The sequence below is a fragment of the Bacillus massilinigeriensis genome (assembly GCF_900117315.1).
Lineage (GTDB): Bacteria > Bacillota > Bacilli > Bacillales > Cytobacillaceae > Bacillus_BE > Bacillus_BE massilionigeriensis.
Genome location: NZ_LT630337.1, coordinates 1,906,604 through 2,068,760, shown reverse-complemented (window position 1 = coordinate 2,068,760; position 162,157 = coordinate 1,906,604). Strand labels below are relative to the sequence as shown.

The 162,157-nt window shown below is 36.1% G+C and carries 151 protein-coding genes, 13 tRNA genes, 4 pseudogenes and 1 other annotated feature; of the genes and pseudogenes, 117 read left to right on the top strand and 51 right to left on the bottom strand.

Annotation, left to right across the window (positions count from 1 at the left end; genetic code table 11):
- The first annotated feature begins 30 nt into the window (after window positions 1-30).
- The 16 genes from BQ6100_RS10295 (at window position 31) to BQ6100_RS10220 (ending at window position 5,178) form a co-directional block, all read left to right on the top strand.
- Window positions 31-106: transfer RNA gene (locus tag BQ6100_RS10295), tRNA-Lys, on the top strand.
- A gap of 19 nt (window positions 107-125) precedes the next feature.
- Window positions 126-207 (top strand) — tRNA-Leu (locus BQ6100_RS10290).
- An 8-nt stretch (window positions 208-215) separates the two neighbouring features.
- Window positions 216-290 (top strand) — tRNA-Gly (locus tag BQ6100_RS10285).
- Between the two features lie 17 nt (window positions 291-307).
- A tRNA-Arg gene (locus tag BQ6100_RS10280) sits at window positions 308-384 on the top strand.
- A gap of 17 nt (window positions 385-401) precedes the next feature.
- Window positions 402-477: transfer RNA gene (locus tag BQ6100_RS10275), tRNA-Ala, on the top strand.
- 27 nt (window positions 478-504) lie between these two features.
- A tRNA-Met gene (locus tag BQ6100_RS10270) sits at window positions 505-581 on the top strand.
- Between the two features lie 9 nt (window positions 582-590).
- Window positions 591-683, top strand: a tRNA-Ser gene (locus BQ6100_RS10265).
- A gap of 477 nt (window positions 684-1,160) precedes the next feature.
- Window positions 1,161-1,233, top strand: a tRNA-Phe gene (locus tag BQ6100_RS10260).
- Window positions 1,234-1,245: 12 nt separating this feature from the next.
- Window positions 1,246-1,329: transfer RNA gene (locus BQ6100_RS10255), tRNA-Tyr, on the top strand.
- A 33-nt stretch (window positions 1,330-1,362) separates the two neighbouring features.
- Window positions 1,363-1,438: transfer RNA gene (locus BQ6100_RS10250), tRNA-His, on the top strand.
- A 42-nt stretch (window positions 1,439-1,480) separates the two neighbouring features.
- Window positions 1,481-1,554: transfer RNA gene (locus BQ6100_RS10245), tRNA-Gly, on the top strand.
- Between the two features lie 9 nt (window positions 1,555-1,563).
- A tRNA-Ile gene (locus tag BQ6100_RS10240) sits at window positions 1,564-1,637 on the top strand.
- A gap of 528 nt (window positions 1,638-2,165) precedes the next feature.
- Window positions 2,166-2,240: transfer RNA gene (locus BQ6100_RS10235), tRNA-Asn, on the top strand.
- A 498-nt stretch (window positions 2,241-2,738) separates the two neighbouring features.
- The gene (locus tag BQ6100_RS10230; protein ID WP_084780320.1) at window positions 2,739-3,131 is read left to right on the top strand and encodes a response regulator; all 393 of its coding nucleotides are present in this window, start codon (window positions 2,739-2,741) and stop codon (window positions 3,129-3,131) included.
- Window positions 3,124-4,053, top strand: coding sequence for a hypothetical protein (locus tag BQ6100_RS10225; RefSeq protein ID WP_075981564.1), 930 nt, complete (start codon window positions 3,124-3,126; stop codon window positions 4,051-4,053). Before BQ6100_RS10230 ends, BQ6100_RS10225 begins: the two co-directional genes overlap by 8 nt.
- Window positions 4,054-4,236: 183 nt before the next feature.
- Complete coding sequence (locus BQ6100_RS10220; RefSeq protein ID WP_075981563.1) at window positions 4,237-5,178, top strand: cation diffusion facilitator family transporter; 942 nt, start codon at window positions 4,237-4,239, stop codon at window positions 5,176-5,178.
- 76 nt (window positions 5,179-5,254) lie between these two features.
- Here the strand turns inward: BQ6100_RS10220 and BQ6100_RS10215 are convergent, their stop codons facing one another.
- The 6 genes from BQ6100_RS10215 to BQ6100_RS10190 all read right to left on the bottom strand — a co-directional run bounded on the left by BQ6100_RS10215 (window position 5,255) and on the right by BQ6100_RS10190 (window position 11,325).
- The gene (locus tag BQ6100_RS10215) at window positions 5,255-5,884 is read right to left on the bottom strand and encodes a hypothetical protein (protein WP_075981562.1); all 630 of its coding nucleotides are present in this window, start codon (window positions 5,882-5,884) and stop codon (window positions 5,255-5,257) included.
- 154 nt (window positions 5,885-6,038) lie between these two features.
- A complete protein-coding gene (locus BQ6100_RS10210) occupies window positions 6,039-7,388 on the bottom strand; it encodes a hemolysin family protein (protein WP_075981561.1) in 1,350 nt (449 codons plus the stop codon).
- Between the two features lie 66 nt (window positions 7,389-7,454).
- On the bottom strand, window positions 7,455-7,886 hold the full coding sequence (locus BQ6100_RS10205) for a MerR family transcriptional regulator (RefSeq protein WP_075981560.1): 432 nt from the start codon (window positions 7,884-7,886) through the stop codon (window positions 7,455-7,457).
- A gap of 341 nt (window positions 7,887-8,227) precedes the next feature.
- Window positions 8,228-9,571 carry a hemolysin family protein gene (locus BQ6100_RS10200; protein ID WP_075981559.1) on the bottom strand — a complete coding sequence of 448 codons (1,344 nt, stop codon included), beginning with the start codon at window positions 9,569-9,571 and terminating at the stop codon, window positions 8,228-8,230.
- 256 nt (window positions 9,572-9,827) lie between these two features.
- On the bottom strand, window positions 9,828-10,370 hold the full coding sequence (locus tag BQ6100_RS10195) for a GNAT family N-acetyltransferase (RefSeq protein ID WP_075981558.1): 543 nt from the start codon (window positions 10,368-10,370) through the stop codon (window positions 9,828-9,830).
- A 73-nt stretch (window positions 10,371-10,443) separates the two neighbouring features.
- A complete protein-coding gene (locus tag BQ6100_RS10190; RefSeq protein WP_075981557.1) occupies window positions 10,444-11,325 on the bottom strand; it encodes a cation diffusion facilitator family transporter in 882 nt (293 codons plus the stop codon).
- A 273-nt stretch (window positions 11,326-11,598) separates the two neighbouring features.
- Between BQ6100_RS10190 and BQ6100_RS10185 the strand changes: the two genes are divergently transcribed.
- Genes BQ6100_RS10185 through BQ6100_RS10175 form a run of 3 tightly spaced genes read left to right on the top strand, consistent with a single transcriptional unit; the run spans window position 11,599 to window position 13,998 of the window.
- A complete protein-coding gene (locus BQ6100_RS10185) occupies window positions 11,599-11,823 on the top strand; it encodes a FeoA family protein (RefSeq protein ID WP_075981556.1) in 225 nt (74 codons plus the stop codon).
- The gene (gene feoB, locus BQ6100_RS10180; RefSeq protein WP_075981555.1) at window positions 11,823-13,829 is read left to right on the top strand and encodes a ferrous iron transport protein B; all 2,007 of its coding nucleotides are present in this window, start codon (window positions 11,823-11,825) and stop codon (window positions 13,827-13,829) included. Before BQ6100_RS10185 ends, feoB begins: the two co-directional genes overlap by 1 nt.
- A gap of 16 nt (window positions 13,830-13,845) precedes the next feature.
- Entirely contained in the window at window positions 13,846-13,998 is a 153-nt protein-coding gene (locus BQ6100_RS10175; protein WP_075981554.1) for a FeoB-associated Cys-rich membrane protein, read from the top strand.
- 418 nt (window positions 13,999-14,416) lie between these two features.
- Here the strand turns inward: BQ6100_RS10175 and BQ6100_RS10170 are convergent, their stop codons facing one another.
- Window positions 14,417-14,620, bottom strand: coding sequence for an alpha/beta-type small acid-soluble spore protein (locus tag BQ6100_RS10170; RefSeq protein WP_075981553.1), 204 nt, complete (start codon window positions 14,618-14,620; stop codon window positions 14,417-14,419).
- Between the two features lie 366 nt (window positions 14,621-14,986).
- Here BQ6100_RS10170 and BQ6100_RS10165 point away from each other — a divergent pair, with 366 nt between their 5' ends.
- Window positions 14,987-15,229, top strand: coding sequence for a hypothetical protein (locus BQ6100_RS10165; protein ID WP_075981552.1), 243 nt, complete (start codon window positions 14,987-14,989; stop codon window positions 15,227-15,229).
- Between the two features lie 37 nt (window positions 15,230-15,266).
- Here the strand turns inward: BQ6100_RS10165 and BQ6100_RS10160 are convergent, their stop codons facing one another.
- From BQ6100_RS10160 to BQ6100_RS10130, 7 genes are all read right to left on the bottom strand, one after another.
- Window positions 15,267-16,364 carry an ABC transporter ATP-binding protein gene (locus BQ6100_RS10160; protein ID WP_075981551.1) on the bottom strand — a complete coding sequence of 366 codons (1,098 nt, stop codon included), beginning with the start codon at window positions 16,362-16,364 and terminating at the stop codon, window positions 15,267-15,269.
- 119 nt (window positions 16,365-16,483) lie between these two features.
- Window positions 16,484-17,389, bottom strand: coding sequence for a PucR family transcriptional regulator (locus BQ6100_RS10155; RefSeq protein ID WP_075981550.1), 906 nt, complete (start codon window positions 17,387-17,389; stop codon window positions 16,484-16,486).
- 120 nt (window positions 17,390-17,509) lie between these two features.
- Window positions 17,510-17,722: a YheE family protein gene (locus tag BQ6100_RS10150; protein ID WP_075981549.1), complete on the bottom strand. Its 213-nt coding sequence runs from the start codon at window positions 17,720-17,722 to the stop codon at window positions 17,510-17,512.
- Window positions 17,723-17,813: 91 nt separating this feature from the next.
- On the bottom strand, window positions 17,814-18,821 hold the full coding sequence (locus tag BQ6100_RS10145; protein WP_235816511.1) for a YheC/YheD family endospore coat-associated protein: 1,008 nt from the start codon (window positions 18,819-18,821) through the stop codon (window positions 17,814-17,816).
- 167 nt (window positions 18,822-18,988) lie between these two features.
- Window positions 18,989-20,356, bottom strand: a complete 1,368-nt coding sequence (locus BQ6100_RS10140; protein WP_075981547.1) for a YheC/YheD family endospore coat-associated protein — start codon at window positions 20,354-20,356, stop codon at window positions 18,989-18,991.
- The gene (locus tag BQ6100_RS10135) at window positions 20,325-21,440 is read right to left on the bottom strand and encodes a YheC/YheD family endospore coat-associated protein (protein ID WP_075981546.1); all 1,116 of its coding nucleotides are present in this window, start codon (window positions 21,438-21,440) and stop codon (window positions 20,325-20,327) included. Before BQ6100_RS10135 ends, BQ6100_RS10140 begins: the two co-directional genes overlap by 32 nt.
- Window positions 21,441-21,445: 5 nt before the next feature.
- The gene (locus BQ6100_RS10130) at window positions 21,446-22,828 is read right to left on the bottom strand and encodes a YheC/YheD family endospore coat-associated protein (RefSeq protein WP_084780318.1); all 1,383 of its coding nucleotides are present in this window, start codon (window positions 22,826-22,828) and stop codon (window positions 21,446-21,448) included.
- 165 nt (window positions 22,829-22,993) lie between these two features.
- On the opposite strand from BQ6100_RS10130, the gene BQ6100_RS10125 reads away from it, so the two are divergent.
- From BQ6100_RS10125 to BQ6100_RS10090, 7 genes are all read left to right on the top strand, one after another.
- The gene (locus BQ6100_RS10125) at window positions 22,994-24,130 is read left to right on the top strand and encodes a DUF445 domain-containing protein (RefSeq protein WP_075981545.1); all 1,137 of its coding nucleotides are present in this window, start codon (window positions 22,994-22,996) and stop codon (window positions 24,128-24,130) included.
- Window positions 24,131-24,251: 121 nt separating this feature from the next.
- Entirely contained in the window at window positions 24,252-24,605 is a 354-nt protein-coding gene (locus tag BQ6100_RS10120; protein ID WP_075981544.1) for a YlbF family regulator, read from the top strand.
- A 187-nt stretch (window positions 24,606-24,792) separates the two neighbouring features.
- Window positions 24,793-25,659, top strand: a complete 867-nt coding sequence (locus BQ6100_RS10115; RefSeq protein WP_075981543.1) for a Cof-type HAD-IIB family hydrolase — start codon at window positions 24,793-24,795, stop codon at window positions 25,657-25,659.
- Window positions 25,660-25,728: 69 nt separating this feature from the next.
- On the top strand, window positions 25,729-26,469 hold the full coding sequence (gene yunB, locus BQ6100_RS10110; RefSeq protein ID WP_075981542.1) for a sporulation protein YunB: 741 nt from the start codon (window positions 25,729-25,731) through the stop codon (window positions 26,467-26,469).
- 124 nt (window positions 26,470-26,593) lie between these two features.
- Window positions 26,594-28,111, top strand: a complete 1,518-nt coding sequence (locus BQ6100_RS10105) for a coproporphyrinogen III oxidase (RefSeq protein ID WP_075981541.1) — start codon at window positions 26,594-26,596, stop codon at window positions 28,109-28,111.
- Window positions 28,112-28,259: 148 nt separating this feature from the next.
- Complete coding sequence (gene tnpA / locus BQ6100_RS10100; protein ID WP_075981491.1) at window positions 28,260-28,730, top strand: IS200/IS605 family transposase; 471 nt, start codon at window positions 28,260-28,262, stop codon at window positions 28,728-28,730.
- A gap of 853 nt (window positions 28,731-29,583) precedes the next feature.
- A complete protein-coding gene (locus tag BQ6100_RS10090; protein WP_075981539.1) occupies window positions 29,584-30,375 on the top strand; it encodes an enoyl-CoA hydratase in 792 nt (263 codons plus the stop codon).
- Window positions 30,376-30,414: 39 nt separating this feature from the next.
- Here BQ6100_RS10090 and BQ6100_RS10085 read toward each other — a convergent pair whose 3' ends face one another.
- Window positions 30,415-30,600 carry a YhzD family protein gene (locus BQ6100_RS10085; RefSeq protein WP_075981538.1) on the bottom strand — a complete coding sequence of 62 codons (186 nt, stop codon included), beginning with the start codon at window positions 30,598-30,600 and terminating at the stop codon, window positions 30,415-30,417.
- Between the two features lie 146 nt (window positions 30,601-30,746).
- On the opposite strand from BQ6100_RS10085, the gene BQ6100_RS10080 reads away from it, so the two are divergent.
- From BQ6100_RS10080 to BQ6100_RS10055, 6 genes are all read left to right on the top strand, one after another.
- Window positions 30,747-31,646: an ABC transporter ATP-binding protein gene (locus tag BQ6100_RS10080; protein WP_075981537.1), complete on the top strand. Its 900-nt coding sequence runs from the start codon at window positions 30,747-30,749 to the stop codon at window positions 31,644-31,646.
- The gene (locus tag BQ6100_RS10075) at window positions 31,639-32,892 is read left to right on the top strand and encodes an ABC transporter permease (RefSeq protein ID WP_075981536.1); all 1,254 of its coding nucleotides are present in this window, start codon (window positions 31,639-31,641) and stop codon (window positions 32,890-32,892) included. The genes BQ6100_RS10080 and BQ6100_RS10075 overlap by 8 nt, the downstream gene beginning before the upstream one ends.
- A 108-nt stretch (window positions 32,893-33,000) precedes the next feature.
- Complete coding sequence (locus BQ6100_RS10070) at window positions 33,001-34,224, top strand: metallophosphoesterase family protein (RefSeq protein ID WP_075981535.1); 1,224 nt, start codon at window positions 33,001-33,003, stop codon at window positions 34,222-34,224.
- Window positions 34,225-34,239: 15 nt separating this feature from the next.
- Window positions 34,240-37,221, top strand: a complete 2,982-nt coding sequence (locus BQ6100_RS10065; RefSeq protein ID WP_075981534.1) for an ATP-binding protein — start codon at window positions 34,240-34,242, stop codon at window positions 37,219-37,221.
- 126 nt (window positions 37,222-37,347) lie between these two features.
- Window positions 37,348-38,289 carry a 3'-5' exoribonuclease YhaM gene (gene yhaM, locus BQ6100_RS10060; protein WP_075983514.1) on the top strand — a complete coding sequence of 314 codons (942 nt, stop codon included), beginning with the start codon at window positions 37,348-37,350 and terminating at the stop codon, window positions 38,287-38,289.
- Between the two features lie 124 nt (window positions 38,290-38,413).
- The gene (locus BQ6100_RS10055; protein ID WP_173719828.1) at window positions 38,414-38,602 is read left to right on the top strand and encodes a sporulation YhaL family protein; all 189 of its coding nucleotides are present in this window, start codon (window positions 38,414-38,416) and stop codon (window positions 38,600-38,602) included.
- Between the two features lie 35 nt (window positions 38,603-38,637).
- On the opposite strand, the gene BQ6100_RS10050 is transcribed toward BQ6100_RS10055, so the two are convergent.
- Complete coding sequence (locus BQ6100_RS10050; protein ID WP_075981533.1) at window positions 38,638-39,501, bottom strand: peptidylprolyl isomerase; 864 nt, start codon at window positions 39,499-39,501, stop codon at window positions 38,638-38,640.
- A 230-nt stretch (window positions 39,502-39,731) separates the two neighbouring features.
- On the opposite strand from BQ6100_RS10050, the gene BQ6100_RS10045 reads away from it, so the two are divergent.
- Window positions 39,732-39,833, top strand: a complete 102-nt coding sequence (locus BQ6100_RS10045; protein WP_075983512.1) for a YjcZ family sporulation protein — start codon at window positions 39,732-39,734, stop codon at window positions 39,831-39,833.
- Between the two features lie 183 nt (window positions 39,834-40,016).
- On the opposite strand, the gene BQ6100_RS21705 is transcribed toward BQ6100_RS10045, so the two are convergent.
- A complete protein-coding gene (locus BQ6100_RS21705) occupies window positions 40,017-40,199 on the bottom strand; it encodes a hypothetical protein (protein WP_075983511.1) in 183 nt (60 codons plus the stop codon).
- Between the two features lie 151 nt (window positions 40,200-40,350).
- Entirely contained in the window at window positions 40,351-40,908 is a 558-nt protein-coding gene (locus BQ6100_RS10035; protein WP_075981532.1) for a DUF3267 domain-containing protein, read from the bottom strand.
- Window positions 40,909-41,222: 314 nt separating this feature from the next.
- Between BQ6100_RS10035 and BQ6100_RS10030 the strand changes: the two genes are divergently transcribed.
- Window positions 41,223-41,558, top strand: coding sequence for a DUF1878 family protein (locus tag BQ6100_RS10030; RefSeq protein ID WP_075983510.1), 336 nt, complete (start codon window positions 41,223-41,225; stop codon window positions 41,556-41,558).
- On the opposite strand, the gene BQ6100_RS10025 is transcribed toward BQ6100_RS10030, so the two are convergent.
- Together BQ6100_RS10025 and BQ6100_RS10020 are read right to left on the bottom strand one after the other, a co-directional pair.
- Window positions 41,559-42,134, bottom strand: coding sequence for an HTH-type transcriptional regulator Hpr (locus BQ6100_RS10025; protein ID WP_075981531.1), 576 nt, complete (start codon window positions 42,132-42,134; stop codon window positions 41,559-41,561).
- 263 nt (window positions 42,135-42,397) lie between these two features.
- Window positions 42,398-42,760, bottom strand: coding sequence for a YtxH domain-containing protein (locus BQ6100_RS10020; protein ID WP_075981530.1), 363 nt, complete (start codon window positions 42,758-42,760; stop codon window positions 42,398-42,400).
- A 214-nt stretch (window positions 42,761-42,974) separates the two neighbouring features.
- On the opposite strand from BQ6100_RS10020, the gene BQ6100_RS10015 reads away from it, so the two are divergent.
- Window positions 42,975-43,166: a hypothetical protein gene (locus BQ6100_RS10015; RefSeq protein ID WP_075981529.1), complete on the top strand. Its 192-nt coding sequence runs from the start codon at window positions 42,975-42,977 to the stop codon at window positions 43,164-43,166.
- Window positions 43,167-43,198: 32 nt separating this feature from the next.
- Here the strand turns inward: BQ6100_RS10015 and BQ6100_RS10010 are convergent, their stop codons facing one another.
- From BQ6100_RS10010 to BQ6100_RS10000, 3 genes are all read right to left on the bottom strand, one after another.
- The gene (locus BQ6100_RS10010) at window positions 43,199-43,726 is read right to left on the bottom strand and encodes a tryptophan transporter (RefSeq protein ID WP_075981528.1); all 528 of its coding nucleotides are present in this window, start codon (window positions 43,724-43,726) and stop codon (window positions 43,199-43,201) included.
- 163 nt (window positions 43,727-43,889) lie between these two features.
- Window positions 43,890-44,969 carry a 3-phosphoserine/phosphohydroxythreonine transaminase gene (gene serC, locus BQ6100_RS10005; RefSeq protein WP_075981527.1) on the bottom strand — a complete coding sequence of 360 codons (1,080 nt, stop codon included), beginning with the start codon at window positions 44,967-44,969 and terminating at the stop codon, window positions 43,890-43,892.
- A gap of 408 nt (window positions 44,970-45,377) precedes the next feature.
- A complete protein-coding gene (locus BQ6100_RS10000) occupies window positions 45,378-45,797 on the bottom strand; it encodes an HIT family protein (RefSeq protein WP_075981526.1) in 420 nt (139 codons plus the stop codon).
- Window positions 45,798-46,439: 642 nt separating this feature from the next.
- On the opposite strand from BQ6100_RS10000, the gene BQ6100_RS09995 reads away from it, so the two are divergent.
- From BQ6100_RS09995 to BQ6100_RS09985, 3 genes are all read left to right on the top strand, one after another.
- Window positions 46,440-47,180 carry an ABC transporter ATP-binding protein gene (locus BQ6100_RS09995; protein ID WP_075981525.1) on the top strand — a complete coding sequence of 247 codons (741 nt, stop codon included), beginning with the start codon at window positions 46,440-46,442 and terminating at the stop codon, window positions 47,178-47,180.
- Window positions 47,173-48,390, top strand: a complete 1,218-nt coding sequence (locus BQ6100_RS09990) for an ABC transporter permease (protein ID WP_075981524.1) — start codon at window positions 47,173-47,175, stop codon at window positions 48,388-48,390. The genes BQ6100_RS09995 and BQ6100_RS09990 overlap by 8 nt, the downstream gene beginning before the upstream one ends.
- Before the next feature lie 138 nt (window positions 48,391-48,528).
- On the top strand, window positions 48,529-49,245 hold the full coding sequence (locus BQ6100_RS09985; protein WP_075983509.1) for an EcsC family protein: 717 nt from the start codon (window positions 48,529-48,531) through the stop codon (window positions 49,243-49,245).
- Between the two features lie 26 nt (window positions 49,246-49,271).
- On the opposite strand, the gene BQ6100_RS09980 is transcribed toward BQ6100_RS09985, so the two are convergent.
- Together BQ6100_RS09980 and BQ6100_RS09975 are read right to left on the bottom strand one after the other, a co-directional pair.
- A complete protein-coding gene (locus BQ6100_RS09980) occupies window positions 49,272-50,450 on the bottom strand; it encodes a M20 family metallopeptidase (RefSeq protein ID WP_075981523.1) in 1,179 nt (392 codons plus the stop codon).
- 175 nt (window positions 50,451-50,625) lie between these two features.
- Complete coding sequence (locus tag BQ6100_RS09975; RefSeq protein ID WP_075981522.1) at window positions 50,626-52,047, bottom strand: hypothetical protein; 1,422 nt, start codon at window positions 52,045-52,047, stop codon at window positions 50,626-50,628.
- A 300-nt stretch (window positions 52,048-52,347) separates the two neighbouring features.
- Between BQ6100_RS09975 and hemE the strand changes: the two genes are divergently transcribed.
- The 3 genes from hemE (at window position 52,348) to hemY (ending at window position 55,866) form a co-directional block, all read left to right on the top strand.
- Window positions 52,348-53,394 (top strand): uroporphyrinogen decarboxylase, encoded by a 1,047-nt coding sequence (hemE, locus tag BQ6100_RS09970; RefSeq protein ID WP_075981521.1) that lies wholly within the window; start codon window positions 52,348-52,350, stop codon window positions 53,392-53,394.
- A 90-nt stretch (window positions 53,395-53,484) separates the two neighbouring features.
- Window positions 53,485-54,414 carry a ferrochelatase gene (gene hemH, locus BQ6100_RS09965; RefSeq protein WP_075981520.1) on the top strand — a complete coding sequence of 310 codons (930 nt, stop codon included), beginning with the start codon at window positions 53,485-53,487 and terminating at the stop codon, window positions 54,412-54,414.
- Between the two features lie 36 nt (window positions 54,415-54,450).
- Entirely contained in the window at window positions 54,451-55,866 is a 1,416-nt protein-coding gene (hemY, locus tag BQ6100_RS09960) for a protoporphyrinogen oxidase (protein ID WP_075981519.1), read from the top strand.
- A 210-nt stretch (window positions 55,867-56,076) separates the two neighbouring features.
- On the opposite strand, the gene yhfH is transcribed toward hemY, so the two are convergent.
- Window positions 56,077-56,211: a protein YhfH gene (yhfH, locus tag BQ6100_RS09955; protein ID WP_075981518.1), complete on the bottom strand. Its 135-nt coding sequence runs from the start codon at window positions 56,209-56,211 to the stop codon at window positions 56,077-56,079.
- A gap of 245 nt (window positions 56,212-56,456) precedes the next feature.
- Here yhfH and BQ6100_RS09950 point away from each other — a divergent pair, with 245 nt between their 5' ends.
- The 3 genes from BQ6100_RS09950 (at window position 56,457) to BQ6100_RS09940 (ending at window position 59,968) form a co-directional block, all read left to right on the top strand.
- Window positions 56,457-57,191: an MBL fold metallo-hydrolase gene (locus BQ6100_RS09950; RefSeq protein ID WP_075981517.1), complete on the top strand. Its 735-nt coding sequence runs from the start codon at window positions 56,457-56,459 to the stop codon at window positions 57,189-57,191.
- Between the two features lie 39 nt (window positions 57,192-57,230).
- On the top strand, window positions 57,231-58,220 hold the full coding sequence (locus BQ6100_RS09945) for a lipoate--protein ligase (protein WP_075981516.1): 990 nt from the start codon (window positions 57,231-57,233) through the stop codon (window positions 58,218-58,220).
- Between the two features lie 182 nt (window positions 58,221-58,402).
- Window positions 58,403-59,968, top strand: coding sequence for a fatty acid--CoA ligase family protein (locus tag BQ6100_RS09940; protein ID WP_075981515.1), 1,566 nt, complete (start codon window positions 58,403-58,405; stop codon window positions 59,966-59,968).
- A 70-nt stretch (window positions 59,969-60,038) separates the two neighbouring features.
- Here the strand turns inward: BQ6100_RS09940 and BQ6100_RS09935 are convergent, their stop codons facing one another.
- The gene (locus BQ6100_RS09935) at window positions 60,039-60,590 is read right to left on the bottom strand and encodes a helix-turn-helix domain-containing protein (protein ID WP_075981514.1); all 552 of its coding nucleotides are present in this window, start codon (window positions 60,588-60,590) and stop codon (window positions 60,039-60,041) included.
- A 148-nt stretch (window positions 60,591-60,738) separates the two neighbouring features.
- Here BQ6100_RS09935 and BQ6100_RS09930 point away from each other — a divergent pair, with 148 nt between their 5' ends.
- The 3 genes from BQ6100_RS09930 (at window position 60,739) to BQ6100_RS09920 (ending at window position 63,188) form a co-directional block, all read left to right on the top strand.
- Window positions 60,739-61,455, top strand: coding sequence for an AzlC family ABC transporter permease (locus BQ6100_RS09930; protein ID WP_075981513.1), 717 nt, complete (start codon window positions 60,739-60,741; stop codon window positions 61,453-61,455).
- A gap of 2 nt (window positions 61,456-61,457) precedes the next feature.
- Window positions 61,458-61,763 carry an AzlD domain-containing protein gene (locus BQ6100_RS09925; RefSeq protein ID WP_075981512.1) on the top strand — a complete coding sequence of 102 codons (306 nt, stop codon included), beginning with the start codon at window positions 61,458-61,460 and terminating at the stop codon, window positions 61,761-61,763.
- A gap of 144 nt (window positions 61,764-61,907) precedes the next feature.
- Window positions 61,908-63,188: a M48 family metallopeptidase gene (locus BQ6100_RS09920; RefSeq protein ID WP_075981511.1), complete on the top strand. Its 1,281-nt coding sequence runs from the start codon at window positions 61,908-61,910 to the stop codon at window positions 63,186-63,188.
- A 50-nt stretch (window positions 63,189-63,238) separates the two neighbouring features.
- Here BQ6100_RS09920 and BQ6100_RS09915 read toward each other — a convergent pair whose 3' ends face one another.
- Window positions 63,239-63,475, bottom strand: coding sequence for an IDEAL domain-containing protein (locus tag BQ6100_RS09915; protein WP_075981510.1), 237 nt, complete (start codon window positions 63,473-63,475; stop codon window positions 63,239-63,241).
- A 188-nt stretch (window positions 63,476-63,663) separates the two neighbouring features.
- Between BQ6100_RS09915 and BQ6100_RS09910 the strand changes: the two genes are divergently transcribed.
- Window positions 63,664-64,212, top strand: coding sequence for a competence protein ComK (locus BQ6100_RS09910; RefSeq protein ID WP_075981509.1), 549 nt, complete (start codon window positions 63,664-63,666; stop codon window positions 64,210-64,212).
- Window positions 64,213-64,258: 46 nt separating this feature from the next.
- Here BQ6100_RS09910 and BQ6100_RS09905 read toward each other — a convergent pair whose 3' ends face one another.
- Window positions 64,259-64,618 (bottom strand): hypothetical protein, encoded by a 360-nt coding sequence (locus tag BQ6100_RS09905; protein ID WP_075981508.1) that lies wholly within the window; start codon window positions 64,616-64,618, stop codon window positions 64,259-64,261.
- 343 nt (window positions 64,619-64,961) lie between these two features.
- Between BQ6100_RS09905 and BQ6100_RS09900 the strand changes: the two genes are divergently transcribed.
- The 7 genes and pseudogenes from BQ6100_RS09900 to BQ6100_RS09870 form a co-directional block, all read left to right on the top strand.
- Window positions 64,962-65,900 carry an LCP family protein gene (locus tag BQ6100_RS09900; RefSeq protein ID WP_075981507.1) on the top strand — a complete coding sequence of 313 codons (939 nt, stop codon included), beginning with the start codon at window positions 64,962-64,964 and terminating at the stop codon, window positions 65,898-65,900.
- Window positions 65,901-66,059: 159 nt separating this feature from the next.
- Window positions 66,060-66,677, top strand: a complete 618-nt coding sequence (locus BQ6100_RS09895) for a TVP38/TMEM64 family protein (protein ID WP_075981506.1) — start codon at window positions 66,060-66,062, stop codon at window positions 66,675-66,677.
- A 36-nt stretch (window positions 66,678-66,713) separates the two neighbouring features.
- Entirely contained in the window at window positions 66,714-67,268 is a 555-nt protein-coding gene (lepB, locus tag BQ6100_RS09890; RefSeq protein ID WP_075981505.1) for a signal peptidase I, read from the top strand.
- 126 nt (window positions 67,269-67,394) lie between these two features.
- Window positions 67,395-70,628, top strand: a complete 3,234-nt coding sequence (locus BQ6100_RS09885; RefSeq protein ID WP_075981504.1) for a BTAD domain-containing putative transcriptional regulator — start codon at window positions 67,395-67,397, stop codon at window positions 70,626-70,628.
- Window positions 70,629-70,817: 189 nt separating this feature from the next.
- On the top strand, window positions 70,818-72,035 hold the full coding sequence (locus tag BQ6100_RS09880; protein ID WP_075981503.1) for a substrate-binding domain-containing protein: 1,218 nt from the start codon (window positions 70,818-70,820) through the stop codon (window positions 72,033-72,035).
- Between the two features lie 78 nt (window positions 72,036-72,113).
- A complete protein-coding gene (locus BQ6100_RS09875; protein ID WP_075981502.1) occupies window positions 72,114-72,890 on the top strand; it encodes an ABC transporter ATP-binding protein in 777 nt (258 codons plus the stop codon).
- A pseudogene (locus BQ6100_RS09870) lies at window positions 72,865-73,101 on the top strand (ATP-binding cassette domain-containing protein); the annotation flags it as partial. The gene BQ6100_RS09875 and the pseudogene BQ6100_RS09870, both read left to right, overlap by 26 nt.
- 144 nt (window positions 73,102-73,245) lie before the next feature.
- On the opposite strand, the gene BQ6100_RS09865 reads toward BQ6100_RS09870, so the two are convergent.
- The gene (locus BQ6100_RS09865; protein WP_075980186.1) at window positions 73,246-74,481 is read right to left on the bottom strand and encodes an IS110 family RNA-guided transposase; all 1,236 of its coding nucleotides are present in this window, start codon (window positions 74,479-74,481) and stop codon (window positions 73,246-73,248) included.
- A 367-nt stretch (window positions 74,482-74,848) separates the two neighbouring features.
- Between BQ6100_RS09865 and BQ6100_RS09860 the strand changes: the two are divergent.
- From BQ6100_RS09860 to tnpA (BQ6100_RS09810), 11 genes and pseudogenes are all read left to right on the top strand, one after another.
- Window positions 74,849-75,322 (top strand): annotated as a pseudogene (locus BQ6100_RS09860) (ABC transporter ATP-binding protein); the annotation flags it as partial.
- A 14-nt stretch (window positions 75,323-75,336) separates the two neighbouring features.
- Window positions 75,337-76,197 (top strand): branched-chain amino acid ABC transporter permease, encoded by an 861-nt coding sequence (locus BQ6100_RS09855; RefSeq protein WP_075981500.1) that lies wholly within the window; start codon window positions 75,337-75,339, stop codon window positions 76,195-76,197.
- Between the two features lie 5 nt (window positions 76,198-76,202).
- A complete protein-coding gene (locus BQ6100_RS09850) occupies window positions 76,203-77,216 on the top strand; it encodes a branched-chain amino acid ABC transporter permease (protein ID WP_075981499.1) in 1,014 nt (337 codons plus the stop codon).
- Complete coding sequence (locus BQ6100_RS09845; RefSeq protein WP_075981498.1) at window positions 77,216-77,395, top strand: hypothetical protein; 180 nt, start codon at window positions 77,216-77,218, stop codon at window positions 77,393-77,395. The genes BQ6100_RS09850 and BQ6100_RS09845 overlap by 1 nt, the downstream gene beginning before the upstream one ends.
- 28 nt (window positions 77,396-77,423) lie before the next feature.
- Window positions 77,424-78,434, top strand: a complete 1,011-nt coding sequence (locus tag BQ6100_RS09840; RefSeq protein ID WP_075981497.1) for a 3-oxoacyl-ACP synthase — start codon at window positions 77,424-77,426, stop codon at window positions 78,432-78,434.
- On the top strand, window positions 78,434-79,333 hold the full coding sequence (gene phaZ, locus BQ6100_RS09835) for an intracellular short-chain-length polyhydroxyalkanoate depolymerase (RefSeq protein WP_097677905.1): 900 nt from the start codon (window positions 78,434-78,436) through the stop codon (window positions 79,331-79,333). Before BQ6100_RS09840 ends, phaZ begins: the two co-directional genes overlap by 1 nt.
- A gap of 15 nt (window positions 79,334-79,348) precedes the next feature.
- A complete protein-coding gene (fabG, locus tag BQ6100_RS09830; RefSeq protein ID WP_075981495.1) occupies window positions 79,349-80,089 on the top strand; it encodes a 3-oxoacyl-ACP reductase FabG in 741 nt (246 codons plus the stop codon).
- A 114-nt stretch (window positions 80,090-80,203) separates the two neighbouring features.
- On the top strand, window positions 80,204-81,700 hold the full coding sequence (locus tag BQ6100_RS09825; protein ID WP_075981494.1) for an acyl-CoA synthetase: 1,497 nt from the start codon (window positions 80,204-80,206) through the stop codon (window positions 81,698-81,700).
- A gap of 151 nt (window positions 81,701-81,851) precedes the next feature.
- Window positions 81,852-85,340, top strand: a complete 3,489-nt coding sequence (gene addB, locus BQ6100_RS09820) for a helicase-exonuclease AddAB subunit AddB (protein WP_075981493.1) — start codon at window positions 81,852-81,854, stop codon at window positions 85,338-85,340.
- The gene (gene addA, locus BQ6100_RS09815; RefSeq protein WP_075981492.1) at window positions 85,333-89,118 is read left to right on the top strand and encodes a helicase-exonuclease AddAB subunit AddA; all 3,786 of its coding nucleotides are present in this window, start codon (window positions 85,333-85,335) and stop codon (window positions 89,116-89,118) included. The genes addB and addA overlap by 8 nt, the downstream gene beginning before the upstream one ends.
- A gap of 186 nt (window positions 89,119-89,304) precedes the next feature.
- Complete coding sequence (gene tnpA / locus BQ6100_RS09810; RefSeq protein WP_075981491.1) at window positions 89,305-89,775, top strand: IS200/IS605 family transposase; 471 nt, start codon at window positions 89,305-89,307, stop codon at window positions 89,773-89,775.
- 131 nt (window positions 89,776-89,906) lie between these two features.
- On the opposite strand, the gene BQ6100_RS09805 is transcribed toward tnpA (BQ6100_RS09810), so the two are convergent.
- From BQ6100_RS09805 to BQ6100_RS09780, 6 genes are read right to left on the bottom strand one after another with little or no spacing between them, the layout of a single operon-like run.
- The gene (locus BQ6100_RS09805; protein WP_075981490.1) at window positions 89,907-90,125 is read right to left on the bottom strand and encodes a spore germination protein; all 219 of its coding nucleotides are present in this window, start codon (window positions 90,123-90,125) and stop codon (window positions 89,907-89,909) included.
- 1 nt (window position 90,126) lies between these two features.
- Complete coding sequence (locus tag BQ6100_RS09800; protein WP_075981489.1) at window positions 90,127-90,534, bottom strand: spore germination protein GerPE; 408 nt, start codon at window positions 90,532-90,534, stop codon at window positions 90,127-90,129.
- A gap of 5 nt (window positions 90,535-90,539) precedes the next feature.
- Window positions 90,540-90,719 (bottom strand): spore gernimation protein GerPD, encoded by a 180-nt coding sequence (locus tag BQ6100_RS09795; RefSeq protein WP_075981488.1) that lies wholly within the window; start codon window positions 90,717-90,719, stop codon window positions 90,540-90,542.
- Between the two features lies 1 nt (window position 90,720).
- Window positions 90,721-91,329 (bottom strand): spore germination protein GerPC, encoded by a 609-nt coding sequence (gene gerPC / locus BQ6100_RS09790; RefSeq protein WP_075981487.1) that lies wholly within the window; start codon window positions 91,327-91,329, stop codon window positions 90,721-90,723.
- Between the two features lie 59 nt (window positions 91,330-91,388).
- On the bottom strand, window positions 91,389-91,613 hold the full coding sequence (locus tag BQ6100_RS09785) for a spore germination protein GerPB (RefSeq protein ID WP_075981486.1): 225 nt from the start codon (window positions 91,611-91,613) through the stop codon (window positions 91,389-91,391).
- 15 nt (window positions 91,614-91,628) lie between these two features.
- The gene (locus tag BQ6100_RS09780; RefSeq protein ID WP_075981485.1) at window positions 91,629-91,850 is read right to left on the bottom strand and encodes a spore germination protein; all 222 of its coding nucleotides are present in this window, start codon (window positions 91,848-91,850) and stop codon (window positions 91,629-91,631) included.
- A 266-nt stretch (window positions 91,851-92,116) separates the two neighbouring features.
- Here BQ6100_RS09780 and BQ6100_RS09775 point away from each other — a divergent pair, with 266 nt between their 5' ends.
- From BQ6100_RS09775 to BQ6100_RS09745, 7 genes are all read left to right on the top strand, one after another.
- Window positions 92,117-93,709: a long-chain-fatty-acid--CoA ligase gene (locus tag BQ6100_RS09775; RefSeq protein WP_075981484.1), complete on the top strand. Its 1,593-nt coding sequence runs from the start codon at window positions 92,117-92,119 to the stop codon at window positions 93,707-93,709.
- Between the two features lie 149 nt (window positions 93,710-93,858).
- On the top strand, window positions 93,859-94,764 hold the full coding sequence (locus tag BQ6100_RS09770; RefSeq protein WP_075981483.1) for a fumarylacetoacetate hydrolase family protein: 906 nt from the start codon (window positions 93,859-93,861) through the stop codon (window positions 94,762-94,764).
- 105 nt (window positions 94,765-94,869) lie between these two features.
- Window positions 94,870-95,226, top strand: a complete 357-nt coding sequence (locus BQ6100_RS09765) for a YisL family protein (RefSeq protein WP_075981482.1) — start codon at window positions 94,870-94,872, stop codon at window positions 95,224-95,226.
- A gap of 136 nt (window positions 95,227-95,362) precedes the next feature.
- The gene (locus BQ6100_RS09760) at window positions 95,363-98,269 is read left to right on the top strand and encodes a bifunctional diguanylate cyclase/phosphodiesterase (RefSeq protein ID WP_075981481.1); all 2,907 of its coding nucleotides are present in this window, start codon (window positions 95,363-95,365) and stop codon (window positions 98,267-98,269) included.
- 312 nt (window positions 98,270-98,581) lie between these two features.
- Window positions 98,582-99,514, top strand: a complete 933-nt coding sequence (locus tag BQ6100_RS09755; protein WP_075981480.1) for an ABC transporter ATP-binding protein — start codon at window positions 98,582-98,584, stop codon at window positions 99,512-99,514.
- Window positions 99,515-99,527: 13 nt separating this feature from the next.
- A complete protein-coding gene (locus BQ6100_RS09750; RefSeq protein ID WP_075981479.1) occupies window positions 99,528-100,793 on the top strand; it encodes an ABC transporter permease in 1,266 nt (421 codons plus the stop codon).
- Entirely contained in the window at window positions 100,790-101,884 is a 1,095-nt protein-coding gene (locus BQ6100_RS09745) for an ABC transporter permease (protein ID WP_075981478.1), read from the top strand. The genes BQ6100_RS09750 and BQ6100_RS09745 overlap by 4 nt, the downstream gene beginning before the upstream one ends.
- 53 nt (window positions 101,885-101,937) lie before the next feature.
- Here the strand turns inward: BQ6100_RS09745 and BQ6100_RS09740 are convergent, their stop codons facing one another.
- The gene (locus tag BQ6100_RS09740; protein ID WP_075981477.1) at window positions 101,938-102,510 is read right to left on the bottom strand and encodes a DUF2777 domain-containing protein; all 573 of its coding nucleotides are present in this window, start codon (window positions 102,508-102,510) and stop codon (window positions 101,938-101,940) included.
- Between the two features lie 164 nt (window positions 102,511-102,674).
- Here BQ6100_RS09740 and asnB point away from each other — a divergent pair, with 164 nt between their 5' ends.
- A complete protein-coding gene (gene asnB / locus BQ6100_RS09735) occupies window positions 102,675-104,525 on the top strand; it encodes an asparagine synthase (glutamine-hydrolyzing) (protein ID WP_075981476.1) in 1,851 nt (616 codons plus the stop codon).
- A 195-nt stretch (window positions 104,526-104,720) separates the two neighbouring features.
- On the top strand, window positions 104,721-106,253 hold the full coding sequence (locus BQ6100_RS09730) for an alpha-amylase family glycosyl hydrolase (RefSeq protein WP_075981475.1): 1,533 nt from the start codon (window positions 104,721-104,723) through the stop codon (window positions 106,251-106,253).
- 251 nt (window positions 106,254-106,504) lie between these two features.
- Here BQ6100_RS09730 and BQ6100_RS09725 read toward each other — a convergent pair whose 3' ends face one another.
- A complete protein-coding gene (locus tag BQ6100_RS09725; protein WP_075981474.1) occupies window positions 106,505-106,996 on the bottom strand; it encodes a YajQ family cyclic di-GMP-binding protein in 492 nt (163 codons plus the stop codon).
- A gap of 122 nt (window positions 106,997-107,118) precedes the next feature.
- Between BQ6100_RS09725 and BQ6100_RS09720 the strand changes: the two genes are divergently transcribed.
- Window positions 107,119-107,982, top strand: a complete 864-nt coding sequence (locus BQ6100_RS09720; RefSeq protein ID WP_075981473.1) for a CvfB family protein — start codon at window positions 107,119-107,121, stop codon at window positions 107,980-107,982.
- Between the two features lie 274 nt (window positions 107,983-108,256).
- On the opposite strand, the gene BQ6100_RS09715 is transcribed toward BQ6100_RS09720, so the two are convergent.
- On the bottom strand, window positions 108,257-108,388 hold the full coding sequence (locus BQ6100_RS09715; protein WP_075981472.1) for a DUF3941 domain-containing protein: 132 nt from the start codon (window positions 108,386-108,388) through the stop codon (window positions 108,257-108,259).
- 86 nt (window positions 108,389-108,474) lie between these two features.
- Complete coding sequence (locus BQ6100_RS09710; RefSeq protein WP_075981471.1) at window positions 108,475-109,338, bottom strand: DegV family protein; 864 nt, start codon at window positions 109,336-109,338, stop codon at window positions 108,475-108,477.
- A 124-nt stretch (window positions 109,339-109,462) separates the two neighbouring features.
- Between BQ6100_RS09710 and BQ6100_RS09705 the strand changes: the two genes are divergently transcribed.
- Together BQ6100_RS09705 and BQ6100_RS20850 are read left to right on the top strand one after the other, a co-directional pair.
- Complete coding sequence (locus BQ6100_RS09705) at window positions 109,463-110,293, top strand: YitT family protein (RefSeq protein WP_075981470.1); 831 nt, start codon at window positions 109,463-109,465, stop codon at window positions 110,291-110,293.
- Between the two features lie 103 nt (window positions 110,294-110,396).
- Complete coding sequence (locus BQ6100_RS20850; protein WP_084780314.1) at window positions 110,397-111,167, top strand: BsuPI-related putative proteinase inhibitor; 771 nt, start codon at window positions 110,397-110,399, stop codon at window positions 111,165-111,167.
- Window positions 111,168-111,230: 63 nt separating this feature from the next.
- Here the strand turns inward: BQ6100_RS20850 and BQ6100_RS09690 are convergent, their stop codons facing one another.
- The 3 genes from BQ6100_RS09690 to BQ6100_RS09685 all read right to left on the bottom strand — a co-directional run bounded on the left by BQ6100_RS09690 (window position 111,231) and on the right by BQ6100_RS09685 (window position 112,541).
- On the bottom strand, window positions 111,231-111,413 hold the full coding sequence (locus BQ6100_RS09690; protein WP_075981469.1) for a DUF3813 domain-containing protein: 183 nt from the start codon (window positions 111,411-111,413) through the stop codon (window positions 111,231-111,233).
- A gap of 1 nt (window position 111,414) precedes the next feature.
- The gene (locus BQ6100_RS21450) at window positions 111,415-111,567 is read right to left on the bottom strand and encodes a hypothetical protein (RefSeq protein ID WP_173719827.1); all 153 of its coding nucleotides are present in this window, start codon (window positions 111,565-111,567) and stop codon (window positions 111,415-111,417) included.
- A gap of 155 nt (window positions 111,568-111,722) precedes the next feature.
- Window positions 111,723-112,541, bottom strand: coding sequence for a Cof-type HAD-IIB family hydrolase (locus tag BQ6100_RS09685; protein ID WP_075981468.1), 819 nt, complete (start codon window positions 112,539-112,541; stop codon window positions 111,723-111,725).
- 176 nt (window positions 112,542-112,717) lie between these two features.
- Here BQ6100_RS09685 and BQ6100_RS09680 point away from each other — a divergent pair, with 176 nt between their 5' ends.
- The 5 genes from BQ6100_RS09680 (at window position 112,718) to BQ6100_RS09660 (ending at window position 117,684) form a co-directional block, all read left to right on the top strand.
- On the top strand, window positions 112,718-113,491 hold the full coding sequence (locus BQ6100_RS09680) for a prolyl oligopeptidase family serine peptidase (protein ID WP_075981467.1): 774 nt from the start codon (window positions 112,718-112,720) through the stop codon (window positions 113,489-113,491).
- Between the two features lie 101 nt (window positions 113,492-113,592).
- The gene (locus tag BQ6100_RS09675) at window positions 113,593-113,901 is read left to right on the top strand and encodes a metal-sulfur cluster assembly factor (RefSeq protein ID WP_075981466.1); all 309 of its coding nucleotides are present in this window, start codon (window positions 113,593-113,595) and stop codon (window positions 113,899-113,901) included.
- Between the two features lie 17 nt (window positions 113,902-113,918).
- On the top strand, window positions 113,919-114,257 hold the full coding sequence (locus tag BQ6100_RS09670; RefSeq protein WP_075981465.1) for a DsrE family protein: 339 nt from the start codon (window positions 113,919-113,921) through the stop codon (window positions 114,255-114,257).
- Between the two features lie 585 nt (window positions 114,258-114,842).
- Entirely contained in the window at window positions 114,843-116,441 is a 1,599-nt protein-coding gene (locus BQ6100_RS09665; RefSeq protein WP_075981464.1) for a histidine kinase N-terminal 7TM domain-containing diguanylate cyclase, read from the top strand.
- 112 nt (window positions 116,442-116,553) lie between these two features.
- The gene (locus BQ6100_RS09660) at window positions 116,554-117,684 is read left to right on the top strand and encodes a TIGR04053 family radical SAM/SPASM domain-containing protein (RefSeq protein ID WP_075981463.1); all 1,131 of its coding nucleotides are present in this window, start codon (window positions 116,554-116,556) and stop codon (window positions 117,682-117,684) included.
- An 86-nt stretch (window positions 117,685-117,770) separates the two neighbouring features.
- Here BQ6100_RS09660 and BQ6100_RS09655 read toward each other — a convergent pair whose 3' ends face one another.
- Complete coding sequence (locus BQ6100_RS09655) at window positions 117,771-118,469, bottom strand: Crp/Fnr family transcriptional regulator (protein WP_075981462.1); 699 nt, start codon at window positions 118,467-118,469, stop codon at window positions 117,771-117,773.
- A gap of 327 nt (window positions 118,470-118,796) precedes the next feature.
- On the opposite strand from BQ6100_RS09655, the gene moaA reads away from it, so the two are divergent.
- Window positions 118,797-119,813: a GTP 3',8-cyclase MoaA gene (gene moaA, locus BQ6100_RS09645; protein ID WP_075981460.1), complete on the top strand. Its 1,017-nt coding sequence runs from the start codon at window positions 118,797-118,799 to the stop codon at window positions 119,811-119,813.
- A gap of 89 nt (window positions 119,814-119,902) precedes the next feature.
- Here the strand turns inward: moaA and ric are convergent, their stop codons facing one another.
- On the bottom strand, window positions 119,903-120,604 hold the full coding sequence (gene ric, locus BQ6100_RS09640; RefSeq protein WP_075981459.1) for an iron-sulfur cluster repair di-iron protein: 702 nt from the start codon (window positions 120,602-120,604) through the stop codon (window positions 119,903-119,905).
- Between the two features lie 181 nt (window positions 120,605-120,785).
- On the opposite strand from ric, the gene BQ6100_RS09635 reads away from it, so the two are divergent.
- The 6 genes and pseudogenes from BQ6100_RS09635 (at window position 120,786) to BQ6100_RS09610 (ending at window position 125,401) form a co-directional block, all read left to right on the top strand.
- Window positions 120,786-121,754 (top strand): methyl-accepting chemotaxis protein, encoded by a 969-nt coding sequence (locus BQ6100_RS09635; RefSeq protein WP_084780312.1) that lies wholly within the window; start codon window positions 120,786-120,788, stop codon window positions 121,752-121,754.
- A 227-nt stretch (window positions 121,755-121,981) separates the two neighbouring features.
- Window positions 121,982-122,956 (top strand): annotated as a pseudogene (locus tag BQ6100_RS09630) (molybdopterin molybdotransferase MoeA); the annotation flags it as partial.
- Window positions 122,917-123,399 (top strand): annotated as a pseudogene (locus tag BQ6100_RS22115) (molybdopterin-binding protein); the annotation flags it as partial. The pseudogenes BQ6100_RS09630 and BQ6100_RS22115, both read left to right, overlap by 40 nt.
- Window positions 123,387-123,929 (top strand): molybdopterin-guanine dinucleotide biosynthesis protein B, encoded by a 543-nt coding sequence (gene mobB, locus BQ6100_RS09620; protein ID WP_075981457.1) that lies wholly within the window; start codon window positions 123,387-123,389, stop codon window positions 123,927-123,929. The pseudogene BQ6100_RS22115 and the gene mobB, both read left to right, overlap by 13 nt.
- A 141-nt stretch (window positions 123,930-124,070) precedes the next feature.
- Window positions 124,071-124,517 carry a respiratory nitrate reductase subunit gamma gene (locus BQ6100_RS09615; protein WP_075981456.1) on the top strand — a complete coding sequence of 149 codons (447 nt, stop codon included), beginning with the start codon at window positions 124,071-124,073 and terminating at the stop codon, window positions 124,515-124,517.
- Window positions 124,518-124,684: 167 nt separating this feature from the next.
- Entirely contained in the window at window positions 124,685-125,401 is a 717-nt protein-coding gene (locus tag BQ6100_RS09610) for a YwiC-like family protein (protein ID WP_075981455.1), read from the top strand.
- 73 nt (window positions 125,402-125,474) lie between these two features.
- Here BQ6100_RS09610 and BQ6100_RS09605 read toward each other — a convergent pair whose 3' ends face one another.
- On the bottom strand, window positions 125,475-126,167 hold the full coding sequence (locus BQ6100_RS09605) for a Crp/Fnr family transcriptional regulator (protein WP_084780309.1): 693 nt from the start codon (window positions 126,165-126,167) through the stop codon (window positions 125,475-125,477).
- A gap of 392 nt (window positions 126,168-126,559) precedes the next feature.
- On the opposite strand from BQ6100_RS09605, the gene argC reads away from it, so the two are divergent.
- From argC to clpB, 9 genes are all read left to right on the top strand, one after another.
- Window positions 126,560-127,594: an N-acetyl-gamma-glutamyl-phosphate reductase gene (gene argC, locus BQ6100_RS09600; RefSeq protein WP_075981454.1), complete on the top strand. Its 1,035-nt coding sequence runs from the start codon at window positions 126,560-126,562 to the stop codon at window positions 127,592-127,594.
- An 11-nt stretch (window positions 127,595-127,605) separates the two neighbouring features.
- A complete protein-coding gene (gene argJ, locus BQ6100_RS09595) occupies window positions 127,606-128,838 on the top strand; it encodes a bifunctional ornithine acetyltransferase/N-acetylglutamate synthase (RefSeq protein ID WP_075981453.1) in 1,233 nt (410 codons plus the stop codon).
- 10 nt (window positions 128,839-128,848) lie between these two features.
- The gene (argB, locus tag BQ6100_RS09590; RefSeq protein ID WP_075981452.1) at window positions 128,849-129,622 is read left to right on the top strand and encodes an acetylglutamate kinase; all 774 of its coding nucleotides are present in this window, start codon (window positions 128,849-128,851) and stop codon (window positions 129,620-129,622) included.
- On the top strand, window positions 129,619-130,776 hold the full coding sequence (locus BQ6100_RS09585; RefSeq protein ID WP_075981451.1) for an acetylornithine transaminase: 1,158 nt from the start codon (window positions 129,619-129,621) through the stop codon (window positions 130,774-130,776). The genes argB and BQ6100_RS09585 overlap by 4 nt, the downstream gene beginning before the upstream one ends.
- Before the next feature lie 79 nt (window positions 130,777-130,855).
- Complete coding sequence (locus BQ6100_RS09580; RefSeq protein WP_075981450.1) at window positions 130,856-131,935, top strand: carbamoyl phosphate synthase small subunit; 1,080 nt, start codon at window positions 130,856-130,858, stop codon at window positions 131,933-131,935.
- Window positions 131,928-135,023 carry a carbamoyl phosphate synthase large subunit gene (locus tag BQ6100_RS09575; protein ID WP_075981449.1) on the top strand — a complete coding sequence of 1,032 codons (3,096 nt, stop codon included), beginning with the start codon at window positions 131,928-131,930 and terminating at the stop codon, window positions 135,021-135,023. Before BQ6100_RS09580 ends, BQ6100_RS09575 begins: the two co-directional genes overlap by 8 nt.
- A complete protein-coding gene (gene argF / locus BQ6100_RS09570) occupies window positions 135,023-135,982 on the top strand; it encodes an ornithine carbamoyltransferase (RefSeq protein ID WP_075983506.1) in 960 nt (319 codons plus the stop codon). The genes BQ6100_RS09575 and argF overlap by 1 nt, the downstream gene beginning before the upstream one ends.
- 121 nt (window positions 135,983-136,103) lie before the next feature.
- Window positions 136,104-136,283 (top strand): YjzC family protein, encoded by a 180-nt coding sequence (locus BQ6100_RS09565; RefSeq protein ID WP_075981448.1) that lies wholly within the window; start codon window positions 136,104-136,106, stop codon window positions 136,281-136,283.
- A 132-nt stretch (window positions 136,284-136,415) separates the two neighbouring features.
- Entirely contained in the window at window positions 136,416-139,013 is a 2,598-nt protein-coding gene (gene clpB / locus BQ6100_RS09560) for an ATP-dependent chaperone ClpB (RefSeq protein ID WP_075981447.1), read from the top strand.
- Between the two features lie 151 nt (window positions 139,014-139,164).
- Here the strand turns inward: clpB and BQ6100_RS09555 are convergent, their stop codons facing one another.
- Window positions 139,165-139,356, bottom strand: a complete 192-nt coding sequence (locus BQ6100_RS09555) for a YjzD family protein (protein WP_075981446.1) — start codon at window positions 139,354-139,356, stop codon at window positions 139,165-139,167.
- Window positions 139,357-139,569: 213 nt separating this feature from the next.
- On the opposite strand from BQ6100_RS09555, the gene BQ6100_RS09550 reads away from it, so the two are divergent.
- The 3 genes from BQ6100_RS09550 (at window position 139,570) to BQ6100_RS09540 (ending at window position 142,327) form a co-directional block, all read left to right on the top strand.
- On the top strand, window positions 139,570-140,307 hold the full coding sequence (locus BQ6100_RS09550) for an alpha/beta fold hydrolase (RefSeq protein ID WP_075981445.1): 738 nt from the start codon (window positions 139,570-139,572) through the stop codon (window positions 140,305-140,307).
- An 80-nt stretch (window positions 140,308-140,387) separates the two neighbouring features.
- Window positions 140,388-141,218, top strand: a complete 831-nt coding sequence (locus BQ6100_RS09545; protein WP_075981444.1) for a hypothetical protein — start codon at window positions 140,388-140,390, stop codon at window positions 141,216-141,218.
- A gap of 149 nt (window positions 141,219-141,367) precedes the next feature.
- Window positions 141,368-142,327, top strand: coding sequence for a BMP family ABC transporter substrate-binding protein (locus BQ6100_RS09540; RefSeq protein WP_075981443.1), 960 nt, complete (start codon window positions 141,368-141,370; stop codon window positions 142,325-142,327).
- Between the two features lie 113 nt (window positions 142,328-142,440).
- Here BQ6100_RS09540 and BQ6100_RS09535 read toward each other — a convergent pair whose 3' ends face one another.
- Entirely contained in the window at window positions 142,441-142,887 is a 447-nt protein-coding gene (locus tag BQ6100_RS09535; protein ID WP_075981442.1) for a hypothetical protein, read from the bottom strand.
- Window positions 142,888-143,087: 200 nt separating this feature from the next.
- Between BQ6100_RS09535 and BQ6100_RS09530 the strand changes: the two genes are divergently transcribed.
- The 4 genes from BQ6100_RS09530 (at window position 143,088) to BQ6100_RS09515 (ending at window position 147,234) form a co-directional block, all read left to right on the top strand.
- Window positions 143,088-144,020 (top strand): beta-ketoacyl-ACP synthase III, encoded by a 933-nt coding sequence (locus BQ6100_RS09530; protein ID WP_075981441.1) that lies wholly within the window; start codon window positions 143,088-143,090, stop codon window positions 144,018-144,020.
- 86 nt (window positions 144,021-144,106) lie between these two features.
- Window positions 144,107-145,345 (top strand): beta-ketoacyl-ACP synthase II, encoded by a 1,239-nt coding sequence (gene fabF / locus BQ6100_RS09525; protein WP_075981440.1) that lies wholly within the window; start codon window positions 144,107-144,109, stop codon window positions 145,343-145,345.
- A gap of 182 nt (window positions 145,346-145,527) precedes the next feature.
- Window positions 145,528-146,316, top strand: coding sequence for a DUF2268 domain-containing protein (locus tag BQ6100_RS09520; RefSeq protein WP_075981439.1), 789 nt, complete (start codon window positions 145,528-145,530; stop codon window positions 146,314-146,316).
- A gap of 171 nt (window positions 146,317-146,487) precedes the next feature.
- Window positions 146,488-147,234, top strand: coding sequence for a YjbA family protein (locus tag BQ6100_RS09515; RefSeq protein ID WP_075981438.1), 747 nt, complete (start codon window positions 146,488-146,490; stop codon window positions 147,232-147,234).
- A 46-nt stretch (window positions 147,235-147,280) separates the two neighbouring features.
- Here the strand turns inward: BQ6100_RS09515 and trpS are convergent, their stop codons facing one another.
- Both trpS and BQ6100_RS09505 read right to left on the bottom strand, forming a co-directional pair.
- The gene (gene trpS, locus BQ6100_RS09510; protein WP_075981437.1) at window positions 147,281-148,273 is read right to left on the bottom strand and encodes a tryptophan--tRNA ligase; all 993 of its coding nucleotides are present in this window, start codon (window positions 148,271-148,273) and stop codon (window positions 147,281-147,283) included.
- A gap of 103 nt (window positions 148,274-148,376) precedes the next feature.
- Window positions 148,377-148,609: a binding site (T-box leader), on the bottom strand.
- Window positions 148,610-148,662: 53 nt separating this feature from the next.
- Window positions 148,663-149,031, bottom strand: a complete 369-nt coding sequence (locus BQ6100_RS09505; RefSeq protein ID WP_075981436.1) for a DUF3899 domain-containing protein — start codon at window positions 149,029-149,031, stop codon at window positions 148,663-148,665.
- A 293-nt stretch (window positions 149,032-149,324) separates the two neighbouring features.
- Here BQ6100_RS09505 and BQ6100_RS09500 point away from each other — a divergent pair, with 293 nt between their 5' ends.
- From BQ6100_RS09500 to BQ6100_RS09480, 5 genes are all read left to right on the top strand, one after another.
- Window positions 149,325-150,983: a peptide ABC transporter substrate-binding protein gene (locus tag BQ6100_RS09500; RefSeq protein WP_075981435.1), complete on the top strand. Its 1,659-nt coding sequence runs from the start codon at window positions 149,325-149,327 to the stop codon at window positions 150,981-150,983.
- A 141-nt stretch (window positions 150,984-151,124) separates the two neighbouring features.
- Window positions 151,125-152,054, top strand: coding sequence for an oligopeptide ABC transporter permease (gene opp3b, locus BQ6100_RS09495; protein ID WP_075981434.1), 930 nt, complete (start codon window positions 151,125-151,127; stop codon window positions 152,052-152,054).
- Entirely contained in the window at window positions 152,054-153,079 is a 1,026-nt protein-coding gene (gene opp3C, locus BQ6100_RS09490) for an oligopeptide ABC transporter permease (protein WP_075981433.1), read from the top strand. Before opp3b ends, opp3C begins: the two co-directional genes overlap by 1 nt.
- Before the next feature lie 16 nt (window positions 153,080-153,095).
- On the top strand, window positions 153,096-154,130 hold the full coding sequence (locus BQ6100_RS09485) for an ABC transporter ATP-binding protein (RefSeq protein ID WP_075981432.1): 1,035 nt from the start codon (window positions 153,096-153,098) through the stop codon (window positions 154,128-154,130).
- A gap of 22 nt (window positions 154,131-154,152) precedes the next feature.
- A complete protein-coding gene (locus BQ6100_RS09480) occupies window positions 154,153-155,094 on the top strand; it encodes an ABC transporter ATP-binding protein (protein WP_075981431.1) in 942 nt (313 codons plus the stop codon).
- Window positions 155,095-155,139: 45 nt separating this feature from the next.
- Here BQ6100_RS09480 and BQ6100_RS09475 read toward each other — a convergent pair whose 3' ends face one another.
- Window positions 155,140-155,325 carry a hypothetical protein gene (locus BQ6100_RS09475; RefSeq protein ID WP_075981430.1) on the bottom strand — a complete coding sequence of 62 codons (186 nt, stop codon included), beginning with the start codon at window positions 155,323-155,325 and terminating at the stop codon, window positions 155,140-155,142.
- A 529-nt stretch (window positions 155,326-155,854) separates the two neighbouring features.
- Here BQ6100_RS09475 and spxA point away from each other — a divergent pair.
- The 5 genes from spxA (at window position 155,855) to pepF (ending at window position 162,154) form a co-directional block, all read left to right on the top strand.
- On the top strand, window positions 155,855-156,250 hold the full coding sequence (gene spxA / locus BQ6100_RS09470) for a transcriptional regulator SpxA (RefSeq protein ID WP_075981429.1): 396 nt from the start codon (window positions 155,855-155,857) through the stop codon (window positions 156,248-156,250).
- Between the two features lie 320 nt (window positions 156,251-156,570).
- Window positions 156,571-157,230 carry an adaptor protein MecA gene (gene mecA, locus BQ6100_RS09465; protein ID WP_075983505.1) on the top strand — a complete coding sequence of 220 codons (660 nt, stop codon included), beginning with the start codon at window positions 156,571-156,573 and terminating at the stop codon, window positions 157,228-157,230.
- Between the two features lie 159 nt (window positions 157,231-157,389).
- Window positions 157,390-158,901 (top strand): cardiolipin synthase, encoded by a 1,512-nt coding sequence (gene cls, locus BQ6100_RS09460; protein ID WP_075983504.1) that lies wholly within the window; start codon window positions 157,390-157,392, stop codon window positions 158,899-158,901.
- 89 nt (window positions 158,902-158,990) lie between these two features.
- Window positions 158,991-160,187, top strand: coding sequence for a competence protein CoiA (locus BQ6100_RS09455; RefSeq protein ID WP_075981428.1), 1,197 nt, complete (start codon window positions 158,991-158,993; stop codon window positions 160,185-160,187).
- A 149-nt stretch (window positions 160,188-160,336) separates the two neighbouring features.
- Window positions 160,337-162,154, top strand: a complete 1,818-nt coding sequence (pepF, locus tag BQ6100_RS09450) for an oligoendopeptidase F (protein WP_075981427.1) — start codon at window positions 160,337-160,339, stop codon at window positions 162,152-162,154.
- The last annotated feature ends 3 nt before the right edge of the window (window positions 162,155-162,157 follow it).

The following is a 162,157-nucleotide window of genomic DNA, read 5'->3' as shown; positions in this document are numbered from 1 at the left end:
TTGTCAAACTAATAATACTATTATTGTTGAGAGCCATTAGCTCAGTCGGTAGAGCATCTGACTTTTAATCAGAGGGTCGAAGGTTCGAGTCCTTCATGGCTCACCATTTATTTAAATTATATAATGCGGGTGTGGCGGAATTGGCAGACGCACCAGACTTAGGATCTGGCGCCGCAAGGCGTGGGGGTTCGACTCCCTTCACCCGCACTTTATTCGCGGAAGTAGTTCAGTGGTAGAACACCACCTTGCCAAGGTGGGGGTCGCGGGTTCGAATCCCGTCTTCCGCTCCAGAGAATCAATTAGAAATGCGCCCGTAGCTCAATTGGATAGAGCGTCTGACTACGGATCAGAAGGTTATGGGTTCGACTCCTGTCGGGCGCGCCATTTATTTCAAACCTTATGGGGGCTTAGCTCAGCTGGGAGAGCGCCTGCTTTGCACGCAGGAGGTCAGCGGTTCGATCCCGCTAGTCTCCACCATAGAAATAATTATTTGAATATTAATTTGGCGGCGTAGCTCAGCTGGCTAGAGCGTACGGTTCATACCCGTGAGGTCGGGGGTTCGATCCCCTCTGCCGCTACCATTTTATGTTGGAGGAATACCCAAGTCTGGCTGAAGGGATCGGTCTTGAAAACCGACAGGCGGGTTAAACCGCGCGGGGGTTCGAATCCCTCTTCCTCCGCCATAAATATTATAAACACATATATATATGGCTCAGTAGCTCAGTCAGTAGAGCACGATCGAATAAGCTACGAAGCATATGCATCAGCGCACAAAACGAAAGACAACTTGAATTAGCTTCTTAGAGTTTTGGGCGAAGGACGAGAAAAAACTAAATTGTAAGGTATTAAATAATACATATGGCTCAGTAGCTCAGTCGGTAGAGCACGGTCGAATAAGCTACGAAGCATATGCATCAGCGCACAAAACGAAAGACAACTTGAATTAGCTTCTTAGAGTTTTGGGCGAAGGACGAGAAAAAACTAAATTGTAAGGTATTAATAATACATATGGCTCAGTAGCTCAGTCGGTAGAGCACGATCGAATAAGCTACGAAGCATATGCATCAGCGCACAAAACGAAAGACAACTTGAATTAGCTTCTTAGAGTTTTGGGCGAAGGACGAGGAAAAACTAAATTGTAAGGTATTAATAATACATATGGCTCAGTAGCTCAGTCGGTAGAGCAAAGGACTGAAAATCCTTGTGTCGGCGGTTCGATTCCGTCCTGAGCCATCTTTTTCATTTGGAGGGGTAGCGAAGTGGCTAAACGCGGCGGACTGTAAATCCGCTCCCTTGGGTTCGGCGGTTCGAATCCGTCCCCCTCCACCATTGGTTTGATTTTTCACTATTGCCATGAATATGGCGGTCGTGGCGAAGTGGTTAACGCATCGGATTGTGGCTCCGACACTCGTGGGTTCGATTCCCATCGATCGCCCCATCATATTATTGTAGTCATTTTTAATTTTAATTAACTTCATATGCGGGTGTAGTTTAATGGTAAAACCACAGCCTTCCAAGCTGTTGTCGTGAGTTCGATTCTCATCACCCGCTCCAAACATTTATGGGCCTATAGCTCAGCTGGTTAGAGCGCACGCCTGATAAGCGTGAGGTCGATGGTTCGAGTCCATTTAGGCCCACTTTAATAAAATCAAAAAAATACTTTTCTTTTTTTATATTTTGGGTATAATTATTTTTATAAAGTAAATATTGTGAATAATACATATTATTCCGCAATAGCTCAGTGGTAGAGCAACGAGCAATGCTCCATGAATTAACTTCGAGTTGTACTCATCGAGCTGCTACTTGGTTTAGCTTTCTGAGATGAGGACATTCGGCAAAGTATAGCGTTATTAAGGAAACAATTATTAAATATTCCGCAGTAGCTCAGTGGTAGAGCAACGAGCAATGCTCCATGAATTAACTTCGAGTTGTACTCATCGAGCTGCTACTTGGTTTAGCTTTCTGAGATGAGGACATTCGGCAAAGTATAGCGTTATTTAGGAAACAATTATTAAATATTCCGCAGTAGCTCAGTGGTAGAGCAACGAGCAATGCTCCATGAATTAACTTCGAGTTGTACTCATCGAGCTGCTACTTGGTTTAGCTTTCTGAGATGAGGACATTCGGCAAAGTATAGCGTTATTTAGGAAACAATTATTAAATATTCCGCAGTAGCTCAGTGGTAGAGCATTCGGCTGTTAACCGAACGGTCGTAGGTTCGAATCCTACCTGCGGAGCCATTTTTATTATATTAATAATAAAACCAAGCTTAAATCAACATTGATTAGCTTGGTTTTTTGTTTTATCTTAATATAAAGATTCTGTAATTCACAATTTTTATAGCTCCCTATATTCTTGTATTGATTGGACTATTTTTCCTGAACCATCGCAAGTAGGGCAAATTTTTTTCATTAAAAAATACTTTTTAATGAATCCCTCACCACTACATTTATGGCATAATCCTATTATCTTCAACACTACTCATCTCCTCAAAACTAACTCATTATTATTATGAAATAAAAAGTAATTTTTTATGCAGAAGTCGACAAAATGTATGTTTTTTTCTCATTCATTAAAGGATTTTTCTTACATTATAACGAAGTATTATGATATGGTTTTCTGTATAAGGGAGATTGTTCAACCATTAACAGAATACCCCTTAGCACTACTAGTATTCCATTTTTTGATGTTCGAAGGTAAGAATTAAAAGTTTATCATTTGTTAGGAGTTGAGCATCTTTGGAAAATAATTTAAAAGTTATGATCTGTGATGATTCCATGTTGATTAGGAAAAGATTTATTGGACTGTTAGAAAAGTGTAAATGTCATGACGTACTTGAAGCTGAAAATGGCCAAGTAGCAGTGGATATGGTGAAAGAGCATAATCCTGATATTGTTTTTCTGGATATTGTAATGCCTGATAAGGATGGTATTGAAGCCTTAGAAGAAATAACGCAATATGATTCTAATATCAAGGTGATTATGGCATCATCTGCTGGAACTAAGGAACATTTAAGAAAGGCATTAGAAAAAGGAGCTTATGATTTTATTCAAAAACCTGTCTCTCTTGATGCTGTGACTACAATTATTGAAAAAATCTTAAAAGAAAGAGGGGAGACAGCGCATGTTTAGCCAATATTTTGGCCACTACCTTTTAAATAGTGGTTTTATCACTTCTGAGCAGCTACAGGATGCTCTTGATATACAAGAAACAACACACGTTAAGATTGGTGTAATGGCAGTAGATGAAGGATTTATGACCTCTGAACAAGTTGAAGAGGTTCATGAGAAACAAAAGCAAATGGATAAGCGCTTTGGAGAGATTGCGGTAGATTTAGGCTATATAACCGATTCACAGGTTGAACAAATGCTCTCTTCGCAAAAGCAAGATCATTTATTATTAGCACAGGCTTTAGTAGATAAAGGCTATATGACAATTGAGCAATATTCAAATGCTCTTACTGAATATAAGAGATTACATAGTCTATCTGATGATAAGTTTGAGGCAATCAAGAATGGTGATATTGAAGCATTAGTTGAGAATTCAATTAATCTAGGAGAAACCAGTCATAAGGAGTTCTTGATTAAATACTTATCATTATTTGCAAAAAACATGATTCGATTTATAGATAATCAAGTATATCTAGAAGCTCATAAATGGAAGAAACCTCTTGAGTTCGATTGGGCGGTTCATCAAGATATTGTCGGAGAGAGTACTTTGTACACGGTATTAGCTGCAAATGAAGATACTTTCTTAAAAATTGCATCAGCCTATGCTGAAGAGGAACTTAATGTAGTTGATGAGCTTGCTAGGGCATCAGTGAGCGAATTCTTAAATTTACATAACGGCATTTTCTTGGTAAACATGTCTAATCAGGGTACCGAACTAAATATGAAGCCACAGCAAGTCATGCATATAGCTAAAATTCAGAGTGTGGATTCTAGTTATATTGTTAATGTGGAAACATCTAAAGGTAATTTTGCGCTAATTCTCTCTCTTAATCTTGATGAAATTACCATAAGCCCCAAGGAAGATACAGAACAGCTAGCATAATTATTGAACAAAAAACTACTCATTTTGAGTAGTTTTTTTGTTAATTCTTGATACACTGATAATTATCTAACAAAATGTTGCTTATATTTAATAGCAACATTTTTTGTTGATTTCTGAATAATTATGTAGCATAATTGAAATATGAGCATATACTCATATAGATAAAGTAATGAGGTGACAAAATTGGTTCATAATCATGCGCATTCACATGACAATCATTCCCATTCCCACTCTCATCATGGACATCATCATCATTCAGGAAATAAAAAGGCATTGCTATTTTCATTTATAATAATCGCTTTATTTATGATTGTAGAAATCATTGGGGGATTCATTACTAATAGTTTAGCTCTCCTCTCTGATGCAGGGCATATGCTAAGCGATGCAGCTGCATTAGGTTTAAGTTTACTAGCAATGATTATTGGGGAAAGGAAGGCCACTTATTCAAAGACCTTTGGTTATAAGAGGTTTGAAATAATAGCAGCTGCTATTAATGGAGTGACATTATTAATTATATCGCTTTATATTATGGTGGAGGCCTACAATCGGTTGTTAAATCCTCCTAATGTTCAAAGTGTAGGAATGTTATTGGTGTCGGTATTAGGTTTACTTGTTAATATTATTGCGGCAGTTATTTTAATGCGAGGGGATAAAGAAAATCTTAATATAAGAAGTGCTTTTCTACATGTTATCGGTGATCTCTTAGGCTCTGTTGGAGCGATAATAGCTGCTGTTCTAATTTTTCTTTTTGATTGGAAAATCGCAGATCCCATTGCAAGTATGATCGTGTCTATCCTTATTTTAATAAGTGGATGGAGAGTCACAAGGGAATCGGTTCATATTTTGATGGAAGGGACACCAGCACAGTTTAATATGAGTCGAATCAAGGAGGCGTTATTACAGATTAAGGATGTAAAAGAGGTTCATGATCTTCATCTTTGGTCTATCACGTCCGATTTTCCATCACTCAGCTGTCATATTGTATTATTGGATGGAGGGGAGCATGATCTTGTCCTTCATCAGGCGCAAGCTATATTACATGATCAATTCGCAATTGAGCATACGACGATTCAAGTTGAAGGAGAAAAGAGTGGCTGCCCTAACCATCACGGAAGCTGTAATTAATGATAATTTTCATATAGATGAAAGACCATTGGATTTTAATCTTCCAATGGTCTTTTTCTTTATTCAACTAATTAAATTAGTCCTTTTCCCCAGTAGGTTTAACATCATCTAGGATTTCATTAATTTCTTCATGTATTTGCTGATGATTTAATTGTAAGGTTTGACTAATTTCTTGTAGTGACTGACCCTGTTGTTTTAGTTTAATGATTTCTTCAATGCTTTTGTCACTCAATTCAGAGATAGCAGCTGCAGCGACTAAAAATCGAAGTGAAATTCCATCCTTTATGTATGCATTAATCTCCTCAGGTTTTTTGTCTAAATAATCAGCTAAAACTTGAATAATAGCCGTTTGATTCTTTTTAAAAAATTCACAATTCATTTTCTTGAACCTTTTAAATTCCTCAAAGTTGATTCCGAAGTGTTTAGCTGTAGCTTCCCAGGATTTATTACTTTTTGTGTAATATGAGAGTATCTCATCTATCTCAAAATTTGCTTTTTTGGACATATGTAGAGCAATAAATATCTCTTTTTTTGTATAACCTTGTTTGATGAGATTTTCCATCTTATCATCGTCAATCATAGGTTTATGCATTTGGTGATTAGAGCCTTCACCTTGTGAATCCATATCCTTTGCTGCTAGCATTCCAGGTGTAAAACAAAAGAAACTGATGCACAACACAGTTGTTAACAAAAATATCTTCTTCATGTTTGTCTCTCCTTTGAATATAATGGTTTACTATCATATCTTTTCCAAAAAATGTGAAAAAATAATGAGCAAATTAAGAAGGATTTATTAATTAAGGAACAAAAAAAGGCAGACGCATAGTCTGCCTTTTTTAAGGGTATAGAAAACAATTGTCTTATGATAGTGCTTCAGTCTTTGTTAGCGACATTTGTTGAATGGGTTGTTCTAATTCTTTACTTTTAGAAACCTCAATATACTTAATATGATGTTCATCCATTTCAAGAATTTTAAAGGTATAATGATCGAAATAGATAGTATCTCCCTCTTTGACCTCATAATTTTCAGTCAATACCCATCCACCAATTGTATCTACATCTTCATCATCGATATTAAGTCCTAACAGGTCATTAACTTCGGTAACTAATACTTTAGAATCAATGATATAATGGTCGTCTTTGACTTTTTGAATCATAGGAATTTCATCCATATCGAATTCGTCACGAATCTCACCAACGATTTCTTCTATGATATCTTCAACAGTAACGAGACCAGAAGTTCCACCATATTCATCCATTAATATCGCCATATGAATCCGTTCCTTTTGCATTTTAACAAGTAGGTCATGAATTGGAATAGAGTCAATTACGCGTATGATAGGTCTAGTGTAGGATTCAAGAGTTAAATTTGACATTTGCTTATTTTTTATTAGCTCAGTCAAGATTTCTTTAATATTGACCATCCCAATAATATGATCCTTATCTCCATCAATTATTGGATAGCGGGTAAATTTTTCTTCTTGTACAGCCTCCAAAAATGTTTCAATGGTATCATTTTTTGATAGTGATACAATTTCCGTTCTTGGAACCATAATTTCTTTAGCAATTCGATCATCAAAATCAAAAATTTTATTTACATACTTAAACTCAGATTGGTTGATTTCGCCACTTTTATAGCTTTCAGATAGAATCATACGCAATTCCTCTTCAGAGTGAGCAATCTCATGTTCAGCAGCAGGCTTTAATCCAAATAAACTTGATGTTATGCGAGCTGAACCATTTAAAGCCCATATAAAAGGGAACATGACCTTGTAAAATAAAATTAAAGGCCTTGCCGCGAGCAGGGAAATCGTTTCTGCTTTTTGAATAGCTAAAGTTTTTGGAGATAGTTCACCAACAACTACATGCAGGAATGTAATCAATGAGAATGCAATCACAAACGATAATACATTTGTGATGGATTCAGGTACTTGTAGTTGGATGAATATTGGTTCAAGGATATGCTCAACAGTTGGTTCCCCTAACCACCCAATACCTAATGATGTAACGGTAATACCCAGCTGACAGGCAGATAAATATTCATCCAGGTTGGTAATGACTCTTTTAACAGCTATCGCACCTTTACTTCCTTCTTCAATAAGCTGATCAATCCTTGTACTTCTTACCCTAATGATCGCAAATTCTGAAGCAACAAAAAATGCGGTAAAAGCAATCAAAATGGCAATAATAACCAAGTTTAATATGTCCAAATAAATTTCCTTATCTCGTAATCTTACGAGTAAGGAGTCACCTCCTGATATTGTCAAAAATATAATTTAGCTTGAAATCTTCATTAAAGATTTAATTAATGCTGCACCCTCAGAAGAAAGTTTTTGTGAAAGACATTTCTTTTGCTCGTCATCTAGTTTTTCTAGTAAGGGAACGAGATAGGAAATATCATTTTCTAACTGTTTCATTTGTTGAGTAACAGCATTTATTTGTTTCTCCATTTCACCATTATGAAGATTAGAAGACTTTTTCATTTCTAGCTTTCTCTTAATCTCATCCAGTGGAATATGCATCTTTTTGCATTCACTTATAAATGACAAGTCATATAATGACTCTTCAGAGTATAATCGATAATTTGACTGTGTTCGGTTAGGAATTAACAGTCCAAGACTAGTATAATAATCAATTGTCCTCTTTGACACATTCGCTTTATTTGCTAGTTCACCGATACGATAGACAGCCCCATCATACCACCTCAACTTATCATCCTTAATTTCGCTTATTGGTAAATAACATTGATTAATCTCCTCATAAGGATATGGGATTCACATCGTATGAATCTATACTTGAAAAGAAGACTAATCTAATTATATAGGATATAAAACCGTACAGTCAAACGTGATTGTTATTAGTGTAATCACACGGCTATTTTTGAAATAACCACTAAAAGTTCAGGGATAAGGTGTAATATGGGGTGTAATGATTATCTATAGTTTATGTAGTAAATTATCTTATATGAATAATTATGCTGTAATAAGTTGGAAATTTCAAATAATTTCACAAAAAAAGAGGTGCTTTTCGTTCAGCACCTCTCAATTCACTAGACAATCACATCTGAAGGGACAATTGTTTTGTTTTCTCCATTACTGTCAGGGTCTTTCTTTACTTCAATATACATGATATGGTGGCCTTCAATTTCTTTTACAATGAATAAATAGCCTTCACTTTTTATAATTTCTCCTTGATGAAGATCAAATTTCTGAGTTAATAACCATCCACCAATAGTGTCTACCTCTTCATCATCTAAATTCGTACCTAATAAATCATTTACTTCAGAAATCAAAACTTTTGCATCAATGATGTAATGATCTTTAGCCACTTTTTGGATTAGAGGTAATTCATCTGTATCAAACTCGTCCCGGATTTCTCCGACTATTTCCTCCAAAATATCCTCTACTGTTACTAGGCCCGCAGTACCACCGTATTCATCAGATAATATTGCCATATGTGCACGGTCTCTTTGTAGGATAACAAGAAGGTCGTGAATAGGAATCGATTCGATAACATGCAGGACAGGCTTGATATAATTTTTTAGTGGCTGTTCTTCAGTACATTTATTTTGAATACAGTCAGTCAAGATTTCTTTAATGTTTATTATTCCAATAATATTATCTTTATCCCCATCTGTGACAGGATAACGAGTGTATTTTTCCTCCTGAACCATTTGTAGTATCTCGCTCATCGTTGCATCAACAGCCAGGCTGATCATTTCCGTTCTTGGTACCATGATTTCCTTTGCAATCCGATCATCAAATTCAAAAATTTTATTAACATACTTATATTCATAAGGATTTATTTCCCCACTTTTTACACTTTCGGATAAGATAATTCTAAGCTCTTCTTCCGAATGGGCAATATCGTGATCTGATGCAGGCTCTAAGCCAAATAAGCTTGTAATAAACCGAGACGAATGGTTTAATATCCAAATAAACGGAAACATGATTTTGTTAAACAGAATAAGTGTTTTAGCAAATTTTAGCGCAATCCATTCTGCCTTTTGAATTGCAAATGTTTTTGGAGATAACTCCCCAATAACAACATTTAAGAAGGTAACAATTGAAAAGGCTATGATAAAAGATATTATTTGATTAATGGAAGGACTAAGATTGATCTTTTCAAAAATTGGTTCGAGGAGCGACTGAACTGTCGGTTCTCCAAGCCAACCAAGTCCTAGAGATGCTATTGTTATCCCTAATTGACAAGCAGAAAGATAGGCATCCAAATTGGAAGTAACCTTTTTTGCTGCTGGGGCCTGTGGATGCCCTTCTGCTATTAACTGATCAATTCGTGTACTACGAACCTTAACAATAGCAAATTCGGATGCAACAAAAAAGGAAGTAAAGGCTATTAATACAAGTAGTAATATTACATTGAATAAAACCATGATTTCTTCCTTACGACTAGTAAGGGATTCACCCCCCTGAAGAATACAGATATATGTACTTTTCCCTTATTATTTAATTTTACAATTATAAGCAAAAGCTGACAAATTGTTTTATGCCGAATTCATGACAATAAGGAAAGGTCTCATTCGTATTTAATACAGGGTTACTTCTTGAAATAAAGGATTTATTAGGATGTTGTAATGCGGAAATTTTTTTAAAAGGGTTAGTTAGGAGGGGATGTTCATTAGAATAAAGTTATGAGGTCCATTCTTTGGCTAGCATACTATACAGGATAAGATTATGAAATCGATTGTTTAGTTTTTCTCCATCGCGGATCATTCCCTCCTTAATAAATCCAAGTCTTTCAGGTATTGCCCTACTTTTCCAATTATGTTCTCCACACCTTATTTCTATTCTGTTAAGTTTTAATTCAGTGAATACATAACGAATAAGGGAGTGAACAGCTCGTATCATAATTCCTTTTCTCTGAAATTCATCTCCGAGAAAATAGCCGATACTTGTTTGCGAGTTCGCCCAATCCACGTAGTTAAGACTTATACAACCAACAAGTATGTTTCTGTACCTAATTCCTAAGTTTAAGCTGCTATATTCTGCAAACTGTTGTAACCAAATATATATTATTTGATTATATTGAGCGGATGAAGAAATACTGTCTACCCATGGGAGCCACTTCCGAAGATGATATCTATTTCGATCGACCAGCTGAAATAATTCTTCGGAATGATGAGGTTGCAAAAGCTGTAATTCAATTTCATGATCGACTCTTAAAATAAACATAAACACAATCCTTCCACAAAAAGAAATTTGTGTTTATTTATATGGTGAAATAAAGGAATATTTGACTAAAATTTTAAGCATTTTCTTTAATATGGTAGGGCTCAATATGTATAAAGGCTCGACTTACATTATGTTCATTTAATAATCGTTCCTCAATTTTTTCAGTTATTGCATGACTATCAATGACATTAAGGGAAGGATCAACAATGATGGTTGCTTCAATAAATATTTGGTCACCATGCATTCTTCCTTTTAAATCTTTAATATGGATTACACCGGGGATTAAAGCAATTGTTTTATGTATATTAGATAACAAATTCATATCAAATCCATCGGTAAGGGAGTAGGAAGACTCCATAAAAATATCCCAACCGGTTTTACATATAAGAAAGCCAACGACAACTGATATCACTACGTCTAACCAATCTATTCCAAAATTTGCACCAATAATCCCTATAAAAGCACCAATACTAACAAGAGCATCTGATCGATTATCAAAAGCAACTGCTTTTAAGGAAGTACTGTTAAGTCTTTTCGACAGCTTAAGATTATATAGGGAGACAGAGTACATAATAATAGCACAGCCTAATGCAGTATATCCTGAGATCCAATTTGGGTTGGTCACTTCATTTCTTAGAAAGGCCTGAAATCCGCCAAGGATAACTTGTATTCCAACAGTAAACATAATAAAAGCAGCAATTAAAGAAGAAATAGATTCTACACGAGAATGACCGTAAAGATGATTTTGATCTGGTGGTTTTCTAGCAATTTTTATACCAATTAAAATTGCAACTGAGGAGATAATATCAGTTGAATTATTAAGTCCATCTGCCCATAAGCCTTCTGAATCTCCAATTTTCCCGATTGTAAGTTTTATTATTGAAAGAATGATATACGTTATTAAACTTAGCCAGACACCTCTTTCAGCTAAAAATGATGTCTTCTCACTGTTCATCATGACTACCTCCATCAACTTGCCCATCCAAATAAACCTTATCAAATAAAGTCCGTGTGAGTCTACAGAAACATTGTCGCGCTTAGGAATCACTATTTCCTTAAGAAAAAAATGTTGGACTAGGGAAATTTATTTGCGGTAGAATATACCATTACTTCTTTAATAATTTGTGAATAATAAGGAGAATCGTTCTCACTTAGAAAAGTTTTTAGTATAATAGGATTAGTCATAACGACAGCAGGTATTTCAATAATTTTTTATAGGGTGAGATTCATGTTAGGTCAATTAAATAAAGGTGTTAAGGCAAAAATTAAAAATATATCAAAAATAGACGCTTTAGTTCGAAGAAGATTACTAGACTTGGGAATCACAGAAGGGTCAGAGGTTTGTGTGAAATGTATCATGCCCTTTGGTGGCCCCTTCATGATTGAATCCTGTGGACAATGTGTCGGTATTAGAAGAAAAGAAGCGAACCGTATTGAGGTGGAAAAGCTCTAATGGAAATTGCACTACTAGGAAATCCGAATACTGGAAAAACATCACTGTTCAACAATCTTACTGGTTCATATGAATATGTCGGAAACTGGAGTGGTGTAACAGTTGAAAAGAAGGTCGGTCTTTTTAAAAATAAAAAGGATCGATTAATAGATTTACCAGGTATCTATTCCTTAAATCCATTGTCAAAGGATGAAGGAGTTGTAACTAATTTTTTTCTTACAGAATCTTTTGATAAATTACTAAATATTATTGATGCATCGCAGCTTGAGAGAAATCTTCATCTTACCCTTCAATTAATCGAATTTGGGAAGCCGCTTATCATTGGGTTAAATATGGTGGATGTGGCAAATAATCGGGGAATTCAAGTAAATTCAGATAAACTCTCTAAAATGCTTGGAATTTCTGTTTCTTCTGTTGTTGCAAGAAATGGCAAAGGCTGCGACAAACTAGCTGAGTTAGTTGTAAATAAGCATTCAAATAACCCAAAGACAAACCTAATCTATTACGGAAAAGAAATAGAAAAGGGGATAGAGCAAATAGACCTTCTGCTTAACGGGAAATCAACGCATTCCTCAAGATGGTTAGCATTGCAGTTATTTGAAGGAAACCATTATGTGAAGGAATATCTAACTCAATTCATTAATAGTGAACAATTAAATGAATTGATTTATTCCGTTCAAAATTCGATTCAAGAAAATCATGGTACAAACTCATTAGAACAATATATTTATCAGAAACGAAAAGAATTTATTAATGCTGTTGTCCAAAAATCCACTGAAAAAAATGGACGAGATAATGTTCCTTTATCCGAAAAGATTGATTTAATTGTAACCAATAAAATACTAGGCATTCCAATCTTTTTAATATTAATGTATATCATGTTCATGTTGACGTTTGATTGGCTTGGATTCCCATTGTCTGATGCATTGGATGGATTTATTAGTGGTCCAGTAACAGCTGGGCTTGAAAAGGTTTTAGAACAAATTGGTGCATCGGTATTTATACATGATCTAATCATTGATGGCATCGTTGCTGGTGTCGGTGGTGTAATCGTATTTGTCCCCCAAATCATGATATTATTCTTTTTTATTTCAGTATTAGAGGATTCTGGTTATATGGCGAGAGTTGCCTTAGTAATGGACCGGATCATGGAATCCGTCGGTTTAAATGGGAAGGCCTTTATTCCGATGATCATTGGTTTTGGATGTAATGTCCCAGGTGTTATGGCGGCAAGAACGATAGAAACGCAAAAAGAGCGATTATTAACGATATTATTAACACCATTAATGTCATGTTCTGCTCGTTTGCCTGTGTATGCCCTATTTGTTGGGGTATTTTTTGACCGATATAAGGCTTTAATTGTCCTATCACTTTACGTTCTTGGGATTTTGATTGCATTGATTTTGGCAAAAGTCTTTTCTTCAACCATTTTAAAGGGTGAGACATCTTTATTTGTTATTGAGCTTCCTCCGTACAGGCTGCCACAGGCACAAGCATTATGGAGAAGTACTTGGGATAAAGGGAAGGGATTTCTTCGTAAAGCAGGAACATTTATTTTTGCCGGCTCGGCCTTTATTTGGCTACTATCCTATGCAGGGCCAAGCGGATTCGATGTTGAGATGGATAAAAGCTTTTTAGCCGTGATAGGTGGGGTTATTGCACCACTATTAGGACCAATTGGTTTTGGTACATGGCAAGCAGGCTCCTCGTTAATTACTGGTTTCTTAGCAAAGGAAGTCATCATATCAACGATGAATATTATTTATTTTGTACCGGATGAAACATCCTTACAAGGTGTCATGTCCAATTTCTATACTCCACTTGCAGCATATAGTTTTATGGTATTTATTCTGTTGTATATTCCATGTCTTGCAACAGTTGCAACGATTTATAAAGAAACTGGATCAAGAAAATGGACGTTCTTTTCAATGGGATATGCTTTATGTATAGCTTACTTTGTAACACTAATTATTTATCAGGGTGGAAGGCTTCTGGGATTTTCTTAAACAATGAGGTGAAATGATGATTGTAAATATTGTCATAGGTATGGCTGTGTTTGGATATGCAGGTTGGGCATTGATTAGATTTATTAATCGATCAAAGGAAGGAAAATGTGCCGGCTGTGCTGTGAAAAATTCCTGTTCAACAAATTGTATAGATAAAGTGAAAGAGTAACTAGGAATTTAGGATTCCACTATGGGCTAGTTCATGAAGGGGAATAATAAGAAATAAAGGAAAGTTTTATGTCACAAAAAGTTCAATTTTTCGACATAAAACTTTCCTTTTTTGTCCTATGAACCTCTATTTTTTGTGATATTTTATTGATAATAAGTGTTTTTTCAAAGGGGGAGAAGCAAACATGGAACAGTATGCAATTACTTTAGCTATAGCAAGTATCATGGTGCTTGGATATTATATTGGATGTGCACTTACTAATAAAAAAGCATAAGTTTAAATGAGCTGTTTGCCTGAGGCAAGCAGCTTTTTTGTTTGTTTTTATAATTCAGGTTGAAAGGCCGTAATGAAGGGGCTGGCAATTAGCCAGCCCCAAGCCATTTAAAGTATATAATTATTTAATTTAAAAGGTTACAAATTATTGGAAGCGTCCGCCAAGTGATTGTTCTGCCATTTGTACTAGACGTTTAGTAATTTCTCCACCTACAGAACCATTTGCACGAGAAGTTGTATCTGCGCCAAGGTTTACACCAAATTCATTTGCAATTTCATATTTCATTTGATCTAATGCTTGAGACACTCCAGGTACTAATAATTGGTTTGAAGAATTGTTGTTTGCCATGTTGATGAACACTCTCCTTCATAAGTTTTGTGGACTATTTTGGAATTGAACCAAATTGATTTTTTAAATCAAGCAACTAGCATAGTCCTTGTTCAATAATGATAAAAGGTGGTTGGGTTAGTCGGAGTTGCACCGACGAGATAAAAAATTACCTTCCACTCGGATGAACCCAATTAATTATTTAGAGTTTAAGTTTTTTGTTTATGTAATCATTAGTATGTTAGATTTTTATAGGATTATTCGCTTAAGCTGTATAGGGAATTATTACCTAATTGGAGCTCTACTTTGCTAATACATATGGACTTGAAATAAGACACAAACTAATATCAATCAATCATATATTTTGCAAATGGTGGGGAATTTAGAATGGGTATTTGTCCGGTTTGTAATGGGTTTGAACATATAGATAAGACATGTCCCTCTTGCGGAAATCAGTTAGAGGATTCAGGTCGAATTATGGATTTTTATGATGATTATAGTCCGTATATGCCAATTGATCAAATGAAGCTTGAAGATGGATATCCTAATGATTTTTCAAATAAAGAATGTCCACATTTTCTTACCTGTGCATCATGTGGATACAGCTCTGTGTTGCTAATTAAGGAATAAAAGAAGGGGCTTATCATAAGCCCCTTCTTTCTCTATATTATCTAATTCTCTTTTCAGTTTCTGCATCAAAGAAGTGGCATTTGTTCATATCGAATGCTAATTCAATCTTATCTCCATGATGGATATCTGTACGTGAATCTACACGAGCGACGAAATTATGTCCTTCAAGGCTTGAATAAATCATTGTTTCAGCACCAGTTAATTCAGATACTTCTACTGTAACATTTATTTTTGAACCTTGAGATGCTTCAATAAAGATTGGTTCATCATGGATGTCTTCTGGACGGATACCAAAGACTACTTCCTTACCAACATAACCTTGTTCACGAAGGACCTTCATTTTACCTTCAGGGATAGAAGCTGAAGTGTTTCCAAGGACGATTTTACCTTCTTGAATTGTTCCTTTAAAGAAGTTCATTGCTGGAGATCCAATAAAGCCCCCAACGAAAACATTTTCTGGGAATTCGTAAACATCTTTAGGTGATCCAACTTGTTGAATGACACCATCCTTCATTACGACGATTCTGGTTGCCATTGTCATCGCTTCTGTTTGGTCATGAGTTACATAAATCGTTGTTGTTTGTAAACGTTGGTGAAGCTTAGCGATTTCTGCGCGCATTTGAACACGAAGTTTAGCATCAAGATTGGATAATGGCTCGTCCATTAGGAATACCTTAGCGTCACGAACGATGGCACGACCTAAAGCAACACGTTGTCTTTGACCACCAGATAATGCTTTTGGTTTACGGTTTAAATATTCTTCAAGTCCAAGAATTTGAGCAGCCTCTTTAACGCGACGGTCAATTTCAGGTTTAGCAAACTTTCTTAATTTCAATCCAAAAGCCATGTTATCATATACAGTCATATGTGGGTATAAAGCGTAGTTTTGGAATACCATTGCGATATCACGATCTTTTGGAGCAACATCGTTAACTCGTTGTCCATCAATATAGAAATCTCCTTTTGAAATTTCCTCAAGTCCTGCTATCATTCGTAAAGTTGTTGATTTACCACAACCTGATGGTCCAACGAATACGATAAATTCCTTATCTGCAATATGAAGATTGAAATCCTCAACTGCTGTTACCTTATTGTCGTAAATTTTATAAATATGATCTAGTTTTAATTCAGCCATTTTTGCTACCTCCTAGATTGAACATTGTTGTTGTTATTGACTTAATCTTAACGAAAAGGCTTACAAAATGACAGGTGAAATGTGCACAAAAAAGTCCAGGAGGAAGTTGTGCAAATTGCCTAACTAGGAATGATTTCCATCGCTAGGCACGCAAAATACACGGTAACAGCACTATTGAAATCCTTTAAGTTGATTCCTGTTTTGTCTGTAAATTTATCTATTCGATATTGCAATGTATTTCGATGTACATAAAGCTTTTTAGAAGTCACTGATACATTCAAGTTATTTTCTAGTAACACCTTTATGGAAATGAATAAATCCGGGTCATCCTTAAAGACTTCACCAATACTGGAAAATAACCCATTAGATAACTCCTCAGCCATATGTGCAGTTAGAATTCTCGGGAAAATCTTTTCAAATGAAAATACTCTATTCTGAGGTGAAAGCTCAAGTGCGTAATGAAAAAAGGTTCTTTCCTTTCGAAAGTTTTCAGGATATTCTTTTGTAAGAAAGGTAAACCTTCCACAATAAATAAAAGCGTTAATAAATAAATCGGTTTCAAAAGTTTTACATAATGAATACAAACCTTCCTCATCTAATGGATGCTTTCTTTCTCTTTCTACGATATACAAACGGAACTCGCTTTCCCAAATGATGATGATATCATCTGGAAAAAAACCCTTTATGGCGGATTCAATATCATCAGTATTTAAATCCTTCCCGTTTAGGTGAAAATGAAGAACTCGATATCGAATGTCATTTGAAACAGGAGGCAGTTCTCCATTTTTAAATAAAAATTGATACCAGCTACGGGAGCCTTTGTTATTCATTGGTATGGATTCATGATAAGGAAGAAGTGATTTTAATATAGATAGCTCTTTGTCATGTATGTCCTGGACTGGTATCCCTAACCAGATATCTTCATTAGGTTCCCGGAACCATACATAGTTTTCGGAAAAAAGCTCAGTTGATTGATGACGGATGATGATTGAATTTGGATATAGATGATGTATTTTAGTAAGCATGGACAATGTCTCCAGAAAGTTAATTTATACATAGTATTATAGCAATTTGTATAAAAAAGAAAAAATTCGCAAGTTAAAAGAGATCGATAAATCAGGATCTCTTTTAACTTGCAAAAAAGGTTATTTATCATAAACATGGAAAAGCATGAGCTCATGAATTTGCTCAATTAATTTTTTTTCATCCTCTTCTGCTGGTTTAATGGAAGTCCATTCTATTGAGCCGTTCTGATGGTAAATCCCATTTATCTTTTGTTTTTGATAATAAAAGGAAAAGCTCCAGCCTGGGATTTGTTTGTGTTCAAATAAGGGTTTAAATTGAAAATGGGTGAGCAAGGGTTGCGCCTCCTTTTTAATCGAAAAGAATGATTCTATGATTAATTAAAAATATTATAACATCTAGTTTGAAAAAGGGAGGGAATGCGGTTTATCCAAATCCTGATAGCTGAAAAAATAATTTGCATAGCTTTTCAAGTCTAGAATTTTCAATATGGACCTCATCGAAGCTCATCGGTTTAGAATTCACTTCATATATGACATATTTTCCTTCCGGAGTATGTCCGGCATCAATTGAGAATTCTCCAAAAAAGCCGAGCTTCTCAGATAAGAATATTCCTAATTCCTTTACAATCTTTTCAATGAATTGATCATGGCACTCAGTTTTAAGCAGTTCGTATGGAAGTAATTTACCACCATTAGGGATATGAGTTGTAATTTCCTGAAGTTCTGATTTTCTTATGCCTACCCCTGTAACTCCATAATCCCCATTTTCGTAGTGGGATAAAATGCGAAAATCATAGCGGTGATTATCGATTTTAGATGAAGTCACTTCCTCTTGCACTAAATAAGACTCCAATGTGAAAATTTCATTCATTTGCTTCCAAAAGTCAGAGTAATTATCAAAAAAATGAACATCTTTTATGCTTTGTACCACGATTTTTTCGCTATCGTTTAATGATAATTTGTAAATTCCTTTCCCTTTAGCAGATAATGTGGGTTTTAAATAAACATCTCTGTGTTTTTGGATAAAAGAAAGTAATTGGTTTTCTTCCAGGATAGGTTCTGTATAGGGGAGATATTGATGTAAAGTTGGATGTTCTTTTAATAGAAGATATAATTCATATTTATCAATAAACCCGGGATTAAAAAAAGGAATCTTATGTTTTTGTAAGATCTTGGTTGCCTTAATAAAGGAGTCTGTTTTCTCGATTTTTCGAAAGGGGACACGATTATAAACAAGGTGAGGAAGAGGGGCTTCTACTCTTATCCATTGATCACGATCAGATAAATATAGAAACCCTTTCATTCCTTTATTATGGATATCGTCAGGGGTAAAAACAATCGAGATTCCTCCAAGATTCATTAAGCTATTTTGTAGCTTACGAAAAAGTGGACCGTTTCCTGCAACAGAATAATCTTCCTTTCTGCTAGTCATAATTCCAATGAAGGGGCCGAGATTCCCCTTTTTTTCGCATAGTTGGAATAATGGAGAACGAAGATTAACTGTTTGTGATCTCCCTAGTGGAAGGAGGTTCTTTCCTAAGCTTAAGGTTTTATTATCTATGTGCATCCATTTTTTTTTACGAACATGATAGAAGACGTTCATTTTAATATTTCCTCGGGATGTTCAATAGATTGTTTTGTTAAGAATACTGCAAAGGCAAGCGAAAGCCTTCTTGTCAGGTAATCAAATTTCTTTAAATTAGGATGTTTAAAGATGGATCTACCGGGTTTTGAATTTGCTTCGAATAACCACACCTTTCCTGTACGATCAATTCCCATATCAAAGCCAATCTCACCAATTATCCCTTCCATTTGATTTTCAAGTGATTGGCTTAAATGTAAAGCTGCTTCTGATAACTTTTGAATGACCTCTTCCTTTTCATCAATTAAAGGGAATATTTCATCAATCGACTTAATTGAACCACCGTTATTAATATGTGTTGTGACGCTACCAACTCCTGCTAATTTGGCGGCAATTGCGGATACCTGCCAGTTCCCATTGTCATCTTTATTTGTGTGTACCCGAAAATCCAGTAAGCGATTTTCTGTTTTAATTAATTTCACTCCCTGTTGCACAAGAAAGTGAGAAAGGTTTCGTTTCTTAAACACAAAATTAAATAGCGATTCTAGGCTAGAGAACTTGAATAGTTTGTTCTGATATTCCTGATTTCGATAGCGACAATAATAGACCCCTTTTTCCTTATCGAAAATAATTTGATGTACTCCAAGACCAAGGCTTCCGTTAATCGGTTTGACAAACACTTGACCATAGTCTGACAATAACCGTTCGACTAAAGAAATGGAGGTGAGTGGGAAGGTCTCGGGTAAATAATGAGCAACAGATTCATCGCCTGTAAGCCGTTCAAATACATCTAATTTATTAAAAAATCCCGGATTGTACCAAGGAATTAAATACTCATCCTGCAATTTTTCCTTAACCTTTTTAAAATTGCTTCTCTTTTCACTTCTGCGGTTAGGTAATCGGTCATAAATCACATTTGGAAATGGAACCTCTATGGTTTTCCATTCATTTTGAAGAAGGAAAAGTCCACTGATGGTGCCTTGCTCCCAATTAATATGTTGTTCACCAAAAACAAAGACAAGAGCTCCCACCGATTTATGCACAGAAAGTAATTTTGTAAAGAAGGAGGTTCTTTCTCCAATTGGTCTCTGTTCATAAGGAGTAAATCCAGATGTAAAGATTCCAACTAATGGGCCAATATATAGGATGTTTTCATGAGCAAATACATGTAAAGTTCCATCGAAAAAAGGATACTTAAGGGCATTAGCCACTGATTCGCTTATAGTTAAAGAATTTTCCACATTTATTTTTGGGGTGGAGAATTGTGCCTCCACAGCGAATGTTCCAAAGGCAATTTTATGAAAATGTTTATCCTTAAATTCTTGTGGGAGATAGACCACTTTTTTGTCTCCCTTAATGGTATTTATTCGATACTTTTTCCTCACCAGACTTTTCCTCCTTATCTCGAACCTCAGAATGTTGAATTGCCTTAGAATATAGTAATGGAGTAGTGTAGAGGGATTCCTTCAATTCGGGATGGGTATCTAAGAGCCCTTTTCTTCCAGGCTTCGAGTTGATATCGAGAATCCAAAGTGAACCATTTCTGGCAAAGCCTATATCTACACCAATTTCAAATAGGCGATTAAAGGATTGTTCTAAAAGAGAGGGGAGAGTAGTTAATATATCATTTAATTCCTCTAGTAAATAATTTCTTACCTTTAATGGTTGACCTTCTATCCATTGATCAAAATCGATAGAGGAAGCTCCAGCCTGAAGATTTGAAATAAGGCCACCTTTTTCACCTTGACGGATGGTTTTTCCGACGATTGTCCAGTCCCCTGTGGCGTCTTTTTGAATAAGAGTACGAATATCAAAAGGTTGATTATCCATATTAGTTAGAGACAAATACGGCTGCATTAAGTAATTCCTTTGGGAAAGAAGACGATTCAACCATAGGCTAAATTGCTCTTCTTTAGAAAACAAATGGGATACATGTTGACTATTTTTATCTGTTTTTACCACTATCCCAGCATCAATTTTTTCTAAGTAATAAATATTAAATCCACCTGAGCCTGAAACGGGTTTAATGATCATGGGCTGATTCTTAGCAAGGAATTTAGACAGATGACTAGAGGATTGGATAATCTCTGTTTTAGGTAAATAGGCTTCAAGCTTGGACTGTGATAATACGGAATAAAGCTTAAACTTGTCAGGAAGACCATATCCTAAAAAAGTAACATCACGACGAGTTTTTAACCAGTTGACTATTGATTGGCATTGCCTCGAATGAATATCATCGATGTAAAAACAGCGATCATATAATATATCGGGTAGTTTAAATTCATCAGTCATCCATTTTTTTTGGCCATCATTGTAAACTTCACCCTTCACTTTTTCAGTTAATGGATTGATATTTGATGGAATAAATCTGTAGCATGTTATTCCTAGTGGCTTGGCACGGCTTGCAATTTCTGAAAAATATTGTGTTTCACTGAATAGGCTTAATGTCATAAATCCAAGCGAAAGCATTGGAATCACCCCTCATTTTTAATATGTTGAAATGCTAATGAGTAACAGCATTCGATAATGGCTTTTGCAGACGGTCGTATCTTTTCATCATGGGTTTTATCTTTTTTTGATGGCTTGGAGTTAACCTCAATGATCCAAAGCCGACTTTGTTCATCAACACCCATATCAATTCCGAGTTCACAGCAAAAGGCATTCTTTCTTTCATTACTGATGAATGTAGCTACTTCAATAGCCAGCTCCTTCATAAGTGATAATATTTGTACGGAAGTTTCTGGATTAAATAATTCTGATAAAGTTTGTTCGGCATTTACGATTTGTCCACCTCTTGCAATATTTGAGACCAATTGGTTAGGAGCCGAAATTCTCGCCACAATAGAAGTCATTATCCACTTTTGCTGGAAATTTTTATTAACGAGAACTCGAAAGTCAACTGGTCTATCTCTATATTTGAGTAATGGAACGGTTTTCTGCATAAGATAGGTTCTATTTTGGATATATGGTTCAAGCCATTTGAATGCTTGTGAGACATCAGAAAATTGTTGAGGGTTCATTTCACTTTTTTCAATAGAATGGTCTGCGTATATTCTATTCTCCCTCATACAAAGGTGAATGATGTTCCTTCCAAGGCTACCATGTGTTGGTTTTAGATATATATCTTGATGATTGGTAAGGAATTCCTCAAGGTTTTGTTCTGTAAGGAGCTCGGTTGTTGGTAGAAATGATTTAAGAATTTCGTTAGAGGAAATAAGTTGATGAATTTCCCATTTTGAAAAAAAGCCTTGATTGAATATAGGTATGTTTAATTCACGAAGAATCTCCAATTTTGCTTGAGCAAATGGATGGGCTTCAATTAGACGTGAGTGGATTCGGTTATAAACCACATTGGGAAAAGGGAGCAATGACTTCACCCATTGTTCCTGGTCAAAGTAGTAACCGATAATTCCTTCTTTACGAATATCCTGGATCTGAAAAATAAAGAAGAAGCCTCCATATTGGGAAATCAATTCTTGTATTTCTTCGCAAAAGGTATGGATTGATCGGAAATATGGTTTTTCTCTATCAATGATTACGATTTCAGTCATTAATGCAATGATGGGAGCAAAATAGATCGTGTTTGTGGTGTGATTGATCTGTGCAAAAAGATTCATTTGATTAATAGGAAAGGATAATTCTGATAGGAACTGCGTACTAAGCTGAACCTCATTATTTTTCAAATCAGAAACCTCAATCTTCATCTTTATCTGTTTTGTACTAATATTAAGCGTATAGTCACTTCCTACATTTATTTTCCAATAGCTCGCCAAGGCCGGACTAATTTTAAGGACATTTTTTCTGTCATGAAACGTTTTGATTGGTTTAATCGTAATAGATACAAAGTTTAAGCTCATAATGATTCCTCATTTGCTCGTCGTTAAAAGTCCAATTATAATTAGGTGAGCAGAAATTGAAGGTTAGACATCAAATTTATTAATAATATGGGCGATAATCTGATATCGTATCGTATGAAAAGAAGGAAATAATGGTGCTTAACAAGTAACGGAAGGTAGATGGAAATGGAGATTATTTATTCAATCATATTTATGGTCATTATCGGAGCAGTCATTGGAGGGTTTACAAACCATTTAGCTATCAAAATGCTCTTTAGGCCATACAATGCCATATATATTGGCAAATGGAAGGTCCCTTTTACACCTGGATTAATCCCGAAGAGAAGGGATGAACTTGCGACTCAGCTTGGAAAAATGGTGGTGGATCATCTATTAACTCCTGAAAGTATTCAGAGGAAATTTTTAAATGATAATTTCCAAAGGGAAATGACACAAATTGCGCAAAAAGAATTAGAACCTATTTTGAATACTGACAAAACAGTGAAAGAAATCGTAAATGGTTTTGGATTCAATATTGAAGAAAAAGACATCACCCTTCAAGTAGAAAAATTTATTGATAAGAAGTATGAAAAATTCATGGATTCTTATAAGGAGAGGTCTGCAAGAACCATTATTTCTCCTAGTCTAAAAGAAAAAATTGAATCCAAGTTTCCACTTATTAGCTCTTACCTATTAAACAAGGGAGTAGAGTATTTCTCAAGCACGGAAGGGGAAATCCGTGTACAAAAAATGGTGGATGATTTTATAAAAAACAAAAGTGGAATGCTGGGAAATATGCTGCAAATGTTTTTAGGGAACATGAATATCACTGAAAAGATTAGACCAGAGATTATTAAATTTTTGAGAAATGAAGGAACAGAGGATATCATAACGGCTGTACTAAAAAGAGAATGGGAAAAAATTCTGGACTGGAAAATTGAAAAAGTGGAGGAGCAATTTTCAAGGGAACAATTGCTTACAACAATTAAGGATGCGAGTCTTAAACTATTAAATATTGACCAGGTCTTAGAAACTCCGTTAAAGGAGATTACCTCTCCTGTCAATGACACGATTATTCAGTCCATTGTTCCAAGTGTAATGACTGTGATTAGTAATGGTTTATCGAATCGCATTGAAGGAATTATGGAAACTCTGCATTTATCAGAAATTGTGAAGGAACAGGTTGAGTCATTCTCAGTGGAAAGAATTGAGGCCATGGTTTTATCTATTACAAGTAGTGAATTAAAAATGATTACTTACCTTGGGGCATTACTCGGGGGAATTATTGGTCTATTCCAAGGCTTGATTGTCAATTTTATATAGACAATAAGGGGATTTATTTCATTTGGTTTTGAAATATAATTAGGAAATTGGTGACATTGTCGCATTTGAAATCATATTTTGTTATAGTGTATGGGATGCCTAACTAAAAAGGAGTGTAAAGATGGCTGTAAACTTACATGATTCTGCCTACGAGTTAGAGAATGCAATTCGAAATAGTCAGGAATATATAAATTTAAAAAATGCTTATCAAGAGGTAAATGCTGATGAAACAGCGAGACGTATGTTTGAAAATTTCCGTAATATCCAAATGCAGTTACAAGAAAAGCAAATGATGGGGCAAAACATTACACAGGAAGAAGTGGATCATGCTCAGAAAACCGTCGCACTTGTTCAACAAAATCCAAAAATTTCACGATTAATGGAAGCAGAACAACGTATGAGTATGGTAATTGGCGAATTGAATCAAATCATTATGAGACCTTTAGAGGAGCTATATGGTCCAAATGCAGGATAATGGAAAGTAATGGATAAGAAAGTACAAAGGCTATTGATCAAATTGATCATGGAAGCCTTTGTACTTTTTTTTGTAAAAAACTCCAAATATATTTTGAGTTTCATTGTCCTAATCATTGTTCTATTTATTCCATTTTTTTCATAAAAGTGTATTGAGGATCTTTTCAACACGAATAGGGGGCAAAGGAATGATTTTTCGGTTACTTGCAATTAATATTGATGGCACGATCATTCAGCCTAATGGCAGAATTCATAAAAGTACGAAAGAAGCAATTGAATATGTTCAAAATAAGGGGATCTATGTCACATTAGTATCATCCCGTAGCTTTGCTTCTGCAAAAAAGGTTGCAAAGGCATTAAAGATAGATTCCATCATTGTTACACAACGAGGTGCATTTATTGCGGACTCAGCAGATCATCCCATTTTAATTAATAGAATTCCTGAAGAAATTACATTTGACGTAGTTCGATTACTTGAGGGATTTCCGTCCCAAATAAGAATCATTGATGATAAGTTCTCACTTTCAAATAAGTATAAATTAAATAACAATATTTTTGCGAAGGCCGTTTATAATTCTGGTGACTCAGTATTTTATCCACAGCAATTTGTAGATTCCTTAAGTGATACTATTCTAGATGAACCTGTATCACCACTTAAGATAGAGGTCTATTTTGAAAGTCATAAGGATTTATTGGATGCCAATAAGGTAACAAAAGAGATGTTTCCAGAAATTGATACTCTTCCATTAAATGAATTAAGGATGGATATTGTATCAAGCGGTGTTTCAAAGCTAAATGGTCTATTATATTTAGGTGATCATTTAGGGATCAGCATCTCTGAAATGGTTGTTATCGGTGATGATATGGATGACTTAGAAATGATTGAAACAGCAGGTCTCGGGGTAGCAATGGGAAATTCACCGAATGAACTGAAAAGGGCAGCGGATTGGGTAACCCGTTCAAACAATCAGCATGGAGTTGCCTATATGGTGAAAGAACACTTCCGTAAGCAGCAACCAATTGAATTCTTAAAGAAGATGAATATCATAAAATGAAGAGAGGTGCCTGTCACCATCCAATATTTGGATGGTGACAGGCACCTGTGGTGTAAGGGGGTTGAATGAATGTTTCGTCGCAGATTTGTTGGTTTCCAAAGACCGCGCAAAGGACCTCTCCCCATAAAGTATGTTTTATTTATCTCTCTTGTTATTTTTATTCTATTAAATTTAATTTCCCTTTGGATCATTGAACAATCGGTGCGTCCGATTCTTGTAGATATTGCAAAGACAGAAATTAGAGGGATTGCCATTGAAGCCATTAATGATTCTGTTCAAGAAAATATGAACAAAATTGATATCAATGACTTAATTATTTTTCATAATAAAAATGGCAATCTAACCTTCAGTACAAACACGAAGTTATATAGTCAGTTTATTACCCAAACAACCAAGGATATTCAAACGAGATTAGGGAACAAGGAGAAGCATTTATATAAATTGGAAGATGATTCTGGTGCGACTACAAATAAAGAGTTTGAATCGATTGTGTATTATATTCCTTTAGGGGTGGTTACAAGGAATTCATTATTTGCGAACTATGGTCCAAAAATCCCGTTAGAAGTTTCAATCGTTGGTGAAGTGGAACCTGAATTTGAAACAACTGTTAAAAAAATAGGAATAAATAATACGTATCTAGAATTATTTGTTACCTTCAAAGCCTCTCTACAAATCGTCATCCCATTTACTACAGAAGAAGAGCCAGTCGTAACTCAAGTAAAACTAGGAGATGTTTATCGAGAAGGAAATATACCACATTATTATGGTGATGATGGATCGGACTTACCGAATCCTATCATGAATGATTAAAATGAATAATAGATTCTTAAGCATTAAGGGGAATAGAGGATTACCATGTAAACTTTCCCATCATGTTGACCTACATAATTCCTTTTTGTAAACTAATAGAAGTTTATTGAAACAGGTGATTATGATGCGCATGAAGATAAATGGTTTAAATGATGAGCGTTTTCAAAGGTCACTACAGCTCATCGCCAATCTTTTTTTTGAAGAATCAGAGCTAGTCTTTGATTCAGAAATGAATCAGCCTGATATCGAAATAAATTTCCAACTAGAGTTGAACGAAAGTTTAAGAGTTACGGCTGAATTAATTGAACAGAATAGAGAAACGAAAACGGCAGTGATAGAGGATGCCCTTCCAAACTTTGAGACTGAAAAACAGCAATTCAATTTTATAAAAAATGCTGTTTCAAAGGTTTATTTATCTGTATTACAGGATTCAACGGGAATAGTTCAAAAATGGGGAATATTAACTGGGGTACGTCCAACAAAGCTTCTTCATAAAAAAATGCGAGAGGGTATTTCTAAAGAAGATGCTCGTCTCCAGTTGAAAGTGAATTATCTCCTAACAGATGAAAAAATTGAGCTAATGGAGCAAATTGTAGAAACTCAGCTACATGTTATTCCGGATTTATATAACCTTCGCCAAGAGGTAAGCATTTATATTGGAATTCCATTTTGTCCTACAAAATGTGCTTATTGTACCTTCCCGGCATACGCAATCAATGGTAGGAAGGGTTCGGTAGATTCCTTTTTAGGGGGACTGCATCATGAAATGCGGGAAATGGGGAAATGGCTAAAAGAAAATGGTATCAAAATTACGACGGTCTATTACGGTGGTGGAACTCCAACAAGCATTTCCGCGCAAGAAATGGATATGCTTTATGAGGAAATGTACAAATCCTTTCCTGATGTGGAAAATATTAGGGAAATCACTGTAGAAGCAGGTAGACCTGATACAATCACACCAGAAAAGCTTGACGTTTTAAAAAAATGGAATATTGACCGAATCAGTATTAACCCTCAATCCTATATTCAGGCAACACTTAAGGCTATTGGGCGTCATCATAGTGTAGACGAAACGATAGATAAGTATCACCTAGCAAGACAAATGGGAATGAACAATATTAACATGGACTTAATTATCGGATTACCTGGAGAGGGAGTTTCTGAATTAGCATATAGTTTGAATGAAACAGAAAAGCTAATGCCAGAATCTTTAACTGTTCATACTCTTTCCTTTAAGCGCGCCTCTGAAATGACCAAGCATAGGGAAAAATATAAAGTGGCAAATCGGTCAGAAGCTGAACATATGATGGAAATGGCTCAGCATTGGACAAAAGATCATGGATATTCACCATATTATTTATATCGTCAAAAAAATATTTTGGGTAACCTTGAGAATGTTGGTTACTCTAAACCAAACCATGAGAGTATTTATAATATTATTATCATGGAAGAGGTACAGACAATTATAGGCCTTGGATGTGGTGCCGCCAGTAAGTTTATCCACCCAATTACAGGAAAAATCACTCACTTTGCCAATCCAAAAGATCCAAAGACCTACAACGAAAGTTTTCAAAGCTATACAGATAAGAAAATAGAAATCTTGAATGAATTGTTTAATAATGAAGGGACCCTTACTAGGTAAGGGCCCTTTTTTTTGATGGTTTAGAAAACCCCTGGCTATGCCGGGGGTTCCAGAAAGCTTATAGCGTGGTAACAAAAAAACCTCACTTCATGGTAGGATAAAGTTGGTTTCCCGACCACTTCATCTCGCCAAGAAGGAGGTATGCCCTATGAAGGACATGAACAGTTTAGCACATACAACATGGAATTGTAAGTATCACATCGTCTTTGCGCCAAAATACAGACGGCAGATTATTTATGGAAAATACAAAAAGAGTATTGGACAAATAATAAGAGATTTATGTGAAAGGAAAGGTGTAGTCATTCATGAAGCAAATGCCTGTCCGGATCATATTCACATGTTAGTTAGTATCCCACCCAAATTAAGTGTATCCCAATTCATGGGTTACCTAAAAGGGAAAAGTAGTCTGATGATATTTGATCGACATGCAAATTTGAAATATCGATATGGAAATCGGAAATTCTGGTGTCGAGGTTTCTACGTCGATACAGTGGGCAGAAATAAGAAACAAATACAAGAATATATTAGAAATCAGCTAAAAGAAGATTATATGGCCGACCAGTTAACGTTGTTCGAAGAATTTGACCCATTTACGGGGGAAAAAAATCGGAAGAAATAAAGAAATTCTTTAGAATTGGTGTGTGAATGTGGTGCAGAAGGGAAACCCTTTCAGTGGGCCTTTTAGGCCGAGGCCGGTAAAAGAGGCTTTCAGCCGCAGAGCAAACCACCAGTTCACACTGGTGGTTTTGATTTTAAGGCTGTGTTATAGTTCATTGTTGATATTAAGACATGTTGATCTACGTTTCAGGCGTGAAGACTCCTCTAAAAATGCTAAAGCATTTTTATCGTGCGGTGTGATTTCGATGAAGCCTTTTCAATGTCCTCTAAAAATGCTAAAGCATTTTTATCGTGCGGTGTGATTTCGATGAAGCCTTTTCAATGTCCTCTAAAAATGCTAAAGCATTTTTATCGTGCGGTGTGATTTCGATGAAGCCTTTTCAATGTCCTCTAAAAATGCTAAAGCATTTTTATCGTGCGATGTGATTTCGATGAAGCCTTTTCAATGTCCTCTAAAAATGCTAAAGCATTTTTATCGTGCGGTGTGGTTTCAATGGAGTCTTTTCAATGTCCTCTAAAAGTGCTAAAGCATTTTTATCGTGCGGTGTGATTTCAATGAAGCCTTTTCAACGTCCTGCGGGAAAACGTGGCAGGGGAGACCCCGCAGGAGTGTTAGCTAGAGGTAAGCTCCCCGTCAAGCCCGCGAACCGCTCGCGCCTGGAACGGAAATCAACATTCAAGTTTAACACAGCCTTTTTAAAAAATAAGAAAGTATCAAATTTTGTCATACCACAGTATGGAAATTATCGTTTTTGAAAATCCCGTTTTATAATTTTTTCAATAATTCAGAAAGTGGTTCAATTCCTAACAAAAAACATTTATAATCAAAGTATCAAACGGAGGAGGGGTTTCATTTGAATACGGAAAGTCCTACAAGCACAGTAAATGTGGTTGTTCAAGGTCGTGTGGCTAGGGTGGAAATGAATAGACCAGAAAGCCTAAATGCTCTAGACCAACAAATGATTAAAGAATTGGGAGTTAAGCTTAAGGAAATCAGCACAAATGATGATATTGATATTGTTGTATTAACAGGTAGTGGTCGGGCCTTCTCATCTGGCGGTGATATTAAGTCTATGCTTTCAGAAGGGGATGAAAGCGATTTCGCGCCAATTATGGAGAGCCTGAGTGACCTGGTTGTTACCCTATATTGTTTACCAAAGCTCACAATAAGTGCAATTAAGGGTGCTGCAGCTGGACTTGGTTTAAGCTTGGCTTTAGCAACTGACTACATACTTGCAGATAAAAACAGTAAATTGGCCATGAATTTTATCGGTATTGGACTTATCCCTGATGGAGGGGCACATTTCTTCTTAGACAAAATGCTAGGTGAAGATCAAGCCAAGCATCTTATTTGGGAAGGAAAGGTGCAAACGGCTGATGAAGCGAAGCTTAAAGGTGTGGTTCATGAAGTGGCGGAGGATGGACTGGAGAATGCTTTGAATCGTAAGCTAGATGAATGGCTAAATCAGCCGGTTCAAGCGATGATTAGAACGAAAAAGATCTTAGCAGAAAATAATCGCCCAGATTTATTAAAAATATTAGAATTAGAAAAATACGGTCAATTAAAAATGAGACAAACGCAGGACCATGCTGAAGGAATTGCAGCATTCTTAGAAAAGAGAAAACCAAATTTTATTGGTAAGTAATGCAAAAGAGGCTGATTTTTTATCAGCCTCTTTTTAAGTTTAAGGATGAAATAAAATAAGCTTTCCTTTTGGTGATGTACAACGATGAGTTTTTTCAGAGTAGTTTTTTTCCTCTAGTAGCTTTTCACCTAAATTTTTCGCTTCTTGATCATCATTTGCTTGGAACGATTCATCAAGTAATTTCTCTCCATTCGGTTCAAATACAGTTAATTTATACGTGTTCACAAAATACACCCCATTTTTAATTTTCTGATAGTTTACTATTATTCTTGCATAATTTATCATTAAGTGTAAAGGGATTTTTCTTTCTTATTTGGAACTTTTTTCAACTACAATCGTAATAAGAATTGATTAAAAAAGGGGGCTAACGTATGTCACTACAGCTTGATTATGTTACGAAACGCTTTGGGGATTTTACAGCAGTGAAGGATTTATCAATAGAAATACCCGAGAGCGAAATTTTTGGTTTTTTAGGGACCAATGGAGCCGGGAAAACGACTACTTTCCGGATGATTCTTGGTTTACTTGATCCAAGTTCTGGATCCGTCTCATGGCAAGGGAAACCAATCAATTACTCTACTAGTCACCTAATTGGTTACTTACCTGAGGAAAGAGGACTGTATCCAAAATTAAAGGTGAAGGAACAGATTGTTTATTTAGCGAGATTGCGCGGGATGCAAAAACAGGATGTACTGAAGGAATTAAACTATTGGCTTGAACGGTTTAAGGTTCCTGAGTATGCTGATAAGAAGGTGGAGGAGCTATCAAAAGGGAATCAACAAAAGATTCAATTTATTGCTTCTGTTATACATAAGCCAAAGCTTTTAATCTTGGATGAACCTTTTAGTGGACTTGATCCGCTTAATGTTGAAATGTTAAAAAATGCGGTTATCGAATTAAAGAAAAATGGAACAACGATTGTTTTTTCAAGCCATAGGATGGAGCATGTTGAAGAAATGTGTGAGCACCTATGTATTTTACAAAAGGGTACCCCTGTCGTACAAGGGTCATTGAAAGAAATCAAGCGTTCTTTTGGGAAGAAAAACCTTATTATTCATGCTGACTTTGATCTTGAATATTTAAAGGATTTTCCAGGTGTATACAAACTGAAAACAACTCCAGAGGGAATTCATTTACAAATAGAAGGCGAGCATGTGGCTGAAAAGATTTTGAAGGAAATTGTTGGCCACGGTTTTGTTAGAAGATTTATGTTAGAAGAACCTTCTTTAAATGATATTTTTATAGAGAAAGTGGGTGCTTCCTATGAGTAACTTCTGGATTATTTTATTCCATACTTATTTATCCAAACTAAAGACAAAACAATTTCTTATTACGACCTTAATTACGGTTCTAATTGTCGTTGGTTTAGCAAATATCCAAAATATTATCTCCTTTTTTGATAAAGATGGGGGCCAAGAAAAAATCGCCGTCATTGATGAGACCGGAGCTCTTTTTACGCCTCTAAAACAGCAGGTTAATGCAATCAATAAAGATCTTAAATTATCTTCCTATACAAAATCATTGAAGGATGCAGAAGAGGCAGTAGAGCAAGAAAAATATAAAGGGGTTTTAATCCTGTCATTGGACGATGAAAAACTCCCCATTGCGACCTATAAATCTATGACTATTGCTGCTTCACAAATCCCTTCAGAACTACAAGGGGCTATACAGCAAGTCAAAACACAAATGGCTGCTTCACAAATCAATTTAACACCTGAGCAGCTGACTAAATTATATGAACCTGTTTCATTTGAAAAAATCGCCCTAGAAAAGAATGCCAAATCCGAAGAAGAATTAAATCAAGCTCGAGGTCTTGTCTATTTTCTATTATTCTTTATCTATTTTGCCGTAATCATGTATGCGAGTATGATTGCTATGGAGGTTGCTACAGAAAAATCTTCTCGTGTCATGGAGATATTAATTTCAAGTGTATCACCGGTTAAGCAGATGTTTGCAAAGATATTAGCGATTGCCTTACTAAGTTTAACGCAGTTAGCGGTATTTTTTATAGTGGGATATGTTTTTGTTAAGAGAAATCTAGATGATTTACAAGGTGGATTCTTCGATGTCTTTGGGTTTGGAGACATTCCGATTCCAACGATTATATACGCAACCATATTCACTCTTCTAGGATACTTATTATATGCAACGATGGCGGCACTTCTGGGCTCATTAGTTAGCCGTATAGAAGATGTCCAGCAAATGATCACACCAATGACCTTTTTAGTTGTGGCTGGTTTTATGATTGCCATGTTTGGTCTTGGTCAGCCAGATAATACCTTTATTACCATTACTTCATATATTCCATTCTTTACACCTATGCTGATGTTTATGCGGGTGGGAATGCTGACACTTCCAGTTTGGGAGCCTATTTTAGGAATTGCTATTCTGTTATTAACCATCATCATCTTAGCAATCTTTGGTGCAAAGGTATACAAAGGTGGAGTGTTGATGTATGGAAAATCAAACTCCTTCAAGGATATAAAAAAAGCATTGCAGATTACAAAAAATCAATAGCTTTTTTATGAACAGGCTTGCCCATATGTGGCAAGTCTTTTTTTTGATAAAAGTAGAACGTGTATTCGCTTCGTGTTAAAATAAATAAAAAAACATGTGAGGAAAAAAATGAAAGAAATATCATTTATCCATGCTGCTGACTTACATTTAGATAGTCCAATGATTGGTTGGAAGGACTTACCTCAGGAAATCTTTCAGAGGTTGCAGGAAAGCACCTTTACTGCTTTTCATAAAATCATAGATGCTGCTATCAACTACCAAGTTGATTTTATCATTCTAGCAGGAGATTTATTCGATGGAGAGGATCGCAGCGTTCGTGCTCAATCTCGGTTAAGGAAGGAATTAGAGCGTCTTGAATCACATCATATCAATGCTTATATCATACATGGGAATCATGACCATCTAAGTGGGACCTGGGCAAAACTTAAAATGCCGAGTAATGTAAAGGTCTTTGGTAAAGAAATGGAGGTAATGACCCATATTTCAAAAGATGGTACCTCAGTTCATCTATATGGATTTAGTTACCCGAAGAGACATGTCGTTGAGAGGAAGGTCATGGAATATCAAAAGGAAGATAATGCTGATTTTCATATAGGAATTCTTCATGGAAATTTGGAAGGTCACTCTGAACATAGCAATTATGCTCCCTTTCAATTAACAGAACTAATAGAAAAGGATTTTGATTACTGGGCTTTAGGTCATATCCATAAAAGAACTATTCTATCTGAATCCCCACCTGTTGTATACCCAGGTAATATACAAGGGCGAAATCGGAAGGAGAATGGAATAAAGGGCTGCTATTATGTTCAATTGACTGAAGCTCGGTCAAGGCTTCAATTTGTTGAAACCTCCGATGTTATTTGGCTAGAGCTAGAAATAGATGGAAGGTCACTTAATAATTTTCATCTTCTTTATCAAGGCTGTCGAGAGTCAATGGACTCGATTCGTCAGGAAGGCATGGGCTATCTAATTCGTCTATCCGTACGTAGCGCAAACCTTGAGGATACACAAATGAATCTAGATCTTCAGCAAGAATTGTTAGAGGCTTTGCAGGAAGAGGAAAAGGATGAAGAAAGTTTTGTTTGGCCAGTTTCCGTTCAAATTGAGGAAGAAATTCGATGGGATCGGTCTGAGCTTTCAAAACTTGCAGATTTTTTTAATGAATTATTTGAGGTAATCGACGAATATCAGGATTTTGAGTCTAGTTTATCTACTCTATTTAATCATCCAACCGCACGTAAATTTATTGATCCATTGTCAGTTGAAGATAAAGTCTCCCTTTTAAAAGAAGCGGAAAATCTCCTTGTAGAGCAGCTTTTAAGTAATAAATAAGAAAGGAGGTACTACATGTTTATAACAGAAATACATATATACGGATACGGAAGGTTAGAAAATTTTATCATCAAGGATTTGAATGATTTTCAGGTATTTTATGGTGAAAATGAAGCTGGAAAATCAACCATTATGATGTTTATCCATAGTATATTATTTGGCTTCCCAACAAGGCAACAAACGGAATTAAGGTTTGAGCCGAAAAAAGGTAGCTCCTATGGAGGGAAGCTTGTATTCACTCTTCCACAAAGAGGAAATGTTGTGGTGGAAAGGGTGAAAGGAAAGGCAACTGGGGACGTCTCGGTAAGATTAGAGGATGGTACAATAGGAGGAGAAGAGCTTTTAAAAGAAATTCTTTCAAATATGGATAAGGGTATGTATCAATCGATTTTCTCCTTTAATTTACAGGGACTGCAAAATGTTCATTTGCTTAAAAATGAGGACTTAGGCAAGTTCCTATTCTCTGCTGGAACCTTTGGCTCAGAAAGGCTTATGGACGTAGAAGGGATGCTTCAAAAGGAACTTGATTTAACTTTTAAGCCAAATGGAAAGAAGCCACTTTTAAATGAAAGGCTTATAGAGCTAAAACAGGCTCAGCTCAATTTACAGCGAGCAGGTGAGCAAAATAACCAATATATAAAGCTTATTCGGGAAATTGAGGAGATACAAAGTAAAATATATCAATCTCAAAGTATCCATAAGAGCTTGGTAATCGAGATTCAAGAGCTAAATAAATGGAAGAACCTAATTCCTTTAATAAGGGAGGAGCAAGCTTTACTTGATGAATTGCTGCCATATGAGGGTTTAAACTTTCCTGTTGATGGAATGAAAAGATTAGATCAGCTTGATCAGTTCATCAAACCATATGAGGGGCAATTAAAGAGTATAGAGGAGAGAATTCATTCTATTCTAGACTTTTTAGAGGAAGTGAAACCGGATGAAGTTTTGCTACAAAAAGAAGCGGAAATCCATGACTCGATTGAAAAGCTCCCTTTACTAGAACAAATTAAACAGGAAGAACAAAAACTACGGGATAGATTAACCTTTATTGAACGGGAAGTATCCTTAATTAAAGAAAAGCTCCATACAGAAATGGATGAGGAAGCTCTTCTTTTATGCAATACTGGAATTTCAATGAAGGATAAAATAGAAACGAATCAAAAGGATTACGTAAGATTATTGGACAAAAAGGTGGAATTAGATGAAAGGTTCGTGGAAGAAAGGCGATTATTAGAGGAAATAGAAAAAAGAACCTCCACAATTGAGGCTCAACTAATTCCATTGGAAAAAAAGAAGGAGTTAAAAGAGCAGGTAAAAGCCATTTCCAATCAAGAAGGCCTTCAATTAGAACAGAAAAGCATTCAAGAGAAATTTGACTTCCTCCATCGTGAAAGGAATAAACAAAGAAAGCAAAAAAAGAAAAGTCAGATGGTTCTCCTCTTTATTGCCATTTTCTTAATGGCCCTTGCTGCATGGGGAATATATAGTAATCAATTCCTGTTGTCCATTGGAAGCTTAGTAATAATGGTTTTTCTTTTTATTCTTATGACTACTATTCGGAATGATCATACAATTGAACAGGAGCTTGAGAAATTAAAGGAAAAGGAAAGAGCTCTTTCACGGAAAATAGACGCAGTTAATTGGAGAGATATAACTTTAATAGAAGAAGCCTTAAAAAAAGACGATGAATTGAGAAATCAATATCATCTATGGGTCGTTAAAAAAGAACAACAAGAAATTCAGTATGAAAAGATCATCAAAGCTTATGATGAATGGGAGCGGGATTCGAAGCAAATCGAAAGGAATCTTATTGAATTAGGAACAGAACTAGGATTACCAAATGAAATTGCCCTAACACATCTTTCAGAGGCGTTTATACTTTTAGAAAAGTGGAAACAACATGTTAGAGAAAGAAAGGAAATTCAATATCAATTAAAGCTAATCATCGAAAAAGTTCAAATGATTCAAGATCAGATTATTACTTTGGGTAAAACATTTATCCCGGATAATGAGACAGGCAATCTTCAAGAAGTGGCATATCAATTAAGGAATAGGCTAAAGTCAGAAAATGAAAAAAGTATTTCTTTTAAGGAAAAGAAGGCTAAGCTGAAGGAATGGCAGGATGAGCTTAGTAAGTTGACGGTTGAACTCAATCATTTAAAGGTGGAAAAGGAGAAATTGTTAAAACTTGCCCGTGTGGAAAAGGAAGAAGAATTTAGAGTGGTTGGAAAAAGGGAAGAAAAACGAATAATACTTCATAGTCGAATTGATGAGTTAGAAAGGCAATTATCCTTAGCCGGAATTTCAGGGGAAGAAAGAAGAAGAATGCTAGAAATAGAAAGTGTCGATAGGACGTTGTTAGATAAAGAGGAGGAATTGAAGAGGATTGAGCAGGAGCTTCAATCACTTCAAAGTCAAGCAGCGGAGGTTAAGCATCAAATTCAGCTAATAGAGGATGGAGGAACGTATTCGGACTTGCTTCACAGGTTTAAACAGCTGAGGTTTCAATTTTCAGAGGAAGCAAGAAAATGGGCTCGTATCTCTCTTGCAAAGGACCTTCTCTCCAAAACAGTGGAAAAGTATAAAAACGATCGCTTACCAAGTATGCTGGCTAAAGCTGAGGAGTACCTATCCTATTTAACTGATCAAGAATACATTCGAATTCATCCAAAAGATATTGGAAGCGGGCTTCTTATTGAACGGAAGGACCATATGATTTTTGAAGCAAATGAATTAAGTCAAGCGACAGCAGAGCAAGTATATGTTTCTTTGAGATTGGCCTTAGCAACTACGCTTTATCATAAGTATCATTTCCCTATTATTATTGATGATAGCTTTGTTAATTTTGATCATATTAGAACAGGGAAAATGATCCATCTATTAAAGAACATAAAGGGACATCAAATTCTATTCTTTACATGCCATCAACATATGATCTCTTGTTTTCATCCAAAAGAGGTCATTCAGCTGCATAAATCCAGTATTCAATCGGTTTAATAGTGAAGGACCATGTAAAGGACAGATCATAATTTCATTTTAGCTTTTTGGAAATTATTTGAGGTTGCCATTAGAATGGAAGGGAATATGATATACTTTCTTTATGGGAAGGAGTGTCGGGGAAAAATGAGAAAATTACTGCAGCATGAAGTAGGAGATACAATTGAACAATTTTTATTAATAAAGTCATCAACTAAAGGGATAGCTAGTAACGGGAAGCCATTTTTGACTTTAATCCTTCAGGACCAGAGCGGAGAAATTGAAGCTAAACTCTGGGACATTTCAGAAGAGGATGAGAAAATATATGCTGCTGAGAAGATCGTAAAGGTACAAGGGGACATTCAAAATTATCGTGGACGCAATCAGCTTAAGATTCGTCAAATTCGATCTGCCTCTACTGAAGATAACGTGAAGATTTCAGAGTTTTTACAAACTGCACCATTAAGTATAGATGATATGACTGGCAAGATCACTCAATACATCTTTGATATGAAGAATCCAAATATCCAAAGAATTACACGTCATTTGTTAAAAAAGTATCAAAAGGCATTTTTTGAATTTCCGGCAGCTACGAAAAATCATCATGAATTTGTATCCGGATTATCTTTTCATGTTATTAGTATGCTAGATTTGGCGAAGGCCATTGCAAATCTTTATCCAAGCTTAGATAAAGACCTGTTATACGCTGGTGTCATTCTTCATGATTTAGGGAAAGTAATTGAGCTATCAGGTCCTATTTCCACAACATATACGGTAGAGGGGAATTTATTAGGACATATTACGATTATGGTAAATGAAATTGGAAAAGCAGCAGATGAATTGGGAATCTCCGGAGAAGAGGTCTTAGTTCTCCAGCATCTTGTTTTAAGTCATCATGGAAAAGCAGAGTGGGGGAGTCCGAAGCCACCATTAATCAAAGAGGCTGAAATTCTCCACTATATTGATAATATAGATGCAAAAATGAATATGCTCGACCGTGCATTAGAGAGGGTTAAACCTGGTGAGTTCTCGGATAGAATTTTTCCTTTGGACAACCGTTCCTTCTATAAGCCTACTTTTCATAAATAAAAAGAATAGACAATTGGGGTTGAATCATTATATGATTCACCTCTTTTTTTTCATAAATTATATTCTCATGCATATTCTTTTAAAAAGAATTGGACAACTATTTGTGAAAAGGGAGGAATTTATTTTGACCATTCCAATGTGGATATATTTTGTAATTGTAGGGATTATCACGAGTGCCTTTATGGCCATAAAAACAGGAAGGAAAGAAAGAGAGGATGAAATGGAGAGTATTGAGTTAGAAGGAAAGGTATATATGGAACGGATTGAAAATGAACGAAATAGTAGAAAATTGCGCAATGAAGTAGGAGCATAGAAAAAGGATCCCCACGAGGATCCTTTTTTTATCTATTACTGAGCAGAAGCGGTGCTTTTGCTAAAGATATCCTTTAAGTCTTCATCTTTAACTTTCACATCAGCATCTTTTAATTCGCGCTTTAATGCCTTTTGGATTGTGTCATTATCAAGCTTTGTTAATTTAACTTCTTCTTCCATTTGTTTTTTCATTTCGTCAAATGACTTTTTCTCTTTTTTATCAGTTAATTTAATCACATGATATCCATGCTCAGATTTAACGGGCTTACTAATTTCATTTACCTTTAATGCATAGGCAGCATTTTCAAATTCCGCTACCATTTCACCAGGTCCAAACCAGCCTAAATCTCCACCTTTTTCAGCAGAACCAGTGTCAGTTGAGTATTTTTTTGCTAAATCCTCAAACTTTTCACCTTTTTCAAGTTTGCTGAGAATTTGGTTTGCAGTCTTTTTATCAGCAACTAAAATATGGCTCGCTTTAATTTGAGGTTTATAGTCTTTGTAATAATCCTGAAGTTCTTTATCAGTAACTTTAACATCCTTCATTGCTGCTTTTTGAATTAACATTTCATTTTTGAAAATCTTTTTAAGCTCTTTTTCACCATTAATGTTGTTTTGTTGCAGTACCAGCTCAAAGCTGTCTCCATATTGATCCTTTAATTCTTTAACTTTAGCGTCAAGTTCTTTATCCGTTACTTTATACTTTTCAGACAAAACCTTGGTATAAACAAGTTCTTGGAGAGTTGCCTCACCATATTTGTCCTTCATTGCATCATAAAGCTCGTCCTTTGTAACGTCGCCTGATTTTGACTCAACAACCGTTTCAGACCCACCATTGTTGCAGGCAGCCAAACCCATTACCCCAACAGCTAAAGTCAGGGATAGAATCCATTTTTTCATTCATTAACACTCCTAAATCGAAATTTCTAATGTAATCATCCACAACCACTACTATACCATAGAATGGCAGATAAACAAAAATAATATCCACGTGGGATTTCTATACAATTTGCCTTTTGAAACAAACTCGTGTCCTTTGTTTTTGGGAAGACACCAATCATTTTGCTCAATTTAAGGTTAGTCGCCTATTCCAAAACAGTACAAATAACATAGTATACATTAAGCAACTCATGAAGGGAGGTGTTATCATGGGTGCAGGATACGGAGCAGGCTTTGCGCTAATCGTTGTACTGTTCATCTTATTAATCATTGTTGGAGCCGCTTGGCTATAACAAATTAAGAAATCAACAGGGCATATGTACGACAAAAAACAATCGTTCAATGCTTGATTAGTTACACAAAAAGCGGAGAGAACAAAATCTCTCCGCTTTTTCATGCATTAGAATTCCATTTTTTATCGCAGGATAACGTGTCGTAAGACCCCCACTGATGGAAGTTTCACTATATGTAATGAATCATGTGAAAAGTATCTCTAAATAGGATGATACTAATAAAATAGTGATTAAAATGTTGATCGTTCGAAACACTTTAGGCTGCTTTTCATCTGGAATTTCCTTTTGGAGACAAAGTGAGTTTGTCAGATTGTTGATTTGATACAAAATGAAAAAAGATACCATAATAAAAAATATGGAGATCATCATCGAATCCCTCCTTTTAAGACTTTATAAAAGATTGCTACAGAAAGTATCAATTTATTAGAAACTTATCAGTATATTGTTCATTATCTGGTTACTACCTTAACAAAAAAATGGGTAAAAAGATAGTAATCAAGATTCATGTTCTAATATATCAATATGATTGGTCAGTAGAATGTAATACCAATATTTCTATTCCATCCTCGCTCTCTTCGATGAAGGAACCTTTTGGTGCAAAAATGATATTTTTAATGCGAATGAAATCAGAAGCGCATATACCAACATGGAATGCTATTAAAACAGTAAAATAATGTACGTAGTGTGGAAATAGATAGCAAGTTACTAATAAAGCAAGATTTACAACAAAGAATGGAGTAAATATTGTAATCAAAAAATGTAATTTTGAAATAGGTTCATTAATTCTAACTATGATAGATGGAACAAAAAATCTGTTTATTTGCACCCTTTTTACCACCTTATCACCCAGATGGGCAATAGGAAGATAATGAAAAAATTTATGAATTGGGTACAATAACATTAATCCAATAACTAATAAGAAAAAATAAGAATCATAGTGCCTATATGCAATAGATAAATAAGTCATTGGTACATAAAGTATGATAAAAGTTAAAAACATGGTTAAGGAAGACAATATAAAAAGTCTATGTGCTCCATATTGTTTTGAAAAATTAACCGTCTTCCAGCAAATCATCGTATCAGCCTCCATTTTGGAGTGTTTACTCCAAACTTACCTAGATACTTTACGATGAAACAGGTAAAAAATCAATAGAAAATTATATTGGATAGTACAAAGACTTTTCCTCAAAATTCTACAATTCTTTACGAAAACGTATACAATTAAGATTGTCTATATATAGAAATAAAGGCAACCGGTAGCTCCGATTGCTCTCAATCTTTTCGATTCAGTTCCTTTCAACAATATTACTTGAATCTGGATGAATGATGTATGAAAATGTTAGAATTAATCTCATAAAAAGGCCAATCATTTTTGAAGAGGTGCCCACAATGGATGTAAAAGACATTATTGAAAAAATGAACCGAATGGAATATCATCAATCTTTACTAATCAATATGATCTCAACAAGTACTGATGATTTCTATAAATTAGTTATTAAGCGTTCCCTTGATAAAGCTGCTGTAGATGTTTTCTTCCAAAATTGTGCAAATTTGAGCATAAAACTTGAAGAACAGAAAGCGGAAGGCTTTGTTTTCTTTCATCCGCTTTTTGAAGAGTTCAAATCTACTCTTCATCCTAATCTTCAAGCAGAAGAGGTTATTCCAGCTTGCATCAGACAGCAATTATTTGCACCTTTGATGGAAGAACTAGAAAAATATTTATAATTACACGAACTCTTTCTGTGAGTTATCCTTTTTTTCTATTTTTCCTTCCTCTTCTGTAAAATCTACTTCAATATTTGCAAAGGACTTTTCAAATATCTCCATAAAATCCTGTCCGTATATATTTCTTACGACAGTCATTAATTCAATAAATTCTGGGAACTTACCATATAAATCTCTTAATGGTAAAGATCCAGAGAAAACTGAGTTTTGATCAGGTTGATAGGTTTCCATTAATTCTAATAAAACGTTTTCACCTTTTTCAGTTAATTTGATATACGTGTTGCGTTTGTCTGTCTCTCTTTTGGAAAACTCTAGAAGACCCCTTTCTTCTAGCTTCTTAGAAAAGTTAAATGCCGTAGAAACATGCATAACCCCAAATTTAGCAACATCAGAAATAGAAGCACCATTTAAATGATAAGCTATCCATAAAATATGGTGTTCGTTTATGTTTAAGTCGAAGGGTTTAATCCATTGTTGCCAATCCTTTTCTACTGATTTCCACAAAGCTTTGCTCAATTGTGCAATCCTTTGGCTAAAAAGCAATGCTTCCTTTAATGAATACTGTTTCTCTGTCATCCCCAAAATTCACCTTCTTTATATTATCTAATTATCATTATGCCAATAAAACAAAAATTAATAAAGATATAAATTTCAAAATTTTTTGAAATTTAATAATTTCTATTGTTTTTTAATGTAATATGATGCTTGTCACATATGATATTTAAAAATATAACAACTTTCCGACAATTTTTATAGTATATTAGTTTTCTTCTTCGATATAAAAAAATCCTCCTTTCTGAAAAAATATTTTCCGATAAATTAAAAGTTATTTGATTAATCTAATCAATTGTTCTTGAAATCTTGGATTCCAGGTTTTTTAACTCCTTTTCAATGAGCTTAATTTCCGTTTGAATGCTTGTTTCGTTAGGCTCAATTTCCTTCCTCCAAGCTTTTATTGCGTATTTAATATCATTTATGAAGGGTAGTAAAACGTCTTTTCCTTCATTTGTGGCAATGATTACAGATTTGCTCAGTTGTTCTATTTGATCCTTTAGTTCAATAATTTCCTTCAAGAAAAATTCCTTATTCCTTTTTACATTCGCTCTAAATTCCTTTCCAGAACTTGGTGAAGATAATAAAGTAGTTATTCCAGAAGCAATTCCGCCGATAAAAAGTCCAAATAAAAATGATTTTGCTTTCATGTTAATTCCACCTTAAATTATGTATATATTTACAAAATTCTACAAAAATCATTTCTTTCCTCTTTTATTGTAATATTTTTCTAGTTTTCTTTGTCAGGATTTGAAAATTATTTTTCCCATTGATGGATGATATCAACCCTTGAGATTTCATAGGAAATGGACGGAGAGCATACATATGTATATAGGTATATGAGATTTTAAAGGAGGAGAGCCATTGTCAGGGATCATCTTTATTGTTTACACTCTCAGCATTTCCTCGATTATTGGGATGATCTATAATATCCTAGCTTTACAAAGGTTTCTTATATATCCTCCAAGAAACATCCTAAAGGAAAGAGCAAAGGTATTAGGTGGAGGGGGAGTCATTTTTTTTGTTTTAGGTCTTATTCTACAAAGTCTTCAATAAAAAAGAACCCATAATCGGGTTCTTTTCATGTATTAATGGGTTATAGTTTGACTTGTTAAATTTGTCCGTTTGACAATTGACATTGCAATTGGATATAGGATAATCATAAATACTGTATTGAATGCAGTTGCAGGAAGTACCACAGTACTAAATAATGCAATGAATGGACCAGGTAAACCTACAATCAATAGAGCGGATGTTAAAAATACAGTTCCTGAAACAATTGTACCAATGGCAGTTAAGACTGCAATCCCAACAATGGAACGATTAAAGGATTTTAAAGCTGTAAAAATTCCGAAGATTACAAATGCTGTGATAAATTTATCAATAATATTTGGAAATAATCCACCTGGAAAGGTTGTAGTTAATCCTGAAATAATTCCGGTAGTTAATCCCAACAGCAAAACGCTTTTTTTATCCGGGAACAAAAAGATTGCTAAAAACATAAATGTTAACATCATATCTGGTTTCATTCCAAGGAAAAATCCAGGTACAACTGCATGGAGCACTGCTCCCATACCAACTAATAAAGCCAAGACTACTAAATTTTTTGTTTTCATTCTCTTCTCTTCTCTCCTCAACTATTCTAGACTAATCTTTCCTTCTTCTGCAGTGCATAGTGCCTACAGCAAAAAGTTTTTCTAATTATATCATATATTGTTATAAGAATAAAGAATAAATGTTTTGAAAATTTCCTTTGTGATCCTAAAAACCTATTTCAAATTAATACTTTGCTTTAAATTCCTTCATGAATTTAGCTAATTTTTCAACATTTTCAATTGGTACTGCGTTATAGATTGAGGCACGGCATCCGCCAACAGAGCGGTGACCATTGACACCAACAAATCCTGCTTCTTTGGCCTGTGCTAAAAATGCTTTATTTAATTCATCCGTTTGGAGGTTAAAGGTTACATTCATTTTGGAACGGCTGTTTTTACCTGCATAACCGATGTAAAATCCTTCACTTTCATCAATTGCATCATATAAGATTTTTGCCTTTTCTTCATTTACCTTTGCAATTTTCTCAACTCCGCCTTGAGCGGCTGCCCATTCTAAAACCAATTTTAGTAAGTAAATCGCTAAAGTTGGAGGTGTATTATAAAGTGAGTCATTTTTTGCTTGGATTTGATAGTTGAGCATTGTAGGTAATTGATCACTTGAACGGGAGAGCAAATCCTTTTTAATAATAACAACTGTCACTCCTGAAGGTCCAAGATTTTTTTGGGCACCTGCATAGATTAGACCAAAATGATTAACATCAAATGGTCTACTTAAGATGTCGCTTGACATATCTGCTACAAGAGGAACATTTACCTCAGGAAAGCTTTGCCACTGTGTTCCAAAGATTGTGTTGTTGCTAGTAATATGCACATATGCCGCATTTGGATCGATATTCTCAGTGTTTAGTTCTGGGATGTCTTTGAATCCTTGCTCTTTACTTGACGCAATAATCTCAGTTCTTCCAATCTTTTGTGCTTCTTTTAGGGCTTTTTCTGACCATGATCCTGATAACACATAGCAGCCGATTTTGTCTTCAGTAAGAAGATTCATTGGAATCATTGAAAATTGAAGACTTGCCCCGCCTTGAAGGAAAAGCACATCATAATCATCTGAAATGTTAAGTAGCTGTTTTAACAATGCCTTTGCACTGTGATGGACTTCTTCATACGGCTTGCTTCGATGGCTTAATTCCATTACTCCCATTCCCGTACCATTGAAATTTAACATGTTCTTTTGCGCTTCAAGTAAGACTTCCTTTGGTAATGCTGCTGGACCAGCATTAAAATTAAGTGCGCGTTCCATTGTGAGATCTCCCCCAGTTATTTGGTTTATAAAAAATAAAAACACTTAAATAAAGTGTGGCTAACCATAAAATTTTTCTTTATCAGAGAATATATATGCAGAAATAATAATGATTTTTTTATAAAAAACGATTATTTGGGATAAAAATAACAATTTTATTCGGATTTAAGGAGCAAATTATTTATTTTTAACCTATTAATAGTATTATCCTATCAGAAAACGACCGATTGTAAAGTGAAAAATTTGAACATTTAGAAAATGTTAATAATTAGCTTCAAACGATAGGTTGTTTTCAATTCCAAACATCAGGATATTTCGAAAAAAAAGTACCTGATATCTACAAAAGCAATCTTTATTAGGAAGGATTGTTTTGTGGACACCAGGCACCCTAAGGATAGCCTTATAACTTTAGATGGATTTATTAATTTCTTTTGCAATAGTTTGTAATTCTTCAGGAGTGTATTCTGATTCGTGAGTTTTCCAAACAGCTCCAAAACCATCACCTTTGCCGTAACGTGGGAGGAGGTGAACATGATAATGGAAAACGGTTTGACCAGCAGCTTCACCATTATTATTAACAAGATTCAAGCCAATGGGTTGATATGCTTTATTTATTCCATTTGCAATTTTAGGGATAACCTCAAATATATTTTTAGAAATTTCCGGAGTTAATTCGTATATATTTTCCTTATGTACTTTTGGTATAACTAGGGTGTGCCCCTTTGTTACCTGGCTAATATCGATAAAAGCCAACACGTTCTCATCCTCGTAAACCTTAGCAGCAGGTATTTCACCATTAATTATTTTACAAAAAATACAATCGCTCATTTTATCCACCCTTTCCTCATATATGACAGCCAATATTTTCTAATTATTTTATCATAAGAAGGAGTACATGTCATGGTTAAGGAGAAAAATATGAAGGCAGGATCCGTGTAGAATCCTGCCATTCATGAAGGGGAATGCTCCTATTTTCACTACGTTCTATTTCAGGTTAATTCTCTTTTGTAAACACCTCATTTTTTTATTAAAATGATTTGTGTTCTTTTCTGAGAATGCGATCCTTTGTTCAAGCTAACCATCCCCTTGTTTCTTTATATGTTACTTAAGAACGTATAAAGCTAGGATGATAAGTCTTTGATGAACACCTCATCTCAAAATTGATTTGAAATAATTAATGGTGTTTCAGATCTACGGTTTTTCTGCAATTCATGTGCAATGCAACCATCCCCTTGTAGAAACGTAAAGGAAGCTTAGATTATAAGGTTACTGTCTGCCACAGACACCTCATTTCAAATTTAGATGATTGACCATCTTTCATTTGTTTCCCCTTCGAATATTATGATGACCAATCAATGAAGAAATATGCGTAAATATTTTTCCGTTATTTGACCTGCCACTTTCGAGAACTATTCTTTGTTCAAGCAATTTGATAAAATAAAGATACTATTTAAGGAAGGACGTTCATTTATGACTTTGCTACAAATAAAAGAATTAACAGGTGGATACACAAAAAATCCTGTCTTAAAGGATGTATCATTTGATGTAAATGAAGAGGAAATTGTCGGCCTTATCGGATTAAATGGAGCCGGTAAGAGTACGACAATTCGACATATTATTGGCTTAATGGAACCAAATAAAGGGGAAATCCTTATAAATGGCTGTACTATTCTTAAGGATAAGGATACATATCGTAAGCAATTTACCTTTATTCCTGAAACGCCTATTCTTTATGAAGAACTGACTTTAGAAGAGCATTTGAAAATAACGGCCATGGCCTATGGCTTGGAGGAAACTGAATATCAGAATCGTATGGAGGCTTTGGTGAGGGAATTCCGCATGAGCAAAAGACTGAAATGGTTTCCTGCTCATTTTTCAAAGGGAATGAAGCAAAAGGTCATGATTATGTGTGCATTTTTAGTTCAGCCTTCTCTTTATATTATTGATGAACCTTTTGTTGGATTAGATCCACTTGGAATTCAATCATTATTAGATATGATGAATGATCGGAAGAAGAATGGAGCAGGTATTCTAATGTCCACACATATTTTAGCAACTGCTGAAAGATACTGTGACCGATTTGTTATTTTGCATGAAGGAAAAGTTAGAGCCCAAGGGACACTTGATGAACTAAGAGAGCAATTTTCAATGGCTAATGCAACATTGGACGATTTATATATTCAGTTAACGAAGGAAGAAGATTATGTTTGATGAGAAGAAGCTTTGGATTGATCGTTTTGGAAAATCTAGTCGAGAGTTAGGGAAATATCTTAAGTATATATTTAATGGCCATCTGGTTATTGTACTTTTCTTTCTTTTGGGAACTTCCGCCTTTTATTATCAAGAATGGATCAAAACATTATCCTCAGGTTTTCCTGCCGCCTTCATAATGGCTGTTTTGCTATCCTTACTTTTGACATATAGTCCGATTTATACCTTTTTATTAGAAGCCGATCGTGTATTTTTATTACCTTTGGAAAACAAAATGAAAGGATATTTTTCGCGTTCTCTAATCGTTAGTTTTCTCGTCCATATTTACTTGTTAATCATGGGTCTAGGAATTCTTATGCCATTATATGCCAAGGTGAATAACGGAAACTTCCGCATATTTTTTTATTTTCTTATATTAATGAGCATTATTAAAGGATTAAATTTACTCATACGCTGGAGAATACAACTTTTTGTCGATTCAAATATACATACGATGGACTCTTTCATTAGATATTTGATTAATGGAGTTTTTCTTTATTTGCTTTTTTCTAATGCAAATTTGCTTTTCCTTTTAATCGTTTTAGTCCTATTCGGGTTATACTATCTCTATTTTCAGAGGGCTACGATGGATAAGGGGCTAAAGTGGGAACTATTGATCTCCATTGAGGAAAGAAGAATGATGGCCTTTTACAGACTGGCTAATTTATTTACAGATGTGCCCGAACTAAGGAATAGGGTTAAAAGGAGAATATGGCTTGATCCAATATTTAAATTAATTGGTTATGGACAAAATCAAACCTACTCCCATTTATTTTCAAGAACCTTTATTCGATCGGGTGATTATCTTGGATTATTTGTAAGGTTAACAGCCATTTGCTTTATCTTCTTGTTTTTTATTTCAAATGAATACGGACAAATCTTTTTTACAATCCTTTTTATCTATTTGACTGGTTTTCAGCTTCTGCCGCTTTGGAACCATTATCAAAATAAATTATGGATTCAATTGTATCCAGTGAAAGAGAGCGAAAAGTTATCAACATTTCTTAAGCTGTTGTCCAATGTGTTAAGCATTCAGGCATTATTGATTTCCCTCGCTCCATTTATACAGGGGCGTTGGGAGACAGGGTTGGCGATGCTCGCCATTGGCTTGTTATTCAGTTATGCTTTCGTTCATGTTTATGGTAAAAGTAGGATAATTAAAACCATGTAGGTTCTCACTTGTGGGAACCTTTTTTGTACAAGCCTGTAGGGGTGACAATAATTCAACTTCTAAAATGGATGGAATGATTTGAAACATATCTTTAATCCACCCGTATATAGGTTAGATTGGAAAAAGGGTGATGATTCAATGAACGAGTATGAACGCATGATACAAGAAGAGGTTGACATCTGGAGAAGTGATATCCTGAAACGTTCTAGTCTATTGAACCGACTTTCTAAAAAGGCTCAGAGAAAGATCAATGAAGTCATTCCTGAAAAGGTGCATCATGTCGTTACGGAGAGTATTAAAAACATGGTTAAGGCGACCTTAGTTGGATCTAATTTTATAACGAAAAAGAAGGATGGAGTATTTTCACTTTTTGAAATGGATGAACAAGTGAAGCAAAAAATAAATACCTATCAAAAAACGGCTGCCCTTGAAGGGGCTGGAACTGGTGCTGGGGGAATCTTTTTAGGATTAGCAGATTTTCCCCTTCTTCTTTCTATTAAAATGAAGTTTTTGTTTGAAGCGGCTTCTATATATGGGTTTGATACAAATGAATATGAGGAGCGACTTTTTATCCTACATGTTTTTCAACTGGCGTTTTCAAGTGATGAAAAGAGGAAGGAAATTTTTCGAGTGATTGAGGATTGGGAGAGCCATAAACAAGAATTAACTGATGTCGATTGGAGAATGTTTCAACAGGAATATCGGGACTATATAGATTTTGTGAAATTGCTTCAACTCGTACCAGGAATTGGGGCTGTAGTTGGGGCATATGCTAATTATAATTTGCTTGAACATTTAGGAAATGTGACCATGAACTGTTATCGGCTGAGGATATTAAAAATAGGGGAGAGGTAACCGATTGGGGTTAACCTCTCCCTTTGTTACTCATATTTATGATAATTTAAAGCAGCTGTTCCCAATGTTTTAGCTGCTATTAGCATGGCGCCTTCATCAATATCAAATTTAGGATGATGGTGTGGATAAATTTCATCTGTATACGTAGGCTTTGCTCCTGTGAAAAAGAAGGTTCCCTTAACATGCTGTAAATAGTAGGAGAAGTCTTCTCCACCCATTTGAAGCTCGGACTCTTCGACCTTTTTTACCTCTGGAATACTCGTAGCACAATCAATTAGGAAGCTGGTTTCCTTAGCATGGTTGACTACTGCAGGATAGCCCTTTATATAATTGTATGAATAGTCACACCCGGTTGTATAGCATGTACCTCTCACAATTCTATCAATGTCTTCTTCAATTTCGCTGCGAAGCTCTTCCTTAAAGGTTCGTACTGTTCCGATTAATTTTGCTTTATCTGCGATGATATTAAAGGCATTTTCTGCTACAAAGGAACCAATGGTTACAACTGCTGCATCCACTGGGTTAACCTTTCTGCTCACGATTTGCTGTAGATTAACAACTAGTTGAGAAGCTGCTACTATTGCATCCTTTGTTTTATGAGGCTGTGCCCCGTGTCCACCTTTTCCTTGAACGGTAATTTCAAAACGGTCAGCTGCAGCCATTATCGGACCATACCGATATTGAATATGCCCAGTTGGTTCTGAAGCCCATAGATGTGTACCGAAGATGGCATCTACCCCTTCAAGGCAGCCAGCTTCTATCATGCTTATGGCTCCACCAGGCGCATACTCTTCGGCGTGCTGATGAATCATGACATATGTACCTTCAAGATCATCTTTTATTTCGTTTAGAGCTTTTGCCAAGATAAGAAGTGTTGCTGTATGACCATCATGTCCACAGGCATGCATGACTCCAGGAACTAAGGATTTATATGGAACATCCTTTTCATCCTGAATAGGTAACGCATCAAAATCTGCACGTAAGGCAACCGTTTTTCCAGGGTTCTTTCCGTAGATTTTTGCCACAACCCCATTTCCACCAACCTTACCTTTGACTTCTATTCCTAATTTTTCATAAAAATTGATAATGTACTGTGCTGTCTTTTCCTCTTTAAAGGAGAGCTCTGGGTGCTGATGAAGATATCTTCTTATGGAAACCATTTCATCATAAAGTTCCTCTAACCTTTGAAAAAGCCTTTCTCTCATCCGCTTTCCCCCTAAAAATAATTTCCAATATTATAACATTTTTAAAATTGATTGGATGGTTTTCTTTAAAAATAATATTTTTATATGATTGGGTGTAGAACGACTAATAAATGAAAGAAGCCAGACACCACATGAATGTTGTGACTGGCTCCTTAAAAAGTAACCTTATTATCTATTAAATTATAAACATGGCCACAATGGTGGTTACAACTAAGCCAATGACTACAGGTACTAAATTCCTTCTGGCCAATTCAAATGCGTCTACATTACAGATGGCTGCTGCAGGAATCAATGCCCAAGGGACAAGTGTACCACCTCCAACCCAAATGGCAGCGATTTGGCCTAAAGCAGTTAAGGTAGCAGCACCAGCACCGATCGCTGTTGAAAATAAATTTGCAATGGAACCAGCTAAGGAAATACCGGAAAATCCTGAGCCATCTAATCCGGTAATTGCACCTACAGCAGTTAAAGTTACGGCTCCTATTTCCTTACTTAAAGGAACAACAGAAGCTAAAGCAACCCCTAGGTCATTTACAATCCCTTGTGAACTTTTTGGAAGAAAATCACCAATCATCGTTGAAAAACCAGAGTCTCCTAAATAGAAGAAGGCTGCAATTGGAATGACGGGGCCGAAAACCTTAAAACCAAATTGAAATCCCTCAATAAGGTAGCTGGTTGTCTTTTCTAAACCACTATTTTTATGGGCGAATAGAGAGATTAATAATAGGATAAAGACTGAAGTACCACCCACTAATGCAGTAGCATCTCCACCTTGAAGATCTAAAACAAACATTGCAGCAACGTCAAGTATAAAGAGAATTGGAACGAGTAGGGCAAAAAATCTTTTTTGTGTAGTCGATAATAGATGATTGGTTTGAGGTGAAGAACTAGAAGTAGTGACTGTTTCAATTGAAGTTGAATTTGAAGCTTGATTTTGGTTCACTGAAAGCTTTCCAAGCTTCATATCCCTTTTTAGTAGAAAGAAAGCGGTAAAGGTGGTTACAACCCCCATTACAATGACAAGCGGGATGCTTGCATTTAAAACCGATTGAACAGGTAAACCAGCAGCATCAGCGGTTAGCTTTGGGGCGGCCTGAATAACGAAGTCTCCAGATAAAGCAATACCGTGACCAAATAGGTTCATCGCCATGGCAACGCCAAGAGCTGGGAGCCCTACACGAAGGGCAACTGGTAAAAGAACGGCACCAAGTAGTGCGACAGCTGGTGAAGGCCAGAAGAACCAAGAAATCACCATCATAAGAATCCCAATAACCCAATAAGCAAGTGCCGGTGTTCGAATTAATTTAGCAAATGGGGAGATCATGACATCATTTATTCCTGTTGTTGTGAGCACTTTACTCATAGCCACAATGATGGAAATGATGAGGATAGTAGATAAAAGCTCGGTAATAGCAAATATAAAGCTCGTGAAAACGCTGCTTACAGATGAACTCAAAGAACCTGTTGCAGTAATTGCAATTAGGAAGATTCCAGTGATACAGACTAAAGTTGTATCCCTTCGCATCACCATAAATCCGATGATAAAAATAATAAACGCTACATAAATCCAATGAAGAGCAGTTAGTTCAACAATCATTTATCTTCCTCCTTTCGATTTATTAGTTTTGATTGTGACCTAATACCTAATTTTAGGTAATAACAGAATATGATTTGGTTACGAAGGTGTGTAAGTCTTTTTATTGGAAATGGAAGAAGAAAAATAAAGAATGTGTCTCATCAAAAACGACTATTTTTTGACAGTTCTAATGCTGCACTAGTCAATCATAGAAGAAAAAGGCTATATTAGAATAAATATAAAAAAAGAAGACTTGTTATTATTTTATTGTTAATATATTAAAGGGGAAATTTAACGTTCGGAAAGGTGGATTATCAATACATGGCAAAAGAAATAAATGATACTTTATTAAAAGCAGCAAGAGGGGAAGAAACATCTTATGTACCAGTATGGTATATGAGACAAGCTGGTCGCTCCCAACCTGAGTATCGAGCAATTAAAGAAAAATATACTCTTTTCGAGATTACACATCAACCAGAGCTCTGTGCATATGTAACAAGATTACCAGTGGAGAATTATGGAGTGGACGCTGCCATTCTTTACAAAGACATTATGACTCCTCTCCCAGCAATAGGAGTGAATGTTGAAATTAAGTCGGGAATTGGTCCGGTTATTTCAAATCCTATTCAATCATTATCAGATGTTGAAAAGCTTGGAGAAATCCACCCTGAAGAGGATGTTCCTTATGTATTTGAAACGATTAAGCTCCTAACAGAGGAACAACTATCCGTACCTTTAATTGGATTTGCAGGTGCGCCATTTACACTAGCAAGTTATATGATTGAGGGCGGCCCTTCCAAAAACTATAACAAAACAAAAGCATTCATGTATTCTGAACCTAAAGCTTGGTTTGCGTTAATGGATAAGCTTGGGGAAATGACAATAACTTATGTAAAATCTCAAATTAAAGCAGGTGCAAAAGCTATACAGATCTTTGACTCATGGGTTGGTGCATTAAACGTCGAAGATTATCGTTACTTCATAAAACCGATCATGAATCGAATTTTTACTTCCTTAAAAGAAGAAAATGTACCTCTAATTATGTTTGGAGTGGGCGCAAGTCATCTTGCTCTAGAGTGGAATGATCTTCCTCTTGATGTTGTTGGTTTAGATTGGAGACTCCCAATCAGCCAAGCTCGTAAAATGGGTGTGAATAAGTCCGTTCAAGGGAATCTTGACCCAGCCATTCTTCTAGCACCATGGGAATTCATTGAGGAAAAAGCAAAAGCAATTTTAGACCAAGGAATGTCTCAACCTGGGTTTATTTTTAACCTTGGTCATGGAGTATTTCCACAAGTAAATCCAGAAACCTTAAAAAAACTCACCTCCTTCGTTCATGAATATTCTTCTGCTAAATTATGCCGATAATTTTTGCGATTATTAAGCAACAAATTGGTAGGTTCGACATTTTTTTGGCACAATAATGGACTAGATAATACAAATTTGAGGTGTGGATTAATGACAAAAAGGAAAATGGGCTTATTAGTAATGGCATATGGAACTCCTTATAAAGAAGAAGATATTGAAAGATATTATACGCATATTCGACATGGACGTAAGCCTACCCCTGATATGCTTGAGGATTTAAGAAATCGTTATGAGGCAATCGGGGGAATTTCACCACTTGGCAAAATTACCATTGAGCAAGCCGAAAAGCTTGAACAACATTTAAATAAAATACAGGACGAGATAGAATTTAAAATGTATCTCGGATTAAAGCATATTGAGCCATTTATTGAAGATGCAGTGAAAAAAATGACAGATGATGGCATAAAGGAAGCTATAAGCTTAGTATTAGCTCCTCATTTTTCAACCTTTAGCGTGAAATCTTATAATGTTCGTGCAAAGGAGGAGTCGGATAAAATAGGTGGGCCAAGGATTACTTCTATCGAAAGCTGGTACAAGGAGCCTAAGTTTATTCAATATTGGGTGGATCAGCTTAAATCTACCTATTCCAGGATGACTATTGAAGAACGCCAAAATTCAGTCTTAATTGTCTCAGCACATAGCTTACCAGAAAAAATATTATCACTTGGAGACCCCTATCCTAATCAACTACAAGAAACAGCTGAATTAATTGCAAAGGGTGCGGGTATTGAGAATTATGCCATAGGCTGGCAAAGTGCAGGAAATACTCCAGAACCTTGGCTTGGACCTGATGTACAGGACTTAACAAGAACATTGTTCGAGGAAAAGAGCTATAAAGCATTTGTGTTTGCCCCAGTTGGATTTGTTGCAGAGCATTTAGAGGTATTGTATGACAATGATTATGAATGTAAGGTTGTTACAGAAGAGCTAGATGTTCGCTACTTTCGACCTGAAATGCCAAATGCAAAGCCGGAATTTATTGATGCTTTAGCAACTGTTGTCTTAAAGGCTCTCAAATAGAGGGAGTAATACATCGAAAAGAAGGCGAAGAACATTATGGAACAAAAAAGAACGGTTGTCGTAGTCGGGGGAGGAATAACAGGATTAACAACAGTTTATTACTTACAAAAGAAAGCAAGGGAAAATAACTGGTTATTAGATATCAAACTAGTTGAGGCATCAGCAAGACTTGGTGGTAAAATTCAAACCTTTCGAAAAGATGGTTTTGTAATAGAAAAGGGACCAGATTCATTTCTTGAACGAAAACAAAGTGCTTCTCGGTTAGCAAAGGAAGTTGGTTTAGAAGGGGAGTTAGTCAATAACTCTACTGGGAAGTCATTTGTATTAGTCCAAGAACGTCTCTATTCAATGCCTGGTGGCTCAATTATGGGAATACCAACACAGATTGCACCTTTTGTGACAACTGGCTTATTTTCCTTCCCCGGAAAAATGAGGGCTGCAGCTGACTTTTTTCTTCCCCGTTCAAATCCGGCAGAGGATCAATCATTAGGAGAATTTTTCCGGAGGAGACTAGGGGATGAAGTCGTTGAAAATTTGATTGAACCACTTCTTTCAGGCATTTATGCCGGAGACATTGACCAAATGAGCCTAATGTCAACCTTCCCACAGTTTTATGAAGTAGAGCAGAAATACCGAAGCTTAGTTATAGGAATGAAAAAAACTGCTCCAGCTCCAAAAAAGAGCACTGAACCTAGCAAGAAAAAGAAGGGAATGTTCCTAACCTTTAAGTCTGGCTTACAATCCTTTGTAGAGGCTATTGAGGCAAAGTTAGATCCACATTCTATTATTAAAGGAACGAAGGTAGAGAACATTCAAAAACAAAAGGAACAATATTATGTTCAATTAAATAATGGGGAAGTATTGACAGCTGATAGCGTTGTGCTAACGGTATCACATAAAGTGGTTCCATCAATATTTCCGCAATATGAATTTTTCAAACCTTTTACTAGTGTACCATCCACATCTGTTGCAACAGTGGCTCTTGTGTTTCCAAAGGAAGCAGTCAAAAAGGACATAAATGGTACAGGTTTTGTTGTTTCCCGAAATAGCGATTATACCATTACTGCTGTAACATGGAATCATAAGAAATGGCCTCACACCACTCCAGAAGGAAAAGTTGCATTGCGTTGCTATGTCGGTCGTGCTGGGGACCAAACAGTAGTAGAACTATCAGATGATCAAATAGTAAAGGTAGTTTTAGAGGATTTAAATAAAACAATGGACATTACAATGGAGCCAGAATTTTTTGTTGTAAGTCGTTGGAAGGAAGCAATGCCGCAGTATACTGTTGGACATAAAAAGCGCTTAGAAACTATAAAAAGAAATCTTGATAGAGAATTACCTGGCGTGTTTTTAGCCGGCGGTTCGTACGAGGGGTTAGGTATACCTGATTGCATAGACCAAGGTGAAGCGGCTGTTGAAAAAGTATTAAACTATCTAAAAATGAAATAATATCATTTATCCAAATAATATTGGCCGCCCACAGGGTGGCCTTTTAATTTTAGAAAAGTATTAGAAATGAGGCAAAAAAAACCAACCCAATTGAATGGTTGGTTATCAAAATTACAGTTCTCGGAACTGTTTGGAAGGGTAGAGAAGTAGTAAATCTACTACTCTATACATGGAAATATTAAAAAAACGAGGTAACAAAATTAATAAAGCTCATAAATCAGTTAAGCCTAAACATGTATTGCATTTATCTCCGTAGCAGTCATGTTGCTCCTCAATGGGTTGACTACATTTAGAACATGGTTTAGCAGGTAAATTCTTGAAAAAATCAACGATACTTCCAAGCATGATTTTGCCTCCTGGGTGATGACATAAATGTGTATTCATACAGTTTTCGGTTGATTAAATTGTATTATAACAGTTATCCTCTGTCAATGTCTTTTTTCCCTATACAGAAAAAATATTCTCCCATTTTTTTCAATAAAGCAAAGTTGTAAACCCCTTATTCCATTTTTTCAATCATTAAAAATGAGAAATTTAGCACAATCTAGTATAGTAAGAGTAGGCCTTGACAGAAATGAGGAGGAGATATTGTGAAATTAACAATTATTGGTCATTGGGGAGGTTATCCAGAAGCGAATGAAGCAAGCTCAGGATATCTTCTTGAAGATAATGGATATTCCTTATTAATAGATTGTGGCAGTGGTGTATTATCAAAATTGCAAAATTTTATCCAGCCAGAAAATCTTGATGCAGGTATAATTTCCCATTATCACGCAGATCATATCGCTGATATCGGGGTGCTTCAGTATGCCCGTTTGATTAAAGGGTTCTTGGGTGTTGAAATGCAAAGCCTGCCTGTTTATGGTCACACAGAAGATCAACAGGAATTCAATAAATTATCCCATAAAAATATAATGACGGGTATCGCTTACGATCCGAATGTCCCGCTGCAATTAGGGCCATACACCGTTCGTTTTTTAAAAACAGACCATCCAGTCCCTTGCTATGCAATGAGATTTGAGAAGGATGGAAAAATCTTTGTCTATACAGCAGATACATCCTATAAAGCAGAATTAATACCATTTTGTAAGGATGCAGATTTGCTTTTATGCGAATGTAATTTTTATGGTGACCAGGATGGGAAGAATGCAGGCCATATGAATAGCTATGATTGTGGTAATTTAGCTGCTGAAGCAAATGTGAATAAATTAATCCTAACGCATCTACCTCATTACGGGGAATTAACAAGATTAAAGGAAGAAGCAGCTGAGAAGTATTCCGGTTCAATCGCCTTAGCATCACATGGGTTAACGATCGAGATTTAAGTGAAGAAAGATCATCAGCATAGAAAAGGGGATAGCTTTATGTTATTTATAGATAATCAGAATATTACAGATCCACGTATTAATTTAGCCATTGAGGAGTATGCATTAAAAAATTTAGATATTAATGAGACCTATTTGCTCTTCTATATAAATGAACCATCCATAATAATTGGAAAAAATCAAAATACCATTGAGGAAATTAATACGGAATATGTAGAGGAAAATGGAATTCATGTTGTAAGGAGACTTTCAGGAGGAGGAGCAGTCTATCACGATTTAGGGAATTTGAATTTTAGTTTTATCACAAAGGATGATGGGGAAAGCTTCCATAACTTTAGAAAGTTTACTGAGCCGGTTATCGAAGCTCTACATAAATTAGGAGTAAACGCTGAGTTAAGTGGAAGAAACGATATTGTTGTCGGCGGAAGGAAAATATCAGGAAATGCCCAATTCTCCACAAGAGGTCGAATGTTCAGTCATGGCACCCTAATGCTTGATTCCGAAATTGATAGTGTTGTTTCTGCTCTTAAGGTAAAAAAAGATAAAATTGAGTCAAAGGGAATTAAATCGGTTCGAAGTCGTGTGGCAAATATCTCAGAATTTCTTCCTGAAAAAATCTCTATTGAAGAGTTTCGTAGTCTTTTACTAAAGAGTATTTTCCATGATAGTAAAGATATCCCACAGTATCATTTAACGGATGAAGATTGGAAGAACATCCACGAGCTTTCGAAGCAACGTTATCAAAACTGGGATTGGAATTATGGTAGGTCACCAAAATTTAATCTCCAAAATTCGCACCGTTTCCCAGTAGGACAAATTGATATTAGACTAGAAGTGAACAAAGGGATTATCGAAAATTGTAAAATTTATGGTGATTTCTTTGGGGTGGGGGATGTTAGTGATATTGAGCAAAGATTAATTGGTTTACGTTATGAGAAAAATGAATTAGAACAAGGAATAGAGGATTTGGATATTAATTACTATTTTGGAAATATTTCTAAAGAGGATTTCTTAAACTTATTCTACTAGTCACCATTCAGGGATCAGTTGGCCCAAAGCCTTCAGATCCTTTTTTTTTATGCATAAAATTGTGAAAATTCATTCTTGTTAGCGTTTTCTATTGAAGTATCAATTTTCTTTCAATATAATGTATTTAGAAAATTTTTTATAATGGTGAATGAACATTCATTCAAAAACAAAGGGGTGGAAGGATGAATATTTCGTCTCAGCTGCATGAGACAGCGAAAATTAAGGCTGGAAAGCCAGCATATTACTTTATGGGACAATCTAGTACTTATGCTGAATTGGATGGGGCAGTTACAAAACTAGCATCAGGGTTAGAGCAATTAGGGGTCAAAAAAGGGGATCATATTGCATTACTATCAGGAAACTCACCGTTTTTCGTTATCGCTTTATATGGGGCTTTAAGGCTTGGGGCAACGGTTATACCAGTGAATCCCATTTATACTCCAGATGAAATTGGATACATCATTAACAATGGGGATGTTAAAGTTGTATTAGGACTTGATTTACTAGTTCCGTTATTCGAAAAAATGCACCAAGCACTTCCAAAAGTAGAGCAGTTCGTTATTTTTGAAACCCCACAGGGGAAAGAGGCTCAAGGAAATCTAGATATAACCGCTTTAAGTGTTTTTCCTAAGTTAAAGTCATTCTCCGATGTCATCGCTTCAGGAGATTTAAGCTACGTTGGTCCAGAATTAGACGAAGATGATAATGCGATTATTTTGTATACTTCTGGTACTACTGGAAAACCAAAAGGGGCCATGCTTACTCATAAAAATATCTACAGCAATGCAAAAGATGTTGGGGAATACCTCAGAATGAATGAGGATGACCGTGTCATTGCTACTCTTCCGATGTTCCATGTTTTTTGTTTAACCGTTGCATTAAATGCACCTCTCATGATGGGAGCTACCGTCTTAATTGATCCAAAATTTAGTCCAAAGGAAATTTTTAGGCTTGCAAAAGAATATAAGTCTACTGTGTTTGTTGGTGTACCAACTATGTATAACTTCCTTTATCAGTACAGTGAAGGAAATCCACAAGATTTTGAATCTATAAGATTATGTATTTCTGGTGGCTCGGCCTTACCTGTTGCTTTATTAGAGAATTTTGAGAGAAAGTTTAAAGTAATGATTTCTGAAGGCTATGGATTATCGGAAGCTGCACCTGTTACTTGCTTCAATCCATTAGACCGTCCAAGAAAACCGGGCTCTATTGGAACCTCTATTATCCATGTGGAAAATAAGGTAGTTGATGAGCTAGGGGAAGAGGTTCCTGTAGGACAAGCAGGTGAATTAATTGTTCGTGGTCCAAACGTTATGAAGGGCTATTATAAAATGCCAGAGGAATCCGCTGCAACTATACGTGATGGCTGGCTGTATACAGGCGATATGGCAAGAATGGATGAGGATGGTTATTTCTATATTGTTGATCGTAAAAAGGATTTAATCATTGTCGGTGGCTACAATGTTTATCCTCGCGAAGTAGAGGAAGTTTTCTATAATCATCCTGATATTGTGGAGGTTGCAGTACTAGGAATACCAGACCCAAATCAAGGCGAAGTGGTTAGTTGCTTTGTTGTGAGCAAAAATCCTGAATTAACTGAGGAACAACTGATTGAATATTGTAAGGAGCATCTAGCAAAATATAAGATTCCAAAAACGATTGAGTTTTTAGAGGAATTGCCAAAAAATACAACCGGTAAGATTTTAAGAAGAGCATTAAAAGATAAAGTGTTGCAAGAAACAAAATAAGAAGAAAAAAGTTAAGGAGACTATTTCCGCTTTGTGCATGGCACCTACTGGAATAAAGTCTCCTTATCTTTTAGGGATAGTACATGACTAACTGATAAACTGCTAATTCTTCATTTAGGCTTCTATAGGTGTGCTCTTGATTGGCGGAAAATCGAATGGAGTCCCCGTTTTTTACACAGTATTTTTCTTTACCAATGGTAACTTCAAGAGTTCCTACAGTAACGGTAATATACTCCTCCACGCCTTCATTATGTTTCTCAGAGAGATGAGTGTATCCTGGTTCTAATTCGATGGTGAATATTTCAAACTTCCTTCTAGGGTCAAAGGGGAAAATCGGATATACTCTGTAAAAATTACCCGAATCCATAATAGGACAAATTTTATCTTTTTCTACAAACAAGACTCTTGCATTGGTGTCATTGATTAAGGAAGAAAAGGAAACCTGGAGGCCCGTTGCCATTTTCCATAGAGTTGTTACGGTTGGATTGGATTCTCCTCGTTCAATTTGCCCAAGCATCGCCTTACTAACTCCTGTTAATTGTGCGGTTTGATCTAAGCTATACCCACGTAATCGCCGTAAATCCTTTAGGTTTTCTCCAATATTCTTTTGAATATTACTCATTTTTTTCCTCCAAGGTGATTGTATAATATAACGCACGTATATATAATATAGTATACAAACTAGTAAATTGTAAATTTTCAATTTTTATTATCACTTATATGAGTAAAAAGATAAAGATACAATTTGAAAGCTGGTAAGGAGTGGTTATGTGGCAGAGTTAGTCGTATCGAATCAAAACTCTGAGTTTAAGAAGGGGCTACAGTCAGGAGTTAGTATAGGAATTGGCTATTTTCCTATTGCAATTACATTTGGCTTACTAGCAAAAACAACAGGGCTCACCATTACGGAAACGATATTAATGAGTATGATTGTTTTTGCTGGGGCCTCACAATATATGTCTTTAACTCTCTTAACCTTAGGAACGGGAACCTTTGAAATCATTTTAACAACCTTTATCGTGAATATTCGACATTTTTTAATGTCGGCTGCATTAAATGAAAAGTCGGAAGAGGATCGGACGCTCCATAAGGTTCTCTATTCTTTTGGGCTAACTGATGAAACTTTTTCTGTTGCTGCTACAAGAGATGAAAAGGTAACAGCAGGCTATATGATAGGTCTAAATCTCGTAGCCTACTCAAGCTGGGTAGTGAATTCTGGATTGGGTCACTTAATAGGGGCAAACCTGCCTCAAACCCTGCAGGAAAGCATGTCTGTTGCCCTTTATGCGATGTTTATAGGGTTATTGGTCCCATCCATGAAAACGGGTATAAAGGTTGTCTATTTAGCAGTATTAGCTGCAATCTTTAATACGATTTTTACAATGACAGGGATTTTATCCACTGGCTGGGCAATTGTTACAGCCACTTTATTATCAGCAATTATTGTTGAAGGAATTGAATCCTTGAAGCCTAAAGAGGGGGAGTAGTCTTGAATAAAGAGGTTATTTGGATGATTATTGGAATGGGTGTCGTTACCTATCTTCCTAGAATGCTTCCTTTCGTTCTGTTTAAGGGAAAGGAGCTCCCGTCATTTCTTCAAGGGGTTTTGAAGAATGTCCCATTTGCGACATTAGGGGCACTTATCTTTCCAGGAGTATTATTTATCCAAGATGATATTTGGTACGGGTTATTAGGTGCTGCAGCTGCTTTTCTTCTTGCCTTTTTTGGGGTGAACGTAATAGTCGTTGTTTTAGGATCCATTGCTGTCTTAGCGATGTATTCCTTCTTGTGGTGACAGGCACCATCCAATATTTGGATGGTGCCTGTCACCTTTTATGTTCTAAATATTTATTTTTTAACTACACTATTATTAAAGGTTGTACAATAAATTTAATTCCTCATATGTAAGGAAGGGATATTGGAATTAGGGGGGAATGAAGTGGCTCGTAAAATTGGCTTTTATGGAATACTTGCTTACATAATATATGGGCTTTTTATCTATTGGTACTTATATTATTTCGCTGATACGAGCATGCCGTTTGAGTATGAAGGAACAAAAGCAGATCCTTCCACCTTTTTAAATGGTAGAGAGCTTATGCTAAGTGAGGACTACTCTAAAATTCGAAATTTATTGTTTTTCTTATCTACTCCATTAGAATGGCTTTTCTACCTATTAATAATAATTACTGGGTTATCAAAGGCGTTCAAGAGATGGGCAGAACAATCGACAAAATATAAGATTTTAAAAACGTCAATTTATGTGATTTGGCTTTCCTTTTTTGCCTATGTGTTCACTTTTCCATTAAGCTATCTCAGTTACTCATTGTCCAAAAGCTATCATATTTCAACCCAATCCTTCCCTTCTTGGATGAAGGATGAACTAATTGATTTTTGGCTAAATTATGGGATGATGTTCATTATTGTTTCAGTACTTTATTGGTTAATCAAAAGGAGCAAAAAGCGTTGGTGGCTGTATGCTTGGCTATTATCCATTCCGTTTACGCTATTCACCATGTTCATCCAACCAGTTGTGATTGATCCGCTTTATAATGATTTTTACCCTTTGAAAAATAAAGAACTGGAATCGAAGATATTAGATTTAGCTGGCAAAGCAAATATCCCTGCGGATCATGTATTTGAAGTGGATATGTCGGAGAAAACCAATTCTTTAAATGCCTATGTGACAGGTATTGGTTCTAATTCACGAATTGTTTTATGGGATACGACATTGAATCGTTTAAATGATGATCAAATTTTGTTTATCATGGCACATGAAATGGCTCATTACGTGGAAAAGCATCTTTACTTTGGCATAGCAGGGTATTTATTGTTATCGTTTTTTGGACTATATATTATTTACCGTTTAGTTAATTTCTTGGTCAGCCGCTATGGAGAGGTATTAAAAATCCCTGCGGTTGGTGATATCCGTTCCTTTCCACTTATATTAATGCTGTTATCAATGTTGATGTTTGCTGCGAGCCCACTTTCTAATTTTGTCTCGCGTTATCAAGAGATGAGGGCTGACAGATATGCCATTCATATGACGGATCATCCAAATGAAGCAATCACGGCATTTCAAGAGCTGACAAGAGCTGGACTTAGTCAGGTGAACCCGCCGTTACTTGTGAAGATTTTTCGCTATACCCATCCAACCATGCTCGAGCGGATTGCTATGCTTGAAGACTATGAATTAGAAAAGCGTAAGCAGGACCAGAAATAATACCAATAAAAATCCCTCCTAAATATCAGGAGGGATTTTATTGGTTAGAGTTATGTGCCAAATCGCCTAATCAGTTCTTTATATTCCTTAGCTAGCTGGTTAAAGGTTTCTCTGTTATAGTCATCAAGCGCTTTGTCAATTTTTTTTAGGAGCTTTTCTTTTTCAGAGTGAAGTTGAATTTCGGATAAGAGCATCTCAATGTATAAATCCAATACATATGATTCCCTACTTTTCTGATTTTTCATTGTAGCGGCTTTTACAGGTCCAGAATGGGATTTTTCCTTCATGAAATTCACCCCAGTGCTTTTTAATATTATATGGGGGAATTCTCGATTATTAACAAGATTTTACCGATTTTTCTGAAAAATAGTTTGCGTGATTTGTAATTGTGAAAAATTTTTGAATTATTTCTATTTATTAGAATATTTGGAAATTAAATGTTAAAATAATAAAAAATACTAAAGAGGTGAAATAAATGGATATTGAATTCAATGAAAAGGGAAGGAAAATGATCAATGAGGATTATGAGATTAGCCCATCCACAATGGCAATTGTTCCCCATCCCTATGGGAGTAGATTGTATTCAAAAATCTATGAATATGATCGGGAATTTATCTCACCCTTAAAACCAATGGATATTATTAAAAAAAGCTGCCGGTTCTTCGGAGTTAGCTATGAAGGCAGAAAAGAGGGAACCAAGGAGCTTCTTGGCTTTTCACATAAGCTTCCCATCGCTGTCGAACCAACCAACTCCATTTATTTTTTTCCAACTAGTTCTCCCACTAAGTCTCATTGTATATGGATTTCTCTCGAACATGTTAAGAAGGTTCAACGTGTCGATCGCAATCAGTCAATGATAATCTTTCAGAATGATAAAACAATAACTATACCGGTCTCTACAAGTTCATTTAACAATCAGCTTTATCGTACCTCTATGTTGAGAACAAAGCTCGCTCAAAGAATTGCTGAAACCGAAAGAAAAGCGTTTTATATGCTACATAAACCGAATTATTCAAAGGAATAAATAAAGGTTAAACAAAAGTAGAAGGAATAGGAGAGAATCATACTTCTTAAACTGTTTTGTTGAAGAAATAGTGCTCCATTAACTCCTGAACCTTATTGCGGATTCTTGGATTGAAATAATTATGATGCTCCTCATACCCTTTGTATAAAAACAAAAACATGGTAAAGGCTTCATCATGATTAATTTGATGTACCTCCAGTTTGTTTTTTTTCATGTATTGCTTAACCTTTCTTAGTTCTGATTGAATCTCCTTCATTATTTGCTCAATTAAATCTAGGTATGGTTTTTTTATTTTAAACGGGCTATTGTTAATGATTAAGAGATCACGTTCAAGAACCTTGAGAAGCATTGGCAAGTAAATCGCTTGCTCCATAATATTTCTGTCGTCATCAGGTATTCGGGTCATTTTCTCGTTGCTCCTTTTTTATAAATTAGGAACATTTGTTCGTATTAATCATACGAAAAATAAATGATAATTTCAATCCCTATGTACATAATTTTTTTCCACTGACATTTTTTCATGGGTATAAAAATAATTATGAATCGTTAGAGGTGAAAAAAATTCCCCTCTTTTTTTGTGTTTTCTTTAAAAATTAAATATTCGCCTATACTGATAATAGAAATCTACATTCTTTTCTGATAATCTAAGCATGAATGTAAAATATTATAAATAACGAAACTTTCTTGATAAAAATATAGTCATATTATGTAGAATTATTAACTTTTTGAATATGGAAGGAAAATGAAGTATGGGACGACAACAATATCAAAAGCAAAGAAAGAAAACGAAAAAAAAGAGATGGAAAACGGTATTACTCGTTTTACTTCTAATCATTGGTGGCGCATTGGCTTATTCTTATTATCAATATAGACAAGGTGTTTCACAATCAACAAAAAAAGCTGATATAGATAAACAAGAATATAGTTTTAACGGGTCTAAGGACCAATATGGAGGTATTAATATCCTCCTACTTGGAAGCGATGCAAGGGGAAAGGAAAAATCACGCGCAGATACGATTATGGTTGCACAGTACCATCCAGAAAAGAAGACATATAAGCTCATTTCTATTATGAGAGATTCTTATGTTAGTATCCCTGGCCATGGAAATAATCGAATTAACACAGCTTTTGCCTATGGTGGGCCTGAATTACTTCGCCAGACAATTAAGGAAAACTTCGATATTGATTTGCAATATTATTCCATTATTGATTTTGAAGGTTTTGTTCAACTGATTGATGAAGCATTTCCAAATGGTGTTGAGGTAGATGTTGAAAAGGAAATGTCAACAAATATAGGCGTCACAATAAAGCCTGGCCTGCAGCGTTTAGATGGAAAGCATCTTTTAGGTTATGTACGCTTTAGACATGATGCTATAGGAGACTTTGGTAGGGTTGAAAGACAGCAAAAAGTGGTAAAAGAGGTAGCTAGTGAACTTACAAGCCTTCAAACGATTCCGAAGCTTCCTAAATTAGTTGGAGTGGTTACCCCGTTTATTAATACAAATATGAGCACAGGCAATATGCTATACATCGGTAAGGATTTTCTTTCCGAGAAGAATCGAGATATCGAAACACTAAGAGTTCCTGTTGATGGAAGCTACGCAAATGAGAATATTAATGGTGCAGCGGTGTTGTCAGTCGATTTAGAAAAGAATAAGGAAGCCATCCACAATTTCCTTGCCAAATAAAGTGTGTTACCGTTCTCTTTTCTAAAAACAAGGTGTACAATAAAATAAAGCAATAAGAGCAATCAGTACATTTGCTGATTGCTCTTATAAAAATGAGATTACCAATACTTATCAATAGTAAAAGTAAATATCATAGCTGTATAAACGAGGAGATTTCTCATGGATTTTGAATTAATCAAAGAGTGGTTCACGTTGGAAAATGTCATGGAATTGATTGAGGATTACCGATCGTTTGGGCCTATTCCGGGAATTTTACTTCCAGTTCTAGAAGCATTTCTCCCATTTCTCCCGTTAGTATTATTTGTCATGGCGAATGCGAATGCATTTGGATTATGGCTTGGCTTTTGCATATCTTGGGTTGGGGCCTGTGGAGGAGCTATTCTTGTTTTTCTAATAATCAGAAGGTTTGGTCAGAAGAGAATACTTCTGTTTTTAAAAAAACACCCCCAAGTTCAAAAATTCATGTCATGGGTTGAGCGACATGGATTTGGACCACTCTTTATATTATTGTGTTTCCCATTTACTCCATCAGCCATCGTGAATATTGTTGCTGGACTTTCTAAAATAAGTATTGCACAATATATGTTAGCTGTTTTCACTGGGAAAATGGTGATGATTTTCACAATAAGTTTCGTTGGCTATGATATTCAATCATTAGTGACAAAACCAATTCGAACAGCAATTGTTGCAGTCGTCATTGTTCTCTTATGGTTTATAGGAAAGAGAATTGAGATTAGAATGAACTCCATAATAGAGAAAGAAAAACAAAGAGGCTAGGTGAATATCTAGAGGGGTGTTCGGGGGAGATTGAACTTGGAAAGTAAAATAAAAAAAGAGAGTATCGAATGGGTAAAGGCGTTTGTCATTGGATTGATTATTTTTGTATTTATACGTGCCTTTTTCTTTTCTAATTATGAAGTGGAGGGAGAGTCGATGAAGCCGACTCTCGAGGATGGCAATAAGCTGGTTGTAAACAAAATTGGCTATCACATTGGAGATCTGCATCGATTTGATGTCATCGTGTTCCATGCGAGTAAAGAAGAGGATTATGTAAAAAGAATTATTGGTCTACCCGGCGACAAAATAGAATATCGTAAGGATCAGTTATATATCAACGGAAAAAAATTTGCTGAACCTTATTTAGGGAAATATGGAAATCAACCTTTTAGAGTGAGCCTGACTGAGGATTTTACCTTGTTTGAATTAACAGGAAAAAATACGGTTCCAGAGGGAAAGCTCTTCGTTTTAGGTGATAATCGACTTGAAAGCTATGATAGCAGAAGATTTGGATTTATAGACGTGAATCAGGTAGTAGGGAAAGTAAATCTAAGATACTGGCCATTGGATCATATGGAGATGTCGTTTTGACAAAGAAAGGGTGTCAGGCTAGGTGCCAGGCACCCTTTCTTTGTCAATATCCAAAATCCATTTTCATCCAAATCCCAATCATTCTATGATAAAATAAGAGAAAAGATGAAAAATAAGGGGGATGCGATGAATAGACCAATGCCTGTGATCATGACAAAGCTATTGGTACCAAAGGTGAGAGTTGAAGCAATTCGGCGTAGCAAGCTAACGAGGAAAATGAAAACCCTTTCTAACTACCCGTTAACCATCATCCATTCAGGGGCAGGTTATGGAAAAAGCACAGCATTAGCTCTTTATGTATCAGATGAAAAACAAAAATGTTGTTGGTATTCCATTTCATCATCAGATGATGACATACTGCCTTTTTTAACATACTTAATCTCATCCATACAAACAGTTATTCCTTCATTTGGAAAAGATCTCCTACATTATGTAAAAGAAATCGATCGATATATCCGAGAAGATGAAATCAACCTTCTTTGTTCAATCTTTATTAATGAAATGACATTAATTGATGATAATGTAATGGTGATATTAGATGATTATCATCAAATAGAGCATTCCTATACCGTTAACAGATGGATGGAAAAGCTGCTTGAATATATTCCAGCGAACTTTCATTTAATTGTTTCAAGCAGAAGCCGCCCAGCTTGGAAGCATCTAACAAAAATGAAGGTACAAAATCAATTGCTTGAGATTACGAAGAATGACTTAGTGCTTACGAAAGACGAGGTAGAGCTCTTACTTACAGATTATTATGATGTATCGGTAAATGAGGATGACCTTACTCGCATCTTTGAAATAACAGAAGGCTGGATTATTGCTTTAGGAATGATAGCTCAACAGATACCGTATAATAATGATTTTGATGATTGGTTAGGTCATTCATCTACAACCCTGCAGGAGCTATTTCAATACTTAGCACTTGAGGTTTTTATGAAGCAGCCACCGCTAATTCAGCAATTTTTAGAGCAGTCCAGCGTTATTGAAATTATGGATGAAGTCATTTGTGATATTGTACTTGGAATAAAAGGATCTTCCGCCATGCTAGAGCAGCTCGTGGAGAGAAATCTGTTTATTCAGAAAATAGGAGAAAGACAATATCGATATCATGCATTATTTAAAGACTTTTTAGAAAAGCAATTAAAGGAAAACCACCCTAAAAGATATATCCTGCTTCACGAAAGAAGCGCACGCCACTTTGAACAAAACCTTCAATGGGAGGAAGCTCTTCATCATTATGAAAAGATCAATCAAACAAAAGCAGTAGCATCACTTCTAAGTGACATCGGGGGGAAGCTTCTAGAAAGTGGAAAGCTCGAAAATTTATATGAACGATTGAAGAATGTTCCAACTAATGAAAAGAATCAGTATTATTCTCTATGGTTATTAGAGGGGGAGGTTCTTCGATACCGCTCCTCTTATGAGGAAGCTGAAAAATGCTATGATTTCTCCATTGCTGCTGCTGAGAGTAATCAGGACTATCTAGAGGTAAGCAAAGCATTAGAAGGAAAGGCCAAAATCTATTTAGATACAATTCAGCCTTATAGAGCAGAAAGACTATTATATCAAGCAATCAAAATTCGTGAAGATATTGGGCACAAATCAAACCTGGAAATTGGCTCACTTTATCAGTTGTTAGCTGAAAACCTCATTAATTCGGGACAAGCAAAAAAGGCTGAAAAATGGATTGAGCGGGCTAAATCCTTAAAGGTCCCTTTGAAGGATAGTAATTTAGAGGCTCGACTTTATTTAAGGACAGGAAGATTTGAGAAAGCGAAAAATATTTTGATTGGCTCGAAAAAGGATCAAAAAAATGAGGCCTCTCATCTACCACAATCCCATCGGGAAACAGACCTACTTCTTTCGTTGATTGAGTCATTTTCTGGAAATGGGAATGATGCAAAGTCGCTTGCGCAAGCAGGAATTCAACTTGGAATGAAGACTGAATCCCCATTTGTTGAAGCGTGCGGGTGGATTAGAATGGGGCATGCCGTTCAAATTCTTAACCATTATGATTTACCTTTAGCGATTGAATGCTATGAAACGGCTTTAAAGATGATGGATCGAATCCATGTTGATCGAGGAAAGGCAGAGCCATTAATGGGACTTTGTGTTTTGTATGGCTGCAAAGGTGAATATGAAAAGGCCATTGAGGCTGGAAATAAAGCATTACAAGAAACAGAAAAGGTGAAGGATATCTGGTTAGCAGCCTTAATTACACTATGCATCAGCATTTCGCAACTGTACAATCGCAAGTTTCTAGAAGCGGAACAATCTTTGAACAAAACGATTGAAATGTTCTTACAATGCCAGGACGAATACGGTCTGACTTTAAGTTATTTTTGGCAAGCCCATTTATCCTATGTGATGAAAGAAAAGGAAGCATTTAAGGAACAAATGACCTTATTTTTAAAGCATGTTCAACTAGGAGAATATGACTCGATTTTTTATAAAAGAACGATATTTGGTCCGAGAGATTTACAAATGTTTGCCCCATTATTAATTGAGGCATCTAAACAGAATATATTTCCTCATTATGTGTTAAAGCTTCAGCAGCATTTGAATCTGACAAAGTTAGAGTCGCATCCTGGATTCACCTTAAGGATTCAAACCTTAGGTGCCTTTCGGGTATGGTTGGGGGGTAAAGAAGTTGAAGAGAGGGATTGGCAGCGGGGAAAAGCAAAGGAGCTTCTCCAGTTATTTGTCACGAAGCAAGGCCAGCTACTTTCAAAGGAGGATATTATAGAAATACTCTGGCCCAGGCAGGATGGAGGAAATGCTTCAAGGGATTTCAAGGTGGCACTCAATGCTTTAAATAATGCCCTAGAGCCTGGAAGAAAGGCAAGATCAGTTCCGTTCTTTATTATCAGAGATGGAAGCTCATACGGTATCAATCAGCAAATCAGTATCGAACTTGATTCAACGGTATTTGAAGAATGGATTCAAACAGGGCTTGAAGAAAAGAATCAAGAAAAATCAATGGCCTATTTAAAAAGGGGGCTTGAATTGTATAAGGGAAATTATTTACCCGATCGAAAATATGATGATTGGTGTCTACACGCAAGGGAAAAATTATTGGTCTTTTTTTTAAGAGGGGCTGAGAGGCTAGCACAGCTTAGTGTTAGAGTAGAAGAGTACGATCAAGCTATTTACTGGTGTGAGAGAATCATTGAAAGGGATTCAACATGGGAGGAAGCCTACCGGTTAATGATGTTCTGCTATTATCGGAAAAATAATCGCCCTTTCGCCATCAAATGGTATCGAAAATGCTGTAAAGTTCTTGAACAGGAATTAGGAGTTGACCCCCTAGAACCGACACAACATATGTATGAAATGATTATGCATTCTCAAGTATAGCCTGACCTTTAAGATGCACCAGCATCTTTAGGTCAGGCTTTTTTGTTCTTTAATCAATAAAGAGTTGTTCTCTTTCAATGATGACTTCCTTCAGCATGTAACTGATTTGTAACTGGCCAGATTTAAGATGATAACAAGGAGTGAGCAATAAGCTTACTTTTATTCAAATGAATATGAGGGGGAAAAGAGATGAAATCATCTTCACGCATGATTGCCTTTCTTAGCTTTATGGTCTTCATCATGATTTTTACAAGTGCGTGCAGCTCAGAAAAATCAAGCAAAGGTAAAAGTGAGTCAAAGGATCCGATTAAAATTGGTGTTCTTGCCTCACAAACTGGTGCATTAGAGTCCTATGGAAAGCAAACTCTTCGTGGTTTTGAGCTAGGCTTAGATTATGCAACTGATGGTACAAATGAGGTTGCCGGTCGCAAAATTGAGTTTATCGTAGAAGACACGGAAACAAAGCCAGAGGTAGCGGTTCAAAAGGCTACAAAGCTTTTAGAAGAAGATGAGGTTGATTTCTTAGTTGGTTCTTCAAGCTCTGGTGATACGCTAGCAGTTTTACCACTAGCAGAGGAGTATGAAAAAATTATGGTTGTTGAACCTGCAGTGGCAGATAGTATTACAGGATCTGAGTTTAATAAGTACATCTTCCGTACAGCACGAAACTCCTCACAGGATGCAGTTGCTGGAGCAGCAGCGATAGCAAAGGAAGGGGTTAAAATCGCGACACTCGCACCTGATAATTCGTTTGGTCGGGATGGAGTTGCAGCATTTAAAGAAAGCGCTTTAAAACTCGGAGCAGAATTAGTTCACGAAGAATATGCCGATCCTGTCGCAACTGACTTTACTTCTAATGTCCAAAAAATCATTGATAAAAAGCCAGATTATTTATTTGTGATTTGGGCTGGTGCAAATACCCCTTGGAACCAGATTGCAGATATGAAAGTTCAAGAAATGGGAATTAAGATATCTACAGGTGCACCTGATATTGCAGCTCTTAACACGATGGCACCATTAATTGGTATGGAAGGATTTTCGGTCTATTACCATGACCTACCAAAAAATGAAATTAATGATTGGCTTGTTACTGAGCATAAGAAGCGTTTTAACAATGAACTTCCAGATCTATTTACACCTGGGGGAATGAGTGCAGCGATTTCCATTGTTGAGGCCCTTAAGAAAACAGAGGGTAAGACAGATGTCGATAAATTGATTACAGCTATGGAAGGGATGAGCTTTGAGACTCCTAAAGGAAAAATGACCTTCCGTGCGGATGACCATCAAGCATTGCAGGCCCTTTATGCCATCAAGCTAGAGAAAAAAGAGGGGGTTGACTATCCAGTTCCTGTATTAATCCGTGAATTAACACCAGAAGAAACTGCCCCTCCAGTGAGGAATAAATAGTAGGAGACGGATGGGGTCTACCAAAAATAATTGGTCGGCCCCATTTTTATAGGAAGAATTATATAGGTGGTGAGCATGATGAGTTCTTGCTTAGAAACAAAAGACTTAACCATTGCCTTCGGAGGGCATATGGCAGTAGATTCAGTCAATATTTCAGTTCCAAAAAATCATTTTAAATCCATTATTGGACCAAATGGAGCAGGAAAAACCACTTTTTTTAACCTTTTAAGTGGTCAATTGACCCCAACCAGTGGACATATATTTTTTGAAGGAGAGGAGATTACCAAGCTTTCCCCAACAAAAAGAACAAGAAGGGGAATTGGACGCTCCTTTCAGATTACCAATGTATTTCCAAACTTGACGGTGATTGAAAATGTAAGATTAGCTGTTCAATCACAGGCAGGAATCCGTTACAAAATGTTGACCCATTATCAAAAGTATAAGCAGCTTGAGGAAAAAGCTCATGAATGGCTTGAAATGGTTTTACTAGATACGAAAAGAAATACATTGGCTAAAAATTTAGCTCATGGAGAAAAGAGAAAATTAGAAATCGCCATGCTGCTTGCATTAAATACTAAGGTTATTTTGCTTGATGAACCAACTGCAGGGATGTCTCTAGAAGAGGTTCCTGCCATTTTGGAGGTTATTAGAAGGATAAAGGAAAAGGGTGACCGGACCATCCTATTAATCGAGCACAAGATGGATATGATTTTGGATCTGTCCGACTCAGTGATGGTTTTATTTAATGGGGCATTGCTTGCTGACGGAACACCAGAAGAAATTATGAAAAATGAAACCGTACAGTCCGCTTATTTAGGAGGTCATTTTGATGAGCGTACAGTTAAAAGTGAATGAAATAGAAACATATATTGGCCAGTTTCATATTCTCCAAGGAGTGTCATTTGAGGTGAACAAAGGAGAAGTAACGGTTCTTCTTGGTCGAAATGGTGCTGGGAAAACTACGACTTTAAGAACCATCATGGGGTTAAACCCAGCCTCAAAAGGGTTAATTGAGTATAACGGTGAAGAAATCCAAGACTTACCAACCTATACTATTGCTCAAAGACCTGCGGTAATATGTCAACCAAAAGATAATTAGTATTTTGTTATCAAGAATCAAAATTTCAGAAAAAAGGCAGCACTAAACTAAACCAGTAATAGTTTGTTAATTACTGGAATTAGTGAAAAAGGATGAATTAACGCTTATGCGTCATTTATTCACGCTCCTTTTCGGCGTGTAAATTTGGTGATTGCGTAGTAGCGCATCTACCAAACGCACTAATTTTCTTGCAGTTAGAACGAGTGCTCTTTTGTGTTGATGTTTCGGTACTTCCTTGTACTTTTTCTCGTAGTACTCTTGGTACTCGGGTATATGCTTTCTTACTGAGTTGGCGGCTTCAACTAAGTAATATCTTAGATATTGGTTCCCGTTGCGAGAAAGGGAAGTATCATCTGCGGTAAAGCGTCCAGATTGGTGTTTTCGCCAGTAAAGGCCACCATATTTGGCTACTTTTGTTTCATCTTCAAAGCGTTCGATTTGGCCAATTTCAGCGATAATGCCAGCTGTGAAGACTGGTCCGATCCCAGGAATGGATAGAAGAGTCTGTCTCTCTTCTAGGCCAACCATGATGCGTTCAATTGCCTTTTCAATCTCCTTCACTTGTTTTTGAAGGGTTCGAATCACTTCAATGGATGTGCCAAGGAGAACGTCAATGGAATCTTCGACTACCTTGTCTAAGCGATAGGAAGAACGTACAGCTTTTTTTATGGATTTCGCCACGCACTCTGGGTCATTAAATCGATTTTTCCCTTTTTCCTGAAGAAAATGGGCTAAATCTTCTAATGGCATTTCTGCTAGTTCGTCTAGGCTGAACTTTTCGGAGAACATTTCCATCATGGCGTTTCCGAATACAGATGAATCCACTTCTAGTGAAAAGGTATTACACTTATAACTCAAATGTTGTAAGAAATGTTGTTTTTCTCTAGCCACTTGATGGATAAGTTGGTAACGTGAGCGAGTTAATTGTTGTAAAGCAATATACTGTTCTTCTTTCACCACGGACATGGAGTTACGTCCGAAACGAAGATAATCAGCAATAACGAACGCATCAATTTCATCCGTCTTATCCATATCGGAATAGCTTTTCTTAAAGTTAGCAATCTGTTTGGGATTCATGACAAACACTCGGGCTCCCAAAGCTTTAAGAGATTCATCGTTGTGTAGGAACATCGATGGATGAAAGCTATAGACGGACGTGGATTCCAGTCCAATTTTTAACGCTTGAATGGTTTGATTTTTGGTACATTCTAAAATACGATCTCGGAGTTCTGTTGCGCCAGGTAGATCGTTACAGACAGAAAAGGATTGAAGTTTCTCTCCTTCATCGCCCAAAATACAAACCTTAATATCAAAAGAACTAATGTCTAAGCCAACAAATAATTTCATGGGGTGTCCCCTCCTTTCAAATTAGAATCATAGGTACATTTCTAGGATGCCCTGAGATATCTCTAGTGTGAACGCCGACCAGCAACCTCGTGTATCAGAACTTGCCCTGGTTCGAAAGCCGCCCTAGAGCTACTACCATCTAGGTTCGAAGAACAGGGAGAACAGCCTGCGAGTAGGAAGCACCGCACGAACACTGAGAAACAGTCTTTAAATGTGGTTAAGCCCACAGGGGGATAAAGAATTGTCCCAAATGATCCTAATCTCATTATCTAGAAATATCTCGGGACACCCAAGAAATTTGATTTATTTTGTACAGGAAAAGTAGGGATTACGGTCCTCAAATAAAAGGGACTAAACATAATATACGAGAGGGATTGGATATGTCCCGGAAGACCAAGGGATATTTGGCCAATTAACAGTTGAGGAAAACATAAAGGTTGCTATAAAAAGAGAGTCAAATGAAATAAATGAAAAGCTAGATTATATATTAAATTTGTTTCCGGATTTAAAGAAGTTTTGGAAAAAGCCTGGTGGATTATTAAGTGGTGGGCAAAAGCAAATGCTTTCCATCGCTAGAGCATATGTAAATGATAGCGAGCTTTTATTGATTGATGAGCCGAGCAAGGGACTCGCTCCAATTATGGTGGAGAAGGTGATGGAATCCATCATGCAAATGAAGGAAAGAACCACTATTGTGTTAGTAGAGCAAAATTTCATGATGGCAAGTACCATTGGAGATCGTTTCTATATCATCGACGATGGAAGAACGGTTAAGAGTGGAAACATGAATGTATTGAAAGAAGATGAAGAAATGCGACGTAAATATTTAGGAATCGCATAGAAAGGAGGTAATACATGGGCGTTTTTTTCAATTTGATGTTAAATGGATTGGCTACGGGAATGCTTATTTTTTTATTAGCAGCAGGATTAACTTTAATATTTGGACTAATGGATGTCTTGAATTTTGCCCATGGTGGACTTTTCGCTTGGGGTGCCTATGGTGGGACATGGATATATGCCTCAACTGGAAGTTTTTTTATTGGGATTATTGGTGCCATTGCAACAGGGCTAATCCTTGGGTGGATGACGGAAAAGTGGATAATAAAACCGGTGTATGGGAATCATGTTCAGCAAATTTTGATTACTCTAGGACTGATGCTCGTATTATCGGAACTTCTTAAGGTATTTTGGGGACCAAATCAGATTTCAGCTACTCCTCCTGAGATATTGAAAGGAAGCTGGGCATTTGGGGATATCATTATTATTAAATACCGCGCCTTCATCATTCTTATTGGTTTGATTGTGTTTTTTTCCGTCCAGTACATTTTAAAAAATACTAAAATCGGCTTAATTGTTCGTGCGGGTGTCATTGATAAAGAGATGGTTCAGTCACTCGGTATTAATATTAAAAAGATATTTATGTTTGTATTTATGGTAGGTTCGGCAATGGCTGCTTTAGGCGGTGTACTATTAGGTCCTTATTCCGGTGTGATCCATGCGGAAATGGGGATGGAATTTGCCATCTTAGCATTTATCGTGGTTGTCATCGGTGGAATGGGGAGTTTTCCAGGATCGATATTAGCAGCTATTTTAGTCGGTTTATCTGGTTCGTTTATGGCTTATTACATTCCAGATTTAAGCTTGGCAGTCAATATGCTGCTAATGGCTGCTGTTCTAATTTTTAGACCACAAGGTTTATTTGGATTGAAGGGGTGAGATATTTGCATATTCTTAAAAATAATAATCGAATCAATATCTTCTATTTCATTGTGGCCCTTTTTCTCCTTATTTTCCCATTTGTTTATGATTCAAGAACCATGCTTATTTTACTTACGCAGGTGTTTATTTTTGCGATTTTTGCAATGAGCTATGATTTATTGCTCGGATACACAGGAATTGTTTCCTTTGGACACGCAATGTTCTTTGGGATTGGAGCTTATACCATTGGAATCTTTATGAAAAGATATGATCCAACAGTTTCAAATCTCCTAATGGCCGTTTTAGTTACGGTAGTGTTAACGGTTATCATAAGCTTTTTTATTGGATTGCTGACGCTACGTTTGAAAAGTCACTTTTATGCCATGCTGACTCTTGCTTTTTCTGGTTTGTTTTTAGTTCTTGCTGAGAAGTGGAGAACGATGACCTATGGAAATGATGGTTTTACCTTTAGGGTTCCTGATTTATTAAAGGATCGAACGGACTTCTATCTAATTTGTCTCACCCTTATGATAGTCGTCTTTTTATTCCTAAAAAGATTTATTAATTCTCCTCTTGGAAAAGTCATTCAAGCAATAAGGGAGAATGAGCAAAGGACTGAGTCACTCGGTTTTAGTGTGCTTCATTATAAAATCATCGCAAGTGTGGTTTCTGGGGTTATGGCTGGGATTGCTGGCATGCTCTATTCGATATCCTTAAGATTTGTAAATACCAGTGTATTTTCAATGGATATCACACTAGATGCCTTATTAATGACCATCATTGGCGGGGTAGGAACATTAGTTGGAGCAATCATTGGTTCAGGGCTTATTGAATTTGCCCACCATTGGCTAACCGAATTAGCAAAAACCCATTGGATTTTCGAAAGATGGATTATTTTCTTTGGTGTTATTTATATCCTAGCCGTTATGTTTTTTCCACAAGGGATTGTTGGCAGCCTCCAATCCATTTCATTTAGAAGGAATAAAACAAGGGACGTGAAGGCGAAGGGAAATGCTTCGAGCAAGGAGGTTTCCTGATGGAGCAAAATCAGATTGCCTCCTTCATCATTCGATTTCACCTAGCTGAGGTGGATGAAACAACAAACGAAAAAAAATGGCGTATCAAGGTTAATCATGTTCAAAGTGAACAGGAAACCTTCTTTGAATCATTCGAAGAAGCGATGAAATATATGAAAAGAGTGGTTGATGTACCATAGTTTACTAACAATCTTGAGGTGAAGGGTAATGAAGATTGGAATATTGAGTACTGGGATCTATCTCCCTGATACCTTTATGACTAGTGCTGAATTAGAAAAAAAGGCAGGAATTCCATTACATGTTATAGAACAGAAGATGGGAATTAAACAAAAACCAATCGCGGGAGTAAATGACCATACCTGTGCAATGGGGATTATGGCAGCTAAGAAGGCTATAGAAAAAGCAGGAATCAATCCATTGGAAATTGATTTAGTTATCTATATTGGTGAAGAGTATAAAGAATATCCCTTATGGACAGCCGGGATTAAGCTTCAAGAGGAAATAGGGGCTTTCAATGCATGGGCATTTGATGTCGCTTTAAGATGTGGAACAACCATTATGGCCTTAAAGGTTGCAAAAAATATGATGCTAACAGAGCCAAGTATGAACACGGTATTGCTTGCAGGAGGGTATCGAAATGAGGATTTCATTGACTATAGTAATGAAAGAACTCGTTTTATGTTTAATTTGGGTGCTGGTGGGGGAGCGATTTTACTCAAAAAGGGGCATAAGGAAAACATCATCCTTGAATCGGAGATTGTAACAGATGGTTCCTTTTCAGAGGATGTAGTGGTCGTAGCAGGCGGGACAAAGTATCCTTTAACAAAGGATAATGTCCATCAATATAAGCTAGAAGTGTTGGATCCATTAGGGATGAAGGAGCGTTTGGAACAAAAATCAATGGAGAATTTTCTAAAGGTCATTCGTACCTCTTTAGCTAGAAGTGGATATTCAGAAAAGGACATTGACTATGTTGCCATGCTTCATATGAAAAAGTCCGCTCATGAATATGTTTTAAATGAACTAGGTTTAAATCATGAACACTCTATTTATCTAGAAGAATATGGCCATATTGGTCAAATCGATCAAATTTTGTCATTGGAGCTTGCAGAAAAGGAAGGAAAGCTAAAGGAAGGGAACATTGTAGTATTAGTCAGTGCTGGAATTGGATATGCGTGGGGGGCAACAACCATACGTTGGGGAAAGGGAGTAGAATGATGACAATATCAACCTTGAAATATAAAAGTGTCGTATTGCCTAATGGGGAAACTATTGCTTTCCAGGAAAGAGAAGGCGGAGAGAAAAAGGTATTACTTGTTCATGGAAATATGACTTCATCGAAGCATTGGGATCTCGTACTTGAAAACATGGATGCTCAGTATAAGCTATATGCCATTGATATGCGCGGGTTCGGGAAATCTTCCTATAGGAACGAAATTCGCTCAATCAAGGATTTTTCGGATGATATTAAGGCATTTGTAGATTTGATTGGTTTGAAGGGATTTTCAATGATTGGTTGGTCAACAGGAGGAGCGGTAGCTATGCAGTTCATTGCAGAAAATCCAGGCTATTGTGAAAAATTAGTGCTCCTTGCTTCTGCTTCTACTAGAGGGTATCCGTTTTATGGATCAACAGAAGAAGGCCTTCCTGATATAAAAAGACGTCTTACAACCTATGAAGATATTAAGAATGAGCCAAGTAAAACGATTCCTATTCAACATGCTTATGATACAGAGGATCGTAAGTTCTTAAAGGATGTTTGGAATGCACTCATCTATACGAAAAATCAGCCTAACGAAGAATTGTATGAGGAATATGTAGATGATATGCTCACTCAAAAAAATCTTGCAGAAGTATATCATGCCTTAAATACTTTTAATATTAGTAACAAACATAATGGCCTTAATGAAGGAAATGGTTTGGTACAAAATATTAAACTTCCTGTTCTTGTCTTAAGAGGTGATAGAGATTTTGTGGTATCGGATCAAATGACAAAGGAAATTGTAGAGGATCTAGGCGAGTATGCTAGATTTGTTGAATTAGAGGATTGTGGACATTCACCATTAATAGATGATTTACAAAAATTACTCAATACTATTACTAGATTCTTGGGTTAATGGAGGTTATTTTATATGAGACTACTTGACAAAGTTGCCGTTATTACTGGGGCTGCTAATGGAATTGGTCTAGCAGCAGCCAAGATCTTTGCACGTGAAGGGGCAAAAGTAGCACTTGCTGATTTTGATTCCAAAATAGGTGAATTAAGAGCAAATGAGCTGAGAGATGAAGGATATCAAGTGGCCTTTTATCAAGTAAATGTCGCTAGTCGAAATAGTGTTGATGAAATGGTGGAAAAGGTAAAGGAAGAATTCGGTGGTATTGACATACTTGTGAATAACGCAGGGATTACAAGAGATGCCATGCTTGCAAAGCTATCCGTGGATGATTTTCAAAAGGTTATTGATGTTAATTTAACTGGGGTGTTTCACTGCACTCAGGCCGTACTGCCATCAATGCTTGAAAAGGGCTCTGGCAGGATTATCAATACCTCTTCTGTGTCAGGAGTTTATGGAAATGTTGGTCAAACCAATTATGCTGCGACGAAAGCAGGAGTTGTTGGGATGACCAAATCATGGGCGAAGGAGCTTGGAAGGAAAGGAATTAATGTGAATGCTGTAGCACCAGGCTTTATTGCAACTGGAATGACAGCGAAAGTGCCTGATAAAGTATTAGATCAGATGAAAAGTATGGTACCACTTGGTCGCCTAGGGAATCCAGAGGATATCGCGAACGCCTATCTTTTTTTAGCATCTGATGAGGCAAATTATATAAATGGGACCGTTCTTCATGTCGATGGAGGAATAAGGATGTAATTAGGGATGGGAGACTGCTTTGGCAAGTTTCCCCTTTTTTATGTTGTCATCCTGTAACTTACCTGTAACTCCCTTTTACTAAAATGAATGCATCATAATTAAGGAGAGATTGCAGTGAGGTGGGAACTCGATTGGATTGAAAATAGAGCAAGAGTAACACCAGATAGAGTAGCGGTAGTCGATGTAGAATCTCAAAGAAAATGGACCTATCTTGAGGTGAATCAGCGAAGCATGGTTGCTGCTAAATGGTTAATGTTAAATGGAGTAACGAAAGGGGATCGTGTCGCCCTGTTATCCCCTAATCATATTAGTTATTTTGATTTCCTTTTTGCATGTGGAAAGATAGGAGCAATCTTTGTTCCAATTAATTGGAGATTGGCCGTTCATGAAATTGAGTATATACTTCAGGATTGTTCACCTAAAATGATTGGTTATCATTCAAGCTTTAATGAAAAAATGAATGAAATAACGTCCATACAATCCATTTGCTTTCAGATAGATAACGAGGAGTATCTAGACCAAACAGTGTCTGAATTATTCGCAGAGAGTGAATGCTCGGAATTAGACCCTTTAGCGATTATTTATACAGGCGGCACAACCGGAAAGCCTAAAGGTGTTGTGCTGAATCATCAGTCCATTTTATGGAATGGAATAAATACCATACTGAGCTGGAACTTAACAAAAGATGACACAACTCTTACGTACATGCCAATGTTTCACACAGGTGGCTTAAATGCTTTGTCCATCCCCATCCTCATGATTGGAGGGAAGGTCATCATTGCAAATCAATTTCGCCCTGAGGAGTCAATTTTTTACTTGAATGAATACAAATGTTCAATTGTCCTCCTTGTGCCAACCATGTACCATATGTTGATAGAAACAGCGGAATTTAAGGAACAGACAATTCCTACGGTTAGAACCTTTCTATCCGGTGGAGCACCTTGTCAGCTGGAAATTTATCGAGAATTTATGCGTAGAGGATATGAATTTAAAGAAGGATATGGATTAACGGAAGCAGGACCGAATAATTTTTTTATCGACCCTAATAAAGTAAGCGAGAAGCTTGGGTCTGTTGGAAAACCAATGCTCTTTAATTCAGTGAAGATTGTTAGAGAGGATGGTACAGAAGCAGCACCAGATGAAGTTGGTGAATTACTGCTAAAAGGGAAGCACTTATTCTTAAACTATTGGAATAACCAAAATGCCACACAGGAAGCCGTTCAGGATGGTTGGCTGTATACGGGTGATTTGGCAAAAAGAGATCAAGATGGCTATTTCTATATTGTTGGTAGAAAAAAGGAAATGATTATAACAGGAGGGGAAAATGTATATCCATTGGAGGTGGAACATTGGATCGTCCAACTTCCTCAAGTCGATGAAGTAGCTGTAGTGGGATTACCTGATAAAATGTGGGGAGAAAGGGTCACTGCATTCATTGTATTGAAACAGGGGGGAAGACTAACGTTTGAGGAATTAATGGAGCATTGCTCAAAGAAGCTTGGACGATACAAAATTCCAAAGGAAATGATCATCATTGAGGAGCTCCCAAAAACACATGTAGGTAAAATTGATAAAAAGCAATTAAAAGATTTTCAGATAAAAAATAATTGAGTTCCATCAAAACCATTATCTAATAAGGATAATGGTTTTTTATGGTAAATACAAAAATATCCAATTACCCCACAAGCCTAAGCATAAATTTGCTGCTCATGTATGATAAAATGTTAACATGTAAAAATGATTCGTAAAGGGAGGTAAAGCCATGTCTGTACGAATGTTAATCGGGCGAGCTGGAAGCGGGAAAACCAACTTTTGCCTTGAAGAAATACAACAAAAAATGCTCACAAATCCTGATGGGAATCCAATTATTTATATCGTTCCTGATCAAATGACCTTTCTATCTGAATATAAATTAATATCGAATCCACATATTGGAGGAATGGTAAGGACACAAGTTTTTAGCTTTTCGCGACTTGCTTTTAGAGTATTGCAGGAAACAGGAGGAATAAGCCGATATCATTTAAGCAATGTTGGAATTAGTATGCTAATTAGAAAAATTATTGATGATAAAAAGGAACAATTCAGACTGTATCAAAATGCAGCAGACAAGAATGGATTTATTGCCCAAATGGAACAAATGCTTGCAGAATTCAAGCGTTATTGCGTGAGTCCTGAGGAACTTTTTGATAAAAGAGAGACTTTTGAATATATTGATGGCAGAAATGAACTACAGGATAAGCTTCATGATCTTGAAATGATTTATCAAAGCTTTGAAGAGTCGCTCTTTGGTAAATATATTGACTCAGAAGATTATTTTAGATTGTTGTCTGAAAAGGTTTCACAATCAACCTACTTGCAAGAGGCAGAGATTTATATTGATGGTTTTTATAGCTTTACACCACAAGAATATATGGTGATTAATCAGCTAATGAAGCATTGTCAAAATGTGACCATTACACATACCCTAGACCGACCATTTTATGATCATTCTCCAGATGAGCTTCATCTCTTTAGAATGACTGGTGAAAACTATCAAACACTTTATGAAATGGCGAAAGTAGAGGGATTACAGGTTGAGGAAATTGAATTTGCAGAACCAAAAAGATGGAAGCATAATTCATTAATTCACCTAGAAAGGTATTTTGATTCACGCCCAGCAATTCCCTTTGAAGAAGATGCTTCGATTTATATTGCTGAAGCGGTGAATAGAAGAGCAGAGGTTGAGGGAATTGCTCGGAATATTAAAAGGCTAGCCCAATCGAATAATTATCGTTTTCGTGATATGGCAATTTTACTAAGGAATGGCCAGGATTACCGTGATTTGATTGAAACGGTTTTTTATGATTATGAAATTCCTTATTTTATTGACCAAAAAAGAACGATGCTTAATCATCCATTAATTGAATTAATCCGTTCAAGTCTAGAAATCATCAATAGCTATTGGAGATATGAACCGGTATTTCGTGCCGTTAAAACAGAATTATTATTCCCATTAGATGTGAATCCTGTCGAAATGCGGGAGCAGATGGACAAGCTTGAAAATTATGTCCTTGCCTATGGAATTCAAGGAGAAAAATGGACAAATAAGGAACGCTGGAAATATCGGAAAATCAAGGGTCTAGAGCTTGTAAATACCGTACAAACTGATGCCGAAAAGTATGTAGAGCAGAAAATGAACGAGCTCAGAATGATGATTACCGCTCCTATTTTGCGATTATCGAGGAGACTTAAAAAGGCAAAAAATGCCAGAGAACTATGTGAGGGGCTCTTTTTATATTTGGAGGAGCTTGATATTCCTGCTAAACTGGAAGGTTTAAAGCAGGTAGAAGAGGATAATGGAAATTTAGTAAAGGCTAGAGAGCATGATCAAGCATGGAATGCTACGCTTGAATTATTGGATCAATTTGTGGAAATGCTCGGAGAAGAGGAAATAACGGTTAAACAATTTTCTTCTATTTTAGACGCAGGGATAGAATCATTAAGATTCTCGCTTGTTCCTCCAGCAATGGATCAAGTATTGATAGCTGACCTGGAAAAATCAAGGGTATCAGATATCAAGGTGGCCTTTGTAATTGGTCTGACAGAAGGAGTATTGCCTGCAAAGTTCCAGGAAGATGGACTGTTAGCTGATGATGACCGTGAACAACTTTTGAGAAGTGGTTTAAGAATAGCACCAAGCAGTAGGACTCGTTTACTAGATGAGGAGTTTATTGCTTATTCGGCTTTTACAACCCCTTCAGAGCTTCTTTATGTTAGCTACCCATTAGCTAATGCAGAAGGGAAGGCCATTATCCCTTCTATATATATAAAACGTTTATCTGATTTATTTCCAAGCCACCATTTATTATCATTCATGACGGATCCGACCGATCTATCAGAGCAGCAACAGCTGGAATATTGCGTCAATCCTAATACGACTCTCTCCTATTTAACGACACAGTTGCAGTTAAAAAAACGTAATTATCCAATCTATGATTTCTGGTGGGATATTTATAACTACTACATGAAGGATCAAAACTGGAGAGGAATTGTAGGGAAAATTCTATCTAGCTTAACGTATGAAAATCGCCCTAATAAACTATCTGAAAAGGTAAGTAGAGAAATATATGGTGATGTCATTCAAGCGAGCGTGTCTCGTATGGAATTATTTCAATCCTGTGCCTTTTCACATTTTGCTAGTCATGGACTTAAGCTCAGAGAAAGGCAAATCTTTCGTTTAGCTGCACCAGATATTGGAGAGCTTTTCCATGCGGCATTAAAGTATGTGGTGGAAACTGTTACGAACCAACATTTATCCTGGAGTTCTATTTCGAAGGAGGAAATGGAGAGTCTTGCTAAACAGGCAGTAGATACCCTTGGCCCAAAATTGCAGAATGAAATTTTACTAAGTTCAAACAGACATTTTTATATTAAAAGAAAGCTTGAACAAATAATCAGCAGGGCTTCATGGGTGTTAAGAGAGCATGCAAAGGCAAGCGGGTTTGCTCCAGTTGGATTGGAGCTAAGCTTCGGTCCAAAGGGTGAGCTACCAGCACTTTCTTTTCCATTAAAGAATGGAAGAAAAATGGAGCTAATAGGTCGTATTGACCGAGTAGATAAAGCTGAGGAAAAGGATGGGACCTTCCTAAGGGTAATTGATTACAAATCCAGCTCTAAAGACTTGAATGTCCATGAGGTTTATTACGGACTTGCCCTTCAAATGTTAACTTATCTAGATATCATTATTACCCATTCGAAAGAGTTAATTGGAAAAGAGGCAGATCCTGCGGGCGTTTTATATTTTCATGTCCATAATCCAATGATACAAGCTTCGAAAATGCTATCTCTTGATGAAATTGAAGATGAAATCTTAAAAAAATATAAAATGAATGGCCTAATTCTTGAGGATGAAAAGGTTATTCGCTTGATGGATCAAACGCTCGAAACAGGTGGCTCCAAAATCATTTCTGCAAGAATTAATAAGGATGGTAGTCTAGCGAAATCATCCAAGGTAGCAAATAAAGAAGACTTTAATCATTTAAGACAATATGTTCGAGAGCTTTATGTGAAGACAGGAAATGAAATTTCGGAGGGAACGGTAAGTCTTTCACCATACAAACTGAAGGATAAAACTCCTTGTACCTTCTGCTCATTTAAATCTGTTTGTCAATTTGATGAGTCATTAGGTAGTAATTCCTATAGAGTGCTCCCTATAAAATCTAAAGAAGAAGTGTTAAATTTGTTAAGAGAGGAGGTCAAATCGAATGAATAAACCAATGATTCCTCCAAAGCCAGAATCTTCTACATGGACGGATGATCAATGGAAGGCAATTATGGCTAAGGGACAGGATATTCTAGTAGCCGCTGCAGCTGGATCGGGTAAAACCGCTGTCCTTGTTGAAAGAATTATTAATAAAATTATTGCTGCTGATGCGCCTATAAATGTTGATGAATTATTAGTTGTTACATTCACAAATGCCTCTGCAGCAGAAATGAAACATCGAATTGGAGAAGCAATAGAAAAGGAAATTAATAATAATCCAAAATCCAATCATTTGAGAAGGCAATTAAGCTTATTAAATCGTGCTTCAATATCCACCCTGCACTCCTTTTGTCTAGATGTCATCCGAAAATACTATTATAAAATTGATATCGATCCTGGTTTTAGGATTGCAGATGAAACAGAAGCACAGCTTTTAAGAGATGAAGTGATGGATGAGTTGTTCGAAGAGGAGTATGGGAAAGAAAATAATGATTCATTCTTCACACTAGTTGATACATTTACTAATGATCGCTCCGATATGGGACTTCAGGATATTGTTCGGGAACTATTCGATTTTGCACGTTCCAACCCTAATCCAACAAAATATCTGGATTCAATTGTAGATATGTATCGTGTGGGAGACTCGACAAAGATGGAAGACCTTCCTTTTATAAATGCTTTACTCTATGATATTGAATTACAGTTTGAAGGAGCGAAACAGCTAGAAAGAGAAGGACTTGAGCTAACGAAGCTTCCTGGGGGACCAGCTCCAAGAGCAGAAAACTTTCTAGATGATGAGCGCATCATTGATTTATTGTTAGCTGCAAAAAGTGAATCATGGGAAGCGTTATATCTAGCGATACAGTCTGTCTCATTTTCAAAATTAAAAACGTGTCGTGGGGACGAATATGATAAAGATTTGGTCGAAAAATCCAAAGTTATAAGAAACCAAGCGAAAAAAATAATTGATGATGTAAAAGGAGAGTTGTTTTCTAGAAGACCTGAGAGTTTCACAAAGGATATGAAGGAAATGCTTCCTATTATTCAATCGCTGGTACAATTAGTAAAGAGCTTTGCAGAACGCTTTGATGCCATAAAGAAGGAAAAAGGCTTAGTAGACTTTGCTGATTTAGAGCATTTTTGTTTAGAAATCTTGAACAATTCGACAGATAGTAATACAGAAAAACTGCATCCTTCTGAAGCTGCGCTTAGCTACCAAGAGCATTTTAAAGAAGTATTTGTAGACGAATATCAGGATGTGAATGCTGTTCAAGAGTCCATTCTACAGCTTGTTACAAAGGACACAGAACACCTTGGAAACCTCTTTATGGTCGGAGATGTGAAACAATCAATTTATCGCTTCCGCTTAGCAGAACCTAATCTATTTTTAACGAAGTATAATCGATTTACTCCTGATGCAGAAAATACGGGGCTGAAGATTGACTTGGCAAAAAACTTCAGAAGCAGACAGGAAGTACTAAATGGAACCAACTATCTATTTAAACAGATCATGGGAAAAAAGGTTGGAGAGATCGAATATGATGAGGCTGCTGAATTAAAAAAAGGAGCCGCCTATCCTGAAGAGGAGTCTCACTCCATAGAGGTATTCTTTATTGACCAGGAATCAGAGGAAACAAGTAACGAGATTCCTGACCAAGAGTCAGATCAAGGAAATGGTGAAAACTTCGATAAAGAAGACCTTGCTGCGTCACAGCTAGAGGCAAGATTGATGGCAGAAAAAATTAAGGCATTAATTCAAGAGAGAAAGCAAATTTATAATCCAAAAACAAAGACATCAAGACCAGTCATGTATCGAGATATGGTCATCCTGCTTCGCTCAATGACTTGGGCACCGCAAATTATAGAGGAATTCAAACAGCTAGGCATTCCAGTTTATGCGAACCTTTCTACCGGGTATTTTAATGCAACAGAAGTTGCTATTATGATGTCTTTATTAAAGGTTATAGATAACCCATATCAAGATATTCCTCTAGCTTCTGTATTGCGGTCCCCAATTGTAGGCTTAAATGAGGAAGAATTAGCAATCATTCGAACCTATAATCGAAAGGGAGAGTATTACGAAGCTCTGACTGATTTTTGCAAGAAAAAACCATCCGCAGAGATGGAGGAACTATGGGAGAAAGTAAAAATTTTCTACGACCAATTAGTCATTTGGCGTTCAAAAGCTCGCCAAGGCTCCCTTTCGGAGTTAATTTGGGAGCTATATCGAAAGACGCATTTTTATGATTTTGTCGGCGGTTTGCCTGGAGGAAAACAAAGACAAGCTAATCTTCGAGCCTTATATGACAGGGCTCGACAATACGAAGAAACATCATTTAGAGGATTATTCCGCTTTCTTCGTTTTATTGAACGTATGAGAGAAAGAGGAGATGACTTAGGTGCTGCACGTGCGTTAGGTGAACAAGAGGATGTTGTTCGGATTATGACGATTCACAGTAGCAAAGGGCTGGAATTCCCGATCGTGTTCATTTCAGGTCTTGCTAGGCAGTTTAATATGATGGACTTAAGAAAAGCTTATTTATTAGATAAGGACCTTGGATTTGCTGCAAAGTATGTGAACATAGAGAAACGAATTTCTTATCCATCACTTCCACAGTTAGCATTTAAACGGAAGAAAAAATTAGAAATGCTTGCGGAAGAAATGCGGGTATTGTATGTTGCCCTAACTCGTGCAAAAGAAAAGCTTTATTTAATATCCACTGTTAAAAGCTTTGAGAAAAAGCTCCACCAATGGTCAAGGGTTCGCAATCATCCTGAATGGCTGATAAATGAATATGATCGAGCGAAGGCTGGAAGTTTTATTGATTGGATTGGGCCTGCACTAGTTCGTCACCAACATCTGGAGGTGCTATCATTTTCAACTCGACTTAACCCCCTAATGAAGGAGGAAATTATTAATCATCCATCCTTTTGGGAGGTAAAGGTTTTAAAGGCTAATACTCTAATAGATATAGAACAAGAGGAAGAAAATAAAGGTGAAGATTTACTTGAACATGTATTTAAGGGCGAGCTTATTCCAGTGGAATCAAATAATAAGAATATCGTTGAAGAACAGTTTTCGTGGAAGTATCCATTCATGAATTCAACAAATCATCGTTCCAAGCAATCGGTTTCTGAAATAAAAAGACAGCATGAAATCGTGAGTGAAGAAGGGGGAACAGAATTAATCAAAAACTTTAAGAAGCCTATTCTCACAAGGCCAAGATTTATGCAGGAGGAATCCCTTACTCCTGCTGAAAGAGGAACAGCCATGCATTTGGTCATGCAGCATTTAGATATATCGAAGTCTATTTCAGAAGAATCCATCCAGAATCAAATTGATCAAATGGTTCAAAAGGAGTTATTAACTGAAAAGCAGAAGGATGGAATTGATGTTAAACTAATTAATCAGTTCTTCAACACTGAGCTTGGAAGAAGAATGTTGAATGCAAGGAGGGTTAGGAGAGAAGTCCCTTTCAGCTTATCTTTACCAGCTAACATCGCTTACCCAAATTGGACTGGTGAAAATGAACCCGTACTTGTGCAAGGTATTATTGACTGCCTTATTGAAGATGAACATGGGACAGTGCTCTTAGACTATAAAACAGATGCAATTACCAATCGTTTTAAGGGAGGATTTCAAGAAGCAGAAGAAACTCTTGAAGCCCGTTACCAGGTTCAAATTAATTTATATACGAAGGCATTGGAGGAAATCTTAAGAAGACCAATCGATGAAAGATACTTATTTTTCTTTGATGGTGCGCATCTTCTTAAAATAGAAAAATAAATGGTTGAAGCTGTCCCAAAGGTGCCACGCGCCTTTGGGACAGCTCTTTTTTGATGGTTTAGAAAACCCCTGGCTATGCCGGGGGTTCCAGAAAGCTTATAGCGTGGTAACAAAAAAACCTCACTTCATGGTAGGATAAAGTTGGTTTCCCGACCACTTCATCTCGCCAAGAAGGAGGTATGCCCTATGAAGGACATGAACAGTTTAGCACATACAACATGGAATTGTAAGTATCACATCGTCTTTGCGCCAAAATACAGACGGCAGATTATTTATGGAAAATACAAAAAGAGTATTGGACAAATAATAAGAGATTTATGTGAAAGGAAAGGTGTAGTCATTCATGAAGCAAATGCCTGTCCGGATCATATTCACATGTTAGTTAGTATCCCACCCAAATTAAGTGTATCCCAATTCATGGGTTACCTAAAAGGGAAAAGTAGTCTGATGATATTTGATCGACATGCAAATTTGAAATATCGATATGGAAATCGGAAATTCTGGTGTCGAGGTTTCTACGTCGATACAGTGGGCAGAAATAAGAAACAAATACAAGAATATATTAGAAATCAGCTAAAAGAAGATTATATGGCCGACCAGTTAACGTTGTTCGAAGAATTTGACCCATTTACGGGGGAAAAAAATCGGAAGAAATAAAGAAATTCTTTAGAATTGGTGTGTGAATGTGGTGCAGAAGGGAAACCCTTTCAGTGGGCCTTTTAGGCCGAGGCCGGTAAAAGAGGCTTTCAGCCGCAGAGCAAACCACCAGTTCACACTGGTGGTTTTGATTAATTGTTCCCAACCGTAGGCTGGTCAATTAAGTTGGTGTCTAAAATGTTATTCCCACTTAGTCCATTGTTGTTAATAATCAAACCTCCAGTATTTGAAGCACCAGAGCCTTCAACGATTTTAGAATTACTTTTTGGTGAAATATATACGGTGTCACCAAAATGGACGACGCCACCACTAACGTGAATAATTTGAACGGGTCCAACAATAGACGGCATATTAAACATCCTTTTCTTCTTTATTAACATTATTTTTAAGATACTTACTGTCTAACTGACGAATATGTTTTACTCTGGACTCTAAATAAATATGATTGCTATTTCCAATTTGCAGAATAGCTGAGCCAGAGAGAGCGTTGATATCGAGTTGATTCACTTTTATAAAGGGATTTTTATTTATTTTATCAATGGAGATGATTTCTGTTATTGGTATTAGGGGAATAGGTTCTTGGAAAATAGGATAGGCTTGAAAGCTTCCTTCATTTTTATTGAAAATTTCCTCATCCCGTTGGATAGCAAGAGCTCGATCATGGGCATTAACATGGTGAATATCACCAATCTCGAAGATTGAAGCGAATTGAAGAGAATCCACAGTTACATGCTGAACTATAGAGGTTCTTTTGTACATAAATCCTAAAATCCCCCAGGTAGTGGAACAAACGGCCCAATGATAAGTGATTCTGGTGGAGTGTCAAAAGTAGAAGCAAGCTGAATCGTGTCAGCATCACCAACAATAAGCATGGAGGAGCTTGATATCCCAATGACTCTAATTGAACCTACGCATAATTCTCGATTATAAACTTGAAAATTCAACTTAGATTCTTCCTTTCTCCCTCTCAAGATTTTGTAGAAAAGTATGGACTCCGCTGTTAATATCCTTCTTTATCTGATTAATGATTTCTTCAAATGCGACATTTGGCTCATTTGGAGGATAATTTTGTGGAGTGTATTTGATTAGATAGTCATCAATTCGTTTCGGAAGTTGCTTTTTAATGTCCACCTTAATAAAGTCAAGGTAGGAATCCTCTATTTCTACACTTGATGTTTCCTGGTATCTTTTAAATAGATGTGGAACTTCCGTTTCTAAATAACGATAAACCTCATCTTCTATCGCCATCATCGCATCAGATCGTGCTTCAGGTGGCATCATTTTAGGGTTTGGTTGCTGGTTCACTGCAAGCTCTTCAATTCCTTGTAAATCAGATGGATTAAGTCCAATATTTAAGGTTCCCTCTAATGTTTCGACCTTCAATTGATCAAAACTATATTGGATGGAATCGACATGGATTGGAGCACGATTTCTTAATTCAGTCACTTCAATTTTTAATTCATTTACAGCCCTTTCCAGTACTTTTATTTTTTTCTGCTGGCCCTGAATAAAAAGATGAAGTTGTTCTAAATAATGAATTATTTCCGGATTCAACAGTTCCACCAGCCTTTCTTTACAATTATCTCTAACATATTAGATACTATCTCTTCTCATTATAAAGGAACGGCAGGTGAAGCAAGTAATCCACCTTCGCTTCCTTGGATAATGGTAGTCGGTTTCCCGGTTTTTGGAGCGGGTCCAGTAAATCCTCCTGTATTATACAAATGAGATGATGGCTTAATGATCCCTGAGCTTCCGATTTGGAAAACGCAAGAGTTTGCCAAACTTCCTATTTTTATTGTCTGAATGTGTATTGATTGCTGAATGTAAAAATTCATTCTATCACCCGTAACTTATGCATTTAAATAATTTCCTTGATCAATAGTATCTTGATCAAAGGTATTTGTTGTACTCACCTGATTTGTAATACGTAATCCATCTCCCGTATTAAAAGAGCCGGCACCTGCAAAGGTCTTTGCACTGGAAATCGGCATAATTTTATAAACATCCCCGATATTAAAGGTTGAACTGTTCCCCACATTAAATACTTGAACAACTCCAACAATTGCTGGCATTGATAACACCCTTTGACCAAACATTATTTATTAAAACGAAAAGCTTATTGCAACTAAACTATAGGCTGCATTACTCTTATATCCTATGTAAAGAATAGGCAATGGTGATTAAAAAGCCTATATTTCTCTTTTGAATATCCTGTTCACAAATAATTCACAATTTTTATAAGGTTAACACTATGAAGATAGAGGTGTAATAACAATACAATTATGCTAAAATAAAGATAAATTTGAATTATTTGTCTATTTAAAGGGGGAATACTTTAGTGAATGTACCTTTAGTTTTAACTGACTTCTTGGATCGAGCCGTTTCTTTATACGGTACAAAAGAAGCAATATTTTGTGATGACAGAGTCTTCACCTATTCAGAGCTGAATGAGAGAGTGAACAGGTTATCCCATGGTTTAAGAGAATTAGGAATTAAAAAGGGTGACAGAGTAGCCTATTTAGCTCCAAACTCAGTCGAAATGCTAGAAGGCTTTTATGGAGTTTTTCAATTAGGAGCAATTATGGTTCCGCTAAATATTCGCTTAAAGCCGGATGATTATTTATTTATCCTAAACCATAGTGAATCAAAGGTTTTATTTGTTGATCAGGAGCTTTATCCATTAATTGTTCCAATTAAGGATAAATTGAAAACGGTTACGGAGGTTATTATCCACTATAAGGATGAAACAACAGATGAAATTGGCTATGATGAGTGGCTCAAGAATCAAATTGATCAACCATTTGACCGTGAAGAGTTAGATGAAAATGATGTCTGCAGTCTATTATATACGAGTGGAACGACAGGAAATCCAAAAGGGGTTATGTTAACCCATAGAAATAATTATTTGCACGCATTAAGCTCTATGCATCATCTTCGTGTAAATGACCAGGATGTTTTGGTACATGTTCTACCAATGTTCCATGTAAACGGTTGGGGCTCTCCTTTTTATTACACTGCGAATGGAGCATCACAAATATGTCTAAGAAAGGCGACTCCTGATTCAATATTTAATGCAATTGAAAAATATAAAGCAACTATCCTTCACATGGCTCCAACAGTATTAAATTCCTTAATGCAATACTATGAACAAAATGTTCCAAAAATTGATCACAATGTCCGTGTAGTTATTGCCGGTTCTGCTCCACCTCCTGCGTTTGTAACAAGGGTGGAAAGAGAGCTCGGATGGGAATTTATCCAAGTTTATGGAATGACGGAATCTTCTCCTTTAAGTTTGATTTCTACGATTCGCTCACATTTACGTGATTTGCCAATGAAGGAGCAATATCGTCTAAAAGCAAAAGCAGGATTCTCCATGATTGGATGCAATGTTAAAGTGGTTAATGATCTAGGGGAAGAAGTTGCCCACGATGGCAAGGAAATTGGGGAAGTAATCACTAGAAGTAATGGTGTTATGCTTGGATATTGGAAGAATGAGCAAGCAACAATGGAAACGATTCGTGATGGCTGGCTTCATACTGGAGACATGGGAACGGTGGATGAATACGGCAATATTGACATTGTAGACCGAAAAAAGGATGTCATCATTAGTGGTGGAGAGAATATCTCATCTATAGAGGTTGAAGGAGTTCTTTATGAGCATCCAGATGTCCTTGAAGCTGCAGTAATTGCTGCTCCACATGAAAAATGGGGAGAAACCCCTCATGCATTTGTTGTCCTGAGAAATGGTAAAAGTGTAACAGAACAAGAGCTCATTGCATTTTCAAGGGAGAAGCTTGCTCATTTCAAGGCAATAACAGGAGTTACATTCGTTGAGGAGCTCCCAAAAACAGCATCAGGAAAGATTCAAAAGGTTCACCTCCGCAATGAATATTGGGAAAAGAACGGAAAAGAAGGAAGATTTGTAAATTAAATTACGAAAGGCTGTCTCCAAGAAGGTGCCAGAAACCACTTTAAATGTGGCCTGGGGCATTAAAGGGGCAGCCTCATATTTTTTTCAAAATTAAAATAAATAGGTTATAATAAATGGGTTCCATAAATTACATAAAAAGGGTGGTTGGAATGAAATTTGTTACAGCCAAATATGGTGAAGAAAGCTTTGTTGGGTTAGTATATGAAACAGATTCAAAGGTTCTTCCTCTTAATATTGTTGAGAAGAGGATGCTAGGATCAACTAGTTTACCAGAAACAATGATCGAATGTATTAGTCTAGGAGAAGAGTTTCTATCAAAGGTAAATACACTTGAAAAGTGGGTAAAGGAAAAAGAAGATAACAGCTTATTTCTACCATTAGACGAAGTTGAGCTATTAGCCCCTATTCCAAGACCCTCCAAAAATATCTTCTGTGTAGGGAAAAATTATGCTGAACATGCGATTGAAATGGGAAGTAAAGAAGACATTCCAGAGCATGTAATGGTTTTTACGAAAGCTCCCACTACCGTAATAGGTCCAGAAAAAACAATTTTAAATCAAAGGGATATCACACAGCAATTGGACTATGAAGGGGAATTAGCTGTCATTATCGGGAAAAAGGGAAAAGGAATAAAAAGGGAAGATGCTCTTGATTATGTATTTGGCTATACCATCATTAATGATGTAACCGCAAGAGACCTTCAAGACCGACATAAACAATTCTTTATAGGAAAAAGCTTAGATACTACATGCCCAATGGGACCATGGATTGTTCACTCTTCCTCAATAAAGAATCCAAATCAACTTAATATAGAAACAATGATCAATGGAGAGATTAGACAAAAGTCAAATACGGAGCATTTTATTTTTCCAGTTGAGGAAGTCATATCGGTTTTGTCTATGGGTATGACCCTAGAACCAGGGGATATTATTGCAACAGGAACTCCAGCAGGAGTGGGAAAGGGCTTTAAGCCTCCTCGCTTTTTAAATCCAGGAGATTTAATGGAGATTACAATAGAGAATATTGGAACCTTAAGAAACGACATTCAAAAATAAAAAATCAAAACCTTCTTATTTTATGTAATATAAACAACGTGATTTTAGTATTTTTTCTGAAATTATGTTATGATAACAATTACAATAGAGTAAGGGGGTTTATTAATGATTCATTTGCATGTTACATCATGGACGTTAGCAATTATATTGTTTCTTGTGACATTAGGCTTATCTAAAGCAGGGAAGGCAAAGGGACAAAAGATTGTCCATATGATCACAAGATTATTTTACATACTTATTATCATCTCTGGAGCTATTTTATTATTTAATATTTCTACCATAGGCACATTGTATATCATTAAATCTTTAGTTGGCATTTTTGTGATTTCAATGCTAGAAATGATTTTGGTTAACAATGCAAAAGGGAAAAGAACAGGAGTCCTATGGATACTCCTTGTAATTTCTCTCTTTGCTGTTTTATATTTAGGCTTTAGCATGCCACTCGGTTCAGACTTATTTTAATCGTATGTCATCTTTAGCAAAATTTCCTGAAAAAGCTAGTCCATTCGACGGCTTTTTTCTTTTTATTGTTTTTATTAACTTGGAAAATATGTTATTTTTAAGAGGTAGGTAAAAACTTAAAAAATTGGTGAAAAAAATGGTTAAGACAATTTCTTGTATATATAAAGATAAGGCACAATTTAATAGCTTTATTATTGAACACGAGTTATTTGATTATCCAAACCTGCTTGTTCAAGTTTTTATAGGAACAGTTGATAAGGATTTGGTCTTGGATATTCAAACATTAGTGAATGATCAATTACCTAATGCTGTCATGATCGGATGTACTTCGTCAGGGCAAATTAGTGAGGGGCGCCTTCTTGAGAATGAAATTGTTCTTTCCTTTACTATTTTTGAAAAAACTCAAATAAAATCAGCAATTCTACATTTAGATTCCTATAATGATAGTTTTGAAATGGGGAAAAGCTTGGCATCAGAGCTTGCCTCCTTTGATACAAAGGTAATCCTTCTCTATCCATCAGGTTTTGAAATGGATGTACAGCTTTTAATAGAGGGATTACATGAAGAGTACCCGGATGTCATCATTTCAGGTGGAATCGCGGGAGATAGCGGTGCTTTTCAAGAGAGTTTGGCATTTAGTAATTCAGAAGTGACCTCGAAGGGATTCGTGGCAGTCGCTTTAAATAGTGAGGTATTGAAAGCAAATACGTATTCCAATTATCAATGGCAAGAAATCGGAAAATCCTTTACAGTTACAAAAGCAAAAGGAACAACTATCTATTCAATCGATAATAAAAAGCCTATTCAAATATTAAGACGTTATTTAGGAGAAAACTTTATTAATGAACTTCCACGGATTGGTGTGGAGTTTCCTTTTATCCTTGAAAAGAATGGGGAAAAGGTTTCAGTCTTTATTATCAAGCTATTAAAAAATGGAACGATTGTGACCAATCGTTCAGTTAAAGACGGGGAAAAGCTAACACTAGCCTACCCTAATATTAAACAGATCATTGAAGATTCAGTAAAAGGAATAAAAGATCTTTCTAAAAAACATGTTGAAACTATATTTATTTATAGCTGTATTGCTAGAAAAATGATTATGCGTGATTTTACAGAGACAGAATTAGAGATGCTTCATTCAATAGGAAATAGTGTAGGTTTTTTTGCAAATGGTGAAATTCTTCATCGAAAGAATCAGATTCCGCAAATTGTTGGGCATTCTATGACTTTCATTACTCTATCGGAAAATGAGAGTAATCAAGTCAAGAAGGCAAATTCATTTAAGTACAAGATTCCAGAAAGTATGAGCACCGTTATTTCTCTAACCCATTTAATGCAAGCTTCTCAACTGGATATTAGACATTTAAATGATCATTTAGTCGTTTCAGAACAATACTACAAATCATTATTTGATAACAATACAGACTTAGTATATTCTCTTGATTTACTTGGGCATTTTACTTCAGTTAATCCAGCATTTATAAAGGCATTTGGATTTGAACGAGAAGAGGTTATTGGATATTCAGCGTTAAAATTTATCAAAAATGAAGATATTCCTCGTGTTCGAATGCATTTCTATCGGGCATTAAAGGGAAAAGAGCAATATTATAATATCGAAATTCCATCTAAGGATGGGAAAGATAATCTCTATCACATAAAGACCATTCCTATCACCATCAACAACGAGACCGTGGGAATATACGGGATTGGTCAAAATATTACAGAAAAAATGAAAATTGAAGAAAAGATTACACAACTAGCCTATTTTGATCAGGAAACGGGACTTCCTAACCGTATGAAGTTGACAGATAAGCTGGAGGAATTACTGGAAAAATCCAAGAAAAAAAAGAGAAAGCTAGCGGTTATCTCAATTGATATGGACCGTTTTAATATGATAAATGATAGCTTAGGTCATTTTGCAGGAGATGCAATATTAAAGGAAATAGCTTATCGAATAAAAAGGGTTCTTCCGAAAGGCTCCTTTTTTGGGAGATTTAGCGGAGATAAATTCAGCCTAATTTTAACAAAAAATGTGACCATTGATGAAATCATCATCAGCTCAAAAACCATACTGGAAGCAATATCAAAACCTATCATTTTTGAAAATCAAGAGTTTTTCCTCGCAGCGAGTATTGGGGTAAGCTTTTATCCAGATGATGGCTTAGACGCACAAGCCCTATTTAAAAATGCAGATATAGGAGTAAATCGCTCGAAGGCTTATGGAGGGAATCGAATTACCTTTTTCTCAATGGAAATGGATGAAGAGGCAAAGGTTCGACTTGAGTTAGAAAGCTATTTGCGTAAAGCTCTACAAAAGGATGAGTTCTATTTAGTCTATCAACCTTTAATAGATTTGAATACTTGTAAAATATTTGGTAGTGAGGCACTTATTCGATGGAACCATCCAAAGCTTGGTCTTGTATCACCAGCAGAGTTTATTCCATTAGCAGAGGAAACCGGTCTAATTGGAGATATTGGACGATGGGTTTTAAAAACCGCATGTATACAAAATAAGAAGTGGCAGTTAATGGGGAACGATGACTTGTCTATTTCAGTGAATGTTTCTGCTCATCAATTCCAACATCATGATTTCATTAATGATGTGAAAAAGGCTTTACAGGAGTCTGGACTTGAGCCACAGTATTTAACATTGGAATTGACAGAGAGTGCAATGATTCGAAACATCGATTATAGCATAGCAGTAATCGAAATCCTTCAGCGTTTAGGGGTTAAAGTTTCAATAGATGATTTTGGAACAGGTTACTCTTCTTTAAGCTATTTAAGAAATTTACCAATTAATACATTAAAGATTGATCGTTCTTTTATTAATAACATTAGTGATGATTCCTCAGACGTTGCCATTGTTAAGGCAATCATTACGATGGGAAATGGCTTGGATGTTAAGGTTGTTGCAGAAGGAGTAGAGAGTAAGAACCAACTATTACTTCTAAAAGAATTAAATTGTCACTATGCACAAGGCTACTATATAGATAAACCTTTGAGCACAGATATTTTTGAAAAAAAGATTATAAAAATAGGTTAATTTTAAACTGAACAATATAACAATTTTCGGCTGATTCAAAATCAATTCCTACCAGAATGTGGAATTGATTTTGAATCAGCTTTTTTTGTTTTCTTTTTCAATAAAATGGTTCTATCAATTTATCATGACTTGTTATAACTTCATGCAACATTGACGTATATCACCATCTTTGGTACTTTTAACCCAGATGGATTTTTCTGAATTTATTATTCAACTAATTCATACTTATATATTCTATGAATAGTGATTTATTGGAATCCTGTATTTCACGAATTACAGATAGCGACATTTGAATAGAGGAGGTCTTTTTTTATGTTAGAAGTCATCGAGCTAACAAAGGAATTTAAGAGTAAAAAGGCAGTGAACGGTGTTAATTTACAGCTTAATAAGGGCGAGACAGTTGGATTACTAGGCCCTAATGGCGCAGGTAAATCAACCACTATTTCAATGATTTCCTCCTTAGTGCCTCCAACTTCAGGGGATATCAAGGTGAACAATGAGAGCATTCTAAAGTCACCTGAGAAAATTCGCAATATCCTAGGGGTTGTGCCTCAAGAAATTGCCTTGTATATGGAATTAACCGCAAAGGAAAACTTGGAATTTTTCGGCAGAATCCATCGAATTCCCCATAATAAGCTGAAGGATAAAGTACAGGAAATCCTTGAGATAATTGGTCTAACAGATCGGGCAAATGATTTGGTTAAGACCTTTTCAGGCGGAATGAAAAGACGTCTAAATATAGGTGCAGCCCTTCTGCACGAACCTGAACTAATTATTATGGATGAACCAACTGTAGGAATCGATCCACAATCTAGAAATTATATTTTAGAAACAGTGAAAAAGCTTAATCAAGAAAAGAATATGACTGTCATTTATACAAGCCATTATATGGAGGAGGTTGAGTATCTATGTGATCGAATTTATATAATGGATAATGGTAAGGTCATCGCTTCAGGCACAAAAGATGAGATTAAGGATATCTTATCCTCTGAGCAAGCCATTACAATCAAGGTTGAAATGTTAAAGGAAAATTTCCTCAATGGGTTAAGAAATTATCCAAGTATTAAGAATGTATCTGTAAAGGATTCAGTAATTTCGGTAATTGTACCTAAGCAATTAAATATATTAAAAGATTTATTTAAAATAGCTGAGGAAGAAAGTGTGAACATCGCCTCAATTAATATTGAAACACCTTCACTAGAAGATGTATTCTTGCATCTAACCGGACGTCAATTAAGAAACTAAGGTGGAGAAATCTATGTTAATTCAAATAGTTAAAAAGGATTTACTGATGTTTTGGAGGAGACCAAGGGAATTAATTACGTTATTATTGATGCCCTTCGTATTAATTGCGATACTTGGAACTGCATTAAGTGCAATTAATGATGGAGAAACGGTTGATTTGGATATCAAGCTAGCTGTTATTCAAAAGGATGATCCAGCCCTTGCTGAATCCAAGATGATGGAAGGAATGAAGCAGAGCCATATTCCTAAAAAGGCACAAGAACAGATTGTTGCAGGAATGAGAGAATTTAATCCTACTAATCTCTTATTACATAATGTAATGGAAAGTAAGGAATTAAAAAAGACAATCAAGGTGGAGAAATTAGATCATATACCGACAACAGATAAGGAAAAGCTTAAATATAGTGGAATTGCCATCATTCCTGACGATTTTTCTTACAAGTTTTATCAACACTCATTTTTAGGAAAGGGTGCTTCTCCAGAAATTAGTCTTCAGGTAAATGAATCAAAAACGCTAGAATCTAAGGTATTAAAGGATATCTTCACAAGATTTCAAGAGGAAATTTCCTTATACACTGCATTGAATTCTGCCAATATTAATCCTGAGGAACTGCAAGCGAAAATGGGCAAGGAAATAGGTGAAGTTAGTACGATTGCTAAGAAGAGGCCAATTAATACAGTGAGCTACTATGCAATTGGTATGAGCGTGATGTTTATTTTCTATGTTGCCTCAACCATAGGCTCCCTTGCTTATGAGCAAAAGGAAAGTCAGGTATATAATCGAATATTGTTGGCAAATGTACCTAAGCTAAATATTTTTATAGGAATCTTTATTGCTACCTTAATCGTCGTGTTCTTACAGTTAAATATCCTATTTGGACTTTCAGCTATTATTTTTGATGTGCATTGGTCAAATATTGCAGGATATTTCGTAGTCTCCCTCTTGTTATCCATTATGATTGGTGGCTTTGCCGTTCTATTATCAGCCGTAAGCTATAGAGCGAAGTCTGATAAGACATCTTCCGTTTTTGGATCTTTCCTTGTACCGGTCCTAGCATTTTTAGGAGGAAGCTTTATCCCGGTTGCACAGTTCGGGGAGGGATTCGAAAAAATTTCAAGCTATACTCCAGGTGGGGCAGGTATTTCTGCCTTTATGAAAATGATGCAGGGTTATCCATTAGCGGATATTTCATCACAGATCATCTCCATTTTAGTTACAGTGTTCCTCCTTTTTGTGATAGCGTATATCATTCAACCTAAAAGAGGTGATACAGCATGATGGGAATTATTAGGATGAAAATTAGTTTATTACGGCGAAAGCCAGGTGCCTTTATTGCTACGACCATTATTTGTATGGCCTTTGCCTTTGTAATGGGAATGTCTTCATCTGGAAAAATGGTCATACCCGTATATAGTTCTCTACCAAATGATCAATTACAATCGATTGTGAAGGAACTAAATAAAGGAGATTCATATGAGTTTGTCATAGAAAAAGAAAAGGCTGTGAAAGATCGTGTAGCAGAAGGAAAATCCGGGGTGGGGATTAAACTTTCGGAAAATGACTATACGATTGACCGAGTGAGTGAAACACAAAATCTATATATCATTCAAAATTATTTAGAAGGTTTTTATAGAGAAAGGCTTCAGAAGCAGGAAATAATGAATCTGGCACAGAGCAAGGAAAATGGAAAGGCTGTATTAGAAAAGCTTGAAAATGATCCAGCATTAACGATTAATACTTCAAATTTTAAGGATAAAAGTGAGCCTGTCTATAATCAAAGCTTACAAGGACTGTTTGGTTTTGCTTTATTCTTTTCCATATTTACAGTGGCTTTTAATGTCGTGGAAATCCTCAGGGAAAAGCAGGATGGGATATGGGATCGTTATATCATTTCACCAACCAGTAAGGTTGAGGTGTATTTGGCCAATTTACTCTATGCCTTTTTCATTGGTTATTTTCAAATCAGCCTAATATTTATTATTTTAAAATTTGGTGCAGGGCTTGATTTTTTCAACGGCTTTGGAAAGTCACTTATCGTCATTATTCCGTATTTGTTTGCAATTGTTGCCTTAGCTATCCTATTAACTGGACTAGTCAAAACGATGAGTCAATTTAATGCCATTGTCCCATTGATTAGTGTTAGTATGGCTATGATAGGTGGTGCGTATTGGCCAATTGAAGTTGTCTCATCCAAAGCATTATTGACAATTTCAAAAATAGTCCCTATTACTTACGGAATGGAGCTATTAAAAGGTGTAACTATTTCCGGTCAGTCCATATCCGATTTGCTATTTCCAATCTCTATTTTATTACTTATGGGTGTCGTTATGATGGGAATTGGGATTAGCTTGGTTGAGAGAAGGCAGTGAGAAGTTGAAATGGACAGCAATCAATTATGGCGATTGCTGTCCATTTTTTAGAGTTACCCTTTATTTTTAAGGTATTTTTCAATGACGACTCTTTTTCCGTTGTTTAAGGTAAATTCGAAACGATCACTTTTTCCCTCATAGTAACTAAAATGGTGTTGGACGTTACAAATTTCCTCCTGATTATCAAACACCATAAAATTAACTCCGCTTTTCCGTTCCTGGTTACTTAGGAATTCCAGTTGATTATAACAATATAAACAATCGTAAATTGAAAATTTTAAGGTGTTTAAATTTGTTACAAAGTGGTAGAAAGCGTCATCGCTGATGGCATTAAGCAATTTATCTAATGAATGAATGAGAGGCTTTCTAATTCTGACTAGGTCCTGGTTTTTTAAGAATATCATTTCATCGCCATATCCCAATTTTCCTTCTTCAGATAAAATTCCTTTCTTCCAACGGTTAAAACGAAAAACCTCCATTTCTTGATGAAGGAATTCATCTAATAGAGAAGCCTCTTCTGTTTCGATATCGAAAAATACCCATTGGTCATTAATATGTTCCACATTGCCTTCAATGAAGGCGCGGGTTTGAAATTCAAATAGTTTTGATCGTTGCTGTCTATTCATGGTAAACCTCCATTAAGATCCTTCAACATTCTTTGTAGACAGATTTGACTTAATTTAAACTGTGCATGCAATCATTTAGGACAAATAACCATTTTAAAGTTCCTGCATAGTATAGAAACATATTTCAACTGTACTGCATGTTCCGCGAAAAGGAGGAGATAACAATGTGTGGTATAACAGGATGGATTGATTATCGTAGAGACATGAGAAGGGAAAAAAGCACGATTAAGGCAATGACAGAAACCCTATCAAAGAGAGGACCTGATGATACGAATCTTTGGATGGAACCTCATGTTGGATTTGGTCACAAGCGATTAGTTGTTGTTGATCCTGAAGGCGGAAGGCAGCCAATGACTAGGAAAAAGAATGAGTCCAATTTCACAATCTGCTACAATGGTGAATTATATAACACCGAGGATTTACGCAAAGAGCTACTAATAAAAGGATATTCCTTTAATGGTCATTCTGATACAGAAGTTTTACTTACAGCTTACATGGAGTGGGAAGAAAACTGTGTAGAATACTTAAATGGAATATTTGCCTTTGCTATTTGGGATGAAAAAAAGGAGAAGCTCTTTATTGGAAGGGATCGACTAGGTGTGAAGCCGCTATTCTACAAAGAAACCACCAGTGGCCTAATGTTTGGATCTGAGTTAAAGGCAATCCTTGCACATCCTGACGTTCATGCAGAGCTCGACCGGGAAAGTCTTGCAGATATATTTGGATTAGCCCCATCTAGGACACCAGGGAGTGGAGTTTTTCGTGGAATCAAGGAGCTTCGACCAGCCCATGCCCTGACTCTTACGACTAATGGTTTAAAAATATGGCGCTATTGGAATGTAAAAAGTGAACATCATGTAGATAGTATTGAGGAAACTACAGAGAAGGTAAGAAGTCTAGTCATGGATGCTGTAACAAGGCAATTAGTCTCGGATGTTCCGTTATGTACCTTTTTATCAGGTGGGTTGGATTCTAGTGCAATTACGGCAATTGCGGCCAATAACTACTTGAAGGAAGGTAAGGGAAGACTTCATACTTATTCAATTGACTATGAAGGGAATGACCAATTTTTTCAGAAGAGTGAATTTCAGCCGAACTCTGATGCAGAATTTATCAACAAAATGAAGGAAAGCTTTCATACCATACACCATAATCGTGTTATTTCTCAGGAACAGCTAGTTGAAGACTTAAAAGAGGCACTTGAGGTAAGGGATCTTCCGGGTATGGCAGATATCGATTCTTCCTTACTTTGGTTTTGTAGGGAAATCAAAAAGGATTTTGTAGTGAGCCTGTCAGGAGAATGTGCAGATGAAATATTTGGAGGGTATCCTTGGTTTCATAGAGTTCAAGATTTTACGAGGGACGGCTTTCCATGGATGCGTTCCACAGAAGAAAGACAAGGCTTATTAAGAAAGCATTGGCAAAATCAATTAAATTTAGAGGAGTACACCTTACAAAAATATCGTGACTCAATCGCCGAAACTCCTATACTGGATGGAGAGGGAGAAGAGGATGCAAGAAGAAGACAGTTATTCTACCTAAATATTATATGGTTCATGACTACCTTGCTCGATCGGAAGGATCGTATGAGTATGGGGGCAAGTCTTGAGGTAAGGGTGCCTTTTGCTGATCATAGGCTAGTGGAATATGTATGGAACATCCCATGGGAAATGAAAATGTATGGCGGGCGTGAAAAAGGGATATTAAGAAGAGCTTTAGAAGGATTTCTTCCAAACGATATTCTATATCGCAAAAAGAGTCCATACCCTAAAACTCACCATCCGAAATATACAGCAGCGGTTCAAACCATTTTACGTGAAATTTTGAACGATAAGAGCTCGGTCTTATATGAATTTTTCGATAAAAACAAGCTTGTTAGCCTGATAGAAACAGAAGGGAAATCCTTTAAAGAACCATGGTTTGGGCAATTGATGACCGGACCACAACTATTAGCCCAATTAGTGCAAATACATCATTGGTTTAATCATTATGATATAAATATTATTGATAATTAATCTTTACTTCTCTGGCATCACCGAATTGGTGATGTTTTTTTACAAAAATCCAAGAATTTAGAAATCACGTATACTAGATGTTTTTTAATAATTTGATATACTTTGTTTTGGGTACATTGCTTTGTACGAGCTTTATAAAATCTTTTCAATATAAGGGTCTCGAAAGTATTGTGTATTTCATAAGGAGGGGCGGAGATGAAAAAAGGCGTACTTACTTTCATCCTGATACCGTTACTTCTTTTTTATGCTCTTCCAGTAGGGGCAGCTGAAAAGGAAGTACGAACTTGGCAGGATGAAACCATTTATTACATAACCATAGATCGTTTCAATAATAGTGATTCGAATAATGATTATGATGTAAATGCGAAGGATCCGGCTAGCTATCATGGTGGAGATTTTCAAGGGGTTATTAATCAATTAGATTACTTAAAGGACATGGGGTTTACAACAATCAATTTATCACCAATATTTGATAATGAAAAAAATGATTATCAAGGGTATTCCGTGGAGGATTTTTATAAAACTGATGAGCATTTTGGCTCTTTGAAAACATTTAAGAAATTGATTAAGGAAGCCCATAATCGTGATATAAAAGTAATCGTAGATTTTGTTTCTAACAATGTTGGTATGAATCATCCTTGGGTAAATGACCCTGCAAAAAAGGATTGGTTTCATAAGCAAAAAGAGATTGACTTTAATGACCAAAAGGGATTAGAAAATGGGTGGTATAATGGGTTACCCGATTTGAATCAGGACAATCCGGAGGTCAAAAAATATTTAATTGATTGTGCCAAATGGTGGATCCAAGAAACAGATATTGATGGTTATCGTTTGGACAAAATGAACTATGTTCCCCTAAGCTTTTGGAAAGATTTTGTTAAGGAAGTAAAATCGGTAAAGGAGGATATTTATTTCATTGGTGATATCAGGTCTGATGATCCAACCTATATAAAAAATTATCAAGAGAGTGGAATTGATGGATTATTAGATTATCCTCTGAATCAACCTCTAAGGGAGGCCTTTTCAAAGCCCAATCAACCATTGGACATGCTATTGGCAATGAAGGAGGAGCAGCAAACCTTCTATGATCATCCTATGCTCATGGGGTCTTTTATGGATAATCCTGAGACGGTTCGTTTTACAAGGGATTCAGTTCGAAATAATGAGCATCCAGGACCTAGATGGAAGCTCGCATTATCCTATTTGTATACGACACCAGGCATCCCTATGGTTTATTATGGCAGTGAAATTGCTTTAGATGGTGGAAAAGGTGTGGATGGTCAAAATCAAATGGATTTTCGGACGGATAAAGAGCTGATTGACTATATTACAAAGCTTGTAGAGGTCCGCAAACAACTTCCTTCCTTAACAAGAGGAAGTTTTGAGGTGCTATATTCAAAAGATGGAATGGCTGTATACAAACGTGTATACAAGGGAGAAACCTCAATCATTGCTCTAAATAATTCGACGAAATCCCAAAGAGTGACGATTAAAGAGGAAGATTTAGCCCCTAATAAAGAACTCAGAGGATTGCTTGCAGGTGACCTGGTGAGAAGTAAAGATAAAGAATACAGCATTATTATCGATCGTGACAATACAGAAATTTATGTTTTAGCTGATAAAACGGGTCTAAACTATCAATATTTAATTGCAATGGGTATCGTTTATGCAGCGTTTATCGTCTTTGTTGTTATCGTTTGGAGAAGATCGAAGAGAAAGCGTGTGTAATTTTCCTTTTCCATTGGTGAAAAAGGGATCTGATTAAAAAAATGACCAAGAAACTTAGGGTTTAATAGGATGGGATTATTATTTATTCGCAATAAATTCAAAATATCCGCGATTTTTCCAATATATCCGCGATAATCCAAATATATCCGCGATTATCCGAAAATATCCGCGATAACCAAAACATCCGCGATTAACCCAAATATATCCTCAAAATAGAAAAAGCGGGCCTTTTCCTGGCCCGCTTTTTCATTCTAACGATAATTCACAAACTGAACATCAACAGTAAGATCAGCTTCCTTTACGGCTGCAATGATTTTTTGCAAATCATCACGATTTTTTCCAGTTACGCGGATTTGATCATCCTGTACCTGACTTTTTACCTTTAATCCGCTATTTTTAATAATCGTATTAATTTTCTTTGCATTATCTTTATCAATTCCTTGGACAAGCTTGGCACGTTGGCGAACCGTTCCTCCAGATGCTCCCTCAATCTTACTATAATCAAGGTTTTTAATTGGAATTCCACGTTTTATCATTTTTCCAAACAGAACATCCTTCAGTTGACCTAATTTATACTCGTCATCAGAAATAAGGACTAGCTCCTCTTTATCAAGTGATACTTCACTTTTGCTTCCTTTAAAGTCATATCGTGTTGTAATTTCTTTCATGGTTTGATTGATTGCATTTGTGACCTCAGATAGATCAATTTTGGATACAATATCGAATGAGCTCTCTTTAGACATAATGACCTCCGAAAAAAACAGTTTTCCCTTTCAGCCCTTATTATAGTAAAATATAGCAGTTCATACAACTTTTGTTGAAAATCAAGTATCATCATATACTAAATATATAGGAGGATTAACATATGGCAATCAGTGATAATATCGGCAGGGTAACGAAATTTACCGTAACCCGCTTGGCACAGTTTGGATATTTCTTAACAGATGGAACAGAGGATGTACTTTTGCATTCAAATGAAACAAATCAAGATCTTCAGGAAGGAGATCAGGTTGAGGTCTTTTTATATACGGATAATGAGGGGAGAATTGCAGCAACAACCTCGATTCCTAAGATTACAGTTGGAGAGTATGATTGGGCAAAAGTAAGTGATGTAAAGCAAGGTGTTGGGGTATTTGTGGATATTGGTATTCAAAAAGAAATGCTCTTAGGTGAAGAAGATCTTCCCGCACATCAATCGGTTTGGCCACAGAAAGATGATTTGCTTTACATAACCTTAAGAGTAAGTAGAAATCATCGCATCTATGTAAAGCTTGCTACAGATAACATTTTTGAGGAAAAAAGAGCGAAGGCAACTCGTGAACACTTTAATAAAAGTATTCAAGGTCATATATATCGTACAGCAAAGGTCGGGAGCTGGATATTTACTGTCGAAGGCTTTAAAGGATTTATTCACGAATCACAAAGGAAGGTTGAGCCTCGCTTAGGAGAAAAGATTGAGGGCAGGATTATTGATGTTAAACCGGATGGCACGATTAACGTGTCCATGATTCCTAGAAAGCATGAAGCATTGGATGAGGATGCAAATGTCATCTATGAATACTTAATGTCAAGAAATGGGGCAATGCCTTATGGTGATAAGAGTATGCCAGAGGATATTGAGGAGCGGTTCCATATGAGCAAAGGGGCATTTAAGCGCGCGTTAGGAAGGCTAATCAAGGATGGAAAGGTCTACCAGGAGGAAGGATGGACCTACAGCAAAAATAAATAAAAGAAACGATAATTTTAAAAAAAATTAAAGGTGCCAGGCATACAACTCTGGCACCTTTTGATTTTATCGCGGGTTAACGGACAGCAAGACCCCCACTTTTAGAATTAGAGAATTCGAAGAAGGTAATTGGGGGGATCTACTGCCGGTAAACGCCCGATTGGTTCAACTAATTATCAGTGGGGGATGAAGCCGACTAAATACGCCAGTTCTTTAGGCAACGTCAGCACTAGCACATCCTGTGCGTTAAAAAACCCCCACTGAAGGAAGTTTCACTTTATAAGTGATCTGTTTTCTTAGAATATTGATGCTTACCTGCCTTGCGATTTTTCTCACGCATCATATTTTTTTCATGACGAAGGGCATTATTGTCTTTAGCCTTCTTATCATTGTCAGAAGTATGCGGCATAAAAATACTCCTTTCTATGGTGGCTTCATTAATATTGTTAGCCTCCATTGAAAGGAGTATGTACTTTTCTAAAAAACCTAATATATTTATTCCTGAGGCAATTTGTTTAGAAAGAAAAATGAAATGGTGCTTGGGCCTGTATGTGAACCTATGGCTGCTCCAATGGAAGAAATAAATATTTGATCTGTAGAGAATTCCTCAGATATTAATCTCTTCATTTCTAATGCAGTTTCTTCATCATCTGCATGGCTTATGCCAATGATTTGCTTATCCAATTTTGAACCGCGTTCATGCATAATATCGATTACTCGACGAAGTAATTTTTTTCTTCCACGGATCTTTTCAATTGGTATTAGCTTCCCGTCTTCGACATTTAATAATGGTTTAATATTTAATAATCCACCCAAAAATGCTGAGGCTTTTGATACTCTTCCGCCTTTGGCTAAATATTCCAAATCCTCAACAGTAAATAGGTGCTCCATATGTTGACATCTAAAGGTAGCATCCCGAATAATTTCTTCCTTTGAAGCATTTTCTTTTGCTAGGCGAGCTGCTTCCAAGACAACGAGTCCACATCCAAGAGATGCACATTTGCTGTCAATGATCGTTAAGTCAAGGTCAGGGTACTTTTCCTTAATTTGTTCACGAACCATAACGGCTGTTTGATAAGTACCTGAGAGCTGTGAGGAGAAGGCTATGTAAATTCCTTGTTGATTCTTTTCAGCCAGCTCCGTAAATTTCTCCTCAAATGCGAGTGGAGAAGCTTGGGAAGTTTTGGGCATCTGTCCATTACGGATGGCTTTATATACAGTATTTGGTTCAATCGTTATTAAATCCTCATATTCCTGATCATTTAAGTGGACCCTCAATGGAATCATCGTGACATCATTTTCGTTTAAAACATTTAAAGGTAAATCGCACGCACTATCTGCTAGGATTTTTACTGACATTTTATCCCACCTGCTTTCGAGCAATATTATCTTAAGTTTATTAAAATTTAGGTGAAATTACAATTAATTGTATTGAAAATAAGCAATTTAGGGAAAAGTAAGTGCCTGTAGGGGTGAGTCTACCATGATATTATTGCATACTAAAAAGTTAATTGTTGTGATAATCGGTGCTTTTCTTAATGCAATAGCAATGAACCTTTTTTTAATTCCAGCAAAAGTTTATTCGAGTGGATTTACAGGGTTGGCCCAATTACTCTCGAATATTTTTCACGGAGCAATATCAACAGGAATACTACTGTTTTTATTGAACATTCCTGTTACCATTCTTGGCTGGATGAAGGTAGGGAAATCCTTTACCTTATATAGTTTTCTTAGTGTTGTTTTCATGTCATTTTTTTTAGAAATTTTACCTATTTATGCGGTTTCAAATGATATTTTTCTAAATGCTGTATTTGGTGGTGTAATTCTAGCGGTAGGTGTAGGTCTAACATTAAGATGGGGAGCATCAACTGGTGGAATGGATATAATCGCAATGGTGCTGTCTCGAATGAAGGATCGACCGGTAGGAACGTATTTCTTTACGTTAAATGCAATTATCATTATTACGGCAGGTTATTTATATGGTTGGGAAAAGGCACTATATACACTAGTTGCATTATATGCCTCTACACGTGTAATTGATGCGATTCATACTAGACACGAAAAGCTAACGGTGATGATTGTAACGAAAATGGCAGAGGAACTAAAAGCTGCGATTCATTCTAAGCTAGTCAGAGGAATTACGACCATCCCAGCAAAGGGCGCATATACCAATGAAAACAAGGATATGATGATGATTGTTATAACCCGTTATGAATTATTTGATCTTGAGCGATTAATCAAAGAGGTAGATCCCAGCGCTTTTACAAATGTCGTTCAGACAACTGCAGTTTTTGGCTTTTTCCGCAGAGATTAGTAATTAATAGAAAATAGGATAAACTCCTTAATAGGGTTCCTTCATAAAACGTGAGTACCAAAAAAAGTCTTCTTATGGCGAAATTACATCATTGGAGGTTTTTATGAAAAAAATACTCGGATTACTACTTGCTTTCATTCTAATGCTCCCTATTTCAGGCTTTGCTAATGAAGCAAAAAACGAGTTAAGCTTTGAATTTTTTGTTGAGCCTGTTATTGGGATTGACCAAACAGCTTTTGAGATTGTATTAAAGAATAGTGGGACTCTCCCCATAAGGTTTGAATTTCCTTCCTCTCAAAAATATGAACTAAAAGTCATTGATACAAAAGGAAAAGAGGTTTATGTTTACTCAAAAGATCAGTCATTCCTTCAAGGAATTCAGGCAATTTCTCTAAATCCAAATGAAGAAAAAAGATGGAAGGAAGTTTGGAATAATCAGATCGCCGGAAATCGAGTACAGGAAGGACAATATAAAGTTAAAGGTATTCTGAAATCTACAAAAAGAAACCATATAAATACCTTACCTGTTGAATTTGAATCAACGATGTTTATTCCAAAATCAGATGCAAACTTTCAAAATATTAAGGTTACAGGAAGAAAAGGAAGGTATCAAGTAAAAGGTGAGGCACGTCCACGTCTGGGAGAATTCTATTATACGGTTGAGGATGGTCATAATGAGCAAATTAAAGAAACAAAGGTTCAAACTGGAAGTAGATTTCCACAATGGAACCCATTTCAATTAGATATTTCAATTCCTGAAAAGAACCTACCGAAAAATGGAACACTAATCTTGAATCTCTATGAACGTGATACGAATGGGACAACCATACAAAGCACACCAGTGGTATTGGAACAATTTCATGAAGAAGGATAGAAAAAACAGGAGGGCTATTGCCTTCCTGTTTTCGTGGTGACTGGCACCTCTTTTAACTTAGGTTTACAATTGGTCAAGCTCGTTCTGCAGTTGCTGAAGCTGTTCTTTTTCGGCCATTGACGTATTCGCATAAGCTGAAGAAAGGGCATTTTTGGCTGTTTCAATTGCAGCATATTGCTCGCTTGGATCCGCAGTTTTTGCGAGCCCTACAGCTACCTTTGCTTCGCGTAATAAACGGTTGGTCACGTTATATTCCCCCTAATGAGGAATCTCTAGTATTAGCCATCTTTTGTGCTTCAGCTTCTGCGTAGGTGGTATGATATGGGATACGGTCAGCATGCTTTGTTACGGAATCTACTCCTTGTTGAACAAAGCGTTTTGATTTATTACGTTTACCCATGTTGAATCCCTCCATTTTTTGAATCGAGCTTGATTGAAACAACATACCATTGCTGTTTCATTAGTAGTATGCGCTGAATTCAAGGATATAATAGGAGAAAAAATAGGCTGGATAACAATTTTTTTTGATGCATTCAAAGTAATATTTAAGTCTGCTTAGAGAGCATTTAAGTTCAATAAGTCGTTCAAATATACTCCGACCCCATCCTCCTCATTGGTTAGTGTTACGCCTTTTGCAATATTCTTTAGTGGCTCGATAGCATTTCCCATAGCAATCCCATGCCCAGCATAATCGATCATTTCTAAATCATTATCTTCATCACCAAAGGCAATTATTCTTTGTGAGGGGATTTGATAATAATCTGCTGCCTTTTTTAAGCCCTCTGCTTTGTTTAATCCAGAACGTATAATTTCGATGACGTGAAATGGTGCCGCCCAGCTTCTTTGGTCGATTACTTCTGCGTGAACATCAGCTAAATGATTGCGGATATTTTTGATTTCATCTTCATCTGTGTGAATCAACATACTTGTTGGTGAATCATTTAGTGATTTTCTTAAATCCCCTGTTGTTACATTCGGTTTTCCTAGGCTAAAAATATCAATGAGCTTTTCATCATGGTAATGGAAAAAAACATCATCCATAATTTCAGCGATAATGTTATGAAAGGAAAATGTCAGACATGCCTCAACTATATCCTTTGCTACTTTCATATCAAGTGGAGAGTGATAAATACCAAAGTGGTGGTCCGTTGGATGGTGGACAAATGCTCCATTGAAATTTACAATCGGTGTATCCAGTTTCAATTCCCGGTAATACATTTCACTTGAGCGAAAGGGTCTACCGGTAGCAATCATCACGATATGGCCCTCTTCTCGTGCTTTTTCCAAAACTCTCTTTGTATTTGGTGAAATCACTTTTTTATTTGTTAGTAATGTACCATCTAAATCTAAAGCGATTAAATGCTTTTCTGGCATGATATCTCCTCTTTCTGTTAAGATACAATAATAAATAATTATATAAGTATACATTCTTTAGTTTTATAATGCGTATTAATTTGATAAAGGCTTGCTTTATTATATATTTACTATGGTAACAATTTTACTATCCTTATGTAAAATTTCTGTTATGAAATTATTTAGGAGGCTTTCATTTGGTTGTCGTTGAGAAGAAATATATAGAGCAAATACCAGTACTACATATCGTTAAGAAAGATCAAATTGATAAAGAGCTCCCTTTTATTATTTTTAACCATGGCTTTACGAGCGCTAAGGAGCATAATTTACATTACGCCTATTTACTAGCTGAAAAAGGCTTCCGCGTTGCATTGCCAGAGGCTTTGTTCCATGGAGAAAGAGGGAAAGAAGATTTCCGTGAACATGAGTTAAATTTTCATTTTTGGGAAATTGTAATAAGAACCATAAAGGAAATGAAAATCATTAAGGATTATTTTGCAAAGCTTCATCTCATAGATATTAATCGAATCGGGGCTGTTGGTACATCAATGGGTGCCATTGTGACCCTTGGTGCATTAACACAATATCCATGGATCAAAGCGGCAGTAAGCCTAATGGGGTTGGCCAATTATGAGCAGTACGCAAGGTTACAAATCGATGAAATGAAAAAACGAAACTTTCAGATCCCGTTAAAAGAAACTGAAGTAATAGAGCTTATTGATGGTCTTCGTGCCTATGATTTAAGTCTCCAACCAGAAAAGTTAGGAGCTCGTCCGTTATTGTTTTGGCATGGGAAAAGAGATCCCCTTGTGCCATATGCATACAGCTATGATTTTTATCAATCGATTAAACATTATTATGAAGATTTTCCTGAAAAACTTCATTTTATTTCAGACGAAAAAGCTGGACATAAGGTTTCCAGAGAAGGTGTCTTAAAGACAGTAGAGTGGTTTGAAACATATTTAAAGTAAATGTACGCAAACTTTGATAAAATATGAGTATGAAACGTAATAATAATCAGGTGACTTTGTTATTAATATAAGGTTAAACCTTGAAGATAGGAGAGTATTCAATGGATCAAGATTTAAAGGATAATATTATGGGTGCTCTAGAATTAGTGGTAGACCCTGAGCTAGGAATAGATATTGTCAATTTAGGCTTAGTATACGATGTCAAAATGGATGAAGACGGCATTGTTACAATAGATATGACGTTAACTTCTATGGGATGTCCCTTAGCCGGTACCATTGTTGAACAGGTTAAGGCTGTTCTTGCAGATATTCCAGAAGTGAAAGGAACCGAGGTCAATATTGTTTGGAATCCACCATGGACAAAGGATAGAATGTCAAGATATGCTAAAATAGCTTTAGGAATAAGATAAAAAATCAGGTGATTTCATTGAAAAACAAAGTGATTTTACTAAGCTCGAATGTATTAGGTAAGGGTGACGAAGAGCTAGGGCAAAACCTGTTAGAAACCTTTTTTACCATCCTTAAACAACGGGAAGAATTACCTGCTGCTATTTTTTGTGTGAACAGTGGAGTTCTGGCACTTACGAATGACTCTTTAACCTCACTTCACTTAAAAGAAATAGAAGCTAAAGGGGTAGACGTTCTCGCATGTAAAACTTGTGTGGACTTTTATCAGATTGAGGAAAAGCTTGTTGCTGGGAAAATTAGCAGCATGGCAAAATTTATTGAACTTGCAGAAAAATATGAAGTGATGACAATTGCTTAAACGATAATACTTAAGTAAAAAGTGGCTTGATTCAACAGTTATTCATGGAGGTTGGGGCTAACCCTTTCGATTAATGATACGGAAGTATGCCCTAGGGCAAAAGCTATTTCGAAAAATTTAATAATGCTTTGAACATGTGGGACAGGTATTCTGTCAGGTTTATATGTTGTTAGGCTCTTTGAGATCCGAATTTTTCAAGATTCGGGTCTTTTTTTCGTCATGGAACTGTTTACTAGGAATGGGAACGACTCCAATAGGAAGGGAAGTTAAAGAATTCTGAAGGAATAGGTATCGTTTCCAATTTCCCATTTTCATAAGATGAGAACGAGAATGGGAATAGCAGGCGATATTTTTCCCAGTTGTTTCAAAGGATAATGAAAATATGAAAAAGATAATGGTTTTAAAATAGGTTGCATCACTTTTTAGTATCTCTTCGAAACTGGTTTAGATTGTAATACTAAAAAACACTTATAACATCAAACGAATAGGAATTTTCTGATTATGCTAGTAAAATAGTCACGCAATTTGATATAATACTTGAGGGAAATTATAGAAATGGAAAAAAATGAAAATGGGGCTATTTGAATGAATCCGGATATTTTCCAATACATTGTTATTATTTCAATCTCAGGTGTTTTATCAATCCTTTTATCCATTTATGCATATGTTAAGAGGAATACCTTTACTGGTAATATAAAGGTATTTATTTGGATGTCATGTTTTTCTGCTATTTACTCAATCGGACATGCTTTGGAGTTATCTAGCGGTTCATTAAAGGAGATTAGCTTTTGGGTAAAGGTACAATATATTGGCATGCCATTTATTGCTCCAAGCAGTCTTGTACTAATTATGTATTATGTTGGCTTAGAGCGATTACTAAACCTTAGAATGAAGCTTCTGATTTTCACCATCCCTCTAATAACCCTTTTGCTAGTTATGACAAATGACCTACATCACTTTTATTATCGTTCACTATATTTACGTCCTAATGAAGATACACCATTAGTCGACATCATTGCTGGGCCTTGGTATATAGTCAATTCCAATTATACATTTGGTTGTATAATCCTTAGCATTGCTCTTCTATTTTGGCATTGGAAAAGGACGAAATCCATCTATTGGAAGCAAATTGTTGTTTTGATATTAGGAGAATTTTTACCAATGGTTTTTTCATTCCTATATTTAATGGGCTTGTCACCATATGGGATGGATCCAGTACCTATTGTCATGTGCTTTACCTCATTACTTTATATTTGGGCAATTAAATCAACATATTTATTGGTATTAACCCCAATAGCAAGAGAACGAGTTTTTGAAAATATGAGAGATGGCGTGCTCGTTATTAACAATATAAATTTACTCGTGGATTACAATAATGCTGCAAAAGAAATTATCAAGGAATTAGATAATTCCAGTATTGGAGCTAGGCTTGAAAATATGTTGATATGTCCAAGTTGTCAAAACATATTGATGAAAAAAGTTAATTCAGATAAGGAAGAGGAATTTGACTATCTTAATGAGATGGATAATAAATACTATCAAATTAGAATAGACCCCATTCGGAGAGGCAATCAAGAGATAGTTGGAAAAACTATTGTCATACGAGACATAACAGAAAAGAAATGTCTTGAAAATAAGTTAAAGAGAATGGCCTATATAGATGGAATGACAAAAATCTATAATCGTTCCTTTTTTCTAGAAAAAAGCCAAAAGCAAATGGAACTAGCAAAAAAATTGAACCAACCAATATCCTTTTGTCTTTTTGATATTGATTATTTTAAAAAAGTAAATGACGAGTACGGACATTCTATTGGGGATTTAGCTATTTGTCATGTAGTATCTATATGTAAAAAACATCTCCTTCCTGAAAATATTATGGGGCGCTATGGTGGGGAGGAATTTATTATTTGTTTTCCAGGTATTGATCTTATCGAGGCTGGGAGAAAAATAGAAGAAATAAGAAAAGAATTTGCAATCAACCCCTTAGAAACGGAAAAGGGATCAATCTATGTAACTGCTAGCTTCGGAATTGTTCAACTGAATGATCGTTTTAATACGTTAGAGCTCCTATTACAGGAGTCAGATCGTGCTTTATATTCTGCAAAAGAATGTGGTAGAAATTCTGTTCATCTGTCCTTTGGAGATGAGATCGTCCCCTTTCCAGCAACAGTATCCATAAATTAATTTTGAATTTGAATGAAGGAAATGTGAGGTACTTCACTTATTCATTATCGAAAGTTCTTTATAATACAAAAGAGTTCAGATGCTTTTCGAAATGAATAAGGAGGCGCTACCGATGGTTTATGGTAGAGATTTTAATAAGGATCCCTTTATTGTCATTTGGGAGCTAACAAGGGCGTGTCAGCTTAAATGTCTGCATTGCAGAGCAGAAGCGCAGTATAAAAGAGACCCAAGAGAATTAACCTTTGAAGAAGGAATTAGATTAATTGATCAAATATACGAAATGAATAATCCTATGCTCGTTTTTACGGGTGGAGATCCATTAATGAGAGAAGATGTATTTGATATTGCCGAATATGCTGTTAAAAAAGGGGTTCGTGTATCGATGACACCTAGTGCTACCCCAAATGTAACGAAAGAGGCAATTGAAAAAGCAAAAGAGGTCGGGCTCTCCAGATGGGCATTTAGCCTCGATGGACATAATGCAGAAATCCATGATTATTTCAGAGGAACTCCAGGATCCTTTGATTTAACTATGGAAAGGATTAAGTACTTGCATGAGCTTGATATTCCAATTCAGATTAATACAGTTATTTCAAGGTACAATATTGAGTATTTAGATGAAATGGCAAAATTAATTGAGGAGCTAGATTGTGTGTTATGGAGTGTCTTCTTCCTCGTTCCTACAGGAAGAGCACAGGATAAGGATATGATTTCACCTGTCGAACATGAGCAGGTCTTTACATGGTTATATCAATTAAGTAAACGTGTTTCCTTCGATATTAAAACAACAGCTGCTCAGCATTATCGGAGAGTGGTCATACAAAATAAGATGAGGGAAGCTAAAGGTCAAACAGAAGAGATTCAATATCTTGATGCTTTGACAAGCAAAGGGTTAACGGGATCCATTGATGGCTTAGGAAGGGCACCAAAAGGGGTCAATGATGGAAATGGATTTGTTTTTATCTCTCATATTGGAGATGTATATCCGAGTGGATTGCTTCCTCTAAAAGCAGGAAATGTTAAAGAAACCCCTCTTGCTGAGATTTATCGTGAATCCCCTATTTTCAAAAGCCTGCGTAATCCTGATATGTATAAAGGAAAATGTGGAAAATGTGAGTTTCGATATGTTTGTGGTGGATCGAGGTCACGTGCCTATGCGATGACAGGAGACTATCTAGAAAGTGAACCATTCTGTGTGTATATACCAAAGGAATTGAGGAAAAAGAATTCTGGAAATGAATAAATGGAGGCATTATGCTGCCTCCATTTTATAATAATCCAGAGAATACGGTACATTGCTGAAGAAAGATTTGGTTTATAATAAATAAATTATTCGATGCTACAATAAACTGCAGGACAGTTTTCACATCCAATTTCATCCCTTAAGAATTGAAGATTATGAATGGTAATTTTCCCTTTATTAAAGGATACAATCCCATCGCGCTTTAGCTCATTTAACATTCGATTGACACTTTCTCTAGAAGTGCCACAGAAGTTAGCAAGCTCCTGGTTCGTTAAAGGGAGGTCGATGAATATTCCGTCAGATTTCTCAATGCCATAACTATTTGTCATTCGTATAAGGGTCGAATATAACGCCCCTTTTTTTCCATTGAGAACTAAATCTCGAAACTTTGTCTGAGTTTTTCGGAAATGGTCACTCATCCATTTCATAAATTCAAAGGCTAATGTACTATTTTGAAAGATTTCCTTTTCAATGACCTCTTTCCTGATAGCTGCTATTTCTCCGTCTTCAACGACAAGAGCACTTAGGAGATATTTAGGGGAGCTTGTAAAAAGCGTCAATTCACCACAAATATCATTATCACCACATATTCGTAAAGTAAGCTCGCGACCATCCGATGTGATTTTGCTTATTTGAACTTTTCCTGAGAGTACTAAATAGAGCTCTTCAGCGTTCATACCTTCCTGAAATAAAAATTGGCCTTTTTCGACTTTGATTGTCCTGTCGGCAAACCGTAGCAATTCTTTAATCTCTATTGATTGTGTTGGTTTCATCTCAGTAGTCATTTCATTGCCACCCTCATTTCTTAAATCCTTTCATGCCAATTCCATTATAATAACATATATAAATCTTACGGTTAATAGGTTGTAAGTATAAGTAAACAATAATATAGTTATTATAACTCTTTTCCTTGTGATAATAGTGGAAAAATATATGGAAACTTTGAATACTTTTTGAATCTTGATGGTAAGCTCAAGAAATAATAATTGGAATAATAGGGCCTTTTTAATACTATCTGTATAGTAATAATTTTTTGTGTTATCATAGTAAAATATTTTTTTATTAATTTTTTCAGGAAAAGAAAAACCTACTCTACAGTGGAGTTGACTCATATGAAAGAAAACCTGATATCTGATACATTGGACCGCCCTTTAAGGGATTTAAGAATTTCTGTTATCGATCGCTGCAATTTTCGCTGTCAATATTGTATGCCTGCAGAAATTTATGGACCTGACTTTGCTTTTTTACCAAAAAGTGAATTACTAACCTATGAAGAATTAGAACGTGTAGCTACCATTTTTGTTTATCTTGGTGTCGAAAAAATTCGTCTAACTGGTGGGGAACCATTATTACGAAATGATCTTCCTGTATTAGTCAATAAACTTGCAAAAATAGAAAATTTACGTGATATTGGACTAACTACCAATGGTATCTTCCTCAAAAAGCAAGCAAAAAACTTAAAAGAAGCCGGTCTAAAAAGAGTGAATGTTAGTCTTGATAGCTTGAATGATGATCTATTTGGAAAAATAAATGGACGAAATATTGGTGTTAAGCCCGTTCTTGAAGGAATTGATGCTGCTAGGAATGTAGGCTTAGGGGTAAAAATTAACATGGTAATTAAAAAGGGTTTGAATGAATCTGAAATAGTATCGATGGCCGATTATTGTAAGGCTAATCATATTCAGCTCCGCTTTATTGAATATATGGATGTTGGGAATACCAATGGATGGCGTATGAATGAAGTCATTACAAAAAAAGAAATATATCAAATTTTGAAAGAGCATTACTTATTAGAACCTGTCGATCCCGATTATTTTGGTGAAGTGGCAAAAAGGTATCGCTATCAAGATACCAACGATGAAGTTGGTTTTATTACATCAGTTTCCGAGTCATTTTGCTCCAGTTGTACACGGGCTAGATTATCAGCCGATGGAATTTTATATACTTGTCTATTTAATGGAAATGGCCATAATCTTAAAGGTCTAATAAGAAGCGGAGCCTCGGATAGTGAGATGGCAAAATGGATAGCAGATATTTGGACTATGCGTAAGGATCGCTATTCAGATGAACGGACAATAGAAACAGCTCTAAATCGAAAGAAAATAGAGATGTCCTATATTGGTGGGTAATCCACTTGTTTAGGTTAATTTTATATAATAGAAATTAAAAAAAGCTGCGAAATCAAACATCCGCAGCTTTTTTATTTACAAGCTTATGCTTATTTCCCAATATATCTTGGGAAAAGAATATTGTTTTCTAAATGAACATGGTCAAAGGTATGAGATTCAAGTCCCTCTAAGCGGCTATACACCAAGCGATATGTTCCACATGCATCAAAAGGTAACAGATAATCAGAAGTAATTTCTCTGAGCTCTCTTAAGATATTCCCCGCATGGTCATGTTCCTTTTCTAACTCGATAATTTCATTGATGATTTCTTCACGATTTTCAACATTTTGTTCATCAAGCTTTAATAGCATTGGGAATACCGAAGCTTCTTCCTTCGCTGTATGCTCCAAAAGCTCTTTCTTTAGTTCATAAAATAATTCGTGTACTTTTAATAGCTCTGGATGGCGATCACCATGAACCTTCGAAACCTTTGTAACATAGGGGCTTAGGTTAGCTAACTCTTCTTCTAAAGAGCGGTGATAGTGGTTTTTTATATGTTCGATGATGACATCTGATTTCGAATTGGTCCAAACCTCAATATCCTCTTTAGAATTTTCGTTTGAAATATAGAGTTCTTCCAACTGTTTCATTAGCTCATCTATGCTAATGGACTTTTCAGAGGCTGCCTCAAGCAACGGAATATTTCCACCACAGCAAAAATCAATTCTATATTTTTTAAATAAATCACTTGATTTAGGTAACTCATTAACAATGTCTCTTACTAAAGATGTTTCAGAGAAAGGAATTTTCATAATCTAGTCTCCTTTTTATTTTTCTATAGCATCATCATAAAGGTTTTGTAAGCAAAAGTTTGTGATTCTGGTCACATTTTATTAAGGAATTGCAAAAGATGACGATACTTGTAATATAATGATGTTCATTATGAAAAAGATGAAATATAATTATATTGTTGCGGATTTTTTATAAGGTGGAATGATTATGTTTATTAAAAAGAAGAAATCATTAATAGATGAACAAACTCAGCTTTTAGAAGAAAACGCTCGTTTAAAATCGGAGTTGGCTCAAAAGGCTGTAGAAACAAAGGACTTCATGGATAAGTTACAGGAAGAATTACTAACCACAATTGATCAGCATGAAAAAGTAAATGGTCAGCACGGAGAAATGGCCAATTTAGTGGCTATGATAAAAGCTCATTTTGAAAAGGCTAGCTCCCAGGTTGAAGACTCCTCTGAAAAGGCAAAAGAGATGCGTGATAAAGGAACTAAGCTCATTCAAGCAGCTGAAATTATGGGAGTTAGAGGTCAGGAAGGTCAAACAATTGTAAGCAATATGGAGAACCTTATTGAAAAGTTAGGGCAGGAAATGCAGCAAAATCTAGAAGCTATCAAAATGGTTGGTCAACGTTCAAAGGAAATCGATGAAATTGTTTTTATGATAAAAGGAATTGCTGAACAAACCAATTTATTAGCTTTAAATGCTTCTATTGAGGCAGCTAGAGCTGGGGAATATGGAAAAGGTTTTTCTGTTGTTGCCGAAGAGGTTCGAAAGCTAGCTGAGGAAACTGCTTCTAGTTCTCAAGGAATCATGGAACTGACTCAAAGCTTTCAAAAGGATATCGAAGCAGCAGTTACAAATTCAAACGAACTTTTTAGTTTGGTACAATCAGGAATGAATTTAGGAAAACAAACCACATCAAAAATATCTGAAATTGAGGAAATTATTAAAGAAGTACATGACCAAGTTCAGAGTGTGCAGTCTTTGATTAGGGATCAAAATGGTTCATGTAATAATGCATTAAATGAAATGAGAAATACCGGAGTTATTTTTGACGAAGTGAATCAATTAATTACAAATCATATTGAGGCTGCAGAAATCGTCGATAGAAAGCTAGAAAATGGGGTTTCACAATTAAAAGACCGTGAAGTTGAAAACCTCCACTAATTACAATAGATCTAATCAGAGGCTGTCTTAAATGTAACATAGCACCTATATATTGGTGCTCAGCTACATTTGAGACAGCCATTTTTGTCTTTTTAACCTTCTATCTAGTAAAATCAAGAAGTATACACTAAACAGAAAAGGCTCTAAAATTTTTCAAGTATATTATGTATATGGTAAATTGCGGAACATTGTAAGAAAGTTAAAGTACATAAGGGAGATGATATTAAATGGTCGAAAAAAGGAATCCGATTCCGATAGGAGAAGCGGTTCAAAAAATAATGGAGGTAGCGATTAAAGGTGAAACAGAATTGGTACCAATAAGTGACAGCTATGATCGTTTTCTTTCAAAGGATATCACCGCAACTAATGACGTGCCCCCTTTTGATCGATCTCCCTATGATGGATTCGCTGTAAGGGCAATCGATACGGCAAATGCCTCGCAAACCAATCCAATAAGGCTTGAGGTAATAGACACCATTGGGGCAGGGTTTGTTACAGAAAAACAAGTGAATGATAATCAAGCTGTACGAATCATGACAGGCGCTATGCTACCTGATGAATGTGATGCGGTTGTCATGCTTGAACTAGTGAAGGAAGAAGAGTTTAATGGCAAAAACTATATTAGAATAAATAGGTCTTATCAAAAGGGGGAAAATGTCTCCTTCCGTGGGGAAGATGCAAAGGAAGGGCAGATACTTATACCAAAAGGAACCCAAATAAACCCTGGTGTTCAGGCGCTCCTTGCTACATTTGGGTACGAACAGGTCCCTGTAGCAAAGAAGCCGGTGATTGGACTTTTTGCAACAGGAACCGAGCTTTTAGAGGTAGGGGACCCACTCATCCCCGGAAAAATTAGAAATAGTAACTCTCACATGATATGTGCTCAAATTGAACGGGCTGGAGGAAAGGCTATATATTTTGGAAAGCTTCCAGATGACATGGATGTTTGCTTTGAGGCTATCAAAGACGCTGTTGAAAAGGTTGACCTGCTAATAACTACAGGCGGGGGATCTGTTGGAGACTTTGATTATTTACCAGCTATTTATGAAAAACTAGGAGCTCAAGTTTTGTTTAACAAGGTCAGAATGCGGCCAGGTAGCGTCACAACCGTAGCGGCTTATCATGGGAAGCACCTCTTTGGATTATCTGGTAACCCATCNTATCTGTTGGAGACTTTGATTATTTACCAGCTATTTATGAAAAACTAGGAGCTCAAGTTTTGTTTAACAAGGTCAGAATGCGGCCAGGTAGCGTCACAACCGTAGCGGCTTATCATGGGAAGCACCTCTTTGGATTATCTGGTAACCCATCCGCATGCTATGTAGGGTTTGAACTATTTGCAAGACCTGTTATTCGTAAGCTGCTATTTTCACCAAGACCTCATTTAAAAAAAGAAAAGGCGATCCTTGTCGAAGATTTTCCAAAGGCAAATCCATTTACCCGATTAGTGAGGGGAAGGCTCTCAATTCGGGAGGGCCATTTGGAAGCCTCTCCAACAGGGGTAGATAAATCAAATATTGTGACGAGCTTAGCAGCAGCTAATTGTTTTATCGTACTACCAGGTGGAACAAGAGGTTATCGTTGTGGTGATGAGGTGGAGATTTTTCTAATTGAGGACCAGGAAGGCAATGAATGGCCATGGTAATACCAGTAATGATGCAATTTGTCGGTTATCAAAATAGCGGGAAAACAACCTTTGTTAATCATATTATTCAGGAGCTTTCTGGAAAAGGCTTAAAGACCATAACCATTAAGCACCATGGCCATGGAGGGAAACCAAGTGTAGTAGAGGATAAAGACTCCTTTCAGACTATTCAAGCAGGTGCAATGGCAGCCTTGGTAGAGGGGGATGGAAGGATGCTTATCCAAGTAGAGTCTATTCCATTCTCATTAAATGAAAAAATTAGGCTACTTTCTCAATTTAGTCCGGATTTCATTCTTATTGAAGGATATAAAAATGAGAATCTCGATAAGGTAGTTTTTTTGAAAAGGTATGATGATTTTCAAATGCTAAAGGATTTGCCTCATGTTAAAGCATTCTTTTGCTGGGACCAAAGGGATTTAACATTAATCCAAAGAAATACTCCTTTACCTTGTTTTCAAATAGATGAAGAGAAAGGGAAAAGGTGGCTCATAGATCGATTGTTAAGTCAACGTCAATCCGATGAACTATAACGATAGTCACAAAATATAAAGATTATGTTCGAAATTTCGATAAAAAAAGTTAAAAAAATTGTCATAAATGTAACTTTAGTCACTGCAATCATTTCCAATTTAAGATTAAATGAAGTAGGGGATTTATGTTTGAAAAAATAGATGGAAGAGTTGAAGGAGATGGAAATATTTCAAACGCTGTTGTGGATTGTCTATCCCTATATAGTTTTTGCTGTTTTTGGGATGGGGGTAGTCTGGCAGAATGATGTCGAGGAAGTACAAGCTCAACAGAATCAGCTAGTCATTCACGAAAGATTAATTAATCGAGTGGTTGTAGGATTAATGGGTCTAAGTGTATTAACTGGTTTAGCCGTTGTTTATTATACGAGAATAAATAATGAGCCAAGAATGATCTTTGATTGGGTAATGAGTGTACTTCGTCTTCATCCAGATACTGATATCATAAGAAATATTTCCTTCCTTTCTCGCGTGCATTTTGTAATATTATTAACATCTATACTGTTGATATCATTTACCAACTATTTACCGTATTTATTAAAACCGTATCTTCTTTTCCGAAGAAAAGTGATTACAAGAAAAAATATTTAAAGTGGCTGTCCGATAAGATCATGGAAACTTATCGGACAGCCATTTTTCATTGTATTAGATTTTGAAAAGGGCTGTGTTAAACTTTTATAAGAAGTAGAAATTGTGATGTGCCTCACATTCCCGAAATTCAACATAAAGTAATATTTAACATAGGAGGAGTGATGACGATGAATTTATTCTTGCCTAAACAACATGGTGCGTGGGCAATGTTAATCATACCATTCTGGTTAGGGGTTGTTACGACAGGCTTTATGTGGCAGCATATTCCGTTTTTCCTTGGCTGGCTATTTTTATATTTAGCAACCTATCCGATGCTGTTACTTTTTAAAAAGAAAAGAAAGCCAGAATATAAAAAGTGGACAATCATTTACATAATTCCTGCAATTATTTTATTAATGATTCCTTTATTTACAAGGCCCTCTATCATTATCTTCGGCGTAGCAATGCTACCGTTTTTCCTTATTAATGCCTATTTTTCAAGGATTAATAAAGAACGTGCTCTCATTAATGATTTTAGTGCAATATTTGTATTTTGTCTTGCAGGATTAGCGAGTAGTTATCTTGTTAAAGGTCAAATTCTTCACGATGAGATCCTTGCTTTCATCGCTTCTTATGTGTTTTTTATAGGAAGTACCTTTTATGTGAAGACAATGATTCGAGAGAAGAAAAATTTATTTTTTAAAAAGCTCTCTTGGATTTATCATATTTTAGTTATTATTGCATGGATGGTTTTAGGTTACTGGGTAATAGCAATCGCATTCCTATCAAGCTTGTATCGTGCGATCTTTTTCTATGGCAAACCATACTCGGTAATGAAAATTGGAGTCTTAGAAATCGCGAATTCAGTTGTCTTTTTTATCATTATGATTATTGCTTTATTATAAAAATAGGAGTGAGAACGAATTGTTCTCACTCCTTATTTATGTTTATGGAATTAACAGGGCAATTCTGTCTATATTAATCAATATTACAAATATCGACAGGGCAATTTTCACAGTCAATTTCTTTCTTTAGGTAGGATAAGTCATGAATAGTGATAATGCTTTTATCAATCGTCACTATTTTTTGTCTTCTCAATTCACTTAGCATCCGATTGACCACCTCACGAGAAGTTCCACAAAAATTAGCTAGCTCCTGATTGGTGATGGGAATATTTATAAGGATACCATCATCGCATTTTTCTCCATAACTGTTGCTCAAACGAATAAGGGTGGAATAAAGGGCCCCTTTTTTTCCATTTAGAACTAAATCACGAAATTTCGTTTGATTTTTCCGATATTGATGGTTTAGCCATTTCATAAATTCCAAAGATAGCTGATGATTTTCACCAAGTTTTTTTTCTAAATCCTGCCTGTCAATCACAGCCACATGACCATTTTCAATCACCTTTGCATTAAGCATATATTTCTGTGGTTGATCAAAAAGTGGTACTTCTCCTATTAAATCCCCTGCTCTACACATGCGAATCGTCAGCTCACGACCATCAGGTATCATCTTACTGATTTGGACCTTCCCGCTAAGAACAACAAAGAGCTCGTTTGCCCATTCATCCTCTTGGAATAGAAAAGTTCCTTTTTCGATTTTTTTCATATATTGAGAATGGGTTTGAAGATGTATGAAATTTGAAGAAAGTTCCTTAAATGTTTGCATAATGATTACCACCTTTTCGAGGTGTGAAATATTTCACTATCTTAGTTTAATAAAAATAATAAAAATCAGTCAACCTTATCACGATTAAAATTACTATAAATATCTTGCTTTTATTAAAAAGTTCGTATAGTTGTAAAAAAATTTATTCCGAAAAGAAAGGGCGAATTTTCTGACACTGTATACGATATTAATAAATATGTATAAAGAAATGGTGGGATATTTGTTTTAGAATAATAATGGAGCTCTAAATAAATGCAATCGTACCAAGATTTTTATCTAATTTTAAAAAATGGTTGATTTTATAAAGAGACCTTTATATACTAAAGAAATAAAATTCATAAAAATTAATATATTTGATTATTTATACATTTAAAGTAAAGGGGGAGGAGTGAATGAAAGCTTCTATAATAGGTACAACGGGTTATGGTGGAGTAGAATTGCTGCGAATTTTACACTCCCACCCTGAATTTGAAATCCATTCCGTTCATTCATCAAGTAGTGAAGACTTAATTTGGGATGAATATCCGCATTTATTCAATATTATCAATAAGAGATTAAAAGGAATTAATCCTGAAGAGATTGAAGAAGAAAGCGATATTTTATTCCTTGCAACACCATCGGGAGTATCAAGTAGGCTGATGGAGCAGTTTTCCAAAACCAATCTAAAAATTATCGATTTATCGGGTGACTTGCGATTGAGTAATCCCGAAGAATATAGATTGTGGTATAAAAAGGAGCCGACACTAAGTTCAATTGTTGAATCCTCTGTGTATGGATTATCTGAATGGAATCATGAGCAAATAAAGGATGCAAAATGGATTGCCAATCCAGGCTGCTATTCCACAGCTACATTATTAGGATTAGCTCCTGTTATTAAGGAGGATATTGTAGAGCCGAATAGCATTATCGTTGATGCAAAATCAGGGATATCAGGCGCAGGAAGATCTCCTTCCAGAACCTCCATGTATGCAGAGAATAATGAAAACTTTAAGATTTATAAGGTTAATGAACACCAGCATACACCTGAAATTGAGCAGCAGCTAAAGAAATGGAATAGTAAGGTAAGGCCCATTACCTTTAGCACTCACCTATTGCCAATTACTCGCGGAATCATGGCTACGATTTATGTCCAGCTAAAATCAGACTGGAAGACTAGTAACGTCATTGATTTATATAAACAATATTATGAAGGAAGGCATTTTGTCCGAATTAGGCCTGAAGGAAAATTTCCTTCAGTTAAAGAGGTAAATGGCTCTAATTATTGCGATATCGGACTACATGTTGATGAAAGAACAGGAAGATTAACCATAATATCAGTAATAGACAATCTAATGAAAGGTGCGGCAGGTCAGGCAGTACAGAATGCTAATCTTATGTACGGACTTGATGAGAAAACCGGATTAGAATTCATGCCGATATATCCATAAGGGGGAGAATCATGGAAGCATTATCAGAAGAATTAAAGATTAAGAAGTTAGAAGGGGGTTCGATTGTTACTCCTCGTGGATTTTCTGCGGCAGGTGTTCATGCTGGCTTACGATATGCAAAAAAGGATGTAGGGATGATTGCAAGTAATGTTCCCGCAAGTAGTGCAGCAGTATATACATTGAATACCTTCCAGGCAGCACCGATTATTGTGACAAAGGATAGTCTGGCAGCAGATGGTATGCTTCAAGGAGTAGTTGTAAACAGCGCTTGTGCCAATGCATGTACGGGTCAAAAGGGACTAATGGATGCTTATGAAATGAGAAAAAAGGCTGCCGAAAAACTAGGCATTGATGATACATTATTCGCTGTTGCATCAACAGGTGTGATTGGTGAATATTTACCATTAGATAAGATTCTAACTGGTATTGACTCATTAGAATTAAGTGAGGAGCTTCAATCTGCAGAAGATTTCCAAACGGCTATCTTAACAACAGATACGGGAATGAAAGGCTGTTGCTTTCAAGCAGACATTGATGGAGTTACTGTGTTTATGGGCGGTGCCGCAAAAGGATCTGGTATGATTCATCCAAACATGGCGACCATGCTTGGATTTATTACAACAGATGTTAATATATCACCTGCTGATCTTCAAATCGCCTTAAGACAAGTGACAAATCATACATTTAACCAAATTACTGTTGATGGTGACACTTCAACGAACGATATGGTCCTTGTTATGGCGAACGGTGAAGCAAATAATCAAACACTTACTCAAGAGCACCCTGAATGGGACACCTTCATCGAGTTATTAACCTCCACCTGCGAAAGCTTGGCTAAACAAATTGCTAAGGATGGTGAAGGAGCAACCAAATTGGTTGAAGTATTGGTTAAAGGTGCTGAAAATGATGAGGATGCAAGGAAGGTTGCAAAACAAATTGTAGGATCAAACTTAGTGAAAACAGCCATATTTGGATCAGATGCAAACTGGGGTCGAATTATTTGTGCGATTGGAAACTCACAGGCAAAAGTAAATCCTGAAAACGTAAATATTTCAATTGGACCCATTGTCATGTTGAAAAGCAGTGTGCCACAGCCATTCTCTGAAGATGATGCAAAAAATTATCTGGAAAATGAATTTATTCAAATTTTTGTAGATTTACAAAATGGAGAAGGCAAAAGTAAAGCGTGGGGCTGTGACCTTTCATATGATTATGTAAAAATAAATGCCAGTTATCGAACATAAGGTGAGATGAATGAAAAGAATATTAATAAAATGCGGAGGAAGCGTATTAGATCAATTGTCCTCGGAATTTTTTGAAAGTATAGAAGAGTTAGTGAAGAAGGGCTACCAAATTGTGTTTGTTCATGGTGGTGGTCCAGATATTAATCAAATGCTTGAGAAAATGAATGTAACACCAGTCTTTGTAAATGGCCTTCGAAAAACAGACGAAGAAACATTAAGAGTGGTGGAAATGGTTTTATCTGGGAAGACAAACCGGAAGCTAGTAGAAAAACTCACAAATAACAAGCTTCATGCAATTGGAGTAAATGGTAGTGATGCAGGTCTTTTTGAAGCTGAATATGTCAATAAAGAAGAGCTTGGATTTGTTGGAGAGATCCATTCTGTGAATGAATCCATTATTAAGTTGCTTTTAAGCAAAGGAATCATTCCGGTTATTACTCCTATTGCTTTAGCACAAGACGGTAAAAAATTAAATGTAAATGCAGATTATGCTGCTGCTGCAATCGCAAATGCGTTAAAGGTCGAGCATTGCCTGTTTGTTACTGATGTGGATGGGATTAGAATCAATGGAAAAATTCAGCCAGAAATCACAATGAAGGATATTAATCATCATATTAAATCAGGCGAAATCTACGGTGGTATGATTCCAAAGGTACAATCTGCTCTTTCAGCTTTAAAAAAGGGAGTAGAAAGTGTAATGATTGTTTCAGGGAAAAACAGGTTCTTTAGTGATCATAATTGGCAAGGGACGAAAATAATCGGAAAAGAGATGGTTATTCAATGAGTTACCTATTTCCAACATATGCAAAATGGGAAGTTGCCCCCAATTCAGCAAAAGGAACTTATTTAATAGATGAGACCGGTAAGCAGTATCTAGACTTTACTTCAGGGATAGGAGTATGTAATTTAGGTCACCAGCCTCAGGAAGTTAAGGATGAAGTGTTAAAGCAATTAGATAAATTCTGGCATGTGTCCAATCTATTCCAAATCAATCAACAGGAAACGGCAGCAAAGATTTTGGCAACTGCAGCAAATTTAGATGCTGTTTTCTTTGCAAATAGTGGGGCAGAGGCCAATGAAGCAGCAATTAAACTGGCAAGAAAGGCAACGGGGAAATCGAAAATCATCACCTTTGAAAAATCCTTTCATGGCCGTACATTTGCTACAATGGCTGCAACTGGTCAAGATAAAATTAAGCAAGGCTTTGGAACAATGTTAGAAACATTTGTTTATGTTCCATATAATGATATTACCTCTCTAGAGCAGGCAATGGATGAAAATGTGGCTGCAGTCATGCTTGAAGTTATTCAAGGTGAAGGTGGAATTAATGTAGGGAATGAAGAGTTTTTACATGAAGTAGAAAAGCTATGTAAAAAATTTCAAGCCCTTCTTATTATTGATGAAATCCAAACAGGCGTTGGTAGAACTGGGAAGCCATTTGCATTTCAACATTTTGGGTTGGATCCGGATATCATTACTGTAGCAAAAGGATTAGGAAGTGGTTTTCCAATCGGTGCTATGGTAGGTAAAGCTTATTTAAAAGAGTTTTTTGGCCCGGGAAGTCATGGCTCAACATTTGGTGGGAATCCAGTAGCTATTGCAGCTGCGATAGCGACGATGAATAAGATTTTTGATAAAGAATTCCTTGAAGAAATAAATCAAAAAAGTCAAGCATTTACCGAGGAGTTAGAAAATAGTCTACAACAGCTTCCAATTGTAAAAGAAATTAAAGGGTTAGGATTTATGATTGGAATTGATATACAGGGAGATATACCTACTCTTCTTGCTGAATTACGTGAAGAAGGACTCCTTGTTCTTTCTGCTGGAGAAAGTGTTATACGTTTGCTACCACCTTTAACAGCAAGCATTGAAGAACTGAAGGAAGGAATAAACTTAATCGCAAAGGTTTTGCAAAAGCATAGCTTGACAGCCATTTAGGCTGATATTTTTTAAAGAAAATTGTATAAAAATTAGGTGTTTAAAATAAATATACAGAATTACATGAGGTGTTGCTAAGATGGATGGCTTTTTGCACTTGGAAAGTGGGGATATATTCAAAGGAAAATGGGTAACCACTTCGCCAGCTAAAGATATCGATGGAGAGATTGTATTTTTTACGGGAATGACCGGTTATCAAGAAGTGTTAACGGACCCATCCTATAAAGACCAAATTCTTGTTTTCACGTATCCCTTAATAGGAAACTATGGAATAAATGAAGAGGATTTTGAAAGTAGCAAACCCCATGTAGCTGGTGTTGTTGTCTTTGAAGCAAATGATAATATCTCCCATTACAGGGCTAAATACTCCCTTAAGGATTATTTACAAAAATGGAATATTCCCCTTCTTGCACATATTGATACAAGGGCAGTAGTGAAAAAAATTAGAAATCAAGGATCTATGCCAGCTTCCTTATCTACAAGCAACAGCCCGAAAGAAATCAGCTTAAGTAAAGACCAAAAGGTGGAAAAGGTGTCAGAGCCTACAAGTCAATGGTTTGGAGAAAAAGGGGATTCTCATGTTGTTTTAATGGATTTTGGAAATAAGAAATCCATCTTGACATCACTATTAAAGAGAAATTGTCAAGTGACAGTGGTTCCATATGATACAAACTTTAAGGAAATTCAAAGCCTAAAGCCAGATGGGATTCTTTTATCCAATGGACCTGGAGACCCAAAGGAGCTTAAGCATGTTTTGCCAACGATTAAGAAGCTTTTGCTTCATTATCCGACACTTGGGATTTGTCTTGGTCATCAGCTGGCTGCACTAGCATTAGGGGCAGATACAAAAAAATTGTTATTCGGACATCGTGGAGCCAATCATCCTATTAAGGATCAGCTCAATCAAAGAGTATTTATGTCCTCACAAAATCACAGCTATGTGGTTGATGAGGAAAGCTTAAAAGGAACAGGTTTTAAGGTCAGGTACAAGAATCTTCATGATCAATCTATAGAAGGATTGACACATACGAACCTTCCTGTTCAAACGGTTCAGTTTCATCCGGAAGCAAACCCTGGACCAGGTGAAGGAGACTATATTTTCGATGAATTTTTAAATAAGGTAAACCAATACAGTGGGAGAGTTACACAATATGCCTAAAGATCAAAGTATTCATTCTATATTAGTAATAGGTTCAGGCCCAATTGTCATTGGTCAGGCGGCTGAATTTGATTATGCAGGTACCCAAGCATGTATTGCCCTTAAAGAAGAGGGATATAAAGTAATCCTAGTCAACAATAACCCTGCGACGATCATGACAGATAATAATTTTGCAGATCAAATATATTTTGAGCCATTAACCGTGGATGTTGTTGAAATGATTATTGAAAAAGAGCGACCAGACGGGTTACTTGCCACATTAGGTGGGCAAACTGGACTAAATTTAGCCTTTCAATTAAGCGAACAAGGAATCTTAAAAAAATATGGAGTGAAATTGCTTGGAAGTTCAATCGAATCCATCAAAAAAGGGGAGGATCGTGAAGCTTTTCGCCAATTAATGAAGGAATTGAATGAACCAGTTCCAGATAGCGAAATCGTTCATAGTCTCTCTGAAGCCATTAATTTTTCCAAAAGGGTTGATTTTCCAATTATCGTACGACCAGCCTATACATTAGGGGGAACCGGCGGAGGCATTGCTAATAATATGGAGGAGTTTTCTAGACTTGTTGAAGGGGGCTTAAAGGAAAGCCCAATTCACCAATGTTTAGTTGAAAAGAGCATCGCAGGTTTTAAAGAGATAGAATATGAAGTCATGCGGGATGCGAATAACACATGTATTACAATATGCAATATGGAAAATATCGATCCAGTAGGAATTCATACCGGGGATTCCATTGTTGTAGCGCCTTCACAAACTCTTACAGATGAAGAATATCAAATGTTAAGAACGGCATCGATAAAAATTATTTCTGCACTCGGGATTGTTGGTGGGTGTAATATTCAATTCGCTCTTGATCCTAATAGTAAAAACTACTATTTAATAGAGGTCAATCCAAGGGTAAGTCGCTCATCTGCACTAGCATCCAAAGCTACGGGTTATCCCATCGCAAGAATGGCTGCGAAGCTAGCAGTTGGCTATTCCTTATCCGAGATTATTAATCCTGTAACAGGGGATACTTATGCCAGCTTCGAACCAGCTTTAGATTATGTAGTGGTAAAAATACCAAAATGGCCATTTGATAAATTTATTGATATTGAGCGAAAACTCGGTACCCAAATGAAGGCAACTGGGGAAGTAATGGGTATGGATCAAAGCTTTGAAAGGGCATTACTAAAAGCCATTCATTCTCTTGAAATAAAATCTAATGATTTAGAGTATCCTATTTTGGCTCAATATCCAGAAGCTCAACTAATTGAGATGATGAAGGAACAAACAGATGAAAGATTCTTCATTATTTTAGAGCTAATTCGAAGAGGGATAAGTATTGAAGAAATACATGAACAAACGAAAATTGATTTGTTCTTCCTTCATTATTTTTCAAGATTAATAGAGATTGAGTCCCAAATCGCTGCTGATTCTCTTGATACAATAACGGGAGAAAGGATGCAGGTTTACAAAGAAAAAGGGTTTAGTGATCAATATATAGCATCAAAATGGAGAACGACGGAACAAAACATTCGAAATTTAAGAAAGAAACTTGGAATTATACCTGGGTATAAAATGGTTGATACATGTGCGGCTGAATTTGCTGCGCAATCTAACTATTATTATTCCTCTTATTTTGGTGAAAATGAGCAAACGCCATCAAATAAAAAGAAGGTATTGATTATCGGGAGTGGCCCGATACGAATTGGTCAGGGGATTGAGTTTGATTATTGTTCTGTTCATGGGGTTTTTGCTCTTAAAGAAGATGGAATTGAAACAATCATGATTAACAATAATCCAGAAACTGTCAGCACCGATTTCGCAACAGCAGATAAGCTCTATTTTGAACCACTCATTTGCGAAGATATATTAAATGTAATGGAAGCTGAAAAAGTGGATGAAGTCATTATACAGCTTGGTGGGCAAACAGCTATAAATTTAGCGAAGCAATTAGAGTTATTCCAAGTTAAGATACTGGGAACAAGCTCGAAAACGATTGACCTATTAGAGGATAGAGAACAGTTTTACCAATTATTGGATGATTTATCTATACCTCATTTACAAGGGGATATAGCCAATGATAAGGAAGATGTGAAGAAGGCTGCGAGTAAAATTGGCTTCCCGGTCTTAATACGGCCGTCATTTGTTATTGGTGGTCAAGGCATGGTTGTGATTCACAACCAGGAACAATTAAATCTCTTCCTTCAGAAGGATCATACGGTTTATCCAGTTCTTGTGGACCAATTCCTTTCAGCTATTGAAGCGGAGCTTGATTTAGTTTCTGATGGAAATGAAATATTAGCTCCTGCAATTATGGAGCATATTGAAAAAACAGGAGTTCATTCTGGAGATAGTATGTCGGTATTACCAGCACATACTCTTTCAACAAAGATTCAGGATACCATGCTAACCTATGCTCGGAAAATATCTAAACATTTGAACTATAAAGGTCTTATGAATATCCAATATATCATTAATGGAAACAATGTATATATATTAGAGGTCAACCCAAGGGCAAGTCGAACAGTTCCCATTGTAAGTAAAGTAACAGGAGTACCTTTAGTACAAATTGCGACAAAAATATTGCTTGGGAAATACTTTTTGTCAAAAGATGATGAAAAAAAGAATTTATTGTCAATTCCTTTTTCATGTGTGAAGTACCCAGTATTTTCAAATTATGCTTTAAAAGGTCTTGATTCAAAGGTAGGGCCAGAAATGAAATCTACTGGTGAAGGAATTTGTCTCGGAAAAACATATAATGAAGCATTAAGGAAGGCTTTTCATTCTTCCATGAAGAAAGGGAATCGAAAAAAGATTATTCTTCATCAGGATTTTGAAGAATTTGTTTCAAATTATTCTAATACAAATGCAAGAATAAGCAATGAGGAAGAAATTAATCAAGAGGATGTAGTCGTTTACTATAATCCAAGGAAAACAGAAGAAGATAAGAAATTAAGAGAAACTGCAACAAAAAATAGAATCATTACATTTACTGAAAAGGAAAGCTTAAAGGCATTTTTAGATGCATTGAATTCTCCTAGTGTCACGGTAAATTCCATGGAAGACTGGGAATTACTAATGAAAGAGGAAGTGAAGGCATGATGATAAGTACCTCGTCAAACCAAAAAAAATTTGAATTAAAGGGAGTGGATTTTCTTACCCTTGCTGATTACTCATCTGATACTATTCAACAATTGCTATCTTTAGCAAAAAAATTGAAGGATGATCAAAAAAATGGAATAGCCACATACCCATTAAAGGGCAAAATATTAGGAATGATTTTTGATAAACCATCTACAAGAACAAGAGTATCCTTTGAAGCAGGAATGGTTCAGCTTGGCGGTCATGCTATGTATTTGAATGGGAATGATTTACAGATGGGTAGAGGAGAAACAATTGAAGACACTGCGAAGGTTCTATCCGAATATGTGGATGCCATTATGATACGAACTTTTTCTCATCAAAATGTAGAGGAATTGGCCAGACATGCTTCTATTCCGATTATTAATGGGCTAACGGATACCTTCCATCCTTGTCAAGCCCTTGCTGATCTTCTAACGATTCAAGAGGTTAAAGGTAAATTAAAAGGATTAAAACTCGCATATATTGGAGATGGGAATAATGTTGCCCACTCTCTATTGAACGCTTGTGCCATTGTAGGAATGGATATTTCCATTGCAACACCGGTGGGATATGAGCCACTACCTGAAATTGTAAAAAAGGCGGAGGAATTTGCAAGCAATAGCGGTTCAAACATCGTAATAACTAATGATCCTTTCGAAGCAGTGGATCAAGCTGATATAGTTTATAGTGATGTCTGGACTAGTATGGGTCAAGAAAAGGAAAATGAAATTCGCTTAAAAGCATTTGAAGATTATCAAATAAATAAGGAACTTGTTCAAAAGGCTAAAGAGGATTTTATGTTCTTACATTGCTTACCTGCTCATCGTGGTGAAGAAGTGACTGCTGATGTTATTGACGGGAAACATTCCTATATATATCAGCAAGCAGGAAATAGACTGCATGCACAAAAAGCCTTGTTAGTGGAAATATTAAGCTAGAAAAACATGTTTACTTTTAATATGTTGAAAACAGTCGGGAAAATGAGTGGGAATAATTGCCCTTATTTTCCCTTTTTCATTGGAGATAATAAGGATGACCAAGATAAAAGGAGGTTATCTTATGGGGCAAAGCCATCGATTCCGTTCAGGACAAAAAGCTCCCAATAATGGGATTTATATAGAAACTGGCGAAACCGGCAGCAATATTGTTAATCCAAAGAAAATTAAATTAAAGGCTGGAGATCCATTTCCTGAATCCTCCAACCACAATAGACAATGGACGTACCTTCGTAAGCCATAAAGCAAATTGGAACGTAAATATTATTTTACAAAACAAGCCATCCATACATTTGGATGGCTTTACATTTGAAAATTTTGGATTATAATAAAAATAGAAAAGGTCAAAATTGGTCAAAAAAGTGAGGGGTTATTAATGGATATTAACCGGATGACAGAGAGTCTGCAAAATGGTTTTTTGGAAGCGAAGTCAATTGCCATTAGACAACAACATCAAGAGGTTGATGACATTCACCTATTTATAGCATTGATGGAGCAAGAGAATAGCTTACTAGGTATGATTATAGAAAAGCTAAATTTACCATCTAATCCATTTTTAGACCAATTATATAACTCATTAAAGAAAAAACCTCAGGTTTCAGGCAGTGGGGTTGAAGAGGGAAAATTATTTATTACCAATCGACTGCAAACAATCCTAGCAGATGCTGATCAGGAAATGAAAAGATTTCAAGATGAGTACCTTTCAGTTGAGCATGTGCTGCTAGCTGAAACGGCCAATCAGAAAAATGAAATAGCAAAAATTCTTTCATTATATAACATCAACTATGAAAAAGTTCTTCAAGCAATAAAGGAAATAAGGGGGAACCAAAGAGTGACATCTCCAAATCCAGAGAGCACATACGATGCTTTAAAGAAATATGGAAGAGATTTAGTAGCTGAAGTAAAATCGGGAAAAATGGATCCTGTCATCGGGAGAGATAGTGAAATTAGAAATGTTATCCGAATATTATCAAGGAAGACAAAGAATAATCCAGTAATTATTGGTGAACCTGGGGTTGGTAAAACGGCTATTGTCGAGGGGTTAGCCCAAAGAATTGTCAAGAAGGACGTTCCAGAAGGATTAAAGGATAAAACTATTTTTGCCCTTGATATGAGCTCATTAATTGCAGGGGCAAAATTCCGTGGAGAATTTGAAGAAAGACTTAAGGCCGTACTAAATGAAGTGAAAAAAAGTGACGGTAGAATCCTCCTTTTCATCGATGAGCTACATACGATAGTTGGAGCCGGAAAAACAGATGGTACAATGGATGCTGGGAATATGTTAAAGCCGATGCTTGCTCGGGGTGAGCTTCATTGCATCGGAGCGACAACATTAGATGAACATAGAAAATATATCGAAAAGGATCCCGCATTGGAAAGACGCTTTCAACCAGTATTAGTGGAAGAACCCGATGTGGAAGATACCATATCCATATTACGTGGATTAAAAGAAAGATTTGAAATTCACCATGGTGTAAAGATTCATGACAGAGCAATAGTTTCGGCAGCAACATTGGCCGATCGATATATAACGGATCGATTTTTACCAGATAAGGCAATAGATCTAGTGGATGAAGCATGTGCCATGATCCGGACAGAAATCGACTCCATGCCAATGGAGCTCGATGAAATCACTAGAAAAGTCATGCAGTTAGAAATCGAAGAGGCAGCGCTCCAGATGGAGAAGGATGAGCTTAGTAAAAATCGCTTAATTACATTACAGAAGGAATTAGCCGATTTACGAGAAAAAGCCAATGTCATGAAAGAAAAATGGAAATCAGAAAAAGAATCCATTGGTCAAATCCAAGAAAAAAGGGAGCAATTAGAAAAACTTCGTAGAGAATTAGAGGATGCAGAAAATAAATATGATCTTAATAAAGCTGCCGAACTTCGTCATGGAAGAATCCCAAGCTTAGAGAAGGAAATTAGCCATTTAGAAACGGATGTCAGCAATAAAAGTGGAGAACGATTGCTTAGAGAAGAGGTTACTGAAGAAGAAATCGCAAATATTGTTTCACGCTGGACAGGCATCCCATTAGCAAAGCTAGTTGAAGGGGAAAGAGAAAAACTCTTAAGACTTGAAAGCATTCTACATGAAAGAGTTGTTGGGCAAAACGAAGCTGTTCAATTAGTAACCGATGCTGTTTTGCGTGCTAGAGCTGGCATAAAGGATCCTAACCGTCCAATTGGCTCTTTTATATTTTTAGGTCCAACAGGTGTGGGAAAAACAGAATTAGCAAAGGCATTAGCTCAATCCTTATTTGATAGTGAAGAACAAATGATTCGCATCGATATGTCAGAGTATATGGAAAAACATGCAGTATCTAGATTAATAGGGGCACCTCCCGGATATGTTGGCTATGAGGAAGGGGGGCAACTAACCGAGGCAGTTAGAAGAAAGCCATATTCAGTCATTTTACTTGATGAGATTGAAAAGGCTCATCCAGAAGTGTTTAATATTTTATTACAAATGCTTGATGATGGTAGGATTACTGATTCCCAAGGAAGAACAGTCGATTTTAAAAATACAGTCATTATCATGACTTCGAATATCGGTTCACAATTTTTATTAGAGCCTGGAAATGATGCTAATATTTCTGATCAAGCTAGAGAGCGGGTGCTTTCCCAATTAAGAGGACATTTTAGACCAGAGTTTCTCAATCGTGTGGACGAGATTATTCTATTTAAACCGCTATCACTTACAGAAATAAAGTCGATTGTTACTAAGCTCATTTCAGAATTACAAATTAGATTACAGGATCAACAAATAAGTTTAGGTATATCGGATGAAGCAAGGGAATATATTGCAGAAAATGGTTTTGATCCTGTTTTTGGGGCAAGACCATTGAAAAGGTTTATTCAACGGAATGTGGAGACTTTACTTGCTAGAGAAATTATCTCTGGGAAAGTGAAGGAAAAAAGTCTTGTGGAAATAGGAATTGAAGAAGGAAAAATTACGGTAAAAGTCGAATGAGTGGTATGAAACAAGAAACCAGAAAGTAATAAATAATAAAGGGCTGATAAAGGCAACAAGTTTTTGAAAACCTCAACGAGTTCAAAAATAAATGTTCCCTTAGTCAGCCCTTCATCTTATGTAAATCATGTTGAAAATGAGTAGGTAAAAATTAATGAGCTTCTCCTTCGTGGCTAGGCTCGTTAGGAATTATAGCACTAATGACATAAACGAAGATTGTTGTTATAACTCCGAATATAGTTGCAGAAGTAAAGTCATAAGAAACTCCATTCATAGAGCTTACAACATAATTTACCATATGCATTAGGATAAAAATCCAAAAAAATGACCAAAAGAAACGCACCCGATCTCACCTCTTAATAGTAAATTCTCTAATCATCTTAACATAATGATTGAAAATTAGAAAGAGGATGCTTAATTAAAAATAATCTATGTTGATAATTAATAAAAAATGAAAAAGGTGCTTAATTTACCTATAAGATAGGCAGATTCCCTTACATTTTATGATTCCCTTCATACATTATTAGGACCAAATTTTTAAAAGGGGTTTTACATTATGGAGAGCCGAAACTTTAAACTGGATACCGAATGGAATATGATTCATTATCCCGAAAAGCCTAATGGTTTCGGTATCTTGATTATCGGGGATGAAAGACATTTTGTCGATGAAAAAGGTAGTTTTTGGACTCAAAATGAAGGGAAGCAAATGCTTATCAACCAATTAAAAAATGCGGGATATACCATTTTCTATTCTAATTTATATGGTAAAAACTGGGGTAGTAGAAAGGCTGTTAAATTAGCTGAAAGTCTTTATGAATATATAAGAAGGACAGAAATTATTAATGAAAGGATTCATTTAGTTGCTGAAGGAATGGGGGCTCTTGTTGCCTTACAGCTATTAGATGGAAATCAAACGAAGATACGATCAATGGTTTTACTAAATCCTGTTTTATCCCTAAAACATCACCTAGAGCAAGAAAAGGATCATAAATTTTTTTATAAAAGGTTAATTTCTGAGATTTCAACTTCATTTGAAGTTGAAAGTACTCTAATTGTAGACCAAATTGAGCAAGCCAATGATATTTCCATCAGTCATATCAACATTCCAATGAAGATCATTCATGTACTATCAGGAAACCGTGCATATAAACAATCTAAATTATTAAATCGTCTTTCCGTTCAATGGAAAGACGAGAAGGCCCCAATCTCAGTTACCTTCATTTTACCTGAAAAAAAACAGCAGCTTGGAAATCAAATCATCCACTTTATCTCTAGGAATGAGAAGGTGTTATAATAAGACCAAAATTCGAAATGAAATAAATAGCTCCCCCATTGCATAGGATACAACAAGTATTCTTTGGGGGAGGCTTTGATATGGACAAGGCTATTGTTCTAGGCACATTTGAATTTATTGGTTTTCATTACAGCTCTTACTTACTAGAAAGAGGATATGAAGTAACTGGAGTACGCTATCCTGAGAGTAATGAAGTTTATTCAGAAATGATGCAGTTGGAGGTTGGAAGAAACGCTAATTTTAATGAGGTGGAGCATCATATTTGGAACTTATCCAATTTAGAAAATCCTTCGGTTATTTTTATCGATTATTATGATTTGTATATAAAACAAAAGGAGCAAGAGGTTTTTCAAAGTTTAATTTCACCTATTCTCCAGGAAAAACGAGAGTCCATAAAAAAATCTGGTTCCAAGATTGTCATTACCCTACCTATTCAACTGTTGGCTAAGACTAAAGAAAGGGAAGGTAAACATTCAATAAACAGCTTTTTGGACATGCTAAAGGGTGAAGAAATACCTATACAGATTTTCTATTTGCCAACCATTTATGGACCATGGCAGCCAAATGAATTTTTGTTCCAGAAATCTCTATTAGGTATTCTAGATAATGAGAATCTAAATGAAAAAAGGATTAGCCCTCGTGAATGGAAAGAAGATGCTATTTTTGTTAAAGACGTTGTAAAAGAAATAGTCCATCTGACAAATGACAATCATTCCTCATTTACCTATTTGCTGAAGAGCAATCTTAAAAACCATTGGGAGCAATGTGCTAATTATCTTTCCCTTAACATAAAAAGTGAGCCTATTTTGTTTGAGATAGAGGAAAATCAACCACCTATTAAGACGGTCATCCAAAAAGTGAATTTTCAAGAAGGATTAAATGAGCAAAGGAAAGTATTAAAGTTCTTCTAAAAAAACGATAGGATTTTTAAGAAATATTCCTTTTCAATTTATAATGACAAAGGTAGAATGTAAAAGGAATAAGGAGTTTATTGGAGTTCATGCACAGTGTTGAACATAGATTTATCCTTTTTTAAGTGTAGGAAAAGGAGTTGCACAGAATGTTAAAGCGTTTCGGGATAATTCTTCAATGCCTTTTACTTTTAATAATTACAGCATGTGAGAAACCAATGCCTAAAGGGAAACTAACAAAGGTAGGATTGTTAGTATCTGAAACCATTAATGATCAAGTTTGGGGTACAAAAGGCTATAAAGGAATATTAAAAATTCAATCCCGTTTTAACGTTGATGTCTTTTATAAGGAAGACATGGACTCAAAAATGAAAGTCGAACGTGCAGTTAAGGAATTTGATCAAAAAGGTGTTAACCTTGTCTTTGGGCATGGAAGTGAATATGCCGATTATTTTAATGCAATTGCCGACCAATACCCAGATATTCATTTTGTTAGCTTCAATGGTGAAGCAAAGAAGACTAATACAACTAGTCTTAATTTTGAAGCATATGCAATGGGGTATTTTGGGGGAATGATTGCTGGTCATATGACGAAAACAAATAATATCGGAATTATTGGGGCATATGAATGGCAGCCAGAAATTGAAGGCTTTTATGAAGGGGCACAATTTGAAAATCCAAATGCAAATGTGAATATTCAATATGTGGACCATTGGGATGATGACGCCAGGGCTTTAAAGATATTAAATAATATGATAAAAAGGAAGGTTGATGTCGTCTATCCCGCTGGTGACGGGTACAATGTGCCTGTTATTGAGAAACTAAAGGAAGAAGGATTGTTCGCTGTAGGATTTATTTCGGATCAATCGGATTTAGGAGAAAATACAGTATTGACAAGTACTATTCAAAATGTCGATATCTTATATGAGTTAATAGCTGAAAAATATAATGCTGGTGAATTGAAATCAGGGAGTATTTCATTTGATTTTCAGGATGGAGTCATATCCCTGGGAAAATTCAGTCCGTTAATAGATAAGGAATTTATTCAACAAATCAATCACTACATTGATAAATACAAAGAAACCGGCAAGCTTCCGAATGAACTATAGAATATATAGGGGTAGACCCGTTAGGTGCCTGATACCTTATGGGACTGCCCCTGTTTGCTTAACCTTGCTATTTATCATCGTATTTATCAGAACTTTGTTTATATACGGAAAGGCTATTTCTTTTGTAAAAATTGATTCATTATCGATTTTGCATCTTTGTACAATGGTTTTAACTGATTAGTTGCAGTAATAAAGGAGTCAATCTTTTCCATTAAATCGACATAATCGATATTATTCAAAATATCCTCAATTTGGCCTAATTTTCCTTTTCCTGAAGATCTCATATGAAAAGAAAAAGGGGAGCCACTTCGAGCGCTCTTGCCTTTGAAAAGATCAAAGGATTTTTGTGTCTCCTTTCTTTTTATGAACCAATCCCCATGGGTATAATCTGAATCTCCATTAATAAAGTTTTCATTATTATTTCGACGCTGGTTTCTCTTCCCAAACATAAATTGGGTTAAGTGATCTACGTATTCCTCCTCATGATCTAGCTCATCCTCCATTGGTTGTTTTGTTTCTTTATTCATAGAGTGAGGAAGTGAGTTCTCATCCATATCCAAAAGGGTTCCTCCTTTCATTCATTTACTAGTAATTAATCTATGATAAAGAAATAATATCTGTATGGTCATTTGTTTAAGAAATAGTTGCGATTTTTTACTAAAGTTGATAAAATTTTAGTACCAAGTCTTAATAATTGATTATAATTTCATGTAATAATAAACGAAATATAATTGGAAGAATGAATAGGAGATGACCTCATATGAGCGCAGGTATCATTGGAATTGGAAAATTTGTCCCTGAAAAGGTAGTGACGAACTTAGATTTAGAAAAAAGAATGGATACATCCGATGAATGGATTAGAACAAGAACCGGAATCGAAGAAAGAAGAATTGCCGATGACAATACTGATACATCGGATTTAGCTTATGGCGCTGCTTTAGAAGCAATTAAGAACGCGAATATTTCTGCCGAAGATATTGATTTAATACTGGTTGCGACTGTAACTCCAGATCGACCATTCCCTTCTGTATCTTGTATGCTTCAGGAAAGACTCGGTGCCACAAAGGCTGCTGCAATGGATATTAGTGCAGCATGCGCTGGTTTTATGTACGGACTTGTCACAGCTAAACAATTTATTGAAGGTGGGAGCTATAAATATATATTGGTAGTAGGTGTTGAAAAGCTTTCGAAAATTACGAACTGGGAAGATCGAAATACCGCCGTTCTTTTCGGCGATGGCGCAGGGGCAGCTATTGTAGGTCCAGTTTCAGAAGGTAGAGGAATCTTATCTTTTGATTTAGGCGCGGATGGAACAGGAGGAAAACACCTTTATCAAGACGAATATATTATTATGAATGGACGAGAAGTGTTTAAATTTGCTGTTCGACAAATGGGAGAAAGCAGTCTAAAGGCTTTAGATAAAGCAGGACTCAATAAAGAGGATATTGATTTCCTTTTCCCGCATCAAGCCAATATTAGAATTATGGAATCAGCTAGACAAAGATTAGACGTACCTGAAGAGAAAATGTCTAAAACCGTTCATAAATATGGAAACACTTCTGCAGCCTCGATTCCCATTTCAATTGTTGAGGAATTGGAATCAGGAAAAATTAAGGATGATGATGTTATTTTAATGGTTGGTTTTGGTGGAGGATTGACCTGGGGCGCTATTGTCATGCGTTGGGGTAGGTAATGAAAAAAGCTAGCTTTTGATGACACTTCAAATTCATGAAAAAAAGCTCTTTTTATTTTGTTAAATATATGAGGAGGACAATCATAATGGAAAAGAGAAGGGTAGTTGTTACAGGGATAGGGGCTGTAACACCACTTGGAAATAATGCTGATACTACTTGGGAAAATATTCTAGCCGGAAAGTCCGGATTAGGAATCGTAACAAGGGTAAATAAAGATGAATATCCGGCAAAAGTGGCTGCAGAGGTAAAGGATTTCAATATTGAAGAGTATGTGGAGAGAAAAGATGCAAGAAAAATGGATCGATTTACTCACTATGCTGTTGCGGCTTCCTTGATGGCAGTAAAGGATTCGAATCTAGAAATCAATGATGAAAACTCTCATCGTGTTGGCGTTTGGATTGGTTCAGGTATCGGTGGGATGGAAACGTTTGAAGCACAATATGAAACATTTCAAAAGCGTGGTTATAAAAGGGTAAGTCCTTTCTTTGTTCCAATGTTAATTCCTGATATGGCCACTGGACAGGTGTCCATCCTACTTGGAGCCCGTGGATTTAATTCATGTACTGTAACTGCATGTGCAACTGGAACAAACTCTATTGGTGATGCATTCAAGGTGATTCAACGAGGTGATGCTGACGCAATGATCACTGGTGGTGCAGAGGCCCCAATAACAAAAATGGCAATGGCCGGTTTTTGTGCAAATACAGCCTTATCACTAAACCCAGATCCCAAAACGGCTAGCCGACCATTTGATAAAAATCGTGATGGATTTGTTATGGGTGAGGGCGCCGGAATTGTTATCTTAGAAGAGCTAGAGCATGCTAAGGCTCGTGGTGCAAAAATTTATGCTGAAATTGTTGGCTATGGTGCAACAGGTGATGCCTACCATATTACAGCTCCTGCCCCTGAAGGAGAAGGCGGTGCGAGGGCAATGAAAATGGCGATTGATGATGCCGGTCTAGCCCCTGAAGAAATTGATTATATTAATGCTCACGGAACAAGCACAGAATATAATGATAAATATGAAACAATGGCCATTAAAACGGTCTTTGGAAATCATGCCTACAAGTTAGCCGTTAGTTCTACAAAATCTATGACAGGCCATTTATTAGGTGCTGCTGGTGGAGTAGAAGCGGTATTCACTGTGCTTGCATTAAGGGAAGGCATTTTACCTCCTACTATAAACCTAGAGACTCCTGACCCAGAATGCGATTTAGATTATGTGCCAAATCAAGCAAGAAAACAGGAAATCAAGGCAGCTATGAGTAATTCCCTAGGATTTGGTGGTCATAACGCAACGATTGTATTTAAAAAATATGAATAATAAGGTGTTATGAGTAAAGTCATAAACATAGAAAAAAAGCTGACCAATGGCCTTAAGTCTAATATTTGATTTGAGCCGGAGATCAGCTTTTTGTTTTGGGAAAGGAATAGCTGAACACCTTTTCCTTTTTTTGTCATAAAATGAACAACAGCAAAAAAAGGGGGATGTGATTTCATGGGGTAGTGCGGACAGATGAGTGGCTCGATCAACACTTTAATGAACCTGAACATCTTTGTGATAGATTATTAAAAAGCTTTTCCGAAACGGATTCAAGAAAGCTTTATCAATATTTGATGAAACATGGAATGTACAGACCAAATCGTTCTTCATGGCTGACTTTTCATGATATGAAAGAAAAGCAATATTGGGGAATAATCGATAATCTCTATGAAAAATATAGAAAGGAATGGGAAGGTCCCGACATTCCAATCTATCTTTTTCCCATTCAGTCTAAGGCAAACTTTATTTTTAGAGGTCATCAAAATAAATCTGGTGTTTCTTTTCATGACAAGATGTTTCTTTTTATTACACCCCTAGAGGATAGAAAAGAAATAGAAGCATTGTTTGTTCACGAATATCATCATGTTTGTCGACTGAATAAAAATAAGAAGAATCTAGAAAAATACACATTGCTTGACTCAATCATCCTTGAGGGGCTTGCGGAAAATGCGGTTAGAGAGCATTGCGGCAAACAATATTGTGCGAAGTGGTGTAGCTATTATACTAGCGAGCAACTACTGAATTTTTGGAAAAAATATTTCTTAAAAAATCTTTCAATTAGCCATCGTGATGAACTCCATGAAAAAATACTTTATGGAATACGTCCTTTTCCGAGGTTAGTTGGATATGGTTTAGGATATGAAATTGTAGCCAGAACATACAAATTACATCCTTTTTCAACGAAAGCCTCGTTTATTCTTCCATCAGAATACTTTATCAAGAGAAATGATTTATTTCATCTAAAAGCCTAGTTATGGCTTTTTCATTTTTGTTATTTAATTACCTTCATAATATAGGAAGATAGAGATAAAATGATTCTCGAAAAAAGAGAGATAATTGGTGCAACATTGCATATAAGGAATAATTTTACGGCTGTCTGCCTATACTGAGGACAAATAGTTTCCGAAGTGAGGGGTATAATTATGTTGTATCTTCATGACGTTTGGGTAAACTGGTTTGAAGGGGAAGAGAATGGATATAATGTCTGTCACTTTCATGAATGGAGAAAAGAAGATGGAGTGGAGCTGCTAGATCAAGTTCCATTATTAAAGGTAGAATCTATTTTATATAACTACATAGAAAACGACTTGTCAGAGCTACCTCAACAGTTACTTGATGATGTTTATCAAAAGGCCTATTTGCGAAAAAACCATGAACGAATTCAAATGGATTATTGTTTTGTGGTATCAGACGGTACGGGCATTTTGGCAGTTGATACCATTGGATATAATATCCCAATACGAAAAAGCAGGTTAATACCTAGGCAAGAACAATTAGTTTATGAGATGCTTAATAATCAGGAAGAGTGTATTTATTCCTTTAATGATCGTTCTTCTTTAAAGGAGTTTCACATTTTATCACCTGCACCCATTTATATGAATGGTCTTACAAGAAAGGAAAGACAGCTGAAGCAATTATTGTTCATGGCATTGGATCAGCTTCATTCCTCTAATAATGTGGCAGAGGTAAGATATTGGTTAACAGAATGGAGCCCGGAAAAGTATGAGGATATACAAGGGCTAAGTTTCGAGGAAGCATGGGTGCAATTATTCGAACAGACAAAAAGCGGATGGACGATTAAGCACGAACATTTTTGCGAAAATATAATAAAAGGTCAGCCATTTTTTGAGAAATTATGGGAGATGGAACATGGCCCAAAGGTAAATTAAGAGGAGTGGATCAAATCCAACTCCTCTTAATAATGTCCTTCTATTTTTATCTTTTCTTCTTTCTTCCTAATCCCATCGCGTTTTCCATTTTCTTGAGCATTTTATTTGCCACTAATCTTGCTTTTTCTGCTCCTGAATCTAGAATCTCGTCTAGTATTTGTGATTCCATTAATTCATGATATTTATTCTGAATAGGTTCTAATTTTCCAATGACAACCTGTGCTAAATCTCCTTTAAATTCACCATAACCCTTTCCCTCATAAAGTTTTTCAATTTCTTCAATCGGTTTCTCAGAAAGGATAGAATAAATAGAAAGCAAATTAGATACTCCAGGTTTACTTTCAGTATCGTATTTAACGATACCATCGGAGTCAGTCACAGCACTTTTAATTTTTTTCTCGATTGCCTTTGGTTCATCTAATAAGGAAATAAAGGCCTTTTTATTTGGATCAGATTTGCTCATCTTTTTGGTTGGATCTTGTAGAGACATTACTCTGGCACCAACTTTAGGAAGGCTAACCTCTGGTATGGTGAAGATATCATTATATTTTTTATTGAATCGTTCCGCTAAGTCACGGGTTAATTCTAAATGTTGTTTTTGATCTTCACCAACGGGAACTAAATCAGCGCTATATAATAGAATATCAGCTACCATCAGAGGAGGATATGTAAGAAGACCGGCAGAAACGGCATCCTTTCCAGCTGATTTGTCCTTAAATTGGGTCATTCTTTCAAGCTCACCAATATAAGAGATACATTGCATCATCCATCCAGCTTGTGCATGGGCTGAAACCTCTGACTGAATAAATAAAGTAGCCTTTTCTGGATCAATTCCAACTGCTAGATATAGAGCTGCAAGGCTTCGGATGTTCTTACGTAAATTAGATGGATCCTGAGGTACTGTAATGGCATGTTGGTCGACTATACAGAAATAACAGTTATAATCATGCTGCATGTCGACAAATTGCTTAAGTGCTCCAATATAATTCCCAAGTGTTATGGTGCCACTAGGCTGTATGCCCGAAAAAATGGTTTTCATGTAAAAATCCTCCTTGATAAAAATAAATCGGACTGGGTGAGCTAATATCCTTCTCCATTAATTTCATAATATATTCACAAAAAAGACCATACGATCCTAAATGAATAGGGACGTATGGTCCGCGGTGCCACCCTAATTACTCAAATAAATGAGTCTCTTACCTTCATGTAATTTGTACATGAAATCTTTTAACGCAAGATTTACGTCTAAATCTACTATAGTTTTCGAATTAGAAGCTAAAAAGTCCATTCCATTTCTCTCGCTGTTTGTTTCCACCAACCACAAACTCTCTATGAAACGAGGCGTAAATGTACTACTCTTTCTCATCGCTTACTATCATATTTTCTTTAATTACGGATTATAAATAAAATAGGCGCAGAAATCAAGTATTATAAGTAATAGAAAAAAAAGAGAGCTATTCCACAAATCCCACCATTTAACAACCCAAGCACCAATATTGGAAATTGAGAGAAGGTGATCAGTTCTGAATAAGGAGTAATGGTATCTATTTCTTTTTCTTCGATTTGTCTTCTGTGTGCTTTTCCAAATCTTCTAAAGGAGGCGACCATTGTATTAAAGAACCCAGACTGTATGGTATAAATCGAAAGTGAAATGAGAAGAAGGAAAAAAGAGAAATAAAAGGAAATATTAATATAGGCTAGTAAAAAATCATCTTTATTTTGAACAAATGAAAAGCAAATAATAGCTATTTGAGAAATAATAAAACCCAATAGAATAAACTTACTTCTATTTTCCATATAACAACCTCACAATAAAATTATTCCTTTAAAGTGTTAAAGCACAAAAATGTTATTCAACGTTAAATATTAAATAATGAGCATAGGTAATTTATACCATTTTATACATTAGAATAAATAATCCAAAACCTTATTGTTAAGGATATTCTAATATTATACCACATTTGAAATATTCATTAAAACTGAATTATACCAAAACAATAAAATTTTTTCGAAAAAGTAATGTACATTTTTTAATAAATATGTATAATAAAGAATGTAGAAAGTTTTCAGAAAATATAGGGAGGTCTACTATGAAAAAGTCTAGCTACTTAAAAGTACTAGCTCCTACTGTTGCTTTGAGCATGATTCTATCAGCTTGCTCTGGTGGCGACGATAAAGCAGGAGACGAAAAAGAGAAAAAGGGTACTGCTAAGCAGGAGGTCACTATTCTTGAATCTTCAGAAATCCCTACAATGGATTCTGTAATGGCTCAGGATACTATTAGTTTTACAATTCTAAACAACACAAATGAAGGTCTTTATCGTCTTGATCAAGATCAAAAGGCAGTCCCAGCTATGGCTGAAGGTCCTGCAGAGAAAAGTGAAGATGGTTTAACTTATACAGTTAAGCTTAGAGATGCTAAATGGAGCAACGGTGATCCTGTAACTGCGAATGATTTCGTATATGCATGGCGTAGAGCTGCAGATCCTGCTACTGCATCACCTTATGGTCCATATATGATGAGTGGAAAAATTCTAAATGCAGATAAAATTGCCGCTAAAAAGGCGAAACCTGAAGAACTTGGAATCAAAGCAATTGATGAAAAGACTTTAGAAATTAAATTGGTAAAACCACTTCCATATTTTGAATCATTAATGACTTTCGGTACATTCCTACCACAAAACCAAAAATTTGTTGAATCTCAAGGTAAAGATTATGCATCAGGTTCAGACAATCTACTATCTAACGGTCCATTCAAGATTAATGGTTGGGATGGTGCAGAGGATGTTGACTGGGTATTAGAAAAGAATTCAGAATATTGGGATGCTAATACAGTAACAATGGAGAAAATGAACTTCAACGTTCAAAAAGAACCTCAATCTTCATTAAATATGTTCCAAGCTGGAGAAGCTGATATCACTCCTAAGCTTGCACAAGCAGGGGTTATCGCTCAAATTGAAAGTGATCCACAATTAGTTCGCTGGTTAGAGCCTTCAATTTTCTGGTTGAAACTAAATGAAAAGCATAAAGCTTTTGCTAATGAAAATATCCGTCGTGCCATCACTATGGCGATTGATAAAGAATCCTTAGTTAATGATGTATTAAAGGATGGTTCAAAAGCGGCAGACTACTTTATTCCAGCCGAGTTTGTTAAAGATGAAAAAGACCAAGACTTCCGAGCAAAATATGACGGATTCAATAAGTATAATGTTGAAGAAGCTAAGAAACTTTGGGAACAAGGCTTAAAAGAAATTGGTCAAAAAGAACTATCACTTACTTATGTTGGACAAGACACAGATACTGCAAAATTATCTGATGCCTACATTAAAGACCAATTAGAGAAGAATCTACCTGGTATCAAGATTAATCTGAAAAACGTACCATTTGCTCAAAAATTAAAGCTTGAAACGGCTTTAGATTACGACATCTTATTCTCTGGTTGGGGTCCTGACTATCAAGATGCTATGACTTTTGCTGACCTTTATATCACTGATGGTCAAAACAACAATATGGCATACTCTAGCGAAAAGTATGATAAATATCTTGCAGATGCAGGCAAAGAGCAAGATTTCGGTAAATATACTGCATTATTACAAGATGCAGAAAAAACATTACTTGAAGAGGATGCTGCTTTAGCACCACTTTACCAACGTACATCAAATGTATTAGTTGCTGAGAAAGTAAAAGGATTTACTTACCATACTTTTGGACCAGAATACACATACAAGTGGCTTAAAGTAGAAGAATAATTTACTACTAGTAATGGAAATGAATCAGGGGCTATAATTATTACTAAAAAAGAGAGTATATCTACTGATATATACTCTCTTTTTCCCTGTCAGAGAATTATCTAAATATGCTTAATATTTAAAACTTTAGGAGGTGCGAAGATGGTCAAATTCATAGGGAAAAGATTTATCTATATGTTAATTACAATCTTTATTATTGCATCGGCATCGTTTTTCTTAATGAAAATGTTGCCTGGTACTCCATTTAGGAGCCAAGAGAAGCTATCCCCAGATCAGCTGGAAATATTACTAGACAAGTATCATTTAAATGACCCTGTACCTGTACAGTATGGATACTACATGTCAGGATTAGTGAAGGGTGATTTGGGCATTTCCTTTCAATTTGGTAACACACCTGTAACTGAACTATTAGCAAAAAGGGTGGGTCCATCAGCTCAGCTAGGACTACAGGCCCTCGTACTAGGATCCATTATTGGAGGAATTTTAGGGATATTATCTGCATTGAGGCAGAATACATGGGTGGACTATGGTTCGACCTTTATAGCCGTTCTCGGAAAGTCGATACCAAACTTTGTATTTGCCGGTTTAATGCAATACTATATTGCAGTTAAATTAGGATGGACACCTGTTGCCTTATGGAAGGGTCCAGAATATACCATATTGCCAACGATTGCTCTGGCGATGTTCACTTTAGCAACGGTATCACGTTTCATGAGAACAGAAATGATCGAGGTATTAAACTCAGATTATATTACACTAGCAAGGGCAAAGGGAGCTACTAGATTTACTGTCGCTGTAAAACATGCTCTTCGAAATGCATTAATCCCCGTTATTACCGTTTTAGGACCATTAGCAGCTGGATTAATGACAGGATCATTAGTCATTGAAAATATTTTCTCTGTTCCTGGAATCGGAGAACAATTCGTTAAATCAATAAATATGAACGATTATCCGGTAATCATGGGAACAACCTTGCTCTATGCAGCCTTATTTATTGTTATTATTTTAATAGTGGATATTTTATACGGATTAATTGATCCACGAATTCGTATCGCGGGAGGAAAGAATTAATGGCACAACTTGAAAAAATTCCAAACGAACTTTTTGAGCCCGCAATTATTGATTCCACAAAAAGCGAAGAGATTTCAAAACCTAGCTTAAACTTCTGGCAGGAGGCATGGCTGCGGGTCAGAAAGAATAAGGCCGCAATTGTCAGTCTAGTAGTGATATTCCTTCTAGGGGTATTGGCTTTTGTTGGTCCACTAATCAGTCATTATGATTTTGACCGTCAATTAACGGCGCATTCCAATTTACCTCCACGAGTCAAAGCACTGGAGAACGTCCATTGGCTCCCTTTTGATGGAGTAAGAACCCTTCCCAATGGGACCGAAATCAATCCCTATGAGCAAAAGAATATTAATGAATATTATTGGTTTGGTACTGACGCTCTCGGTAGAGATCTATTTTCACGTATTTGGAAAGGTACACAAATCTCGTTATATATTGCCTTTTTAGCTGCACTTATTGATATGCTTATTGGTGTAACATATGGTGCTATATCTGGATATTTCGGTGGTCGTGTGGATGACTTTATGCAGAGGATTATCGAAATAGTCATGGGTATTCCAAATCTAATTGTCGTTATTCTCATGATTTTGATATTGAAGCCAGGAATTATCTCGATTACCGTTGCCTTAACTTTAACAAGCTGGACAGGTATGGCAAGGGTTGTAAGGGCGCAGGTATTGAAGTTTAAGAATCAGGAATTTGTATTAGCTTCAAGAACGTTAGGTGCTGGCCATGGGAAAATTATTTTTAGACACCTGTTACCGAATTTAGCTGGTGTAATTATTATTAATACAATGTTTACCATTCCTAATGCTATATTCTTCGAAGCCTTTTTAAGTTTCATCGGTCTTGGATTACAAGAGCCGTTAGCATCTCTTGGAACACTTATTAATGATGGCTTTAAAAATATGCGTGTATTCCCAGAACAAATGATTAACCCAGCTATTATCATCAGTTTGATTATGATTGCATTTAATATGGTAGCTGATGGATTGCGTGATGCGCTAGATCCAAAAATGAGAGACTAAAGGCAGGTGAGACATAATGGAAAAATTACTAGAAGTGAAGGATTTAAATATCTCATTTCACACTTTTGCAGGTGAAGTAAAGGCAATTCGAGGTGCTAATTTTGACCTTTATAAGGGAGAGACATTAGCAATAGTAGGTGAATCCGGCTCAGGAAAGTCCGTAACCACAAAAGCAATCATGAGATTATTACCTGAAAGTAATTCAGAAATCAAAAGCGGAGAAATCAATTTTGAAGGTAAAGATATTACCAAGTTAACAGATAAAGAAATGCAAAAAATTCGCGGAAAAGATATATCTATGATTTTCCAAGATCCAATGACATCCCTAAATCCAACAATGATTATTGGAAAGCAAATCATGGAACCAATTATTAAACACCAGAAGCTAAGCAGACATGAAGCAAAAGAACGTGCCCTTGAATTGATTAAACTTGTTGGGATTCCAAAGGCTGAAGAGCGTTTTAAACAATATCCGCATCAATTCTCTGGTGGTATGAGACAAAGGGTTGTTATTGCCATAGCCTTAGCTTGTAACCCAAAAATCTTAATTGCTGATGAACCAACAACTGCACTTGATGTAACGATTCAAGCGCAAATCCTAGAATTAATGAAGGATCTACAACAGAAAATTGACACTTCCATTATCTTTATCACACATGACTTGGGCGTTGTTGCCAATGTAGCAGATCGTGTAGCTGTTATGTATGGTGGTAAAATTGTTGAAATCGGAACTGTCGATGAAATTTTCTACAATCCAAAACATCCATATACTTGGGGTTTAATTAGTTCAATGCCAGATTTAGATACAGCCGAAGAGCATCTTTATGCAATACCAGGCTCACCACCAGATTTGCTAAATCCCCCAAAGGGAGATGCCTTTGCACCTAGAAATCGTTATGCGATGAAAATAGATTTAGAGAAAGAACCTCCAATGTTTAAAGTATCTGATACACATTATGCAGCTACATGGTTACTACATCCGGATGCTCCAAAAGTAGAACCACCAGCAGCTGTGTTAAAAAGAATGAAACAATTTCCAGGTACGAAATAACGCGAAAAGGAGGTAGTAATTGATGGAAAAGAAAGAAAAATTGTTAGAAATCAAAAATTTAAAGCAATATTTCAATATAGGTAAACCAAATGAAGTTAGAGCCGTTGATGGAGTATCCTTTGATATCTATAAAGGGGAAACTCTTGGATTAGTAGGTGAATCAGGTTGTGGGAAGTCAACAACAGGAAGAACCATCATCAGATTATATAATGCAACCGACGGGGAAGTATTTTTTGACGGAGAAAATGTACATGGGAAAAAATCAAGAGCCCAACTTAAGGCATTTAACCGCAGAATGCAAATGATTTTCCAAGACCCGTATGCTTCCTTAAATCCAAGAATGAAAATTTCTGATGTAATTGCCGAAGGAATTGACATTCATGGTCTAGCAAAAACAAAGGAAGAACGGATGAATAGGGTATACGAACTGCTTGAAACAGTTGGTCTTAGCAAGGAACATGCAAGCCGTTTTCCACATGAGTTTTCTGGGGGACAAAGACAGAGGATTGGTATAGCTAGAGCTTTAGCAGTTGAGCCAGAGTTTATTATTGCTGATGAGCCAATTTCAGCATTGGATGTTTCAATTCAAGCACAGGTTGTCAATCTAATGAAAGAATTACAGCGTGAAAAAGGATTAACTTATCTGTTTATCGCTCATGATCTATCCATGGTCAAATACATCAGTGATCGTATTGGTGTTATGTATTTTGGTAAAATGGTTGAGCTTGCACCAGCAGATGAGCTTTATAATAATCCAATGCATCCATATACTCAATCATTATTATCAGCCATCCCACTTCCTGACCCAATTACTGAACGTACTCGTAGAAGGAAAGGATATGATCCAGCATCTCATAATTATTCCGATGAGGACAAGGTGGAACTTCGTGAAATTGCACCCGAACATTTTGTTCTTTGTTCTGAAAAGGAATTTGAAAAATATAAAACACAACACAAACATTAAAAAACGATCTCTCTAAGGAGATCGTTTTTCTTTTTATCAGGAATCTTATTTATGTTTTCCTCCAACATGTTTCCATCCAGTTTGGAATCGAGCGGATTGATTAACAAATTCGGCCTTTTTCTTTCCGCCAAAAAGCAAATTGCCAATGCCATTGGTCAAAACCCCAATAGTAGCAGTTATTCCTATGATTAGTAAAGCAACGATGATTAAATCTGTAAAGTATCCTACCATGAAAAGGCACCACCCATCCTGATAATTATATCCCCTATTTTCTATATTAAAAGAACGAGATTGAGTTGAAAAGGAAAATATCATAATTTCTGTACCAAAATTAAAATGGTCATGCTTGCGTTTTCATTTTCAGTTACTAATTGAGAATAAATTAGGCTATGCATAAGAATTGGGCTGAAAATAAAATGCAATGAGAAAAAAATAATAAATTCTAATGATTTTTTGAAACTTTTTTGAATCTCATACGTCTTACATATATAGATAATTAAATATGTTTAAGCATGTTATTTTCTATTATTTTCATTGTACAAGCTAAAAGGAAGATGATTTAAATTATTTTCAGGAAAACAATACGGTAATATTAAAAATAGGATACCAAATTAGAATTAAGTAGTGTATAATAAATAATATAAATTACTTATTTAAATTAATTTTAATTTAGGTGCTTTTCAATGATAATTCATGCTTAGACTATGAGCATTAAATAGAATTTGATTTTTGTAATAATTGAAGGAGTGTGAAATTGTAAATGGTCACATTATACACTTCACCTAGTTGCACATCTTGCCGGAAAGCAAAAGCTTGGTTAGAAGAACACGATATTGCATATAAGGAAAGAAATATCTTTTCTGAACCATTAACGATTGATGAAATTAAGGAGATTCTCCGAATGACCGAGGATGGTACTGACGAAATTATCTCTACACGATCTAAGACGTTTCAAAAGCTTAATGTCAATCTAGAGACAATGCCATTACAAGACTTGTTTAAACTGATTAAGGATAATCCTGGTCTACTTAGACGTCCAATCATCCTTGATGAAAAGAGACTTCAAGTCGGTTATAATGAGGATGAAATTCGCCGATTCCTTCCTAGAAGGGTACGTACTTTCCAATTAAGGGAAGCACAACGATTAGTAAACTAGAACAAAATCCAACAAATCTTTGCTCCACAAATTCGGGGCAAAGATTTTTTATATGGATAATATTATTTATTGAGAAAATCTTTGGATTTTGATACAATGCATAAAAGCATTTCAAAGTTAGAATTTTTTCGAAAAATAGGCTAATGATGGTTTTCATCATCAAGAGTTTTTTTATTTCCCTTTATTTATGTTTTGTCATAAAATATAAGTACAAGGTAAACAATATTTGTACTATTTCATATATGTAAGTAAACGATTTTTGTTACTGCGTGGGGGTATTTTTGTCCCTTCAAAATAAAGCAAGAAGGGAGAGGGGTCTTTTGGAAATTGAACGCATTAATGATAATACTGTAAAGTTTTATATCTCATATTTGGATATAGAAGAACGTGGCTTTGACCGTGAAGAAATATGGTATAGTCGCGAGCGTAGTGAAGAGTTGTTTTGGGAAATGATGGATGAAGTCCATCAAGAAGAGGATTTTGCCATTGAAGGCCCCCTTTGGATTCAAGTGCAGGCTCTTGATAAGGGCTTAGAGGTTTTAGTGACAAGAGCTCAACTAAACAAGGATGGTCAAAAGTTTGAATTGCCGTTTATAGATGAAAAACTGAAGGACTTTCCTGTTGATGCAAGAATTGAAGACCTTCTAGACCAGCATTTCAATCCTAAGGCAGAAAGTGATGAGTTTGAAGAGGTTAGCTTGGAATTTCTTCTTACCTTTAACGATTTTGAGGATTTAATCTCGCTCTCAAAAAGAAGTAACCTAGATTCTTTAATAACAAAGCTCTATACATTTGAAGGAAAGTATTACCTTTATGTTGAGTTTGATGAGGACATTGATGAGGACGAAATCGATAATGCCCTGAGTATTCTTCTTGAATTTGGCCAAGAGGCAAGAACAACGATTCATCGGGTTGAAGAATATGGGAAATTGATTATGTCAGATAATGTTTTTACAGAAATAAGGAAACATTTTCAATAGAGCCAAACAAGGCTGACTTAAAAGGTCTGACTCCCCTTTATAGTAAACGATCTTGGGATAATTTTTATCCGGTAGATTGTAAAAAGGGAAGGATCCCTAAAAAAAGTCAGTCTTTTTTATTTCTTTTTACATAGCTTATACAATAAGGGGGTGTACATGATAAAAAATACAGTGCGAATTATCATTTTTATAGGTCTATTGGCTGCCTTTTATTATTCAATAGGTGATACAGAGAAAAATGGTTGGTTCCGCTATATCAGTATTATTAGCACACTTTCAGTTATCTTTATAGGATTTGTTATATTCTTAGAAAATCGTCACCCCACTCAGACCATTACGTGGCTCGTTGTCTTAGGTAGTTTTCCCCTCATTGGATTTATTTTCTATTTATTATTTGGTCGGAATTATCATAAAGAAAGAATGTTCAGGAAGAAGTATTTCTTAGATAAACAAGCATTTTTAGAGCACACTCCTGATCAAAATCGCTATGGTGAGGAATTTTTCTCCCATTTAGGTGCACATCAGCGTCAGCTGTTTAACTTAGCACAAAAGCTAGGAAATAGTCCGATTTCCTTTGGGACAGCGACAAAGATACTTACAAATGGTCAAGAGACCTTTACACATATTCTCGATGAGCTCGAAAAAGCAAAGCATCACATCCATTTGGAATATTATATTGTACGCCACGATAAAATTGGTGAAGACATTAAGAAAATTTTAATACAAAAGGCCCGAGAAGGGGTCAAAATTCGTTTTTTATATGATGCCGTTGGGTCATGGCAATTGTCAAAAAAGTACATAGATTCGCTAAGGAATGAAGGCGTAGAAATCCTTCCGTTTGGTCCTGTAAAGCTTCCGTTCTTGAATAGCAAATTTAATTTTCGAAATCATCGTAAGATTATTGTTATTGATGGTTGTGTAGGATTTGTGGGTGGATTAAATATTGGGGATGAGTATTTAGGACGTGATAAAAGTATAGGATTTTGGCGTGACACCCATCTCATGCTAAAAGGCGAAGCCGTAAAAAGTCTTCAGCTAATCTTTTTACAGGATTGGTATTACATGACGAATTATAGCTTCCTTACAGCTGAATATCTCTCGCCGAATAGTTCTATCGGTGAACACGGAGGGGTTCAGCTGATTGCTGGAGGCCCAGATAATGAATGGAGTGTTATTAAAAATATCTTCTTTTCTATGATTACATCTGCAAAGGAATCAGTCTGGATCGCATCCCCTTACTTTATCCCTGATGAAGATATTTTTTCAGCATTAAAAATTGCTGCATTAAGTGGGATAGATGTACGGATTCTAGTTCCGAATAAGCCGGATAAAAGAATTGTATTTCATGCTTCAAGATCCTATTTTCCTGAGCTATTAGAGGTTGGTGTCAAGATATATGAATATGAAAAGGGCTTTATGCATAGCAAAATTATTATTGTAGATTCTGAGCTTGCTTCAATTGGAACCTCGAATATGGACATGCGCAGTTTTCATCTAAATTTTGAGGTCAATGCCTTTTTATTTAGAACCGACAGTACCGAAAATCTAGTGAGGGAGTATTTACATGACCTGACTGAATCAAAAGAATTAATAATAGAGGATTTCAAAAAAAGACATCTAGGATTAAGACTACTTGAATCCACATCAAGATTATTATCCCCCCTTTTATGATTTTGAAAAAATTGTAAAAAGGGGGTTTTTTAATGGAGGAAAAAAGATATTCATAACGAATTAAAAGATTATGAAAGGAGGAATGAAGTTTGCTTACTGCAAAAATGACCAATGGTAAGCTCTTTTGCCTTGCTGATGGATTTAGTGAGGTAGACTTGAAAAGGTTAAGGAGACAGGAGCAATTTTACTGTCCACAGTGCTCTGAAAAGCTCATATTAAGAGTAGGTTCAAAGAGAATGGCCCATTTTGCCCATGAGAGGGGCTCACTTTGTAGTTTGAGCCATTATGAAAGGGAATCAGAGTATCATATTCGAGGGAAGCTCCATCTATATCAATGGCTAAAAAGTCAAGGCTTGAATCCTCAGTTGGAACTATTTTTAAAGGAAATCAATCAAAGAACTGATATAGCCGTTACCTTAGGGGACATAAATTATTGTCTTGAATTTCAATGCTCTACCATCCCTGAAGAGTTATTTATAAAAAGAACAAAGATGTATTTAGATTATTCCTACCAACCCATATGGATCTTAGCCGGACAAAGTATTCGTAGAGTAGCAGATGATCGGCTTAAGCTCTCAAGTTTTGATTACTTATTTACTAGAAAAGGTTCCCCGACGAAATGGTTTATTCCCGCCTACTGTCCCATAACAAAACAACTCATTCTAATAAAAAATATTCAACCAACCTCAAGTCGAAATGCAATCGCCCAGTTTTCAATTATCCCCCTGCAAAAGGCTCAAATCAATGAAATCCTGACACCAAAGATTGACTCATCTATTTCAGTAACACGCTGGAAACAGCAAATTGACAAAATGAAAATGAATGTAATGATGAGGCCAACCCTTCAACAACGTCGCTTTCTCAATGAGTTATATGTAAATCATCTTAATCTTCAGCTTCTCCCTCCTATGATAGGAATCCCTGTGGAACACGGCATATTTATTGAAACTCCTCCGTTTATTTGGCAATCTTATATCATAATGGATGTTTTAATGAAAAAGAAGGTGGGTGACTTATTTAGCTTCAAGCAAGTCTTATTATTCTTTTTAAAGAGATATCGAAATAGAGAAATTGCTCTTCGAAAATTGCCTCTTGTGGGAGAATGTGACCTCCAATTATTAGTTAGGGAGTATTTAGAGGTACTAACTCGTTTCGGATTGTTACAAAAAGTAGATGACAAACATTATAGGATAAAAGAGATTTTGAAAAAGGCAAAGAATATGGATGAACAGCTAAAAATGGAGCATTCATTTTATCACCAATATGAAACAATCGCTTTTAAATAAAGTCATATCATACAAATGAAATGCCCAAAATAAACATAAGCTAAAAGAGTCAGTTTTCTTCACTAATATTGAAGGAGATTTTCTCCAAATAATCGAAATAAATAGTATGGTTTTTTCGGAAATCGAAATGTTGATTAGGAGGATGTAGTATGGCAAATGAAGCAGCAGTTAAGAAGCTTCCTTCTAGAAGCGAAATTGCAGTAGAGGATACTTGGAGATTAGAGGATATATTTGCTTCAGATGATGAGTGGGAAAAGGAATTTAACGAGGTGAAAAATTTACTTCCCGGTGTTGCTGAGTTTCAAGGGAAGTTAAGCGAGAATGCTGACTCCCTCTATGATGCTCTGCAATATCAGGATCGATTACTAGAGCGTTTAAGCAAGTTGTATACATACGCTCATATGCGCTATGACCAGGATACAACGAATTCTTTTTATCAAGGGTTAAATGATCGTATCAAAACTCTTTATGCTCAAGCAGCAAGTTCACTTGCATTTATCGTTCCAGAAATCCTTCAAATGGATGAAGAAAAGGTTAATGGATTCTTAGAAGAGAAAGAGGAATTAAAATTATACAAACATTCCCTAGAGGAAATCAATCTTCAAAGACCTCATGTGTTATCGGCAGAACAAGAGGCATTGCTTGCACAGGCCTCTGAGGTGTTAGGTGCTTCAAGTAATACATTTGGCATGCTGAATAATGCAGACCTAGAATTTCCTAGCATCAAGGATGAGAATGGAGAAGAAATTGAAATTACTCATGGAAGATTTATCCGCTTTCTCGAAAGTGAAGATGGTCGAGTTAGAAGAGATGCATTTAAGGCTGTTTACAAAACATATGGGCAATTTCGTAATACATTTTCCAGCACATTAAGTGGTCAGATTAAAAACGATAATTTTAATGCCCTGGTTAGAAATTACAAGTCAGCGAGGCATGCAGCGTTATCCGCTAATAATATACCTGAAACGGTCTATGATAATTTAGTCAATACAATCAATAACAATCTTCACTTATTACATCGTTATGTAAATTTGCGTAAAAAGGTATTAGGATTAGAAGAGCTTCATATGTATGATCTTTACACACCTCTAGTGAAAAATGTGAAGATGGAGATTACCTATGAGGAAGCCAAGGAATTGTCATTAAAAGGCCTTGCGCCTCTTGGAGAAGATTATCTAAATGTGTTAAAAGAAGGATTTGAAAATCGCTGGGTGGATGTTCATGAAAATAAAGGGAAGCGAAGTGGAGCCTATTCATCTGGTACTTACGGGACAAACCCATATATATTAATGAACTGGCAAAACAATGTAAATAACCTCTTTACATTGGTACATGAGTTCGGGCATTCCGTCCATAGCTATTATACAAGAAAGACTCAACCTTATCCTTACGGAGACTATTCTATCTTTGTGGCCGAGGTTGCCTCTACTTGTAATGAAACCCTGTTAAATCATTATTTATTGGAAACAATCGATGACGAGCAAAAAAGATTATTCCTTTTAAATCATTTTCTTGAAGGCTTCAGGGGGACTGTATTCCGTCAAACGATGTTTGCTGAGTTTGAGCACCTTATTCATCAAAAGGCACAAAATAATGAAGCAATTACTGCAGACATGTTAACTAATGAATACTATGCTTTAAATAAAAAGTATTTTGGTGAAGAGGATATTGTCATTGACGAAGAAATCGGTTTAGAATGGTCTAGGATTCCTCACTTCTATTACAATTATTATGTCTATCAATATGCAACCGGGTATAGTGCAGCAACCGCATTGAGCAAGCAAATTCTTGAGGAAGGTCAACCTGCAGTGGAACGCTACATTGGATTCCTAAAGTCAGGAAGCTCAGACTATCCAATTGAAGTACTTAAAAAAGCAGGGGTAGACATGACTAGTCCAAAGCCAGTAGAAGATGCATGTAAGGTGTTTGAAGAAAGACTAAATGAAATGGAAAGATTGTTATCCTAACTG

Bases quoted from the DNA above. Each gene is read 5' to 3' on its own strand.
- BQ6100_RS10225 (WP_075981564.1), top strand. From the start codon at position 3,124: ATGTTTAGCCAATATTTTGGCCACTACCTTTTAAATAGTGGTTTTATC.
- BQ6100_RS10215 (WP_075981562.1), bottom strand. From the start codon at position 5,884: ATGAAGAAGATATTTTTGTTAACAACTGTGTTGTGCATCAGTTTCTTT.
- BQ6100_RS10200 (WP_075981559.1), bottom strand. From the start codon at position 9,571: ATGGTTTTATTCAATGTAATATTACTACTTGTATTAATAGCCTTTACT.
- BQ6100_RS10195 (WP_075981558.1), bottom strand. From the start codon at position 10,370: ATGTTTATTTTAAGAGTCGATCATGAAATTGAATTACAGCTTTTGCAA.
- BQ6100_RS10190 (WP_075981557.1), bottom strand. From the start codon at position 11,325: ATGAACAGTGAGAAGACATCATTTTTAGCTGAAAGAGGTGTCTGGCTA.
- BQ6100_RS10185 (WP_075981556.1), top strand. From the start codon at position 11,599: ATGTTAGGTCAATTAAATAAAGGTGTTAAGGCAAAAATTAAAAATATA.
- feoB (WP_075981555.1), top strand. From the start codon at position 11,823: ATGGAAATTGCACTACTAGGAAATCCGAATACTGGAAAAACATCACTG.
- BQ6100_RS10175 (WP_075981554.1), top strand. From the start codon at position 13,846: ATGATTGTAAATATTGTCATAGGTATGGCTGTGTTTGGATATGCAGGT.
- BQ6100_RS10170 (WP_075981553.1), bottom strand. From the start codon at position 14,620: ATGGCAAACAACAATTCTTCAAACCAATTATTAGTACCTGGAGTGTCT.
- BQ6100_RS10165 (WP_075981552.1), top strand. From the start codon at position 14,987: ATGGGTATTTGTCCGGTTTGTAATGGGTTTGAACATATAGATAAGACA.
- BQ6100_RS10160 (WP_075981551.1), bottom strand. From the start codon at position 16,364: ATGGCTGAATTAAAACTAGATCATATTTATAAAATTTACGACAATAAG.
- BQ6100_RS10155 (WP_075981550.1), bottom strand. From the start codon at position 17,389: ATGCTTACTAAAATACATCATCTATATCCAAATTCAATCATCATCCGT.
- BQ6100_RS10145 (WP_235816511.1), bottom strand. From the start codon at position 18,821: ATGACTAGCAGAAAGGAAGATTATTCTGTTGCAGGAAACGGTCCACTT.
- BQ6100_RS10135 (WP_075981546.1), bottom strand. From the start codon at position 21,440: ATGCTTTCGCTTGGATTTATGACATTAAGCCTATTCAGTGAAACACAA.
- BQ6100_RS10130 (WP_084780318.1), bottom strand. From the start codon at position 22,828: ATGAGCTTAAACTTTGTATCTATTACGATTAAACCAATCAAAACGTTT.
- BQ6100_RS10125 (WP_075981545.1), top strand. From the start codon at position 22,994: ATGGAGATTATTTATTCAATCATATTTATGGTCATTATCGGAGCAGTC.
- BQ6100_RS10120 (WP_075981544.1), top strand. From the start codon at position 24,252: ATGGCTGTAAACTTACATGATTCTGCCTACGAGTTAGAGAATGCAATT.
- BQ6100_RS10115 (WP_075981543.1), top strand. From the start codon at position 24,793: ATGATTTTTCGGTTACTTGCAATTAATATTGATGGCACGATCATTCAG.
- yunB (WP_075981542.1), top strand. From the start codon at position 25,729: ATGTTTCGTCGCAGATTTGTTGGTTTCCAAAGACCGCGCAAAGGACCT.
- BQ6100_RS10105 (WP_075981541.1), top strand. From the start codon at position 26,594: ATGCGCATGAAGATAAATGGTTTAAATGATGAGCGTTTTCAAAGGTCA.
- tnpA (WP_075981491.1), top strand. From the start codon at position 28,260: ATGAAGGACATGAACAGTTTAGCACATACAACATGGAATTGTAAGTAT.
- BQ6100_RS10080 (WP_075981537.1), top strand. From the start codon at position 30,747: ATGTCACTACAGCTTGATTATGTTACGAAACGCTTTGGGGATTTTACA.
- BQ6100_RS10075 (WP_075981536.1), top strand. From the start codon at position 31,639: ATGAGTAACTTCTGGATTATTTTATTCCATACTTATTTATCCAAACTA.
- BQ6100_RS10070 (WP_075981535.1), top strand. From the start codon at position 33,001: ATGAAAGAAATATCATTTATCCATGCTGCTGACTTACATTTAGATAGT.
- BQ6100_RS10065 (WP_075981534.1), top strand. From the start codon at position 34,240: ATGTTTATAACAGAAATACATATATACGGATACGGAAGGTTAGAAAAT.
- yhaM (WP_075983514.1), top strand. From the start codon at position 37,348: ATGAGAAAATTACTGCAGCATGAAGTAGGAGATACAATTGAACAATTT.
- BQ6100_RS10050 (WP_075981533.1), bottom strand. From the start codon at position 39,501: ATGAAAAAATGGATTCTATCCCTGACTTTAGCTGTTGGGGTAATGGGT.
- BQ6100_RS10045 (WP_075983512.1), top strand. From the start codon at position 39,732: ATGAAGGGAGGTGTTATCATGGGTGCAGGATACGGAGCAGGCTTTGCG.
- BQ6100_RS21705 (WP_075983511.1), bottom strand. From the start codon at position 40,199: ATGATCTCCATATTTTTTATTATGGTATCTTTTTTCATTTTGTATCAA.
- BQ6100_RS10035 (WP_075981532.1), bottom strand. From the start codon at position 40,908: ATGATTTGCTGGAAGACGGTTAATTTTTCAAAACAATATGGAGCACAT.
- BQ6100_RS10030 (WP_075983510.1), top strand. From the start codon at position 41,223: ATGGATGTAAAAGACATTATTGAAAAAATGAACCGAATGGAATATCAT.
- BQ6100_RS10025 (WP_075981531.1), bottom strand. From the start codon at position 42,134: ATGACAGAGAAACAGTATTCATTAAAGGAAGCATTGCTTTTTAGCCAA.
- BQ6100_RS10020 (WP_075981530.1), bottom strand. From the start codon at position 42,760: ATGAAAGCAAAATCATTTTTATTTGGACTTTTTATCGGCGGAATTGCT.
- BQ6100_RS10010 (WP_075981528.1), bottom strand. From the start codon at position 43,726: ATGAAAACAAAAAATTTAGTAGTCTTGGCTTTATTAGTTGGTATGGGA.
- serC (WP_075981527.1), bottom strand. From the start codon at position 44,969: ATGGAACGCGCACTTAATTTTAATGCTGGTCCAGCAGCATTACCAAAG.
- BQ6100_RS10000 (WP_075981526.1), bottom strand. From the start codon at position 45,797: ATGAGCGATTGTATTTTTTGTAAAATAATTAATGGTGAAATACCTGCT.
- BQ6100_RS09995 (WP_075981525.1), top strand. From the start codon at position 46,440: ATGACTTTGCTACAAATAAAAGAATTAACAGGTGGATACACAAAAAAT.
- BQ6100_RS09990 (WP_075981524.1), top strand. From the start codon at position 47,173: ATGTTTGATGAGAAGAAGCTTTGGATTGATCGTTTTGGAAAATCTAGT.
- BQ6100_RS09985 (WP_075983509.1), top strand. From the start codon at position 48,529: ATGAACGAGTATGAACGCATGATACAAGAAGAGGTTGACATCTGGAGA.
- BQ6100_RS09980 (WP_075981523.1), bottom strand. From the start codon at position 50,450: ATGAGAGAAAGGCTTTTTCAAAGGTTAGAGGAACTTTATGATGAAATG.
- BQ6100_RS09975 (WP_075981522.1), bottom strand. From the start codon at position 52,047: ATGATTGTTGAACTAACTGCTCTTCATTGGATTTATGTAGCGTTTATT.
- hemE (WP_075981521.1), top strand. From the start codon at position 52,348: ATGGCAAAAGAAATAAATGATACTTTATTAAAAGCAGCAAGAGGGGAA.
- hemH (WP_075981520.1), top strand. From the start codon at position 53,485: ATGACAAAAAGGAAAATGGGCTTATTAGTAATGGCATATGGAACTCCT.
- hemY (WP_075981519.1), top strand. From the start codon at position 54,451: ATGGAACAAAAAAGAACGGTTGTCGTAGTCGGGGGAGGAATAACAGGA.
- yhfH (WP_075981518.1), bottom strand. From the start codon at position 56,211: ATGCTTGGAAGTATCGTTGATTTTTTCAAGAATTTACCTGCTAAACCA.
- BQ6100_RS09945 (WP_075981516.1), top strand. From the start codon at position 57,231: ATGTTATTTATAGATAATCAGAATATTACAGATCCACGTATTAATTTA.
- BQ6100_RS09940 (WP_075981515.1), top strand. From the start codon at position 58,403: ATGAATATTTCGTCTCAGCTGCATGAGACAGCGAAAATTAAGGCTGGA.
- BQ6100_RS09935 (WP_075981514.1), bottom strand. From the start codon at position 60,590: ATGAGTAATATTCAAAAGAATATTGGAGAAAACCTAAAGGATTTACGG.
- BQ6100_RS09915 (WP_075981510.1), bottom strand. From the start codon at position 63,475: ATGAAGGAAAAATCCCATTCTGGACCTGTAAAAGCCGCTACAATGAAA.
- BQ6100_RS09910 (WP_075981509.1), top strand. From the start codon at position 63,664: ATGGATATTGAATTCAATGAAAAGGGAAGGAAAATGATCAATGAGGAT.
- BQ6100_RS09905 (WP_075981508.1), bottom strand. From the start codon at position 64,618: ATGACCCGAATACCTGATGACGACAGAAATATTATGGAGCAAGCGATT.
- BQ6100_RS09900 (WP_075981507.1), top strand. From the start codon at position 64,962: ATGGGACGACAACAATATCAAAAGCAAAGAAAGAAAACGAAAAAAAAG.
- BQ6100_RS09895 (WP_075981506.1), top strand. From the start codon at position 66,060: ATGGATTTTGAATTAATCAAAGAGTGGTTCACGTTGGAAAATGTCATG.
- BQ6100_RS09885 (WP_075981504.1), top strand. From the start codon at position 67,395: ATGAATAGACCAATGCCTGTGATCATGACAAAGCTATTGGTACCAAAG.
- BQ6100_RS09880 (WP_075981503.1), top strand. From the start codon at position 70,818: ATGAAATCATCTTCACGCATGATTGCCTTTCTTAGCTTTATGGTCTTC.
- BQ6100_RS09875 (WP_075981502.1), top strand. From the start codon at position 72,114: ATGAGTTCTTGCTTAGAAACAAAAGACTTAACCATTGCCTTCGGAGGG.
- BQ6100_RS09865 (WP_075980186.1), bottom strand. From the start codon at position 74,481: ATGAAATTATTTGTTGGCTTAGACATTAGTTCTTTTGATATTAAGGTT.
- BQ6100_RS09855 (WP_075981500.1), top strand. From the start codon at position 75,337: ATGGGCGTTTTTTTCAATTTGATGTTAAATGGATTGGCTACGGGAATG.
- BQ6100_RS09845 (WP_075981498.1), top strand. From the start codon at position 77,216: ATGGAGCAAAATCAGATTGCCTCCTTCATCATTCGATTTCACCTAGCT.
- BQ6100_RS09840 (WP_075981497.1), top strand. From the start codon at position 77,424: ATGAAGATTGGAATATTGAGTACTGGGATCTATCTCCCTGATACCTTT.
- phaZ (WP_097677905.1), top strand. From the start codon at position 78,434: ATGACAATATCAACCTTGAAATATAAAAGTGTCGTATTGCCTAATGGG.
- fabG (WP_075981495.1), top strand. From the start codon at position 79,349: ATGAGACTACTTGACAAAGTTGCCGTTATTACTGGGGCTGCTAATGGA.
- addB (WP_075981493.1), top strand. From the start codon at position 81,852: ATGTCTGTACGAATGTTAATCGGGCGAGCTGGAAGCGGGAAAACCAAC.
- addA (WP_075981492.1), top strand. From the start codon at position 85,333: ATGAATAAACCAATGATTCCTCCAAAGCCAGAATCTTCTACATGGACG.
- tnpA (WP_075981491.1), top strand. From the start codon at position 89,305: ATGAAGGACATGAACAGTTTAGCACATACAACATGGAATTGTAAGTAT.
- BQ6100_RS09805 (WP_075981490.1), bottom strand. From the start codon at position 90,125: ATGCCGTCTATTGTTGGACCCGTTCAAATTATTCACGTTAGTGGTGGC.
- BQ6100_RS09800 (WP_075981489.1), bottom strand. From the start codon at position 90,534: ATGTACAAAAGAACCTCTATAGTTCAGCATGTAACTGTGGATTCTCTT.
- BQ6100_RS09785 (WP_075981486.1), bottom strand. From the start codon at position 91,613: ATGAATTTTTACATTCAGCAATCAATACACATTCAGACAATAAAAATA.
- BQ6100_RS09780 (WP_075981485.1), bottom strand. From the start codon at position 91,850: ATGCCAGCAATTGTTGGAGTTGTTCAAGTATTTAATGTGGGGAACAGT.
- BQ6100_RS09770 (WP_075981483.1), top strand. From the start codon at position 93,859: ATGAAATTTGTTACAGCCAAATATGGTGAAGAAAGCTTTGTTGGGTTA.
- BQ6100_RS09765 (WP_075981482.1), top strand. From the start codon at position 94,870: ATGATTCATTTGCATGTTACATCATGGACGTTAGCAATTATATTGTTT.
- BQ6100_RS09760 (WP_075981481.1), top strand. From the start codon at position 95,363: ATGGTTAAGACAATTTCTTGTATATATAAAGATAAGGCACAATTTAAT.
- BQ6100_RS09755 (WP_075981480.1), top strand. From the start codon at position 98,582: ATGTTAGAAGTCATCGAGCTAACAAAGGAATTTAAGAGTAAAAAGGCA.
- BQ6100_RS09750 (WP_075981479.1), top strand. From the start codon at position 99,528: ATGTTAATTCAAATAGTTAAAAAGGATTTACTGATGTTTTGGAGGAGA.
- BQ6100_RS09745 (WP_075981478.1), top strand. From the start codon at position 100,790: ATGATGGGAATTATTAGGATGAAAATTAGTTTATTACGGCGAAAGCCA.
- BQ6100_RS09740 (WP_075981477.1), bottom strand. From the start codon at position 102,510: ATGAATAGACAGCAACGATCAAAACTATTTGAATTTCAAACCCGCGCC.
- asnB (WP_075981476.1), top strand. From the start codon at position 102,675: ATGTGTGGTATAACAGGATGGATTGATTATCGTAGAGACATGAGAAGG.
- BQ6100_RS09730 (WP_075981475.1), top strand. From the start codon at position 104,721: ATGAAAAAAGGCGTACTTACTTTCATCCTGATACCGTTACTTCTTTTT.
- BQ6100_RS09725 (WP_075981474.1), bottom strand. From the start codon at position 106,996: ATGTCTAAAGAGAGCTCATTCGATATTGTATCCAAAATTGATCTATCT.
- BQ6100_RS09720 (WP_075981473.1), top strand. From the start codon at position 107,119: ATGGCAATCAGTGATAATATCGGCAGGGTAACGAAATTTACCGTAACC.
- BQ6100_RS09715 (WP_075981472.1), bottom strand. From the start codon at position 108,388: ATGCCGCATACTTCTGACAATGATAAGAAGGCTAAAGACAATAATGCC.
- BQ6100_RS09710 (WP_075981471.1), bottom strand. From the start codon at position 109,338: ATGTCAGTAAAAATCCTAGCAGATAGTGCGTGCGATTTACCTTTAAAT.
- BQ6100_RS09705 (WP_075981470.1), top strand. From the start codon at position 109,463: ATGATATTATTGCATACTAAAAAGTTAATTGTTGTGATAATCGGTGCT.
- BQ6100_RS20850 (WP_084780314.1), top strand. From the start codon at position 110,397: ATGAAAAAAATACTCGGATTACTACTTGCTTTCATTCTAATGCTCCCT.
- BQ6100_RS21450 (WP_173719827.1), bottom strand. From the start codon at position 111,567: ATGGGTAAACGTAATAAATCAAAACGCTTTGTTCAACAAGGAGTAGAT.
- BQ6100_RS09685 (WP_075981468.1), bottom strand. From the start codon at position 112,541: ATGCCAGAAAAGCATTTAATCGCTTTAGATTTAGATGGTACATTACTA.
- BQ6100_RS09675 (WP_075981466.1), top strand. From the start codon at position 113,593: ATGGATCAAGATTTAAAGGATAATATTATGGGTGCTCTAGAATTAGTG.
- BQ6100_RS09665 (WP_075981464.1), top strand. From the start codon at position 114,843: ATGAATCCGGATATTTTCCAATACATTGTTATTATTTCAATCTCAGGT.
- BQ6100_RS09660 (WP_075981463.1), top strand. From the start codon at position 116,554: ATGGTTTATGGTAGAGATTTTAATAAGGATCCCTTTATTGTCATTTGG.
- BQ6100_RS09655 (WP_075981462.1), bottom strand. From the start codon at position 118,469: ATGACTACTGAGATGAAACCAACACAATCAATAGAGATTAAAGAATTG.
- moaA (WP_075981460.1), top strand. From the start codon at position 118,797: ATGAAAGAAAACCTGATATCTGATACATTGGACCGCCCTTTAAGGGAT.
- ric (WP_075981459.1), bottom strand. From the start codon at position 120,604: ATGAAAATTCCTTTCTCTGAAACATCTTTAGTAAGAGACATTGTTAAT.
- BQ6100_RS09635 (WP_084780312.1), top strand. From the start codon at position 120,786: ATGATTATGTTTATTAAAAAGAAGAAATCATTAATAGATGAACAAACT.
- mobB (WP_075981457.1), top strand. From the start codon at position 123,387: ATGGCCATGGTAATACCAGTAATGATGCAATTTGTCGGTTATCAAAAT.
- BQ6100_RS09615 (WP_075981456.1), top strand. From the start codon at position 124,071: ATGGAAGAGTTGAAGGAGATGGAAATATTTCAAACGCTGTTGTGGATT.
- BQ6100_RS09610 (WP_075981455.1), top strand. From the start codon at position 124,685: ATGAATTTATTCTTGCCTAAACAACATGGTGCGTGGGCAATGTTAATC.
- BQ6100_RS09605 (WP_084780309.1), bottom strand. From the start codon at position 126,167: ATGCAAACATTTAAGGAACTTTCTTCAAATTTCATACATCTTCAAACC.
- argC (WP_075981454.1), top strand. From the start codon at position 126,560: ATGAAAGCTTCTATAATAGGTACAACGGGTTATGGTGGAGTAGAATTG.
- argJ (WP_075981453.1), top strand. From the start codon at position 127,606: ATGGAAGCATTATCAGAAGAATTAAAGATTAAGAAGTTAGAAGGGGGT.
- argB (WP_075981452.1), top strand. From the start codon at position 128,849: ATGAAAAGAATATTAATAAAATGCGGAGGAAGCGTATTAGATCAATTG.
- BQ6100_RS09585 (WP_075981451.1), top strand. From the start codon at position 129,619: ATGAGTTACCTATTTCCAACATATGCAAAATGGGAAGTTGCCCCCAAT.
- BQ6100_RS09580 (WP_075981450.1), top strand. From the start codon at position 130,856: ATGGATGGCTTTTTGCACTTGGAAAGTGGGGATATATTCAAAGGAAAA.
- BQ6100_RS09575 (WP_075981449.1), top strand. From the start codon at position 131,928: ATGCCTAAAGATCAAAGTATTCATTCTATATTAGTAATAGGTTCAGGC.
- argF (WP_075983506.1), top strand. From the start codon at position 135,023: ATGATAAGTACCTCGTCAAACCAAAAAAAATTTGAATTAAAGGGAGTG.
- BQ6100_RS09565 (WP_075981448.1), top strand. From the start codon at position 136,104: ATGGGGCAAAGCCATCGATTCCGTTCAGGACAAAAAGCTCCCAATAAT.
- clpB (WP_075981447.1), top strand. From the start codon at position 136,416: ATGGATATTAACCGGATGACAGAGAGTCTGCAAAATGGTTTTTTGGAA.
- BQ6100_RS09550 (WP_075981445.1), top strand. From the start codon at position 139,570: ATGGAGAGCCGAAACTTTAAACTGGATACCGAATGGAATATGATTCAT.
- BQ6100_RS09545 (WP_075981444.1), top strand. From the start codon at position 140,388: ATGGACAAGGCTATTGTTCTAGGCACATTTGAATTTATTGGTTTTCAT.
- BQ6100_RS09540 (WP_075981443.1), top strand. From the start codon at position 141,368: ATGTTAAAGCGTTTCGGGATAATTCTTCAATGCCTTTTACTTTTAATA.
- BQ6100_RS09530 (WP_075981441.1), top strand. From the start codon at position 143,088: ATGAGCGCAGGTATCATTGGAATTGGAAAATTTGTCCCTGAAAAGGTA.
- fabF (WP_075981440.1), top strand. From the start codon at position 144,107: ATGGAAAAGAGAAGGGTAGTTGTTACAGGGATAGGGGCTGTAACACCA.
- BQ6100_RS09515 (WP_075981438.1), top strand. From the start codon at position 146,488: ATGTTGTATCTTCATGACGTTTGGGTAAACTGGTTTGAAGGGGAAGAG.
- trpS (WP_075981437.1), bottom strand. From the start codon at position 148,273: ATGAAAACCATTTTTTCGGGCATACAGCCTAGTGGCACCATAACACTT.
- BQ6100_RS09505 (WP_075981436.1), bottom strand. From the start codon at position 149,031: ATGGAAAATAGAAGTAAGTTTATTCTATTGGGTTTTATTATTTCTCAA.
- BQ6100_RS09500 (WP_075981435.1), top strand. From the start codon at position 149,325: ATGAAAAAGTCTAGCTACTTAAAAGTACTAGCTCCTACTGTTGCTTTG.
- opp3b (WP_075981434.1), top strand. From the start codon at position 151,125: ATGGTCAAATTCATAGGGAAAAGATTTATCTATATGTTAATTACAATC.
- opp3C (WP_075981433.1), top strand. From the start codon at position 152,054: ATGGCACAACTTGAAAAAATTCCAAACGAACTTTTTGAGCCCGCAATT.
- BQ6100_RS09485 (WP_075981432.1), top strand. From the start codon at position 153,096: ATGGAAAAATTACTAGAAGTGAAGGATTTAAATATCTCATTTCACACT.
- BQ6100_RS09480 (WP_075981431.1), top strand. From the start codon at position 154,153: ATGGAAAAGAAAGAAAAATTGTTAGAAATCAAAAATTTAAAGCAATAT.
- BQ6100_RS09475 (WP_075981430.1), bottom strand. From the start codon at position 155,325: ATGGTAGGATACTTTACAGATTTAATCATCGTTGCTTTACTAATCATA.
- spxA (WP_075981429.1), top strand. From the start codon at position 155,855: ATGGTCACATTATACACTTCACCTAGTTGCACATCTTGCCGGAAAGCA.
- pepF (WP_075981427.1), top strand. From the start codon at position 160,337: ATGGCAAATGAAGCAGCAGTTAAGAAGCTTCCTTCTAGAAGCGAAATT.